A 228,017-nucleotide genomic window follows, 5' to 3' on the forward strand; every position below is an offset into this window, starting at 1 on the left:
GAACTCACGGGGGTAGGGCTTGGGCACAGCGACATCCTTCCAGCCCGCCACCAGGGCAAGCCATCTCAGATGTCACCTACCGGTGCAGCAGACCCCCCCGATCACAAGTGGCAGGGCAAGGAGCCGGAGGGCAAGTACGGCGAGGTGCCACAGATCGACCAGGGGTCGCTCAATGTGAACACCACCGCGGTGATGCTCTCCATCGGCGGCAACGACGCCCGTTTCACCAAGGTCGGTATGTCCTGTGCGGCCGGTATCGATTGCAGCGCGACGGGCTACACGATGGAGGGTGACGACAAGCCGCTGCGCGACAAGCAGAATGAACTCATCGACGGCGTGGTGAAGGATTCTGTCCGGGAGGTGGTGCGGCACATCCGCGTCCGGGCCCCCAACGCCAGGATCTTCGTCATGGGCTACCCACACCTCTTCGAGCCCGGTTGCCAGTACGCCATCACGCTGCCGCCAGGCTTTCCTGTCGGCTTCTCTACGGGCGAGACCGCGTTCCTCAACAGCCTTGCCGACCGGATGACCACGGTGCTGCCGTCCGACGCCGCCAACAAGGTTCACGGGATGGACGCCCGCAGCGAGTTCGGCGGGCACGGCATCTGCTCCAACGCTGAGTACCTGCACGGCTTTGTGGTGCCGGATCTGCAGGAGGACGAGGATGGCGATCCGGTGCAGCAGGCGAGCATGGAGACAATGCACCCCAACCAGGAGGGCAACCTTGCCTACGCCCGTATCCTGAACGGGTACATGGATCTGTACGGCTACGACTGGTGACATCACGTGGGGGCCCGGCTGTCATTCAGCCGGGCCCCCACGACTCGAAGGGCAGAGATGCGATTGATCGGGGCGGCCTCTCTTGCCGGGGCACTGGGCGCGCTCGGCGCGGCGGTGTTGGCGTCCCTGTGGCGTACCGAGGCTCTGCTCTTCGCGAGTTGCGAGCCAGAGACCATCGGCGACTGCCTGACCTGGCGACTGCCCATGCTCCTCGTCGGGCCGCTGGTCGTGACCGCCCTGGTCTGGCTCGCGCTGTGGGTGTTCGGTGCCGACCGGGCGGTGCCGTCGGCCCTCCTCGGGGCCATCGTCACAGCCGACGCCCTCCTGCTCTACGAGGCGTTCCAGCCGCGCTGGACGCCGCCGTCCGTCTGGCCGGCCGCGGCCCTCGGAGCGGTCGGTTTCGGTGCGGGCGTCCTGCTGGGGACCGTCCGGCTGCCGTTGGCCGCCCAGGTCGGCGTGGCGGCGGTACTGCTGCTGGCGCCGTACGGGTTCTTTCCCGTCCTGCACCAGACGACGCGGCGGGCCGACCGGGAGGAGGCGTTCTCCCAGCTCGGGCTACCTCTGTTGGTGCCGCAGGTGGACGGCTATCGGGTCGTCACCGCTCATGTCGACCGTGGCGACCGTAAGCTCTCCGTGTCGATGTCCGGGGGCGAGTTCTGGTTCACGATCATCGTGGTACCCGTCCCGGAGGGCTTCGCGCCACCTACGCACTGTGGCCCCACTACCGACGATCTCGACCGCGACCAGCCTGCCGACCCGGCGACCACGCTGCCGTGCCGGCCGGTGGGTCCGGATCACTGGGTACGAGTGGAGCGGGATGACCAGGTCCATCTGATTCGCAGGAATGACGCACTGGTGTACGTCGACCCCGGCGTCGACGTGCCCGCCGCCGACCTCGGCGCGGCAGCGGCGAACCTGGCCGAGGTGACCCCGCAGCGGCTGGCGGAGTTGGCCGTCCGCTGAGCCGCGTGGGCCGGCGGCCCCACCCTGCCCGCGCCTGACCGGTGCGATTCGCGGCGTCGTGCTCTGCGCCGAGCGCGGGATGTCTTCGCCTGCTTCCGAGGAAGCATCGTCGGTGATCGCTGGGAGCCGCACGGTTGCCCCCATCGCCCAGTCATTGCCTTCCCGCGGCTCGGCCATGAGCCGGAGATGATTGAGCAATGGTCTTTCGATGACTCGGCTTCCTAGCGTCTGACCCGGTTGAGTCATGCCGGTGCCGGTGCCGGTGCCGGTGCCGGTGCCGGTGCTGGTGCCGGCGACAAAGATTGGGAAGGTGTGGGAATCGGTGCGTAATCAACGTATGGCCACCGCATTCGCCGCGGTCGGGGCCCTTGTGGGCCTCATGGCAGTCGTGCTGCCCGCGAGCCCGGCCTCGGCGTCCTGCAGCACGGTGCAGTACGCCCACTACGAGGACTCGGGGGCGAAGGGCTGGAAGCTGATCGGTGACGGCAGTTGCAGCGAGCGGTGGGGGCAGGTGGTGGTCGACAGCACCTACCCGACGGCGCCGGGTTACTCGGTCAAGATCGAGCGTCAGATCAAGTCGCCATACGGTTACGCCACGGAGGCGACGTACACGGCGACCCTGCCCGGCAGCGCCACCGGCTCCAGGAGCACCACCCACACCACGAACAGCTCGGGTGACCTGGACCGTCACCGTCTCTGCTGGGACTACGCGTCCTACAACGGCTCCGCCTGGGTGCCGGACGGCAGCTGGACGTGCTCGGGTTGGTACTACTGAGGAGGTAGGAGGTGAGGCGGCCGACGGAGTCCGATCCGTCGGCCGCTTCACGTCGTGTCTGGGCCGGGTTGTCGAGCTCGCTCGGTAAATGCGGCAGAATCGGAGCTATGGAGATCGACTGGGAGCGGCTGCGCGCCGCCGCCACCGAGGTGATGCGACACGCGTACGTGCCGTACTCGAAGTTCCCGGTCGGGGCCGCCGCCCTGGTCGACGACGGCCGGATCGTGGTCGGCTGCAACGTGGAGAACGCCGCGTACGGCGTGGTGCTCTGCGCCGAGTGCGGGGTGGTCTCCTCGCTGCACGCCACCGGCGGGGGCCGGATCGTCGCGCTCTCCTGCGTGGATGCCACCGGCGAGCCGCTGATGCCGTGCGGCCGGTGCCGGCAGCTGCTCTGGGAGCAGGGCGGCCCGCAGTGCCTGGTCGAGGCCAAGGACGGCCCGCTGACCATGGCCGAGCTGCTGCCGCACGCCTTCGACGTGGCCGACATCGAGGCGGTGACCGGCGAGCGGCCGGTGCCGGTGGTGCCGGACCGGCTGGCCGCCTGGCGGGGGCGGGGCACCGTCTTCGTGCACCCGGACCTGTCCGCCGGACAGCAGGTGTGGACGGCGTACTGGGAGCGGTCGGCCGGGGACACCGAGGGCGCCGAGACCGGCGTGCTGGAGGAGGGCCCGAGCTGGGGCGACCCGGCCGAGGCGATCGCCTGGGGGCATGCCCGCACCCCGCGCGTGGTGGTCGTCGACGCGACCGGCACCATCTTCTGGGCCGGCGAGGGCGAGCCGCCGACGGAGGTGCCGGTCCGCTGGGCGGGCTGAGCCGGGTGGCGGCGGGCCGCGGGTCGGAAGCTGCGAGGACGAGAAGAGGAACTCAACGGTGAGTGCTTTCACGGCGGTCGACGTCATCCGGGCCAAGCGGGACGGCGGCGTGCTGAGCGACGCCCAGATCGACTGGGTGGTCGACGCGTACACGACGGGTCTGGTGGCCGACGAGCAGATGTCGGCGCTGGCCATGGCGATCCTGCTGCGCGGGATGAGCGCGTCGGAGATCGCCCGGTGGACCGCCGCGATGATCGCCAGCGGGCAGCGGCTGGACCTGTCCGCCGTCGACCGGCCGACCGTCGACAAGCACTCCACCGGCGGCGTCGGTGACAAGATCACCCTCCCGCTCACCCCACTGGTCGCGGCGTGCGGCGGCGCGGTGCCGCAGCTCTCCGGGCGGGGCCTGGGCCACACCGGCGGCACCCTGGACAAGCTGGAGTCGATTCCCGGCTGGCGGGCCGCGCTGACCAACGACGAGTTCCTCCGGCAGCTCCGCGAGGTGGGCGCGGTGATCTGCGCGGCCGGCGACGGCCTGGCCCCGGCCGACCGCAAGCTGTACGCGCTGCGCGACGTCACCGGCACCGTGGAGGCGATCCCGCTGATCGCCAGCTCGATCATGAGCAAGAAGATCGCCGAGGGGACCGGCGCGCTGGTGCTGGACGTGAAGGTCGGCTCCGGGGCGTTCATGAAGTCCGTCGACGACGCCCGCGAGCTGGCCCGCACCATGGTCGAGCTGGGCGGCGCGCACGGGGTGCGGACCGTCGCCCTGCTCACCGACATGTCCACCCCGCTCGGGCTGACCGTCGGCAACGCGGTCGAGGTGACCGAGTCGGTCGAGGTACTGGCCGGCGGCGGCCCCGCCGACGTGGTGGAGCTGACCCTGGCCCTGGCCCGGGAGATGCTCGACGCGGCCGGGCTGCCCGACGCCGACCCGGCGGCGGCGCTGCGCGACGGCCGGGCGATGGACTCCTGGCGGTCGATGATCCGCGCCCAGGGTGGCGACCCGGACGCGCCCATGCCCACGGCGAACGAGGTCGAGGTGGTCACCGCCGACGCGGACGGCTTCGTCTCCTCGGTCGACGCGTACGCGATCGGGGTGGCGGCCTGGCGGCTCGGCGCGGGCCGGGCCCGCAAGGAGGACCCGATCAGCGTGCCGTCCGGGGTGGTGCTGCACAAGCGGCCCGGCGACCCGGTGCGGGCCGGCGAGCCGCTGTACGAGCTGCGCGCCGAGCACGCCGCCCGGATCCCGGCGGCGCTGGCCGAGGCGGCCCGCGCGGTACGGATCTCGGCCACCGCCCCGGCCGTGAAGCCGCTGGTCATCGAGCGGATCGGCTGAGCCGGCCGAGCGACAGGGTGCCCGTGGTGCCGCCCACCGGAACCGGCTACTCTCCCAGGCCAGGGGGGACGACCAGCGCTGAGCCGATGCGACTGACAGGGATCTGAGCCGTGCGCATACCCGCCCCCGACCCGCGAGAGGTCCGAGAGGCCAGCCTGGACGAGCTGTCCCGGTTGGGACTGCCCCTGCCCCCGAGCCAGTTCCCCCTGGTGTGGGAGCCGGGCGACGAGATCGAGCTGCGGCCGACCGTGGAGATCGAGGCCAGGATCGCGGTGCTGCACCTGATCCTGGCCCGGTGCTTCGGCATGCCGCCGCAGGCCGCGATGAGCTGGCTGCTCGCCTCGCACCTGGTCGACATGGTCACCCCGCCGGAGGGGCAGTTCGTGATGGGCGGCCGGGGCGACCACCGGTCGTTCGTGCTGCACCACGACGCGCTCTTCTCCCTGGCCTGGGTGCTCGGCCTGACCAAGCAGCTCGACCCGACCATGCCGGTGGACGACCGGCTGGTGGAGCGGCTGCCGCAGATCGCCGCGGGGGAGACGTTCACCGAGTGGCGCTCCCGCATCCTCGCCGCGCCCCAGCACCCCGCCGACGCGGCGGCCCTGCTCGACCTGCACTACTGCCTCGACTGGGCGTACCTGGAGGTGGAGCGGTCCGGCCGGTCGCTGCCGGGCCTGGTCGACGCGAACGCCATCGGGCAGCGCCGGTGGGCGCTGGAGTGGGCCGTGATCCTGCGGGGGCAGTACCACGACGAGCCGCCGGGCTGGGAAGAGGTCGACCTGTCGACCTGAGCCCCGCCGGGGTCGGCGTGCGCCCGCTCAGCTCGGCGTGCGTGTCCGGTTCGGCTCGGCGTACGCCCGCTCAGCGGGGGCGGTGCACGGTCAGCCGTACCGCGAGGGTGACCGCGACCGGCTCGGGCAGCGCGGCGATCCGCGCGGCGCGCACGGCCGGGTCCGTGTGCCAGGCGCTGGGGCCCATGCCGACCAGCGTGGCCACCTCGGGGCGGGTCAGCTCCAGCCGGGCCCGCAGCACGGTCTCGCCGACCTGCTCGAAGTGGGCGGCCAGGCTCCCGGCGACCCGGTCGGCCTTGGCCGGGTCGACCCGCAGCAGGTCGAGTGCGTCGACCAGCTCGGTGAGATGCGCCCCAGTGGGGGTGACCACCAGCAGGGCGCCGGCCGGGTGCAGCACCCGGCGGAACTCCGCGCCGTTGCGCGGCGCGAAGACGTTGAGCAGCACGGCCGTCGAGGCGTCGGCCAGCGGGAGCCGCTGCCAGGTGTCGACCAGCGCCGCCGCCGCCCGGGGGTGGGCCTTCGCCGCGCGGCGAAGCGCCGGCTTGGAGACGTCCAGGGCCAGGCCCACGGCGTCCGGCAGCGCCGCCAGCACCGCGTCGAGGTGCCGCCCGGTCCCGGCCCCGGCATCCACCACCAGCGGGTACGCCCCGAACGGCGCCCCGGCGGCCCGCGCCGGCTCCGCCGGGTCGGCTGCGTCGGCCGGGTCGGGCGGGTCGGCTGTGTCGCTCGGGTCCGGGGCGTCCGCCCCCCGTATCGCGGCGCGGGCGGCGGCGGCGAGCGCGGCGGAGACGGGGTCGTAGTGGCCGGCGGCCAGGAAGTCGACTCGGGCGGCCACCATCTCGGCGGTGTCCCCGACGTGCGGGGCGCGCCCGGTGAGCAGGTTGACGTACCCCTGGCGGGCCACGTCGAAGCTGTGCCGGCGCGGGCAGCGCAGCGCGCGGGCGGTCCCGGCGGCGACCTCGGCGAGCGGCTCCGCGCAGACCGGGCAGCGCAGCCGGCTCACCACCCGCCGGCGTGTCGCTTCCCTGAGCAGCTCGGACGAGTGCGGCACGGTCACCCGGCCAGCCTAGGCGGCGGGCCTTGAGCCGCAGGTCGGGTGGGTCTGGCCGAGCGCGGTCGGCTTCGCGGAGCGTCGGGTCGCAGATCCGACAGAGCTTCGAGCTCGACCAAAGGCGAACATTTGACCTGGGTGTCGCCCGCCGGCAGGGCTAAACTCGCCGCGATCCATCGTGGAGGGTGCTGGGGAGGTTCGATGCGAGAGCTCGTGCAGGTCGAGTTGCCCGATGGCCAGATCGCCTGGGCGTTGATCGAGAACGAGGGGGTGCGAGACGTTGCGTTCGGGGCCAGCCTCCTCTCGCTCACCGGGCTGTCGGAGACCCTGACGGCGGTGGCCACGAACGTGCGGCGAGGGGTCGCCGCAGCCCAGCCGGACGAGGTGGCGGTGGAATTCGGTCTCGACCTGGAGTTCGGGGGCAAGGGGCTGGTGGCGGCGCTTGCCGGCTCGTCGGCCAAGGCGGCCCTCAAGGTCACCCTGACCTGGAAGCCGTCCGGTCGCAGGCCGGAGGCGACACCTCCCGAGGGCGCCCGACCGGGTGAATGAGGCGGTGGACTGGGCGGAGCACCTTCGCGGCTGTCTGGTCAAGGTCGTCGCCGCAGCGGCGGGCCAACCCGGCAGCGGCTTCTTCGTGGCTCCGGGCACGGTGCTGACCTCCGCCCACGTCGTCGGCGCGACGGGGGTGGCGGTCACCGTGTGGTGGCGGGGGGCGGCGTACCCCGGCGTGGTCAGCGCGGCCTCCGCGCGGAGCGGGGACGGCGGTCGGATCTGGCCGTATCCGGACCTGGCGGTCATCGAGGTGAGCGGGATCGCGGCCCATCCGTGCGCCTGGCTCTCCACGCGGCCGTCCGCCCTCGGGAAGCGCTGCGTCGTCGCCGGGTACTCGGCCAAGCTCGGGCCCGTGCTGGAGCCGGCGGTCCGACTGCTGGAGTCCACCGGCTCGAACGACTACCTCTCCCGTCGCCTGGTCACCCTGGGCAAGGAGGAGATCGCGCCCGGCATGTCCGGCGGTCCGGTCCTCGACCCCGTCACCGGTGGCGTCTGGGGCGTGGTCAAGGCGACGCGGGGGCAGGGCGGCGGGTTCGTCGTCCCGATCGGCGGCCTGCGCGAACTGGACAGCGCGGTGCACGTCCGGCTGTGGCGGGCCCACGACACCCATCACCGTCCGGACGGGCCGTCGCGCTGGCCGGCGGTCCCCGGCTGCTATCCGTCGTCGTACCTGACGTTGGAGGAGGAGCGGGAGCTGAGGGGCATCATGGCCGAGTTGCCCGTGGGTCGCCCCGCCGACCACACGGCCGACTATCGCCGGATGGCCGACTCGCTGCTGCGGGAGTCGGGCCCGCACCACGACTACGGCGACGTGATCTCCGACCTCATCGACCTGGTGCCGGTGCCGGGGGAGTTGCCACCGCTGCTCGTCTACGTGGCGGACCTGGCGCGGCGGCATCCCACTCACACCCGGCTGCGGGACTGGCTGCTCTACCGGGCCGGGCGACTGAACCTGTCCGACCGGATCGCCCAGCGGCTGGCAGCCGAGCCGAGCAGCAGCGCGGCCGTCTCGGTGATGGTGCGCCTCCGGCCGGCGTACCAGGACCACCGGCGCTATCACGTGACGATGTGGCGCTACGTGGACGCTGAGCACGTGGTGCCCGTGCTGGACGAGTTGAAGGCCGTCCCGTGGGAGACCGCGAAGCAGCGGGTGCAGAGCCTGCTCGTGGAACAGATCGCGCTGCTGACCGCGCACGAGCGGGACATCATGATCGAATTCATTCTTCCGCAGGAACTGCTCAGCGAGCCGATCCACGGCTGGACGCTGTGGCCCCGACGCCCGTGGGAGACCCTGGGCGGCAAGTACGCCGTCGTGGTCCGCGACCTGGAGCGCCTGGAGGACGCGGAGTGCATGGCCTTCCTGCGGACGCGGTATCGGGCGGCGGGTGACCGGGCCGTCGTGTCCGGGCTGCTTGCGGTGGGCTGCGACGACAAGCGGGACCACCAGGCGATGTGGGGCCTGCTGAGCTGTGAGGAATACCTCTCCATGGTCGCCTTGCCGGGGCCTCCCGACCGCCCGCCCGCCCAGGTCGCGCTCGACGTGGCGCTCTCGACCGGCGTGCCCGCCCTGGCCTGGTGCGTGCCCGGCTGCGCGGGCTGCCCCGGCACCGACTGCGTGGGCAGCAGCTCCCAGCAGGGCCTGGTGGAGTGCCTGGCGGACGCCCGCGTGACCGATCTACCCCGGACGATCCTCCGGTTGCGGCGCGCCGCCGCCAAGTTCAACCGCGCAGACCACTGGGGCCTGAACGTGGTGCTGCTCTGGGACGACCCGGTGCGGCAGCCGCCGCGCCAACGGATGCTGCCGCCGGGAGAGGTGGAACTCGCGTGAGTCAGTGGTGGATCTTCAAGGGGAGCGGGGTGCCGCACGACGGCATCGAGCGCCTGCCCGCCCCGCCGCCCTGGCGGACCTTCGACGGCGGCACGGGTGACCGGAGCCAACGGTCGGGGCAGGCCCAGACCTACCAGGCCGACCGGGAGACCCTGGAACTGGTCAACACGGCGATCCTGCTGCGGCGTCCGCTCCTGGTGACCGGGCAGCCCGGCGTGGGCAAGTCGACCCTGGCCTACGCGGTCGCCCACGAGCTGGGGCTCGGTACGGTCCTGCGCTGGCCCATCACCAGCCGGACCACCGTGCGCGACGGCCTGTACCAGTACGACGCCATCGCCCGGATCGAGGAGCACAGCCTGCGGGCGACCGGCCGACCGGGCCCGAGCTTGGAGGCCGAGCCGCCGGATGTGGGCCGGTTCCTGCGACTCGGTCCGCTCGGTACGGCACTGGCGCAGAGCGAGCGCAAGCGGGTCCTGCTGGTCGACGAGATCGACAAGAGCGACATCGACCTCCCCAACGACCTGCTGGACGTCTTCGAGGAAGGCGAGTACGAGATACCGGAGCTCTCCCGGATCGCCGACTCCGTGCCGGAGGTGGCCATCGGCACCGCCGACGGCCGGCGGACCACCGTGCACCAGGGCCGCGTACGGTGCGGGGAGTTTCCCATCGTCGTCCTGACCAGCAACGGGGAGCGGGACTTCCCCCCGGCCTTCCTGCGCCGCTGCGTTCGGCTGGAGCTGCGTCCACCGGACCGGGACCGGCTGGCCGACATCGTCCGGGCCCACCTCGGCCCCGACGGCGACGGCCGGGCCGGGCAGCTGATCCAGTCCTTCCTGGCCCGCCGGGAACATGGCGAACTGGCGACGGACCAGCTGCTCAACGCGGTCTATCTCACCCGGCACGTGCCGGGTGAGCAGCTCGATCCGGACCGGCTGGCGGACCTCGTGTTGCAGTACCTCACCGAGTTGGGGTGAGCGTGTCCGCCGGCAAGGTGCGGTCCGTCTTCGCGGCGGCCGGAGTCGAGCTCGACGCCCGGCAGCTCGCCGAGGCGTTGTGGCTGGCCCAGCACCTCTCCGCCGGCGGCGCGCCCGCCTCGCCCCCGACGCCCGGTCCCGTACCCGCCGACCCTGCCGCCGTCGAGGTCGATCCCGCGCCGCGCCCGGCGGTGCGGGTCGAGGGGCCGGCCGGGCCGCCTCCGGCCGAAGTCGGCGAGCCGGCAGCCAACGCGGCGCAGCGACCGCCACCCGCGGCGGTGGTGCCCGCCCCCGCCGAGGCCAAGGTGCCGGTCCACCTGCGTCCGTCGTCGCCCTCGGCCCGGCCGATCCGGGCCACGCCACTGCTGGTCCACGCCGCCCCGGTGCTGCCCGACACGTTGCGGCTGGCGCGCGCGTTACGCCCGCTGAAGCGGCGGGCGAGCTCCCGGCACCGAGAGGTCGTCGACGAGGAAGCGACGGTACGCCGGATCGCGGAGCGGCGGATCTGGTTGCCGGTGCTCCGCCCGGCGCGAGAGCCCTGGCTCGACCTGGTCCTGGTCGCGGACCTCGGCGCGGGCGGGCAACTCTGGGGCCGCCTGGCGGTCGAACTGACCGCGCTCTTCCGTCGGCTCGGCGCCTTCCGGGACATCCGGCTGCGGCACCTGCACACCGACCCGGCGGGCGTTCCCTGGGTCACGACCCACCGTCAGGCCGGGCACGGCATGCTCCGCAGCCCCGCCGAGCTGGTGGATCCCACCGGTCGTCGGCTCATTCTCCTGCTCAGCGACGGGGTGGGCGAGTCGTGGCAGAACGGCCGGCTGCCGGCGGTGCTGCGGCGTTGGGCGCGGTCCGGGCCGGTCGCGGTGCTGCAACCACTCCCCGCGCACCTGTGGGAACGCACCGCGCTCCGGCCGATTCCCGGGCGACTACGGGCCCCGCTGCCCGGCGTGACCAACGACCGCCTCTCGTTTATCAGCTACCGGCGTCGGGGACGCGCCGGGTCGGCGGAGCATGTCCCCGTGCCGGTGCTGCAGGCCGATCCCGAGTGGCTGGGGCCGTGGGCCCAACTCCTGAGCGGCAGCGCACACGGTGGCATCGACACCTCCGTCCTGCTCGCCGGGCCCGCTCCGTCGATCGTCCCGCCGACGCGCCGCGCGCCGCGCGATCCGGTCGACCGGGTCCGGGCCTTCCGCGCCGAGGCGACACCGGAGGCGTACGAACTCGTCACCTACCTCTCCGCAGCACCGCTCAGCCTGCCGTTGATGCGTACCGTGCAGGCGGCGATGATGCCGGGTTCGTCGCCCGCGCATCTCGCCGAGATCCTGTTCAGCGGCCTGATGCGCATGGTGGCCGAGGACCCGGCGGCCGACGGCGATCGGTTCGAGTTCGTCGACGGGGTGCGCGACGTCCTGCTCGGCACGCTGCACCGGCACGAGGTGGAGCGGGTCGACCGGGAGGTCTCGGCCGGCATCGAGCGGCGGCTGAAGCTGCCCGGGGCGGGGCTGGCGGCGGCCGTCCCCGCCGAGTCCGGTGAGGTGACGCTGACGGCCGACAGTCAGCCCTTCGCGCACCTGCGGGCCCGGATCCTCGCCCGGATGGCGGGGCTCTCCCTGGTCGAGGCCGGCCGCGAGACGCCCGACGCGGGCGGGGAGGGCGACGACCCGCCGGGCGGGCCACTGCGGCTGGTAGACGCCGCTTCCGGAACCGCCGAGGAGAAGCGCCGGCTCTGGGCTACCTCTGCGGACCTGGGTTGGCGGGCCGCCGCGCGGGTCAGCAGGCCAACGGTCGGGCCGCTGACCGCCGCCGGGTTGCCCAGCCGGGATCCCGCCGCGAACCTGGTGCCGGGTTCCCCGGCCGACGGCGGGCCGCCACCCGTCCGGCGCGACCCGGCGCGGCTGGCCGAGGCCCTGACCAACTACTTCCGCGGTTGGCGCCGGGGCCGCGAGTCCCTCGGGTCCGCCGTCGGGGACCATCCCGGCGAGGAGCCCGCCGAGCAGCCGGGACAGGCCGTGGAGCCGGCGGCCCTCGGCGTTGCCCTGCACCTCGCGCCGGCGCTCGCCGAGGTCCTCCGCAACACGGGCGGTCAGCCGGTCGGCACGGCGTTCCTCGTGGGCAACCGCTACGTGGTGACCTGTGCCCACGTCGTCAACCAGGCGCTCGAAGTGCCGGAGAAGACCGGCACGTGGCCCGACGGTCTGGTTCGGCTGCGGTTCCACGGTGGGGCGGGCTCCTTGCCGGTGGATGCCACCGCCAGGGTGGCGGCCTGGCCGCCGCACGAGCGCACCTTCGACGACCTCGACGTGGCCGTCCTGCGGCTGGAGGGCGGGCCGCCGGTAGTGGCCCCGGCGCCGGTCGAGTTCGACACGGCAGCTGGTGGCGAGGCCCTCTCCCTGTCGGTCACCGGAGCCACCGTGCTCGGCGGGCTCGCCGGGGAGAACCGCCTGGCGGTTCCGTTCGGCTCGTGGCTCAGGGGTCGGCACGACATCAGCGGCGCCCCGGTCTGGCGTCCCGCCAGCGGACAGGTCGTCGGCATGGTCAACGGTCGCCTCGGGCCGCAGTCATCGACCAGCCCTGGAACGACACAACTGACCCTCGTGCCGGCCAAGGTGATCGACCGGACGATCGTCGACTATCTCATCGTGCCGCGACGGCGCTTCCCCCGCAGCCGCCTGCGGCGTGGCTACAGCCCCGGCCAGGTCGACGCGTTCGCCGAACGGATCGAGCAGACCCTGCGGGAGTACGCCTCCGGAGCGGTGCCCCGGTCGCCCGTCACCGCGGCCGGCATCCGCAGCGCGGAGTTCGCCTTGCGGTTCAACGGGTACGACGAAGAGCCGGTCGATGTCTGGTTCGACGAGATGGAGCGTCGGATCGCGGACTTCGAGGACGAATGATCGCCCGGAGCCGGCCCGAGCGCCGATCGACGACGGGCCATGGTGCCGCCGACGTTCACGCGGGTCGTGTGCCGGGTCATCGGATGGCTGGCTAGGGTCTGGGCATGGTCGCAATCTCATACGAGGACATCGTCAAGGTCCCGAAGGCGCTGCTGCACGATCACCTCGACGGCGGCCTGCGGCCGGCGACGATCGTCGATCTGGCTGCCGAGGTGGGTCACGAGCTGCCCACCACCGACCCCGATTCGCTGGGCCGGTGGTTCGTCGAGGCGGCCGACTCCGGTTCCCTGGAGCGCTACCTGGAGACGTTCGCGCACACCGTCGCCGTCATGCAGACGCCGTCGTCGCTGCGGCGGGTGGCCAGGGAATGCGCCCAGGACCTGGCCGCCGACGGGGTGGTCTACGCCGAGGTGCGGTTCGCCCCCGAGCAGCACCTGGAGCGGGACCTGACCCTGGACGAGGTGGTGGAGGCTGTCGTCGCCGGGTTCACCGAGGGCGCGGCGCTGGCCGCGGCGGCCGGCACCCCGATCCGGGTCGGCACTCTGCTCACCGCGATGCGGCACGCCGCCCGGTCGCAGGAGATCGCCGAGCTGGCCGTGCGGCACCGGGACGCCGGGGTGGTCGGCTTCGACATCGCCGGCGCGGAGGCGGGCTTCCCGCCCACCCGGCACCTGGACGCCTTCGAGTACCTCCAGCGGGAGAACTTCCACTTCACCATCCACGCCGGCGAGGCCTTCGGGCTGCCGTCGATCTGGCAGGCCATCCAGTGGTGCGGCGCGGACCGGCTCGGGCACGGGGTGCGCATCGTCGACGACATCACCCCCGGCGAGTCGCCGACGCTCGGCCGGCTGGCCGCGTACGTGCGGGACAAGCGGATCCCGCTGGAACTGTGCCCGTCGTCGAACGTGCAGACCGGGGCGGCGGCGTCCATCGCCGAGCACCCGATCGGGCTCCTGCGCGACCTGCGCTTCAGGGCGACGGTGAACACCGACAACCGGCTGATGAGCGGCACCTCGATGTCCCGGGAGATGGCGCTGCTGGTGGACGCCTTCGGCTACGGCTGGAAGGAACTCCAGTGGTTCACCATCAACGCGATGAAGAGCGCCTTCATCCCGTTCGACGAGCGGCTGGCGATCATCGACGAGGTGATCAAGCCCGCGTACGCGAAGCTGCTGGGCTGATTAGTGGTGGTGCGGGTGGCCGGCGAGGAGGTCGGCCACCCGGCGCAGCACCTCGCGGGCCGGGGCCGGGTGTGCGCCGAGCCCCGCCTGCCGGCGCAGCACCGCAGGCTCGGCGCGCAGCAGGGCCAGCCCTCGGCGCAGCAGCACGCCGGGGGCCTTGCGCTGTTCGGCGAGGTCACGGGTCAACCGACGGAGGAAGGTGGTCCCCCGCGGGCGGCGCAGCGCGTACGCCCCGGCGAGCAGCCCTCGGCGTCGACATTCCTCGACGATCTCGGCGGCGAAGATTCCTTCGGCGACGAAGAATGGCGATCCGGCGACCTCGAATGGCCGGGTGGCCACCCGGCGGTCCGCGCCGATCGCATAAACCGGCACTTCGGCCTTTCCGTGCCGGGACAGTCGGGCAATCGTCTCCACGGCCGCCTCGGCGTCCCACGACCGCGGTGAGTCCCAGTCCACGAGGTTGTTCTGACGCGGCAACGTAGGGTCATCGCCGTCCTTGTAGAAGTCGTCGAGGCATAGAACCGGAAGCCCGGTTCGTTGCGCGATGTACGACTTTCCGGAGCCGGATGGGCCGGCGAGCAGGACGACGCGGTGCGGATGATCCATTACTTTGTGTGACTCCGGCCAGACGGATTGCGAGCAAATTGCATCAACATCTCATCACACCCCCGGCAACCGCCAACCTGGGCTTTCTCTTTGGAACACGGCGTGATGGAATCTCGGAGGTCCGACCCACCGGGTCGGTCGCTGGGCGTTGCCCGGGGCAACGCGCGGACGCTGTGATCGCGAGGGCGGTGACGTGAGCAAACGGCCGAAGACGGCGGGCTCCTTCCTGTCGCGACTGCGTCGGCCGGCCGGCCGGCTCCGCGACATGCCGATCTGGTCCAAGCTCGGTCTCATCATGATCGTGCCGACCATCGCGACGGTGGTCGTCGGTACCAGCGGCCTCGTCGACAACCTGGACACGCTCAACAACGCCAACCGTTCCGGCGACCTGGCCAACCTTGTCGGCTACTCGGGCGAGCTGGTCAACAGCCTCCAGGACGAGCGCACCTCGGCGGTGCTGCTGCTCGGGGCCGACGGCGAGCAGTCCAGGGCCCGCTACCAGGAGTCGTACAACCGGGTCAACGGCGGGGTGGACCAGAACACGCGACCCTACCTGCAACAGCGGAACAAGATCGAGGACCTGCCGGGCAGTCTGGACAGCCTCCTCGACGGGATCGACCAGAACCTGAAGGACCTGCCCGGCACCCGCAGCCAGGTGTTCAATGGCAAGCTGAAGATCATCGACGCGATGCAGGCGTACGAGGGTCTGATCAACGACCTGCTCGCCGTCCGCGACTCCGCCACCCAGCTCGCCGGCGACAACGACCTGAGCGACCGGATGCGGGCCTCGGCCGCCGTCGCCCGCGAGAAGGAATACCTCTCGGTCCGCCGGGTCGTGGTGCACCGCGCGCTGATTCAGCGCGAGCTGACCCCGGTGCTGCGCACCGACTACATCGCCAGCGGCACCGGTCAGCAGCAGGCGCTGCAGAGCTTCAAGGCGGTCGCCAACTCCGCCGAGGCGGACCTGCACGACCAGACCGTTTCCGGCGGTGACCGGCGTGAGGCGCAGAACTACACCGGCTGGATCGACGGCAACATCAACGGCAGCATGACCGAGGCGCCGTTCGCGGCGGACCAGTGGGACGCGGCCATGGTGGCCAACGCCAAGCTGATCCGCACCGTCGAGCGCAAGCTGGACGGCGACGTGATCCGGAAGGCCGACGGGTTGCGCTCGAACGTGCAGCGCACGGTGTTCCTCCAGACCGGCCTGCTGCTCAGCATGCTGCTGCTGGCCATCCTCTTCGCATACCTCGTCGCCCGGTCGATGGCCCGCTCACTGCGCGACCTGCGGGAGGGCGCACACAAGATCGCCCGGCACGGGCTGCCGCAGGCGGTCGCCCGCCTGCGCGACCCGCAGCTCTCCAGCCAGCTTTCCCCGGTCCAGTTGGCCAACCAGATCGCCGAGCCGCTGCCGGTCCGCAGCAAGGACGAGTTCGGTCAGGTGACCGAGGCGTTCAACGCGGTCCACCTGGAAGCCGTCCGGACCGCGGCCGAGCAGGCCGCGCTGCGCGCGTCCGTCGCCACCATGTTCGTCAACCTGGCCCGCCGCTCGCAGATCCTGGTCGACCGGCTGATCGGCCACCTCGACCGGCTGGAGCGCGGCGAGGAGGACCCGGACCGGCTGGCCGAGCTGTTCCAGCTCGACCACCTGGCCACCCGGATGCGCCGCAACGACGAGAACCTGCTGGTGCTCGCCGGTGCCGACTCCACCCGCGTGCAGCGCGAGCCTGCGGCGCTGATCGACGTGCTCCGGGCCGCCCAGTCCGAGGTCGAGCACTACACCCGGATCGAGTTCGGGGTGATCGACCGGGACATCGAGGTCGCCGCGCACGCCGTCAACGACCTGGTCCACCTGGTCGCCGAGCTGTTCGACAATGCGACCGCCTTCTCCCCGCCGGACTCGCAGGTGATGGTGGAGGCCCGCCGCGTCGGCGACCGCGCCTCCCTCTACGTCGAGGACCGGGGCATCGGCATCAGCGGCGACCAGCTCAGCGAGCTGAACGAGCGGCTGGCCACGCCGCCGCAGGTGGACGTGGCCGTCTCCCGGATGATGGGTCTGGTCGTGGTCGCCCGACTGGCGTCCCGGCACCAGGTCAGGGTCGAGCTGCGGCCCGGAGCCGATCGGGGCACCGTCGCCGACGTCACCCTGCCCACCTCGGTCCTGGTGCCCCGCGCGCTCTCCGGCCGGGTCCAGCAGCCGTCCGCGCTGCCCCCCGGCCCGCAGCCGGCCGGCCCACAGCCCTCCGGCCCGCAGCCGGCCGGGGCGCCCCCGGCCCTGGGTGCCTTCGCCGCCTTCGGCGGCGGCCCGTCGGCTCCCGTGCCGACGCAGCGCCCGGGGCACTCCGGCAACCAGGTCACCCTGGGCGGCCGGACGTACGACCCGGCCTCCCGCAACGGCACGCCCGCCCCGGCCGGCGGTTCCGCCCGGTCGATGCCGGCCTGGTCCGACCTGACGGGGGCCAGCGGGGTCAGCGGCGGCGACACCCGGGGCCCGCGCACCTCCAACGGGCAGCCGATCGACCCGCTGCCGCAACGGCGTGCCCCCGGCGACGCCGACCCGGACAGCACGGTTCAGCAGCCGGTGATACCTCGGCAACTGCCGAGCAGCCCGGAGGCCCGGGGCTGGACCCCGCCGGTCTCCGCCCCGCCGGTCTCCGCCCCTCCGGTCTCGGGTGCGCCGGTCTCCGGCCAGCCGGTCTCGGCCGCCCCGTTCCCAGGCCAGCCGGTTTCCGGCCAGCCGTACCCCGCAGCGCCCGTCTCCGGCCAGCCGTTCTCCGGGCCGCCGCTGCCGAGTCGGCCGATGCCGTCGGCCCCGGGGCCGGCCGCTCCGCCGGCCTGGCCGCCGGTGGCCCCGCCGGCGCGGGAGCCGGCCACCCCGCCGGTGCCCGAGCGCCTCGCCGCCGCCCTGGACATGACCACGGAGCTGCCGCGGGTGCCGCGCACCGACGTGCCGCCGGGGCCGTACGCCCCGGTCGCCCAGCCGGCTCCGGGCCGGCCGGGGCCCCCGCAGGCCCAGAACCAGCAGCGGTACGCCGACGAGACGATGGAGCTGCCGATCTTCCGGGAGCTCGAGTCGGCGTGGTTCCGCACCCGCCGGGCGGGCTCCGAGGAGGGCGCCGCCCAGTCGGCGCCGGCCAACGGAGCCACGGACCGGGCCAACAGCGCCGTGACCCAGCAGTTCTCCGCGGTCGACGTCGCCGACCGGGCCGTTCAGACACCAGGACCCCGGACGACAGGTAACGCACCGATGGCAGACATCCCGATGGCCGCAGGAGCGCCCCGCGACAACGGGCTGACGACCAGCGGGGGCACCCAACGCGGTCCCGCCGCCGACCCGACGGGTCGCCGGCCGGGCAGCGCCTGGCAGACCTCGGCCGACGACGGCTGGCGGGCCGCCTCGGCGGCCACCGAGGTTCCGGTCGCGGAGACCACCCGCCAGGGCCTGCCCAAGCGGGTGCCGATGGCCCAGTTGGTGCCGGGCGCGGTGGAGAAGCCAGCCGCCTCCGCCCAGCGCCGTACGCCGGAGGGGGTCCGCGGCCTGCTATCCGCCTACCATCGAGGCGTGCAGCGCGGGCGTACCCAGCCCGACGGTAACCCGACCAGCCCGGACGTGACTCCGGGAGGGCAGCAATCCTCGCAGTCTGGCTCAGGCCCGGTGGCCAGGAGCGGGCAGAAGGAGCAACAACGATGACAACTACGCAGGATCTCGGTTGGCTGCTGGCCAACTTCGCCGACCGGGTGCCCGGTGTCGCGCATGCGGTCGCCGTCTCCGCGGACGGCCTGCTCCTCGCGTCGTCACGAGACCTTCCGCGTGACCGTGCCGACCAGTTGGCCGCGATCGCGTCCGGTCTGGTCAGCCTGACCCAGGGAGCGGCCCGCTGCTTCGAGGGCGGCGCGGTGTTGCAGACAGTGGTCGAGATGGACAACGGCTTCCTGTTCCTGATGTCCATCTCGGACGGTTCGTCCTTCGCGGTGCTCGCAGCTCGCAGCTGCGACGTCGGGCAGGTCGGCTATGAGATGGCCCTCCTGGTCGACCGGGTGGGCGACGCGTTGACCCCGCAGCCGCGTGCGGCTGTGGGGATGATGGGCTGACCTACGCGCTGGCCGGTGGGTCAGGCGGGGCGGCAAGGACAACGACGAGGGGTTCCGTTCCAGGGACCAGCCGGTGTCAGGGACGAAGGGAGGTGAGCGGCGAGATGGTCGATCGTGACGAGCCGACCGGTGCGTTGGTCCGTCCGTACGCCGTGACCCGCGGTCGTACCCGCCCCCGGCTGGACATCGCCCTGGAAGCGCTCGTCGAGACGACGGTGCGCGGCCGTACCGCTGCCAGCAGCAATGGCAGCCAGGGCCGTGAACACCAGTACATCGCCGCGCTGTGTGACGGACGTGTACAGTCGCTCGCCGAGATCGCGGCGCGGCTGCAGCTTCCGCTCGGCGTGGCTAGGGTGCTCATCGCCGACATGGCGACGGACGGCCTGGTCGCGGTCCACGAGCCGACCATTTTGGACGACTCCGACGACTCGGTGGGCACTGAACTGCTGGAGAGGGTGCTGAGTGGACTTCGCAGGCTCTGACATGTCGCACCGCCCGCCCGCGCCGAGCGGCCGGGTGACGTCGGCGAAGATCGTTATCGCCGGTGGGTTCGGCGTCGGCAAGACGACGCTGGTCGGCTCGGTCTCGGAGATCACTCCGCTGACCACCGAGGCCATCATGACCTCGGCCGGCGTGGGCGTCGACGACACCCGGCAGGTGCCGGGCAAGACGACGACCACGGTGGCGATGGACTTCGGTCGTATCTCGATCGACCGAGATCTGATCCTGTACCTGTTCGGCACACCTGGCCAGACCCGGTTCTGGTTCATGTGGGACGAACTGGTCCGGGGCGCCATCGGCGCGGTGGTGCTGGTCGACACCCGACGACTGGCCGACTGCTTCGCGGCCATCGACTTCTTCGAGCACCGGCGGCTGCCGTACCTGGTGGCCATCAACTGCTTCGACGGGATGCAGTACCACGACCCGCAGGACGTCCGGGACGCGCTGGCGATCTCTCGGGACGTACCGGTGGTGGCCTGCGACGCCCGGAACCGGGAGTCGACGAAGCACGTGCTGATCTCGCTGGTCGAGTACGTGCTGACGATGCGCCGCTCGCGCGCCGTCACGCCGGCCTGAGATTCGCCCGGGCAACGCCCGGTGAACCGGCACACCGCCGGGTCACCGGGCGCGGCCTGCTGTCCGGGACCGCCCGCCCGGAGCCTGCCCCGCGGGCTGTCCGGGACCGCACGCCCGCTCGCCGTCGACCCGCCCCGCCTCTCGGGCGGGCCGACGGGGTGGCGCCGGCCGCTCGGGCGACTCGCGGATCGGGTCAGGACACCCGGACCCAGCCGCCGTGGTCGACCCGGTAGATGCCGAGGGAGTTGCGGTCCATGCCGCCGTGCCGGATCGGCGCGAACGCGTACGCCCCGGCGATGCCCTCGGTGACCTGGTTCTGCAGGTACGCCCGCAGCCGACCCCGGTCCACGCTGGCCGCCGACCGGGCCGCGTTGGCGATCAGTTGCAGCGCGTCCGAGGCGTACGGGGCGAAACCGCTGAAACCGCCGTGTCGCTGGATGTAGCGGTACACGAAATCCCGCCGGGCCATCGCCGCCGTGGTGGTGTTGGTGAGGGTGGACCCCCCGAGGCAGATCGGGTGGACCGCGTACGCGCCCTCAAGGGCGGCCGAGTTGCCGTCGGCCAGGGTGTCCTCGGCGACGCCGCCCGGGTCCAGGTAGAGCGGCCCACGGTGGCCGGCCTGGCGCAGCGCCAGCACCGCCCCACCGGTGTCGGGGGCGGTGCCCCAGACCACCACGGCGTCCGGCTCCGCCGCCGCCACCCGTCGCGCGGCCCGCAGGAAGCTCTCGCCGGCCCGGGGCAGCCGGACGACCTCGACGGGCCGCAACTCGACGGCCCGCAGGGCCGCTGACATCGCCCGTACGCCCGAGTTGCCGTGCAGCCCGTCCGCAGACAGCACCGCGACCCGTTTCCGCCCCTGCGAGGCGATGAGGCGGGCCAGCCGGCGGGCAACGTCGGAGGCGTCCGGGGTCAGCTTGTAGACGTACGTCCGCTGGGCCAGCGGCAGCACGATCCCGTCCCCGTACGCCAGCGAGACGTACGGGGTCCGGAGTCGCTGGGCGACGCCGACGATGGCGGCGGAGGTCTCGGTGACGGTCCCGCCGAGCAGGGCGTGCGCCCCGTCCCGCTGGATCAGCTCGGTGGCGTGCCGGGCGGCCAGATCCGGGTCGCCGGTGTTGTCGCGTACTTCCAGCCGGACAGTCCGGCGCAGGTTGCCGACGGGCACACCGTCGGCGTTGAGCGACTCCAGACTGATCCGTAGGGCCCGCTCCTGAAGCACCCCGAGCGCCGCGCCGGCACCGGTCAGCTCCAGGCTGACGCCGAGCACGAGTTCCCGGCCGCCGGTCCGGTCGGCGCCACTGGTGGGACCGTCCTGCGCCCCGGTCCGCCCGCAGGCGGTCAGCAACAGGACGCCCGCCGCAGTCGCGAGCACCCCCCGCCGGTTGGGTGTGGCCGGGTCGATCGCCGGTGTCGCCATGTCCAAGTCGCCTTCCCCACCCGGCGATACCTGCCGCCGGCCGTTACCGTCCGGTATGTTCCCGGCCGCCGCGACCCGGCGTCAACTTCTCCGGGTGTGGGCCTGAACACGCAGGTGGGGAGCGGTTTTCGGGGGGCCGATGGCGGCGGCGGGGTCCTTCCCGGGCCGTTACCGTCCGGCGTGCCGACTGACCCGCCACGGGGCGTGGCGGGTCAGGGGGCCGGCGTCGCGCGCCCGGATCGGGCGTGCGGGTCTCAGGACCGGTATCCGGCGGACCGGTACTCGTACTCCCGGTCGTCGTCGCGGTCCCCGGTGTCCCGGGTGAAGTCCCAGCCGCCGGCCGCTTCCCGTCCCGGACGCCCGCCGACCGCGAAGCCGCCGATCTCCTGCCCGCGACGCCAGCCCCGGAAGTAGCCGGTGGTGTTCTCGGCCAGGCTGGCCGCGTCGCGGACGATCCGCAGCGGACGCTCCTCGCGTAGCGGTGAGCCCGGGACCAGGTTGGCCTGCGGCACCCGCTTCGGCAGCCCGGCCTTCGTCTCGGCGCCCACGGCCGGGCGGGCGGCCTGCTCGGCGGCCTGCCAACCGGTGTCCGCAGTGCTCGACCAGTCGACCTCGGCCTCGTCGTCCTGACCCACGAACCAGGCCGACTTGGCGGCGGCGAAGATCAGCAGGTCGCCGTCGCCCTCGTCGGAGATCGGCGGAGTCCGCCGCTCCATCGGGGCGGCACGCGGCGGCTGGACCGGGGCGGGCCGGTGCTCCATGGCCGGCCGGTCGAGGCGGCGCTCCAACGCGGGCCGCTCGGGGCGGTGCTCCATGGCCGGTCGGTCGAGGCGGCGCTCCAACGCGGGCCGCTCGGGATGGTGCTCCATGGCCGGTCGGTCAGGGCGATGTTCCATCGCGGGGCGCTCGGGGCGGTGCTCCATGGCCGGTCGGTCGGGACGGTGTTCCAACGCGGGCCGGTCCGGGTGGGGCTGCGGTGCGGGCCGGTCGGCGCGGATGGACTCCCCGCGGTCGACCAGGCGCAGCGGCGGTGTCTCCAACTGTGGGTCGCCGGACTGGGCCGGCCCCTCGCGCAGCGCCCGGTCCGCCAGCGGCGGCGGCTCGACCAGCCGCAGCATCGGCGGTTCCTGAGGCAGGTCGTCGGCGAGCCAGGGCGGGGTGACCCGACCGTCGGTCGGCACCAGCTCCGTCGGCCCGTCGATCTGTCGCGGCCCCCGGTCCTCGAAGGACCGGACGACCGGGTTGTCTGCGGCGCTGTCGGACGGGTCCTCGGGGTTGTTGACCAGCGGCCAGTTCGCCCGCGAGCCCGGGGGAGCGGCCTCCTGGCCGGGCCGCGGGGTCGGGACCGGCACGCTCAGGTCGGTGGCGCTGAACCCACCGGCGGGTCGGGCGCCCTCGCCGGTGGTCTTCGGCCGGGGCGGGATGACGGTCCGTTGCCGCTCCGCCCGGGCGTGCTGGATCGCGGCGGTGGTCAGCGTGGGCCGGAACGGCTCGCCGGCCTCGGCCGGCGGCACCGAGCCGCGATCGCGCTGGGCCGGCGCGAACGGGGTCATCCCCGGCGGCGGTGGCGGCGGCGCGGACACCGGCCGGTTGGTCGGGCCGTCCACCACCCGGCGCGGCTCGCCGGCCGACGGCGGTGCGGAGACGGGCGGGGTGGCGGTGGCGGCCGGAGCCATCGGGCGCGGGGCGATCGGCGGCGGGGCGATCGGCTCCGGTGCGATCGGCGGCGGGCCGAGGGGCCGGGGCGAGGGCGGCATTCCGCTGCCGGGGATCGGCTCGGGGCGGCCGCGGCGGCCGACGGGCTCGGGTTCGGTGGGCCGCAGCGCGCGCAGCCCGGTGCCGGTGCCGCCGAGGCCGGTCAGTTCGGCGACCGGCTCGCCCCGGCGGGCGGCGGCCCGCCGGCCGGGCGCCTGGGCCGGGTTGGTGACCCGGGCACCGAGCGCGCTGACCAGCGCCTCACAGCCCGCGTCGCAGGCCCGCACCGAGGCGACCGCCTGGCGGACCGTCTCCGCCACGGCCGAGGTGAGCGCCCGGCTGACCGCCGTGCGGCGCGGGGTCTCGGAGATGGCGACCTGCAGGGCGGTCACCGCGTCGTTGATCTCGTCGGCGTCGGCCACCCCGTCGGCCGCGAGATGGGCGGCGATGGCGTCCGCGGCCACCGACACCTCCCGGCCCCGGGCGATCGTGCCGCCCAGCATGCCGGGCTCGGGCAGGGCGTCGAGCACGGCCAGCGCGACCGGCTCGGCCGGGTCCGGGTACGCCCGCAGCGCGGCCGGGTAGAGCTCCCGCAGCACCTCACGCAGCGCCACGGCTGCGGAGTGCCGGCCGCTGGCGAGCGCGGCGTGGGCAGCGAGGACCTGCTTGTAGCCGGTGAGATCCCGGGGTGCCGGCAGGGTGACCGCGGAGAGCGCCCCGGCCTGGAGGGCCCGGGCCAGCCCGACGGCCTGCCGCTCGGCCGGCGGGGACTGCATCTCCTCCAGCGAGTCGTCGTCGGCGAACCGTTCGGCGAAGTCGTCCACCGAGTCGTCGTCGGCGATGGCCAACGGCCGCCCGGCGGCGCTGAGCAGCGCGGTGACCGTGTGGTCGTCGCTGTCGGCCGCGATCGCGGCGCCGCTCGGCCCGCCCGACCGCTCCACGAGCAGGGCGACCAGCTGGGCGTATCCGGCCGGGTCGTCGCCGATCTCGCAGACATGGAGCAGCCGGCCTGCGTCGTCGACGACAGCGGACGTCAGCGTCGAACCGGCCGAAGCCGGTCGGTCGGCTGGATCCGCTGAGGCCAGACCGCAGTACACGCGCACGAGCGCCACGGCGTCGTCCTCCTCCCGGGACTGAGGTCTTTCTCTGCCAAAGACTGATGCTCCCTGGAACGCGTCAGTCGCGCCAGTCCACGACCGCAGAGATCTTGCCGACAATGGTGCGCCAACCGAGACTTGCCGTCTGCGCCCCGATCTTCTTCAGCCGCCGCCGGCCGAGGAAGCCGCCGATCCCGCCGTTGACCGTGGACCGCAGCGCCTCGTCCAGATTGTCCAGGCTGGAGCCGGCGGAGAGCATGTCCAGCACAGCGGGCAGACGCAGGGCGTACGCGACGTCCCGGGCCGCCTCGCCGGCCTCGATGAGCAGGGGAGCGTCCCAGGTGTCGTGTCCGCCGCGCAGGTTCTCCACGACCAGGTCGAGCTCGTAGGTGTCCTCGTCGAGGGGCGCGATGTCGGCCGGGCTCAGCCGATCGGCCAGTTCGCTCCAGCTGTCCAGCTGGGACATGTCGGTGGGTGCGCCGGACCGGACGAAGCTGACCAGCGACTCCGGCGTCTTGAACAGCAGCAGCTTGCCCCGGTGGCTGAGGAAGACCGGAACCTCCTCGTCGCCTTCCTCGTCGCCCTCGTCCTCGTCCTCGGCGTCCTCGTCGGTCTCGGCGTCCTCGTCCCCGTCGGCCTTGGTCGAGGAGTCGTCGGCGCCCCGGCGTCGGGACTTCCCGCCGTTCTCCTCCTCCTCGGCCTCGGCGAACTCGGCGGCCACCTCCTCGTCGAGGATCACGACCTCGTCGTCGTCCTCGTCGACCTCGATCGCCTGACGGCGGGCCAGGAACGGGTCGTCGGCGTCGCGGTCGACGACGTCGGTGGGGGTCAGCTCCCGCGCCGGCCGGTACGCCCGCAGCGTGTAGCCGGTGCCGGAGGGCAGGGCGATCTCCACCGGGTCGATGCGCACCTCGTCCCAGAGCGAGCGGTCGACATCCCGCGCCGACGGGCGCTCGACCTCCTCCTCCTCGACCTCTTCGACGGTGCCGTCGGTCTCGTCGAGCTCGGGCTCGTCGGCGTCGGGCCGTTGGGGCGACTGGCGGGCCACGCTGACCTCCGTGTGCTTCGGGTTGCCCACCCGGCGGCGTCTCCGGCCGTCGAGTGACTCTGGGCACATACCCTAGTGGGCGGCTCACGGGGACCGGTGCCCGCACCCCGGTGGCGATCGGTCGGGCAGACAAGTAGCGTTGCTACCTATGAAGGCCCAGGCGCTGCACGGACACCTCGACGCGCTGCTGCTCGCGGTGCTGGAACGGGGCGCGCTGCACGGCTACGCGATCATCGAGGCACTCCGGGCGCGCAGCGACGGCAGCCTCGACCTGCCGACCGGCACGATCTATCCCGCGCTGCGCCGGTTGGAGCGGGCCGGGCACGTGGCCAGCACCTGGAGCACCGTCAACGGCCGGGAGCGCCGCACCTACGAGCTCACCGACTCCGGCCGCCGGGCGCTCGAAGGCGAGCGGGCCGGCTGGCGGGAGTTCAGCGTCACCGTCGGCCGGTTCCTCGACGACACCCCCGCCGCCCCGGCCTGACCGCCGCGCGACCGCGACGGCGGTCGCCCCGCTCGCCCCGCTCGGCCTGCCGGCCGTCCGACAGCGCCCCCGGGTGACCGTTCGCCGTGCCCCTCGTCAGCGGACCGCGAGCAGCCAGGACCGGGCCGCCCGGCCGATCCAGAGGAAGCCGGCACCGGCCACCAACCCGCCCACGATCATCGGGGGCCAGGTGAGAGCCGCCTCCCACAGCCCGATCGACCAGCCGTATATCGCCCCGCCGCTCAGCACGCCGAAGGCGAGCGCGGTGGTGAGCCCGAAGCCGGTCAGCCGGGCGAGCCGGGGCAGGGCCGGGTGGGCCGACCGGGCCGAGGCGGCCACCAGCAGCAGCCCGGCTACCGCCAGCAGCGCGGTGACGATCCACAGGCCGTTCAGCGAGGCGGACAGGAGGCGGTAGCCGGCCGGCGGGACGGACCCGCCACTCCAGCTCGACCCCTTCCAGGTCAGGTCGCCCGCCACGACCAGAACCCCGGCCACCGCGAGCACCCGCAGGGCCAGGCCGCGCAGCGAGCCGGCCGCCAGCTCCGCCTGGTACGCCGGGGCGAGCCGGGAGGCGTCGCCGAACTCGGCCACCGCCCGCCGCTCGGCCTCCGCCGCCGGCAGCCCCCCGTCCTGGTACGCCTCGACTGCGTCCTGCAACGCGTGCCGCGCCTCGGTCAGCAGGTCGGCCTTGAGTCGTGGCGGACCGTGCAGCCGGTCGTCCAACTCGCGCAGCCGGTCCTCCACGCGTACGACGTCGCACCGGGCCATGGGTCCGAGCCTGCCACGGCGGTGCCCCCGTCCGCGTCGGGGAGATTCCCGGAGCCGGCGCTCAGGGCCGCCGGGTCAGGGCCAGGTAGCCGCGTTCCGCCGCCTCCTGGAGCAGCCACTGGTCCCGGTACCAGCCCGGCGTGGCGACCAGTTCGGCGTGCCGGCCGCGCTGCACCACCCGGCCGGCGTCGAGCACCACGATCTCGTCGAGGCCGGCGAGTCCGCTGAGCCGGTGGCTGATCAGCAGCACCGAGTGCCCCGCCGGGGTGGCGGCCAACGCCGAGGCGAGCACCGCGTCGGCCGCGGCCGGGTCGAGGCCCTCGGTCGGCTCGTCGAGCACCAGCACCCCGGGCGCGGCGAGCAGTGCCCGGGCCAGCGCGAGGCGTTGCCGCTGGCCGCCGGAGAGCTGCCCGCCCTCCTCGCCGACCACGGTGTCCCAGCCGGCGGGCTGGGCGTGCACCCAGTCGAGCAGGCCGGCGGCCCGGGCCGCGGCGGTCAGTGCGTCGGTGTCGGCGGCGGGCCGGCCGAGCAGCAGGTTCTCCCGGACCGTGGTGTGGAAGACGTACGCCTCGGCGAGCAGCCCGCCGACCGCCCGTGGCAGGTCCTGCGCCGGGTACGCCGACAGGTCCACCCCGTCCAGGGTGGCCCGGCCGCCCTCGGGGCGCACCGTGCCGGTGAGGACGGCCGCGAGCGTGCTCTTGCCGGCGCCGCTCGGGCCGACCACGGCGACCCGGCGGCCGGCCGGCAGGTCCAGGGTGACCCGGTCCAGCGCCGGTGCCGCGCCCGCCCGGTACCGCACGGTCACCTCGTCCAGGCACACGTCGTGCGGGGCGGCGGCGGTCACCGCGGCGGGGGCTTCGTCGGTGCGGGCCTCGGCGGCTGGGGCCGGGGTGGGACCGGCCTGCGGGGCGGCCGGGGTGGGACCGGCCTCGGGGGTGGTCAGCAGGGCGGCGACCCGGACCAGGCCGGCCCGGAGTTGGGTGCGCTGCCGAGCGGCACCGACCAGGGCGAGCGCCACCTCGACGGCGGCCAGGGAGCCGACCGCCAGCACCCCGACCAGCACCCCGTCGACCCCGGCGCGCAGCGCGGCGACCACCACCCCGGCGGCGGTCGCCCCGGCGACCAGCACCCCGGCCGCGTCCACGGCGAAGCCGGTCGCGGCGAGCCGCCGTTCCAACCGGGCCAGCCGCCGGGCCCGCCCCCCGGCGGCGGCCAGCGCCTGCCGGGTGGCGCCGAACGCGGCCAGGTCGGCCGCGCCGTGGGTCAGGTCGACCGCGTCCGTGGCGAGCGCGCCGCGCAGCGGGGCGACCTCGTCGGCGGCCCGGCGGGTCAGCGCCGTGGCTGCCAGCGGCAGCGCGATCCCGGCGACGAGCAGGCCCAGCGCCAGCACCCCGGCCGCCGGCAGCGAGACGAGACCGGCCCCGGCCACGGCCACGACGCTGACTGCGGCGGCGGCCGATCCGGGCACGAGTACCCGCAGCAGCAGGTCCTGCACGGCCTCCACGTCGGAGACCAGCCGGCTCAGCGCGTCCCCGGTGCGCCCTCGGGCGGCGTCGCCCCGGGCCGCCAGCGCGGCGAACACCCGGGCCCGCACGTCGGTGATCATGCGTAGTACGGCGTCGTGGCCGGCCAGCCGCTCGGTGTAGCGGAACACGCCCCGACTGATCGCCAGTGCCCGGACCGCGACGATCGCCACGGTGAGCCGGTCCAGCGGCGGCTGGCCGGCGGCGCTCATCAGCAACCAGGTGGCGGTGGCCATCAGGGCCAGCCCGGCGAACTCGGTGGCGGCCGCGAGCAGCCCCGCCCCGACCAGCCGCCCCAGGTACGGCCGCGCCAGCCGGAGCACGGTCCGCTCGGCGGCCCGGACGCTCCGGCCGTCGGGCGGCGGGGCCGCGGCGGCGTCCGCGTCCGGGTTCGGCGGTGCGCCGGGCGGCGGGGTCGTGGAGGTCTCCGCGTCCGGGTTCGGCGGCGTGGTGGACGGGCCGTCGGCGGGACCGGTGCTCATCGGGCCACCTCCGCGACCGTCGCGCGGGTCAGCTCGGTGACCCGGCCGTCCTCGACCCGCAGGATCCGGTCGGCGTCCTCGAGCAGCGCCGGCCGGTGGGCCACCAGCAGGGCGGTCCGCCCGGCGACGAGCCGACGGGTGGCGGCCAGCACCACGGCCTCGCTGGCGGTGTCGAGCCGCGCGGTGGGCTCGTCGAGGAGCACCACCGGGGCGTGCCGGAGGAACGCCCGGGCCAGCGCCACCCGCTGCCGCTGGCCGCTGGACAGGCCGTGGCCGCGCTCGCCGAGCATCGTGTCGAGCCCGTCGGGCAGGGCGGCGACCACCTCGTCCAGCGCGGCGGCGGTGACCGCCGCGGCGAGCGCGTCGTCGTCGGTGTCGGGCGCGCCGAGCCGGATGTTGTCGGCCAGCGTCGCGGCGAACAGGTGGGCGCGCTGCGGCACCCAGGCGAGCCGGCTGCGCCAGCCGTCCGGGTCGACGCCGGCCAGGTCGACCCCGCCCACCGTGATCCGGCCCCGGGTCGGGGCGACGAAGCCGAGCAGCAGGTTGAGCAGGGTGCTCTTGCCCGCGCCGCTGGGCCCGACGACGGCGATCCGCTCGCCCGGCCGGATGGTCAGCGTGACGTCCCGCAGCGCGACCGTCCGCTCGTACTCGACGGTGACGCCCTCGAACCGGATCTCGCCCCGCCCGTCGGGGGCCGGCGACGGCTCCGCCCGGTCGGCGGCCGGCTCGACCGCGGAGAGGGTGAGCGCCTCGTCCAGCGCGGTCAGCCCCTCCATGCTGGCGTGGAACCGGCTGCCCGCCGCCCGCAGCGGCAGGTACGCCTCCGGGGTGAGCAGCAGCACCAGCAGCGCGGTGGAGAGGGTCAGCCCGCCACCGAGCAGCCGGATGCCCACCGGCACCGCGACCAGCGCCACCGACAGCGTGGCGACCAGCTCCAGCACCAGCGCGGACAGGAACGCGATCCGCAGCGTCTTCATGGTGGCCGCGCGGTGTCCGTCGGCGATTTGGCGTACCACCTCGACCTGCCCCCGTACCCGGCCGAACGCGCGCAGGGTGGGCAGCCCGGCGACCATGTCGAGGAAGTGCCCGCCGAGCAGCGACAGCCGCCGCCACTGGCGGTCCGTGGCGGCCTGTGCCTGCCAGCCGAGCAGCGCGCCGAAGATCGGGATCAGCGGCAACGTCAACGCGATGATCACCGCCGAGCCCCAGTCGGCGAAGACGATCCGGGCCAGCACGGCCACCGGCACGGTGACGCTGAGCACGAGCTGCGGAAGGTACCCGGTGAAGTACGCGTCCAGCGCGTCGAGCCCGCGCCCGGCCAGGGTGGCGAGCTGGCCGGCCCGCTGGCCGGCGACCCAGCCGGGGCCGTGCCGGCCGACGGCCGCGAGCAGGTCCTCCCGGAGCGTGGCCTTGACCGTCGCGGCGGCCCGCGCCGCCACCGTGCCCTGCGCCCAGGTGACCAGCGCCCGCCCGGCCACCGCGGCGAGGAGACCGGCCAGCGCCGGCCGGTCCAGCCGTCCGTCGATCGCGGTGGCCAGCAGCATGGCCAGCGCGGTCGCCTGCCCCACGACCAGCAGCGCCGTCACCCCGCCGAGCAGCGCGAGCACGGCGAGGTCGCGCCGGGCCGCGGGGACCCGGCGCAGCAGACGCGGGTCGAAGGGACGGCGGTTCACCAGTACACCGGTGCCCTGCCGTCGGTCCGTCCCCGGAACACCCACCAGCACATTGCCTGAAAGCCTAGTAGGGCCGGCAGGAGCGGCACCGTCAGCCAGCCCAGCAGCGCCAGGGTCGGCCCACTGGCCGCCCCGTCGGTCACCGTCAGTGATGCCGCCGGATCGGTGGTGGAAACCAGCGCGTAGGGCCAGAGCGCCGCCCCGACCAGCGCCACCGGCAGAGCCAGCGCCGCCGAGGTGGCGGCGAAGGCCACCCCGGGTCGCCGCCGCGCGAGCGCCGCCCGCGCCACCAGCAGCGCCGTGACCAGTACGAACGGCAACAGTACGGCGAACACCGGGCGCTGCGTCGCGGCGCGTACCCGATCGGAGAGGCCGCCCGCGACGGTGGCCAGCGTGACCGCGGCGAGCGCCACCGCGACCAGCCTGCGGGCGGTACGCGTCAGCGGCGCGGCGTCGGCGGCCGGGAGCCGGAGGGTGAGGAAGGTCGCACCGTGCACGGCCACCAGGGCCACCATCGCGACCCCGGCGGCGGCCACGAACGGGGTGGCCACGTGCCCGAGCCCCGCCACGTGCCCGGCGGCGGTCAGCGGCACGCCCTGGAGCAGCCCGGCGAGCAGCCCGCCCCAGCCGAGCGCGGCGAGCAGGCTGCCGGCGACCACCACCCGGTCCCAGGCGGCCCGGGCGCGGCCGTCGGTCGGGCGGCTGCGCAACTGCACACCGACGGTCACCGCGACCACCCCGGCCAGCGCGGCGGCGACGACCGGGTAGAACCCGGAGAGCAGTTCCCCCTCCAGGGTGGGGAACGCGCCGAACAGGATGCCGACCGTGGCCACCAGCCACACCTCGTTGCCGAGGAAGAACGGGCCGACGGCGGTGAGCGCCGCCCGGCGGCGGTCCGGGCCGTCGCCCCGGGCGAGCAGCAGCCCGACGCCGTAGTCGTAGCCGCCGAGCACCAGGTAGGCGGCGAAGAAGAGGCCGAGCAGGGCGTACCAGGCGAGTTCCACGGCGGCTCCCTCAGGCGAGGACGGACACGGGGCGGACCGGCTCGGGGGCCGGGGCGGGTGGGCGGCCGAGCGGCGGGTCGGCGGCGCCCCGGGCGGCGTGCCGGGCGAACAGCATCCCGTTGGCGACGGCGAGCGCGCCGAGCAGCAGGGTGAAGCCGATCAGCGAGGCGAGCATCACGCCCGGCCCGACGGGGGAGACCGCCTGCTCGGTGGGCAGCAGCCCGTACGCGACCCAGGGCTGGCGGCCCACCTCGCGGGCGATCCAGCCGAGCAGCATTGCCGCGAAGGGCAACGGCAGCGCCACCAGGGTGATCCAGAGCGGGACGCGAAGCCGGATGATCCAGTCCCGCCAGAGCAGCGGGAGCAGCAGCCAGACGCAGCCGAGCAGCATGCCGATCATGATCATGAAGCCGAGCCCGACGTCGGCCAGCACGGGCGGGGCGTAGTCGCCGGGCCCGAACCGGGCCGTCCACTCGGCGACCAGGGTGTCCCGGCCCGCGCCGCCGCCGAACTTGGTCGGCTGCGTCTGCCCGACCGGCCCGAACTGGGCGAAGCCGAACCCCTGCACCAGGCTGACCGCGAGCGCCGCGGTGACCAGCCCGATCCGCAGCGAGGTGCGGAACAGCGCGAAGTCGGGGGTACGCCGGAGCAGGTGCCAGGCGCTCACCGCGGCCATCAGCATCCCGCCGGTCAGCAGGGCGGCGGCGACCACGTGACCGAAGGCCATCCCGAGGGTGGGGTTGGTGAGCAGGGCGCCGAAGTCGGTCAGGTGGGCCACCCCGTCGCGCAGCTCGTAACCGACGGGGTGCTGGAGCCAGGAGTTCGCCACCATGACCCAGAACGCCGAGGCGTACGCGGTCAGCGCCACGCCCCACAGCAGCGCGAGGTGGACGCCCCGGCGCAGCCGGTGCCATCCGAAGATCCACATGCCGAGGAACGTGGACTCCAGGAAGAACGCCACCAGGGTCTCGATCGCCAGCGGCGCACCGAACACGTTGCCGACGTAGCGCGACAGGCCGCTCCAGTTCAGCCCGAACTGGAACTCCATCACGATCCCGGTGGCGATGCCGAGCACATAGTTGATCACGTAGAGCTGGCCCCAGAACCGGGTCAGCCGTTCGTACGCCGGGTTGCCGGTGAGCACCCAGGCGGTCTGGAGCCCGACGAGCAGGGTGACCAGCCCCAGCGTGACGGCGACGAAGAGGAAGTGCAGCGAGGTGGTCGTGGCGAACTGCAGACGGGCGAGGAGCAGGGAGTCCATGGCCGCTCTCCGGGGGTAGGCTCGCTTTTCGTAGGGAGCCTACACGTAGTCCGCCTACCTATCGAAGGGGCGTGCGGCGGCGATCGGATCGACGGGCGTCCGGTTCGGTGGGCCGTCAGCTCAGGAAGAGGGAGATCGGCAGCGCGACGAGGGTGGCCGCCACCGCCAGCGCGGTGGCCCCGATCAGCCGGGGCGGCCGGCCGGCGATCAGCAACCGCTGGACCCGGACGTCCAGGTCCCCCTCGCCCATGCCGAGCGCGCCGGCCGGGGTGACCCGGTGGCCGGCCGCGGCGAACCGCCGCAGCGCGCCCGCGAGGGGCGCCTCGGCGTGCAGCTCCCGGGCCTTGTCGTCGGCGCGCATCTCGACCAGCAGCGCGACCCGCTCGTGAGCGTCGCGCACCCAGCGGAACCAGGGCAGCGCCCGGCACAGCGCCGTGAACGGCAGCAACACGAGATCGTGTCGCTCCTGCGCGTGCGCCCGCTCGTGGGTGAGCACCGCCTCCAGCTCGGCCCGGTCGAGCATGCTGAGCGTTCCGACGCTGACCACCACCCGGGGCCGCACCCCCGGCAGGCAGTACGCCGCCGCGCCCGGATGGTCCAGCACCAGCGCCCCCGGCACCTCGGGGTCCCGGCGGGCGACCAGGGTCAACAGGTCCCGGTGCCGGCGCTGGGCCCGGACGGCCGCGTGCAGGCTGCGTACCGTCGTGCCGAGCAGCACCGCCCCGATGCCGAAGCCGACGCCGACCAGCCCGAGGTGGATCGCGCCCATCCCGGCGGGGAGGGTGCCGTGGGTCAGGTCGGAGCCGAGGGCGAGCAGCGCGCCGCCCGTCGGCCGGTCGTACGCGGTCAGCCCGAGCGCCATGGGCAGGCCCATCGCGGAGAGGCCGAGTGCGAGCCCGACCGCCTGCCAGCAGACGATCGCCACCCGAGGGCTGCGCCACGTCCAGGTGGAGGACGCGAGGACCTGGGCGGTCAGGTAACAGGCCAGGACCGTCGCGGCGAAGTGCGCGGCGTACGCCATGAGGCGCCCTACCGGTCCGTCGCCTCGTCGGCCAGGGCGGGCTGCCCGGCCCGGTCCGCACGCGGATCCTCGACCCGGTCGGTCAGCGACCCGGCCGCCTCGGAACTCAGGGCGGCCCGCAGCACGTCGGCCTCGGTCCCGGTGACCGAGCGGGCGAAGCGCACCAGCGCGGCGTCCCGGCTGCCACCGATGTCCAGCGCGTCGAGCATGAGTTGGGCGATGTACGCCTCGCGGCTGGCCGCGGGCCGATACCGCCAGGCCCGCCCCTCCCGCTGACGCCGCACCATGCCCTTGCCCGCGAGCCGGTCCAGCACGGTCATCACCGTCGTGTACGCCAACTCGCGCCCGTCGAGCGCGTCGGCGACCTCGCGCACGGTCACCCCGTCCGACGTGCCCGGGACGGTGTCCCACAGCACGTCCATCACCGCACGTTCAAGATCACCAAGCCGCGTCACCCATCAATCCTACCCCCCGTAGTAGATCCCCATCGCCCCCCACCGGCCGGCACCCTCAACGGGCCGGCCAGCGGTGGGGTGGGTGGGATCAGGCGCCCTTGGGGTGCCAGACCGTCTTCGTCTCCAGCAGAGCGGTCATCCGGGTGATGCCGGGGTCGGCGGACCAGTCGTGGCCGGCCGGGGCCGGCCGGAGCACCCGCTTCAGGTTCTCCGCCGCCTTCACCTCCAGCTCGGTGGCGAGCGAGGGGTCAGCCACCCCGGTCAGGTCGATCGCGTTGACGTCCATGTGGCCGGCGAGCGCCGGCGCGGTCTCAGTGATCTTCCCGGTGAGGATGTTGACCACCCCGCCGGGCAGGTCGGAGGTGGCCAGCACCTCGGCCAGGGTCACCGCCGCCAGCGGCTGCGCCGGGGAGGCGGCCACCACCACCGTGTTGCCGGTGACGATCGCCGGGGCGATCACGCTGACCAGGCCGAGCAGCGCCGGCTGCTCGGGGGCCACCACCGCCACCACGCCGGTGGGCTCGGGCGCCGACAGGTTGAAGTACGGCCCGGCGACGGGGTTCGCGCCGCCGTACACCTGGGGGAGCTTGTCGGACCAGCCGGCGTACCAGACCCAGCGGTCGATCGCCGCGTCGACCTCGTCGGCCGGCACACCGAGCCCGACGAACTGCTCGCGGCGGCCCTCCAGCATCTCGGCGACCCGGTAGAGGATCTGGCCCCGGTTGTACGCGGTCGCCCCGGCCCAGCCCTTCACGGCCGCGCGGGCGGCCACGACGGCGTCCCGGGCGTCCTTCCGGGAGGCAAGCGACACGTTCGCGGATTGCACGAGATACGACCGTCCCGACTCGCTGCGCGGGAACTTCCCGCCGATGAAGAGCTTGTACGTCTTGCGTACCGCGACCCGCTCAGACATTGAGGTAGCCCTCCAGCCCGTGCCGGCCGCCCTCGCGACCGTAGCCCGACTCCTTGTACCCGCCGAACGGCGAGGTGGGGTCGAACTTGTTGAACGTGTTGGCCCAGACCACCCCGGCGCGCAGCCGGTCGGCCATCCCCAGGATCCGGGAGCCCTTGTCGGTCCAGATCCCCGCCGACAGCCCGTACGGCGTGTTGTTGGCCTTCTCGACGGCCTCGGCCGGGGTGCGGAAGGTCAGCACGGACAGCACCGGGCCGAAGATCTCCTCCCGGGCGATCCGGTGTGCCTGGGTGACCCCGGTGAAGATCGTCGGCGCGAACCAGAAGCCGCGCTCGGGCAGCTCGCACGGCGGCGACCAGCGCTCGGCCCCCTCGGCGGAGCCGGCGTCGGACAGCTCGCGGATGCGGGCGAGCTGGTCGGCCGAGTTGATCGCCCCGATGTCGGTGTTCTTGTCCAGCGGGTCGCCGACCCGCAGCCGGGCCATCCGCCGCTTCAGCGACTCCAGCACCTGCTCGGCCACGGACTCCTGGACCAGCAGCCGGGAGCCGGCGCAGCAGACGTGCCCCTGGTTGAAGAAGATGCCGTTGACGATCCCCTCGACCGCCTGGTCGATCGGGGCGTCGTCGAAGACGATGTTCGCGGCCTTGCCGCCCAGCTCCAGGGTGAGCTTCTTGCGGGTGCCGGCGACCGACCGGGCGATGGCCCGGCCGACGTCGGTGGAGCCGGTGAAGGCGACCTTGTCCACGCCCGGGTGCTCGACCAGGGCCCGGCCGGTGTCGCCCGCCCCGGTGACGATGTTGACCACGCCGGCCGGCAGGTCGGCCTGCTGGCAGATCTCGGCGAACAGCAGCGCGGTCAGCGGGGTGGTCTCGGCGGGCTTGAGCACCACCGTGTTGCCGGCCGCCAGCGCCGGGGCGATCTTCCACGCCAGCATGAGCAGCGGGAAGTTCCACGGGATGACCTGGGCGGCCACGCCGAGCGGCTGCGGGTCCGCGCCGAAGCCGGCGTGCGGCAGCTTGTCGGCCCAGCCGGCGTAGTAGAAGAAGTGCGCGGCGACCAGCGGCAGGTCGACGTCCCGGGACTCCTTGATCGGCTTGCCGTTGTCCAGCGACTCCAGCACGGCCAGCTCGCGGGAGCGTTCCTGGAGGATCCGGGCGATCCGGAACAGGTACTTGGCCCGGTCCCGGCCCGGCATCGGGCCCCACACCTTCTCGTACGCCTTGCGGGCGGCGCGGACCGCGCGGTCCACGTCCTCGCTGCCGGCCCAGGTGACCTCGGCGAGCACCTCCTCGGTGGCCGGGTTGACCGACTTGTTGAGATGCTCGCCGTCGACGAACTCGCCGTCGATGAACAGACCGTAGGAAGACCTGATGTCGACGATCGCGCGCGACTCGGGCGCAGGGGCGTATTCGAACATCACTCTCAGTCCAGGGTGAAGTAGTCGGGACCGGAGTAGACGCCGGTCGTCAGCTTGGTGCGCTGCATGAGCAGGTCGTTGAGCAGGCTGGACGCGCCGAACCGGAACCAGTCCGGGTCGAGCCAGTCCGCGCCGACGGTCTCGTTGACCATGACCAGGTACTTGATCGCGTCCTTGGTGGTCTTGATCCCGCCGGCCGGCTTCACGCCGACCTGCCGCCCGGTGGCGTCGCGGAAGTCGCGGACCGCCTCCAGCATCACCAGGGTCACCGGCAGGGTGGCGGCGACCGGGACCTTGCCGGTGGAGGTCTTGATGAAGTCGCCGCCGGCCAGCATGGCCAGCCAGGAGGCCCGCCGCACGTTGTCGTACGTGGCCAGCTCGCCGGTCTCCAGGATCACCTTGAGGTGGGCGTCCCCGCAGGCCTCCTTGGTGGCCACGATCTCGTCGTAGACCTCCTTGAAGCGCCCGGACAGGAAGGCGCCCCGGTTGATCACCATGTCGATCTCGTCGGCGCCGGCCGCCACGGCGGCCCGGGTGTCGGCGAGCTTGACCTCCAGCGGCGCCTGCCCGGACGGGAACGCGGTCGCCACGCTGGCCAGGTGCACGCCGCTGCCGGCCAGCACCTCGGCCACGTGCGGGACCATCGCCGGGTAGACGCAGACCGCGCCGACGTGCGGGCAGGACGGGTCGGCCGGGTCGGGGCGCAGCGCCTTGGCCGCGAGCGCCCGTACCTTGCCGGGGGTGTCCGCCCCCTCCAGGGTGGTCAGGTCGACCATCCGGATGGCCAGGTCGATCGCCTGCGCCTTGGCCGTGGTCTTGATGGAGCGGGTGCCGAGCTGTGCCGCCCGCTGCTCCGCGCCCACCTGGTCCACGCCGGGCAGGCCGTGCAGGAAGGTCCGCAGAGCGGTCTCGGATCGTCCCAGCCCGGAGAGATCCGACCGGGCCGACGTCGCTGTCGCCGTCATGCCGGCGAGTCTACGCATCCACGGGTGTTGTGAAACCGGTCACGGTGCGGCCGCCGCAGGCGTCGCCACGCCACCGCAGCGTCGTCGGGGTGCCATCGAGGCGTCGCCGGGGTGAGCCGGGTCGCTGCCGCGCCCGCTCCCGCACTACGGGATCCGACCGTTCGGTAGGTTGAGCGATCGTGGACGTACACGTCATTGACCACCCGCTCGCCCAGTCGCGGCTGACCGCCATGCGGGACGCCCGCACCGACTCCTCTTCGTTCCGGGCCGCGCTGCACGAGCTCACCACCATGCTCGTGTACGAGGCCGCACGCTCCTTCCCTGTCGAGAAGTACCCGGTGCAGACCCCGGTGACCGGCGCCGAGGGCACCCGGCTGGCCAACCCGCCGCTGCTGGTGCCGGTGCTGCGGGCCGGCCTCGGCATGGCCGACGCGGCGCTCGGCCTGCTGCCCGAGTCGTCGATGGGCTTCGTCGGCCTGGCCCGGGACGAGGAGACGTACGAGCCGCGGGCGTACATGGAGTCGCTGCCCCGCGACCTGGCCGGCCTGCCGGTGCTGGTCCTGGACCCGATGGTGGCCACCGGCGGCTCCCTGGAGCACTGCTGCCGGCTGCTGGCCGACCGGGGCTGCACCGACATCACCGTGCTCTGCGTGCTGGCCGCGCCCGTCGGCATCGAGCGGCTGGAGCAGTCCGGCCTGCCGCTGCGACTGGTCACCGCCTCGATCGACGAGGGCCTCAACGACAAGATGTTCATCGTTCCGGGCCTCGGCGACGCCGGCGACCGCCAGTTCGGGGGCATGCCCCGCTTCTGAGGCCCGCTCGCACCATTCCGCCCGCCCCGGCACCGCCGGAGCGGGCGGTCTTTTCCTGCCGCCCGCTCGTGATTCCTCGTTCTCCCCTCGCGGCCCCCGGTAACGATCCGCCCGGTCCGGGACACATACCTGGTGTCCCTGTCAGGAACTCCGGTCGGGAGATCGATCAGATGAAACCCGCAAGTGAGCGGGACGAGGGCTGGTTCACCACCCTCTACGCCACGCACTATCCGGACATCGTCCGGTACGGCCTGCGTCGCCTGCCAGGCGGCGACGCGGCCGTCGAACTCGCCCAGGACGTGTTCGTCGTGGTCTGGCGGCGGCGGAGCGAGGTGCCCGAACGCGCCCTTCCGTGGCTCTACGGCGTCGCGCGTCACGTCGTCGCGAACCGGTGGCGGACCCAGCGCGGCAGCCCGAATCTGCTCCCGCTCGCCGAGGCCGACCAGGTGCCGGCGCGACTCGCCGAGCCCGAGGCCATGACGCCGGTGCTCGACCTGCATCGGGCGCTGCGCGCTCTGCCCGAAGCCGACCAGGAGATCCTCCGGCTGGTCGGCTGGGAGGACCTGAGCGTCGCCGACGCCGCAGTCGTCCTGAGCTGCACCCGGTCCGCCGCCGCGGTGCGGCTCTACCGGGCGCGAATTCGCCTGCGGTCCGCCCTGGCCGTCCCCACCCCGGCCCGCGCCGCGCGGCCGGCATCCGCCAAAGCCTGAGAGGAGCATCATGCACACGCAGCAGCAGATCCGAGATCTCCTGGGACCGGCCGACCCGGCGCGGGACGCCGTCGTGGCACCGCCACCGCTCTCCGCGCACGACGTGATCCTCCGGGCGGAGGGGGTGGCCCCGCCGGTGCCGGCGCGGAAGTCCGCGAGCCGGCGCACCGTCCTGTTCGGCGCGGCCGCCGCGGTGACCGCGCTCGGGTCCGCCGGGTTGGTGCGGGCGCTGCGGGCCGGGCCGCCGCCCGCCCTGCCGACGTCGCCGCAGCCACCAGTCGACGGGGTCGTGCTCCAACCGGTGTCCTACGAGACCACCGCCGCCGAACCGGCCGGGCCGCACCTGCGGGCACTCGCCGCGCGCCTCGCGGACGCACCGTACGACAGGGCGGGTGGCCGCTACACCTACCACCACACCAAGTCCTGGGGCGCCATGGGCACGGGTGGGCCCGAGGGCCACATGATGAGCTACGTGCACGAACGTCGCGACTGGGCGGCGCGCGACGGCCGCCGGTGGGGGGAAACGGACACCCTGGGCGTCGAGTTCCCCGACGAGGCGTCCCGGGAGTACTTCTCCAGGCTGCGGAAGTCGAGGCCCACGCCGACGCCCAGCCCCAGTCGGTCGTCGGCGCCCAGCGGGGAGCTCCGCGAGTACCCACCCCGAAAGCTCGGAAAGTTGCCCGCCGATCGGGCGGCGCTCGCGCGCATGCTCCGGACCGAACAGTCGGCGGGTCTCGTGGCCATGGCGGCCTACGAAATGTTCGTCACGCACGTGGTGCCCCGGCGGACCCGGGCCGACATCCTCACCATCCTGGCGGACAAGCCCGGCTTCGTGTGGCGCGGGCGGGTCGTCGACCGGGCCGGCCGCCCGGGCCTGGCGGTCACCGCCGACCTCATCCCACCGGCGGGCGAGTACCCGCAGCGGGCGCAGATGTTGCTGGTCTTCGACCCGCCGACCGGTGAACTGCTCGCCTACGAGTACCTGGAGCTGGCCCCCCGACACCGCGTCCTGCACTACCTGTTGCTGCTCCGGACCGGTCGTACCGACACGCTCGGCTGATCAGCACGACCGCCGGGGCGGGTGGAGCACGTACTCCACCCGCCCCGGCGAGGGCGGGGGCGAGTAGGCGTACGGGGCGCGGCGGCACGCCATCGCCGTCGAGTTGGTGCGCGGTGGTGCCCGCACCCGCTAGCGTGTCCGGCCATGACTGGTGTTGCTCTCGCCGAAGAGTTGCTTCTCCTCGCGTACGACGACGAATCCGGCAAGGCGACCATGCCGCGGATCAGCCTCGACCTCGGGATGGCCGCCGCGGTGCTGATCGAGCTGGCCCTGGCCGGCCGGATCGCGTACGCCGACGGGAACCTGGTGGTCGCCGACCCGACCGGAACGGGCGAGCCGACGCTCGACGAGGTGCTGGCCCGGATGGCCGCCGACACCCCGCACACCCCCTCCTCCTGGGTGCAGCGGCTGCGCCACGGCCTGCGCGACCGGATCCTCGGTGAACTGGTCGCCCGGGGCGCGGTTCGCGACGTCGAGGAGACCGAGCTGGGCTTCATCCACGTGCACCGCTACCCGACGGCGGACGCCTCCGTGGAGGAGGACACCCGCCGCCGGCTCGCCGAGGCGCTGGCCGACGGGCAGCTCCCCGACGAGCGGACCGCCGCGCTGGCCACCCTGGTCGCGGTGCTCCGGATGGAGCCGGCGCTCGGCCTGACCGGCGACGCAGCCCGGGACGCCCGGGTGCGGCTGGAGGAGATCGCCGGTGGTGCGGGCTTCTCCGGCACCGTCGGCCTGGACGACTCGGTGGTCCGCCCCTCGGTGGCGCTGGTCGTCACCGCCCTGGGCGCCGCCGTCGACGCCGCCCTCGGCAAGCGCCCCTGACCCTCCGGCCGCGACGGACGACACGCCCGGACTGTCCCGCCCCGGCCGTTCCCCTCACCCCCCGCCCTCGCCGCGCATGATCGCGCTCAAACATGGAAAAGTGTGGCCTCGAATCGGTGCGAGGCCACACTTTCCATGTTCGAGCAACAGGCGCGGGTGGGGGTGGGGTGGGGGTTAGAGGTTCAGGGTGGTGGCGATCTCGGTGCGGAGGGCAGCGATCGCGTCCGTCGCGCGGGTGCGGGCCGCCGGCACGTCGCCGTCCGCGACCGGCTCCACGACCTCCAGGTACGCCTTGAGCTTCGGCTCGGTGCCCGACGGGCGGATCACCACCCGGGCCGTGTCGGTGCGCAGGATCACCACGTCCGCCTCGGGGAGCAGGTCTCGCGCCTCGGTGACCGGGTGCCCGAGCAGCGTGGTCGGGGTGGCCGCCCGGACCCGGGCCATCGCGTCGGCGATCACCCGCAGGTCGTCCACCCGGACGGAGAGCTGGTCGGTGTGGTGCACGCCGAACTCGGCGGCCAACTCGTCCAGCCGGTCGGTCAGCGTGCGCCCCTCCGCCTTGAGGCCGGCGGCCAACTCGGCGACGGTCAGCGCGGCGGTGATGCCGTCCTTGTCGCGTACGTGTTCCGGGGCGACGCAGTAACCCAGCGCTTCCTCGTAGCCGAACACCAGCGGCGCGGATCCACCGCCGGCCCGGACGATCCACTTGAACCCGGTCAGCGTCTCGTCGTACGGCAGGCCCCGGGCGGTGCACATGGCCCGCAGCAGGGACGACGACACGATCGTGGTGGCGTACAGACCCCGCACGCCCCGGCGCATCAGATGGTCGGCGAGCAGGACACCGACCTCGTCGCCGCGCAGCATCCGCCAGCCGCCGCGCTGCTCCTCGCCCGTGACCGGAGGGCTCGCCGGCTCACTCCTCGCGCTCGCCGGCCCGCCGTCACGGACGGCCACCGCGCAGCGGTCCGCGTCCGGGTCGTTGGCGATCGCCAGGTCCGCGCCGGTCCGCTCGGCGAGCGCGACGAGGCGGTCCACCGCCCCCGGCTCCTCCGGGTTGGGGAAGCTCACGGTCGGGAAGTCCGGGTCGGGCTCCGCCTGCTCGGGCACCACGCCGGGGACGCCGAACCCGGCGTGGGCGAAGGCGGCGGTCAGCACCGCCGCGCCCACCCCGTGCAGCGGGGTGTAGGCCACCTTCAAATCCCGAGGGCCGGCCGGGTCGATGACGGCGGCGGCCCGGTCCACGTACGACGCGACCAGGTCGTCGCCGAGCACCTGGCCGGCCGGGCCGAGCGGCACCTGGGCGAGCGGGCCGACCGCCCGGATGGCCGCCTCGATCCCGGCGTCGGCGGGCGGCACGATCTGCGCCCCCGCGCCCAGTTCGCCGCCGAGCCGGGCACCCAGGTACACCTTGTAGCCGTTGTCCTGCGGGGGGTTGTGGCTGGCGGTGACCATCACGCCGGCCGCCCCGTCGAGGTGCCGCACCGCGTACGCCAGCACGGGGGTGGGCAGCGGGCGGGGGAGCAGCAGGGCCGGGCGGCCCGCGCCGGTGGCGACCTGGGCGGTGCGCTCGGCGAACTCCCGGGAGCCGTGCCGGGCGTCGTACCCGATCACCAGCGGGCCGGTCGCGCCCTGGGCGGCGAGCCAGCCGACCAGCCCGGCGGCGGCCTGACTGACCACGGCGAGGTTCATCCCGTTCGGGCCGGCCCGCAGCGGGCCGCGCAGCCCGGCGGTGCCGAAGGTCAGCGGCCCGGCGAACCGGTCGGCCAGCTCGGGCGCGCTCGCCGGCAGCCGGTCGAGCACGGCTCGCAGCTCGTCGCGGGTGGCCGGGTCTGGGTCGTCGTCGAGCCACCGCCGGGCCCGGTCGCGAATGTCGTCAAGGTCAATGGGTTCCGCCGCCATGCCTCTTGATAGCAGGCGGCGGATCACCGCGTCCCCTCGGCCTCGCTCCGGTCGGCCCGGCGGGGCTCAGTTCGCCCCGCCGAGCTTGAACGACTCCACCATCCGGTCGAAGATCGGCTTGCTCTCCGCGAACCGGGCGTCGGTGGAGGAGAGGTAGAACGAGTAGACCTTCCCCTCGTGCACCACCCCGCGCCACACGCCGTGCCGCATGCCGTCGCCCTCGCCGCAGGTGTACTCGAACTCGGCCGCGGCCTGGCCGTCCAGCTTCTGCTCGGTCATCGACACCTGGTTGTACGGCTTCGGGCAGGAGGTCGACTTGGTCCGGAGGCCCTTCTCGGCGACCTCGGCCCAGCGCATCGACGACGTGCCGCCCCACTCCTCGGAGAGGACGCGCACCTTGCGACCGCTGTCCTCCGGGTCGACGAAGTCGACCCACACGCCGGCGCTGTTGCGCTGCCAGCCCTTGGGCACCTGCACCGTGACGCCCCGGGCCGACTGCTCCTGCATCTCCCCCGGCGCCGCGGCGCCGGTGGTGGGCTGCGCCGCGGGTGTGGTCGGCCGGTCGGGGTCGCCGCCGCCGAACAGGACGACCGCGCCGACCAGCAGCAGCACGACGAGGCCGCCGGCCGCCGCGAGCTGGACCTTGCGCGGCCAGCCCTTGACGGTGGCGACGAGGCCGCCGACCCCGCCGGGGGCACCGCTGCTGCCGGCCGGGGCGGGCGCGGCGGCCGGGGCGGCCCACGGCTGGCCGGTACCGGGCACCGACCACTGGCCGCCGCCGTACGTCCCGCCCATCCGCTGGGTCGCCTCGGGCGGGCCGCCGAAGCCGGGCACCGCCTGGGTGGCGTCGGGCTGGCCGACCCGCTGGGTGGCGTTCGCCCCGACGCCGAACGGGACCTGCTGGGTGGCGTCCGGGCGGGGCCCGAACGGGACCTGCTGCGTGGCGTCGGGCGATGTGCCGTACGTCACCCGCTGGGTGGCCTCCGGCGCCCCGCCCGCGTCGACCCGCTGGGTGGCCTCCGAAGGCCCGCCGTAGGTCCGACCTGCCGGCGACGTCGGCGCCTGCGTGGGCATCGCTCCGGTGGGGGTGTGCAGCGGGCCGGCGAGGGCGTCGGCGTTGGTGTCGTCCAGCGCGGCGGCGCTCGCGGCGGCGGCGGTCTTCTTCTTCGCCTTCTCGCCCCGGCGCAGCGCGGCCAGCCGGTCGGTCAGCGACTCCTCGGGGGAGAGCATCGCCCGGCCGCCGATCTGCCCGCTCGGCTTCGGCTCCGGGGCGGGCTGCGGTGGCGGAGCAACCACCGGCCGCTGCACGGGCACCACCGCGTACGGGTCGGTGACCGAGTTGACGGCGGTCGCGGTGCTGGTCAGCGGGCCGGCCAGCAGCTCGCGGAGCATCGCCCGGGAGGTGTGTACGTCGAGCCGGCGGGCCGGGTCCTTCTCCAACAGGCCCATCAGCACCCGGGTCAGCGGGCCGCTGCGCTGCGGGGTGGCGGGCGGGTCCTCGACCACGGCGTGCATGGTCTCGATCGGGTCGCCCTTGTCGAACGGGGGCCGGCCCTCGACCGCCGTGTACAGCGTCACGCCGAGGGAGAAGAGGTCGCTGGGCGGGCCGAACTCCTGGCCCATGGCCCGCTCGGGGGAGATGAAGTGCGGCGAGCCGAGCACCATCCCGGGGGTGGTGAGCTGCACGTCGGTGGGGAGCTTGGCCACCCCGAAGTCGGTCAGCACGCACCGGCCGTCGGTGCAGATCAGCACGTTGGCCGGCTTCACGTCGCGGTGCAGCACGCCGATCGCGTGCGCCACCTCCAGCGCGCCGAGCAGGGCGATACCGATCTTGGCGACCGCGCGGGGCGCGACCGGCCCGTCCTCGATCACCATGTCGGCCAGGCTGCGGGCGTCCAGCAGTTCCATCACGATCCAGGGGCGGCCACCCTCGGTGACCACGTCGTACACCTGGACCACGGCGGGGTGCTGGATGGCCGCGGCGGCGCGGGCCTCGCGCAGCGTCCGCTCGTACATCGAGTCGCGGTCGCTGGGGGCGAGGCCCGGCGGAAGGATTACCTCCTTCACCGCCACGTCGCGCCGCAACAGGGTGTCTGTGGCACGCCAGACCGTGCCCATGCCGCCGTTGCCCACTGCGGACCGGAGCGAGTAGCGACCACCGATGGTGGTGCCGGGCGCCGCGCGTCCGTGGGGTGGACTGACCGGTCCGCCGCTCCACGTCGGGATCTGAGTCACAGAAAAGCCACCGGGGGAAATCGAGGGGGCTGGGACACAACTCCCCTATCTTGCTGGTTCCGACGCCCGATGCGAAACCCGACGCGACGGACGTTTACCGAACTCCACGGTACGTGTCCGGTCGTTCACCCTGCGGTCGCCGAAAGTCGGGGGCCCCTGTGCGGAATCCCTCACCCGTCGATGCGTCGGCGCGTCCTACCATCCGGGGATGAGCGAACGGCGGTCAAGCGAGTCCGGCTTCCCCATCAAGGGCCTCTACACGGCGGATGACCTGCCCGAGGGTCTGGACTCCCGGCTGGGCGCCCCCGGCGAGTTCCCGTACGCCCGCGGGGTGTACCCCACCATGTACACGTCGCGCCCGTGGACCATGCGCCAGTACGCCGGCTTCGGCACCGCCACGGAGTCCAACGCGCGCTACCACCAGCTCCTGCGGGCCGGCACGATGGGTCTCTCCGTCGCCTTCGACCTGCCCACCCAGATGGGGTACGACTCCGACGACCCGATCGCGCACGGCGAGGTGGGCAAGGTCGGGGTGGCCATCGACTCGGTCGAGGACATGCGGCTGCTCTTCGCCGGCATCCCGCTGGACAAGGTCTCCACCTCGATGACGATCAACGCGCCGGGCTCGGTGCTGCTGCTGCTCTACCAGCTCGTGGCCGAGGAGTCCGGGGTCGAGGGTTCGGCGCTCAACGGCACCATCCAGAACGACATCCTCAAGGAGTACATCGCCCGGGGGACGTACATCTTCCCGCCGAAGCCCTCGCTGCGGTTGGTGGCCGACACGTTCGGCTACTGCCGCAAGGAGGTGCCGAGGTGGAACACCATCTCCATCTCCGGCTACCACATGGCCGAGGCCGGCGCGACGCCCGCGCAGGAGATCGCGTTCACCCTGGCCAACGGCGTCGAGTACGTCCGGGCCGCGCTGGCCGCCGGGCTGGCCGTGGACGACTTCGCGCCCCGGCTGTCGTTCTTCTTCGTGGCCCGGACGACCCTGCTGGAGGAGGTCGCGAAGTTCCGTGCCGCCCGGCGGATCTGGGCCCGGCTGATGCGCGACGACTTCGGGGCGAAGAACCCGAAGTCGATGATGCTGCGCTTCCACACCCAGACGGCGGGCGTGCAGCTCACCGCCCAGCAGCCCGAGGTCAACCTGGTCCGGGTGGCGGTGCAGGGGCTCGCCGCCGTGCTGGGCGGCACCCAGTCGCTGCACACCAACAGCTTCGACGAGGCCATCGCGCTGCCCACCGAGAAGGCTGCCCGGCTGGCCCTGCGCACCCAGCAGGTGCTGGCGTACGAGACGGACCTGACCGCCACCGTCGACCCGTTCGCCGGCTCGTACGTGGTGGAGGCGATGACCGCCGAGATCGAGGCGGCGGTGATCGAGCTGATGGACCGGGTGGCCGATCACGGCTCGGTTGTCGACGCCATCGAGGCGGGCTTCCAGAAGCGGGAGATCGAGCAGTCCGCGTACCGGTTCGCGCAGGAGATCGACTCGGGTGAGCGGGTGGTGGTCGGGCTCAACCGGTTCACCATCGACACCGACGAGCCGTACGAGCCGCTGCGGGTCGACCCGGAGATCGAGGCGGCCCAGGCCGAGCGGCTGGCCACGCTCCGCGCGGAGCGCGACGGGGGCGCGGTCGAGCGTGCCCTCGCCGAGCTGCGCGCCGCCGCCGAGGGCACGGAGAACGTGCTCTTCCCGATGAAGGAGGCGCTGCGGGCCCGGGCCACGGTGGGCGAGGTCTGCGGCACGCTGCGCCAGGTCTGGGGGACGTACCGCCCGAGCGACCGGTTCTGAGCGCCCCCGCCGGCCGCCCCGCGACCCCGCGTGTGCGGCCCGGGGGCGTTGGGTAACCCGTCCGGGTGAACGGGACGGACAGTGTGTGCGCGAGCGTCGCGTCCCGTCGTGTCACCGTCGGGAGTCGTCCCGCCGCGCCGTGTGCGGTCGGCTAATTGTCCGAGTGGCGGGTAACCGAAGCGACTAATGCGACAATTCGGGAAACGGCTGCCCCGGATCGACGGTGATTTCGGAACGCCGACTCGGTTACCGGTTGTAGGAGGTGTGGGGCAGATGACGACGTTCGACCGCGATCTACCTGCTGTCCCGCAGATTGTCGAGCCTTTCCACCAGGGCTTTCGTGACGCTGCGCCATCCGATCGCTACGGGAATGAAGTTGCACAGCGTCACCGTCGGAGGTCTAGGCTGTCTGCTGTCATCCCCGATGATCCATCCATTTCTAGTGATCGAGATATCGACGTGACGAGTGCGTTGACGCTGCCGAACGGCAGCAAACTGGCGTCGTCGGACTCGGCGGAGGCGCCGTCCGGGTCCCAGCCACTGCCCTTCGAACTGGACCACCTGCTTGCCCTGAGGGTGCCCGGGCTCATCGCCACCCGCCGGCACATCCACTCCCATCCGGAGCTCTCCGGCGAGGAGTTCGAGACCGCCGCCCTGATCGCCCGCGAGTTGTCCCTCGCCGGGCTGAACCCGCGCATGCTGCCGAAGGGCAACGGCGTGATCTGCGACATCGACGGCCGCCCCGACGGCCCCGTCGTCGCGCTCCGCGCCGACATCGACGCGCTGCCGCTCAACGATGTCAAGGACGTGCCGTACCGGTCCACGAAGGACGGCGTGTGCCACGCCTGCGGGCACGACGTGCACACCACCGTGATGCTCGGCGTCGGCATGCTGCTCGCCCAACTCGCCGACCTGGGAGAGCTGGACGGCCGGGTCCGGCTGATCTTCCAACCGGCCGAGGAGATCCTGCCCTGCGGCTCGCTGGAGGTCATCGAGGCCGGCGGGTTGGACGACGTGGTGCAGATCTTCGCACTGCACTGCGACCCCAACCAGCCGGCCGGCAAGATCGGCCTGCGGGTCGGCCCGATCACCGCCGCCGCCGACAACGTCACCATCAAGCTCACCGGGCCGGGCGGGCACACCGCCCGCCCGCACCTGACCGTCGACCTGGTCGACGCGCTCGGCCGGCTGGTCACCGAGGTGCCCGCCCTGGTCGCCCGCCGGGTGCCGGCCAACAGCGGGCTGCTGCTGGTGTTCGGCCAGGCCTTGGCCGGCACCCGGAACAACGTCATCCCGTCCGAGGCGAGCGCCTCCGGCACCCTGCGGGTGATGGACCGCGACACCTGGGCGCAGGCCCCCAAGATCGTCGCTCAGGTGGTCCGGGACGTCATCGCCCCGACCGGTGCCACGGTCGACCTGGAGTACCTGCGCGGCCGCCCGCCGGTCTGCAACGACGCCGGGGCGATCCAGGTGCTCACCGCCGCCACCGTGGCCGCGCTCGGCCCGGACGGCGTGGCGGAGACCCCGCAGAGCATGGGCGGCGAGGACTTCTCCTGGTACCTGGAGCAGGTCCCCGGCGCGCTGGCCCGCCTCGGCGTCGGCCGGTCCGGCCCGAACGTCGACCTGCACCGGGCCACGTTCGACGTCGACGAGCGGGCCATCCCGTACGGCGTCCGGCTCATGGTGCAGACCGCGCTGCGGGCACTGGCGGCGACTCGCTGAGCGCCGGCGCCGGCCTGCGCCGGCGCCGGCGCAGCACCGCCACCAGCAGCGCCACGGGCACGCCCAGCGCCACCGCGAAGGGCAGCAGCGCGCCCAGCACGGTGAGCAGCACGCCCAGCGAGACGACGAACGCGTCCCAGCCGCCGCGCAGCCCCACCAGGAAGCCGGTCCCGTCCTTCTCCTCGTCGGAGGAGGTGTCGGCGTCCGACCCGACCAGGGTGAGGGTGATGGTGGAGAGCGCGGTCAGGTCGGCCAGCCGGCGCTTCTTCGCCTCCAGCGAGGCGAGGTCGGCCTCCCGCCGGGCCACCTCGCCCTCCAGCCTCACCAGGTCGTCGATCGAGCTGGCCCGGGCCAGCAGCTTGCGGCCGCTCTCCACCCGGGCCCGCTGCGTGATGATCCGGGCGTCCAGGTCGACGGTCTCCTCGGTGACGTCCTCCGTACGGATCGAGCGGCGCTCCTGCCGGCCCAGCTTGGCCAGGTCCTCCACCACGGTGGTGAACCGCGCCGCCGGCACCCGCAGCTCCAGTTCGGCGCGGGCGTTGTCGCCAGTGCTGCTGCGTTCGTCGCCGCCGACGAAACCGCCGACCGCGGTGGCCGCCGTGACGGCGGACCGGGCGGCGGCGTCCACATCGTCCACCCGTACCCGGATGTTTCCCGTGTAGATGATCGACCGCTGGTCGACCCGTAGGTCCGGCGCACCGGCACCGGCACCGGCCTTCGCCCCTCCCGCCTCGGCCGGTTCCGCGCCGGCCGGCGCCGCCTTCTCCGGCGCCGATGCGGCCGAGTCCTCCGATGAGTGCCCACCGCTGAGACCACCGCACCCACCCACCGCCAGCAGGGCTGCCAGCCCCACCGCGGTCAGCAGTGCACCTCGTGCGCGTCCGTCCATTCCCGCTCCCCCTGTTCCTGGCCCGTCGGGCGATACGTCAGACGTGACGCGGAGACCCGCGGGTTCCGGCAGACTGCGCTGAGGGACGTCACGATTTGGTAATCAGGGGGTCATGATGCAACTCACCAAGTACGCCCACTCCTGCCTCCGCGTCGAGCACGACGGCGGGGTGCTGGTCGTCGACCCGGGCGGGTTCAGCGACCCGGCGGCGCTGGACGGGGCGGACGCGGTGCTGATCACCCACGAGCACCCCGACCATCTCGACGTCGCGGCGGTCACCCGGCAGCTCGACCGCCGGCCGTTCCGCGTCCACGGCCCGGCCTCGCTGGCCGGCGTCCTCGGTGACGCGGCCGAGGCGCTGGACCCGGTCGCCCCCGGGCAGTCGTTCACCGCGGCCGGCGTGCCGGTCCGGGCGTACGGCGGACGGCACGCCGTCATCCACCCGGACATCCCGGTGGTGGACAACCTCGGGTATCTGCTCAACGACGTGGTCTACCACCCCGGCGACTCCCTCGTGGTGCCCGAGGACGTCCAGGTGGACACCCTCTTCGCGCCGATCCACGCCCCCTGGTCGAAGTTCTCCGAGGTGGTCGACTTCATCCGCGCGGTCGCCCCGCGCCGCGCCTTCGCCGCGCACGACGGGCTGCTCAACGACAACGGCCTCGCGGTGCTCAACCGGCAGTACACGGCGCTGTCCAAGACCGACTACCAGCGCCTCGAACCGGGCAGCCGGCTCGACGCCTGACCCGGTGCCGCCCCCTCGGGACCTGGTCCGACGGCTCTACGAGGAGCCGCCGGACCGGTTCGTCGCCACCCGGGACGCGGCCGTCGCCGAGGCCCGGCGGGCCGGTGACCCGGCCACGGCCCGGGAGATCGCCCGGCTGCGCCGCCCGACCGTGGCCGCCTGGCTGGTCAACCTGCTCGCCATCCGGTGCCCCGAACTCGTCGCCGACCTGGGCCGGCTCGCCGAGGCGCTGCGCGCTGCGCAGCGCGACCTGCGCGGCCCCCGGCTACGGGAACTCTCCGCCCAGCGGCGGGCGGTGGTCGCCGCGCTGGTGGCCGAGGTGCGCCGGCTGGCGGCCGACGCCGAGGGCGGCCCGCCGGGCGGGAAGCTGCCCCTGGCCGAGGTGGAGGCGACACTCAACGCCGCCCTGTCCGACACCACGGTCGCCGAGCAGGTGCGTACCGGCCGGCTGCTGCGGGCCGCCAGCTACGCCGGCTTCGGCGAGGTGCCCCGCCCCCAGCTGCGGCTGGTCACCGACGACGCGGAGCCCGCACCGCCCGCCGTCGACCGGGCCACCGACCGGGACCGGGACCGGGTCGCCGACCGGGACCGGAACCGGCGGGAACGCGACGAGCGGGCAGCGGAACGCGCCGTCCGGGCCGAGCGGGTCCGGCAGCGTCGGGCGCTGGAACGGGAACTGACGAAGGCGCGTACCGACCAGGGCCGGGCCGAGGCGGAGCTGGCCGGCGCGGCGGACGCCGAGCACGACGGCACCGAGGAGTTGGCCGACATCGAGCGCTCGCTGGCCGAGCTGGAACGGCGACGCGCCGAGGCCGAGCAGGAGCTGAGCCGGCGGAAACTGGCCCGGCGGGCGGCGGAACGGGCCGTCACCGCCGCCCGCCGGCGCACCGGCGAGGTCGAGGGGGCGATCGAGGCGATCGACGCCGAAGAGGGGACTGACGCCGGAGGCGGCGGCGGGGCAGACTGATTGGGATGACGCCGGAGCAGGTCGCCGCCGCGAGCAAGCCGTTCGTGCTGGAGCTCGGGGAAACGTTCACCCGCTGCCCCGGCACGCTGCGCCGGGCCCGTCTGCTGGGCATCTCCGGCTGGGCCTTCTACGTCACCGGCCGGGCCGGGGCGCTGGGCGACGTCCGGGCCCCGACGGTGGCCGCCGCCCTCGGCTTCATCGCTCCGGACGCCGTCGCCGACGGCTGGGACGCCGCCGCCCGGGTGATCCGCCCGCTGGAGGTGGCCGCCGCGAGCCTCGCCGAGTGCTGCCGCTGGGGCGACGAGCATCTCGCCGCCCTGCCCGGGGTGCGCCGGCTGGGCACGCTGCTGCGCCGGGTGGTCGGCGCGGCGGACGCCAGCGGCATGCCGCTGTTTGCCGCCTGGCGGGCCATGCCGACGCCGGGGGACTCCCCGGGGGCCCGGGTCGCCGTCGGGCTGTTGCTGCTGCGCGAGCACTTCGCCGGGGCGTACCTGATGGCGGTGCGGGCCGGCGGGATGACCCCGCTGGAGGCGGTGCTGGCCGGGCCGGAGGGGGAGGCCGGCGCGCTGGCCTGCGGCTGGCCGCCGCCGTACCCCCGGGTCGGGCCCCTGGTGCGGCGGCGGTTGTGGGCGGAGGCGGTGACCGACCGGCTGGCCTCGGCGGGCTTCCGCGCCCTCGCCCCCGGCGAGGGCGCCGAGCTGCTGGACCTGCTGGCCACCACCCGCGCGCAGGTGCGGGGGCGGCCCACCCGGTGAACCCAGACCGGCCGGGGCGGAGATAGCCGGGCGGCGGCGGGCGGTGGGCGGCTCTACCGCTCGGTGGGGCTGGGCGAGGTGCGGTGGACCGACATGTACGAGCGGGTGGTTCCGGCAGCCGGTGTGTGACCGGAGCCGCCCGACGGGGGGCGGCTCCGCGCGCCGCCACCCACCCGGAGCAGACTGGGGGCGTGGTAGACGCGCTACGCCGACGCGGTGCCGGTGGGGCGGGCCCGCAGCTCGCTGACGTAGTCGTCGGGCGCGCCCGCCTTCTCGGCGGCATTGGCGATCTCCGAGAGGTACCACGCCGTCGGCAGGCCGCCCTCGTACCCGTCGAAGACGTAGACCCAGGCGGTCACGTCCCCGTCGAGGGTGGAGACCCGGACGTGCAGCTTGCGGTACGTCCCGGAGGTCACCCCCTCGATGTCGTCGAGCTGGCCGGCGTCGTACGGGTTGATGTCGTAGAGCGCCACGAACACCCGCTCGCCGGGGGACTCGACGATGGTGCTGACCGCGCCCTCCCAGCCGATGACGCCCTCGCCCGCGAATGTGAGCCGCCAGCCTTCCAGCCAGCCGATGCCAACCATCGGCGAATGCGGACAGTAGGCACGCATCCGGGCGGGGTCCAGGTTTGAGCCGTAGGCGGCGTAGTGACGCACGGCGATGACGATAGCCCCACGGACGGGTGGGGGAGAATACGACGGTGCGTGTCGGACGCGTCGAGGAGAAGAAAGTCACCATGAGCATGGACGAGGGGCGATAGCTGTGAGCCAGATCGTGATCATCGGCGGGGGCCCGGCCGGGTACGAGGCGGCCCTGGTCGCCGCCCAGTTGGACGCTGAGGTCACCGTGGTGGAGGCCGACGGGGCCGGCGGTGCCTGTGTGCTGTCCGACTGCGTCCCGTCCAAGACCTTCATCGCCAGCTCCTCCGTGGTCACCGGGTACCGGGACACCGAGGAGTTCGGGGTGCACTCCGACGGGCTGGAGGCGGTCACCGTCGACGCCCGGACGGTGCACGAGCGGGTCAAGCGGCTCGCTCTTCACCAGTCGGCCGACATCCAGGCCAAGCTGCTGAAGGCGGGCGTCACCTTCGTGGCCGGTACCGCCCGGCTCGGCGAGGACACGCTCGGTCACACCCACCGGGTCGTCGTCACCCCCGCCGACGGGGCCGAGGAGTACTCGATCGCCGCGTCGACCGTGCTGGTCGCCACCGGGGCCACCCCGCGTCAGCTCCCCACCGCCGTGCCCGACGGCGAGCGCATCCTGACCTGGCGGCAGGTCTACGACCTGTCCGAGCTGCCCGAGCACCTGATCGTGGTCGGCTCGGGCGTCACCGGGGCCGAGTTCGCCAGCGCGTACCTGGCCATGGGGGTCGAGGTCACCCTCGTCTCCAGCCGGGACCGGGTGATGCCGCACGAGGACGCCGACGCCGCGATGGCCATCGAGCGGGTCTTCCGCTCCCGGGGGATGACCATCCTCAACAACTCCCGTGCCGAGGGCGTCCGCCGCACCGCCGACGGGGTGGAGGTGGAGCTGGCCGACGGCCGGCTGGTGCAGGGCTCACACGCGCTGATCGCCGTCGGGTCGATCCCCAACACGGCCGGCCTCGGCCTCGACGAGTACGGCGTCGAGCTGGCCCGGGGCGGCTACGTCACCGTCGACCGGGTGTCCCGGACCAACGTCCCCGGCATCTACGCCGCCGGCGACTGCACCGGGGTGCTGCCGCTGGCCAGCGTCGCCGCGATGCAGGGCCGGATCGCGATGTGGCACACGCTCGGCGAGGCGGTCCGGCCGCTGCGGCTGCGTACGGTCGCGGCGAACGTCTTCACCGACCCGGAGCTGGCCACCGTCGGCGTCTCCCAGGACGAGGTGGACGCCGGCAAGACGCCCGCCCGCGAGGTGATGCTCCCGCTGGGGGGCAACGCCCGGGCGAAGATGGACGACCTGGCCGACGGCTTCGTCAAGCTGTTCTGCCGCCCGGCCAGCGGCCAGGTGATCGGCGGCGTCGTGGTGGCCCCGAAGGCGAGCGAGCTGATCCTGCCGATCACCCTGGCGGTGGAGAACAACCTCACGGTCAACGAGCTGGCCCAGACGATCACCATCTACCCGAGCCTGTCGGGCTCCATCACGGAGGCCGCCCGTCAGCTCATGCTGCACGAGCTGGAGTAGCCGCCCCGGTCGGCTCGTCGGTCAGTCCGCCGGGGCATCGGGGCTGGCGCGGCGGGCGCCGAGGGCCGACATCGCCCAACCGGCGGCGGCGAAACCGGCCGCCGCCGCGGCGGCGATCACCAGCAGTTGCCACGCCGACTCGGTCAGCGCCGTCCCGCCCAGGTGCCCGACCAGCGCCCCGTACGTGGCCCAGCCGGCCGCCGCCATCGCCTCGTACGTCAGGAACAGCCGGTACGGGTACCGGCTGCGGCCGGCGGCGAAGCAGGCGGCCATCCGGCCGCCCGGCACGAACCGGCAGAGCAGGATCACCTGCGGACCGGGTCGGCGCAGTCCCTGGGTCATCCGTCCGGCCATCCGGCGGACCCGGCTCGGCTCGGCCTGTCGGCCCTGCCGGCGGTCCGGTGCGCCCCGGCCGATCAGGTAGCAGGCCAGGTCGCCGACGAAGACGCCGAGCGCGCCGACCCCGATGGTCAGCGGGAGGCTCAGCCCGCCGTACACGGTGAGCGCCCCACCGGTGATCATGATCGCCTGGGTGGGGATGACCGGCACGAACGCGTCGACCGCCAGCAGCCCGAGCAGCGCCAGGTACGCCCACAGCGGCGACGCCATGTGGGTGAGTAGCTCAAGCACGACTGACACCTCGCCGGGGCCGGCAGATCGGGTGCCCCGAGCCTGGCCTCGTGGCGGGGGTCACCGGAGCCCACCCCGGCCGTTGGTGACCACCGACACGATGGGCCCGCCGGCCCGCCGCGACGGGCCGCAGCGGTGGCGTGGCCCGTCTCCGACGCGCCAGGACGCGGCGGCCCGGCCGCCCTTGGCGACCTCGGCGTACGGGCCGAGCCGGGCGGCGGATCGGCTACGGGCGGCGTACCGTTGTCGGCGCGCGGCCTCGGGCGCGTCGGGCCCCCCGTTTCCGACCACCGGGCCGCCGCGGGCCGCCGGCAGGTCCCGTGCCGGCGGCCCGCTCCTGCGCCGAAGGCCCCCCGCACGCCCGCCCGGGCGCGGTGCGCGCAGCCGGCGGGGCCCGAAATCGGATGCGTGCCGGCCCGCCGCCGGTCTACCGTCTACCCATGCGCAGCGCGGTATGGACCACGACGCCGGGAAACCCCGGCGCGCCGCACTGACGTCACCGTCATCGAGGCCCCGGGGCGAACCGCCCCGGGGCCTCGCGGCGTTCCGGGCCAGGTCGCCTCCGGGTCGTACCCGAGGGAGAGCGACATGACCGACCACCGCAGGCTCGGCCGGGAGCTGGAGCTGTTCGTCTCCGACCCGCTGGCCGGCGCCGGCCTGCCCATCTGGCTGCCGGCGGGCGCCGCCGCCCGGCACGCCGTCGAGGCGTACGTCCACGAGCTGGAGCGGCGGGCCGGCTACCAGCACGTCTACTCGCCGCCACTGGGCAAGCGGGAGCTTTTCGAGCTCTCCGGCCACCTCGGCTACTTCGCCGATGACATGTTCCCGCCGATGCGGCTGAGCCCGGACGACGAGTTCGTGCTCCGCCCGGCGCTCTGCCCGCACCACGCCTTGGTCTTCCGGGCCCGGGGCCGGTCCTACCGGGAGCTGCCGCTGCGGGTCGGCGAGCTCGGCGGGATGTACCGGGCGGAGCGCTCGGGGGTGCTGGGCGGGTTGTCCCGGGTGCGCGCCATCTCGCTCAACGACGCGCACAACTTCTGCGCCCTGGACCAGGTGGGTGAGGAGGTCGCGGCGATCCTGGCGCTGATCCGCGAGGCGCACGCCGCGCTCGGCGTCCGCCCGGCGGGGTTCCGGCTGTCCCTGCGCGGTCCGGGCCGGCGGTACGTCGGCACCGACGAGCAGTGGCGCCGGGCCGAGGACCTGCTCCGGGAGGCGCTGAACGGGGTGGACGTCGTCGAGGCCCCCGGCGACGCCGCGTTCTACGGGCCGAAGATCGACATCCAGGTCGCCGATCCGGCCGGCCGGGAGTCCACCCTCGCCACCGTCCAGCTCGACTTCGACAAGCCCGAGAAGTTCGACCTGTCGTACACCGACTCCGACGGCGGCCGACGGCGGCCGGTGATGGTGCACCGCAGCCTGGTCGGCAGCATGGAGCGGCTGTTCGCCCACCTGATCGAGGCGCACGACGGCGCCTTCCCGCCCTGGTACGCCCCCGTGCAGGTGGCCGTGCTCCCGGTCGACCCCGACGATCCGGGCCAGGCCGCGGCGGCCGACCGGCTCGCCCGGGACGCCGTCGCGCTCGGCCTGCGGGCCGAGGTCGACGGGGGCGGGTCGCTGGGCTCCCGGGTCCGCGACACCGCCCGCCGCCGGGTGCCGTACGTCGCGGTGCTCGGTGCCCGGGAGGCGGCCGACGGCGCGGTCGCCCTGCGCCTGCGCGACGGCCGCCGCCTGGACCCGCGCCCCGCCGCCGACGCCCTGGCCCTGGTCGCGTCGGTGGTCGCCACCCGGTCGGCGGCGCTGCTGCCCTGACCCCGGCCCGTCACCCGGCCCGGGGTCGATCGCTGTCGCTGGATCTCCGGCCACGACGATCAGCCCTGGACCGAGGCGGCGGGCAGCGACACGGGGTCGGGGGGGAGGACCGGATCGGGCTGGCTGAACTGGGACTGGTGGAGCCGGTGGTACGCGCCCCCGGCGGCCAGCAGTCGATCGTGGGTGCCCTGCTCGACGATGCTGCCGTTCTCCATCATCAGGATCAGGTCCGCGTCCCGGATGGTGGAGAGACGGTGGGCGATGACGAAGCTGGTCCGGTCCGAGCGCAGCGCCGCCATGGCCCGCTGGAGCAGCACCTCGGTCCGGGTGTCCACCGAGCTGGTCGCCTCGTCGAGGATCAGCAGCGACGGCTCGGCCAGGAACGCCCGGGCGATGGTGATGAGCTGCTTCTCGCCGGCGCTGACGTTGCTGCCCTCCTCGTCGATGACGGTGTCGTAGCCGTCGGGGAGGCTGCGGACGAACCGGTCCACGAAGGTGGCCCGAGCGGCGGCGACGATCTCCTCCTCGCTCGCGCTCGGCCGGCCGTAGGCGATGTTGTCCCGGATGGTGCCGCCGAACAGCCAGGTGTCCTGGAGCACCATGCCGATCCGGCCGCGCAGGTCGTTCCGGCTCAGGGTGGTGACGTCCACCCCGTCCAGGGTGATCCGGCCGGCGTCCAGCTCGTAGAAGCGCATGATCAGGTTGACCAGGGTGGTCTTGCCCGCCCCGGTCGGCCCGACGATCGCCACCGTGTGCCCCGGCTCGGCGACCAGCGACAGGTCCTCGATCAACGGCTTGTCCGGCTCGTACCGGAAGGAGACGCGCTCGAACTCGACCCGGCCGTGCGGGTCGGTCACCCGGGCCGGCGCGGCCGGGTCGGGGCTCTGCTCGTCGGCGTCGAGGACGGCGAACACCCGCTCGGCGGACGCCACCCCGGACTGGAGCAGGTTCGCCATCGCGGCGACCTGGGTGAGCGGCTGGGTGAACATCCGGGAGTACTGGATGAACGCCTGCACGTCGCCGAGGCTCATCGACCCCGACGCCACCCGCAGGCCGCCGACCACGGCGATCGCCACGTAGCTGAGGTTCCCGACGAACATCATCGCCGGCATGATGATCCCGGAGATGAACTGGGCGCCGAAGCTGGCCTGGAACAGCTCCTCGTTCTTGGCGGTGAAGGCCGCCTCCACCTCGCGCTGCCGGCCGAAGACCTTGACCAGCTCGTGGCCGGTGAACGCCTCCTCGATCTGGCCGTTCAGCTCGCCGGTGTGCTTCCACTGGGCGATGAACTTCGGCTGCGACCGCTTGGCGATCTGGCCGGTCACCACCACCGACAGCGGCACCGATACCAGGGCGACCAGCGCGAGCAGCGGCGAGATCCAGAACATCATGGCCAGCACGCCGACCAGGGTGAGCAGCGCGGTGAGCAGCTGACTCAGGGTCTGCTGGAGGGTCTGCGAGATGTTGTCGATGTCGTTGGTGACCCGGCTGAGCAGCTCGCCGCGCGGCTGCTTGTCGAAGTAGGGCAGCGGCAGCCGGTTCAGCTTCTCCTCCACCTCGTCGCGCAGCCGCAGCACGGTGCGCTGCACCACGCCGTTGAGCAGCCAGCCCTGCCACCACATCAGCAGGCTGGCAGCCAGGTAGAGGCCGAGCGCCAGCAGCAGCACCCGACCCAGCGCGGTGAAGTCGATGCCCACCCCGGGCACCAGGTCCATCCGGGCGAGCATGTCGGCGAAGTTGTCGTTGCCGGACGCCCGGGCCGCCGCCACGGCCTGCTCGGCGGTGGTCCCGGCCGGGAGCTGCCGGCCGATCACCCCGCTGAAGATCAGGTCCGTGGCGTGGCCGAGGATCTTCGGCCCGTACACGCTGAACCCGACGCTGATCAGGGCGAGCCCGACGATGACGACGAGCGGGAGCCGGTGTGGCCGCAGCCGCCCCAGCAGCCGGCGGGCCGACGGCCCGAAGTTCATCGACTTCTCGGCCGGCATGCCGGCGCCCGGCATCGGGCCGCCGCGGTGGCCGCCCGGGGGCAGCCGCGGCGGCGTCCGCGCCTCGGTGCCGGCCGCGGGCCGTCCCTGCGGCGCGGGCTTCTGACCCGGTACGGCGGTCATGCCGGCACCCCCGCGCTCTGCTGGGAGGCGACGATCTCCGCGTACGTCGGGCAGTTCTCAAGTAGCTCGGCGTGTCGGCCCATCCCGACGATGCCCCCGTTCTCGAGCACGATGATCTGGTCGGCGTCGACGATCGTGGAGACCCGCTGGGCCACGATCACCATCGCCGCGTCCGCGGTGACCGGCCGCAGCGCCGCCCGGAGCCGGGCGTCGGTGCCGAGGTCGAGCGCCGAGAACGAGTCGTCGAACAGGTAGATCTCCGGCCGGCGGACCAGGGCCCGGGCGATGGCCAGGCGCTGCCGCTGCCCGCCGGAGACGTTGGTGCCGCCCTGCGCGATCGGGGCGTCCAACCCCTCGGACAGCTCGGCGACGAAGTCGCGCGCCTGGGCGATCTCCAGGGCCGTCCACAGCTCCGCGTCGGTGGCGTCCGGGTTGCCGTACCGCAGGTTGCTGGCGATCGTCCCGCTGAACAGGTACGGCCGCTGCGGGACCAGCCCGATCCGCCGCCACAGCTCGTCGGGCGCCAGCTCGCGGACGTCCACGCCGTCGACCAGCACCGCGCCCGCCGTGGTGTCGACCAGCCGGGGGATCAGCGAGAGCAGGGTGCTCTTGCCGGCTCCGGTGCTGCCGATGATCGCCGTCGTGCGCCCGGCCGTGACCCGGAAGGAGATGCCGTGCAACACGGGCTCGCTCGCCCCCGGGTACTCGAACCGCACGTCGCGCAGCTCCAGCTCGCCCCGGCCGGTCACCTCGGTGACCGGCGCGGCCGGCGGGACCACCGAGGAGTCGGTGTCCAGCACCTCGACGATCCGCTCGGCGCAGACCGCGGCGCGCGGCACCATCATCAGCATGAAGGTGGCCATCATGACGGCCATCAGGATCTGCATCAGGTACGCGAGGAAGGCGGTGAGCGCGCCGATCTGGATCTGGCCGGCGTCCACCCGTTGCGCGCCGAACCACAGCACGGCGACGCTGGAGACGTTGAGCACCAGCATGACCACCGGGAAGATGAGGGCCATCAGCCGGCCGGTGCGCAGGGCGGTCACGGTCAGGTCGGCGTTCGCGCGGCCGAAACGTTCCGTCTCGTACGGCTCGCGGACGAACGCCCGGACCACCCGGATGCCGGTGATCTGCTCGCGCAGTACCCGGTTGACCGTGTCGATCCGGGTCTGCATGAGCCGGAACCCGGGCACCATCCGCCGGATGATCAGCCCGAGCCCGATCGCCAGCACCGGCACGCAGACCAGCATCAGCCAGGACAGCCCGAGGTCCTCGCGCAGCGCCATCACCACCCCGCCGACGCTCATGATCGGCGCGGCGACGAGCATCGTGCAGCTCATCAGCACGAGCATCTGCACCTGTTGCACGTCGTTGGTGTTGCGGGTGATCAGCGAGGGCGCGCCGAACCGGGCCACCTCGCGGGCGGAGAAGCGGTTGACGTGGCCGAAGATCTCCGCGCGGACGTCCCGGCCGAAGCCCATCGCCGTGCGGGCGCCGAGGTAGACCGCGGCGATCGAGCAGGCGATCTGCACCAGGCTGACCAGCAGCATCCAGCCGCCGGTGCGCATGATGTAGTCGGTGTCGCCCCGGGCCACGCCCTGGTCGATGATGTCGGCGTTGAGGCTCGGCAGGTAGAGCGAGGCCATCGTGCCGACGAACTGGAAGGCCACCACCGCCGCCAGCGGGCGGAGGTAGGGCCGCAGGTGGGTGCGGAGAAGCCGGATCAGCACGCCGGCTCCTGCGGTCTCGTCTCGGGACTCGTCATCTGTGGCTCCTCTCCGCTGCCGATGACCTCGATCAGGAACTCCCGGATCACGGCTGCCTTCGCCGGATCGGCGTCGACGGAGGTCAGCGGTCCCCTGGTCTGCATGAGGGTGGTGAGCTTGGCGACCCGCTCCCGGCCGGCGGGGGTGAGGGTCAGCCGTACGCTGCGCCGGTCGGCGTCGTCGCGGTGCCGCTCCACCAGGCCGTCGCGTTCCAGCGTGTCGACGATGCCGGTGAGGGTGGCGGGCCGGACGAAGCAGCGCTCGGCGACCACCCGGTGCGGCAGTTCGCCGTACCGGGCGAGGGTGATCAGGGTGCCCATGCCGGCCTGGGTGAGGCCGTGCTCCTCTGCCAGGTAGCGGTTCCACTGCTGGCCGACGATGTGGCCGGCGGTGACCAACAGACGGCCCAGCGGCACGTCCCCCAGCCCGATCACGTCCATGGCCCTCAGATTAGCTCCCTGATGGTCAGGCCCCAAACGGTATAAGGACGGCGGCGGCGGTGAGGAACACCGCTTGTAGCAACGTGCGTGGGGCGAGCGGGGTTACCGGCCGTCCGGCCAGTGTCAGGCCGCGGCGGGCGGCCGAGACGTTGGCCGGGAACATGGCGATCAGCAGGAGCCCCAGCCCGGCTGCCGCCCATCGGGCCGTGGCGGGGACGAGCAGCCCGGCCGCGCCGGCCAGCTCCAGCACCCCGGTGGCGGTGACCAGCAGCTCGGGGCGGGGCAGCCGGGGCGGCACCATGGCCACCAGGCCGGCCCGGCGGGGGTTGGTGAAGTGGGCCAGGCCGGTGAGCACGAACATGACGGCCAGCCCGACGCGCAGCGCGGGGTGCCAGCCGTCGAGGGCGTCGACGCCGGCCAAGCCGGCCAGCCGGGCGAGTGCGGTGCCGGCCACGAGGGCGATCAGCGGAACCATCAGGGAGTCTCCTCAGGGTGAATCTTGTCGCTGGCAAGTTTTCCCTCCCGGCGGCCATCTTGTCAACGGCAAGATAAGCTGGCGCCATGACTGGAACGCGCGGCTACCACCACGGCGACCTGCGCCGCACCCTGCTCACCACAGCGGTACAGGTGATCGAGGAGTCTGGGCCGGCTGCACTGAGCCTGCGTGACCTGGCCCGCCGGGCCGGCGTCTCGCACGCCGCCCCGGCCCACCACTTCGGCGACAAGGCCGGGCTGCTCACCGCCCTCGCCGCCGACGGGTTCGACCTGCTCGCCAAGGCGCTGTACGGCGCGGGCGACGCCCTGCTGGACAGGGGGGTCGCGTATGTCGACTTCGCGGTCCGGCACCGCGCGCACTTCGAGGTGATGTTCCGTGCGGACCTCTACCGGCCCGACGCGGAGGAGCTGGTGGCGGCCCGCCAGCGCGCCGGCGCCGCGTTGAACTCGGGCGTCGCCGCGCTGCCCGAGGACCGCCCGACGGCGGAGGATCCACAGGGCGACGCGCTCGCGGCCTGGTCGATCGTGCACGGCTTCGCCACGCTCTGGCTCTCGGGCGCGCTGCCGGCCCGGGTCGGCGACGACCCCCGCGCCGCGGTCCGGGCGCTCGCCGGCCGCCTCTTCCCGAAGGAGTGACGGCGTCGGCCGCCGGACCGGCGGCTCACCAGCTCGTGGGCAGTGGCATCCCCTCGGTGTAGCCGGCCGTGCTCTGGACTCCGACCAGTGCGCGTTCGTGGAACTCGGCCAGGTTCCGCGCGCCCGCGTACGTGAACGCGCTGCGCACCCCGGCGATGATCTCGTCGATCAGGTCCTCGACGCCCGGCCGGGTCGGGTCCAGGTACATCCGGGCCGAGGAGATGCCCTCCTCGAAGGCTGCCTTGCGGGCCCGGTCGAACGGGCTGTCGTCGGCGGTCCGGGCGCTGACCGCCCGGGACGAGGCCATCCCGAAGCTCTCCTTGTACCGCCGGCCGTCCGCGTCGGTGTACAGGTCGCCCGGTGACTCGTACGTGCCGGCGAACCAGGACCCGATCATCACGTTCGACGCGCCGGCCGCCAGCGCGAGCGCCACGTCCCGGGGGTGCCGCACCCCGCCGTCGGCCCAGACGTGCCGGCCCAGGTCCCGGGCCGCCGCCGCGCAGTCGAGCACGGCGGAGAACTGCGGCCGGCCGACCCCGGTCATCATCCGGGTGGTGCACATCGCACCCGGTCCGACGCCCACCTTCACGATGTCCGCGCCGGCCTCGACCAGGTCGCGTACCCCGTCGGCGGTGACCACGTTGCCGGCCGCGACCGGGACGCCCGGGTCGAGCTTGCGCACCGCCCGCAGCGCGGAGAGCATCCGTTCCTGGTGGCCGTGCGCGGTGTCCACCACCAGCGTGTCCACCCCCGCCTCCAGCAACGCGGCGGCCTTGCCGGTGACGTCGCCGTTGATCCCGACCGCCGCCGCGACCCGCAGCCGACCCCGGTCGTCCGTCGCCGGCCGGTAGAGGGTGGCGCGCAGCGCGCCCTTGCGGGTCAGCACCCCGACCAGCCGTCCCTCGCCGTCCACCACCGGCGCGAGCCGCCGCCGGCCCGCCGAGAGCCGGTCGAATCCGGTACGTGGGTCCGCGTCGGCCGGCACCGTGTGCAGCTCGGTCGACATCACGTGCCGGAGCTGGGCGAACCGGTCCACCCCGACGGTGTCCGCCTCGGTCACCACGCCCAGCGGGCGCCCGGCCTCGTCGATCACGACCACCGCGCCGTGTGAGCGTTTCGGCAGCAGGTGGATGGCGTCGCCGACGGTGTCCGTCGGGCCGAGCGTGATCGCGGTGTCGTGCACCAGGTGCCGCTGCTTGACCCAGGCGACGACGGTGGCCACCACCTCGATGGGAATGTCCTGCGGGATCACCGCGACGGCGCCACGTCGGGCGACCGCCTCGGCCATCCGCCGGCCGGACACGGCCGTCATGTTGGCCACCACCAGGGGGATCGTCGTGCCCGTGCCGTCCCCGGTGGCCAGGTCGACATCCAACCGGGAACCGACCTCGGAGCGGGCGGGCGCCATGAAGACGTCGTTGTAGGTCAGGTCGTGCGCGGGAACCGCGCCTTGAAGGAAACGCACGTTCGCCATCATTCCCGTCCGCCGGCGTCCGCGCCCCCGGTGGTATCCGAAAACACTCCTACCCCGCCCTGCTCACAGTCAGCCGAGCAGCAGGGTCACCGCGACCGCGACCATCACGAGGGCGACCGCGCCGTCGACGAGCCGCCAGGCCGCCGGGCGGGCCAGCACGGGCGCGAGCCGGTGGGCGGCGGCTCCGATGACCGTGAACCAGACCACGCTGGCCAGCGCGGCGCCCGCACCGAAGACCCAGTGGTGCGCATGCTGGCGGGCCACCCCACCGAGCAGGAGGACGGTGTCGAGGTACACGTGCGGGTTGAGGTAGGTGAACGCGAGGCAGGCCAGCAGCGTCGCCCCGAGGGGCGCCGGAGGCCGGTCGGCGGGGGAGAGCGCGGCGGGCCGCAGCGCGCGGCGGGCGGCCAGCACGGCGTACCCGAGCAGGAACGCGGCGCCGAGCCAACGGACGGCGGTGACGGCGGCGGGGTGTTCCGCCGTGGCGGTGCCCATCCCGGCGATGCCGAGCGAGATGAGCAGGGCGTCGGACGCGGCGCAGACGGCCACCACCGGCACGACGTGCTCCCGGCGCAGGCCCTGCCGCAGGACGAAGGCGTTCTGCGCGCCGATGGCGGCGATCAACGCGATGGAGAGGGTGAAACCGGCGGCGGCGGAGCCGGCCACGGAGCTGCTGAGGATTTCGGGCACGGGCTGACGCTACGAGCCGCACGCGATGCAGCCCAGCTGAAGATTTTCATGGTGGATAAGCTCAGCTTCATCATGCTGGACTCCATGCAGCTCCGGACGTTCGTCGCGGTGGTCCGCGAGGGCAGCTTCGAGGCGGCGGCGCGGTCCCTGCACGTCACCCCCTCGGCCGTCAGCCAGCGGATCAAGGCGCTGGAACAGGCCGTCGGGCAGGTGCTCATCCGCCGGTCGAAGCCGTGCCGGGCCACCGACGCGGGCCGTCCGCTGCTGCGGCTGGCCGGGCAGGTGGCCCTGCTGGAGCGCGAGGCGCTGCACGCCGCCCGGCCGCCGACGGTGGGCGGACCCGCCCTCACCCGGGTGACGATCGTCGCGAACGAGGACTCGCTCGGCACCTGGTTCGTCGGCGCTATGGCGCTGCTGCCCACCGAACTGGCGCTGCTGTTCGACGTCCGCCGGGACGACGAGGACCACACGGCGGAGCTGATTCGCGACGGTACGGCGATGGCGGCGGTGACCGCGCAGCGGGAGGCCGTCCAGGGTTGCCGGGTGGAGCGGCTGGGCGCGATGCGGTACGTCGCGCTGGCCCGGGTCGGGTTCGCCGCCCGCCACTTCCCCGACGGGCTCACCGAGGCGGCCCTCGCGTCGGCGCCGATGATGGCGTTCGACCGCAAGGACCAGCTTCAGCACAGGTTCGCCCGTACCGTGACCCGCCGTCGGATCGACCCGCCGATCCACTACGTCCCGTCCTTCGACGGCTTCAACGAGGCGGTGCGGCTCGGGCTGGGCTGGGGCATGGTCCCGGAGCGGTTCGCCCGCGCCGACATCGCCGCCGGGCACTGCGTCGACCTCGGCGCGGGGCGTCACCTGGACCGCCCGTTGTACTGGCAGCACTGGCGGGTGGCCTCCGCCACCCTGGACGCGCTGACCGCCGCCGTCCGGGCGGTGGCGGGCGCCGAGCTGCGCTGACGTCGTCGCGCCCGCGCCCCGCTGGGGTGGGCTCGGCCTGTGCCGCGCCGGGGCCGCCCCCGCCCGGGGCGTGGGTCAGGCGATGGTGCAGATTGCCGCGCCGGCGGTGATGACGGCGCCGACCTCGGCCGCGAGGCCACCGACCGTCCCCGCCTTGTGGGCGTGCAGCGGCTGCTCCATCTTCATCGCCTCCAGCACCACGACCAGGTCACCCTCGGCGACGGTGTCACCGTCGGCGACCGCGATCTTGACGATGGTGCCCTGCATCGGGGAGGTGAGCGCGTCCCCGCTGACCGCCGCGCCGGCCTTGGCCCCGCCGCCCCGGCGGGCCGGCTTGCGCGCCGCGGGCGCGGCTGCGGTCGTACCCGCGCCGAGGCCGGCGGGGAGGCTCACCTCAAGCCGCTTGCCGCCGACCTCGACCACGACGGTCTCGCGCCCGGCCGGCGCCTCGGCGGGGCCGGCGGTGGCGGTGAACGGCGGGACGGTGTTGTCGAACTCGGTCTCGATCCACCGGGTGTGCACGCTGAACGGTTCGGCGGTGAACGCCTCGTCGCGCACCACGAGCCGGTGGAACGGCAGGGCGGTGGCCATCCCCTCGACGACCATCTCGTCCAGCACCCGCCGGGCCCGCTCCAGGGCCTCGGTGCGGGTCTCTCCGGTGACGATCACCTTGGCCAGCAGCGAGTCGAAGTTGCCGCCGATCACGTCGCCGGCCGAGATGCCGGTGTCCACCCGGACGCCCGGGCCGGTGGGCAGCCGCAGGGCGGTGACCGTGCCGGGGGCGGGCAGGAAGCTGCGGCCCGGGTCCTCGCCGTTGATCCGGAACTCGATGGAGTGCCCGCGCGGGGTCGGGTCCCCGGCCAACCGCAGCTTCTCGCCGTCGGCGATCCGGAACTGCTCGCGGACCAGGTCGATGCCGGCGGTCTCCTCCGTGACCGGATGCTCGACCTGGAGCCGGGTGTTGACCTCCAGGAACGAGATGGTGCCGTCCGCGCCGACCAGGTACTCCACGGTGCCGGCGCCCTGGTACCCGGCCTCCCGGCAGATCGCCTTGGCGCTCTCGTGGATCTGGGCGCGCTGGGCGTCGGTGAGGAACGGCGCGGGGGCCTCCTCGACCAGCTTCTGGTGCCGGCGCTGGAGCGAGCAGTCCCGGGTGCCCACGACGACCACGTTGCCGTGCTGGTCGGCGAGGACCTGCGCCTCGACGTGCCGGGGCTTGTCCAGGTACCGCTCGACGAAGCACTCACCCCGCCCGAATGCGGCGACCGCCTCCCGGGTGGCCGACTCGAAGAGCTGTGGGATCTCCTCCATCGTGCGGGCCACCTTGAGGCCGCGCCCGCCGCCGCCGAAGGCGGCCTTGATGGCGACCGGCAGGCCGTAATCGACGGCGAAGGCGATCACCTCGTCCGGTCCGCCGACCGGGTCGGGGGTGCCGGGGACCAGGGGAGCGCCGGCCCGCTGGGCGATGTGCCGGGCGGTGACCTTGTCGCCGAGGTCGCGGATCGCCTGCGGGGCCGGGCCGATCCAGGTCAGGCCCGCGTCGATGACGGCATGGGCGAAGTCGGCGTTCTCGGAGAGGAACCCGTACCCGGGGTGCACCGCGTCCGCGTCGGCCCGCGCGGCGATCTCGATCAACTTGTCGATCCGCAGGTACGTCTCGGCGGCGGTGTCGCCGCCGAGGGCGTACGCCTCGTCGGCCAGGGTGGCGTGCAGTGCGTCCCGGTCGGAGTCCGCGTAGACGGCGACGCTGCCCAGGCCGGCGTCGCGGCAGGCACGGATGACGCGGACGGCGATCTCGCCGCGGTTGGCGATGAGTACCTTGCGCACCTTGGTGGCTCCTCCCCGGAGGTTACTGACCGGGAGTTTATCGGCCGCCGTCGTCACCCTAACGATCGCTCAGTGTGGCATGCGGCACTGCCCGAACGTCGATAGTCAAACCTGTCCAATACGCTGCGCAAGCCGGCGCAGGATGGGCCGCTCCGCGAGGTGGCGACCGAACAGGTCGGTCGGGGCACCGGTCCGACGCGCGTAGCGTAAGGGCCGTGCCCCACCTCACCCATGACCGAACCACCTGGCTGGCCTACGCCCAACTGGCGTTGTGGGGCTTCTTCCTCTACGGCTTCGGCCCCGTCGTCCCGCTGCTGCGCGACGAGCAGGGCACCAGCGCCGCCGTCGCCGGCCTGCACAGCACCGCCATCGCCGTCGGCGCGCTCCTCGGCGGGGCGCTGTTCGCACCGGTCGCCCGCCGGATCGGCCGGGGCCGGGCGGCCTGGGTCGGCCTCGCCGGGGTGGCCGTCGGCGTCGCCGGGTTCGGCACCCTCCGGCCCCTGCCCGCGACCCTCGCCGCCGTCGTGGTGATCGCCACCTTCGGCATGATGGCGATCAGCGGGGTCAACGTCGTGCTCACCGCCCACCACGGCCCCACCGCGCCGGCCGCCCTCACCGAGGCCAACGCCGCCTGCGCCGGCATGGGCATCCTGGCGCCGCTGCTCATCGGGGCGACCGTCGACGCGGGGCTCGGCTGGCGGCCGGTGATGGCCGTCGAGGTCGGCCTGATCGCGTTGCTCGCCCTCGCCGCCCTGACCTTCCGGGTACGCCCACCCGCGGCACCGCAGGCCCTGTCGGTCGCCGCTGTATCGCCGGCCTCCGTCGCGTCTCCGGCCCCGCCGGTTCCCGCCGCGTCGCCGGAGCACGCGGTCCCCGCCGTCGCGTCCCGCGTCGGCGAACCGGCGGTCGCGCCGACCGGGGCGCCCGCCGGTGCGGAACGCGCGGGAGGCGGAGGGCTGCCCCGGCCGTACTGGATCGCCTGGGTCCTGATGGCGGTGACCGGCTCGATCGAGGTCTGCCTGTCGCTCTGGACTGCCGACGTGCTCCGCTCGCATGCGGGGTTGGGCGCCGGGGCGGCCTCGGCGGCGGTCGCCGCGATCGTCGGCGGGATGTTCCTCGGCCGGCTGGCCGGCGGCCGGGCCGCGCTGCGCTACCGGCCCGTGCCGCTGCTGCTGGTCGCGCTGGCCGTCTCGCTGACCGGGTTCGCCGTCTTCTGGGTCGCTTCGGTCGGCTGGCTGGCGGTGACCGGGCTCGTCGTGCTCGGCCTCGGCAACGCGCTGCACTACCCGCTGGCCATCTCGATCGCCCTGGCCGTCGCCGGGCCGGCCGCCGACAAGGCGGCCGGCTGGTCGTCGTACTCGATGGGGGTGGGCTTCGGGATCGCGCCGGTGGCGCTCGGGTGGGTGGCCGACGGCGTCGGCCCGCACCTGGCCTTCCTGCTGCTACCCGGGTTCATCGCGACGGCCGCGCTGCTCACCCTGCGGCTGGGCCGCGCGCTGCACCCGCACGACCATGATCGACATGACGATCGGCAGAACGGTGTCTCCCGCCGGGCACAGCCCGCGACATCCCGGACCTCGGTTTGATCAAGGACGGCCCGGAGGCGGTCAGTGCACCCGGGCGAGCGTCAGCCCGTCGGCGATCGGCAGCAGCACCGTCTCCACCCGGACATCGGCCATGATCTCGTCATTGAACGCGGCGATCGCCCGGTCATCGGCGTTCTGCGGGGCGAGCACCCGACCCCCGCGCAGCGTGTTGTCGACCGCGACGACGCCACCCGGACGCATCCGCGGCACCAGCTCCGCCCAGTAGACCGGGTACCCGGTCTTGTCCGCGTCGATGAACGCGAAGTCCAGGTGCCGGTCGTTCGGCAACTCGCGCAGCGTCTCCCCGGCCGGCCCGATGCGCAGCTCGATCCGGTCGGCCACGCCGGCGCGCGCCCAGTACCGCCGGGCGATGCCCGTGTACTCCTCGGAGATGTCGAAGCAGGTCAGCTGCCCGTCCTCGGGCAGCCCGCGGGCGATCGCCAGGGACGACAGTCCGGTGAAGGTGCCCACCTCCACCGCCCGCCGCGCCCCGAGCAGCCGGGTGAGGAAGGTCAGGAACGCCGCCTGCTCCGGCGCCACCCGCATTCCGGCCTGGGCCGGCAGCGCGGCGAGGGTCTCCTCGACCAGATCGCCCATCACCTCGTCCGGGGCCGAGCCGTGGGCCACGACGTACGCGTGCAGTTCCGGGGTCAGCGGTAGCGATTTGCTCATGGCTGGAAGCTAGCCGAGCGGCTCGACCGACTGGCCGCCGGGCGCGATCTTCGTCCACAGGTCGGTGATCTGCAGGTCCAGTTCGGCGAGGAGCCTGCGCAGCAGCGGCAGGGAGAGCCCGACCACCGTCCCCGGATCGCCGTCGATCCCGTCGAGGAAGGCCCCGCCCAGGCCGTCGATGGTGAACGCCCCGGCCACGGCGAGCGGCTCGCCCGTAGCGACGTAAGCGGCGATCTCGTCGTCGCTGACCTCGGCGAACCGGACGGTCGTCGAGGCGACCGCCTCTGCGCGCGTCTCGTGGACCACGTCGATCAGGCAGTGCCCGGTGTGCAGCACCCCGCTGCGCCCCCGCATCCGCTCCCAGCGCCCGACGGCGTCCGCCGCGTCGGCCGGCTTCCCGAGGATCTCGCCGTCGAAGGCGAGCAACGAGTCGCAGCCCAGGACCAGAGTCCGCTCGTCCGGGGACGGCCGCATCCGGCCGACGACCGCCTGCGCCTTGAGTCGGGCCAGCTCCAGGCACAGTTCCTCGGCGCTCTCGCTGACCACCTGGGACTCGTCGACCCCGCTCACCAGCACGTCGGGTTCGATCCCGGCGGCGTGGAGCAGCTTGCGGCGGGCGGGGCTCGCCGAGGCGAGCACGAGACGGAGCGACATCGAGTTCGGCACGAAGCCGACGCTACCGGCTACCCCCGCCCCGACACGTCGCGGCACCTGACCATTGGTTCTTTCGCCCCCGGGCCCGCCTCTGATCGACTCCGTCCAGTGACACCGGGTGTCCCAGTGCCCCGAATGCCGCCACTTCACGACGTGGAGTTGGCCAGAAGCGCCGGCCGGTCGGTCCGATGTCGGCCGCTCACCGGCTGATTCTTGGCGGCGGGTCCTCGCCACGGCGCCGCCGTCGGGCGACCAGCGCCCAGGCACCCCCGGCGGCCACGATCACGCCCAACGTGGCCAGTCCTCGGGCGGTCGCCCCGCCGTCGCCCCCGTCGTTGCCAGCCGGCTCCGCGACCGCCGTCGTGACCGGCCAGGACCCGGCCGGGGCATCCGCCGTCGCCGACCCGAAACCCACCGGGGGTACGTCTGCCGTCAGCGCCGCGACCAGGTCGATGACGCCGTAGCCGTACTCGTCGTCCCGGCCCGGCGGACCCTTGTCGACGGCGGTGGCGGTGAGCCGGTGGACGACTTCCGCAGCGGGGAGGTCGGGGTGCTTGGACCGAACCAACGCGGCGGCTCCTGCCACAATCGCAGTGGCGTCCGAAGTGCCAGTGCCCTTGCGGTACTTACCGTTGATACTGGTGCTGTAGATGTCAACAGCTGGTGCGACTAGGTCTACTTCAGGGCCGCTGACGGAGACATCGGCGTGGCGTCCACTGCGATCTATGCCACCGACTGCCAGTACGGCAGGTTCTCGAGCGGGGTAGCCCACGGACTGCTCTAAAGGTTCGTTTCCTGCGCCAGCTACCACCACAATGTCCGACGCTAGTGCTGTCCCGACTGCTTGATTGAGGCGAGGGCTTGTAGCGCCGCTGCTGGAAATGCTGATTATGTCGACATCTTGGGAGATTGCAAATTCAATCCCTTGGGCTAATTTGTCGGGATCTTCATCGCCTTTGGGGGTCGAAGTGAGGATTGGCAAGATCTTCGCGTGAGGGGAGACTCCGAGAGCGCCCGTTCGGTGTGGTTGACCATGGGCGGCAATGAGTCCTGCCATCCCCGTGCCATGGCTATTCCGGTCCTGCTGGCCCTTGCCGTTGCCTCCGGGAATGATGTCGGCCCCCGGGCGCAGATTCCTTCGGAGGTCGGGATGCGGATCCACCCCGGTGTCGGGTACAGCCACGACCACTCCGTCGCCCTGGCTGATCCGATGGGCCTCGATAGCTTTGAGAAAGCGGAGGTGCCATTGTTCGGCGCGTATCGATTTAGGGGCGTTGGAACTGGCTTCGCTTGGCGTTTCATCGACCACCATTAAAGCGGTAGCCGGTAGAAATAGCACTGCGATGGCTGGCCAGATGATTAGTCTTCTCACCGGCCAAATCCGATGGCCGGCCCTGGATCTATTGGCCCATCTTTGTCTGGTGGGCGAACGATTGGAGCCACTCCTTTTTTGGTTTCCCATGGATGACTTGGATCCCAGCGGTGACCTTCGGTTTCGACCTCTTCGGGATGTGAAGGTCGTCCTGCTCTTCCGCCGATACTCGAATTCGGATCGAGTGGTGATACCCCGTGAAGGCTGCCAAATTGGCCTGCCCGGCCCTGTCTGGGGCGAGAGCCGGCGGCGCCGCCAGGCGCTGTCCCGGCGCCGCCACCGCCTATGACGCCACCTATCGGGTTGACTCGACGAGATGGCGTGGTGCCGCCAGGTTGACCGAGCCCCGAAGATGGAATTCCGCCTATTAGTCCCGATGGTTGCGTAGGGCGAGCCGGAGTTGTGTGTGGAGTGCCGTCGCCGCCGGCAGTGGGCCGGGTGGTGGGCCCAAATGGACTGCGGGACAGCGGCGTGCTGGGGCGTTCCGTCTTGACATTAGCAGGAAGAATCGGGGGCAAGGCAGCGCCCAAGGCGCTCGCCGAAGGGGCTGTGATAGTCCCTGAGATGCTTGGCTTGGCTGAAGGTGGTGATCGGTCGGCTCCGGTTCCGCCGAGGACGGGTCCTGTGCTCGGTGCTGTTGGCGCGGATGCAGGGGGCGTTGAAACAGTAGAACGTTTCACCAAAGAGCCGCTGTTGGATGCCGATATGGGTACTGGCACAATTGGCGGAATGACGGGAGCTGAAGGCGTGCTCGTACTTAAGACCGAAGAATCTCCATCGTCGATTCGAGGTCGGATCACCGGTGGTCTTTGGAGCATTACCTGGGCCTGTTGGAGTTCGCCGCTGAGGCCGTACATCAGGGTCCGAGCCTGGGCGTTGAGTCGTTCCAGGTCGACGTCGGTCACCGGCTTGTCCGGCACCCGGCTGCCCATCGCCGCCTTCGGGTCCGCCAATGTCGCCTCGTACGTCCGCTTCTGCTGGAGCTTGGTCACGTACTCGTCGTGGAGGGGCTTCAGTTCGACGCGGGCGCTGCTGATCGCGCGGGTGGCCGCGGCGAGGGCGTCGTAGTTCGCGGCGGCCGTGTCGTGGGTGCGCCGCACCTTGTCGATGAGGCCGTCGAGTTCACCCAGGTAGGCCCGGGCGGCGGCGTTGGTCGCCGGTGGCCACGCCTCGGCCAGGCCGCGCCGGTACTCCTTCAGTCGGCCCAGGTGGGCCTGCGCGAGGTCGCAGACCTTACGCCAGCCGGCGACCTGCTTCCAGTGCCCGGCGGTGTCATGGTCCTGGATGCAGGCCCACATGCTGAGCAGGTCCATCAGCAGCCACTGGGTGAGGCCGGACGTCCGGCCGCTGCCTCGCTCGATCACGGCAGCATCACGCGCCCCGACCCGCTGTCGGGGCCTGTCGGGTCGGGCAGGGTCGGTGTGGAGCGGGTCGGGACGCTGACGCCGGGGTCGGCCAGGGCGCGCTCGACGTCGGAGACGCGGGCGGCGGAGAAGGCATCGGCGTCGGCGTACTTCATGGCGATCCTGCCGGCTGCGGTGGCCAGGCGGCCGGTGGCGCCGCCGACGGACCAGATCATTGTGGCCGTGGCCTGCTGGGTCTCGTTGTGGGCCTGGAGGAACTGCACCAGTTCCACGAAGGCGTCGGCGGGGTTGGGGATCTTCGCCTTCATGTCGTCCGCGATGTACGACAGGTGGGGCGTGTAGTTCCGCTCCACCTCGGCCTGGAGCCTGTCGGCGAAGTCGCGTAGCTGGCGGATGTCGGCCTCAATGCCCCCGTAGTCGCTCATCCAGGGCGCGGGGCGGTCCTCCTCGGGGATCATCGGCCCTCCCTAACCTGTCACGGCACCGTGTCCCTGAGTGAGGTTAACGGGTGTCAGTGACGTCCGGCAGTCCCGTACGCGCCTCGCGTCAGTGGGGCAGGCCGGAGGCGCGCCACGCGCCGGGGCCGGCGGCGGGCGTCGCTGCGGCCGGTCGGCTGCTGCGGGTCCAGACCGAGGCGGCGGCCGGTCCGGCTGCGGCGACGGGGCGGGTCCGGGAGACAACCGCGCCGACCAGGGCGGCCAGTTCCTCGGCCGTCGGCACGCCCCGGGTGACCCGCAACAGCGGCTCTTCGGCAGACATGGGCTCAGCGTACGCGTCGCGAACTTGACCTTCGCCGCACTGTGGCGTGCCGGCGGTGTAAGGCGAGCCGCCGCCGGGTACCGTCTCCTGCGATGTCGAACCCGCTTCCCCAACTCGTCGCCGACCGGTACCGGCTCATCTCGCCGCTCGGCCAGGGTGGCATGGGTCGGGTGTGGAAGGCGCGCGACGAGGTGCTGCACCGGGACGTGGCGATCAAGGAATTGGTCCCGCCGCCCAGCCTCACCGCCGACGAGCGCCGCGAGATGCGCGAACGCTCGCTGCGGGAGGCCCGCGCGATCGCGCGGCTCAACCACGTCAACGTGGTCCGCATCTTCGACGTGCTGCGTACCGACGGCGATCCGTGGATCGTCATGGAGTACGTCCCGTCGAAGTCCCTTCAGGACATTCTCGCCGAGGACGGGCCGGTGCCGCTGGCCAAGGCGATCGATGTCGGCCTCGGTGTGCTCGGCGCGCTGAACGCGGCGCACAAGGCCGGCGTCATGCACCGCGACGTCAAGCCCGGCAACGTGCTGATCGGCGACGACGGCCGGGTGGTGCTGACCGATTTCGGGCTGGCCACCATCCCCGGCGACCCGAACGTGACGCGGACCGGCATGGTGCTCGGCTCCCCGGCGTACATCGCCCCGGAGCGGGCGAGGGACGGCACCGCCGGGCCGGAGGCCGACCTGTGGTCGCTGGGCGCGACGCTCTACGCGGCGGTCGAGGGCAAGTCGCCGTACGCCCGGCCGTCGGCGATCGGGACCCTGGCCGCGCTCGCCACGGAGCCGATGCCGCCGCCGAAGAACGCCGGCCCGCTCAAGGCGGTGCTGACCGGCCTGCTGCGTAAGGACCCGGCCGAGCGGATGGACGCGGTGGCTGCGGAGCGGCTGCTGCGTCGGGCCGCCGGCCGCCGGGCGAAGGGCATCTCGCTGCTCGACGGCGTACGCCGCCCGGGGCCGAACGGCCCGCGCGAGCCGCGCCGGACCGTGGTGCCGGCCCCGCGCCCGGCCGAGCAGGACACGGAGCGGACGGTCACCCCGCCCACGCCGCGTACCCCGGGGTTCGCCGCTGCCGCGGCGGCCGGTGCGGGGGCGGCCGGCGCGAGCGGCGGCGACCCGACCGCGAAGGTCCCCGCCGGCGCGGACGCCGATCCGACCGCGAAGGTCGACCGGACGACGCAGCCCACCGACGCGGATCCGACCGCGAAGGTCACCGAACCGGGTCCGGTCTTCGACCAGCCGGCGACGGCTGCCGGCGCGGGAGGGGCGACCGCTGACCCGACGGCCAAGCTGTCCGAGCCGACCGCGAAGCTGTCCGAGCCGGAGACCGCGCGGAGCGGTGCCGTCGATGACACGCGCGTCGAGCCGGCCGCCGACGCGCCGGTCTCGCTGCCCGTCCCGCCCCGTGAGCGGGCCACGTCCGTGCTGTCGGCCCCGGTGAGCCCTCCGCCGGTCTCGTCGGGCCGGGCCGCCGTCGTCGCGGGCGTCAAGCCCGATCACCGACGGCGCAACCTGCTGATCGGCGCGTTGGTCGCGGTGCTGCTGATCGGGCTGCTGGTGGTGGTGGTGGTCCCGCTGCTCGGCAACGACGACGACCCGGAGAAGGGCGGCGGCCCGCAGGCCGGTGCCACGAGCGCCGCCTCCGTCGCCCCGTCGGCGCCGGTGACCTCGGCGCCCGCGCCGTCGCCGACGAGCGCCGCCCCGCCGACGCCGAGCCCGACCGGGCTGGTGCTGCCCGACGGGTGGACCCTGCACAAGGATCCGACCGGCTTCAGCATGCCGCTGCCGAAGGGCTGGCGGCGCAGCTCGGGCAGCACGTGGGTGCAGTTCCGGGAGCCGAACGGGGTCCGTGAGGTGACCATCGACCGGACCGACAGGCCCCAGAGCGACGCCGCCGCGGCGTGGCGGGCCATCGAGGGCGGCCGGAGGACGAGAGTCAACAACTACCAGAACCTCGGCATCCGCACCGTCCCGGGCTTCTGGAAGACCTGCGCGGACTGGGAGTGGCTGGAGACCCGGGACAACACCCGCATCCACGTCCGCAACCGCGGCTTCGTGACGGCCAAGAACCGCGGGTACGCCATCCGCTGGGAGGTCGCCGCCTCCGAGTGGGCGGCCAACCTCGACGAGTTCGATCTGATCGCGAAGAACTTCGAGCCCGATCGTAAGGACTGACCGGCGGTTGTGGGCGGCGGAACACCGCCGCGTCGCGGCGGGATTCCCGTCCGCGCGAGATTGACTTGCATGACCTTCCGTCGCACGGGGTACATGACCTCCACGACGGAAGGAGGTACGACATGGGACACCGAATCAGGGACACTCGGCCCCGGCTGGCACTGTGGATGCTCGTCGCCCTCGGCGACGTGGTGCTGCTGCTGGTGAGCGCAGGTCTTCCGGTGCTGTTCGCGCTGCTCAGCGTCGTGACCGTAACCGTCGCCGGGGTGGCCGCCTGGCGAATGACCCGGCGGGGTGCGCCGGCCCGGCAGGACGGGATTCACGCCCCGGTCGCGGCACCGGTCGGGTCGCGGCGGAGGGCGTGACGCCGGTCGCCCGGGCGACGAAGCGGCGGTAGGCCGGTCCGACTGCCGGTGCACTGGGTTTCACCAGCCACGGCTGAGAAGCCGGCGCGGCGTGGCCGGGTCGGGTCGGGGCCGGTAGGCTCGCGCCCCATGGTGTCGATCGACGGGCTGGGCACGCTCTGGGACCGGCTGTTCACCGCGCAGCCCGACCCGCCGCCGCTGCTCGTCCTCGTCACCGCCGCGGTGGCGCTGACGGTGGTGTCCACCCGGCTGCCCTGGCGGATCGCCCGCAACGCCGTCACCATCGCCCACGAGGGCGGGCACGCCCTTGCGGCCCTGCTCACCGGCCGCCGGCTGCACGGCGTCCGGCTGCACTCGGACACCTCCGGCCTGACCCTCTCGGCGGGCCGGCCGACCGGGCCCGGCATGATCCTCACCCTGCTCGCCGGGTACGTCGCCCCGTCGCTGATCGGCCTCGCCGGCGCCTGGCTGCTGGGCGGCAACCGGATCACCCTGCTGCTCTGGGTGGCCGTGGCGCTGCTGCTGGCCATGCTGGTCATGGTCCGCAACGTCTTCGGGGCGCTGTCGCTGCTGGTCACCGGCGGGGTGGTGCTCGCCGTGTCCTGGTACGCCTCCCCGCAGGTCCAGGCCGCCTTTGCCTGGACCTGCGTCTGGTTCCTGCTCCTCGGCGGCGTACGGCCGGTGGTCGAACTCCAGCGGCTGCGCTCCCGGGGCCGGATGCCGGAGTCCGACGCCGACCAGCTCGCCCGGCTCACCCCGTTCCCGCCGCTGTTCTGGGTGGCGGTGTTCGCGCTGGTCAACCTGCTGGCCCTGGTCGTCGGCGCGGCGCTGCTGGCCGGCCCGATCCTCACCGACGCCGGCCTGACCGTCTGACCCGCTGACCGGCCGACCGCCCAACCGCCCGCCCACCGAAAGGCCCGGCCGGCGGGACGGCCGGCAAACCCGGTCGGCTGATCCGGCAACCGCGCCACCCGGCCCGTGCGTGTCCACTGCGACCGACACGGGGGAGGTGGCAGGTGCCGGACGTCGACGGGTTCGACGAGTTCTACCGGGGTAGCCGGCAGCGGCTGCTCGGCTTCGTCTTCGCGCTCACGGGCAATCTCGCCGAGGCGCAGGACGCGGTGCAGGAGGCGTACATCCGGGCATGGCAGCGCTGGTCCACGGTGCGCGGCTACGACGACCCGGAGGCGTGGGTCCGGGTCGTCGCCTCCCGGATCGCGGTCAGCCGCTGGCGGAGCCTGCGCAGCCGGGCCCGGGCGTACCTGCGGCACGGTGCCGACGACGCCACGCCCGCGCCGAGCACCGACACCGTCGCGGTGGTGGCCGCGCTGCGCCGGCTCCCCGAGGAGCAGCGCACCGCCCTCGCCCTGTACTACCTGCTCGGCATGCCGGTCGCCGAGGTGGCGCGGGAGACCGCGGCCCCGGTCGGCACGGTGAAGGCCCGACTCTCCCGGGGGCGGGCCGCGCTCGCCGGGCTGCTCGCCGTCTCTGACCTGGAGGAGGCCACCGATGCGTGACGACCTGACGTTCGCCGAACGGGTACACCGGGAACTGCGGGAAGTCCGCTGGCCCGAGCCGGCGGAGATCCGGGCCCGGGCCCGCCGCCGCAGCCGGCGTACGGCGGTGGCGGCGGCGATCGCCGTGCTGGCCGTCGTCTCGGGCTCCGCCGTGGCGGTCGGCGACCGGGACGGCGCGGTCGTGCCGTTGGCGTCCTGGGCCGAGCGGCGGCTGTCCCAGCCGGAGCCGGAGCCGTCCGGGCAGGCCGAGATCCCGCAGGAGGCGCTGTTGGAGCCGGCCGACGTCGGCGTGCGGAGCAACGTGCGCCTGGGGGACACGGGGCTGGGGGAACAGGTCCAGGTGGACCCGCTGCTGGAGATCTGCGCCGACGGCAGGGGACTGTCGGGGCAGCGGACCGTGTCCCGCTACTCCCGCTCGCAGAGCCTGCTGCAGAAGGACACGCACGGTCAGACCTGGTCGTCGGGTGGCCTCGTGCTCACCCAGGACGTCTACCGACTCGCCCCCGGGGCGTCCGCCCGGTTCTTCACCGGGCTGGACCGCATCGTGACCGCCTGCGCCGGCTGGACCGAGGTGGGACCCAGGCCGTGGGGCCGGGGCATCGTCACGGCCTCCGTGGCGCACACCTGGCGGGCGGTCGAGCGCGACTTCGCCGGCGACGAGGCGGTCCTGCTGCGGCACGCCCTGTCGCAGCCCGTGGACGTGGCGACGGGAAAGCCCCTGGACGTGCGGTTCCCCTCGGAGAGCCGGATGGTCGTCCGGGTCGGGGACCTGGTCACCGTCATCGTGCCGGCGTCCGAGCTGGGCGTCGACGGGCCGAACATCGTCGGCTCCACGAGCGACGCGAAGCTGCTCGAACTGGGTCGTAGCGCCGCCCGGCGGCTGTGCGTCGCCGCCAACCCGTCCTGCTGAGGCCGGCGTCGGCCGGGGCTCCTGCCGGGGGTACGCCCGGCAGGAGCCCCGTCACCCGGCTACAGCGGGATGTTGCCGTGCTTCTTCGGCGGGAGCGTCTCGCGCTTGGTGCGCAGCACTCGAAGCGCGCGGACGATCTGGGTGCGCGTCTCGTGCGGCGAGATCACCGAGTCGATGTACCCACGCTCGGCGGCGATGTACGGGTTGGCCAGCGTGTCCTCGTAGTCGGCGATCTTCTCGGCCCGCACGGCGGCGGGGTCGTCGGCCTTCGCCAGCTCCGAGCGGTACAGGATGTTCACCGCGCCCTGCGCGCCCATCACCGCGATCTGCGCGGTCGGCCAGGCGAAGTTCAGGTCCGCGCCGAGGTGCTTGGAGCCCATCACGTCGTACGCCCCGCCGTACGCCTTGCGGGTGATCACGGTGACCTTCGGGACGGTGGCCTCGGCGTACGCGTAGATCAGCTTGGCGCCCCGGCGGATGATGCCGTCCCACTCCTGACCGGTGCCGGGCAGGAACCCGGGGACGTCCACGAAGGTCAGCACCGGGACGTTGAACGCGTCGCAGGTGCGCACGAACCGGGCGGCCTTCTCCGACGCGGCGATGTCGAGGGTGCCGGCGAAGTGCATCGGCTGGTTGGCCACCACGCCGACCGGGCGGCCCTCGACCCGGCCGAAGCCGACGACGAGGTTCTGCGCGTAGAGCGGCTGGACCTCCAGGAACTCGCCGTCGTCGAGGACGTGCTCGATAACCCGGTGCATGTCGTACGGCTGGTTGGCCGAGTCGGGGATCAGGGTGTCCAGCTCACGGTCGGAGTCCGTGACCGTCAGGTCGGCCGGGGCCTCGAACACCGGCGGCTCGTCCAGGTTGTTCGACGGCAGGTACGACAGCAGCGCCTTGACGTACTCGACCGCGTCCTCCTCGTCCGCGCCGAGGTAGTGCGCGTTGCCGCTGCGCGAGTTGTGCGTCCGCGCGCCGCCCAGCTCCTCCATCGCCACGTCCTCGCCGGTGACCGTCTTGATCACGTCCGGGCCGGTGATGAACATGTGCGAGGTCTGGTCGACCATCACGGTGAAGTCGGTGACCGCCGGGGAGTACACCGCGCCGCCCGCGCACGGCCCCATGATCAGGGAGACCTGCGGGATGACGCCGCTGGCCCGCACGTTGCGGAAGAAGATCTCGCCGTAGAGGCCGAGCGAGGCGACACCCTCCTGGATCCGGGCCCCGCCGGAGTCGTTGATACCGACCACCGGGCAGCCGATCTTCATGGCCAGGTCCATCACCTTGACGATCTTTTCGCCGAAGACCTCGCCGAGGGAACCGCCGAAGACCGTGAAGTCCTGGGAGAAGACGCAGACCTGCCGGCCGTCGACCGTGCCGTATCCGGTGATCACCCCGTCGCCGTACGGGCGGGTCCGCTCCAGGCCGAAGTTGGTGGACCGGTGCCGGGCGAACTCGTCCAGCTCGACGAAGGAGCCCTCGTCGAGCAGCAGCTCAATCCGTTCCCGGGCGGTCTTCTTGCCCCGCGCGTGCTGCTTCTCGACCGCCCGCGCCGACCCGGCGTGCACCGCCTCGTCGACCCGTCGCTCCAGGTCCGCCAGCTTGCCGGCGGTGCTGTGGATGTTGATCCCGGTCTCGGTAGTCACCCAGGGAATATAACGATGGTTCAGGTCGGCGCGGTGTGCAGTGCGCCTCAGCACGGGCTCCGCCGACGGGCCCCGGCCGGCCGCCGGGGCGGGCCGTAGGCTGGCGGGATGTCCGGCTCCCCGTACACCGACCTGGACCGCCCGCCGCTGTCGGCGGCCCGGCTGCGCCGCGCGTTGGTCGCCCCGCACGGGCCCTGGCGGCACCTCGACCTGCGCGACGAGACCGGCTCCACCAACGCCGACGTCGCCGAGGCGGCCCAGGCGGGGGAGCCGGAGGGGCTGGTCGTGGTCGCCGAGCGGCAGACCGCCGGGCGGGGTCGGCGCGGCCGGTCCTGGCAGTCGCCGCCCCGTGCGGGCATCGCGACCAGCGTCCTGCTGCGGCCCGGCGAGGCCGTCGCGGAGCGCGGCTGGCCGCCGGCCCCCGCCTCGGGGTACGGCTGGCTGCCGCTGCTCGCCGGCGTCGCGCTGGTCGAGACGGTGGCCCGGCTGGCCGAGCTGGACGCCGCCCTGAAATGGCCGAACGACCTGCTCGTCGGCGACGCGAAATGCGCCGGCATCCTGGCCGAGGCGGTGCCCGGCCCGGCCCCGGAGCGGCCGACGGCGGTCGTGCTCGGCATCGGCCTCAACGTCACCCTGGGGGCCGGCGAGCTGCCGGAGAACCCGACCGGCCTGCCCGCCACCTCGCTGCGACTGGCCGGGGCCGTCGCCACCGACCGGGACCCGCTGCTGCGCGCCCTGCTGCGTTCCCTCGCCGACTGGTACGACCGGTGGCGCTCCGCCGGCGGGGACGCGCTGGCCAGCGGCCTGCGCGACGCCTACCTGGCTGCCTGCGGCACCGTCGGTCGACCGGTGCGGGTGCTGCTGCCCGGCGGCGACGAGGTCACCGGCACCGCCACCGGCGTCGACCCCGACGGCCGGCTCGTCGTCGACACCCCCGCCGGCCCGCGCGCCCTCGCGGCCGGCGATGTCCTGCACCTGCGTTAGCCGCCACGGTGGGAACCACCGCACCGGCTGATCCAACTGCGGCCGTCGACCGGTTACGGTCAGCGCGTCCGTTCTGCGAGGAGGTTCCCGTGGCGTTCCCCGAAGACGTGCTCACCGAGGACGAGCACGTCGTGCTGCACCTGCATCCGCACTGGAAGGCGGTGGTGCGGCCGGCGCTGGTGCTGGTGCTCGCCGTCGCCGCAGTGGTGGCGGCCTGGATCCTGCTCCCGGACGGCGAGGCCTCGACCATCGCCCTGTACGTGGTCGCGGGGCTCGCCCTGCTGCTCGTGCTCTGGTTCGGGCTCTGGCCGTTCCTGGTCTGGCGCAGCACGCACTACCTGTTCACCGACGAGCGGGTGCTGCTCCAGCAGGGGGTGCTCTCCCGGGACCGGCGGGACATCCCGCTCACCCGGATCAACGACCACGCGATGAGCCAGCGCTTCGTCGAGCGGCTGCTCGGCTGCGGCACGCTCACCATCGAGTCGGCCGGCGAACGGGGCCAGGCGATGCTGACCGACGTCCCAGGGGTGGACCGGGTGCAGACCAAGCTGTACGAGCTGGTCGAGGCGCACCACGACCGGCACTCCCTCGGCGACGGCGAGATGCGCGAGATCCTCGCCGACATGCGCGAGGGCAAACCCCTTCGAGACCCCACCGCCTGAGCCCCGCGCCGAGGCGTGGGGTGGGGTTAGGCGGGGCGGAGGGTGAACCAGCCGCGGAAGCGGGTGCGGAGCACCTCGCGGTCCGGCTGGTCGTCCGGCCCGAGGCGGAACATCGTGCCGGTGAGGCTGACCGTGCCGAGCCCCGGCCGGGCGGCGGACGGGCGACTGCCCACCACGTCCAGGCGCACCGTCAGGCGGTCGCCGGCCCGTACCGGGGCCAGCCAGCGCAGTTCCTCCAGGCCGGGGGAGGCGTCGGCCGCGGCCCGGGCCAGCACGTGGTCGACGTACGCCCGCATGAAGAGGCTGACCGTGTAGAAGCCGCTGGCGATCAGCCCGCCGTGGTGGCTCGCGGCGGCCTGCTCGGGATCGACGTGGTACCACTGCGGGTCGAACCGGCGGGCGAAGGCGACCATCTCGTCGCCGTCCACCAACACCACGCCCAGATCGAAGGTACGCCCGGGAGTCAGGTCCTCGAAGAACAGTTCGGCCGGTGTGCCCGTGCCCGAGCGCACCGGAAGACCCGCCGGGGACGGCGCGACGGGGCTGCCGCCCGGCGTGGCGGCCGAGCTCTCGTGGTGCGTCGGCGGCACACCGGGAGGGGCGGCCTGCTCCGGGACGGCCGGTCGGGCCTGCTCCGGGACGGCCGGTTCGGTGCCGGCGGTGCCGGTCTGCTGCGGGACGGCCGGTCCGGCGTCGCCGGCCTGCCCCGGGGAGGCTGGCCCGGCCTGATCCCGGGTGGTTGGCCCGGTGCCGGCAGGGCTCGTCCCCGGCCCGACGAAGCCGGGACGATCGGGGCCGGGCTGCGGCGATGCGGGGTTGGGGCGGTCCGGGTCGGTCCCCGGTACGGCGATGTCGGTCATGTCGCGGCTCACCTCCGGCGCCGGCGGGTGCCGGCGTGCAACTCGTTGGCGAGTTCCGCCCCCAGCTCACCGTCGAGCGTGGCCCCGAGCGCGGCGTCGGCCGGCGCGGGGCGCCCCTGCGTCGGGGCGGCGCCGTCGCGGCGGCCCGCCGGCCGGCGGGTGCCGGGCCGGGGCTCGGCCTCCTCCAGCTCGCTGACCGACTCGGCCAGCTCGGCGACCGGGTCCATCTCGGCCATCGTGTCCCACTCGTCCCGGGGAATGGTGTGCCAGGTGTCCGCCTGTGGCTCGACCGGCGCGGGCTGGAACACGAACGTCCGGTACGACCAGAAGCGGAAGAGGGTGGCCAGCAGCACGCCGCCGGTCTTCGCCACGTTCAGGGCGAGCAGGCTGGTCATGCCGAGGCCGTACTTGGCCGCCGCCAGGACGCCGAGCTCGATGAGTAGTCCGGTCGCGTTGAACAGGAAGAAAAGGGCGTATTCTCGACGTAGTGCCGCTTTTGGGCGATCCCGGTACGTCCAGTGCCGATTCATCAGATATGACGTGATCGTCGCCACCACGGTGGCGATGACAGTCGCCTTGAGCTGACCGTCCCGGAAAACGGTTAGTGCCAGCGCGTTGAACACCGCGTAATTGATGACGGTGTTGATGCCGCCGACAATGCCGAATTTGAGCGCCTCTTGGATGAACTTCTGCCAGCGCTCAGGCAGCAGACGGACAAGACGCATGGGCAACACCTTAGGCGAGAGGCGGGGCCGGCTCGGCCCGGCCGGACGAGAGGGGCGGCAGGTCACGCCCGGGGTTCCCGGTCGAGGGCCGCTCCCGTGACGGTCTGGGTTCCCGCTTCGACGGTCTGGGTTCCCGCTTCCACAAAGACGAACCTTCGGTACGACCAGAACCGGAACAGGGTGCCGAGCCCGGTGCCGACGACGAAGCTGGCGAGGTTGTCGGCGAGGGCGGTCTGGAACACGCCGGGCCAGAGGGCGCCGAGGCCGTACCGGCTGATCGCCAGGCAGGCCACCGCGATGCCCAGGCCGACCGCGTTGAAGAAGAAGAACAGCGCGTACTCGCGGGCCGGGTTGGAGCGCTGGCGGTGCCGCCACGTCCAGAACCGGTTGCCGACGAAGGCGACGGTCGCGGCGATCACGGTGGAGATCGTCTTCGCGGTCACCTGCTCCACGCCCCGGGCGTTGATCAGATAGTTGAAGAGGGCGAAGTCGACGAGGAAGGCCACGCTGCCCACGGTCGCGAACTTGCTGAGCTCGCGGACCAGGTGACCGAAGCGGTCGATCAGGGCGCGTACCGGACCCGGGCGGGTCGGCGGGGGGCCCGACTGGTCCCCGGTCATCGTCGCGGCCACCCGCCGAGCGTACCGGTTCCATCCGCCGGAGGCGGGCACCAACGGGCGACCGGCCGCCGGGCGCGCTGCGGGAACGCGGGGCGAGCCGGCGCCGCCGGGAGGTGGACGCGCGTCGGTGAGCACACCGTAACCCGCGGTGCGCCAATTGTGGATGGGGTTGCCGAATGGATGCGGTACGCCCGTCGCGCGGTTCCGGCGTCGGTCCACCCACGTCACCGCGCAGTCCCACCCGCACCACCCCGGCGCGGTCGCCCCGAAGTCGTCCGGGCGGCGGTGACCTCGGCCGAGGTTCACCAAAGGATTTGCGTGAAACTGCGCGCGAAAGTGGGTATTAGATCGCGATGCCGCAGCGTGGCCGTACCTTGTGCAGTTCTTCACAACCAGTCCCACTGACTCGCGACGTCGCCCGGTTTACGCTGAGGCCAATCCCAGGTTTCCACGAAGGCGACGCCTCGCGCCGTCCCAACTCGTGCATCCCATAGATCGGTCAGCGTCGACCACAAGGAGATGTGTCATGGTTGCTCCGGCTACCGTTCGGGGTATCGATCAGGCCCCGACGTCCCACCCCGAACTGCTCACCTGGGTCCGAGAAGTAGCGGAACTGACCACCCCGGACCGGGTCGTGTGGGTGGACGGGTCCGACGAGGAGTGGCGCCGCCTCACCGACGAGCTCGTCGACAACGGCACCCTGATCCGGCTCAACCCGGAGAAGAAGCCCAACTCGTTCTACGCCCGCACCGACCCGTCGGACGTCGCCCGGGTCGAGGAGCGCACCTTCATCTGCTCCGTGGACGAGGCGGACGCCGGCCCCACCAACAACTGGATGGCGCCGGCCGAGATGAAGCGGACGATGACGGAGCTGTACCGCGGCTGCATGCGCGGACGCACCATGTACGTCATCCCGTTCTGCATGGGCCCGGTCGAGGCCGAGAGCCCCATGTTCGGTGTCGAGATCACCGACAGCCCGTACGTGGTGGCCTCGATGCGCATCATGACCCGGATGGGCGCGAAGGTCCTGGAGGCGATGGGCGACGACGCGGACTTCGTCCACGCGCTGCACTCCATCGGCGCCCCGCTCGCCCCCGGTCAGCAGGACGTCACCTGGCCGTGCAACGAGACGAAGTACATCTCCCACTTCCCGGAGACCCGGGAGATCTGGTCCTTCGGCTCCGGCTACGGCGGCAACTCGCTGCTCGGCAAGAAGTGCTACTCGCTGCGGATCGCCAGCGTCATGGGGCGCGACGAGGGCTGGCTCGCCGAGCACATGCTGATCCTGAAGATCACCTCACCGGAGGGACGGGTCTACCACGTCGCCGGGGCGTTCCCGTCCGCGTGTGGCAAGACCAACCTGGCCATGCTGGAGCCGACCATCCCGGGCTGGAAGGTCGAGACCATCGGCGACGACATCGCCTGGATGCGCTTCGGCCAGGACGGCCGGCTCTACGCGGTCAACCCCGAGTACGGCCTCTTCGGCGTCGCCCCTGGCACCGACTGGAAGACCAACGCCAACGCGATGCGGACGCTGGACCGCGGCAACTCCGTCTTCACGAACGTCGCCCTCACCGACGACGGTGACATCTGGTGGGAGGGGATGGGCGAGCCGCCGGCGCACCTGGTCGACTGGAAGGGCAACGACTGGACGCCGCAGAGCGACAGCCTCTCCTCGCACGCGAACAGCCGGTTCTGCACCCCGATCACCCAGTGCCCGATCCTGTCCGACGACTACTACGACCCGAACGGCGTGCCGATCGACGCGATCCTGTTCGGCGGTCGCCGCCGGGACACCATCCCGCTGATCACCGAGGCCCGGGACTGGGTGCACGGCGTCTACCTGGGCGCGACGCTGTCCTCGGAGACCACCGCCGCCGCGTCCGGCGCGGTGGGCGTGGTACGCCGCGACCCGATGGCCATGCTGCCGTTCATCGGCTACAACGCCGGCGACTACTTCCGGCACTGGATCGAGATGGGCAAGGGCACCGACGGCGACGAGTCCAAGCTGCCGAAGATCTACTACGTCAACTGGTTCCGCAAGGACGCCGAGGGCAGCTTCCTCTGGCCGGGCTTCGGTGAGAACTCGCGGGTGCTCAAGTGGGTCGTCGAGCGGCTGGAGGGCCGGGCCGACGCGGTGGAGACCCCGATCGGCATGGTTCCGGCGCAGGACGCGCTGGACATCGAGGGCCTCGACATGACCCCGGAGGACGTCCGGATCGCGCTGAAGGTCGACCCGGCGGAGTGGCGCGAGGAGCTGCCGCTGATCACCGAGTGGTTCGAGAAGTTCGGGGACAAGCTCCCCGGCGTGCTCTGGGCCGAGCTGGACGCGCTGCGCGCCCGGCTCGACGCGGAGCAGCCGACGCGGTAGGTGTGATCCGCCCCCGTACAGGGCATCATCTGATCCCATGAGGACGGCCGTCGAGACCCAGGTCCGGCGGCCGTCCGCCGTCCGGGCGCTGACCATCCTGCTCGCCGTGACGGCGGCGGCCACCGTCGTGGTCGAGCTGCTCAACTGGTGGTACGCGCCGGAGCAGGAGTTCGGGCTCGCGGTACGCACCGGCTGGGCGATGCTCCGCTCGCTCGGCTTCCTGGTGCTGATCGGGCACGTCCGCCGGGGCCGTACCGTCGCCAGGCCGTTCGGGCTGATCCTCGCCGTCACCACGGTCTTCGCGGTGGGCCGGCTGGTGGTGCCCCGGCAGGGCGTGCCGCCACTGCCCGGGCTGCTCGGCTTCGCCCTGCTGGCCGCGCTCTGCGTGGCCGTGGTCTGGCTGCTGTACCGCTCGGCCGCGGTCGCGGGCCACCTGGTCCGGCACCGCAAGGGCCTGGTCGTCTCCGGCGGGACGATCTCCTGGCAGGAGGTCGCCCCGAAGCGTCCGCCGGTCACCGGCTGGCTGCTCACCAGCCGGGTCGCCGCGTTCACGTACAGCCCGTTGATGTTGGTCCCGGCCCTGGTCGCCACCGGCGCGATCCTGGACGGCCGGTTGGCCGCCGCGCCCGCCGTGCTGTTCTGGTTCGCCGCCGGCATCGGGGTCAGCTATCTCGTGCTGCTCTGCACCGCCTTCCTCATGCGCGGCAAGCGTTGGGCCAGGTCGCTGCTGGTGGCGATCACCCTCGGCGTGCTCGCCGTCGACCTGCCGCTGTGCTGGTGGCTGCTCGGCGTCGACGGCCTGATTCGTGACGGCGGGCCGTTGCTCGCCGCCGCCGCCCTGGCGTTGTACGGGTTGTGGCGCGCCGGCCGGGTCGAGCAACCGGCCGTGCCGGGCTGAGCGCACGGAGCAGGGGAGGTGGCATGACCGACGAGTACGACGTGGCGGTGGTCGGGGCGGGCCCGGCCGGGACGGCCGCCGCGCTGGCGGCCCGCCGGCTCGGGGCCCGGGTGCTGCTGCTGGACCGGGCCGACTTCCCCCGGGACAAGGCGTGCGGGGACGGCATCGCCGCGCACGCGCTGGACGTCCTCGCCGGGCTGGGCGTCACCGACGCCGTCGACGGGTACGCCCCGCTGCCCCGGCTGCGGCTGGTCGGGCCCAACGGCGGCGCGGTGGCCCGGCCGCTGCCCCGGCCCGCGTACACGGTGCCCCGGAAGGTTTTCGACGCCCGGCTGGTGGCGGCGGCGGTGGCGGCCGGCGCGGAGCTGCGCCGGCACGCCGTGCGCCGGGTCGAGGCGCGCGACGGGTGGGTGGTGCTCGACGGCGGCATCGCCGCGCGGGCGGTGGTCGGCGCGGACGGCGCCGGGTCGGTGGTCCGCCGGGCACTCGGCCACCCGCCGAACCCGGACCGCCACCTGGCGCTGGCCATCCGGGGGTACGCCCCGACCCGGCCGGGCCCGCCCGAGCAGCTCATCGTCACCTCGGCACCGCGCTGGCCGGCGTACGCGTGGTCGTTCCCGATCGGCGACGGGCGGGCGAACGTCGGGTACGGGGAGGTGCTGCGGGGCGAGCCGCTGACCCGCGCCCACCTGCTGGACCGGCTGGCCGCGCTGCTGCCCGGCACCGACCCGGCCGCGGTGACCGCCCTGCGCGCCCACCACCTGCCGCTGTCCACCTATCGCCCGCCCCCGGGCCGGGGTCGGCTGGTGCTCGCCGGGGACGCGCTGTCGCTGATCAACCCGTTCACCGGGGAGGGGATCTTCTACGCGCTGCTCTCCGGCGCCCTGGCCGGCGCGGCGGCGGCCGGTGACCCGGGCGGGGCCGCCCGGCGGTACGCCGACGCCCTACGCCGCCGGCTCGGCACCCACCTGCGGCACAGCTCGACGGCGGCCCGGCTCGCCCGGCGGCGGTGGGTGGTCGACGGGGCGGTGCGCGCCGCCCGCCGCGACGAACGGGTCTTCGGCACCGTCGTCGAGCTGGGCCTCGGCGACGGCCGGCTGGACGCACGCACCCTCGCGATGATCGGCATCGGCCTCTCGGCCCGGGATGGGCCACCGCGGGACTGAACCGGGTGGCGGGTCGCTACTCTGCAAGGTGATGACTCTACGGAACCTCCTCTACTCCGTGTACGAGCGGCGGCTGACGGCCAAGCTCGCGGGCAAGCCGGTGCCCCGGCACGTGGGCGTGATGTGCGACGGCAACCGCCGTTGGGCGCGGGACATGGGATTCGTCGACCCCAACGACGGGCACCGGATGGGCGCGGAGCGGATCAAGGAGCTGCTGCGCTGGTGTGACGCCGCCGGGGTGGGGCACGTGACGCTCTGGTTGCTCTCCACCGAGAACTTCTCCCGACCGGCGGAGGAGCTGGATCCGCTGCTCCAGATCATCGAGGACCTGAGCACCGAGCTGGCCGAGGCGGGCAACCCCTGGCGGCTGCGGATGGTCGGGGCGCTCGACGTCCTGCCGACGCAGCACGCGGCGGCGCTCAAGGCGGCCGAGGAACGGACCCGGGAGCGCACCGGCGGCGCCCAGGTCAACATCGCCGTCGGGTACGGCGGCCGGCGCGAGATCGCTGACGCGGTCCGCTCGCTGCTGCTGGAGCACGCCGCGGCCGGCGGCACCATCGAGGAGCTGGCCGAGGCGTTGGACGTCGACCACATCTCCGAGCATCTCTACACCCGGGGTCTGCCGGACCCGGACCTGATCATCCGGACCAGCGGCGAGCAGCGGCTGTCGGGCTTCATGCTGTGGCAGTCGGCCCACTCGGAGTACTACTTCTGCGAGCTGAACTGGCCCGACTTCCGCCGGGTCGACTTCCTCCGCGCGCTGCGCTCGTACGCCACCCGCCAGCGCCGTTTCGGCACCTGACCCGCCCCGCCCTCGTTCCCCGCGATCTTGCGCTCGGGGCCCTCGTTCCGTCCCCTTTGTCGGCTCCGCCCGGGCCGAAAGTGCAAGATCGGCGGAGGCGGGCGGGAGGTCAGCGTAGGTGGGGCAGGGCCTCGGTGAGGAAGTCGCCGAGGGCGGCGGGAGAGTCGATCGTCAGGTCGGCGGCCTCGGCGACCTCGTGGCCGGTCTCCGGGTTCGCCACCGCCACGCAGACCCCGAGGAACTCCGGGTCCGCCGCCGCGCGGGCGCGCAGCGCCGCGAACGCCTTGATGTCGGAGACGTCGTCGCCGAAGTACCAGGCGCCGCCGGCGTCCCGCACCACCTCGCCGATGACCAGGCCCTTGTCCCGGTCGACCGGCGGCTTGATCTCCAGCACCATCCGGCCCGCCTGCACGCGCAGACCGAGCCGGTCGGCCTGGGCCCGGCCCCAGTCCTGTACCTGGGCGCCGAGCTGCGGGGCGGTGCGCCAGTGCAGCGCGACGGAGAGCCGCTTGAACTCGACCAGCGCCCCGGCCGGCAGCTCGGCGCGGGCGAGGTCGGCCAGCTCCCGCATGGTCGGCACCCAGGGCAGCGCCGCAGGCTCGGTGACCGTCTCGCCGCCGGAGTGGCTGTGCTCCAGCCCGTAGAGGCCGTAGAGGTCGACGCCGTCCAGCCCGCCGAGCTGGTCGCGGAGGAACTCCACCGGCCGGGCGGAGACGATCGCGATCCGGCGGACCAGCGGCGCCAGGGCCTCGATCGCGGCCAGCACCTTCGGGGCCGGCCGCACCGCCGTCGGGTCGTCGTCGACGGCCGCGAGTGTGCCGTCGAAGTCGAAGAAGAGGACGGTGTCGCCCAGCCGGCCGGCGGTCGCCCGCCAGGCCCGGTCGGCGTCCAGCGGGGTCTTCGGCTGTTGGTTGCCCAGATTCAACGGCGGCACGGGCGAAAGCGTACCCCGGGGCGGGCGGCCTATTCGTGGTCGAGACGAGTCTCCCGGCCGGGCCCGGGTCAGCGTTCGGAGGCTCCCCGACCCCGGCGTCCGAACGGCACCACCTCGGCGTCCTGGCCGTGGCTGAGCAGGTAGCCCTCCACGAAACCGGTGTTCCGGTCGCCGGTACGCGCCTCGATCTCGTTGAGCCGGGCCACCAGGAACTCGGTGAGCGCGCTGATCCGGTCGTTGAGCCGGTCGTGCAGCTCGGCGACGACGGCCAGGACGACCGCCGTGCCGGCGGTGGTGAGCGCGAGGACGTTGGCGACCACGGGAAGCTGCCCGCCACCGACCGCGCCGAGCACCAGGTTGCCGGTCACGGCCGATGTCAGGGACACCACCGCGACCACGACTGCAAACCACTTCAGGGTCATGGACAGACCCCTCCTTCTGTCCCGCAGGGCTGAGTTCGGCCTTGTCCCGTCCCCCCGCCGATGACGAGCCCAAGCAGTACGAATAGGGACGCTAGCGCTCCCGTTCCTCCCCCGAAGGCAAACGATTGGGTTCGACCTGCCGTTCTTTCGCCATCTGAGGAACTACCCCGCCCGATTACCTGTTTTTCGGACATCGATGGGAAGAGTTGGGCGATATGCGAGGTAACGAATGGTTTCCCGGATGTGGAACTTCTCCGCGTCCGACACGTTCGGGTCGATCAGCCGCCGCAGCAGCGCCTCCACGTCCGGGTCCATCGGAGGCGGGCCGGGCGCGGGGCGCGGGCTGGCCGCCCGGTCCCAGCCGAGCGCCGCGAAGGCGGCCGTCGGGTTGAGGCCGAGACCCTCGCAGAAGGCGACCACCCGCTCGGCCTCCGGGTCGCTGACCCAGTCACCCCGGACCCAGCGGTTGATGGTCTGGCGGGAGACGCCGGTACGCCGGGAGGCCTCGGTGCCGCTCCAGGCGCGCATGGCCCGGGCGTCGTCGAGGGCCCGGCGGACGAAGGCGGCGAAGGCGATCTTCCGGGCGTGAGCGCTCTCGGTCACTCCGTGACGGTACGACCACTCACGTCTGGTCCGGTCGCCGGGCGCGCCTGTTGTCACGTGAGTGAGACACGCGTACGGCATGCAAGATGGCCGTTCCGCACCGGTTGCGCGGCCCCTCACCTGGGCAGAATAGGTGCCGGTCAGTGCCGGTGTGATCGGACGAAAAGCTGATACTGTCACGTTCATGGGACAATCTACCGTGTGTCACGTGCCTGAGACGACTGGTGCTCGCATGCGTCCCTCACCCGGTACGAGGGAGGTGTGGTGACCGAACTCGCCACCCGCGCCCAGGCCTTCGGTCTGATCGCGGAGGGGGTGGCCGCCGGGCTGAGCGCGCCGTGGCGCCTCTACCTCGCCAGGGGGTGCCGTTTCCTCTCGCTCAACGTGGGGGACCGGGTGGAGTGGAACGCCTGGCGGACCCACCTGGGCTGCCCGGAGCTCAGCGTCCGGGTCTACGACGCCGGCGGCGAGATCCGCCGCTCCTCGGTTGCCGAGGTGGTCTTGGACGGCTGCCGGATCAGCGTCGAACTGACCGAGGAGGTCAGCACCGACGACCTGGACCGGCTGCTGGCCACCGACCCCACCTCCGTCGAGCCGGAGGAACGGTGAGCGCCCCGCCGCCCCGCCGCGCAGCCGCCGGGCCCCCGCCCCGCCCCGCCGCCGCCCCGCCGCCCCGCCGGGGAGCCGCCGGATGAGTCCCTTCCTCGCGGTCTTCCTCGTCCTCGTGCTCGGCTCGACCAGTTACGCGGCGGGCCGGCTGCACGGTCAGCTCAGCTACCGGATCGGCTACCGCTTCGGATACCGGCAGGGGTACTTCGACGGCGACCGGGGCGCCTGGAACCGGCGCCGCCGGGAGGCGCAGGCGGCCATCGCCTCCGCCCTGGCCGGCCCGCCGCCGGCCCGCGACCGGAGCGGCCAGGCCGCCCGGCAGGGCACCACCTACACCGGCTCGTCCTTCGCCGCCCCGTCCCGCGGGGGTGCCGTGGCGGTCGCCGCGCCGGCCAACGCGAGCGGACGGCACCCCACCGGCGCCCTGGTCCGGTGGCGGGGCTGATCAGACCCGGCCGGCCGCCGGCTCGCGGCGGCAGGTCCGGCCCGCCGCCGACCTCCGGCGGTGGCCACGCCCCCGCCCGCCGGCCGGGGAGAGGGGCGGACCGCCGGCTCCCGCCGGAGCGGCACGAGCACGGTGCGTCGTCCGCGGCGGACGCGCACCGTCGGGACCACGTCAGACCGGTGACCGTGGTCCCACCGGCCGGGATGCGCGCAGGGGGCATGCATCCCGGCCGGTCCGCCGCGCCGGTCCGCCGGCCCGTCGCCGGAGATCCAGTCGACAACCTCTAGCCGGGACGTCCCGGCGGGGCTAGCGTCTAGTCATGGCACGGGGCTCCCCCGAGCCAGCCGGCCAGCCCGGAACTGCGACCTCGCGCACGGGGCCCGCATCCGACCCCGTGTCCCCGGGCACCGGACGAGGCGGAACGCGGGTGGCCGGGTGCCCATCCGTCGGAGCAGGCCTGTGACGACTCGCCGTACCCCCGCCGGTGCCGACCAGACCCCGGCCGCGACTGCCACGACCCGCCGCGCCACCCGGAGCCGCCGCGTGGCTGCCCCGGTCGAGCCCGAGGAGCCCCGACCAGCCGGCCAGGCGTTCGTCCTGGACACCTCGGTCCTGCTCTCGGACCCGGCGGCGTTCCACCGGTTCGCCGAGCACGAGGTGGTGCTGCCCCTCGTGGTCATCTCCGAACTGGAGGGCAAGCGGCACCATCCGGAGCTGGGCTGGTTCGCCCGGCAGTCGCTGCGCATGCTGGACGAGCTGCGCGTGCGCCATGGCCGGCTGGACCGGCCGGTGCCCGCCAACGACGACGGCGGCACCCTGCGGGTGGAGCTGAACCACACCGACGACGGCGTGCTGCCACCCGGCTTCCGCAACGAGTCCAACGACGCCCGGATCCTCTCGGTCGCGCTCAACCTCGCAGCCGAGGGGCGGGAGGTGACCCTGGTCAGCAAGGACATGCCGCTGCGGGTGAAGGCGGCCTCGGTCGGGCTGCACGCCGACGAGTACCGGCACGGCCAGGCCAGTGACCCGACCTGGACGGGGATGGCCGAGCTGGAGTTGGGCGAGGACGAGATCGGTCGGCTCTACGCGGGCGAGACCCTGGACGTGGACGCCGCGGCCGGGCTGTCCTGCCACACCGGGCTGGTGCTGCAGTCAGCGCGCGGCTCCGCGCTGGGCCGGGTGCTGCCCGACAAGACGGTCCGGCTGGTCCGGGGCGACCGGGAGGCGTTCGGCGTGCACGGCCGCTCGGCCGAGCAACGGATCGCCCTCGAACTGCTGCTGGACGAGTCGATCGGGATCGTCTCGCTGGGCGGCCGGGCCGGTACCGGCAAGTCGGCGCTGGCGCTGTGCGCCGGCCTGGAGGCGGTGATGGAGCGGCGCCGGCACAAGAAGGTGGTCGTCTTCCGCCCGCTCTACGCCGTCGGTGGCCAGGAGCTGGGCTACCTGCCCGGCTCCGAGACCGAGAAGATGTCGCCCTGGGCGCAGGCGGTCTTCGACACCCTCGGCGCGGTGGTGCACGAGAACGTGCTGGAGGAGGTCATGGCCCGGGGGATCCTGGAGGTCCTGCCGCTCACCCACATCCGGGGCCGCAGCCTGCACGACGCCTTCGTCATCGTGGACGAGGCCCAGTCGCTGGAGCGGGGCGTCCTGCTCACCGTGCTGTCCCGGATCGGCCAGGGCTCGCGGGTGGTCCTCACCCACGACGTCGCCCAGCGGGACAACCTGCGGGTGGGGCGGCACGACGGGGTGACCGCCGTGATCGAGGCGCTCAGGGGCCACCCCCTGTTCGCACACGTCACGCTGACCCGGTCCGAGCGGTCGCCCATCGCCGCGATGGTGACCGACCTGTTGGAGGGCATTCCACTCTGATCGCGATTTTATGACCGTTAAGTGGTGAATCGCCCCGATTCTGCCTGTGGCCCAAGTCACAAATGTGGCTGATGGTTTCCCATCGGTCCCACTGTGCGCAATGGTGTCCAACGAGCGCCCGCGTCCCGGAAAGATCGTCCGCCGTCGTCCGACGGCGGGGCGGAAGGAACCCGGGTGCGCCGGCTGCGACCGGCAGGGTCGGGGCGCTCACGACGCGGGTCGACCCCTCGGCGGGTCGGGGCCACGTCGTGTCCTTGCTCCCGACGAAGGGACCACTTCGTGAGTCGGCTGTGGAGCCGGTTCGGCGCCCGTACCGCCGCCGTCGCACTGCTCTCCGTGGGCGTTGCCGGCGGCTTCTATCTGGGCGAAGACCGGGAAACTCAGCAACAGGGCCTCACCGCGCAGGTCGGCCTCCAGGTCGACCAGGCCGAGTACGACTACCAGCGCGACCGGCAGGCCGCGCACCGGGTCAGCTCCGCCAAGCAGCGGGCCGCCGAGTACCAGGCCAAGCTGCGCGCCGCCGCGGCGGCGAAGGAGGCCGCCGAGCGGGCCCGCGAGGCCGAGGCCGCGGCGGCGTCCCGCAAGAAGGAGCGCGAGGCGGCGGCGAAGAAGGAGGCCGCCGAGAAGGCGGCGGCGGCGACCAAGACGAGCAAGCCGTACGACGGCCCGATCCCGGCCTCGTGCAGCGAGTACGGCGGCAACCGGAAGGTCGGCTGCGCGCTGATGCTCGACGCCGGCTTCGGCATCGACCAGTTCCCGTGCCTGGACAAGCTCTGGACCAAGGAGAGCGGCTGGAACCACAAGGCCCGCAACCCTTCCTCCGGCGCGTACGGCATCCCCCAGTCGCTGCCGGGCAGCAAGATGGGCTCGGTGGCCGGTGACTGGGAGACCAACCCGGCCACCCAGATCAAGTGGGGCCTCGGCTACATCAAGGGCCGGTACAACAGTCCCTGTGGCGCGTGGAGCCACTCGCAGAGCAGCGGCTGGTACTGACCGGAGAAGCATCGAGGCGGCGGGGGGCGCGGAATTCGCACCCCCCGCCGCTGTCATGTCGGGACCGGTTTCACCCACGGGTGGCGGTCGGCGGGGTTTGCTGATAGCTCTTGGGGGGTGACCCTGCACGGCGAACCCCCGGGTGGCGACCCGCGACGCTTCGGCACCGAGGCCTTCTACGCCTCGATCGGCCGGGCCTTCGTCGCCATGTGCGCCGTCGTGCCGGTCCTCTTCCTGGTCGAGGGCCTCGACGCCGGCCTCGGCATCGACCTCGACCTGGCCGGCGGCATCATCCCGCGCCGCATCGACGGGCTGGACGGGGTGCTCTTCTCGCCGTTCCTGCACGCCGACTTCAACCACCTCTACAGCAACAGCGTGCCGCTGATCCTGCTCGGCACGTTCGTGCTCGCCGCCGGCTTCCGGCGCTTCCTCTGGTCCACCCTGGTCGTCGTGCTGGTCAGCGGGCTGGGCGTGTGGTTCACCGGCTCGCCGAACTCGGTCGTGGTCGGGGCCAGCGGGGTCATCTTCGGCTACCTGGGCATCCTGCTCACCCGAGGCGTGGTCGAGCGGAGCTGGTGGAACTTCGGCGTGGTGCTGCTGGTCGGTCTGCTCTACGGCTGGCAACTGCTGGGCATCCTCCCCACCGACGGGCGGATCTCCTGGCAGGGCCACCTCTTCGGGCTGGTCGGTGGCGTGGTCGCCGCGATCCTGTTCCGACGCCGCCGGGCCGAGTCCGATCCGTACGACCTGGACTCCCCGCTCACGCTGCCCTGACACGGCCCCTTCCCCTGCCGCCCGGGCGCGGCACGCGGGTGATGGGACGTGCTTGCCCCGGTCCCGCGCCGGGCCTACGGTCGGCACCAGCACGCGTTTATCCATGAGCGGAAAGTGACGGTACGTCATGACCGAGGTGGACGTCGCAGTGATCGGTGCCGGTCCGACGGGGCTCTTCGCCGCGTACTACGCCGGGTTCCGGGGGCTCTCCGTGGCGGTGGTCGACGCGCTGCCCGAGGCGGGTGGTCAGATCACCGCGATGTACCCGGAGAAGCTGATCCTCGATGTGGCCGGCTTCCCGGCGGTCAAGGGCCGGGACCTGGTGGCCAACCTGGTCGCCCAGGCCGCACCTTTCCATCCCCGGTACCTGCTCGGCACCCGGGCCGAGAAGCTGTCCCTTGCCGAGGGACGGCCGGTGCTCGGCCTCGCCGGCGGCCAGCAGCTCTCCTGCGGTGCGGTGGTCGTCACCGGCGGTCTGGGTAGCTTCAGCCCGCGTCCGCTGCCGGTGGCCGACAGCTTCACCGGCGCCGGGATCGTCTACTTCGTGCCGGAGCCCACCGCGCTGGCCGGCCGGGACGTGCTGATCGTCGGCGGTGGCGACTCGGCGTTCGACTGGGCGCTGGCGTTGCAGCCGCTGGCCCGCTCGGTGACGCTGGTGCACCGGCGGGAGAGGTTCCGGGCCCACGCCGGCACCGTCGCACGGGTCCAGGAGCTGCCCGTCCGGGTCATCGTCAACGCCGAGGTCACCCGGCTGCACGGGGACAGCGCGGTGACCGGTGCCGAGATCACCGTGCGGGGCGGTGAGCCCGAGACGCTGCCGGTCGACACGGTGGTGGCCGCGCTCGGCTTCACGGCCGGCCTGGGCCCGATCGCCGAGTGGGGGCTGCGACTGGACCGCCGGCACATCGTGGTGGACAGCGCGATGGCCACCAACCTGCCCCGGGTGTTCGCGGCCGGAGACATCACCGAGTACCCGGGCAAGGTCCGGCTGATCGCCACGGGCTTCGGCGAGGCGGCCACCGCGGTCAACAACGCCGCCGTGGCGATCGACCCGTCGGCCCACCTCTTCCCCGGCCACTCCTCCGACGCCTGACCCCCACCCCCGCGCATCGCGGCGTGGGGTGGGTCAGTGGGGGAGGCCGATGAGGTCGGCCATCAGGGCGGTCTGGTGGTCGAAGTACGCGTCGCGGTGCGGGAGCGCGCGGTTGATCCGGCCGAACAGTTCGAAGCTGATCAGTCCGAAGAGCTGGGTCCAGCCGGCCATCCCCCGGGCGAGCAGCGCCGCAGGCAGGCCGGGGGCGAGGCCGTCGGCGACCTCTGCGAGGTCCGTCCGGAGCGGTTCGGGCAGCTCTCCCGGGTCGGGGGCGGTGAGCCGCCCGGCGGCCATGCCGTCGTGCAGGATGCCGATCAGGGTGGCCGGTGGGCGCTGGGCCGGCCCCACCGTGTCGTCCGGGGCGGCGTACCCGGGGACCGGGCTGCCGTAGAGCAGCGCGTACTCGGCGGGGTGGGCCAGGGCCCAGTCACGGGCCGCCCGGCACGCCGCGTGCCAGCGCCCCCGCAGGTCGAGCCGGTCCGCGCCCGCGTCGGCCGCCTCCACCACTGCGCCCAGCGCGTCGTACGCATCGATGATCAGTGCGGTGAGCAGGTCGTCCCGGCTCGGGAAGTAGCGGTAGATCGCCGAGGACACCATCCCCATGTCCCGGGCCACCGCGCGCAGGCTGAGGTTCGCCCCGTCGTCGGCGAGGTGCCGGCGGGCGACGGCCTTGATCTCGTCGAGCATCTCGGCACGGACCCGGGCGCGGATCGAGGAGGCGGCCATGGTCCTCACTCTGCCACAGCCGAGAGCGGCCATCAAAACAGAGAGCACTGCTCTTGACGGGCGGCTGGGCGGGGCCGCATGCTGGGTGGGCCACGTCGAGAGCAGTGCTCTCTAGTCGTACTCATGCTTCGAAAGGTGATCTGTGATGTCGCTGCATGTGATCGTCGGCGCCGGGCCCGTCGGCACCGCCACCGCCCGCCTCCTCACGGCCGCCGGCGAGCGGGTCCGGGTGGTCACCCGGCGCGGGACCGGCCCGGACCACCCGACCGTCGAGCGGGTCGCCGCCGACGCCGCCGACCCGGACCGGCTCGCCGCCCTCACCGAGGGCGCGGTCGCCCTCTACAACTGCGCCAACCCGGCGTACCACCGCTGGCCGATCGACTGGCCGCCGCTGGCCGCCGCGCTGCTCACGGCAGCCGAGCGCGCCGGCGCCGTGCTCGCCACGGTCGGCAACCTCTACGGGTACGGGCCGGTCGACGGCCCGATGACCGAGGCGACCCCGCCGGCGGCCCCCGGCACTAAGGGGCGGGTCCGCAACCGGATGTGGGCCGAGGCGCTGGCCGCCCACCGCGCGGGCCGGGTCCGGGCGACCGAGGTGCGCGGCTCCGACTACCTGGGCGCCGGCGCCACCTCGCTGCCGATGATGCTGCTGCCCGGGGTGCTCGCCGGCCGCCGGGTGATGCTGCCCGTCGACTTCGACGCCCCGCACACCTGGACGTACGTCGACGACGTCGCCCGTACCCTGGTGGCGGTCGCCGCCGCCGAGCGCGCCTGGGGCCGGGCCTGGCACGTGCCCAGCCCGCCCGCGGTCTCCGCCCGCGAGTTGGCCACCCGGGCCGCAGCCCTGGCCGGCGCCCCCGCCCCGAGACTCACCCGGCTGCCGTACCCGGCGCTCTGGCTGGGCGGGCTGGTCAACCCGTTCGCCCGGGAGCTGCGGGAGACCGCCTACCAGTTCGACCGGCCGTACCTGCTCGACTCGACGGCGGCCACCGCCACGTTCGGCCTCGCGCCGACCCCGCTGGATCGCGCGCTCGCCGAGACCGTCGGGGCCCTGCGCGGCGTCACCCCGCCCGTCGAGCGGATGCCGGTCGGTGACCGTCGGCGCTGAGCCGGAGCCCTCCCTACCGGTAACGGGCCGGGGTGCGGGCGGCGATCACCACCGCGACCAGGGTGAGCGCCGCACCCAGCAGCGTGGCCACGCCGGGGTGTGAGGCCGCGGTCGGCAGCACCAGGTCGAGCAGGACGGCGCCGACGACCTGGCCGGCGATGGTGGCCAGGCCGAGCAGCAGCACCCCGGTGAACCGCACGATGGCCGCCGCGATCGCGATGAAGACGATGCCGATCGGCCCGCCGAGGTAGAGCCACGGTTCGGTCGGCAGGCTTCCGGCGGGGCCGCCCCGGACGGCCACCCCGACCGCGAACGTGACGAGCAACGCGACGGTGCCGACGGTGAAGTTGACCAGCGTGGCGGCCAGCGCGCTGCCGGAGGCCGCCCTGACCCGCCCGTTCACCGCCTGCTGCCAGGCGAGGCCGATCCCGGCCAGCAGCGGCAGCACGGCCAGGCCCAGCGTGCCCGGGTCGCCCAGCCGGTCGCCGACCGCCAGCAGCACGGCCAGCACGGTCAGCGCCGCGCCGACCAGGCGGTTCGGGGTGACCGCCTGGCGGCCGGTCGGTCCGATCCCGGCCCGGTCGACCAGCAGGCTGCTTCCGGACTGTCCCGCGACCACCGCCACGGTGAACACGGCCACGCCGAGCGTGCCGATGGTCAGCCCCTGGCTGGCCACCAGGAACGCACCGAAGACGCCGCCGAGACACTGCCACGGCCGCAGCGACCCGTCGGCCAGCGCAGCCCGCAGCGCGGACAGGCCCCGCCGCCCCGCCGGGGTGGCGGGCACCAGCACCAGCAGCACCAGCAGGCCGAGGCCGAACGACACCACCGCGGCGGCGATCCCGTCGGCCAGGCGTACGCCCAGCTCGCCGTTGATCCGGGACTGCACGGCGACGGCGAGCCCGGAGGCGACGGCCAGCCCGACGCCGGTGATCCGGCGGCCGGCCGTCAGGGTCGGCGGCGCGGTCGTGGTGGTGGCCGTCACTCCTGCTCGGCCAGCGGACGACCGTCGAAGTCGATCGTCGAGTACAGGGCCAGCTTCTCCAGCCGGTGGTACGAGTCGATCACCCGGATGGTGCCGCTCTTGGAACGCATCACGATCGACTGCGTGTACGCCCCGCCGGCCCGGTAACGCACACCCTGCAGCAGATCGCCGGAGGTGACCCCGGTGGCCACGAAGAAGCAGTTGTCGCCGGTGACCAGTTCGTCGGTGGTGAGCACCCGGTCCAGGTCGTGCCCGGCGGCGAGCGCCTTCTCCCGCTCCGCGGAGTCGGTCGGCCAGAGCTTGGTTTGCATCATCCCGCCCATGCACTTGAGGGCGCAGGCGGCGATGATCCCCTCGGGGGTGCCGCCGATGCCCATCAGCACGTCGACGCCCGACTCGCCACGGGCGGCGGCGATGGCGCCGGCGATGTCGCCGTCGGAGATGAACCGGATGCCGGCCCCGGCGCGGCGGATCTGGGTGACCAGGTCGTCGTGGCGCGGGCGGTCCAGCACGCAGACGGTGACCTCGGAGATGTCGGTGCCCTTGACCTTGGCGATCCGGCGCAGGTTGTCGGCCACCCCGGCGTTGATGTCGACCACGTCGGCGTAGGCCGGGCCGACGGCCAGCTTCTCCATGTAGAAGACGGCGCTCGGGTCGAACATCGCCCCGCGCTCGGCCACCGCGAGCACGGCGAGGGCGTTCGGCATGCCCTTGCTCATCAGCGTGGTCCCGTCGACCGGGTCTACCGCGACGTCCACCTCGGGGCCGGTGCCGTCGCCGACCTCCTCGCCGTTGAAGAGCATCGGGGCGTTGTCCTTCTCGCCCTCGCCGATCACCACGACGCCCCGCATCGGGATCGAGTTGATCAGCTTGCGCATGGCGTCGACGGCAGCCCCGTCGCCACCCTCCTTGTCGCCCCGGCCCACCCACCGGCCGGCGGCCATCGCCGCCGCCTCGGTGACCCGGACCAGGTCGAGGGCGAGATTGCGGTCCAGATCCTGGGGGGTACGCGTCCTGGTGCTCGTCATGACGGCTTCCTCCTCGCGACGTTGCGGGGTGGACCGGCGGCATGCGGTCCGCGCCGCCAGTTTTGTCGCTGATCCTCACACGATCGTCAACCTATCGCCGGGTCGGGGCGCTGGTGGCCACCTTCCCGCCAACCGGTCGGTGGGACGGATCACCCCGTTCCTCCCGCTCGCCCCCGGCCGGCCGGGAGACGCGCCGGCTGCCGGCGGTGGTGGTGGGCCGCTTCTCGCCCGCCGGGGCCTGGAAGAATGGGGAGGTGGATCCCGCACAGCCCGCCGAGCGCACCCCCACCGAGCCGACCCCTGCGACGCCCGCTCCGTCGGAGCCGACCCCGCCGGCCGTGGCCGGGGAACCGGCCCTGGTCGAGTCGGCGTCCACCCGCCCGGCCGGGCCGGGCGAGCGCCCCGCGCCGTCCTCGACCGGGCCGGACGAGCGCCCCGGGCCGCCCTCCGGCGGGCCGGCGGTGTCGCCGGGCCGGCCCGGGGTTCTGCCGGTGGCCGGCAAGGAGAAGAGCAGGTCCGAGCGGTCGCCGAAGGACATGGCGATCTCGCTGTTGGTGCTGCTGGTCCCCATCGTCCTGCTGCTCGCCTTCTACCGGGGTTTCCTCGGCGGCGACCAGCCGAGCACCGTCGACCCCGCCCCGGCGCTGGAGCAGGCCCGCGCGGCCAACGCGTTCCCGGTGAGCCGGCCCACCGGGCTCGGCGACGACTGGAAGACGGTCAGCGCCAGCTACCGCAGCGTGGAGGGCGGCTCCAGCCTGCGGATCGGCTACCTGACCCCGGAGGGGCGGGGTGCCCAGCTCGTGCAGAGCAACGTGCCGCCCGAGCAGCTGCTGCCCGCCGAGCTGACCGCCGAGGGGCAGCCCCAGGGCCCCACCGAGCTGGGCGGGCGCAGTTGGCAGCGGTACACCGCCCGGGGCAACGAGCAGGCCCTCGTGCTGCTCGAACCGGACCGCACGGTGATCGTGGTCGGCGACGCCCGGGAGAACGAGTTGCGCCTGCTCGCCGACGCCGTCCGTTAGGGCGGGCCGCCCCGCCACCGGGTGGGGCGGCGGGGTGGGTGGACCGGACAGGGATTGCCGAAGGCGACGACAGGGAACAGAAGGTGTGCGACCTCGTCGGCGCAGCCAGCCGGACGGGACTCGTGCGTCGGAGCCAGCGCTCGGGCTACGGCGCGACGCCTCCGGTGCCCTGCGCGGGCCGGACGACTCACTTGGAGAGGTTCACGTGACCATTCGTCGCTTCAGCGCGGCGGTTTTCGCCGCGACGCTGCTCACTCCTGGTCTGGCAGCCTGCAACAGCACCGGAACCGGCGAGGCGGGGGCCTCCGCGTCCCCGACGGTTTCCGGCAGCGCGGCCTCCGGCAGCGCCACCCCGGGCAGCGCCTCGCCCGGTACGGGCGACGCCAAGCAGGCCCTGTTGAACTCGACCAACGAGATCCGCAACGGAAACTTCCGGTTCACCATGGCCGGCGTCGGCACCACCGCCGAGGGGCGGGTGCACGAGCCGAGCCAGAGCGCCGAGATGAAGCTGACCATCGGCGACGCCTCCTCGGACGTGTCGATGAAGCTGGACCTGGTGCATCTCAAGCCGGACAGCTGGGTCAAGCTCGACCTCGGTGGCCAGGCGGCCAAGCTGCCCGGCGTGCAGAACCTCAACCTCGGCAAGTACCAGCACCTCGACCAGACCCGGATCAAGGGCAACCGCAACCTGGCCTTCGACTTCGACAAGGTCGACCCGGCCGGCAGCGAGGTGCTCACCCAGGGGGTCACCGAGGTCCGGCAGACCGGCGAGGGCGCGTACGCGGGCACGATCGACGTGACGAAGGCCGCCGAGGCCGGCTCGCTGAACGCCGAGCTGATCAAGACGCTCGGCCAGCAGGCCCGTTCGCTGCCGTTCACGGCGAAGCTGGACCCGCAGGGCCGGCTCAGCGAGCTGGTCATCCAGATCCCGGCGTCCGGCCAGAACAAGGCGCAGGACATCAAGATCACGTACGCCGACTACGGTGCGGCGAGCGCCGCCCAGCGCCCGCCGGCGGCCCAGGTCGTCGAGGCTCCCAACGAGCTGTACAACCTGTTCAGCTGAGGCTCGGGCGGGTGTGGGGCCGGCCGTTGCCGCCCCGCACCCGCCGTCAGGCGTCCGGCCCCTGCTGACGGGCCGCGTCGATGCGGGCCCGCGCGCCGTCGAGCCAGCGCTGGCAGATCTCGGCCAGCTTCTCGCCGCGTTCCCAGAGCGCCAGCGACTCCTCCAGCGAGGTGCCGCCCGTCTCCAGCCGTTCCACCACCGAGGCCAACTCGGCACGGGCCTGCTCGTAGCTGAGTCGCTCGTCCGGCCCGGCGTTCTTCTCGTCAGTCATCGGTCCCATCCCAGCACATCCCCGTCCGTCCGCCACGCCGGGCGCTCCGCCGGCTCACCCCGCACGCTCAACCGTCGACCGTCGCGGCCAGCTCGCCCTCGGCGAGGCGCACCCGCAGCGGGTCTCCCCCGCCCACCTCACCGGCCGATCGGACCACGTGGCCGTCGGCCCGCTGGACGATCGCGTAGCCCCGGTCGAGGGTGGCGGCGGGGGAGAGGGCGCGCAGCCGGGCCAGGGTGTGCCGCAGCTCCTCCCCGGCCGCGCCGAGGCGGTGGTCCAGGCACCGCTCGGCCCGCCGGCGCAGCGCGGCGACGTCGGTAACCCGCTGCTCCACCATCACCTGCGGCCGGGCCAGCACCGGCCGGGACCGCAGCCCGTCCAGGCGGTGCGCCTCCCGGTCGACGAGGTTGCGCACGGCCCGTTCCAGCCGGTGCCGGGCCTGCCCGATCAGGCGCAGCTCCTCGGCCAGGTCCGGCACCACCCGCTTGGCCGCGTCGGTCGGCGTCGAGGCCCGCACGTCGGCGACGTAGTCGACCAGCGGCGCGTCCGCCTCGTGGCCGATCGCGCTGACCACCGGCGTACGGCAGGCGAACACCGCCCGGCACAGCGCCTCGTCGGAGAAGGGGAGCAGGTCCTCGATGCCGCCGCCACCCCGGGCGATGACGATCACGTCGACGGTCGGGTCCGCGTCGAGCACCCGCAGCGCGTCGACGATCTGGGTGACGGCGCCCGCGCCCTGCACCGCCACGTTGACCGTGCGGAACTCCACGGCCGGCCAGCGCCGACGGGCGTTGGTCAGCACGTCCCGCTCGGCGGCGGAGGCGCGGCCGGTGATCAACCCGACCCGGCCGGGCAGGAACGGCAGCCGCCGCTTGCGGGCCCGGTCGAAGAGCCCCTCGGCGGCCAGCAGCTTCTTCAGCTTCTCCAGCCGGGCCAGCAGCTCGCCGAGCCCCACCTGGCGGATCTCGTCGGCGCGCAGGCTCAGGGTGCCCCGGGCCGCGTAGAACTCGGGCTTGGCGTGCAGCACCACCCGGGCGCCCTCGCGCAGCTCGGGGGCGCCCGCGTCGAGCACGTCCCGGTTGGTGGTCACGGTCAGGCTCAGGTCGGCCGACGGGTCCCGCAGGGTGAGGAAGACGGTGCTGGCCCCGGGCCGCCGGCTGATCTGCGCCACCTGCCCGTCGACCCACACCCAGCCGAGCCGGGCGATCCACGCCCCCACCTTCTGGCTGACCACCCGCACCGGCCACGGCTCCTCGGAGCTGCTCCGCCCGCTCTCACCCGTACTCACCCCCTCACCCTACGGACGCCCCTGACGATCACAGGTTCCGCGTCGCCGGCCGGGCGTCTCGCGGCCTCCGAAGGCGACGGGTACGGGACCAGCCCGGAGGTCGGCGAGGGCTGTGGCGGGGGTCGCAGCGGCCGGCGGGCTCGGGGCCGGCACGTAGGATGGGCGGGTGACCGAGGCTCAGGCGACCCCCCAGACCGGCAAGCGCGTGCTCCTGGCCAAGCCCCGCGGCTACTGCGCGGGCGTCGACCGGGCGGTGCAGACCGTCGAGGAGGCGCTGAAGCTCTACGGCGCCCCGATCTACGTCCGTAAGCAGATCGTGCACAACAAGCACGTGGTGCGCACGCTGGAGGACCAGGGCGCGATCTTCGTGGAGGAGAATGAGGAGGTGCCCGAGGGCGCCACTGTGATCTTCTCCGCGCACGGCGTCGCCCCCGAGGTCTACGAGCAGGCGAAAGTCCGCTCGCTCAAGGCGATCGACGCGACCTGCCCCCTGGTGACCAAGGTCCACCAGGAGGCGAAGCGGTTCGCGGCCGAGGACTACGACATCCTGCTGATCGGCCACGAGGGGCACGAGGAGGTCGTCGGCACCGCCGGCGAGGCCCCCGCGCACATCCAGCTCGTCGACGGCCCGGGCGACGCCGACAAGGTCACCGTCCGCGACCCGAGCAAGGTGGTCTGGCTCTCCCAGACCACGCTGTCGGTCGACGAGACCCTGGAGACCGTGGCCCGGCTCAAGTCCCGGCTGCCGCTGCTCCAGTCGCCGCCCAGCGACGACATCTGCTACGCCACCTCCAACCGGCAGCACGTGGTCAAGGAGATCGCCCCCGAGTGCGACGTGGTGCTGGTCGTCGGTTCGCGCAACTCGTCGAACTCGGTCCGGCTGGTCGAGGTCGCCCTGGACGCCGGCGCCCGTGCCGGCCACCTGGTCGACTTCGCGCACGAGATCGACGACGCCTGGCTGACCGGGGCCCGCACCGTGGGGCTGACCTCGGGCGCGAGCGTCCCCGACGAGTTGGTCCAGGAGGTGCTGGCGCACCTCGCCGAGCGGGGCTTCACCGACGTGGACGAGGTGGTGACCGCCAACGAGCGGCTGATCTTCTCCCTGCCCCAGGAGCTCAAGCGGGACATGAAGGCCGCCGCGGCGGCCCCCCGGGCCTGACGGGACGGGATCGCGCCCGACGGCCCAACCGTGGCCGTCGCGCCTGAGGGTCGGGCCTGCCCGGCGGTTCACCCGTCCGGTCCGGTGCTGGTTCGTCGCCCTCTGCGGCGAACCGTGGCCCCGGCGTCGGAACGGATCGTCGTCCGGGCGCGTCCGAACAGGTATGAAGACTCCTCGGATGGCCCTCGCCGCCCTGGTCGTCTGCGCCGCGCTGAGCGCCTGCGGGGGCCAGGGTGCCGGTGACGGCGGGCCCGCCCCCAGCCCCTCGGGAGGATCGCCGGTGACCGACGCGACCAGTACCGGCCCGGCGGACCCGACCGCCGCCGTGCCGCCCCCGTCGGCGCCCACCAAGACCCCGCCCGGGCCGAGCCTCCCGCCGGGCCCCGGCGCGACCACGCTGACGGGCACCGTCGAGGCCGGGGTGGAGCCCGGCTGCCGGCTGCTGGACGGCCACCAGCTCGTCGGGGGCCCCGCCGACGTGCTCGCGCCCGGCACGAAGGTCACGGTCACCGGCCAGGCCAAACCCGACATGATGACCACCTGCCAGCAGGGCATTCCGTTCGTCGTCGAGTCCGCCCGCCGCGGCTGACCCGTCCCGACCGGACGGGACGACCCGGCAGCCCGTCCCCGCCCGACGCGGACGGGCTGCCGGTGACGCTGAAGGTCAACGCGGACCAGGACGATTCGCCCCGATGGTCAGTTGGTCGTGGCCGATCCCGCGTCGAGGGACGCCGGATCCACATCGGGGACGGCGAACCTGGGGTTCGACCCCGCTGCCACGACACGCATGACGAAGCCCGCGGCCTCCTCCAGCTGGCGCGCACTGGTCAACCCACCGATCACCGCAGTCCGTCCGCCAAGGTCAGCGGTCAGCGCTGCGGCGCGTTCCAGCGCGTCGGGCTGGTCGCCGCAGATCGCCACGACCGGTGCCGAGTCCTGCGGTCCCGTGTAGGGCCAGGACGCTCCGGCGAACAGGTGGAGTGCCTTCACCACGTGCGCGCCCCGCGCAACGCGAGCGACGAGTTCCGCGGCCGAACCCGACGTCGGCTTCAGCTGCCCGGTGGCGTAGTCGACGGCGTTGGTGCAGTCGATCACCGTCATGCCGCTCAGGGAGCCGTCGGCCCCGCCGACGAGGGAGATCGCCTCCTCCAGGCCCTCCCATGCGACCGCGACAACGACCGCGTCGACCCGTGCCGCGAGGTCGGCGGGCCCGACAGCCTCGGCCGCGCCGCCGATCTGGCCGGCGGCCCGGCCGGCGTTCTCCGAACTGCGCCCCGTCACCACGACCGTGTGGCCAGCCGCCGCCCACGCTCGGCCGAGCGTCGTGGCCAGGTTGCCGGTTCCCAGGATTCCTACGTTCACGGTGATCTCCTTGATCTGTGGGATGACCTGGAGAACGCTAGGACGGCGGCTCCTACCAACCGGTAGGAGAACGCTGCGACACTGGGAGGATGATCGACGGGACCTGCCAGACATTCGTGTCGGACTGTCACGTCCGCACGGCAGTCGAACTGATCAACCACGCGTGGGATCCCGTCGTCCTGTCGGCGCTGCGCGCCGGCCCCACGAGGCGCAACGACCTGTTGGAACGCATCGCGGGCATCAGCGACAAGGTCCTGACCCAGGCGCTGCAACGGCTGCGAGCGCGGGGGCTGATCACCCGGCGGGGCAACGCCGAACGGGCGCCGGGGCGTCGCGGCGTCGTCTATCAGCTGTCGCCTCTGGGCGAGTCGTTCGCCAACGGCCCGCTCGCGCAACTGGCCCAGTGGGCCGCGGCGCACCAGGCGGAGCTCCTCGAGCCGCCAACAACGTGACGATCAACGACAGCTAGCGCTCCGCCACCCGGGGCCGGTCGGTCACTGCCGGGGTCGGCTCCGCCAGCTCCGGCGCCTGCGGCTGGCGGGGGGCCACCTCGACCTGCGCGGGGACGGCCAGCTCCTGGTCGGACACGCCCAGCTCGGCGAGCTTGCGGGCGCTGACCAGCACCCGCGCCTCCAGCGAGCCGACCGCCCGGTTGTACGCCGTCACCGCCCCGCCGAGCGACGCGCCGAGCTTGCCGACGTGGTCGCCGAGGGTGGACAGCCGGCCGTACAGCTCGCGGGCCAGCGAGTGCACCGCGACCGCGTTGCGGGCCAGCGACTCCTGCCGCCACGAGTACGCCACCGTACGCAGCAGCGCCACCAGGGTGGCCGGCGTCGCCAGCACCACGTCGCGGGCGAACGCGTGCTCCAGCAGCGTCGGGTCGCGCTGCAAGGCCACGTCCAGGAACGGGTCGGCCGGCACGAACAGCACCACGAACTCGGGGGTCGAGTCGAACGCCGCCCAGTAGGACTTCGCGGCCAACGCGTCGACGTGTGCCCGCAGGTGCTTCGCGTGCGCGTCGAGCTGGGTGTCCCGGCCGCGTTCGTCGCGCGCCTCCATCGCGGTCAGGTACGCGTCGAAGGGCGCCTTCGCGTCCACCACCACGGTGCGCCCGCCGTGCAGCCGGACCACCAGGTCGGGGCGCACCCCCTGGTGGTCGGTGGCGGCGGTGACCTGCTCGTTGAAGTCGCAGTGCTCCAGCATCCCGGCGGCCTCGACGATCCGGCGGAGCTGGTGCTCGCCCCAGCGGCCCCGCACCTGGGGCGCGCGCAACGCCGCCACGAGCTGCTTGGTCTCGGTGCGCAGCTCGCCGGAGACGGTGTTCATCGCGCGGACCTGCTCGCGCAGTTCGGCGTACGCGTCGACCCGGACGTGCTCCAGGTCGGCGACCCGGGACTCGTAGCGCCGGAGGGTGTCGTGCAGCGGCGCGACCGCCCGGGCCACCGCCTCCTGGGACTGGGCGGTCGCCTCGTAGCTGAGCGCCCGCATCGACTGCTCCAGCCGCCCCTCGCCCTCCCGGGTCGCGGCGAGGGTGGCCTCCAGCCGGGCGATGTCGGCCGCCGCCCGGGAGCGGGCGGCGAACCAGCCCAGCGCACAGCCGGCGGCGAGGCAGAGCACCACCACGGCCAGCGTCGAGAAGCTCATCACCAGAGCTTGCCAAACGCGTACGACGTGACGACGCCGGGTACGTTCGACGACATGGAACTTGTGCTCGTGGTCATCCTCGCGGCGCTGCTGGTCGGCGGTCTCCTCTGGTGGCGCCGGGAGAGCGCGGCCCGGGCGGCCCGCAGCCTGGCCGACGCGCGCGCCGACGCCCAGCGCTGGTACGAACGCCTCGGTGGCCAGGTGATGAACCTGCACGGCGACGACCCGGCGGTGCGGCAGGCCCTGGTCGACGCCGGCGAGCGGTACAACGCGGCGGGCGGCCAGCTCGAGCAGGCCCGCACGGTCCACCAGTTCCAGCTGGCCCGGGAGACCGCCCTGGAGGGGCTGGCGTACGCCCGGGCGGCCCGGGTCGCGCTGGGCATCGACCCCGGCCCCGAGCTGCCGCCGCTGGCCTCCGCGCAGGGCGCCGGCCAGCTCACCCGGGAGCGCGAGGTCAACGTTCAGGGGCAGACCTTCCGGGCCGGCCCGCAGCCCGGCCAGGCCACGCCCTACTACTACCCGGGCGGCCGCATGCAGGGGCGGCCGGTGCCGGCCGGCTGGTACTCGACGCCGTGGTGGAAGACCGCGCTCGGCGCGGGCGCCGGAGTGCTCGGCGGCATGCTGATCGCCGACGCGCTCTTCTCCCCGGCGTTCGCCGACCCGGGGTACGGCGCCGAGGCGGGCGGCCAGGAGGGCTTCGACGGCGGCGGTGACCAGGGCGGCGATTTCGGCGGCGGTGACCAGGGCGGCGACTTCGGCGGCGGCGATTTCGGCGGGGACTTCGGTGGGGACTTCGGCGGCGGCGATTTCGGGGGCGGCGATTTCGGGGGCGGAGACTTCTGACGTCGGGCGTGCCTGCCTGACGTCCCTCCCCGGCGGGCCCGTGCCCGCGCCGTGACTGCTGACACCGACACCGACCGTGCGTGAGGAGGCCCCCCGCCGGGCGAGATACGCCGACGGGGGACCTTCCTCACGTCTCAGCCGGTGTTGCGCATGCCGGCGGCGATGCCGTTGACCGTGGTCAGCAGGGCCCGCTCCAGGGCCGTCCCGTCGTTGGGGGCGCGCCGGCCGCCCGGGGCGGTGGCCACGGCCCGGCCGGCCGCGCCCGAGTCCCGGTACTGCCGCAGCAGCGCCACCTGGAGGTGGTGCAGCGGCTCCAGGTAGGTGTCCCGCACCGCGAGGGTGCGCTGGAGCACCGGCGAGTTCTCCAGCAGGGCCGGCGAGGAGGTGACCGCCAGCACCTCCTGCTTGGTCAGCTCGTACTCCTGCTCGATCTTGTTGAAGATCGGGTGCAGCTTCTTGGGCACCAGGGTCTCGACGTACCGGCGGGCGATGCTCAGGTCGGTCTTGGTCAGCATCATCTCGACGTTCGACAGGAACGTGCGGAAGAAGTGCCAGTTGCGGTGCATCTCGGCGAGCACGTCCCCCAGGCCGGCCTCGCGTGCCGCCGCCAGCCCGGAACCCACCCCGAACCAGCCTGGCACGATCTGCCGGGTCTGGGTCCAGCCGAACACCCACGGGATGGCCCGCAGCCCGGCCAGGCCGGCCCCGGTGTTGGGCCGCTTCGCCGGGCGGGAGCCGATGTTCAGCGCGCCCAGCAGCTCGGTCGGGGTGGACGCCCAGAAGTACTCCGGCAGGTCCGGGTCCTCCACCAGCGACCGGTACGACCGGAACGCCGCGTGGGAGACCACGTCCATCGACGCGTCCCAGCGTTCCAGCATCTCGGCGGGCTGCCGGGGCGCGGTGTGCAGCAGGGTCGCCTGGAGCACCGCGGCTACGGTCAGCTCCAGGTTCTCCCGGGCCAGCGCCGGCAGGGTGTACTTGTCGGAGATGACCTCGCCCTGCTCGGTGACCTTGATCGCGCCGTCCAGGGTGCCGTACGGCTGGGCCAGGATCGCCTCGTGGGTGGGGCCGCCGCCGCGCCCGACGGTGCCGCCCCGGCCGTGGAACAGCCGCAGGTGCACCCCGTGCTGGGCGGCCACGTCGCGCAGCGCCCGCTGGGCCCGGTGGATCGACCACTGGCTGGTGGTGATGCCGGCCTCCTTGTTCGAGTCGGAGTAGCCCAGCATCACCTCCTGCACGTCGCCCCGGGCCGCCACCAGGGCCCGGTACGCGGGCAGCGACAGCAGCTCGTCCAGCAGTTCGCCGCCGGAGTCCAGCTCGGCCGGGGTCTCCAGCAGCGGCACGAAACCGATCCGGGCCCGGCCGCTGTGCACGTCGACCAGCCCGGCCTCGCGGGCCAGCACCACCGCCGCGAGGACGTCGTCCACGCCGAGGGTCATCGAGATGATGTACGACTCGATGACCTCGGAGCCGAACCGGTCCTGCGCCTCGCGGATCGTGCCGAACACGTCGAACGTCTTGCGGGCGCTCTCGGTCAGCGGGGTGTCGAGCGTCGACAGCGGCCGGCGGCCGGTCAGCTCGTCGGCGAGGAGCTTGGTCCGCTCCAGGCGGCTCAGCGACGGATAGTCGGACACCTCGCCGACGGCCGCGTAGAGCTGGGTGAGCACCTCGTGGTGCTTCTCGGCGTGCTCCCGCACGTCCATGGTCGCCAGGTGCATCCCGAACGCGGACACCGTGCGGATCGTGGAGGCGAGGTGGCCGATGGCGGTGAGCTGGCCGGAGTTGCGGGCCAGCGAGGCGCGCAGCAACTCCAGGTCGGCGATCAGCCCGGCCGAGCCCCGGTAGTCCCGGCCCGGCATGTGCGGGGTGCCCCGGCGCAGCCGCTCCCGGGTGTTGGCCAGCTTCGCCTTCACACACCGGGCCTTCAGCCGGTACGGCTCCTCGGCGTTGACCCGGCGGAACCGGGGCGCCACTTCGGGCAGCGCGTCCAGGTCGGCGGCGAGGCTGGCGGAGAGGTCCAGCGACACCCCGCGCAGCCGGCGGGAGACGGACACCTCTTTGATCAGGTGCTCCATCGCCGCCTCGGTGGCCGCGATGCCGTGCTCGTGCTGGATCTGCAGGACCTCCCGGGTGACCGCCGGGGTGACGAACGGGTTGCCGTCCCGGTCGCCGCCGATCCAGGTGCCGAAGGTCAGCGGCCGGGACGTCGGCGCGGTCTCCACCCCGAGGGTGCGCAGCGTGTCGGCGAGGTCGTCGAGCACCTGCGGGGCGGCCTCGGCGTACAGGTCGCGCAGGTAGTAGATGGCGTTGCGGGCCTCGTCGGTCGGGTCCGGCCGGTCCAGCCGCAGCTCGTCGGTCTGCCACATCAGGTCCAGCAGCTCGGCGAGGCGCCGGTTCGCCGGCCCCTCGTCGCTGGCCCCGTAGAGGATCGCGTTGGCCGTCTCGGCGTCCAGCTCGTCGGCGATCGCCCGAAGCTTCGACAGGATCGACCGGCGGGCCGCCTCGGTCGGGTGGGCGGTGAACACCGGCCGGACCGCGAGCCGGCGGGCCGCCGCCGCGATCTCCTCGGCCGGCACCCCGCGCTCGGCGATCATCTTGGCCGCCTGGTCGAGCCAGCCGCCCTGTACCGCCCGGCGGCGGCGCAGGTCCCGGGCCCGGTGCACCTGCTCGGTGATGTTGGCCAGGTGGAAGTAGGTGGAGAAGGCTCGGGCCAGCTTGGTGCCGGTGGTCACGTCCAGCCCGCCGAGGCGCTGCGCGGCGGTGGGGACGTCGGAGCGCACCAGGGCGCGGATCTCCTCGACCAGGTCGAGCAGCGGGCGGCCCTCCTGCCGGGCGAGGGTCTGCCCGAGCAGCGTGCCGAGGCGGCGGATGTCGGCCCGCAGTGCGGCGTCGGGGCCGTCGTGGTCGTACTGGTCGGTCACGATGCGCTCCTTACGTGAGAACGAAGGACAGCGCTGTCCGACTTACTGGATCGTATCCGCGCCGACCCCTCGGGAAGGAAGGGGTCCTGCTCGTCCCTTTCCCTGGAATACCCGGCTGCCGCCGCCGCCTTCACTCCACGGTTCGGGTATCCGTGCTGGCTGGGGCGTTGGTGGTCGGCCGTCGGGCGGTGCCGCGCCGGCCGCGTACCAGCGTGGCCGTGAGCAATCCCACGACGCCGAGCGCCGCCCAGAGCACCAGCCCGCCCACCGGCCATGTCATCGAACGGCGGTCGAAGTAGACCGCCGACTTGATCAGGTCGGTGGTCAGCCCGGGCACGTTCCAGAGGTGCATCCCGCGCAGCCAGGTGGGCAGGAACTCCGGTGCGTAGACGCCGCCGGAGCCCGGGTTGCCGAGCACCACCAACAGCAGGATGACGAGCCCGGTGCCGAGCAGCCCGAGCCAGCCCTGCACCGCGGCGGCGACCATCGCGGCGGCGAAGACGGCCAACGCCCCGACCGCGGCGACCGCCGGCACGTCGTGGTCCCAGACGTCCAGCCCCGGCCCGACGATCAGCGCGCCCACCACGCCGAGCACCACCGCGTACGCGGCGAGGGCGGCGACTCGCAGCCCGGCGCGGGCGAGGCTCCGGGGCGCGGTGCCGGTCTTCAGGCCCAGGGCGGTGGAGGCGAGGTAGCCGCCCAGCACGTAGCCGACCGCGAGGTAGAACGGGACGAGGCCGCGCGGGTCGTTCGGAGTGACCGGCACCTCGTCGGTGACCTGGAGCGGCAGGTTCGCCTGCCGGGCGGTCTGGCCGAGCACCTGCACGACCACCTCGGCGGCGGCCGGCGCGGAGGCGCTGGCGGTGGCCAGGCGCAGCCCGCCCTCGGGCGTGGAGGTGAGTACCCCGTACACCTCGCGGGCGGTCAGCCCGTCGTCGGCGGCCTCGGCGTCGCCGTACTCGACGGGCTCGATCGTGTCGGTCCGGCCGCGCACGGCGGCCATGACGGCCTCGGCGTGCTGGTCGCCGACGACCACCCCGACCGGCAGGTCGCGGGGCGTGGGCTGGTGCAGCGCGCCCACGTACGCGGCGATGAACGCGGCGGCCAGCGCCAGCGTGCCGACCAGCAGGGCGGCGGCGCGGGGCAGCCAGTCGCGCACCGGGATGTCCGGCTCCTCGTCCACGTGGCCAGCCTAGGGGGCGATATTCCCGGCTTGGGGCGTTTCGCCGGTCCGCTGGCGGGGCCGAAAAGCGGTTGGGGTCGCCGGTAGCGTCTGATCATGGAGTCGCTGAGCTATCCGCCGAAGCCCCGACCCGGAGACCGGGTCGCGGTCGTGTCGCCCTCCGCCGGGCTGCCGGCGATCTTCCCCCACGTGTACGAGCTGGGCCTGCGCCGGCTGCGCGAGGAGTTCGGCCTCGAACCCGTCGAGTTCCCGACCACCCGGGTCATGGGCACGGACCCGCGCGACCGGGCCCGGGACGTCACCGCCGCCTTCGCCGACCCGACGATCACCGCCGTGCTCGCCACGGTGGGCGGGGACGACCTGATCACGGTCACCCCGCACCTGGACGACGCCGTGCTGCGGGCCAACCCGAAGCCGTACTTCGGCTACTCCGACAACACCAACATCCTCAACCACCTGCACCGGTTGGGGATCGTGGCGTACCACGGCGGGTCCGTGCTGGTGCACCTCGGCCGCCCCGGCGTGCCGCACCCGCTGACCTTCGACTCGCTGCGGGCCGCCCTGTTCACCCCCGGCTGGTACGACCTCGCCCCCGCCCCCGAGTGGGGCGACCAGCCCAACGACTGGCGCGACCCGGCCACGCTCGCCCACGAGCCGTCGATGTTCCCCGGGGCCGGCTGGCGCTGGCAGGGGCCGGCGCGGGTGGTGCGGGGGCGCACCTGGGGCGGCAACCTGGAGATCCTGCACTGGCTGCTGGCTGCCGACCGGGTCGGCGCGGTCGCCGACCACGCGGGCGAGGTGCTGCTGATCGAGACCTCGGAGGAGCTGCCGTCGGCCACCGAGGTTTACCGGATCCTGCGCAACCTGGGGGAGCGGGGACTGCTCGGCGGCTTCCCGGCGGTGCTCGTCGGCCGGGCCAAGGCGTGGGACTTCGAGCGCCCGCACACCGTGGAGCAGCGTCGCGCCTACGCCGACGAGCAGCGGTCTGCGGTGATCCGGGCGCTGAACGAGTACCGCCCGGACGCGGTGACGGTCTTCGATGTCGATTTCGGTCACACCGACCCACAGCTGATCATCCCGTACGGGGGAGAGATCGTCGTCGACGCGGCGCAGCACCGGATCAGCGTGCGCTACTGACCGTCCCGTTCCCGCACGAAGACCCCCTCACCCTGCCGGCCTTCGATGAGTCCTTCGGCCTTGAGGATGAGTAGGGCCGTCCGGACTGATCCGTAAGAGACCGAGTACTGCTCGATCAGGCCCTGGGTGGTCGGAATCTGGTCACCCGGCTTGAGGAGGCCGGTCCGGATCTGCTCGCGGATCGCCGAGGCGACCTGCTCGTATTTCGGTGTGTTCATGATGTCTCCCTGGCTCGCAGGTCCAAGTAGATCACCAGAAGTCGACAGCGTCTATAACGGCGACAGTGTCGACAATGTCGACACCTGACGCTAGGCTGCTGTTGCTCGCCCTGGCTCGCAACCGGGTGGGCATCCTCAACAAGGGCGGCCCGGGGTGGAGGTGACACTCCGCTCCCCGGGCCTTGACCGGGAAGGAGCCCGGCCCATGAGCAACCTACCGAACCATCTCCACCCGTCCTGGTGTCTTCGCGGCGCCGATTGCGCCGTGTCGGGCGGGCTGCACCTGTCCCACCTGATCGACGCGGCGGTCCGCGGCGACGAGGTGTTCCAGGTGCGACTCGGCCTGTGGCGGATGGACGTCGGCCCCACCCCGCCGTCCGGTCTGTTGATCGAACTCTCCGCCGGCGAGCACGTCGAGCGCTGGCCGATCGACCGGGCGCAGTCGCGTGCACTCGCCCGCATCTCCCGGCGGTTGCTGGCGGGTCTCGGTTCCGACGCGATGGCTGCCTGACGGCCGGCTCGACAGCGGCAAGGCAACTCAGGAGGTGGCTGCGCGGCGGGAGGCCTCGATGTGCGGGATCTGTCGTTGATTTCGAAAGCGGGTGGCGGTCAGGCGCCGAGGACGGCGAACGCGCGCACCGGGAAGGTGCCCATCCCGGCCACCCTCGGCGGCGCGGCGGTGAACCGGAAGCCGGTCGGGGGCAGCGCGTCCAGACCGGTCAGGTGCTCCACGATCGGGATTCCGGCCGCCAGCAGGCCGCTGTGCGCCGGGCGCTCACCCCGAGCTGCCGGGCTCATGTCGTCGATGTTGATCGAGTCGATGCCGACGAGGGCCGCCCCCGCCTCGACCAGCCACGCCGCGCCGTCCCCGGTCAGGTACGGCGCGTCCGGGGACGCGTACCGGTCGGTGCCGAAGTGCGCGGACCAGCCGGTGTCCAGCAGCACCGCCCGCCCCGCCACCTCGTACGGGGCGAGCAGCAGGCGGTCCACCGCGCGGGTGCCGGCGGGCACCCGGACCACGATCCCCGGCAGGTCGACGAGGCGGTCCAGCGGGACGCCGGTGAGGTCGGGCCCGTCGGCCCACCGGTGCGCGGGCGTGTCCAGGTACGTGCCGGTGTTGGCGATCATGTCGATCCGACCGACCTGGAACTCCGTGCCCTGGGCGTAGTTCGCCCGGGACGCCTCCCGGGTCAGCCACTCGGTGATCCGGGGCGTCGGCCAGCCGGGCAACGTGGTCATGCCGTCGCTGATCACGTGGCTCAGCTCGACCAGCCGCCGTTCCGCCGGGGCCGGAGGAGCGGTCCCCCGACCGCCCCGGTGTGGCTCCTCGACGACCTGCTTCTCTCGGATCCGCACCTTGGCCACCATGAGCAGCCCGAGGTGCCGGACGAACAGCGCGGCCAGCTCATCGTCGTCGATATCCCGCCCCGGGATGTCGAGCCGGAACCCCTCCGTCCGCAGGCTCCCGCCGTTGGCGAAGGTCACCTCTGCGTCGAACCGCGCCCGCCACTGTCCCGTCATGCCTCGGACTCGACCACGCCCCGGGGCCGCCGGTCAAGATTGGTCCGGAAGGGGCCAAGATCGCGCTTGATCACGGAAATAGTGGCCTCACCTGCGGCCGGACCCCACTATTTCCCGGATCGAGCACGATCTTCCCCCCGGCCCGCCCCGCGCCCACGGGGGCTCGAGGTGGGGGCGGGAGAGGAATGGGGGCGTGGGGACGGGGATAGGGTGGGGTGTTGTCAACCCCCCGTCCGGGCCGGGCGTGGGGGAACTGTCGTGTGCCACGACCGCGTCGCTGGGAAGTGATCAGATTGCTCACCGGACTCTTCGCCGCCGCCCTGGCCGATCCCGGGCTGGCCCGGGCGCGTGACCTGGCGCGCTCCGGTGCCGCGCAGGTCGACGGGCTGGACCTGACCGCGCCGGCGGCACTGCGCCCGTTCGCCGTCGCCGCCGTCGCCGCCGACCCGGCCGGACCCGTCGACCCGGCCCGAGCCGCCGATCCGGCCCGAGCCGCCGGAGTCGCCGGACCCGACGGGAGGCCGACGCCGGGTGCGGCGCCCGAGGGAGGGCTCGCCGGGGGCGCGGGGCGGCCCGTGCTGGCCGTCACCGCCACGAGCCGGGAGGCCGACGACCTGGCCTCGGCGCTGGGCAGCCTCCTGCCGGCCGAGCAGGTCGCCGTCTTCCCGTCCTGGGAGACGCTGCCGCACGAGCGGCTCTCACCCCGCTCCGACACCGTCGGCCGGCGGCTGGCGGTGCTGCGTCGGCTCGCCCACCCCGACGCCGCCGACGCGCATGGGCGCACCGGCCCGCTGCGGGTGGTCGTCGCGCCGGTCCGCTCGCTGCTCCAGCCGCAGCTCAAGGGCCTCGGCGACCTGGAGCCCGTACAGCTCGCTGTCGGCGAAGAGGCGGATCTGGAGGACGTCGCCCGCCGGCTCACCGACATGGCGTACGCCCGGGTGGACCTGGTCACCAAGCGTGGCGAGTTCGCGGTGCGCGGCGGCATCCTCGACGTCTTCCCGCCCACCGACGAGCATCCGTCCCGGGTCGAGTTCTGGGGCGACGAGGTGGAGGAGATCCGCACCTTCGCCGTCGCCGACCAGCGGACCATCGAGGCCGTACCGCTGCTCTGGGCGCCGCCGTGCCGGGAGTTGCTGCTCACCCCGGCCGTGCGGAAGCGGGCCGCCGCGCTCGCCGCCGAGCACCCGGAGTTGGCCGAGATCCTGGACAAGCTCGCCGAGGGCATCCCGGTCGAGGGGATGGAGTCGCTGGCCCCCGCGCTGGTCGGCGCGGACTCCCTGGAGCTGCTGCTGGACTGCATGCCGGCCGGCACCCACGTGCTGCTCTGCGACCCCGAGCGCATCCGCACCCGCGCGCACGACCTGGTCCGCACCTCCGACGAGTTCCTTCAAGCGAGCTGGGCCGCCGCCGCCGTGGGGGGCCAGGCCCCGGTGGACCTCGGGGCCGCCGCCTTCAAGACCCTGGCCGACGTACGGGCGCACGCCCGCGCCCTGCGCCGGCCCTGGTGGACCCTCGCCCCGTTCGGCCTGGTGGCGGCGGACGCCACCGCCCCGGCCCCGCAGCCCTGGGAGGACGGGCCGACCGAGGTCGACGTCACGCCCGACGACGCGATCGCGGTGACCCTGGCCGCGCAGCCGGCCCCGCTGTACCACGGCGAGACCCCCCGTCTCGTCGACGACCTCAAGCGCTGGGCCGGCGAGGGCTGGTCGGTCGCGCTGGTCTTCGAGGGCCACGGCCCCGCCCAGCGGGCCGTCGAGGTGCTGGGCGACGCCGGCCTCGGCGCGCGGTTCGCCGAGGAGGTCCCGCACGCGCCCGAGCCCGGCGGCGTGCTGGTCACCTGTGGCGGCCTGACCAGCGGGTTCGTCGACGAGGCGTCCCGGTTCGTGCTGCTCACCGGCAACGACGTCACCGGCGGCCGGGGCACCTCGACCCGGGACATGCGCAAGATGCCGAGCCGGCGGCGCAACACCATCGACCCGCTGGAGCTGAAGGCCGGCGACCACGTGGTGCACGAGCAGCACGGCATCGGCCGGTACGTCGAGCTGGTGCAGCGCACCGTCAACGGCGCGTCCCGGGAGTACCTGGTCATCGAGTACGCCGCGAGCAAGCGCGGCCAGCCCGGCGACCGGCTGTTCGTCCCCACCGACCAGCTCGACCAGCTCTCCCGGTACGTCGGCGGCGAGCAGCCCACCCTGCACAAGATGGGCGGCTCGGACTGGCAGAAGTCCAAGGCCCGGGCCCGCAAGGCGGTCAAGGAGATCGCCGCCCAGCTCATCCAGCTCTACGCCGCGCGGAAGGCGTCCAAGGGACACGCGTTCGGGCCCGACACGCCGTGGCAGCGGGAGCTGGAGGACGCCTTCCCCTGGCAGGAGACGCCCGACCAGTTGGCCGCCATCGAGGAGGTCAAGCGGGACATGGAACAGACCGTTCCGATGGACCGGCTGATCTGCGGCGACGTCGGGTACGGCAAGACCGAGATCGCGGTCCGGGCGGCGTTCAAGGCGGTGCAGGACGGCAAGCAGGTGGCGGTGCTCGTGCCGACCACCCTGCTGGTGCAGCAGCACTACAACACGTTCGCCGAGCGGATGGGTCAGTTCCCGATCCAGATCCGGCAGCTGTCGCGCTTCCAGACGCCGAAGGAGTCCGAGCGGACCCTGGAGATGGTCGCCGACGGCACCGTCGACATCGTGATCGGCACCCACCGGCTGCTCCAGACCGCCACCCGGTTCAAGTCCCTCGGCATGGTGGTCGTCGACGAGGAGCAGCGTTTCGGCGTCGAGCACAAGGAGCACCTGAAGACGCTGCGCGCGTCGGTCGACGTGCTGAGCATGTCGGCCACCCCGATCCCGCGGACGTTGGAGATGGCGATCACCGGCATCCGGGAGATGTCGACCATCGCCACCCCGCCGGAGGAGCGGCATCCGGTGCTGACCTTCGTCGGGGCGTACGACGAGCGGCAGGTGGCCGCGTCCATCCACCGCGAGTTGCTCCGCGACGGCCAGGTGTTCTACCTGCACAACCGGGTCGAGTCGATCGACAGGGCGGCGCGGAGGCTCCGCGAGTTGGTGCCCGAGGCCCGGGTCGCGGTGGCACACGGCCAGATGGGCGAGGAGGCCCTGGAGAAGGTCATGGTCGGCTTCTGGGAGAAGGAGTTCGACGTCCTGGTCTGCACCACGATCGTGGAGTCGGGCATCGACATCCCGAACGCCAACACCCTGATCGTGGAGCGGGCCGACCTGCTCGGCCTGTCCCAGCTGCACCAGATCCGGGGCCGGGTCGGCCGGGGCCGGGAGCGGGCGTACGCGTACTTCCTCTACCCGCCGGAGAAGCCGCTCACCGAGCACGCCCACGAGCGGCTGGCCACCATCGCCCAGCACACCGAGCTGGGCGCCGGCATGTACGTGGCGATGAAGGATCTGGAGATCCGGGGGGCGGGCAACCTGCTCGGCGGCGAACAGTCCGGCCACATCGAGGGCGTCGGCTTCGACCTGTACGTCCGGATGGTCGGCGAGGCGGTGCAGACGTTCAAGGGCGAGCGCCCCGAGGAGGAGGCCGACGTCAAGATCGATCTCCCGGTCGACGCGCACCTGCCGCACGACTACGTCTCGGTGGAGCGGCTGCGCCTGGAGATGTACCGCAAGCTGGCCGAGGCCCGCGACGACGAGCGGCTGCGCGAGGTGGTCGCCGAGATGACCGACCGGTACGGCGAGCCGCCCGCCCCGGTGCAGAACCTGGTCGCGGTGGCCCGGTTCCGGCTGCTGGCCCGCCGGTACGGCCTCACCGACGTCTCGATGCAGGGCAAGCACCTTCGGTTCGGCCCGCTGCCGCTGCCCGACTCGAAGCAGCTCCGGCTCAAGCGGTACCACCCCGACTCGGTCTACAAGTCCGCGAACGACCAGGTCAGCGTGCCCCGGCCGAGCACCCGCCGGATGGGCGGCGAGCCGCTGCGCGACCAGGTGCTGCTGGAGTGGTGCGCGCAGCTCCTCTCCGACGTGCTCGGCGATCCGGCCCCCGCGGCCCGGCCGGCCGGGACCGGCGCCCGGTGAGCCGGCTCGCGGGCCGGCCCGCGCCGGGCCAGGGCAGGCCGGGCCGGGGGCGCGGTGCGGCGGCGCGGGGCGTGTGCTGACCGGCGCCGGGCGGTGGGCGGCGTCATGGCCGGTGGGCACGCATGAGAGAGTGACGGACATGCGTGCTCGCCGTCTCATCGCCGCCGCCAGCGTCGCGGCCCTCGGTGCCCTCTCCCTCGGTGCGTGCGGGAAGTCCGCGCCGGACGTCGCCGCGTACGTCGGCGACACGAGGTACTCCGTCGACCGGGTGGACGAGATCTACGACAACGCCCAGACGTTGTACGCCGCCGCCGTGAGCGCCGAGGCCGGGCCGGCCGGGGCCACCCCGTCGCCGGAGCAGCTCCGCAGCTCGGTGACCCGGCAGGACGTGCTGAACCTGCTGGTCAGCATCGATCTGGGCAAGCGGGTGGTGGCCACGCAGGGCCTCCAGGTGCCCGACGAGGTCAAGCCGGAGCAGCTGGAGCAGCAGCTCCGGATCCCGGCCGCCGCCGAGTACGCGAAGCTGTGGGGCGAGTGGGTGGACATCTCCGCCGTGCTGGGCGCGAAGCTGCCCCCGGTCGAGGTGAGCGACAAGTCGATCATGGCTGTCTACCACGCCATCGAGAAGACCGGGGCGATCCGGTCCGGGCTCAGCGTCGCCGAGGTCCGGCAGGCGTTCGGCGAGACCGGCGAGGGCGGCGGGGGCGGCTTCGTGCGCGGCGCCACCGCGCTCAGCTCGGCCCTCCAGGAGGAGGCGGAGAAGGCCGGCGCCTCCATCAACCCCCGGTACCGGCCGATCGGCGTGCCGTCGGTGGTCAGCACCGGTCAGTCGCTGGTCTTCTACTCGCTGCCGTACATCGACCAGGACGGCCCGGTCACCGACATCTCCACCCCCGAGGCCCCGGCCACGGAGTCGGCTGCCCCGGCGACCCCAGGGGTATGACGGCCCGGATCGTCCTGCTGGTCACCTCGCCCCGGCTCCCGGTCGGGCTGCTGACCGCCGCCGCCTGGGACGTCGTACGCGGCAACCCGGTGCTGGCCGGGGCGGAGAGCGAGCTGACCGCCGCGGTGCGGGCGGCGGGCGGCGCGGTGACCGTGCCGGACGGCCCGGCGACGCAGGCGCTGCTGGACGCGGCGGCGGCGCACGGCGCGGTGGTCTGGCTGGCCGGCCCGGTGGGCGACGAGACGCTGGCCCGGGAACTCGGGCTGCGGCTGGCCCGGGAGCCGGGCCTGGCCGAGCTGGAGCTGATGTACGGCTCGTGGGACCCGCCAGGGGCCCGGCTGCTCGACGCCGTCGAGGTGATGGACCGGCTGGCCTCGCCCGGCGGTGACCCGTGGAAGCGGGCGCAGACCCACCGCAGCCTCGCCGGCTTCCTGATCGAGGAGTGCTACGAGGCGTACGACGCGATCGGCGACGACGACACCGACGCGCTCCGCGAGGAGCTGGGCGACGTGCTGCTCCAGGTGCTGCTGCACGCCCGGCTGGCCGAGGAACTGCCCGAGGGCGAGCGGTGGAACGTCGACGACGTGGCCGGCGGCCTGGTGGACAAGATGGTCCGGCGCAACCCGCACGTCTTCGCAGGGGACCGGGCCGTCACCCTGGACGAGATCACCGCCAACTGGGAGCGGATCAAGCGGGAGGAGAAGGCCCGGGACTCGGTGCTGGACGGCATCGCGCCGAGCCTGCCCGCGCTCGCCCTGGCCGGCAAGATCCTTGAGCGAGCCGCCCGCGCCGGCCTGACCGTCCCCCCGCCCCCGGCCGACTCGCAGGTCGACCCGGAGGCGCAACTCGGCGCGAGCCTGCTGGCCACGGCCGCGGCCGCCCGCGAGGCGGGCCTGGACTCGGAGGCGGCCCTGCGCCGCGCCGCCCTGGCGTACGCGGACGCGGTCCGCGCCGCCGAACGGGCCGCCGGCACCGCCTGACCGCCGGCACCGCCTGACCGCCGGCACCGCCTGACCACCGGAGCGGGACCGGACGCGGCAGGCCCCGCCGGGCTGGATGGCGGCGTGCGGCCGGGCCGGTCCGGTCCCGGAAGGCTGCCTGGCAGGGTTCTGCGCCGCCGGAGACCCCGATCCGCCGTTCTCTCGTGCCGGCCCGGCGGGAACCCGGGCGGGCGAGCGGACAGAAAAGGGTGTGGACAGTTCATATCGCGCCCGGCTCCGCGCCGGCGACGCAGCAGCGTTCGGGCAGCTGTTCGAGGAACATGCCCGCGTCGTGCACCGGCACGCGTTCCGGTCGACGGGCTGCTCCAGCACCGCTGAGGACGTGGTCTCACTGACGTTCCTGGAGGCCTGGCGACTGCGCGGCAAGCTGCGGCCAGACGGCGGCAGCGTGCTCCCGTGGCTGCTGGGCATCGCCACGAACGTGCTCCGCAACACGAGCCGGGCGGCCCGCCGGCACCGGGCCGCGCTGGCCCGGATCCCGCGCGCCGACACCGTCCCGGACTTCGCCGAAGCGGTCACCGACCGGATGGACGACGTCGACCGGGTGGTGGCGGTCACGGCGGCGCTGCGCGCCCTGCGGCCGGCCGAACGGGAGGTCTTCACGCTCTGCGTCTGGTCGGGGCTGGACTACGCCGCCGCCGCCGAGGCGCTCGGGGTGCCCGTCGGCACGGTCCGGTCCCGGCTGTCCCGGGCCCGGACGAAACTGCGCACCCTGGCCGAGCGGGCGCTCGCCCCGGCCCCGGCGCCTTCCCCGCCAACGGCCCGGGAACCCGCGCCGGTTCGCGGACAGGTACAGGGTGGCCGCGTATCCGCGGCCCGGTCGATCCAGGAGATGAACCGATGAACCCACGGCTTGATCCTGCGGAGCGCAGCGCCCTAGCCCGGTTGGTGCCACCACCGTCGGAGCGGGAGCTGTCCGCCGACCGCCATCGCGTCCTGAAGGAAGCCTTCATGCACGAGATCACCCAGTCTCCGGCGGCATCCCCGGCCCGGCCGTCGCCCCGGCCCCGACGTTTGCTGGCGTGGCTCGCCCCACCGGTGGCAGCAACGGCCGTGGCCGCCGTGCTGGTCGCCACTGTGGCGTTGCCCTGGGGGGACTCCGAGCGGGGCAGCCCGGCGAACCAGCCCGGCGAGGCCGCCCAGGTGGCGCTGCTGATGGAACAGGTCGCCGCGGTGGCCGCCGCAAAGCCTGCGGTGCCGGTGGCCGCCGGCCAGTTCGTCTACACCCGCAGCAAGGTCGCCTGGATGGGCATCCGGCTCTCCCGCGGCGGCCGCCCGACGGCCAGCAGGCTCGACGAGGTGCACGACCGCGAGGCGTGGCGACCCCAGACCGGCAGCGACATGCTCGTCCGCGAGCGGGGCGAGATGCAGCGGTGGAAGAACTCCACCCCGAACAGCAGGTACGCCGACCTCCCGACCGACCCGGGAGCGCTGCTCCGGCACATCTACGCCGAGGTCGAGCCGGAGGGCCCGCCCAGCGATGTCAGCGCCTTCGAGTACATCGGCCGGGCGTTGCAGGAGACCCTGCTGCCGCCCCAGGTGACCGCCGCCCTCTTCCGCGCGGCGGCCCGGATCCCGGGGGTGGTCCTGGTGCCGGAGTCCGTCGACGCCGCCGGGCGGACCGGGGTGGCCGTGGGCCGAGTCGACGACAAGTTCGGCAAGCGCACCGAGTGGATTTTCGACCGGACCAGCTTCGAGTACCTCGGTGAGCGGTCCTACCTCGTCCGCGACACCGAGATCGGCAAGGCCGGGACGCTCACCGGCACCACCGCCGTGCTGGCCCGAGCCGTCGTGGACAGGGCGGGCAGCCGACCCAACTGACACCGAACGCCGGTGCCGGCTCCCCGTTAGGGTCGTCGCATGTCATCCTTCGCACCCCGTGCCGAACGGATCGTCGACGCCCTGCTGGAGAGCCGGCCCGGTCTCGCCATGTCCGCCGGCGACCACCGGTGCGACGACCGGCTGCCGGACCTGTCCGCCGCTGCCGTCGCCGCCGACCGGGAGATGCTCCGGGACGCCGCCGACGCGCTCGCCGAGCTGGATCCGGACGCACTCGACGTCGACGAGCGGGTCGACCACGCCCTGCTCACCGCCCTGGTCGACCGGGAGCTGTTCGAGGCCGACGAGATCCGGGCGCACGAGTGGGACCCGCTGCGGCACAACCCGGGGCCGCTGCTGCACGCCCTGGTGGCCCGCCCGTTCGCCCCGGTCGAGGTGCGGTTGACCAGCCTCGCCGGCCGGCTCGCCGCCGTACCGGACGCGTTGGCGACCGCGCGCGCGACGCTGCGGGACATGCCCCGGATCCATGCCGAGACGGCGGTCGGGCAGTTCACCGGCGCGGCGGCGCTGGTCCGCGACGAGGTGCCCCGGCTGCTGGCCGAGGCGCCCGCGCTGCACGACCGGGTGGAGCCGGCGGCGACCGCGGCGATCGCGGCGCTGGAGGAGTTCGTGGCCTGGCTGCGCACCGGCCTGGCGGCCGACGCCGGCCCCGGTCGCGACCCCCGGCTCGGCCGGCGGCGCTGGGAGGCCCGGCTCTGGCACACCCTCGACACCGAGCTGGGCGCCGCCGAGGTGCAGCGCCGCGCCTGGGCCAACCTGGACCGGGTCACCGCCGAGATCCGCGAGGCGGCCGTCGAGCTGGTCGGCGGCGCGGGCGACGACGAGACGGTACGACGGGCGCTGGACCTGCTGGCCGCCGAGCACCCCGACGACCACACCGTCGTCGACCTGGCCTCGGTCACCCTCGACGAGGCGACCGACTTCGTCCGCGCCCGCGACCTGGTCACCCTGGTCGACGACCCGTGCGTGATCCAGGAGATGCCCCAGTTCGCCCGGGGCGTGGCGGTGGCGTACTGCGACTCGCCCGGCCCGCTGGAGACGGCGGCCGTGCCGACGTTCTACTGCATCGCCCCCACCCCGGCGGACTGGCCGGCGGCCCGGGTCGAGTCGTTCTACCGCGAGTACAACGACCACATGATCCGCAACCTGACCGTGCACGAGGCGATGCCGGGGCACTTCCTCCAGCTCGCCCACGCCCGCCGGTACGTCGGCCCGACCCGGGTCCGGGCGCTCGCCGAGTCCGGGCCGTTCATCGAGGGCTGGGCGGTGTACGCCGAGGAGCTGATGGCCGGCCTCGGCTTCGGTGGCCTGCCGGTGCGGTTGCAGCAGCTCAAGATGCAGCTCCGGATGACGATCAACGCGCTGCTCGACCAGCTGGTGCACTGCGACGACCTGCCGGAGTCCGAGGCGATGGCGCTGCTGACGGGCCGGGGTTTCCAGGAGGAGGGCGAGGCGGCCGGCAAGTGGCGGCGGGCTCTGCTCACCTCCACCCAGCTCTCCACCTACTTCGTCGGATACAGCGAGATCGCCGAGATCGCCGCGCTGCGACCCGACGGGGTGTCGGTGCGGGAGTGGCACGACGCGATGCTCGCCCACGACTGCCCGCCCCCGCGCCACCTGCGCACCCTGCTCGGCGTGTGAGCGAGGGTTCCCCTGTCGGCGACCGACGTCGACAGGGGAACCTTCGCCGGCCGGGTCAGACGATTTTGAGCTGGGCCATCATCCCCATCGCGCTGTGGTCGACCATGTGGCAGTGGTACGGGTAGACGCCGCGCCAGGTGTCGAACGTGGCCTGGAGCCGTACGCTCTGACCGGGCCAGATGAGCACGGTGTCCTTCAGGCCGGCCTCGGTGGGATCGGCCGGGGCGTTGCCCCGGTCGAGCACCCGGAACTGCACCAGGTGCATGTGGAAGTTGTGCGGCATGAGGGCGTTGGCATTCGTCACCGTCCACTCCTCGGTGCTGCCCCAGGCGATGGTGGTGTCGATCCGGGCCGGGTCGAAGACCTTCCCGTCGATGTACGCCTGGTGCCCGGTGCCGGGCTCGTCCATCCGCAGCTCGATGTTGCGCCGCACGGTCGGCGTGGGCAGTGGCGGCAGGGTGCGCAGCCGCTGCGGCACCGAGCTGCGGTCCGGCGCGGTGGCGGGTACGACGTCGAAGCGCATCACCTGGCCTACCTGCTCGGCCGGGCCCGGCCCCATCAGGTTCTGCAACACCACCGACGTGCCCGGCTGGTAGCGCGCGAAGTCGACCACCACTTCCAGCCGTTCGCCCGGCGACAGCAGCAGGTACGGCGTGGTGACCGGCGCCTCCAGCAGGCCACCGTCGGAGCCGATGACGGTGATCTCCCCGCCGTCCGCGAGCCGCAGCAGGAAGAACCGCAGGTTGCTGGAGTTGACCAGGCGGAAGCGGTAGCGGCGGGCCTGCACCTGGAAGCGCGGCCAGGGCCGACCGTTGACCAGGAGGGTGGTCCGGTTGTCGGCGTCGTCCATCGTCCAGACGAGCTGGGCGTCGGCGTCCAGGTGCGCGTCACGCAGCACCAGCGGGACGTCGAACGCGCCGCGGGGCAGCGGAAGCGCCGCCTCGGTGCGGTCGCTGAGCAGGTAGAGGCTGGACAGGCCGCGGTAGAGGTGCTCGGCCTCCATGTGGTGGGTGTGGTCGTGCATCCACAACGTGGCGTGCGGCTGCCGGTTGGGGTAGGTGTAGGTCCGCTCCCCGCCGGGCGGGATCGTGGCGTCACCCGAGCCGTCGTCACCGGGCGCGGTGGCGCCGCCGTGCAGGTGCACCGCGGTCGGCATGTTCAGCCGGTTGCGCTGCCGCACCACCACCCGCCGGCCCGACGTGGCACGGATCGTCGGGCCGGGCAGGTCGCCGTTGTACGTGTACACCTCCGTGCGGAAGCCCGGCAGGATCTCCAACCGCCGGCGGTGCATGGTGACCGAGTAGTAGTCGGTGGTGGCGGTCCGCAGCACCGGCCGCAGCGTTTGCGGCACGGTCAGCGGAACGGTGAACGGGGTCACGGCCGGGGCCGCCGACGTGGCGGGGGCCGCCGTGGCGGGAGCCGCGCCGACACGTCCGGCGAGGCTCACCAGGCCACCGGTTGCGCCGACGATGCCCGATGCCGCACCGAGGCGCAGCAGTTGACGACGAGTGGACACGATGGTCCTTTCGTGGGAGAGGTGCGCGTCGTGGGAGAGGTCCGGGGAGGTTCCGGCCGACGCCGCCGCCGAGGGCCCGTTGGCCGGGCTGTCGCCCCCGGGGCACCGATGATGCCGGGAACACCGCCGTGAGGTGACCCCTATCATTCGGGCACCCCGATGCCCGCCGGGAGTCACCACCGGTCCCGGCCGGTCAGGGCCGGAGAACCCCTCCGCCGCGGTCGGTCAGCCCGCCGGGCGGGCGGCGACGTGGTCGACCAGCCACCGGGAGATCGAGTACGCCGAGGGCAGCTCGGCCGGCAGCGCGTCGAGCGGGAACCAGCGGGCCTGCGTCAGCTCCCTGCCGTCGACGACCGGCTCGGCGGCCGGGTCGGCGGCGGTGGCGGTGAAGCCGGCCAGCAGCACCCCCGGCCCGGAGACCGCCCAGGGCTGGCTGCCGAAGTAGGAGATCGCGTCGAGGGCCAGCCCGACCTCCTCGCCGACCTCCCGGCGGGCCGCCGCCTCCAGCGACTCGCCGGCCTCCACGTACCCGGCGACCAGCGCCCACATCTTCAGCGGCCCGTCCGCGTGCCGCACCAGCAGCAGCTCGTCGGGGCCGCCGGCCGACCCGGGCCGGGTGATGGCCACCAGCACGGCGGCGGAGAGCTGCATCGGCACGTACAGGTCGCAGTCGGGGCACCGCCGGGACTGCTCGCCCGGCACGTCGGCCAGTTCGGCCCGGCACGCCCCGCACCACCGGTGGGTGCGCCGCCAGGTGAGCACGGCCAGCGCCCGGCCGGCCAGATCGGCCAGGGGTGCGGGCAGCTCGGCGGCCAGCGTCCGCCAGCTCTGCCAGCGGCCCGGGAGGGCCTGCTCGTCGGCCAGTTCGACGCCCCAGACGGGCACCTCGTCGAGGGTGCCCAGCGGCACCCAGGCGCTGTCGGCGGGCAGCTCGGCCACCCGGGGGAACCGGCCGCCGGGTCCGGTCAGCAGCCTCCGTCCGGCGACCGCCAGGGCGAGGTCCCCGGGCTGCGGCGTCCCGGCCCGGTCGGCTCCCGGCACGAACCCGCCCCGCAGGGGCGTCGGCGGGGTGGTCACGAGCCGGCGGAGCGGCGGTCGACGACGGCGGCCCCGGCCGGCAGCTCGAAGCTCGCCCCGTCGACCGTGTCGCTGTAGCGGGTCAGGGCCAGCTCCGTCGGCCGGCCGTCGAGCTCGCCGGTGAAGCTGCCGAGCACGCCCTCCGTGGTCACGCAGGCGGTGAAGTCGCCGGCCGACCGTTGCACGTCCACGCAGGTGGCGTGGTGCCCTGCGAGGGTGGTGCCGCTCTGGGCGACGACCGCCTCCGGGTCGAGCGCGGCCTCGGCGAGCAGCCCCACCACCGCCGGCGGGGTGACCAGGCCACGCTGCTCGGCCTCGGTGAACAGGGCCACCGAGGGCTTCGCGGTGGTCACGGGCGGGGCGAGCAGGGTGCACACGGTCCGGTCCGGACCGGTCTCGCACCGGGTGGTGGCCTCGGCGGTGACGGTCAGCCTCCCGCCCTGCCAGGCGTACACCGAGCGGGCCGGGTCCTGGGTCTGCGCGATGGAGGCGGCCTGGCCGCCGGAGATCTGGTAGTCGGCCGAGTAGGTCAGCTCCAGTGCCCGGTCCAGCCGGGCGGCGATGTCGTTGACAAGGTCCGATCGCCCGAACGCCCGGCCGGCGTCGTCCAGGGCCTGACAGCCGGTCACGGAGAGTGATGCGATGGCCGACAGGGCGAGCGCGCGGAGCGTGGTCGAGACGGCGGGCATGGCGACCAGCCTTGTCGACCGGTCCACGTCACGCAAACCGGTTGCCGGGTTGAGGGCCGAGAATCCGGGAATGTCCGACGTCCGCCCCCGGGGCCGGTACGCCGGGCGACGCGGTGCGTCGAGCCGCCGCCCGATACGCTGCGTTCAACACCTGCCCCAGCCGCACCGTCGCGGCCCATACCGGACCGGAACCACACATACGAGGAGCGACTCAGTGGCAACCATCGAGGGAATCGTCGCCCGGGAGATTCTCGACTCGCGGGGCAACCCGACGGTCGAGGTCGAGGTCGGGCTCGACGACGGCACGATCGCCCGCGCCGCGGTGCCGTCCGGCGCCTCCACCGGCGCCTTCGAGGCGATCGAGCTGCGCGACGGTGACGCCGGCCGCTACCAGGGCAAGGGCGTCGAGAAGGCGGTCTCGAACATCGAGGACAAGATCGTCGATCAGCTCATCGGGTACGAGGCCAGCGAGCAGCGGCTGATCGACCAGAAGATGCTGGACATCGACGGCACCGAGAACAAGGGCGAGCTGGGCGCCAACGCCATCCTGGGCGTCTCCCTGGCCGTGGCCAAGGCAGCGGCCGGCAGCGCCGAGCTGAGCCTCTTCCGCTACCTGGGCGGCCCGAACGCGCACCTGCTCCCGGTGCCGATGATGAACATCCTCAACGGTGGGGCGCACGCCGACTCCAACGTCGACATCCAGGAGTTCATGATCGCGCCGATCGGCGCGCCCACCTTCCGCGAGGCGGTGCGCTCCGGCGCGGAGGTCTACCACGCGCTGAAGTCCGTGCTGAAGAAGAAGGGTCTCTCCACCGGGCTCGGCGACGAGGGCGGCTTCGCCCCGAACCTGCCCACCAACGCCGCCGCGCTGGACCTGATCGCCGAGGCGGTCGAGAAGGCCGGGTACCGGCTCGGCACCGACATCGTCTTCGCCCTCGACGTGGCCGCCACCGAGTTCTTCGACAACGGCACGTACACCTTCGAGGGCGCGGCCAAGTCCGCCGAGGAGATGAGCAACTACTACACCAAGCTCGTCGGCGACTACCCGATCGTCTCCATCGAGGACCCGCTGTCCGAGGACGACTGGAGCGGCTGGGCCACCCTGACCGCCGCCGTCGGCGACCGGATCCAGATCGTCGGCGACGACCTGTTCGTCACCAACCCGCAGCGCATCGCCCGGGGCATCGCCGAGAAGTCCGCCAACGCCGTGCTGGTGAAGGTGAACCAGATCGGCTCGCTCACCGAGACCCTCGACGCGGTCGAGCTGGCCCACCGGGCCGGTTTCAGGTGCATGATGAGCCACCGTTCCGGCGAGACCGAGGACACCACCATCGCCGACCTGGCGGTGGCCACCGGCTGCGGCCAGATCAAGACCGGCGCCCCGGCCCGCTCCGACCGGGTGGCCAAGTACAACCAGCTCCTGCGGATCGAGGAGGAGCTGTCCGACGCGGCGCGGTACGCCGGGGCGGGCGCGTTCCCGCGTTACCGTTCCGCCTGAGAACGCCCAGCTAACCTCGGGGGAGGGGTGTGACGATGCAGCAGCGCCGCACACCGGGTGGTCAGCGTCCCGCCCGCCGGCCGGGTAACACCGGCCGGCCGGGCGGGGCCCGCGCCCGGGCGTCGGTCCGCGACGGCGTCCGCGCGGAGGCGCGCACCGCCGGCCGGTCGCCCGGCTCGGCCCGCGCCGCCGACCAGGTTCGCTCCACGAATCGTCCCGCCGCAGCCCGGCGCACGGCGGCCGGCGGCAGCGTGAAGCGGCTCTCCGCGCCCCACCCCCGGCGCTTCACCGGACGGGCCACCGTGCTCTTCGCGGTGCTGATCGCGCTCGCCCTCGCCTACACCTACCCGGTCCGGGTCTACCTGGACCAGCAGGCGGACATCGAGCGGATGGAGGCGGCCCAGTCCGCCCAGCGGCAGCTCATCGCCGACCTGTCCGCCGAGGCGGGCAAGTGGCAGGACGACGAGTACATCCGCATCCAGGCCCGGGAACGGTTCTACATGGTCTACCCCGGCGAGGTCCCGGTCATCGTCCTCAACGACCCCGCCGGCGCGGCCCGGGACGCGAGCGGCGGAAAGGCCCCCGCCCGGCCGCAGACCCCCGACCCCTGGTACGACACCCTGTGGTCGAGCGTGCGGGCCGCGAACGCCGACCGCCCCGGCCAGTGAGCGCAGCACCAACAGAGCACCGACGAAAGATGGGCACCGTGACTGTCGTACCCCCGCAGCACCCGGCGGCGGACTCCGTACCCCCGCCGGAGCGGGAACCGGCCACCGAGCGCGACCTGGCCGCGGTGGCCGCCCAGCTCGGACGCACCCCGCGCGGCACCCGGGCGGTGGCCCACCGCTGCCCCTGCGGCCTGCCCGACGTGGTGGAGACGACCCCGCGCCTGACGGACGGGACGCCCTTCCCGACGCTGTTCTACCTGACCTGCCCCCGGGCGACCTCCGCGTGCAGCCGGCTGGAGTCGGCCGGGCTGATGAAGGAGATGGCCGAGCGGCTCGCCACCGACCCGGAGCTGGCCGCCCGGTACCGGGCGGCGCACGAGGACTACCTGGCCCGCCGGGCCGCGATCGGCGAGGTGCCGGAGATCGCCGGCATCTCGGCCGGCGGCATGCCCGGCCGGGTGAAGTGCCTGCACGTGCACCTCGGCCACGCCCTCGGCGCGGGCCCGGGGGTCAACCCGTTCGGCGACGAGACGCTGGCGCTGGTGGAGGAGTGGTGGGCCGCCGGCCCCTGCGTGGACGTGCCGGCGGACGAGTGACCGTGCCGGCGTCCGACGAACTCGTGGTGCGCCGCGCCCGCACCTCCGACGTGCGGGGCATCCGGCGGCTGGTGGACACCTACACCGACGGCCGGCGGCTGCTCAGCAAGGCCACCGTCACCCTGTACGAGGACGTGCAGGAGTTCCGGGTGGTGGCCGACGGCGACGGCGCGGTGGTCGGCTGCGGTGCGCTGCACGTGATGTGGGAGGACCTGGCCGAGATCCGCACGGTCGCCGTGGACCCGGCGTACCGGGGCCGGCGGCTCGGCCACCGGATCGTCGGCGAGCTGATCGACGCGGCCCGGGAGATCGGGGTGGCCCGGATCTTCGTGCTCACCTTCGAGACCCGGTTCTTCGCTTCGTTCGGCTTCGCCGAGATCGACGGCGCGCCGGTGCCGCAGCCGGTCTACGAGCAGCTTCTGCGCTCGTACGACGAGGGCGTCGCGGAGTTCCTGGACCTGGAGCGGGTCAAGCCGAACACCCTCGGCAACACCCGGATGCTGCTGCGCCTCTAGGCCCTTGATCATCCCGGTCATGCTGTCCGGGTGAGGACTTTTCGTCGGGTCTGCGCGGTGCTGCTGAGCGCCGCCGCCCTGCTCGGGGTGGTACGCCTCGTCGCGCCGGCCACCGCCGGCCCGGACGACGAGCCGCCGGGGGTGGCCCGGCAGCTCGCCTTCCTGCGCGCCGCGCTCGACGACGGCGCGGGCTCCGACGCCCAGGCGCTCTTTCCCGAGGGGTGGTTCTTCGCCCACGCCCTGTACGGGCTGGCCCGGGTCGAGCTGGGCCTGCGCGAGCCGGCAGGGCGGCGGGAGCCGGCCCTGCGGGAGGCCCGGTGGGCCCTGGCCCGACTGGAGTCGCCGGACGGCACCGCACCGTTCGACCCCGGCCTGACCCCCGCGTACGGGATCTTCTGGCAGGGCTGGACGAACTGGCTGCGCGGCGGCGTGCTCGCCCTGCAACCGGCGGACCGGCGCGACCCGGCCGAGGCGGCCCGGTTCGCCGAGGCGTCGGCGGCCGTCGGGGCGGCGTTCGACGGCTCCGCCTCGCCGTACCTGGCCGCGTACCCGGGGCAGGCGTGGCCGGTGGACTCGACGGTGGCGATCGCCTCGCTGCGGCTGCACGACGCGCTGCTCCCGCCCCGCTTCACCGGCACCGTGACGCGCTGGCTGGACGGCGTGCGACAGCGCCTCGACCCGGACACCGGGCTGCTGCCGCACCGGGTGGACCTGGCCACCGGGGCCCCGGCCGAGGTGGCCCGGGCCACCTCGCAGAGCGTCGTCCAGCGCTTCCTGGTCGACGTCGACCCGGCGTTCGCCCGGGAGCAGTACCTGCGCTTCCGGGACCGGTTCGTGGCCACGCCGCTCGGGCTCGGCCCGGCCGTGCGCGAGTACCCGCACGGCATGGACGGGCCGGGCGACGTGGACTCCGGGCCGCTGCTGCTCGGGGTGAGCCTGTCGGCCACCGTGGTCACCCTCGGCGCGGCCCAGTCCCAGGGCGACGCCGCGCTCGCCGGGGCGCTGGCCAACTACGGCGACCTGGTGGGCGTGCCCGTCGACACGCCGTGGACCCGCCGGTACGCCCTCGGCGTCCTCCCGGTCGGCGACGCGTTCCTGGCCTGGGCGAAGACCGCCCGCCCGTGGGTGGCCGACCCGCCGGACCCGCCCCCGGCCACCGTGCGCTGGTGGTGGCGGCTGCCGCTGCTGTCGGCGCTGCTGCTCGCCGGCGCGGCCCTGTGGCTGCCGGACCTGTCGCGCCGCCGCCGGGGGCGCGGCGGAACGCGTGACGTGGCGGGCGGGGCGACTGCCGTAGGGTTGCTGCCGTGACGACGCGCGTGGCCTCCATCGACTGCGGGACCAACTCGATCCGACTGCTGGTCGCCGACCTGCCCGACCCCTCCGCCGGGCCGGAGGCGCCGCTGGTCGACCTGAGCCGCCGGATGGAGATCGTCCGGCTGGGCCAGGGCGTCGACAGGACCGGCCGGCTCGCGCCGGAGGCGATCGAGCGGACCCGGGTGGCCCTGGCCTCGTACGCCGCCGAGATCGAGAAGCTGGGCGCGGAGCGGGTGCGGATGTGCGCCACCTCGGCGTCCCGGGACGCCTCCAACGCCGGGGACTTCCGGGCCATGGTCGAGCAGACCCTCGGCGTGGCCCCCGAGGTGGTCACCGGCGACGAGGAGGCGCGGCTCTCGTTCACCGGCGCGGTGCGCGGCCTGCCCGCCGACGCGAAGGCGCCGTACCTGGTCGTCGACATCGGCGGCGGCTCCACCGAGTTCGTGGTCGGTACCCGCTCCGGCGGCGTCGAGGCGGCGATCTCGGTGGACATCGGCTGCGTCCGGATGACCGAGCGGCACCTGCACGGCGACCCGCCCGGCGCGGACGAGGTCGCCGCCGCGCAGGCCGACATCACGGCCGCGGTGGATCGCGCGCTGGAGGCGGTACCGGGGCGGCAGGCCGCCACCCTGGTCGGGCTCGCCGGCTCGGTCACCACCGTCGTGGCCCTCGCCGAGGGCCTGACCGAGTACGACCCGGAGCGCATCCACCACGCCCGGGTCTCGTACGACGCCGTGGCGCGGGTGACCGCCGACCTGCTCGGCAAGACCCGCGAGCAGCGGCTCGCCACCCCGGTCATGCACCCGGGGCGGGCCGACGTGATCGGCGCGGGCGCCCTGGTTCTCCAGGTGATCATGGAGCGCGCCGGGATGTCCTCGGTGGTCGCCTCCGAGCACGACATCCTCGACGGCATCGCCTGGAGCCTGCTGCCCACCGCCGGCTAGCCGCCACCCCCGGGCATCCGCCGCTTCCCTGGCTGCTGTCGCCGGCCCGGCGTCCGGCTGCTGTCGCCGGCGCTCGTCATGATCGCGCTCGATCCGGGAAACAGGGGCCTTCCGCAGCTTCGGACACCACTATTTCCTGGATCGAGCGCGATCATGACGCGGTCGGGGCCTCCGTCGGTCCCGCCGTGGGCGGGGTCGGCGGGGTTGGGGGCGGTGATTAGGGGTCAGCGGCTCAGTCGCCGGTAGCGGCGCACCGCCAGCGGAGCGAACGTCGCGATCAGGAGCACCGGCCACGCCACCGCCAACACCATCGCGTGCTCTGCCGGCCACGAGTCGCCGCCCAGGCCCGGATTGCCGAACAGTTGGCGGATCGCGGCGACGGTAGCGGACAGCGGGTTCCACTCCGAGACCGCACCGATCCACCGTGGCATCAGCTCGGGCGACACGAAGATGTTGGAGATCGCGGTGAGCGGAAAAGCCGCCGGGAAGACGATCACCCCGACCGTGTCCGGGTTGCGGACCAGCAGCGCCAGGTAGATCCCTACCCAGGTGATCGCGACTCGCAGCAACAGGAGGAGCCCGACGGCGAGCAACGCTCTGCCCACGCCGTCCCGCCACTGCCAGCCGACGAGCAGGCCACAGACCAGCAGGGCGGACATCTCCAGCAGGGCGCGCAGCAGATCCGCGGCACTGCGGCCGGTCATCAGGGCGGAACGCGCCATCGGCATCGACCTGAACCGGTCGACGACACCCCGGCTGAGGTCGAACGCCACGCCGGTCGCGGTGGCGCCAAGGCCGTACAGCATCGTCATCACGAAGACCCCGGGCAACAGGAACTCGCGGTAGTTGCCGCCGCCCGGCACCTGCATGCCGCTGCCGAACACGTACCCGAAGACCAGCACGAACATGATCGGCAGCGAGAAGTAGAGGACCAGCTCCTCCGGCTGGCGGATCACGTGGGTCATGTTCCGCCTGGTCATCGTCCAGCCGTCGGCGATTGTGGAGCGCAACCGCGCCAGTGGCGTCCGCGCGGACAGCGGCGGGGGCGGGGGCGGGGCGGTCGTCGTCCCGGGCGATCGGGTTGCGGTCGTCATGCCGCGTCCGCCTTTCGTCCGGCGCCGACGGGCTCGCCGGCTTCGTCGGGGCGGCGTCCGGTCAGGTGCAGGAACGCCTCGTCCAGCGTCGCGCGGCGCAGGCCGATGTCCTCGACCGCGATCCCCGCGTCGTCCAGCGCCCGCACCACGTCGACCAACCCGGTGACCCGGTCGGTCAGGGGCGCGCTGAGTCGCCGGATCTCCGGATCGTGCTCGGGCTCCGCGGCACAGATCCGCGCGACGATCCCGCAGGCCCGGGACAGGTCGGCCGCGTCGCGCACGACCACCTCGATCCGGTCACCGCCGGTCATCGACTTCAGCTCGTCCGGCGTGCCCTCGGCCGCCACCCGACCGGCGTCGATCACCGAGATCCGGTTGGCGAGCTGATCGGCCTCCTCCAGGTACTGCGTGGTGAGCAGCACCGTGGCCCCGTCCGCCACCAGGGTGCGGACGATGTCCCACACCTGGTTGCGGCTGCGCGGGTCCAGGCCGGTGGTCGGCTCGTCGAGGAAGAGCACGCGCGGCGGGCGGATCAGGCTGGCGGCGAGGTCCAGCCGGCGGCGCATCCCACCCGAATACTCACCCGCGGACCGGCTCGCCGCCTCATCGAGCCCGAACCGTTCGAGCAGTTCGTCGGCGCGCTGGCGGGCCGCCCGGCGGCCGAGTTTGAACAGCCGGCCGAACAGCTCCAGGTTCTGCCGGCCGCTGAGGGTCTCGTCGACTGCGGCGTACTGCCCGGTCAGCCCGATCCGGGCACGCACCTCGTCCGGCTGACGCGTCACGTCGAATCCGGCCACGGTGGCCCGGCCGGCGTCGAAGCGCAGCAGCGTGGCGAGGATCCGCACGGCCGTGGTCTTCCCTGCGCCGTTCGGTCCCAGCAGCCCGTACACCGTGCCGGTCGGCACGGCCAGGTGGATATCGTCGAGCGCGCGGGCCGGGCCGTACCGCTTGCCCAGTCCCTCCGCGATCACCTCGAATGTCGTCATGCCCCCACGGTGCGCGCGGGCGCTGACGGGTCACGCACCGTCGGCTGACGGCGGCGCACCGCCCGGTGCGGCCCGGGCCGCGGCCCTCTCCGCGTCGGTGATCTGTTCGAGGGCGGAGATGATCTCAGAACGTGTGGCCTCGCCGATGTACCAGCCGGTGAGCCCGCCCGCCAACGCCGCCTCGCACAACCGCCTGGCCTGTGCGAACTCTCCGCGCAGCCGCGCCACCTGGGCGAGGCCGAGGCGGGCGCCGGATACGAACTCCGGCGCGCCGCCGCGCTGCGCGAGGAGCAATGCACGGGCGAAGTCGTCCTGCGCCGCGGCGAGGTCGCCGGCGCGCAGCCTTATCTCGCCCCGGGTACGCCGCATGTCGGCCTCGTCGACGGTCGATCCGAGTTCATCGGCCAACTTCATGGCCTGGTCCAGGAACGCGCTCGCCGCTCCCGGATCACCCTGATGGGCGGCGAGTTCGCCGATCGCGCCGAGCGTGATCATCGACCCCCATCGGTCGCCGATGCTCTGGAATCCGTTGAGCGCGGTGACCAGCGCGGTCCTCGCCCGGTCCCACTCACCGCTCCACATCCGCGCCGAGCCGATTCCCATCGCGCTGAGCGCATCGATCCACGGCTCCGAGCCGACCAGCAGCTGCAGCTCCCGCGTCAGTTCGTCGATGTCCTCCGCGACCCCGGTCGGCGGTCCGATCGAGATCCCCGCCAGATAGAGCAGGAAGGGCTGTCGAGGTGGCCGGTCGAGGCTGTGGATCAGGGTGCGCTGCGATCCGAGGGGCGGCAGTCGGCCGGAACCGCCGAGCGAGGCGTTGTAGACGCACAGAGCGAACTCCTCGTGCAGACCGGGTGGCGCCTCGGCACCGAGCACGTCGAGGACATCGCCGGCCATTCTGGCCCCTTCGCCGCGCATGCCGCGCAGCCACCAGTAGAACGACAGGGCCGCGACCAACCCGGCCGCCTCAGGCGCGGTACCGGACCCGGTGGCGCGGCGCAGCGCCGCATGCAGGTTGTCCCGCTCGCCGTCGAGCCGTCGTAGCCACTCCAACTGCTCCGCTCGGCGAAGGTGACCATCGGCGGTCCAGGCGAATTCCAGGAAGTACGCGGCGTGCGCGCGGTGCAGCTGGTCGGCCTCGCCGGCCTCGGTGAGCCGTTCGGCGCAGAACGCGCGCACCGTTTCGAGCATCCGGTACCGGCCGGCACTCAACTCCACGAAGGACTTGTCGGCCAGGCCGGTCAGCGCATCGACGAACTCGACCGTAGGCAGGCCGCAGACCCGCTCGGCCGCCTTCACGGTGGTACCACCGGCGAACACAGTCAGTCGTCGGGCCAGCTTCCGTTCGGCATCATCGAGCAGGTCCCAGCTCCACTCGACCACCGCGCGGAGCGTCCGGTGCCGCGGCGTCGCCGCCCGGCTGCCCATCGACAGCAGCCGGACCCGATCGTCGAGCCGGGCGGCCACCTCGGCGACCGGCAGCGCCCGCAGCCGCGCGGCGGCCAGTTCGAGCGCCAGCGGCAGGCCGTCGAGGGTACGGCAGATTCGCAGCACCATCTCGACGTTGGCCGACGTGACCGTGAAGTCGGGCGCGACGTCAGCGGCCCGCTGGGTGAACAGCCTGACCGCGGCGTAATCGCGGGCCTCCAGCACCGACGAGTCGGGCGGCGGCAGGGTGAGCCCGGACACCGGGCACAACGCCTCGCCGGCCAGTCCGAGCGGCTCGCGACTCGTGGTGAGGACGCTTAGCGCCGGACACGCGCTCAGCAACCGGGCGACCAGCCGGGCCGCGTCGGCGATGACGTGCTCACAGTTGTCGAGCACGAGCAGCAGCCGCCGCTCGGCGAGTGCCGCGACCAGCCGGTCGGTGGCGTCCCGGTTCGGCTCGGCCGGGGCGCGCAGACCCGCATCGCGCAGGCCGAGTGCGCTCAGCACCGCCTGCGGTACGTCCGCACCGTGGGCCAGCCCGGCCAGCTCGACGAGACGGACGCGGGTGTCGAGGCGGCTCGCGGCCTCGATCGACAACCGCGTCTTGCCCGCTCCACCGGGGCCGATGAGAGTGATCAGCCTTCGCTCGCCGAGCAACTCGCCAACGCGCTTGAGCTCCTCCTCCCGCCCGACGAACGTGGTGAGCTGGCCTGGTAGTCCGTGCTCGGGTTCCTCGTGCGCGGCTGGGCGTTCCTCGCCGCGCAGCACGGCCAGGTGGACAGCGGCCAGCGCGGCCGACGGGTCGGTGCCGAGCTCCTCGGCCAGCGTGCGCCGGGCGTTCTCGAACTCGGCGAGCGCCTCGGTCGGCCGGCCGGACGCGGACAGGGCGCGCATGAGCTGGCCCCGTGGCCGCTCCCGCAACGGGTGTTCGGCGACCAGTTGCCGCAGCTCCGCGACCAGGGCGGCCTGCCCGCCCAGCGCCAGCTCCGCCTCGATGCGATCCTCGATGGCGGCCAGCCGTACCTCGTCCAGCCGGGCCACCTGCGCGGGTGCACCGGCCACGTCGATGACGTCGGCCAGGGCCGGACCGCGCCACAGGTCCAGTGCCTCGCGCAACACGACCGTGGCGCGCCGCCAGTCGCCGCCGGCGAGCGCGCGGCGCCCCGCCTCGGCGAGCCGCTCGAACCGGTACGCGTCGATGTCAGCGGGATCCACGGCGAGGCGATAGCCGGCGGGGTGGAACTCGACCGTGTGCTCCGCGGGCAGGGCCTGACGCAGCCGGGACACCTGGGACTGGAGCGCGTTCGACGCGCCGCGCGGCGGATGCTCGCCGTACAGGCCATCGATCAGGCGATCCGCGGACACCACCCGGCCCGCGTCGAGCAGGAGCAGCGCCAGCAGAGCGCGAAGCCGCGGACCGCCCACGGGGATCTCGCGCCCGTCGGCCAGCAGCACCTGAGTCGGACCCAGGACGCAGAAACGCATGGCGCCGATTGTCGCTTACGGCCAGCCAGCCCCAGGGGGTCGCGTCGGCCGGCGCGATTCTTTGACAGTACTGCGCAATGCGCAGTACTGTGCGATGCGTGGACACCACACAGCTGTTGAAGGGCGTGCTGGATCTCGCGGTCCTGGCCGTGCTCCGGGAGGAGGACGGCTACGGCTACGACATCCTGCGCCGCCTGCGGGTGGCCGGCCTGGACGAGGTCGGCGACGCGTCGGTCTACGGCACGCTGCGGCGGCTCTTCGCCGCCGGCCTGTTGACCACCTACGTCGTGCCGAGCGAGTCCGGCCCGCACCGCAAGTACTACTCGCTGAACGCGGCCGGCCGGGACCAGTTGGCCCGCTCCGGCAAACTCTGGCGCTCGTTCGCCACCACCATGGACACGCTGCTCGACGATCGGGGGGTGACGGCATGACCGTCATGGAGCAGGAGATCGCGGACTACGTGACGCGGGTCCGGGCGGCGCTGACCGACCTGCCGCCGACGGTCCGGGACGAGTTGACCGAGGACCTGGCCGAGCACCTGGCCGAGGTGGCCGCCGAGGGCGACGGGCCGCTGGCCGGCCGGCTGGGCACGCCCGAGGCGTACGCGGCTGAGCTGCGGGCGGCGGCCGGCGCGGGGGGTCCGGCCGCCGCCCGCAACCTGGACCAGCGGGCCGCCGCCGTCGCTTCCTGGCTCCGCGCCCGGCTGCGCGCGACCGACCTGCGGCTCGGCCCGATCCTCGGGTACGCCGCGGCGAGCGACTACCTGCGGCTGCTCCGCCCCGCCTGGTGGGTCCTGCGCGGATACCTCGCGGCGATGCTGATCACCGTCATCACCACGGGTGCGCCGTTCGGGCTGCTGCCGAGGCTGGGCGGCAGCACGCTCGCCGCGCTGCTGCTGCTCGCCGTCTGCGTGGTGGCCTCGGTGTGGCTCGGCAGGCGCACCCCCACGCTGGGCCGCTGGCCCCGGATCGCGCTCCGCGCGGGCACGGCGATCCTCGCCGTCTTCGCGTTCGCCGGGTTCGTGGACGCGGACGACCGGCTCGGCTGGAACGAGTCCGGCTACCAGCCCGCCTCGGAACAGGTGCCGTTCGTTCGCGACATCTTCGTCTACGACAGCGAGGGGCGGCTGGTGGAGAACGCCCGCCTGTTCGACCAGGACGGCAACCCGATCCGCCTCGGGTACCGGGAGTGCGTGCGCGAAGGGCTGCCCGAGTCGAATCAGGGAGCGCCCGCGTACCCGTACTGCCCGGAGCACGCGCCGTTCCGGGCCGGGCCGGTCGGGCCGCGCCCTTCGCCCGTTCCCCCGATCGGGGGAACGGTCCCGTCCGCCGTGCCGACCGAGGGCCCGACGCCGCCCGGCGCGCCGACGGCCGGGCCGGCGGTGGGGCCGACTCCGTCGCCGGCGGCGACCATCGGCCCGCTGCCGAGCACCGGCGGGCCGGTTCCGACCGCGTCGCCCACGCCCACCTCCTGATTCACACCCACCCGCCGCGCGTCGGGGTGTCCGGGCCACCGGACGCCCCGACGCGTTCGTCCGTGCCGAGGTGAACCGGAGCTGGAAATTGGCTGAACGGACGAGCCGGACGGGACAGCGCCCCTCGATGTTGATCGCTACGGTGTCGTCTGCTCATCCACCCCTCGGAAGGAACCTCAGTGCCAGAGCAGGTCGCACCGCCCCCCAACCCGCCGTCCGAGGACGCGCCGCGACCCGCCGACCCGCCGGCCGCCGCCAAGGCGGACCCGCCGGCCGCCGCCGAGTCCGCCGCCCCCGGGCAGCCCTCTGCCGCCGAGTCCTCCGCCGGGCAGCCCTCCGCCGGGCAGCCCTCCGCCGGGCAGCCCTCCGCCGGGCAGCCCTCCGCCGGGCAGCCGGCCGCTGGGCAGCCGGGAGACTCCGCGTCGGCCCCGGCCGGGCTGCCGGGCGACGCCGCTCCGGCCGCCGAACTGCCGAAGCAGCCGGAGGGGGAGCCGGAGAAGAAGCGGTCCGTCGGCCGCAAGGTGCTCGGCGTGGTCGGCGTGCTGCTCGCCGTCGGCGTGGTGGCGGCGCTCAAGTTCGGCATCGGGTCCGCCGTGGCCACCGCGTTCGACAAGGACGCCACCGCCGACGCGAAGGCGGGCGACTGCCTCGCGGAGCTGCCGGACGTGGCCGAGGGCGAGCGCAAGGACGCCAGTGGCGCCGAAATGGTCGCCTGCACGTCCAGCCAGGCGGTGTACACGGTGGTGGGTCGGGTGGACGGCCAGACCGAGACCCAGGCGCGGACGGGGAAGGCCTGCGAGCCGTTCCTCCAGCCGGGCCAGGAGGGCTACTTCTTCTACAACATCAAGCCGGGCAGCACCGGCTACCTCCTCTGCCTGACGAGGAAGGCGGCCTGACCGGGCCGGAAACGACGCGCCGGGGCCGGACCCGAAACGGCCCCGGCCCCGGCGGCTGACGGCGGCGTGGGGGACCGCGCCGCCGTCCGTGTACCGGAAGACAACGAGCGGGCGAGAGCCGTCGGAACTCCAGGTGTCGTGGGCGGGGGAACAGGAGGTGAATGCCACTGTTCCGGCGTCTTCCCGACGACGGTCGCGGCGTGGCAGGCTACCGGCACGTAGGAAACACCCTGCGACCAGCCAGCGTTGACTGACCGCTTGGAGGAGCCGATGGGCGAGATGGTGAGCTACGCCAGCAAGGGGGGGACGCGCGAGGGGTATCTCGCGGTACCCTCCGCCGGTGCGGCCGGCCCGGCGGTCATCGTCATCCAGGACTGGTGGGGCCTCGTGCCCCACATCCGGTCGGTCGTGGACCGGTTCGCGGAGGCCGGCTTCGTCGCCCTCGCCCCGGACTTCCGGCACGGCCAGCCGGCCAGTCGGCCCAGTGAGCCCCGGCACATGCTGAACAGCGCGCAGATGGACGAGGCGGCGGCGGACATCGCCGTCGCGGCGGAGTACCTGGCCGACCGGCCCGAGGTCGCCGGCAAGGCCGGTTGCGTCGGGTTCTGCGCCGGCGCCAGCCTGGCACTCTGGGCGGCCACCCGGTCCGAGCGGATCGTGGCCACCGCCGCCTTCTACCCGCGACTGCCCTGGGACGGGATGAGCCCACAGTGGAGCGGGTACGCGGGCAAGGACGCCGTCATCCACTGCTCGGAGGCGGACGGCACCTCCACCGCCGACGGCGTGCAGACCGCCCGCCGGGCCGTTGAGACCGCCGGTGGCACCTGCCAGACGTACGACTACCCGGGCACCGCGCACGCCTTCTTCAACGAGGACCGGCCGGAGAGCTTCGACCAGCGGGCCGCCGCCACCGCCTGGGCCCGCACCCTCGAACAGTTCCGGGCGAAGCTTGGCTGAGCCACGTACCCCGGTTGAGGTGGTCGCGCGCGCCGCGCGGGCGGCCGACCTCGCCGACCTCGACGGCGCGGTCAGCGACTGTTTCGCCTGCCCGCGCCTGGTCGACTGGCGGGAGGAGGTCGCCCGGACGAGGCGGGCGGCGTTCCGCGACCAGCGGTACTGGGGGCGGCCCGTGCCCGGCTTCGGCGCGGCCGACGCCCGGCTCGCGATCCTCGGCCTGGCCCCCGCGGCGCACGGCGGCAACCGCACCGGGCGGATCTTCACCGGGGACCGCTCCGGCGACGTGCTCTTCGCCGCGCTGCACCGCGCGGGCCTGGCCAACCAGCCGACCAGCGTCGCCGCCGACGACGGCCTGGCCCTGCGCGACACCCGGATCTTCGCCGCCGTGCGCTGCGCGCCGCCGGACAACAAGCCCACCCCGGCGGAGCGGGACACCTGCGCGCCGTGGCTGCACCGCGAGGTCGCGCTGATCAGGCCCACCCTGCGCGTCGTGGTCGCGCTCGGCGCGTTCGCCTGGACCGCGTGGTGGCCGGTGCTGCGCGAGGTGTACGGCGTCCGCCCGCCCAGCCCTCGACCGGCTTTCGGCCATGGGGCACACTGGTCCGGCACGACCGCACCGGCGCTGCTCGGTTGTTACCACGTCAGCCAGCAGAACACCTTCACCGGGCGGTTGACCCCGGGGATGCTGGACGACGTGTTCGCCCGGGCGAAGCAGTTGGCCGGGGTGGACTGACGGCGTGGGGCGGTGGCGATGGACCTCAGCGTGCTGCGCAGGTGGTGGCCGGTCGGCGCGGTGACCGGCCTGCTCGCCGTCGCCGCGCTGGCCGCCGGTCACTCGTCGCTCGGCGCCAGCCGCATCCCGCCCGCCGCCGACAACATCCCGTACGTGCCGGACTACCCGTCGGTGCAGCCGCCGTCCTCGATCCCGGCCGAACCGCGCGACGCCGGGGAGGCCACCCGCGCGCACATCCCCGAGTGGCTCGGCACCGTCGCGGTGGCGCTGCTCGGCCTGGCGATCGCCGTCGCCCTCGGCTACCTGACCTGGACCCTGATCCGGGGGATGGCCCGCCGCACCACCCGGGCGCTGCCGTCGCACCGGGCCCGGCGCACCGCCGAGGGAACCGCCCGCGAGGTGGTCGCCGCGCTCGACGCCGGCCTGGTCGAGCTGGACGACGCCGACATCGACCCGCGCACCGCCGTGATCGCCTGCTGGGTGCGCCTGGAGGAGGCCGCCGACGCGGCCGGGGTGGTCCGGCGGACCGGGGACACATCCACCGACCTGGTGACCCGGCTGCTGCGCGGCGACCCCGAGGCCGGGATCCCGGCGATCGTCAGCGCCGACGTGCTGGCCGAGTTCGCCCACGTCTACCGCGAGGCCCGGTACGCCACCCGCCCCGTCGACGAGCGCACCCGCGACCAGGCCCGGGCCGCGCTGCGCCGGTTGCGCGGCGAGCTGACCGCCGTGGCCGCCGGCGAACCGGTCGCCGCCACCGGTCGGGTGGGGCCGTGAGCGCCAGCATCGACGACCTGCTCACCTTCGAGGAGGAGCCGCCGCCGCAGGCCCGGGCCACCCGGGGTGGCCGGGTCAGGGGCGTGCTGCGGACCCTCGCGGTCGCCGGGGCGCTCACCGCGGTCGTGGTCGCCGGGCTGCGCACGGTCGGCCTCCAGGTTTCGCTGGCGGTCGTCGTCGCCGGGGTGGTCGCGCTGCTCGCCGTCCGCCGGGTCACCGCCGCGCTCGCCCCGCCGCCCCCGCCCCGGGTCGGGGCCCGCGCGCCCGCCGGTGAGGAGGACGGCCACTACCACTGGGCCGCCCGGGACGCGCTGCGCGCCGCGATCAACGGTTGGGAACGGCCGCTGGACTGGTCGTCGGACCGGCCGGAGCGGTTCGCCGAGCGGGTTCTGCCCCGCCTCGGCGAGCTGGCCGACGAGCGGCTGCGCCAGCGGCACGGCGTCACCCGCGAGTCCGACCCGGCCGGCGCCCGCGCCCTGCTCGGGGACCGGCTCTCGATGTTCCTCGACACCCCACCCCGCCGCACCCCGTCGCCGCGCGACCTCGCGGCGATCGTCGCCGAACTGGAGAAGATCTGATGAACGACGTGGACCGCACCCTGCCCACCGCCGAGGTCGGTCGCCTGGCCCGGGCGGTGCTGGACGCGGTCGGCTCGGTCGTGGTCGGCAAGCGGGAAACCCTGGAGCTGGTCCTCGCCGGCATCCTGGCCGGCGGCCACGTGCTGCTGGAGGACCTGCCCGGGCTGGGCAAGACGCTGACCGCCCGCTGCTTCGCCCAGGCCCTCGGGCTGGACTTCCGCCGTCTCCAGTTCACCCCCGACCTGCTGCCGGCCGACGTCACCGGCTCGTTCCTGTACGACCAGCGCAGCGGCGACTTCTCCTTCCGGGCCGGCCCGGTCTTCACCAACCTGCTGCTCGCCGACGAGATCAACCGGACGCCGCCGAAGACCCAGTCGGCGCTGCTGGAGGCCATGCAGGAGAAGCAGGTCTCCGTGGAGGGCGTCACCTACCGGCTGGACGAGCCGTTCCACGTCCTGGCCACCGCCAACCCGATCGAGTACGAGGGGACGTACCCGCTGCCGGAGGCGCAGCTCGACCGGTTCCTGCTGCGGGTGTCGTTCGGCTACCCGGACCGGGAGGAGGAGTGGGACGTGCTGCGCCGGCGGATCGCCCGCCGCCGCGAGGAGGCCGTGATCGAGCCGGTCGTCGACGCCGCCACCCTGCGGGCCATGCAGGCCGCCCTGGAGGACGTGGTGGTGGAGGACTCCATCGGCCGGTACGTCGTGCAGTTGACCGCGGCCACCCGGGAGCACCCGTCGGTGCTGGTCGGGGCCTCTCCGCGTGGCTCGCTGGCGCTGCTGCTGCTGGCCCGGGCCAGGGCGGTCTTCGCCGGCCGGGACTACGTGGTGCCGGAGGACGTCAAGGAGGTGGCCGCGCCTGCCCTGGCGCACCGGATCACGCTGCGCCCGGAGATGTGGCTGCGCCGGGTCGACCCGTCCTTCGTGGTCGGTGAGGTGCTCGACCAGACCCCGGCCCCGGCCAGCGGCGCGCTTCCGAGCTACGCCGCCGGCCGGCCGGGGCGCTGACGGCCGTGCCCACCGACGAGGGGCAGCAGCCGGCGGCGGGCTGGGCGCCGACCCGGGCGCTCGGCCGGGCGGTGCTGCTCACCGGCGTGCTGCTGATCGCCGGGGTGCTGCTCGGCCGGGTCGACCTGGTCGTGCTGGCCGCGCCGTTCGCGCTCGGCACCGCGTACGCGCTGCGCCGCCGGCCGAGCGCCGGGCCGCAGGTGTGGGTCGCCGCCGACGAGGGGCACCTGGTCGAGGGCGGCGAGTTCACCGGCACGGTCACCGTCGGCAACCCGGACACCGTGGGGTACGACGTCGCCGTGGTCCGCACCCGCGTCTCGCCCTGGCTGCTGGTCGAGCGCGCGCAGGTCGGCGGGGCCCGGGTCGACCTGTCCCGCGGCGGGGTGGACCGGCCCTTCGTCACCGTCGTGGACACCGGCACCGCCGTCGACCTGGAGCTGACCGGGAGGGCCCGGCGCTGGGGCCGGCACCCCGTCGGCCCGGCCGGCGCCCGGGTCGCCGCCGCGGGCGGGCTGCTGGTCTCCCGGGCGGCGGTCACCGAGCCGGTCCGGGTGCGGGTGTACCCGAGGACGGAGCCCTTCGAGGCGGTGGAGGCGATGCCCCGGGCCGCGGGCCTGGTCGGCGCGCACCACTCCCGCCGTCCGGGCGAGGGCGGTGAGCTGGCCGGCGTGCGGGTCTTCGGCCCCGGCGACCGGCTGCGCCGCATCGACTGGCGGGTCTCGCTGCGGGCCCGGCAGCTGCACGTGGCGGCCACCCTGTCGGACCGCGACGCCGAGGTGGTGGTCCTGTTGGACGTGCTCGCCGAGGCGGGCCGATCGGGTGGCGTCGGCGGGGCCGCGTCGGTGCTGGACACCACGGTCCGGGCCGCCGCCGCGATCGGCGAGCACTATCTGCACCGCGGCGACCGGGTGGCGATGCTGGAGTACGGGCCGGCGGCCCGCCGGCTGCGCCCCGCGTCCGGCCGGCGGCAGTACCTGACGCTGCTGGAGTGGCTGCTCGACGTGCGCGCCGAGGCGGCCCCGCACGAGCCGTACGACCAGATCTTCGGGCCGCACCTGCTCTCCTCGGACGCGCTGGTGGTGGTGCTCACCCCGCTGCTGGACGAGCGGTCCGCCCAGATGTTGGCCCGGCTGGCCCGGTCCGGGCGGTTCGTGGTGGCCGTGGACACGCTCCCGGCCGACCTTGCTCCGCCGGGTCGGCAGGGCTGGGCCGAGGTGGCCTTCCGGCTGTGGCGGCTGGACCGGGACACCATGATCGGCCAGCTCCGCGAGCACGGCGTGCCGGTGGTCCGCTGGGCCGGCGCGGGCAGCCTGGACCAGGTGCTGCGGGACGTGGCCCGGCTCGCCACCGCCCCCCGGGTGGGCGCCCGGTGACGGCCGCGCGGACGAGGGGGCGGAGCCGGTGAACCCGGTCGAGGTGGTGACGGAACGGGCCAGGGCGGCGCGCTCGGCGGTGATCCGGGTGAGCCTGGCGCCGCTGCTGGTCCGCGCCGGAATCTTCGGCACGGTGCTGGCCGGCCTGCTGCTGGCGTACCCGGTGCAGGTCCTCACCGGGCGGCCGCTGGCCGCCCTCGCGGTGGTGGCGCTGCTGCCGGCGGTCGGGCCGCGCCGCGTCTGGCCGACCTTCGCCGCCCTGGTCACGGTGGGCGGGTGGCTGCTGTCCACCGAGGGGTACGGCCGGCCGGTCGCGTTGTGGCGGCTGCTCGCCGTGGCGGTGGCGCTCTACCTGGCCCACTCGCTGTGCGCGCTGGCCGCCCTGCTGCCGTACGACGCGGTGGTGGACCCGGAGCTGGTCGTGCGCTGGCTCACCCGGGCCGGCGGGGTGCTGCTCGCCTCGGCGGTGCTCGGGGTGCTCCTGGTCGAGGTATCGGGTGTCGGCGGGGACCGCGCCTTCCTCGCCGCGACCGTGGTGGGACTGCTGGTCGCGGTGGCGCTCAGCGTGCTGCTGGGGTGGCTGTTGCGTCGCAGATAGCAAGACGGCGGGAGTACGTCGCGCAGTTCACAGGTGTTGTGCTCCGTCACAGAAGGGGGTCTCGGACGGGATTACCCGAGTCGCCCGGGGAAAGATGGATGACGTGAACCCGAAGCGGATCCTTGTCGTCGGTGCCGGGCACGTCGGTCTCTACGCCGCCCTGCGTCTGTCGAAGAAGCTCTCCTCAAGTGAGGCGGAGGTCGTCGTCGTCGACCCGCAGCCCCACATGACGTACCAGCCGTTCCTCCCGGAGGCGGCGGCGGGCAACATCTCCCCCCGGCACTCCGTGGTGCCGCTGCGGCGGGAGTTGCGCCGGTGCAAGGTGGTGGCGGGTACGGTCACGCGGATCGAGCACGACCGCAAGGTGGCCACGGTGCAGCCGATCAGCGGTCCGACCACGGAGATCGCCTACGACCACGTGATCGTGGCCCCCGGCGCGGTCTCCCGGACGCTGCCGATTCCCGGCCTGCACGAGCACGGCATCGGTTTCAAGACCATCGGCGAGGCCATCTACCTGCGCAACCACGTGCTGGACCGGCTCGACGTGGCTGCCGCCACGCCGGATCCGGACGTCCGGCGCAGCGCGCTGACGTTCACCTTCGTCGGCGGCGGGTACGCGGGCATCGAGGCGCTGGCCGAGATGGAGGACATGGCCCGGGACGCCCTGCGTTACTACCCGGAGCTGAAGCCGGAGGACATGCGCTGGGTGCTGGTCGAGGCGACCCAGCGGGTGCTGCCCGAGGTCGACCGGGACATGGGCGCCTACACGGTGCAGCAGTTGCTGAAACGGAACATGGACATCCGGCTGGACACCCGCCTGGAGTCCTGCGTCGACGGGCTGGTGAAGCTCTCCGACGGTGACAGCTTCCGCTCCGACACGATCGTCTGGACGGCCGGCGTCAAGCCGTCGCCGATGCTCGACGCGACCGACTTCCCGCGCGACGAGCGCCGCCGGGTCACCTGCCTGCCGACCCTCCAGGTCGTCGACGGCGACCGGGTGGTCGAGGGCGCGTGGAGCGCCGGCGACTGCGCGGCGGTGCCGGACCTGACCAAGGAGCCGGGCAACTTCTGCTCGCCGAGCGCCCAGCACGCGGTGCGTCAGGCCGCCCGGATGGCCGACAACATCGCGAACGTGGTCCGCGGGCGCGAGCCGGTGGAATACAAGCACAAGCACGCGGGCAGCGTGGCGAGCCTCGGCCTGTACAAGGGCGTGGCCCAGGTGTACGGCATCAAGATGACCGGCCTGCCGGCGTGGTTCATGCACCGGACGTACCACATGAGCCGGATCCCGTCGTTCAACCGCAAGGTCCGGGTCGTGGTCGACTGGTCGCTGGCGTTCTTCCTCAAGCGCGAGGTGGTCGCCCTGGGCCAGTTGCACGACCCGCGCGAGGAGTTCGTCGAGGCGTCCCAGCCGGTCACCCCCCGCGTCTGAGTCGCACGAAGAAAGGGCCCCCTCGCCGACGAGGGGGCCCTTTCTTCGTCGGGGCCTCAGACCCGCCAGATCCAGGCGTCGGCGATCCGGGTGGACGGGCCGTAGAGCTGGTCCAGGACGGCCCGCAGGTCGTCGGCGCGCGGCGTGCCCTCGGCCAGCGCGAAGCAGGACGCGCCCCAGCGGTCGGCGTCCCGGGCGGCCTGCTGGCGCTCCGCGTCGCCGATCGCGGGCCGGCCACCCTGCGCCACGTCCGTGATCAGGGCCGACGTGGGTCGCTTCCAGGTGCCCATGGCGGCCGTGTCGCCGCGGCCGTACGGGCCGATGAAGAAGCCCTCCGGCATGCCGAAGGCCGCGTCCGCCGCGGTCGCCCAGCGCATCGGCCACGGCTCCTTCGGGGTGGGCAGCGGCACCGGCACCAGCACCCCGCCGGGCCGGACGCACTCCCGCCAGTGGCCGCCGGTGACGAATTCGGGCAGCGCCGGCCGCTCGGCGGTGGGCAGCGGCGCCGGCAGGACCGGCAGCAGCGCGATCCCGATCGCCGCGGGGATCAGCCGGCGGGTCGTCCCGGCGTCGCGCAGCGCCCGGTCCACGGCCAGCACCAGCAGTGTCGCGATCACCGGCAGCACCCCCAGGGCGAACCGCATCGGCAGCGCCCCGTCGACCACCGGCAGGCCGCCGAGCAGGGCGTACGGGCCGGGGACGGTGGTCCGGTCGCCGCCGAGGACCACGTCCGGGCCGAGCGAGAGCAGGCCCATCGCCAGCGCCCCCGCCGCGCAGGCGATCACCAGCGGGCGGCGGCCCAGCCAGACTGCGCAGCCGACGGTGACCACCAGCAGCGGCCAGCCGAGGAAGGTGTTGTACTCCGCCGGCCCGGTGGTGAGCCGGGCCGCCTCGTCGCTGCCCATGACCGACAGCGGGGAGACGGTCCACCAGCTGCTCAGGTCGGCCGAGAAGTAGTGCGGGCTGAACATCCCGTCGGCGACGCCCAGCGGGCCGGCGAACTGGAACCACAGCGGGTACCCCAGCACGAGCAGGGCCAGTCCGGCGGCGAGCAGCATCCCGCCGGCGAAGCCGGGCAGCGCCCGGCGCAGCAGCGCCCGGTCGGCCAGGGCGTACGCGACGGCCATCACCAGCAGCGTCACCGCGCAGAGGAAGAGCACCTCCTCGCCGACGAAGACCTGGACGCTGACCGCGGCGGCCAGGCCGGCGGCGGAGGTGAGCATCCGGCGGCGGTCCGGGCCGGCCTGGGCCGGTCCCGTCCCGCCCGCGTCGCGCACGTCGCCCGCCCGGCCCCGGGGGCGGCCCGCCCGGCCCAGCGGGTCGGCGGCGCGCAGCAGCCGGACCACCAGCCAGACGATCACCGGGACCAGCCACTGCGCGGTCATGTGGAGGTGGCTGTTGGTCTGCGAGATCATCCCCGGGCCGAAGCCGCACAGCCCGGCGCCGAGCGCGGCGGCCAACCGGCGGGCCCCCAGGACCCGGGTGAAGAGCAGGTGCCAGGCGAACGCGGTGCCGGCCAGGTTGAGCGCCGCGAGCAGGGCGAAGGTGACCGGCGCGCCGAACAACAGGGTCACCGGGGCGAAGAGCACGCCGAGCGCGATCACCGTGGTGTTGGCCATCAGGTTCACCCCGTCCGGGGCGTTGAGCCGGTCGGTGAGCAGACCGAAGTCGCCGAGCAGGGCGCGCGAGTCGACGGCCAGGAACCATTCGTAGAGGGCCTGGTCCTCCGGGTTGAGCGCCAGCACCCGGCCGGCGGGGTCCGGCCACAGGCCGTGGGTGAGCCAGACCGCGAGGGCCGCGAAGAGCAGCCCGACGAGCAGATCGGCCCGGTTCCGGGCGGCGGCGGCCCGGAACCGGGCCCACCGGGGACCGGCCGGAGCAGGGGCATCGGAACGGAGTGCTGGTGCGGGGGCGGCGTCGGGGGCCGTGGGGGCTGCGCTGCTCACGCCTCGACCCTAGTGCGGCGGCGGTGACGGGGTACGCCGGGTCGTCGCGGACCCGCTACGGTGACACTGCACCGATGCGTCGGCGCGTCGGCGTGGCCCCGCCCGGGTGGTGGAAAGGCAGACACGGCCGCCTTAAAAGCGGCTGCCGCAAGGCGTGCGGGTTCGACCCCCGCCCCGGGCACCTCGCCTCTCAGCTTCTTCACAGCTCCTGCCTCGCTCGGTGATCTCCACGGCGTCGATCGCGGCGTTTACCCTTGAAGGGCACGTTCACGTGCGACGACCCCCTGAGGGAGGCCAGACAGTGAAGACTTCGAACCCGGTGCTCGCCCGACTCGGCCAAGCGGCCGAGCGGGAGCGCGCCACCGGGTACGCCCCGACCGGGCCCTACGGGCAGCCCGGATACCCCCCACAGCAGTACCCTGGCGCGGCCGGCTACCCGGCCGCGCCGCCCACCGTGACGCCGATGTCCATCGACGACGTGGTGGTCAAGACCGTCACGCTCCTCGGCATCCTCGGCGTGTCCGCCGCGGCGGCCTGGGTGCTCGTGCCGGACTCGCTGCTCGGCGTCGCCTGGATCGGCGCCGCGGTGGTCGGCCTGGTGCTCGGCCTGATCATCTCGTTCTCCCGGATGGCGAACCCGGCGCTGGTCGTCGCGTACTCCGTCGTCGAGGGCGTCTTCGTCGGCATGGTGAGCAAGGCCTTCAACTCGCTCTACGACGGCATCGTGCTCCAGGCCGTGGTGGCCAGCTTCGGCGTGTTCTTCCTGATGGCCATGCTGTACAAGGCACGGGTCATCCGGGCGACGCCCAAGTTCGTCCGCGGCATGGTCGCGGCGATGGTCGGCCTCTTCGCGGTGATGATGATCAACCTGGTGCTGTCGCTGTTCGGCGTCAACACGGGCCTGCGCGACGGCAGCCCGCTGGCGATCGGCTTCAGCCTGGTCTGCATCGTGGTCGCGTCGCTGAGCTTCGTGCTCAGCTTCGCGGAGGTGGAGGAGGGCGTCCGGATGGGGCTGCCCCAGCGCTACTCCTGGACGGCCGCGTTCGGCATCCTGGTCAGCCTGGTCTGGCTCTACATCGAGATCCTGCGCCTGCTGAGCTTCTTCCAGGGCGACGACTGACCCGCGCTGCCGACGGCGCCCGCCCCCGCGATCCGCGGCGGCGGGCGCCGTCGTCTGCGGGCCGGCCGCCGCCCGCCGGGAGCGGCCCCGGCGCCACCGACCCCGCCGGGAGCGGGCCCCGGCGTTTGCCCGCCGCCGCCGACGCCGCCGGGGCAGAGTGACTGCGAGGGGTACGTCGGTCAGGAGGTGACGGTGCGCAGTTCCAACCCGGTGTTGGACCGGCTGGACGACACCCGCCGGCGGGAACGCGAGGTGCTCGGGCTCGGCGACGCCGAGACGATGACCGTCGACGACGTGGTGGTGCGCACCGTCGGGCTGCTGCTGCTCACCGTCGCCACGGCGGCGGTGGCCTGGTTCGTCGTCCCGCAGGCGGTGTGGATCTCCGCCGCGCTGGCCGGCTCCGCGCTGGCGGCGATCGCGCTGGCGCTGGTCATCTCGCTGCGCGGCAGCACCAACCCGGCGCTGATCGCCGGGTACGCGGTGCTCCAGGGGCTGCTGCTCGGGGTGGCCAGCCGGGCGTTCGAGCTGGTCTACCCGGGGATCGCGGTGCAGGCCGTGGTGGGCACGGCCGGCGTCTTCCTCGGCATGGCGCTGCTTTACCGGGCCCGGGTGGTCCGGGCCACCCCGCGGCTGGCCCGGCTGGTGGCCGGCACCCTGCTCGGGATCGTCGCGATCGGCGTGGTCAACCTGGTCGCGTACCTGCTGACCGGCCGGCAGGGGGTGGAGGTGTACAGCCTGACCGCCGGCGTCGGCTGGCTGTCGTACCTGTTCTCGGTGGTGGCGATCATCGCCGGCGCGTTCAGCTTCATCCTCGACTTCGACCTGGTCGAACGCTCGGTCCGCGCGGGCCTGCCCCGCCGGTACGCGTGGTACTGCGCGTTCGGGCTGCTCGCCGGCCTGGTCTTTCTCTACTGGCAGCTGCTGCGACTGCTCAGCTACCTGCGCCGCTGACCGGACGACCGGCGGCCTTTCGTAGACTCGGTGCGGTGAGCGCAGCGGAACTGGACCGGGCGGTGGGACTGCTGGTCCGTCAGGTCGGGCACTGGCAGCAACCGCGCTGGGCGGCGGTCGCCGGGGGCGGCGATGTGTCCCGGGCCGACCTGGTGCACCGGCTGGTGCAGGAGCTCGCGAACCTCGCCGCCGACGCCGAGGGGCAGCCCCGCCGGGCGGTGCCCCGGCTCGGCAACGACCTCGCCCTGCCCGACCAGCTCCGGGTGGTCACCGCCGACCTGCTGGCCGCCGGACCGGCCACCGACCTGCTGGCCCGGGCCGCCGCCGAGGTGGCGGCGACCCGTACCGCGCTCTGACCGCTGCCGTGCCGGGTCCGGTACCCGCCCGGCCCGCCGGTGTCAGCCGAGGCGCTCGAGGACCATGGCCATGCCCTGGCCGCCGCCCACGCACATGGTCTCCAGGCCGACCGACCCGTCGTGCCACTCCAGGGCGTTGAGCAGGGTGCCGGTGATCCGGGCGCCGGTCATGCCGAACGGGTGGCCGACGGCGATCGCCCCGCCCATCACGTTCAGCTTCTCCTCGGGGATGCCGAGCTGTCGGTAGGAGGGGATCACCTGAGCGGCGAACGCCTCGTTGATCTCGACCAGGTCGACGTCGTCGATGGTCATGCCGGCCCGCGCGAGCGCCTGCCGCGACGCCTCGACCGGACCGAGGCCCATGATCTCGGGGGACAGCGCGGTCACTCCGGTGGAGACGATCCGGGCCAGCGGGGTGATGCCCAGGTCCCGGGCCCGCTGGGCGCTCATGATCACCACGGCGGCCGCGCCGTCGTTGAGCGGGCAGCAGTTGCCGGCGGTGATCCGGCCGTCGGGGCGGAACACCGGCTTCAGCCCGGCGACCCCCTCCAGGGTGACCCCGGCCCGGGGCCCGTCGTCGCCGTCGACCACGGTGCCGTCGGCGGTGGTGACGGGGGTGATCTCACGGGCCCAGAAGCCGTCGGCGATCGCCTTCTCGGCCAGGTTCTGGCTGCGCACGCCGAAGGCGTCCATGTCGGCGCGGGTCACGTCGTGCACCTGGGCCAGGTTCTCGGCGGTCTGTCCCATGGTCAGGTAGATGTCGGGCAGTTCGCCGGACTCTCGCGGGTCCGTCCAGACCGCCGCGCCACCCTGGGCGCGCTGCGCCGACCGCTCCCGCGCCGCCGCGAAGCGGGGGTTCTCCCAGCCGCCACCCACCAGCGCCTGCGCCTCGGGCGGCAGCCCGTCGGAGTTGCCCCGGGCGTACCGGGAGACCATCTCGACCCCGGCGGAGACGAACACGTCGCCCTCGCCGGCCCGGATCGCGTGCATCGCCATCCGGGTGGTCTGCAGCGAGGAGGCGCAATATCGGGTCAGGGTGGCACCCGGCAGGCCGTCCAGGCCCATCAGGGTGGCGACCACCCGGGCCATGTTGAAGCCCTGCTCGCCACCGGGCAGGCCGCAGCCCAGGTAGAGGTCGTCGATCTCGGCGGGGTCGAGCTGGGGGACCTTGTCCAGGGCGGCCCGGACGATGGTGGCGGCGAGGTCATCGGGGCGGACGTCGCGCAGGGAACCCTTGTGCGCCCGGCCGATGGGGGAGCGGGCGGTGGCAACGATGACGGCGTCGCGGGACGACTCGGTCGGCATGAACCAACGTTAACTCGCCGGTAACATGCCGGGGAAGCGTCCCACCCGGCGGGAAATGTCACCCCCGCACGCCGGGGCCCGGCGGCGACGGTCAGTGGCGGGAGGCGACGTTCGCCGCGGCGGCGACCGCCGGGATCAGCGCGTGCGCCCAGATCCGGTACCCGTCGGCGGAGGGGTGGAACCCGTCGTGGCAGAAGGTGCCGGCGTCGGCCCGGAACACCGGACCGGTCTCGGTGCCCAGGTCGACCACGGTGCCCCCGGCGTCGAGCACGGCGACGGTCTGTGCCCGGGCCACCCGCCGGCCGGCCCAGCCGACCACCTGCCGCAGCGGTGGGGCGATCGCGTGGACCGCCCCCAGGTCGGGGCAGGTGCCGACGACGACCTCGACGTGCGCCTCGCGCAGTCGCCGCACGGCCGCCCCCAGGTACGCCCCGGCCTCCACCGGCCGGCGCAGCGCGGTGGCGTCGTTGGCGCCGATCAGGATCACCGCCACGTCGGGGCGCGGGCCGAGCAGCGCCCGAGCCACCTGGGTGGCCAGGTCGGTGGAGCGGGAGCCGGACACCCCGACGCTGGACAGGTGCACCTGGCGGCCCGCCGGCCCCTCGGCGAGCAGATGGGCGAGCTGCCCGCCGACGGTGTCGCCCAGCCGGCCCACGCCGACTCCGAGGGCGGACGAGTCGCCGAGCAGGACCAGCCGCAGCGGCGGCGCGCCCGGCCGCCCCACCGTGGCACGCAGGGCCAGCCCGAGCTCCGGCTGGGCATACCGGCGGTTGCGGGCGACGAACGCCTCGCCGGCGAGGACGGCCGCGCCGCCGATCGTCCCGGCGATCAGGGACAGGGCCGCAGCCCGGCCCACCCGGAGGGCGAGTTCCGCGCCCAGACCCCGGTCCCCCGCGCCGTGGCTACCGCTGTGCTCGGTCATGGCCGTCCCTCCAGTGTGGGTGAGTCGGCGGCCGGGCCGGGTTGCGGCACCGCGCCGACGCCGAAGAAGGCCCGCCGACGCAGCTGCGCCCATCGCCCGCCCGGCCCCCGGTCGCGCCCGTGGACCTGGGTGGCGCTGACCTCCGTGCCCGCGTGCCGGGCCGCCTCCTGGGCGGCCTCAGGCAGCGACCGTACGCCTTCCCCGCGCGCGAGGCCAGGGCGGCGCTCCTGCCCGGCGCCGAGCGCCGAGAGCACGGTCGGCAGCAGCGCGGCGGCGGCCATCGCGTACCCCTCGGCGGAGGGATGGAACCGGTCCCAGGCGAACATCCGGGTCGGCTCGGCGACGAACCGGGGACCGAGCAGGTCGGCGAGGGAGACCGTCCAGCCGCCCGCCTCCACCACCGCCACCGTCTGGGCGGCGGCGAGCTGCCGGCTCCACCGCCGGGCCAGCCAGCGCAGCGGCGGCTGGATCGGCCGGATCGCCCCGAGGTCGGGGCAGGTGCCGACCACCACCTCGCACCCGCCCTCGCGCAGCGCGTGGACCGCGTCGAACAGGTAGCGCACGGCCAGGCTCGCCGGGGCACGGTTGGTGACGTCGTTGCCGCCGATCAGGATCACCGCGACGTCCGGCTGGTGCTCCAGCGCGGACTCCACCTGCGGCTTGAGCCCCGACGAGATGGCGCCCACCACGGCGAACCGGTGCAGCCGCACCGGGCGGTGCAGGCGGCGGGACAGCCCGGTGGCCAGCAGCGACCCGGGGGTCTCCCGGCGGCGGTGCACCCCGTACCCGGCGGCGGTGGAGTCGCCGAGGATCACCACGGTCAGCGGCGGGCCGGGGAGCTTCGCGCCGTAGACGCCGTCGCAGCGGGGCGGGGGCGCCTCGGCCATCGGTATGGTGCGCCGGGCCTGCCGGGCCTGGCCGATCAGCACCCCGCCCGTGGCGACGGCGGCAGCGGCGGTGGCGCCCGTGCCGAGCGCCGCCAGGCGGGCGACCCGCCGGGCGCGGCGCCAGCGCGGACCAACCGGTACGGCGGAACCAGCGACCCCCATACAGCGACATTATCGCGCCGGCACGACATGCCGCTGTCGTCGTGCTGCCCTCTGCGATGCCTGGGATCCGACGGTTGCGGGTATTCCTTGCACCGACACCGCACGATGTCGGGCGGAGAGGGGTGTGGAGATGGGAAAGACACTGAAACGTGGCGCGGCGTTCACGGCGTTGGCCAGGGCGCTGTCCTCCGGGGCGAGGGGCGGCCCGTCGCTGGGCGCCCGGCTGGGGGCGCTGCCCCGGATGATCCGGGCCACCACCCGGGGCGAGTACGACGGCGGCCTCCGGCTGGCCCTGATGACCGCGGCGACGGCGTACATCGTCTCGCCGATCGACCTGCTCCCGGAGATCCCGCTGGCGATCTTCGGGCTGGCCGACGACGCGGTCATGGTCACCTGGCTGGCCGGCGCCGTGCTGGCGGAGACAGAGCGGTTCCTGGAGTGGGAGACCCGCCGCAGCTCGGTCATCCCGGGGCATGTGACGCCCTGACGGCACGTACCCTGGGCGTCGAATCAACGTCTGCCCGGCCGCCGTCGCCGGCGCCGTAACGGAGGGCACAACGAGGTGCAGTACTACGACAACGTCGTCGAGCTGATCGGCAACACCCCACTGGTACGGCTGCGCAACGTCACCGAGGGCATCCGGGCGACCGTGCTCGCGAAGGTGGAGTACCTCAACCCGGGCGGTTCGGTGAAGGACCGGATCGCGCTGCGGATGGTCGAGGACGCCGAGGCCGCCGGGATCCTGGGGCCGGGCGGCACCATCGTCGAGCCGACCAGCGGCAACACCGGCGTCGGGCTGGCCCTGGTGGCCCAGCTCAAGGGCTACCGGTGCGTGTTCGTCTGCCCGGACAAGGTCAGCCAGGACAAGCAGGACGTGCTGCGGGCGTACGGCGCGGAGGTGGTGGTCTGCCCGACCGCCGTCGCGCCGGAGGACCCGCGCTCCTACTACAACGTCTCCGACCGGCTGGCCCGGGAGATCCCCGGCGCGTGGAAGCCCGACCAGTACAGCAACCCGGCCAACCCGCGCTCGCACTACGAGACCACCGGGCCGGAGCTGTGGAAGCAGACCGGCGGCGGACTGACCCACTTCGTGGCCGGGGTGGGCACCGGCGGCACCATCTCCGGCATCGGCCGGTACCTGAAGGAGGCCTCCGACGGGCGGGTGCGGATCGTCGGCGCGGACCCGGAGGGCTCGGTCTACTCCGGCGGCACCGGCCGGCCGTACCTGGTCGAGGGGGTCGGCGAGGACTTCTGGCCCGAGACGTACGACCGGAGCATCACCGACGAGATCGTGGAGGTCTCCGACAAGGCGTCCTTCGAGATGACCCGGCGGCTGGCCCGCGAGGAGGGGCTGCTGGTCGGCGGCTCCTGCGGGATGGCCGTGGTCGCCGCCCTGGAGGTGGCCCGCGCCGCCGGCCCGGACGACGTGGTCGTGGTGCTGCTGCCGGACAGCGGCAAGGGATACCTGTCGAAGATCTTCAACGACACCTGGATGGCCCGGTACGGCTTCCTGGACAACTCCGGCAGCGAGCCGACCGTCGCCGACGCCCTCGCCGGCAAGCCGGGCGGGCTGCCCGAGTTGGTGCACGTGCACCCGACCGAGACGGTCCGTGACGCCATCGACTACATGCGCGAGTACGGCGTCTCCCAGCTCCCGGTGCTCAAGGCCGAGCCGCCCGTGGTGACCGGCGAGGTGGCCGGCTCGATCGCGGAGCGGGACCTGCTCGACGCCCTGTTCACCGGCCAGGCGCACCTGCACGACACGATCGAGCGGCACATGACCGACCCGCTGCCGATGATCGGCGGCGGCCAGCCGGTGAGCGAGGCGGTCGCGCTGCTGGAGAAGTCCGACGCGGCGCTGGTGCTGGTGGACGGCAAGCCCAAGGGCGTGCTGACCCGGCAGGACCTGCTTGCCCACCTCGGCGCACACTGACCCGACCGCGTCTCGGCACCTCCTGATGCGGTGGCGTGCCGCAGGGCCCCTTCCCCGACCGGGAAGGGGCCCTGACCCGTTACACAGCAGGCGCACAAGTTCGGCACAGGAGCCGCCCAACCCCCCGGCCTAGCGTCGGTGCCGGATCGGTTGATCCGTCATCGAGCCACCCGGGGAGGACCCATGCGCCACGACCTCGACCACCACGAAGGGCAGCGGGTCAGCCGTCGCAGGCTGATCGCCGGCGTCGGATCGATCGGGCTGGCCGGCCTGCTGGCCGCCTGCGGACGGGACGACGGCACCGTCACCACGTCGACCGGTGAGACCGTGACGCCACAGGCCACCGCAGGCACGTCGGGTGACCTCGCCGCGCTCTTCACCGACGCGAACACCTGCACGCTGACCGCGAGCACCACCCAGGGCCCGTACTACTTCGACGCCGACAAGATCCGTCGCGACATCCGGGAGGACCGGCCGGGCACCCGGCTGCGGGTGGCCATCCGGGTGCAGGACAGCGAGAAGTGCGCTCCGCTGCCGAACGCCGTCGTGGAGATCTGGCACTGCGACGCGGCGGGGCTGTACTCGGGCGCGGAGGGCCAGTCGACCGGCGGCGGTGCCCCCGGCGGTGCTCCGCCCAGCGGTGCCCCCGGCGGTGGACCGGGCGGTACTCCGCCGAGCGGCGCTCTCGGCGGTGGGCCCGGTGGGACTCCGCCCAGCGGTGCCCCCGGCGGCGGGGCCCCGGGTGGCGGCTCCGAGGGGGAGGCGGCCGACCTCACCCCGACCGACGACAAGCGTTACCTGCGCGGTGCCCAGGTCACCAACGCCGACGGGATCGTCGAGTTCGTCACCGTCTGGCCGGGCTGGTACCGGGGCCGCACCGTGCACATCCACGCCATGGTGCACGTGAACAACAATCGCGTGCTCACCACCCAGGTGATGTTCGACGAGGCGCTCAACACGAAGGTCTTCGCCGCGGCGCCGTACGCCACGCACACCGGGCGGGACACCTTCAACGACAAGGACAACATCTACGCCGACAGCATGCTGATGAAGATCGTCGAGGACGGCGACGGCTACCTCGGCGTGATCAACTTCTCGGCGGACTCGGACCGCGACGGCGCCTGACGCCCCGCCGGGGGTGCCCCTACGCGGGCCACCAAGTGGCGACCGGTGTGGCACCCCCGATCGCCGCTGCTCCTCCACCGTCGGCGTCACCGCGCCTGGACCTTGGACCGTTCTCGTTGAAGGTGAACAAGAACTGTCCAAGTTTCGCGATTCAGGGGCGCGTCGACGGGTTGCGGGGGCTTCGGAGGTGGTTGCAGGCCGGCGGGGCGCCGCCGGTGTCCGCGATGGCGTGGCCGGCGTTCTCGGGGTGGGGTTCAGCACCGTAGCCCCGCCGGTTGGACGTGGTTCGCGCGGCGGGTCACGGCGTCGCCCCTGGCATCGGCCTCGTAGCCGTCGAGCCACAGCCATCCGTGGTAGGTGTGCCAGTCGTCGTGGACGCGGATCACGCGGAAGACGATGGGCCGGACGGAGGTGCCGCAGCTCCATGTCCGGATCGAGCGGCAGGCGGAACCCAATTGAGAGATCTTTCTCGTCAAGGCCCGCTCATCGACCTTGGGTGCCCCTCCCTACAACTCGCGGGCGTAGCGGAGCTGGGGGGTACGGACGGTGCCGATCTGCTCCTCGCGGCGCTCACCGGTGGGCCGCCAGCCGCCGCGTTCGTAGAACCGGCGGGCGTGGGCGTTGGGCTCCAGCACCCACAGCACCGCCCGACGCCGGCCCCGGCCGCGCATGGTGGCCAGCGCGTCCGCCATCAACGCCCGGCCGGTGCCCCGACCCTGCTCGGCGGGGTCGAGGTGGATGGCGTTGAGCAGGCCGGTCGCCGGATCGTCCTGGTCGTCCGGGCCGAGGTAGCTGAACCCGACCAGCCGGCCGTCCCGCTCGACGACGGTCATCAGGTGCTCGTCCCGCTCCCACGTCCACCGCTCGGCCCAGTACTCGCCCATCGCCTCAGGGGTCGGGTCCGCGAGGGCCTCCGCCGGCAGGAACGACGAGTACGCCGCCACCCGGGACCGCTGGTGCAGCGCCCCCACCGGGCGCAGGTCGTCGAGGGTCGCGTGGCGCAGGGTGATCGTCACCCGCCCGAGGCTACCCGCCGGGGCGGGACCGGCACGGTGGTCAGGTCCTCGGCGATTACCAGGTCACCGGCGAAGTGCTGCCGGGCCTCGTCGGCGAAGCGCCGGGTGTCGGCGTACCGCTGGGAGAAGTGGGTCAGCACCAGCGTGCGTACCCCCGACTCGGCCGCGACCCGGGCGGCCTGGCCCGCCGTGAGGTGCCCGACCTCGGCGGCGAGCGCGGCCTCGGAGGCCAGGAACGTCGACTCGATGACCAGCAGGTCGGCGTGCTCGGCGAGGGCGTACACCCCGTCGCAGAGGCCGGTGTCCATCACGAAGGCGAACCGCTGCCCCGGCCGGGTCACGCTCACCTCGTCCCGGGTCACGCGGCGACCGCCGACGTCGAGGTGGCCGACGCGGAGCAGCTCCCCGACGGCCGGCCCGGCGATGCCGTACGCGGCCAGCCGCTCCGGCAGCATCCGGCAGCCGTCCGGCTCGACGAGCCGGTAGCCGTACGTCTCGATCGGGTGCCGCAGCCGGCGGGCCTCCAGCGTGCCGGCGCGCAGGGCGAACCGCTGCCCGTCGGCGGTGATCGGCTCGACGGCCAGCTCGGCGGTCTCGTGGAAGCTCGACGCGTGCCGCAGCCGGTCGAAGTACTCGGCGCCGCCGGCCGGGAAGTGCACGGCCACCGGGCGGGGCACCCGGTCCAGGGAGAGCCGCTGGATGGTGCCGGGCAGGCCGAGGCAGTGGTCGCCGTGGAAGTGGGTGACGCAGATCCGGGTCAGGTCGGTGGCGGTGACGCCGGTGTGCAGGAGTTGCCGCTGGCTGCCCTCGCCCGGGTCGAAGAGGATCACCTCGTCGTCCCAGCGCAGCACGTACCCGTTGTGGTTGCGCGCCCGGGTCGGCGCCTGACTGGCCGTCCCGAGCACCACCAGCTCACGCATGGACAAGGATGCCTCCCCGGCTGGGCTGCCCGGTCCGGCTCGGCCGGACATGGAGCGACCCCCGGGGTTTCCGTGCTCGCGCACGGGCCGGCTGGACTGGGCCGGCACCCCGGGGGTCGGGTGGCTGTCGTGGTTTCGCCGCACCGCTGCCACACGGTCCCGACGATGGTGCATGCCCGCCTCGCGGCGGACGGGGTTGTCACTGTCGAGGACAGCGGCTAGCGGACAGCCACCTCACGAGTCCGATTGCTGTACAACTCTGGACCACCTCCTTTCACGTGTACGACCACGCTATCCACTACCCCAGGCGTCGGCAACGGAATTTCGTTCACAGGGCCGGCGGGAACAAACGCGGGCCGGGCCGTGGCGGCCCGGCCCGGCTCAGTCGGCGATGCCGATCGGGCCCTCGCGGGGGCCCTCCTCGCTGGCCGGCTGCACCGCCAGCGACGGGAAGTCGGCCAGGTCGCCCTCCGGCTCGGCGTCCCACTCGGGGAAGACCAGGTCGCTCTGGAGGTAGAGGCAGAGCAGCTGGGCCAGGTGGCTCAGCCCGTCGAGGTGGGTGCGCTCGTGGCCGTGGGTGGCGTCCACCCCGAAGCCGAGCAGCGCCACCCGGGCGTGCGCGCCCGCCTCGACCGCCGCCGCCACGTCCGAGCGGTAGTACTCGAAGACGTCCCGGACCAGGTCCACCCCGTGCTCGCGGGCGATCGCAGCCAGGTTGCGGGTGAGGTGGTAGTCGAACGGGCCGACGCCGTCGCCCATCGCCAGGGTGGCCGCATGCTCCCGGGACTGCTGCCCGGGGGCGACCACCGCGGCGTCCACGGAGACGATCTCGGCGACGTCCGGGTCCAGGCCGTGGCTCGCCCCGTGCCCGATCTCCTCGGTGACCGTGACCAGCAGGTGCGCGGTCACCGCCGGGGTCACACCCGCGTCGACCATCGCCTTGAACGCGGTCAGCACCGCCGCCACCCCGGCCTTGTCGTCCAGGTGCCGGGACTTGACGTACCCGCTGGGGGTGACCGTCGGGTTGGGCAGGAACGCCACGAAGTCCCCGGCGTCGATGCCGAGGGCGCGCAGCCCGGCCTCGTCGTCCACCGGCTCGTCGACCCGGACCTCGACCTGCTCCCAGCCGACCCCCTGAAGGTCGACGGCCTCGTTGTAGCGGTGCCCGCTGGCCTTGAGCGGCAGCACCTGGCCGGTGACCACCCGGTCCAGGTCGTCGGTGAAGATCCGCACGTGCGCGCCCTCGGCGAACCGGGCGCTGTGCGTGCCGATCTGCATCAGCTCCAGCCGGCCGTTCTCCTTGAGCCGCTTCACCATGCCGCCGATGGTGTCGGTGTGCACCACGATCGCCCGGTCCGCACCTGTCTGCCGGGGCCCCGGCAGGCAGGCGCTCAGCGCGCCGCGCCGGGTCAGGGTGGAGGAGATCCCGAACGCGGAGAGGCGCTCGCCGACGTACTGCTGCACGTGGTCGGTGCGCCCGGACGGGCTCGGGATCTCCAGCAGCTCCAGCAGCACCTGGCGGAGGTAGTCCAGGTCGATCTTCAGTGGGACGGGCTTGCGTGCGGTCATGCCTGAGAGCTTGCCGCACCCGCCGGTGACCAGAGGCGTTGCGGTGCCCGCGTGCCGGGGAAGAGCAGGTCGACGAAGCGCTCGGCGGTCGGTTGCGGCTCGTGGTTGGCCAGGCCGGGCCGCTCGTTCGCCTCGATGAACACGTGCTCCGGCCGGTCGGGGGCGGGAACCAGCAGGTCAACCCCCGTGACCGGGATGTCCAGCGCCCGGCTGGCCGCCACGCACGCCTCGGCGATCTCCGGGTGCAGCTCGCCGGTGACGTCGTGGATCGTGCCACCGGTGTGCAGGTTCGCGGTCCGGCGGACGGCCAGCACCGTGCCCTCGGGCAGCACGTCGCGCAGCTCGTACCCGGCCTCGGCGACCACGTCCCGGGTCATGTCGTCCACCGGGATGCGGGACTCACCCCCGGTGGCGGCGGCCCGGCGGCGGCTCTGCCGCTCGATCAGCTCGGCGATGTCGTGCACCCCGTCGCCGGTCACCTGCGCGGGCCGGCGGACGGCTGCGGCGACCACCTCGTGGTCGATGACGATCACCCGCAGGTCCTCGCCGTCGCGCATCTCCTCGACGAGCACGTCCGGGCAGAAGCCCCGGGCCAGCGCGACGGCGGTGGCCAGCGCCTCCGGGGTGCGTACCCCGACGGTGATGCCGTTGCCCTGCTCGCCGCGCGCCGGCTTCACCACCACCCGGCCCACCTCGGCCAGGAACGCGGCGTCGGCGTCGTCCCCGGTCGCGGTCCGGCCGCGCGGCACCGACAGGCCCGCCTCGGTGAGGATCCGCCGGGTGACCCGCTTGTCGTCGCACCGGCTCATCGCCACCGCCGAGGTCAGCTCCGACAGCGACTCGCGGGTGACGATCGTCCGGCCACCGTTGCTCAGCCGCAGCTCGCCCCACTCCGGGTCGGTGATCTCCACCCGGATGCCCCGGCGCATCGCCTCGTCCGCGACGATCCTCGCGTACGGGTTGAGCAGGTCGTACCCCTGCGGGGTGGCGGGCAGGAAGAGCCGCTCGTTGATCGGGTTCTTCCGCTTCACGCAGAGCGTGGCGGTGCGGTAGAAGCCGAGCCGCTCGTACAGCCGGATCGCCCCGGTGTTCTCGGCCAGCACCGACAGGTCGACGAACGCCCGGCCGCGCTCGGTGAGCCGGGCGGTCAGCTCGGTGAGCAGGGCCTGGCCGGTGCCGGGCGGCGCGGTGTTGAAGTCCACGGTGAGGCACCACAGGCTGGCGCCGTTGTCCGGGTCGGCGAAGACAGCGACGTGGTCCACGCCGGTGATCGTGCCGACCAGGTCCCCGGTGGCGTCCTCGGCCACCAGGTGCAGGAACCGGTCGGTGCGGGCGTTGTCGACCAGCACGTCGACCGGGGCGGTGACCATGCCGTTACGGGCGTAGATCCGGTTCACCGCGTCGGCGTCGTCGGCGTCGCGCAGCGTCCGGATCCGCAGCCCGGGCAGGGCGTCGGCCTCGCCGTCGGCCGGGGGGCCGGCCGGGCCGGCGGGCAGCCGCAGCCGGTACGTCAGGGACGGGTCGATGAACAGCTCGTCGGGCAGCCGGGACACCAGCACGTGCGGGTCGCGCAGGTAGATGCAGATGTCCCGGGCGCCGGCGGCCTCCGAGCGCAGCACCGCGGCCACGGCGGACTGGTCGGCGAAGGTCTGGCCGAAGACCAGCCGGCCCCAGCCGCAGTCGAGCACCACGCCGTCGCCCCCGGTGGGCCGTTCCGCCTCGACCGGGGCGGGAGCCACAGGGTCCCCGCCCGGCCCGACCCGTTCGCGTCGCCGGCCGAGCACCCGTTCCGGGTCGGTGGATGCGGTCCCGGTCGCCGGTGTGTCGCTCACCTTCAGTCGATTCCGTGGCTCTGGAGCCACATTTCCAGGAGTCCCAGCTGCCACAGCTTGTTTCCGTTCAACGGGGTGAGTTCGGCGTTCGGGTCGGACAACAGCGCGTCGACGTACTCGGTGCGGAACAGGCCGCGCTGGCGGGCCTGCGGCGCGTGCAGCGCGTCGCGTACCCGGTCGAGGAGCTTGCCCTCCAGGTGGGTGAGGCCCGGCACGGGGAAGTAGCCCTTCGGCCGGTCGATGACCTCGTACGGCAGGACCCGGCGGCCGATCTCCTTCAGCACGCCCTTGCCGCCCTGGGCCAGCTTCAGCTCCGGCGGGCAGGTCGCGGCCAGCTCCACGAACTCGTGGTCGAGGAACGGCACCCGGGCCTCCAGCCCGTGCGCCATGGTCATGTTGTCGACCCGCTTCACCGGGTCGTCGGTCAGCATGATCTGGGTGTCGATCCGCAAACCGGCGTCGACCGCCGTCTGCGCGCCCGCCCGGGCCAGGTGGGCGGCCACGAACTCCCGCGCCGGGTCGCCGTCGGCCAGCCAGGCCGGATCGAGGACCCGGGCCAGCCCGGCCGCGTCCCGGTCGAAGAACGCCTTCGCGTACGTCTCGACGGCCCGCTCCCGGTCGACCCCGGCCAGCGGCGGGTACCAGTGGTAGCCGCCGAGGATCTCGTCCGCGCCCTGGCCGGACTGGACCACCTTGACGTGCTTCGACACCTCCTGGCTGAGCAGGTAGAAGGCCACGCAGTCGTGGCTGACCATCGGCTCGCTCATGGCCGCCACGGCCGCCTCCAGGGGCGGCAGCAGGTCGCGGGCGGCCACCCGGATCTGGTGGTGGTCGGTGCCGAACTTCTTCGCCACCAGGTCGGAGAAGACGAACTCGTCGCCCTCCCGCCCGCCGACGGCGTCGAAGCCGATGGAGAACGTGGACAGGCCGCGCTGGCCCTCCCCGGCCAGCAGGGCCACCACCAGACTGGAGTCCAGCCCGCCGGAGAGCAGCACGCCGACCGGGACGTCGGCGACCATCCGGCGGCGCACCGCCGTGGTCAGCGACTCCAGCAGAGCGTCCTCCCAGTCGCGGGCGGACCACCCGGCCCGCTCCTCGTGCCGGGTGAAGGACGGGTCCCAGTAGACCCGCTCGCGGCTGGTGCCGTCCGCCTCGTACACCCGGACGGTGGCCGGGGGCAGCTTGGCCACCCCGCGCAGGATGGTGCGCGGCGGCGGCACGATGCTGTGGAAGCTCAGGTAGTGGGCGAGCGCCACCGGGTCGATCGTGGTGTCCACGCCGCCGCCGGCCAGCAGGGCCGGCAGGGTGCTGGCGAAGCGCACCACGCCCGGGGTCTCGGCCACGTAGAGCGGCTTGATGCCGAGCCGGTCCCGGGCCAGCACCAGCCGACCGCTGTCCCGTTCGCTGATCGCCACGGCGAACATGCCGACCAGGTGGTCGACGAAGTCCAGCCCCCACTCGGCGTACGCCTTGACGACCACCTCGCTGTCGCCGGAGGAGAAGAACCGGTGGCCCTTGGCCTGGAGCTCCTCGCGCAGCTCTCGGTAGTTGTAGATGCAGCCGTTGAAGACCCCGGTCAGCCCGGACGCCGGGTCGACCAGCGGCTGCCCGCTGGCGGCCGACAGGTCGATGATCTTCAGGCGGCGGTGGCCGAGGGCGGTCGGCCCCTGGGACCACACCCCGCTGTCGTCGGGGCCCCGATCGCTCATCGTGGCCGCCATGCGCTCCACCGCCGCGACATCGGCCCGCGAGCCGTCACGCCGAAATTCCCCAGCCAGTCCGCACATGGCAGACAATGCTGCCAGAGATGAGCACGGTTCGCCTGTTGAGACGATGTCGTCGTCGCTACATACTTGCTAAAATGCGCGCCCCCGTACTCGGGGTTGACTCCCGTGCGGGCATTCGCGACCGGCCCGGCCGCCTGCCCGGTTCGCCCGGCCGACCGGGTGTGACAAACGCCGCACCGGTGGAACGCCACCCCCGCCGATCGGTCCCGCCCCACCGGCACCGGGTGCCGGGTTTCCACCCTGACGGGGCATGGAGTCGAGTTCGTTCCCGTGCCACGCTCGCCGGTGAGCCACGAGGAGGCGATGCTGATGCGCGCGACGACGCGACGACGGGTTGTCCGGACGGTCGGCCGGCTCGCCGTGGCCACCACGCTGGCCGCCGCCGGGGTGCTGGTCGGGGCCGCCCCGGCGCAGGCGGTCGCCACCCGGACGGTGGCCTTCTGGAGCATGGACGAGCCGGCGGGCGCCACGGTCCTCGCCGACAGCAGCGGCAACGGCCGGCACGGGACGGTCGGCGCCGAGGTGGCCGCCGGGGTGCGCTACGCGGGCGCGACCGCCCACCGGTTCGCGTACCACAACCCCGCCGACCACGAGTACGTGCCGGGACACGTCGACCTGGTGCCGGCGAGCAACGAGTTCAACCCCGAGGCCGGGGACTTCTCGTTCACCATCCGGTACCGCACCACGCGCTCCTTCGGCAACATCCTGCAGAAGGGGCAGGGCAACACGGCCGGCGGCTACTGGAAGTTCGAGGCGCCCGCCGGCAAGCCCCGGTGCATGTTCCGCGGCGGCGACGGCGCGACGCGCACCGGCTACACGGGCACGTCGATCGCCGACGGGCAGTGGCACACGGTGACCTGCAACCGCACCTCGACGTACGTCGAGATGTACGTCGACGGCGTGCGCACCAGCCGGCTCACCGGCCCCACCGGGACGATCGCCAACAACTGGCAGCTCTCCGTCGGTGGCAAGAGCGCCTGCGACGGGGTGGACGTCACCTGCGACTACTTCGCCGGCGACATCGACTGGATCAGGTTGCTCAAGGGCCCCGGCGGGGCGGCCAACACCCCGCCCGTGGCCCGCCTCGCGCCGTCCTGCGCCGGGCTGGTGTGCACGTTCTCGGGCGCCGGCTCCACCGACGCCGACGGGGCTGTCCAGGATCACGCCTGGGCCTTCGGCGACGGGTCGACCGCCGACACGGACAGCGTCCCGAGCACCACCCACGCGTACGCCGAGGCGGGCACCTACCCGGTCACGCTCACCGTCACCGACGACCGGGGCGCCACCGGCACCGCCACGCTGGACGTCACGGTCGCGCCGCTGCCGGAGCTGATCTCGTACGTCGGGCAGGCCACCGCCAACGCGAACGTCACGACCCACTCCGTCGCGGTGCCCTCGGGTGTCCGGGCGGGCGACGCCCTGCTGCTGTTCCTGAGCCAGAACACCCACGCCACCACCGGCGAGCCGACCGGGGTCACCGGCTGGACCCGGTTGGACCGCCTCGACGGCGGCTACGCCACCACCACGGCCTGGTGGAAGGTCGCCGGCGCCGGTGACGCGGGGTCGACCGTACGGGTCACCCTCGGCTCGCAGTCGAAGGGCAACCTGGTGCTCGCCGCGTACCGGGGAACCGATCCGGCCGGACCAATCGCCGGGCACTCCCGGGCCACCGACCCGGCCAGCTCCGCCGTCCGGGTCACCCCGACCGCCCCGGTGACCGCCGCGCGGGGGTGGGCCGTGTCGTACTGGCTGCACGGCGACTCCACGTCCACCGCGCTGACCGCGCCGCCCGGCGTCCAGACGCGCGGCAACAGCTCGCAGACCGGCGGCGGCCGGGTCACCGGGCTGCTCGCCGACTCCGGGAGGTCGGTCCCGACCGGCGCGTACGGCGGCCTGAGCGCGACGGGCGCGGCGGCCAGCACCACGACGACCACCTGGACCGTCGTCCTGCGGGCGGGCTGACGCCGGCCGGAACCGCCGGCCGGCGTCAGCCGCCGGTCAGGCGGTGCGGGCCACGCCGACCGGGCAGCTCAGCCCGTTCGGCCCGTGGTTGCAGTAGCCGTTCGGGTTCTTGGTCGGCGCCAAATACTGCTGATGGTGGTCCTCGGCGAAGTAGTAGTCGCCGAGCCGGTCGATCTCCGTGGTGATCTCGCCCTTGCCGGCCCGCGCCACGATCGGCGCGAACGCGTCCCGGGACGCCTGGGCGGTGGCGAGCTGGTCGTCGCCGGTGACGTAGATCGCCGACCGGTACTGGGTGCCCACGTCGTTGCCCTGGCGCATGCCCTGGGTCGGGTCGTGGTTCTCCCAGAAGACCTTGAGCAGGTCCTCGTAGCTGATCCTCGCGGGGTCGTAGACCACCTGGACCACCTCGGCGTGCCCGGTGCGGCCCGAGCACACCTCCTCGTACGTCGGGTTCTGCGTGATGCCGCCCGCGTAGCCGACGGAGGTTGTGAGCACGCCCGGCAGGACCCAGAACAGGCGCTCGGCGCCCCAGAAACAGCCCATGCCGAAGACGGCGACCCGTGCGCCCTCCGGGAACGGCCCCTTCAGCGACGACCCGAGGACCTCGTGCCGGTCGCCGATCGGCATCGCGATCGGGCGGCCGGGCAGGGCCTGGTCGGGGGTGGGCAGTTCGGCCTTCATGCGGCGAAGGAACACGATGGAACTCCTCTCGTACCTCTCCCCGCGTGCAACACCGCCGGGGCCGCCTTCCTTACCCACTTCACCCGCACCCAGTCGATCCCGCGTCGCAGCGGAGGCGAGGCGTGCAACACCGCCGGGGCCGCCACCGGCGTCAGGGCGGGCTTCGGGCCTGGGGGCGGGTACCGGGCGTCGAGGGCTGGGAGGGTTTCGTAGGGCGGCCGAGGGATCGAGTCAGAGGGCTGCCGTGATGCGGGCGGCGTAGGACTCGGCTTCGGCGTCATCGGCGTAACGCGTGCGGGGCCAGAAGAAGCCGCGCAGGCCGTCGCCCTTCGTCCTCGGCACGACGTGGGTGTGCAGGTGCGGCACGGACTGGGACACCCGGTTGTTCAACGCCACGAACGTGCCGCCGGCCCCCAGACCGGACTCCACCGCCACGGCGAGCCGCTGAACCAGCCCGAAGTAGCCGGCCAGCGCGTCCGCCGGCAGGTCGGCCAGGGTGACCAGGTGGGTGCGCGGCACCACCAGCAGGTGCCCCGGGAACACCGGCCGGGTGTCGAGGAAGGCGACCCCGTCCGGGGCGTCGACCACCCGGAACGCCGGCACGTCGCCCGCCACGATCCCGCAGAACACGCACCCGCCCATCCGGCCAGGCTAACCCCACTGGCAAAGGCCGACGTCGCGCCGGTCGTGCGGAGGTCTCTCTCTGCTGGAGGCGTTGACCGGGGTCCCCGCCGCCCCACCGACTAACGTCTCGGGCATGAGTCACGGCTTCGACACGCTCGCCATCCACGCCGGACAGGACCCCGAGGCCCGCACCGGCGCGGTGATCCCACCGATCTATCAGACCAGCACCTACGCCCAGGACGCCGTCGGCGCGCCCCGGCAGGGCTACGAGTACAGCCGCTCCGGCAACCCCACCCGGGACGCGCTCCAGGAGTGCCTCGCCGCGCTGGAGGGCGGCCCCGTCGGGCTCGCCTTCGCCAGCGGCCTGGCCGCCGAGGACACCCTGCTGCGCGCCGCCTGCAAGCCGGGCGACCACGTGGTGATCCCGGACGACGCGTACGGCGGCACGTACCGGCTGTTCGCGAAGGTGGCCGAGCGGTGGGGGCTGGCGTACACCCCGGCGAAGGTCTCCGACGTCGACGCCGTGCGGGCCGCGATCCGGCCCGGCGTGACGCGGATCGTCTGGGTGGAGACGCCGACCAACCCGCTGCTCGGCATCGCCGACATCGCCGCGCTGGCCGCCGTCGCCCACGACGCCGGGGCGCTGCTGGTGGTGGACAACACCTTCGCGTCGCCGTACCTGCAGCAGCCGATCGCGCTCGGCGCGGACGTGGTGGTGCACTCCACCACCAAGTACGTGGGCGGGCACTCGGACGTCGTCGGCGGCGCGCTGGTGGCGGCCGATCGCGGCCTGGGCGAGGAACTGCGTTTCCACCAGAACGCGATGGGCGCGGTCAACGGCCCGTTCGACGCCTGGCTGACCCTGCGCGGCATCAAGACCCTGGGCGTCCGGATGGACCGGCACTGCGACAACGCCGAGCGGATCGCCGCGTACCTGGACGGGCACGCCAAGGTCGGTCAGGTCATCTACCCGGGCCTGCCGTCGCATCCCGGGCACGAGGTGGCCGCCAAGCAGATGCGCCGGTTCGGCGGCATGATCTCCTTCCGGGCCGCCGGCGGTGAGGAGCACGCCGTGGAGATCTGCAACCAGGCAAAGTTGTTCGTGCTCGCCGAGTCTCTCGGCGGGGTGGAATCCCTGATCGAGCACCCGGGCCGGATGACACACGCAAGTGCTGCCGGCTCGCCGCTTGAAGTTCCTGGCGATCTCGTGCGACTGTCTGTCGGCATCGAGACGGTCGACGACCTGCTCGCCGACTTGGAGCAGGCGCTGGGCTGACCGCTGGCTGGGGAGGGTGGCCGTGCAGGACATCATGCCGACCTGGGTGGGTGCGACCGCGAAGCAGATCGCCCGCGGCGTACGGCGGGGTGACGTCTCCGCCACCCAGGTCGTGGCCGACCACCTCGACCACATCGCCCGGGTCGACGCCGACCTCGCCGCGTTCCGCACGGTACGCGGCGGGGAGGCGATCACCGAGGCGGAGAAGGTCGACGAGCAGGAGGAACTGGCGAACCTGCCGCTGGCCGGGGTGCCGGTCGCGGTCAAGGAGAACACCCCGGTCGCGGGCCTGCCCACCTGGAACGGCTCGGCCGCCGTGCGCAGCGCGGTGGCGGAGGCCGACCACGAGGTGGTCCGGCGGCTGCGCGGCGCGGGCGCGGTGATCCTCGGGGTGACCCGGATGCCGGAGCTCGGCCTCTGGGCGCTCACCGACGACGGCAGCGCGGTCACCCGCAACCCGTGGGACTCCGGGCGCACCCCGGGTGGCTCCTCCGGCGGGGCCGCCGCCGCGGTCGCCGCCGGGCTGGTGCCCATGGCGCACGGCAACGACGGCCTCGGCTCGATCCGCATCCCGGCGGCCTGCTGCGGCCTGGTCGGGCTGAAGCCCGGCCGGGGCGTGGTGCCCTGCCAGCTCGGCGCGGACGACTGGTTCGGCCTGACCGAGCACGGCATGCTGACCTCCACGGTCGCCGACGCGGCCGTCGGCTTCCAGGTGCTCGCCGGCCGGCCGCAGGAGAAGCTGGTCCCGCCGCATCGGCTGCGGGTCGGCGTCTCGCTGCGCTCCCCGGTGCGCGGCATCTCGCCGGACGCGCCCAACCGGGACGCGGTCACCGCCGCCGGCCGGCTGCTCGCCGCCGCCGGCCACGACACCGTCCCCGCCGACCCGGTCTACCCGACCCGGCTCGGTCTCCAGGGCATCGCCACCTGGTTCGCGGCGGCAGCCGCCGACGTGCGGGCCGCCGGCCTCGACCGGCGCGACCTCCAGCGGCGCAGCCGCCGGCACGTCGCGCTGGGGGAGTGGGCGCACCGCCGGGGGTACGTCCGGGAGGCCGACCGGACCGCCTGGCGCGAGCGCTCGATCGGCTTCTTCGCCGACCACTCGGTCGACCTGCTGCTCACCCCGGCGCTGGCCGGCCCGCCGCCGCAGGCCACCGGCTGGTCCGGCCGGTCCTGGAGCGCGAACATGAAGGCCAGCATCCGGTACGCCCCGTACGCCGCCCCGTGGAACATCGCCGGGTTACCCGCGATCGTGGTGCCGGTGGGCCGCCGCCCCGACGGGCTGCCGGTGGCGGTGCAGCTCGTCGGCCCGCCCGGCTCGGAGCTGCTGCTGCTCGGCGTCGCCGGCCAGTTCGAGCTCCAGGCGCCCTGGACCCGGCACGCCCCCGGCTACCCCCGGGTCGGGACGGGGTCACCGGCCACCGCTTGATCGTCTAGCGTGTGCGCTCCCTGACCGACGCACACACCCGGACGGACCATATGCGGTGCCAGACCTGCGGGGACGGGACATCCCCGGCCCTCAACGAATGCTCCACCTGCCGTACCCCGCTCGGGCAGCCGCCCGTGGCGCCCGGGGTGCCGACGTACCCGGTGGGCGGGCTCGGGCGGGCGGTGGTGGCCGCCGTCGCCGCCACGGCGGTTCTCTACACCCTGGTGGCGTTCTACCCGGCGGTCGGCGCGGTGCTGGCCCGCCGCGCCGCCGAGGCGCAGGACACCGACGTGCTGCTCGGCGCCGTGCTCCTCGAGGTGCTGTTCATCCTGCCGTTCGGTGCGGCCTACCTGACCGCCGCCGTGCTGATGATCATCTGGACCTGGCGGTCCCGAAAGAACCTGGACGCGTTCCCCGGCGCGCTGCCGCAGCTCGGCCCGGGCTGGGCTATCGCCGGGTGGCTGGTGCCGCTGGCGAACTTCGTGGTGCCGGTGCGGGTGGTGGCGGGCATCGCCCGGGACAGCCTGTGGCGGGCCCGCACCCCGGTCCTGGTGGGCGTGTGGTGGGCCGCCTGGCTGGTGTTCAGCCTCGGCGAGCGGATTGCCAGCTGGAACGACAGCCGGGAGTACGAGCGGCTGCCCGAGCACCCGTTCAACGACATCGGCTACCAGGCTTATGTCGGCTTCTACCAGGACGCACTGGTCCGCAACCTGGTCCCGCTGGCCGCCTGCCTGACCACCGCGGCGTCGCTGATCGTGCTGGTCCGCCGGATCACCGCCGCCCAGCAGGCCCGGATCGCGCTCGCCGTCCCCGCCTGGCCGGCCCCGCCCGGCTGGCCGGGCGCCCCCGTCCCGTACGGCTGGCCGGGAGCTCCTGCCCCGCAGCCCGCCGCCTCGCCGGCCGCCGAGACCCCGCCAGCCGCCGCAGCCCCGCCTGCCGGGGTGTCGCCGTCGGTGGCGCCCGCCGTTGCGCCGGTTGCCGGGGCGGTGCCGTCGGTGTCCGCAGCCTCCCCGGTCGCGGTGTCCCCGGAGCCGCCCGTCACGGGCCCGTCGCCGCAGGTAGCGGGCGCGTTGAGCGCGGTGTCGCCGCCGGCCGCCGGGGCGGCGGGTGGCACGATCGGGGCATGACGGAACTGGTCGGTCTCGCCGACGTGCGTGCCGCGCGGGAACTGCTCGCGGGCATCACCCGCACCACCCCGCTGGAGCCCTCCCGCCCGCTGAGCGTGGCGCTCGGCGGGCCGGTGTGGCTCAAGTGTGAGAACGTGCAGCGCGCCGGGTCGTACAAGGTGCGCGGGGCGTACGTGCGGATCTCCCGGCTGTCCGCGGCGGAGCGCGACCGGGGCGTGGTGGCCGCCAGCGCCGGCAACCACGCGCAGGGGGTGGCCCTGGCCGCCGGGCTGGTCGGCACGCACGCCACCGTCTTCATGCCGGTGAACGCGCCGCTGCCGAAGGTCGCCGCCACCAAGGGGTACGGCGCCCAGATCGAGTTGGTCGGGCACACGGTCGACGAGTCGCTGGTCGCGGCGCAGGCCTTCGCCGAGCGGACCGGGGCGGTCCTCATCCACCCGTTCGACCACCGGGACGTGATCGCCGGGCAGGGCACCGTGGCGCTGGAGATCCTCGAACAGTGCCCGGACGTGAGGACGATCATCACCGGGGTCGGCGGGGGCGGCCTGATCTCCGGGATGGCGGTCGCGGCCAAGGCGCTGCGGCCGGACGTGCGGCTGATCGGCGTGCAGGCGGCCGGGGCGGCGGCGTACCCGCCCTCGCTGGTTGCCGGCGAGCCGGTACGCCTGCCCGCGTTCAGCACGATCGCCGACGGCATCGCGGTGGGCCGCCCGGGGGAGATCACCTTCAGCCACGTCCGTGAGCTCGTCGACGAGATCGTCACCGTCTCCGAGGAGGACATCTCCCGGGCGTTGCTGATGCTGCTGGAGCGGGGCAAGCAGGTGGTGGAGCCGGCCGGCGCGGTGGGCGTGGCGGCCCTGCTGGCCGGCGTGGTGCAGGTCGAGACGCCGGTGGTGGCGGTGCTCTCCGGCGGCAACATCGACCCGCTGCTGCTGCTGCGGGTGATCGAGCACGGACTGGCGGCGGCCGGCCGGTACCTGCGCGTCACCGTCCGCTGCTCGGACCGGCCGGGGCAGCTCGCCTCGCTGCTCAGCGAGATCGCCGAGCACCGGGCGAACGTCGTCGACGTGGAGCACCAGCGGGCCAACCCGCACCTGGGACTCGGCGAGGTGGAGGTGGCGCTGTCGGTGGAGACCCGGGGCGTCGAGCACTCCGACACGCTGATCAGCGCCCTGCGGGCCAGCGGCTACCAGGTGGTCTTCGCCGCCGAGTCCTGACCCGTGGCCCCCGGGGCCGGCGCGCCGGCCCCGGGGATCACCGTCGGGGGTAACTCAGCCCGAGAACGGCTCGAACTTGACGACGGTCACCTTGATGTCCGCGCCGCTGGGGGCGGTGTAGGTGACGGTCTGCCCGGGTCGCGTGCCGAGGATCGACTTGCCCAGCGCCGACTCCGGGCTGTAGACGGTCAGCTCGGTCGTCGCCGAGATCTCCCGCGACCCGAGCAGGAAAGTCTCGGTGTCGGCGGTGTCGTCGTCGAAGTAGATCGTGACGACCATGCCGGGGGCCACCGAGTCGGCGGTCGGCGCCTCGCCCACCTTGGCGGTGCGCAGCAGCTCCTTCAGGTAGAGGATCCGTCCCTCCGCCTTGCCCTGCTCCTCGCGGGCGGCGTGGTAGCCGCCGTTCTCCCGCAGGTCGCCCTCCTCGCGCCGGGCGTTGATCTCGGCGGCGATGACCGTCCGGTTGGCGATCAGCTCGTCGAGCTCGCCCTGGAGGCGGTCGTGCGCGTCCTGGGACAGCCAGGTGGCGGGCGCCTCGTTGTCAGTGTTGGACACAGGCGGTCTCCTCGGTTGTGCGGACTGGCTGACAGGTGAGCTACCAAGTTACCAGTGCGCCGCCCGTCGGGGTGCCGACGATCACCGCGGGTGCCGACGACGGGACCCGCAGTATGCGTGGCGCGAGGTGTCCCGGCAGTTCAGCCGGCCGGTCGGCAGCGCACCACCTCGCCGATGAAGGGCCGGGCGCTGGTGGTCAGCCGGTGCCGGGCGGTCACCAGCGACGCGCCGGCGGGGGCGGTCACGGTCACCTCCTCGCGGGCCACCTCGGCGCCGTCGTGCGAGCGGGCCCGCAGCGCGCAGGTCGCCGAGCCGCCCGCCGGAACGGTCACCCGGAAGTCGACCACCACCTGGGAGTCGGTGATGTCGGTGTAGGTGATCACCTGGGCGTCGTAGTCGGGGTCGCCGTACTTGCCGTACTCGCTGAACGCGGCCACGCCGAGCGCCGCCGCCAGGGCGACGACGAGCAGGGCGACCAGCGCCGGGCGGTGGCGCGCGGGCTGGCGGCGGCGGCCGTAGCGGCCCGGTGGGAACACCGGCGCGCCGGAGGTGATTGTGGCGTGCGTCTCGGTCACCGGCGGGTATCTCCTGGCGTTGTTGTCGGCGGCATCGGCAAGAATGGCAGAGTCCATCTTCCCAGCCCGGCGCTGACTCACCGGACGAGTGCTGAGTCACCGATGATGAGTCGAGCGATGACGAGTCAAGGATGACAGGTCGGCCCGTGCCGTCGACAGGTCAGCGCCGGTGGGCACGAACGAGGAGCGCCGCAAGTGGCAGAGCAGCTGCGTCTCATGGCCGTCCATGCGCACCCCGACGACGAGTCGAGCAAGGGTGCCGCGACCATGGCGAAGTACGTGGCCGAGGGGGTGGACGTCCTGGTCGTGACGTGCACCGGCGGCGAGCGCGGCAGCGTGCTCAACCCGAAAATGGACCGGCCGGACGTCTGGGCCAACATCGGCGAGATTCGCCGCGCCGAGATGGACGCGGCCCGCGCGGTCCTCGGCGTCGATCAGGCGTGGCTCGGCTTCGTCGACTCGGGGCTGCCCGAGGGCGACCCGCTGCCGCCGCTGCCCGAGGGGTGTTTCGCCCTCCAGGACGTCGAGGTCGCCGCCGGCCCGCTGGTGCGGCTGATGCGCCAGTTCCGCCCGCACGTGGTCACCACGTACGACGAGGAGGGTGGCTACCCGCACCCCGACCACGTCATGACCCACAAGGTGACCGTCGCCGCCTTCGAGGCCGCCGGCGACCCGGCGCGCCACCCGGAGCTCGGTGAGCCCTGGCAGCCGCTCAAGCTCTACTACGACGTGGGGTTCTCCAAGGGCAAGATCCTGGCGCTGCACGAGGGCATCCTCGCCGCGGGCATCCCCTCGCCGTACGAGGAGTGGCTCAAGCGGTGGGATGACCGCCCCGACAAGGGCCCCCGGATCACCACCCGGGTCGAGTGTGCGGAGTACTTCCCGGTCCGCGACGACGCGCTGCGGGCCCACGCCACCCAGATCGACCCGGACGGCTTCTGGTTCCAGGTGCCGATGGAGCTCCAGCAGCGCGCCTGGCCGACGGAGGACTTCCAGCTCGCCCGCTCGGTGGTCGACAGCCCGCTGCCCGAGTCGGACCTCTTCGCCGGGGTGCGCGAGACGGCTCATGCCCGCTGATCCGGCGGCGGGTTACCCTGGTCACCAGCCGCACAACGGAGGAACGTCATGCTGACCGCTGCTCAGGTGCTCGCGGAGAACAACTTCGGTGACACCCGCACGGGTGGCCTCGCCGGTCCGATGGGCCTCTTCCTCATCCTGGTGCTGGCCGCCGCCACCGTGCTGCTGATCCGCAACATGAACGCCCGGCTGCGCCGGCTGCCCGACCGGTTCCCGGGGCCGGACGGCGTCGAAGCGGGCCGGGTCGAAGCGGGAGTCGTCGATCCGACAGACGGGACTGTGGGGCAGGAGTCACGCCCGAACGCTCCCAAGCGGCCCCAGCAGGGCTGAAACGTGTGATCCGCGCGTGATTCACGCCGAACCCGGCTGTCGCCCCCTGTTGCGGCCACCGGCTTTGGCTTAGCCTTCCGCCGGGGGACCAAAAGTCCCCGAGCGCGCGCGGGAGGGGGCACCGATGACCGGGTCAGCGACGGCTGCCCGCCGTGCCGTGCGACGACCTGCGGACGGGAGAGGTCGGTGACCTCCGGCAGGGCCGGCGGTCGGCTCGACCGGCTCGGCCTGCGCGGCACCCCGGGCCGGGTCCTGCTGCTGACGGCCGCCGTTGCCCTGACCGCCCTGGCGGCAGCGGTGGTCGGCCTCACCCTTCCGACGGGCCTGCCGGCCGACGACCCGCTCCCGGGGCCCGCCCGGTTCGGCATCGGCGTCGCGGCGTTCGCCGTGGCCCAGCTCGCCCGGCTGCGGTTCCGTGCCGGCTCCGGGATGGTCAGCATCACCTGGGGTGAGGCCGCGCTCATCGTCTGCCTCTACCTCGTGCCCGCCGGCTGGCTCCCGGCCGCCACGCTGCTCGGCGCGGGGGCGGCCTGGACGGGGCTGTCCCTGGCCGCCGACCGCCGGCCGCCGCTGGAGACCGTCCGTATCGCGACCTCGCTGACCGCCGCGACCGCCCTCGCCGTCACCGTCGCCACCGCCATCGGCACGCCCCTGCTGGCGGCCCCCACGCCGGAGCTGGCGCCGGCCCTGGTGGCCGGCTCGATGACGTACCTGCTCGTCAGCGCCTGGCTGGGCGGGGTCACCGTGGCGCTGCGGCACGGCGTGCCGCTGGGCCCGCCGTTGCTCGCCGCGCTGCGCGGCAAGCTGCTGATGTTCGTCGGGAACGTGGCCGTCGGCCTGGGCGTGGTGGCGCTGCTGGAGATCGACGCCCGCTGGCTGCTGCTGCTCCCGCCCGTACTCTGGCTGCTCCAGCAGACCTACCGGCACCGGCTCGGCGCCGACCAGGAGCGGCGCAGCTGGCGGGCCTTCGCCGAGGCCACCGCCGCGCTCAACCAGCTCGACGAGCGGGGCGTCGCCACCGCCGCGGTGACCGGCGCGCTGACCCTCTTCGGTGCCGAGCTGGTCGACGTGGACGTGGCCCGTGGCGACGGCCGGTGGCGGCGCTACCGGGGCGAAACCGGCGGCCAGGTGGTCGACCGGGAGATCGGCCCGCCCGCCCGATCCGGCCCCGACGCGCATGAGCTGGTCCGGTCGCTGACCGTCGGTGCCACCCGGGTCGGCGAGCTGCGGGTCCGCTTCCCCCGTACCGCGCCGCCCAGCGCCCGCGAGCAGGACGCCGTCGCCGCATTCTCCGACGCCCTCGCCGCCGCCCTGCACGACGCCGCCACCCACCGGGAGCTGCGGCTGGTCACCGCCCGATCGTCGTACGAGGCGGTGCACGACCCGCTCACCGGGCTGCTCAACCGGGCCGCCATGCTCGGCAAGGGCGACCAGGCGCTGCGGCAGCGCGCCCACGACCACCCGGTGGCGTTGCTGCTGCTCGACATCGACCAGTTCAAAGAGGTCAACGACACCCTCGGGCACGCCGCCGGCGACCAGCTGCTGCGGCTGAGCGCCAACCGGCTCGGCGCGCTGACCCGCTCGGGCGACCTGCTGGGCCGGCTCGGCGGCGACGAGTTCGCCATGCTGCTGACCAACGTCCCGGTGCTCGGCGGCCGGACCGCCCCGATGGCGTACGCGCTGCGCCAGGCCAGGGAGATCGCCGAGCGGTTGGCCGCCCCCACCGAGGTGGCCGGGGTGCGGATGTCCGTCGAGGTCTCCGTCGGGGTGGTGGTCGCCGACGCGGGCACCGCCGACATGACCGAGCTGCTGCGCCGGGCCGACATCGCGATGTACCAGGCCAAGGAGGGCGGCGGCAGCGTCGCCGCGTACGACAGCTCCCGGGACGCCGCGAGCACCGACCAGCTCGCGCTGCTCGCGGAGCTGCGGGAGGCGCTGGCCACCGACGACCAGCTCGTGCTGGCCCTCCAGCCGGCGGTGGACCTGGCCACCGGCGCGCCGACCGGGGTGGAGGCGCTGATCCGCTGGCGGCACCCCCGCCGTGGGTGGCTCGGCCCGACCGACTTCATCCGCCCGGTGGAGAACAGCGAGCAGCTCGGCACGTTCACCCGGTACGTGCTGGACAAGGCGCTCGGGGTGGCCGCCGACTGGGCCCGCGCGGGTCTGGACGTGCCGATCTCGGTCAACCTGTCGGCCCGCAGCCTGCTCGACCCCCGGCTGCCGGCGGAGATCGGCGAGGCGCTGCGCCGACACCAGGTCCCGCCGCGCCGGCTGGTGCTGGAGATCACCGAGACCGTGGTGATGAGCGAGCTGGAGATCATCGACGAGGTGCTCGCCACGCTCCGGTCGATGGGCGTGCAGCTCGCGGTGGACGACTTCGGCACCGGGTTCTCGTCGCTGGCGTTCGTGACCCGGATCGCCGTGGACGAGCTGAAGGTCGACCGGTCTTTCGTGATCCGGATGGCTGACTCGCCGGAGGCGGCGGCGATCGTCCGGGCGACCGTCGGGCTCGCCCACGAGCTCGGCCTGCGGGTGGTCGCCGAGGGCGTGGAGACCGCCGAGCAGCGGCTGGCGCTGGCCGAGCTGGGCTGCACGGCGGCCCAGGGGTACCACTTCTTCAAGCCGATGCCGGCCGACAAGATCGGCGCGGTGCTCGGGTCACTGCTGAACACCGCCCGGCCGAAGGTTCTCCCGCTGCGCGCCGACGGCGCCTCCTGAGGGGTTACCCAACCAACGTTCAAAGGCGAGCACTAGTCATCCAACGGCGGAATTGAGCCCTCAAGGGCGAAGATGACCTTGGTCTTCTGCTCACCATCCTCCAGCGTCTCGATGCGGGTGCCGACGTACTGGAAGTGACACTTCTCCGCCACCCTGATCGATGCGCTGTTTTCGTCGTCCGCCTCAAGGCCCAGCCGCTTGACCCGAAGGTCGGACAACGCCCAGCGCGCCAGCAGCCGTACGGCCCTTGGGGCGACACCCTGTCCACGGTTCTCAGGGAACACGCTGTACGCGACCGTGGCGACGTCATCGCTTTGGAACTGAAGGTTGATGATCCCAACGGGCTCGTCGGTCACAGCGTCCACGATCACCAACGGGGCACCCCTGCCGCTTCGCCATGCCTCATCGGTTCGGGCCAAGCTCGTGCGTCGCGCCTCCCCGCTCATCGGCTCGTCGTCCAGCCACCGACGGGTTTCGGAGTCGTGGCTTGCTGCGGCGATCGCGTCAAGGTCGGAAGTCTGCCGAAGCCGCAAGGCGACAGTGCCGTCTGTGAGCCGGCGAGCCGGAGGTTCTGTCGGTGCGGAACGGACCATGAAGGTTCATGTTACGGCGAGCCGCCGAGCTGAGCCAGCCGCGGCGAGGCCGTGGTGGGGATGCGGGGGTCTACTGTCGACCGGTGCCGGGGCGCAGCATCGCCGGGTGGAGCATGGTCGCGTCGCCGCGCCGGTACAGCGCCGCCGGCCGGCCGGTGGGCGGGTTGCGCCGCTCCCCGGTGGGCACCACGAACCCGCTCACCCCGGTGACCTTGCGGTGGAAGTTGCGCGGGTCGAGGTCCACCTGCCAGACGGCCTCGTAGACCGCGCGCAACTCGCCGATGGTGAACGTCTCGCCGCAGAACGCCGTGGCCAGGGGCGAGTACTCCAGCTTGGCCCGGGCCCGTTCGAGCGCGTCGGCCAGGATGGTGTCGTGGTCGAAGGCGAGCCAGCCGTCGCCCAGCCGCTCGTGGTCGATCGGCTCCCACCGGGCCCGGGCCGCGTCGGTGCCGGCCACCGGCACCGGCAGATCCGGGGCGATGGCCAGGTACGCGACCGAGGCGACCGCGCCGCGCGGATCCCGCCCCGGCATGGCGTACGTGCGGACCTGCTCCAGGTGCAGCGCCCGGCCGTCGAGCCCGGTCTCCTCGGAGAGTTCCCGTACCGCCGTGCCGTCCAGGTCCTCGCCGTCCCGGACGAAGCCGCCGGGCAGCGCGGCCCGACCCTCGAACGGTGACTTGCCGCGTTCGATGAGCAGGACCGCCAGCTGACCGTCACGGATCGTGAGGATCGCCAGGTCGATGGCGATGTGGAAGTCGGTCGGCCGGTCGGACACACCGGAAGGGTATCGGCCCTGCCTACGGGCGCCGGATGGGCGTCGACCAGGTGAGGAGCGGGTCATTCCCGGGCCTGGCCGCTGGCCCAGATCCGGTCGAACTCCCGGGCGAAGTGCCGATACCACACCGGGTCGCGGTCGGGGCGGAGCGTGACCGTCGCCTCGCGCCCGTCCGGTCGGTGCGAGTAGATGTCGACCGAGATCCGCCCGGTCGGCTGCTCGGGGTCGACCAGCATCATGCCGAAGGCGGGGACGAAGCGCAGCAGCCGGACCTCCAGTCGCCCGGCGCCGGCCGTCTGCGCCGCCAGGTAGTCCAACAGGTCGATGGTGGGCTGGATGCGGTGCTCGAAGACCTCGCGACCGCCCTCGACGTCCAGACCGTTGCGGCGGGCCGCCTCGTCGGGCGCCGGGCCGGCCGGATCGATGAGCGCGATCCGCACCGTTCCGCCGGCGGCCAACTGCTGCCGGAGCTCGTCCAGGTGACTGCGGACCGTCCGGTTCAGGGTCACCCCGACCAGCCGGATGTCCCGCGCGCCGGCCAGCCCGGCCGCCGCGCCCGGCACGGCGGTGCTGATCAGCCGGTCCATCGACTCGACCCCGTCCGCGCGGAGGTTGCCGGCCAGCGTGCGCAGGGCGGACTCGACACGCCGCAGCCGCCGACGTCCGGTCAGCAGGTCGAAGGTGATCACGCCGAGAACGGCCAGGGTGGTGGCGGCGACCACCTCCGGGCTGGTCACATCGAGCAGGCTGAGCGCGCCGACGACCAGCGCCGCACCGGAGACGAGGTATGCCTCCAGATCCCGGCCGGTCAGCCTGCCCCGCAGGGCCGCCCTCCTGGGGGCGTCCGGGGCCGCTCCGGTCCGCCGCGGGGCGTCGACGCCGGTCACCGCTCGTCCTCGACCAGGCGCAGGTACGGCAGGAGCCGTGCCGTGACCAGTGCGGCGTGCCGGGCCGCCAGCGCGTGGTCGGTGTGCCCCTTGTGCCGGTCGGCGCGGTCCGAGATGCCCCGGACGGTCATCCAGCCGCGCAGCGCCCGGTCGTCGGCGATCTCCTCGTAGCACGCCTGGGCCACCCCGCCCGCCTCGGTCTCCACGGCCAGGGTCTTCTCGTGCACCTCGGCCAGCCAGGCCCGGACGTTCGATCCGGCGTCGGTCACCACCGCGTTGCCCGAGCCGACCGGTCCCCGGTGGATGCGGAACTCCCCGCCCGACTCGGGACGGACGACCTTGCCGTGCCGGACCAGGAAGTCGCTCACCCGGTGCCGCAGCACCGGCGCGGTCGCCTGGATCCGCCCCCGGCGGCGGGGGCCGTCCCCGGTCTCCCGACGGCTGTCGTACCAGATCACCTCGTCGGCGAGGACCACGTCGCCGACCGCCACGTCCGCGTGGACCCCACCGGCGATGCCGACCAGCAGGACGAGCGGCGGCGCGAAGCGTCGGCGGAGCTGCTGGTAGGCGAGCGCGGCGGAGTGCGTGCCGGGTTCGAGGGCCTGGGCGGCGACCACCCGGACCGGGCCGCCCTCGGCGGCGAAGGTGGCCCGGTGCACCGTGGCGCCCCCGTACACCTGCTCGACCCGGTGGTCGTGCGCCCGGCTCAGCACGTCGACCACCGCCGCCATCTCCTCCCGCAGCACGGTGAGGATCCCGACGTCGGTGGGCCGGTCAGCCCGACCACCGCCGGCCCCGAGGGTCGCCCGTGCGGCGGCCGGGTGGTTGTGCTGTGCGGCGTGGATGTCACCACCGACCGAGATGGTGCCGCCAGTGACCTGTAGACCGATGTTGTGGGCCTGGTACGTGTTCATCGTTCCGTTCCCCTCCGCGGGCGGGCGGTGTTCGTCTGGGTGCTCTTCAGATCGCCGTGCACGGTGAGGCTCCCGCCGGAGACGACCGTGCCTGCGTTGAGCAGCGTCGTGGCCCGCTGGCGGTACTCGCTGGTGTCCACCCCGCGGCTTTCCAAGAAGTCGAGCGTGGCGGCGAGCACCCGGCGCTCGATGATCCGCTGGTGCTTGTCGATCTCCTGGGTCTGGAGGTGGTGGCGGGTGTCACCGGCCATCCCGAGTTCCCGGACGCTCACCCGCGCCCCGCGGTCGTACCCGGGTCGGGGTGGCCCGCCGGCCAGGAACCAGGATGAGTTCACCAGGGCGTCCAGCCCGGCCCGGAGGAGGTTGAGCGGGGCACGACCGATGATGACGGGCGCATCGAGCAGCCCTCGGGCCCCGGCCCGCAGGAAGGCCGCCGGGCCGGTCCCGCCGACCTGGTCGACCACCCGGTACCGCTCGTCGCAGGGCGGCAGCGCGGTCGAGGTGAGCTCCATGTAGAGCGACCTGCCCTGGACCGCCACGTGCACGTAGACCGTGGCGACCAGCTCACCGCGCCAGGAGACCACCTGGCAGACCAGGAAGTGCCGGGCCGGCGCGGTGGGGTTGCGGATGACCGTCGGGAAGTGGGCGGGATCGGTGTACGGGACGAGGTGCGCGACCTCGGTGCCGGCGAGCAGGATCCGGTCGGCGACGGTCAGCCCGGGGAGCTGCTCCTCGGGTTCCCGCCCGTAGGCCAGCGCGTTGAGTTCGTCCCGCAGGTGGGCGACCAGCTCGACGGCGCTGAAGGGTGCGGTGGAGAACTCCCGTTCCGACTCGGCGGCCACGCCGGTCAGGGGGTCGCCGGCGCGGACCAGTCGCTCGGCGAAACCCCAGTTCTTCAGCACGATGCCGGAGCCGACGAACGGGTGGTATCCGGAGAAGACGATGGTGTTGCCGCTCTCCTGCCGCCGGATCTCGTCGAACCGGCGGGAGCGGGCCGGCACGGGCGGCGTCCGGCCGGGGGCGAACTGTTCGAGCTGGTGCTGGTGTATGAGGTTCGCCACGAACGGCGGCGCGAACGTGAGCGCCAGCAGCGTCATGAGGATCTCCAGGGGGAGGTCCACGTAGTAGATCCCTGTCATGTCCAGTGCGGTGAGCAGGGCTATCGGCATGCTGAGCAGGCTGAACGCGACCATGGCCCCGAGGACGCGGAACAGGAAGGCCATCGAACGGCCGATGATGATGCCGACGTTGGCGGAGCCGCCCCGGCGCAACTCCCGCGCGATCTCCCGGATCCCCCGCTGAGTGGAGGTGAGCAGATACAGCGAGATCAGCAGCCCGATGGTGAAGATCATCGCCGTCACGGACACGCAGGTCGCGAACAGCAGCATCCCGATGATCGCCATGTCCCGCAGGACGGCGATCCGGCGGGCCTGTAGGCACTGCCCGAGCACGGCGACCAGGTCGAAGCCGTACGACGGGGCGACCAGGCGCGCCCGCTGGTGGTAGACCTCGGCAAGGCTGGCGCGCTGGAAGTCCTCGTCCAGGTACGCCCCGGCGCAGAGGTGCCGGGTGGCGTTGGAGGCGACCGGCGGTGGGAAGTGGGGCGGGGCCGGCGGGGCCGCTGTCGGGCCGGTCGGCGCGTGATTGGTCATGGTGCTCCGTCCGTGGACAGTCGTGGCCCGGGGGAGGGGCCGGGGTGGTGTACGGGGAAGGCGGCCGGTCGCGGCCTTCGGCTCCCGCGGACCCGACGCCCGCAGCGGCCGAACCTGTTTACGTTAGTTTGACGATAAGTCGACGGTAGGCGTGAAGCCGGTTCATGTCAATATGACGATTAGTCGCATCGGCCGTCCTCGGAGGACCGGGGTGCCGCCGCACCGCGGGCTGGATATGGTCGTCCGGTGAACCGACTCGCCAGCGCCACCAGCCCGTACCTCCTCCAGCACGCCGACAACCCGGTGGACTGGTGGCCGTGGTGCGACGAGGCGTTCGCCGAGGCGAAGCGGCGCGACGTGCCGGTGCTGATCTCGGTCGGCTACGCGGCCTGCCACTGGTGCCACGTGATGGCCCACGAGTCGTTCGAGGACGCCGGCGTCGGGAAGCTGCTCAACGACGGCTTCGTGGCGATCAAGGTGGACCGCGAGGAGCGGCCGGACGTGGACGCCGTCTACATGACCGCGACCCAGGCGATGACCGGGCAGGGCGGCTGGCCGATGACGGTCTTCGCCACCCCGGACGGCACCCCGTTCTTCTGCGGCACGTACTTCCCCAAGGCGAACTTCGTCCGGCTGCTGGAGTCGGTCGGCACCGCCTGGCGGGAGCAGCGCGAGGCCGTGCTCCGGCAGGGCTCAGCCGTGGTCGAGGCGATCGGCGGGGCGCAGGCCGTCGGCGGGCCGACCGCCCCGCTCACCGCCGAACTGCTCGACGACGCCGCCGCCCAGCTCACGAGGGAGTACGACCGGAGCAACGGTGGCTTCGGCGGCGCACCGAAGTTCCCGCCGCACATGAACCTGCTCTTCCTGCTGCGTCACCACCAGCGCACCGGCTCCGCCGAGAGCCTGGAGATCGCCCGGCACACCGCCGAGGCGATGGCCCGGGGCGGCATCAACGACCAGCTCGCCGGCGGCTTCGCCCGGTACTCGGTCGACGGGCACTGGACCGTGCCGCACTTCGAGAAGATGCTCTACGACAACGCCCTGCTGCTGCGGGTCTACACCCAGCTCTGGCGGCTCACCGGCGACCCGCTGGCCGCCCGGGTGGCCCGGGACGTCGCCCGGTTCCTCGCCGACGAGCTGCACCGCCCCGGCGAGGGCTTCGCCTCCGCGCTCGACGCCGACACCGAGGGCGTCGAGGGGCTCACCTACGCCTGGACCCCGGCCCAGCTCGTCGAGGTGCTGGGTGAGGAGGACGGCCGCTGGGCCGCCGACCTCTTCGCGGTCACCGAGTCCGGCACCTTCGAACACGGGATGAGCGTGCTGCGGCTGGCCCGGGACGTCGACGACGCCGATCCGGCGGTGCGCGGCCGGTGGCAGGACGTCGTCCGGCGGCTGCTGGCCGCCCGGGACAACCGCCCCCAGCCCGCCCGCGACGACAAGGTGGTGGCCGCCTGGAACGGCCTGGCGATCACCGCGATCGCCGAGTTCGTCCGCCTCGTCGAGGCGCAGGGGGCGGCCGGCGGGGACGAGGCCGCCGCCAACCTGCTGGAGGGCGTCACCATCGTCGCCGACGGCGCGATGCGGGACGCCGCCGAGCACCTGGCCACCGTGCACCTGGTCGACGGCCGGCTGCGCCGGGTCTCCCGGGACGGGGTGGTCGGCGCGCCGGCCGGGGTGCTGGAGGACTACGGCTGCGTGGCCGAGGCGTTCTGCGCGATGCACCAGGTCACCGGCGAGGGGCGTTGGCTGGAGCTGGCCGGCGGGCTCCTGGACACCGCGCTGGCCCGGTTCGTCGCCCCGGGCGGCGGGTTCTACGACACCGCCGACGACGCCGAGCAGCTCGTCACCCGGCCGGCCGATCCGACCGACAACGCCACCCCGTCCGGCCGGTCGGCGATCGTCGCCGCCCTGGTCGCGTACGCGGCCCTGACCGGGGAGAACCGGTACCGGGAGGCCGCCGAGGCCGCCCTCGCCACGGTCGCCCCGATCGTCGCCCGGCACGCCCGGTTCACCGGGTACGCGGCCACCGTCGGGGAGGCGCTGCTCTCCGGCCCGTACGAGATCGCCGTGGTGACCGACGACCCGGCCGGCGACCCGCTCGTCGCCGCCGCGTACCGGCACGCCCCGCCCGGCGCGGTGGTCGTCGCGGGCCGCCCGGACCAGCCCGGGGTGCCGCTGCTGGCCGACCGGCCGCTGGTCGACGGCCGACCCACCGCGTACGTCTGTCGGGGTTTTGTCTGCCAGCGCCCGGTCACCACGGTCGAGGACCTCCGCGCCCAGTTGTGAGGGCCGCCCCGACCGCCCCGGACCTCGGCCCGGGGCGGTCGGGACGCCGCCGCTAGGCTGGCGGGCGAGATGGATACCCGAACCGGTCTGCCTGTTGTCGGCATGGTGGGGGGCGGCCAGCTGGCCCGGATGACCCACCAGGCCTCGATCGCCCTCGGTCAGTCGCTGCGCGTGCTCGCGCAGGCCCCGGACGACGGCGCGGCCCTGGTCGCCGCCGACGTCCGGTACGGCGACCACACCGACCTCGCCGCCCTGCGCGCCTTCGCCGAGGGCTGCGACGTGGTCACCTTCGACCACGAGCACGTGCCGACGGAGCACATCCGCGCCCTCGCGGCCGAGGGGGTGAAGCTCTTCCCGCCGGCCGATGCGCTGCTGCACGCGCAGGACAAGCGGATCATGCGGGAGCGCCTCGCCGACCTGGGCGCACCGAACCCGGTGTGGTGCCCGGTGGCCGAGCCCGCCGACCTGGTTGCCTTCGGCGAGGCCCAGGGCTGGCCGGTGGTGCTGAAGGCGGCCCGGGGCGGGTACGACGGCCGGGGCGTCTGGCTGGTCGACGACGCCGCGCAGGCCGCCGAGCTGGCCGCCACCCTGCTCGCCGGGGGGACCAGCCTGATCGTCGAGGAGCGGGTGGCGCTGCGCCGGGAACTGGCCGTGCAGGTGGCCCGTTCGCCGTTCGGGCAGGTCGCCGCGTACCCGGTGGTGGAGACGGTGCAGGTCGACGGGATCTGCGTCGAGGTGCTCGCCCCCGCGCCGGGCCTGGACGAGGAGCAGGCCGTCGCCGCCCAGCAGCTCGCCATCGACCTGGCCACCGCGCTCGGCGTGGTCGGCCTGCTCGCGGTGGAGCTGTTCGAGACGCCGGCCGGGCTGGTGGTCAACGAGCTGGCCATGCGCCCGCACAACTCGGGTCACTGGACGATCGAGGGGGCCCGGACCTCGCAGTTCGAGCAGCACCTGCGGGCCGTGCTGGACTACCCGATGGGGGACACCGCGCTGACCGCCCCGGTGGTGGTGATGGCGAACGTGCTCGGCGGCGAGCCGGGCGGGATGTCGATCGACGAGCGGCTGCACCACCTCTTCGCCGCCGAGCCGGGCGCGAAGGTCCACCTGTACGGCAAGCAGGTGCGCCCCGGCCGCAAGATCGGCCACGTCACGGTGCTCGGCGCCGACCTGGACGACGTACGGGCGCGGGCCGTCCGGGCCGCCCGCTGGCTCCGCGAGGGCCACCAGTGAGCCTGCGACCCCCGCAGTCGTCGACGAGAGGCGGACCAGCATGAGCACCGTCGGGTTGATCATGGGCAGCGACTCGGACTGGCCGACCATGAAGGCCGCCGCCGAGACCCTGGCCGAGTTCGGGGTCGGCTACGAGGTCGGCGTGGTCTCCGCCCACCGCACCCCCGGCAAGATGATCGAGTACGGCCGCACCGCCGCCGACCGGGGGCTCAAGGTGATCATCGCGGGGGCCGGTGGGGCCGCCCACCTGCCCGGCATGGTCGCGTCCGTCACCCCGCTGCCGGTGATCGGCGTGCCGGTGCCGCTGAAGTACCTCGACGGGATGGACTCGTTGCTGTCCATCGTCCAGATGCCGGCCGGCGTGCCGGTGGCCGCCGTGTCGATCGGCAACGCCCGCAACGCCGGGCTGCTCGCCGTCCGCATCCTGGCCGCCGCCGACGATGAGCTGCGGGCGCGCATGGTCGCCTACCAGGAGAGCCTGGAGGAGTTGGTCGCCGAGAAGGAGGCCGCCCTGCACGCCTCGCTGGGCTGACCGTTAACGGCCCGCGACACTCAGCCCGGCGCGTGGTCGCGGCCGGGCTGGGTGCGCGTTTCGCTAGATGCTGGCGTTCCAGGTGGTGAAGACCAGCTGACTGCCGCCACCGCAGACCGCCTGGTAGACCTTCTCCTTGTACACCAGGCTGTACACGCCCGCGCACATCCCGCTGTGCAGGGCCATCAGGTACCCGGTGCCCGACGAGTAGGACCACTGCTGGTTCGGCACGTCCATGCAGATGTACTGCTGGACGACCGCACCGAGCGAGGTGCTGGTGCCGCGGACGTCGAGGCATTTCTGGCTGGCCACGTTACGCAGTTGGCCGAAACCGGCGTACGCGCCGGGTAGGTACTCCCACTGCTGGTTGACGCCACCGTTGCAGTTGTACTGCTGGACCTGCAGCTTGTTCTCGGTGGAACCGCCGGGCACGTCCAGGCACATTCCGCTCGCTCGGTTGACGATGCTCACGCCGGCCAGCGAGGCGGACTCCTTCGCGGACGCCGGCGCCGAGCCACCAATTGCGCCCAGGGCTGTGGTGAGGATGGCGACGACGGCGACGGTCAGGCTACGTCTGAAATTGGACATGGCGCTCCTCTGCGGGCTGTTCGGGGTTTTCGCTGGAGCCATTCCTGGATGAGGGCGTCTGAATTCCGGGATGGTCGTCGGTGCGCCCTGTTCTCGGGTGTGAAGAATGGTGGGGCGGTGCATCTGCCTGGGTCAGAGGTATGCGTCCCAGAACACGTACCCCCAGGTGCAGACGCCCTGTTCGATCCCCGTCTTGTACGCCAGGCTCACCGCGCGGGCGCAGCCGCCGCTGTGCAGTACCTGCAGGTTTCCGGTGCTGGTGAAGGTCCACTGCTGATTGGTTCCGCTGATGCAGGTGTACTGCTGGATCACGGCACCGGGGGAGGGGGACTCATCGCGGACGTCGAGGCATTTCTGGCTGGCGATGTTGCGTAGCTGGCCGTAGCCGGCGTACGGGCCCGGGATGTACTCCCACTGCTGGTTGGCGCCGCCGTTGCAGTGATACTGCTGGACAGCCTTCTTGTTTTCGGTGGTCCCGCCCGGAACGTCCAGGCACATTCCGCTGACCCGGTTGACGATGGCGGTGTAGACCGGCGCGGCGGAAGCGGGAGAGGTGTTGACGAGGATGCCGGCCGTGGCGGTGGCGAGAGCAAGGCTGGCCGCCAGGAAAGTCCGTTTGATTCGGCTCATGGGGCTCCTTTCGCAGGCGCGTCTGCAAGGTGGCCTGCATATTGACGTTCGCCAAACTCTTGGCGGATAGGAAATTAGCATGGCCGCAACACTCACCGCAAGTAGTCGCAATATTTACCGCGTGTCAGGTTGACTGTTTGTGGGGGGTCTGTCGGTGAACTCCCCGATGCGGTGTCATCCCGGCCGAATTCTCGCCTGCCGGGCATTGCGTCGATTCCTGTCAAGAATTGCACTCGTCCTGGTCCGCAGCTTTTCTGATGAAGGGCGGTGCTCTGTGGCCGTTTCGGGCCAGTTGTTCCAGCACCGACGGGGCCGGCAGCGGGCGGGCGTCGGATCGGTGGCCTCTTATGCGCCTCAGCGCATGCCGCGCAGCGCCGTCTGAAGGCGCTCCTGGGCGCGGCGTCGGCGCTCGTTGCTCGCACCGAGGACCAGCAGGACCAGCCCGGCCGGGATCAGCACCAGCCACGGGCCGAGGCTGAACAGCGCGTGTATCGCCGCGATGGCGGTGACGGCCGCCCCGACGATCACCGGGGCCTGCTGCTGGCTGGTGGTGCCGAAGATCAACACCGCCACCGCGCCGAGCAGCAGCAGCACCTGGCGCAGCATGTTGGAGTCGGTTGCCAGCACGATCGCCAGGGTCGGCACGAACGCGGCGACCAGCGCCGGCCCGTACGCCACCCAGCTCGACAGGTCAGGCCGGTGCCGCAGCTCCAGCACCCCCACCAGCAGGGCCAGCGCCGCGAACGGCAGCGTGTACGCCTCCGGCAGCGCCACGTCGGCGACCCGCATCAGGATCCACCAGGCGACGATCTCGCAGAACACCACCGCCCAGAACAGGATCTGCCGCTCCACCGGCCGACGGCCCGGCCGGGCGGCGGCCACCCCGAGCACGGCGCCCCAGGCGGCCAGCAGCGCGGCGATGTGCCGGGGCGAGTCGAAGGCCAGCGCCAGGGCGATCAGCGCGGCGGCGTACCCGCTCCACTCCACCGTGGCCGCCTCGCGCTGCGCCTCGGGGCGGCGCAGCCGGGGCAGGGTCGCGGCGAACACCTGTAGGGCCGCCCCGACCGCCAGCACCCCGAACGCGGACCAGACCGCGGCCAGCCCGGCCACCAGGCCGGCGACGAGGACGAACAACTGCGCCATCAGCGAGGCGAACAACCAGCCCAGGATGCGGGCCCGCTGGGTGGTGCCGTACAGGGCGGCGACGATGCCGACGCCCATCGCCCCGCCCAGGGTGAACAGGGTCAGCTCCCGGGTGGCCAGGCTGCCGAGCAGCCCCGCCCCGCCGCCGGCCAGCCCGATGACGAAGACCAGCACCCGGGCGGTGCGCAGCGACCGGGCCCGCTCCGCCAGGGGCGGAGGCGGGGTGAGCGCCAGCCCCAGCATCGAGATGGTGAACACCGACAGCGCCGCAAGCGTGCTCACCGGCCAGCCGTGCCCCAGGGCGATCGGGGTGATCAGCAGGGTCATCGCCGCGCCGGGCAGCACCACCGGCACGGCCCGGGACCGTTGCCCGCCGCTGAACCCGACGGCGGCCAGCGCCGCGGTCGCGGTGAGCAGCAGCGCGGTCAGCACGTGCGCCGGGTCGACCGCGCCGGCGGGCGGGACGATCAGCTCCGGCGGCGGCCCCTGCCACACCCGGCCCAGCGACCGGTACGGCTCGACCAGCGCCACCACCAGCGTGGGGGCGAGCGAGGCCACGGCCAGCGCGGTCGGCAGCGCTGCGGCGGCCAGCGCCCCGGCAGCCGGGCTGACCCGCCAGCGCGCCACCGCCGGATCGTCGTCGGGCGCCCGGCGCAGGGCGCCGTCGAGCAGCACCGACCAGCGCCGGACCGGCTGGGCCGAGCCGGCCGGCGGGACGGTGGCGGCGCGGACCAGCTCGGCGAGCACCCCGAGCAGCGCGCCCGCCGCCGCGTACACGCCGGCGGGCAGGCCGGTCACGATCGCGGCGACCGCGCTGACCGTCGCGCCGCCCACCACGGCCGCACTGGCGTACGGGAGGTACTGCGGCACCTGCCGGCGGACCGCGGCGATCGCGGCCAGGCCCAGGCTGGACGCGGCCAGCGCGGCGGTCAGCACCACCTCGGGCGACCGGCCGAACTCGACGGCCAGGGCGGCCACCGCGCCGGGCAACGCGAGCAGCGCGGCCCCGGCGGCGGCCCCACCGACCTGCACCAGGTGCGGCGGCATCCCCTCGGTGTCGACGTCCTCGACCAGCGGGGCGGCGAACACCCGAGCAAGGGTGGCCACGACGACGCCGAGCAGCGCGATGCCGCCCAGCGCCAGCGCGGTCGTCCACGGCCGGACCAGACCGGCGCCGGCCGCGTGCAGGGCGACGGCCCCGGCCACGGTGGCCCGGGACAGCCCGGCGCGCGGGTCGATCGAGGCCGCCGCGGCCGTGCCGAAGGCCGTGGCGACGGCCAGGCCGACCAGCACCGGCGACCACCAGGGCAGGTCGAAGGCGGCCGGCGTCCCGATGGTGGCCAGGACGGCGGCGACGCCGGAGACGTCGTACTTCCAGGGGGCCGGCAGCAGCACCCCGGCCGCGACGCCGAGCAGCGCCAACGCGACGGGCGCCTGCCAGGTGGACCCGCCGACCGGCGCGGCCGGCCACCCGGACAGGTCGCCGGCCCAGATCGGGCCCGGGGTGGCCAGCACGCCCCACCCGCCACGCAGCGCGCTCCAGCCGGCGAGCAGCCCGATCAGGGTGCCGCCGACGGCGAGCCCGAGGATCGGCCCGCGCCGCCACTGTTCGGGCATCGCCCGGGCCGCGACGGCGACCACCGCCACCAGCGCGGCGGCGACCACGAGCTGCCCGTCGGGGGTGAGCACCGCCCCGATCCGTACCAGGGTGGCGATCAGCGCCGCGGTGACGGCGGCGGCGGCCAGGTCGGAGCCGTCCATGGCCAGGTCGGAGCGGCGGCCCGCGTCGATCGACGGGGCCAGGAAGACCAGCACCCCGGCCACGAACAGCAGCCCGCCCACCCAGGCGTCCGCGACGGTGGCCCCGGGCGCTCCGAACGCGGCGGCGGTCACCGCCAGCGCCCCGAGGCCGGTGCCCATGGCCAGCGGCGCCGGGATGTGCCGCTCGGACACCTGCACCATGGCGGCGTACCCGAGGGTGACGCAGACCGCCAGGAAGCTCGCCGCCAGCACCGGAACGGTGGCCTCGCGCAGGCTCGCCGGGGTCGGCGTCGGGTCGGTCGGCATGGTCGCGGCGACGAACGCGGCGACCGCCCCGGGTAGGGCGAACGCCGCGCCGCCGGCGGCCCAGGCGGAGACGACGCCTGCCGTGGCGGGGGTGATCCGAATCCGGGGCGCCACCGCGACCAGCGCGCCGGCCAGGAAGAGGGCGAGCAGCACGGCGGCGGTCAGCGCCGGCCGGGCCAGCCCGGCGCCCGCACCGAGCAGGCCCACCACGGCCGCGGCGACCGCGTGCACCGTGGCGGCCCGCGTCGTGCCGGCGGTGAGCCCGGCCGCGCCGATGCCGATCGCGACCAGCACCATCGGCCACGGCGCAGCCATCCAGCCCAGGCCGAACGACGCCGGCACGGCGAGCGCCGTCAGCGCCGCCCCGACCACCGCGAACTCGCGGCGGATCTCCGGTGGCAGGGCCAGCACCGCGGCGACGGTGAGCAGGAAGGCGCTGGCGGCGAGCTGCCAGGCCGCCGGCCCGACCGAGGCGGCCAGCTCGGCCGGGTAGCGGGCGAGGTCCGCCGCCCAGGCCGGGAGGGCGGCCCGCGCCGGGGCCAGTCCGGCGCGCAGCGCGCCGCCGGCCACCACCAGTCCGCTGACCGTGAGCGCCGCGGCCGAGGCGAGCTGCGGCCCACGCCGGGCGGCTTCGGGTACGGCCCGCACGGCCAGCCCGGTGAGGGTGATGACGGCGGCGATCAGCAGCAGGGCCCGGCCGGGGAAGGCCACCGAGGCGACCCGGCCCAGCGCGCCGATCACCGCGAGGGTGAGGATGCCGGCGGCCACGTCGGGCAGCGGCGGGCGGCGCAGCACCAGCGCCCCGCCCAGCCCCACCAGCGCGGCCAGCAGCAGCACCGCCCCCGCCCCGGCCGCCGCCGGCACCGTGCCGGCGCGCAGCAGCGCGGTCACCGCGTACGCGAGGGCCAGCGCCACCGCCACGGCGTGCAGCAGCCAGGTCAGCGCGCCCAGCGCCGGGACCGGGCGGGCCGGCGCGGCGGCGAACGGCGTGCCTGCGGTGCCGTCGAGCACCTCGCCGAACTCCTCCGGGGCGCCCTCCGGCCGGCCGTCCTCGGTGGGGCGGCGGGGCGGCGGGGCGGCCGACGCGGCCGGGGGCGTCGGCAGGTCCTCGCGCACCGGTCGCTCGACGGTGACCGGGGAGCGGGCCAGCACCAGGTCCACGACGGCGACCACGGTCAGCACCAGCGCCCAGCCGGCCGGCCCGGTGACCCACTCGTGGGCCAGCAGCGGCAGCACCGGCTGCGCGGCCAGCACGGCGGCGAAGCGGGGGGCGCGCAGCCCCGTCCAGAGCGCGTAGCCGAACCCGGCGGCGGCGGTGACGGCGAAGATCACCCCGGCGAAGACTGCCCCGGACACGCCCCCGCCGCCGATCCGGTCCACCGCCCACAGCGCGTACCCGGCCAGCGGCACCAGCAGCAGGCCGACGGCGGCGATCGTCTCGGCGGTCGAGGTGAGCCCGCGCCGGGCCAGCACCGGCGGGGCGAGCAGCAGCAGCACCGTCGCGACGAGCAGGATGCCCAGCCGGGACAGGGCGCTTATCGAGCTGGTGGCCAGCGCGGCGAAGACCACTGCGGCCACGGCGAGCAGCAGCGCGCCCAGGCCGAGGGGGATGTTCTGCACCTCCCGCGAGGACGCCTCCGGCGGGTGCTCGGGGTTGTCGGCGTCCAGCCAGCGGGCCGCCGATGGCGGCGAGTCCTCCGACCCGGGCGGCGCGGCGCCCTGCCGTGGCACCCGGGGTGGCGCGCCGGCGGCGGTGGGTGGGCGGCGACCGGGCCGGCGGCGCAGCACCCGCCGGGGGCGGGCGGCCTGCTTGGTCCGCTCCTCACCGGCGTGCGTGAGGATGTCCCGCTGGAAGAGCGCGGCCTGCATCTTCGCGGCGATCTGCCGCTGCTCGGCGGCGATGGCGGCCTCGCGGGCCTTCATCTCCGCGATCGAGCGCTCGACGTCCGCCAGGTGCCCGGCCCACTGGGGCTGGTGCGCGCCGCAGTGCGGGCACTTGGCGGCCGGCTTGATCTCCCGGCCGCACGAGGAGCACTGAAAGGTCTGCACGACACCCCTCCACCCGCCGGCCCGCACTGTGGACTCCCACTGTCGCAGCATGCCCTGAGCCGGCGCGGATTTCGACACCTGTCGGCGGGTCGACGGTGACGAACAGCGGACGGCCGGCCGCGGCGGGGCGCCGTGGCCGGCCGTCGCCGGTGTCGAGGTGGATCAGGGGCGGCCCATGCCCCGGTACTCCCAGCCGGCCTGCGTCCACAGTGTCGAGTCGAGGCAGTTGCGGCCGTCGACCACCCGACGGCCGGCGACCAGCTCGCCGAGGGCCACCGGGTCGGCGTTGCGGAAGTCGGCCCACTCGGTGAGCACGCAGACCAGGTCCGCCCCGGTCACCGCGTCGGACATGCTGGACTCGTACGTCAGCTCGGGGGCCACCCGGCGGGCGTTCTCGGTGCCCTGCGGGTCGTACACGTGCACGTCCGCCCCGGCCTTGCCGAGCAGCCCGGCGACGGCGAGCGCCGGGGCGTCGCGTACGTCGTCGGTGTTGGGCTTGAAGGTCGCGCCGAGCACGGCGACCCGGGTGCCGGACAGGTCCGGGCCGGCCGGCCCGGAGCGGCGGCCGAGCAGCTCGGCGGCGAGCCCGACGACCCGGGTACGGCGACGCAGGTTGATCAGGTCGACCTCGTGCAGGAAGCGCAGTGCCTCGCCGGCGCCCAGCTCCTGGGCGCGGGCCTGGAAGGCGCGGATGTCCTTGGGCAGGCAGGCCCCGCCGAAGCCGAGGCCGGCCTGGAGGAACCGGTTGCCGATCCGGGGGTCGTACCCGATGGCGCGGGCGAGCTGGGTGACGTCGCCGCCGGAGGCCTCGCAGACCTCGGCCATCGCGTTGATGAACGAGATCTTGGTGGCCAGGAAGGCGTTCGCGGCGACCTTGACCAGCTCGGCGGTGGCGAAGTCGGTGGCCACCAGCGGGACCTCCCGGTCCTCCGTGGCGGCCAGGTCGAAGACGCCCTTGTGGGCGGCGTAGAGCATGCCGTTGGCCCACTCGCTCTTGACGCCCACCACGATCCGGTTGGGACGTAGCACGTCGTCGACGGCGAAGCCCTCCTGGAGGAACTCCGGGCTCCACGCCACCTCGACCCCGAGGTCGGCCGGGGTGTGCTTGCCGACGAGCTGCTCCACCCACTCGGCGGTGCCCACCGGGACGGTGGACTTGCCGACGATCAGTGCCTTGCGGGTGAGGTGCTGGGCCAGGCTGGTCACCGACGCCTCGACGTACGACAGGTCCGCGCCCATCCCGTCGGCCCGCTGCGGGGTCCCGACGCAGATGAAGTGCACGTCGCCGAAATCGGCGGTCTCGGCGATGTCGGTGCTGAACCGCAGCCGGCCGGCGGCCAGGTTGCGCCGCAGCAGTTCGTCGAGGCCGGGTTCGTGGATAGGCACCTCGCCGGCGTTCAGCTTGGCGATCTTCTCCGCGTCGACGTCGAAGCCGAGCACCTCGTAGCCGAGTTCGGCGTAGCAGATGGCGTACGTCGCACCGAGGTACCCGGTGCCGAGGAAGGTGACCCGGGGGCGGGCCGAGCCCGACGGCGGTGTCACCGCGGCGATGGCCGGCATCGGTTGGTTCGGGTACGGGATCGTCACGCCTGTCTTCTCCGCTCGCGCTGGCGGCGCTTCCTCGCGTCGCATTCGGCTGCGGCGCCGGGCCGGGCACCGAAGGGAATTGTGTCGTTTTGTGCGCGCCGTGCCGCATCGACGTTTCCGTCAGGCCCGAGCCTACGCGGCGGTAAGGATCACCCGAGCGCTGGTCGCTATCCTTCAGTCTGCGCGGTCGGCGGTTCCGAGACGCTACAGACTGCGCATGATAGCGGTGAAGGGGAGGGGCCGACATGGCCGCAGAGCAGTCGTTTGACGTCTACCGGTTGCCCGAGGAACACGGGGCGATCCGCGAGGCGGTGCGCGAGGTCTGTGCCGCGAAGGTGGCGCCGCACGCCGCCGAGGCGGACGAGACGGGCGAGTTCCCGAAGGCGTCCTACGACGCGCTCCGCTCGGCCGACTTCCACGCGCCGCACATCCCCGTCGAGTACGGCGGGGCCGGCGCGGATGCCCTGGCCACGGCCGTCGTGATCGAGGAGGTGGCCCGGGCCTGTGCCTCGTCCTCGCTGATCCCGGCGGTGAACAAGCTGGGCACCCTGCCGCTGATCCTGGCCGGCTCCGAGGAGCTCAAGCGCAGGTACCTCACCCCGGTCGCCGCCGGGGACGCGATGTTCTCGTACTGCCTCTCCGAGCCGGAGGCCGGCAGCGACGCGGCCTCGATGACCACCAGGGCGGTCCGCGACGGCGACCACTGGGTGCTCAACGGGGTGAAGCGGTGGATCACCAACGCGGGCGTCTCGGAGTACTACACGGTGTTCGCCGTGACGGACCCCACAGCGCGGTCGAGGGGCATCTCGGCGTTCGTCGTCGAGAAGTCCGACCCGGGGGTCAGCTTCGGCGCCCCGGAGAAGAAGCTCGGCATCAAGGGCTCGCCGACCCGCGAGGTCTACTTCGACAACGTCCGCATCCCGGCCGACCGGATGATCGGCGCCGAGGGCACCGGCTTCGGCACCGCGATGAGGACCCTGGACCACACCAGGGTCACCATCGCCGCGCAGGCCGTCGGCATCGCCCAGGGCGCGCTCGACTACGCCAAGGGGTACGTGCGCGAGCGCAAGCAGTTCGGCAAGCCGGTCGCCGAGTTCCAGGGCATCCAGTTCATGCTCGCCGACATGGGCATGAAGCTGGAGGCGGCCCGGCAGCTCACGTACACGGCCGCGGGCAAGTCCGAGCGGGGCGACGCCGACCTGACCTATTTCGGCGCGGCGGCCAAGTGTTTCGCCTCGGACGCCGCCATGGAGATCACCACCGACGCGGTGCAGCTCCTCGGCGGCTACGGCTACACCCGCGACTACCCGGTCGAGCGGATGATGCGGGATGCCAAGATCACCCAGATCTACGAGGGCACCAACCAGGTGCAGCGCATCGTGATGGCCCGCCAGCTCCTCCGCGACTGACCACCACGGCCCCCGAGCCCGGCCCGCCTAGCGGAGTTCCGTGGTGGTGTCCTCCGAGCGGTTCGTCGAGCGCGGTGGCGCCGACCACGGCGACTCCCCGCCGGTGCGGCGGGGCAGCGGCTCGGGCGGGGCCGGGTCCGGGTAGCCGAGGCTGGGCGCGACGGTGTCCCGATCCGGGCCGCTGCCGGTCGACGGCGGCCAGTCGGTGAGCGTGAAGCTGTTCTCGTCCGGCCGCTCCGCCGGGGCGGGCGCGGGCTCGGTCGCCGGGCGGGGCCAGCGCCGCCAGCGCTGCCCGCTGAACGTCGCCATCAGCAGCAGCGCGCCGATCAGGAAGAGGGTGCCGTTCTGCACCGGCAGGTGCAGCGGCAGCGGGTCGCCGAGGACCTTCCAATCCTCCGGGAGCCGGTCGCGCACCTTGAACGGCACGGCGAACAGCCCGACGTACGGGGCGACCAGCAGCAGCCCGGCGACCAGCGGGCCGAGCGGCGAGAAGCGCAGGGTGCCGAGCAGGCCGAGCAGGATCCCGGCGACGGCCAGGTAGACGGCCGGCTCGATCAGATTGGCCGTGTTGAACGTGCCGATCTCCACCCACCGGGTGATCGTGCGGGCCGACCCGTCCTGCCCGAGGGTGACCAGCACCCAGGTGACGGGCGCCACCACCAGACCGGCGAGGAAGCTCCAGAGATGTCGCATTGGCGCACCGTACCGTCTCCGGCATGACAGATCATCCCTCCGCCCCGCCGCAGGGCAAGCCCACCTCGTACTCCCGGGTCACGCTCAGTCGGATCATGACCGCCGTCGATGTCAATCTGTACGGGACCGTGCACGGAGGGGTGTTGATGAAGTTCGTCGACGACGTGGCGGGCGCGGCGGCGGCCCGGCACAGCGGCGGCACGGCGGTGACCGCCGCGATCGACGAGATCATCTTCTCCGAGGCGGTCCGGGTGGGTGACCTGGTGCACGCGCACGCCCAGGTCAACTGGACCGGGCAGACGTCGATGGAGGTGGGCGTCCGGGTGGTCGCCGAGCGCTGGGACTCGGCCGAGGATGAACCGGTCCGGGTCGCCACCGCGTACCTGGTCTTCGTGGGGGTGGACGTGGGCGGCATGCCCCGCCCGGTCCGCCCGGTGCTGCCGGAGACCCCGGAGGACGGGCGCCGCTACCGGGAGGCGGAGATCCGCCGCGCCCACCGGCTCGCGAAGCGCCGCGCCATCCAGGCGCACCGGGAGAGCTGACCGCGCTCCGTTGGGGCGTGGGCCACACCGGGCTGGGCAGCGGGGTGTGGGCCGGGCGCCCCGGCGCCGGGACCGGACCCGGTGCGGGCAGCGACGCCGCGAGGTAGGGCAAGATGGCGCCAGGGCCCATGTCACAAGGTGGTGCGGGGCCCGGAGGAGGGTGGAGCAGTGGGTGACGTGCTGTGGACGCCGCCGGCGGACGTGCGCGAGCGGTCCCGGATCGGCGACTACCTGCGCTGGCTGGCCGAGCACCGCGGGCTGGAGTTCGCCGACTACGACGCGCTGTGGCAGTGGTCGGTCACCGACCTCGACGCGTTCTGGCGCTCCGTCTGGGACCACTTCGGCGTCGTCGCGCACACCGAGCCGACGGCCACGCTGACCGACCCGGCGATGCCGGGCACCCGCTGGTTCCCCGGGGCCACCCTCAACTACGCCGAGAACGTGCTGCGGATGCCGGGGCTGGGCGACGACGACCCGGTGGTGATCGCGTACGGCCAGACCCGCGCGCCGGAGACCCTGACCGCCGCCGAGCTGCGCGAGCGGGTCCGCCGGGTGGCGGCCGGGCTGCGCCGGCTCGGCGTCGGCCCGGGCGACCGGGTGGCCGCGTACGCGCCCAACATCCCCGAGACGTACGTGCTGCTGCTGGCCACCGCCGGCCTCGGCGCGGTCTTCTCGTCCTGCGCCCCCGAGTTCGGCACCCGCAGCGTCACCGACCGGTGGCGGCAGATCGAGCCGAAGGTCCTCGTCGCCGTCGACGGCTACCGCTACGGCGACAAGCCGGTCGACCGGCGTGCCGAGGTGGCCGCGATCCGGGCCGCCCTGCCGTCGCTGGAGCACACCGTCGCGATCGCGTACCTCGACCCGGCCGGCGACCCGCCGCAGGGGGCGATCCCGTGGGCCGAGCTGGCCGCGCCGACCGACGAGCCGCTGGCCTTCGTCCCGGTGCCGTTCGACCACCCCCTGTACGTGCTCTACTCCTCCGGCACCACCGGGCTGCCCAAGCCGATCGTGCACGGCCACGGCGGCATCCTGCTGGAACACCTGAAGATGCTCGCCCTGCACCACGACCTGGGCCCGGGCGACCGGTTCCTGTGGTTCACCACCACCGGCTGGATGATGTGGAACTTCCTGGTCTCCGGGCCGGCGGTGGGCGCGGCGATCGTGCTGTTCGACGGCAACCCCGGCCACCCCGACCTGGGCGGGCTGTGGCGGCTGGCCGAGGTGACCGGCACCACGTACTTCGGCACCTCCGCGCCGTTCCTGCTGGCCTGCCGGAAGGCCGGACTGGTGCCGAGGGAGATCGCCGACCTGTCCGCGCTGCGCGGGGTCGGCTCGACCGGCGCGCCGCTGCCCGCCGAGGGCTTCACCTGGGTGTACGAGACAGTCGGTGACGCCCTCCAGCTCCAGTCCCTCTCCGGCGGCACGGACGTCTGCACCGGCTTCGTCGGCGGGGTGCCGCTGCTGCCGGTGCACGCCGGGGAGATCACCTGCCGGGCCCTCGGGGCGAAGGTGGAGGCCCGCTCCGCCGACGGCACCCCGGTCGTCGGCGAGCTGGGCGAGCTGGTCATCACCGCGCCGATGCCGAGCATGCCGGTCGGGTTCTGGAACGACCCGGACGGCGCCCGCTACCGGGAGGCGTACTTCGACGTCTACCCGGGGGTGTGGCGGCACGGCGACTGGATCACCATCAACGACCGGGGCGGCTGCGTGATCACCGGCCGCTCCGACGCCACCCTCAACCGGGGTGGCGTCCGGCTCGGCACCGCCGAGTTCTACTCCGTCGTCGAGGGCCTGGACGAGGTCGTCGACTCGGTGGTGGTGCACCTGGAGGACGACGAGGGCGGCGCGGGGGAGCTGCTGCTGTTCGTGGTGCTCGCCGGGGGCCTGGAGCTGGACGACGACCTGCGCAGGAAGATCTGCCGCGAGCTGCGCACCGCGCTCTCGCCCCGGCACGTCCCCGACGAGATCCACCAGGTGCGGGCCGTCCCGCGCACCCTGTCGGCGAAGAAGCTGGAGGTCCCGGTGAAGAAGATCCTCACCGGCACCCCGGTCGACAACGCGGCGGCCAGGGGCGCCCTGGCCAACCCGGAGTCCCTGACGGCCTTCGCCGCCTTCGCCCAGCGTCGCTCGGAGTCGGGCTCCCCGACCCCCGCCTGACCCCGTCGATCATTCAGGGCCCCGCGAAACCGGCGTATGCCGAGGACCGGCTCAGGTCAGGGTCAGGGTGACCTTTTCCGCGTCCGTGCGGGAGGGGACGCGCGTCGGGTCGAGGTTGGCGCAGAGCACGACGGTGGCGCCGGCCATCAGCGGGGCCAGCAGCCAGTCGACCGGGTCGGGGTGGGCGGCGGCGTCCAGCAGGACCCGGTCGCCCCGGGCGATGCCCAGCTCCGTCGCGCGGGTGGCCGCGCGGGCCAGCAGCTCCGCGTCCTGCGGCCCGCCCTTCGGGTACGGGGTGAAGTGGTCGCCGTGCGCCCGGACGGCGAGCACGTAGTCGGTGAAGCCGGCGGGCACCTCGCGCAGCGGCCGGGCGAACGGGGCGAGCGCGAGCACGTACCGCTCGCCGGCCGGCCAGGCATCCGCCTCGGCGACCCGGTCGACGGCGGCGAAGAGCACCTCGGCCGGGCCCGGGCCGCCGGCCACGGTCAGCCCCACCGTCCAGCAGCCGAGCAGCACGGCGGCGGTCTGCCAGTGCGGAGGCAGCAGCACCGCGGCGGACTCGCCCGGCCCGGTGCCGATCTCGTCGACGAGCAGGTTGGCCGTCTTGGCCACCCAGTTGGCCAGCGTCGCGCCGGACAGTTCGGCGCGCTCGCCGGTGGCGTCGTCGTACCAGGTCAGCAGGGGGCGGGTGGGGTCGGGCGCGATCGCGTCGGTGAACACCAGTGCAATGTTGTCGGCCATCGGCGCGAACGATACGCCCCCCGCGCCCGTGCTCGTTGACATGGACAAGTCGGCGTACGGTCGGGTCGCAGTCAGCGCCCGGGCCTGGCTCCGGCGTAGGCTTGCCCGGAGTGTTGTTCCCCACAGATTCGCCACTTCAAGGAGTTGCCTCGTGACCGCCGGTCGCCCGCCCCGCGTACTCATCGACGCCACGAGTGTCCCCGTCGACCGTGGTGGCGTCGGTCGATACGTCGACGGCCTGCTCGGCGCCCTCGGCAAGGTCTGCGGCCAGGGGGTCGACCTGGCCGTGGTCAGCCTCCGCACCGACCTGGAGCGGTACAGCCGGATGCTGCCCGGCGCGGAGATCGTCGCCGCCCCGGCCGCGGTGGCGCACCGGCCGGCCCGGCTTGCCTGGGAGCAGACCGGCCTGCCCCTGCTGGCCCAGCAGGTCGGCGCGCAGGTGCTGCACTCGCCGTTCTACACGTGCCCGCTGCGGGCGGGTTGTCCGGTGACGGTGACCGTGCACGACGCGACGTTCTTCACCGAGCCGGAGCACTACGACAAGTCCCGCCGGACGTTCTTCCGCAGCGCGATCAAGACCTCGCTGCGCCGGGCCAGCCGGGTGATCGTGCCGAGCAAGGCCACCCGGGACGAGCTGATCCGCCTGCTCGACGCCGACCCGACCCGGATCGACGTCGCCTACCACGGGGTCGACCACGCCGCCTTCCACGCCCCGGGCGAGGAGGAGAAGGCCCGGGTCCGGGCCCGGCTGGGGCTCGGCGACAGCAGCTACATCGCCTTCCTCGGGGCGAAGGAGCCACGCAAGAACGTTCCCAACCTGATCCGCGGCTGGGTCCGGGCGGTGGCCGACCGGGCCGACCCGCCGGCGCTGGTGATCGCGGGCGGCCAGGGGCACGACGACGACATCGACCGGGCGGTCGCCGAGGTGCCGTCGCACCTGCGGCTGCTCCGCCCGGGTTACCTGCGCTACGGAGACCTGCCGGGCTTCCTCGGCGGGGCGCTGGTCGCCGCCTACCCGTCGTACGGTGAGGGCTTCGGCCTGCCGATCCTGGAGGCGATGGCCTGCGCCGCCCCGGTGCTGACCACCCCGCGGCTGTCGCTGCCGGAGGTCGGCGGCGACGCCGTCGCCTACACCAGCGAGGACCCGGCCCAGATCGCCACCGACCTGGTCGCCCTGCTGGACGACGAGCAACGCCGATTGTCGCTGGCCAAGGCCGGTTTCGACCGGGCCAAGGAATTCACCTGGGAGTCCAGCGCCGAGGTGCACATCGCGGCCTGGAGCCGGGCCCGCGCCTGATGCTTCAACCGACGATGCGTCCGTAGCGTGGCGGTTCGGGCATGATGTGCTGATGCTCTACGCCGTCATCCCGGCGGGCGGCAGCGGCACGAGGTTGTGGCCGTTGTCCCGTGCGGGCCATCCCAAGTTCCTCCACCCGCTCACCGGCACCCCCGCCTCCCTGCTCCAGGCGACCGTGGACCGGTTGGCCCCGCTGACCCCCCCGGAACGCACCCTGGTGGTCACCGGAGCCGCACACGTGGCGGCGGTGGCGCGGCAGCTTGCCGGTGTGCCCGAGGAGAACATCCTCGTCGAGCCCTCACCCCGGGACTCCTGTGCGGCGATCGCCCTCGCCGCAGCGGTGATCGCGCTGCGCGAGCCGGACGCGGTGATGGGCTCCTTCGCCGCCGACCACCTGATCCGGGACGCCGACGCGTGGGTGGCCACGGTCCGCGAGGCGGTACGTGGTGCCGAGCAGGGCCTGCTGATGACGGTGGGGATCACCCCCACCCGGGCCGAGACCGGGTACGGCTACCTGCACACCGGCGACCCGGTCGGGGACGGGCCGCTGCGGCCGGTGCGGGAGTTCAAGGAGAAGCCGGCCGCCGAGGTGGCGGAGGCGTACCTTCGCTCGGGGCACCACCTGTGGAACGCCAGCATGTTCGTCTGGCGGGTCGACGTGTTCCTGGCCGAGCTGGCCCGGCAGCAGCCGGCGCTGCACGCCGGGATCACCGCGATCGCCACCGCCTGGGGCACCCCGGAGCAGGACGACATCCTCGGCACGGTCTGGCCGACCCTGCCGAAGATCTCCGTCGACTACGCGGTGATGGAGGGCGCGGCGACCGCCGGCCGGGTGGCGACGGTCCCCGGCGACTTCGGCTGGAACGACGTCGGCGACTTCCACACCCTCGGCGACGTGCTCCCGGCCGACCCGGCCGGCAACGTGGTGCTCGGCGCGGACGCCGAGCCGGGCGTGCTGCTGCGCGACAGCACCGGCCTGGTCGTGGTCCCGCAGTCCGGCCGGCTGGTGGCCGTGCTCGGCGTGCACGACCTGATCGTGGTCGACACCCCGGACGCGGTGCTGGTCTGCCCCCGCGACCGCGCCCAGGACGTGAAGGCTCTCGTCGACGAGCTGAAGGACCGGGGCGAGGAGAGCTACATCTGACCTTTCCGACCCGGGCGGCGGCCGGCCCGCCGCCCGGCCCCCGGGGCCAGCCCCGGGTCAGTCGGTTCGGCGGCGCAGTGCTGCCAGGGCGGGGGCGACGAGCTTGGCGGTGCCGCCGGCCAGCGGCTCGGGCAGCCGGTCCGGGGGGAACCAGCCGAGCGCCTCGGACTCGTCGCTGACCCGTTCCGTCACGCCCGGCGGGGCGAAGACCGCGAACCGCACGTCGTGGTGGAACGAAGCGCCCTGGCAGGCCACGGGGTGGATGTCCACGTCGATCGGGACCGGGTCGACGACCAGGCCGGGAATGCCGGACTCCTCGCCCGCCTCGCGCAGCGCGGCCCCGGCCAGCGTCCGGTCGCCGGGTTCGCAGTGCCCGCCGAGCTGCACCCACCGGTGGAACTTGCCGTGCAGGCAGAGCAGGATCCGCTCGCCGAGGGCGTCGAGGACCAGCGCGCTCGCGGTGACGTGACCGGCCCGGTGCTCCCGGCCCAGCGCCGCCGGCCCGCCGGTCAGCAGGTCGAGGGTGCGGTCCCGGGCCCGCCCGGCCGCCGCGCCGGTCGGCGTCCACCCGGCGAGCAGGGCCGTCGCGTCGGCGTGCAGGGCCGCGTACGCCCCGGCGGCCGGGGCGCTGTCACGAGGCGTCACCGGTGGACCTTTCCTCGACGTCTGACACGGTCACACTCTAGGCGCGTGCGTCCGCTGCCTACCCTTGCCCCGTGACCCTGCGACTCGTCGAGTTCGTCGTCGCCGGCAACGAGGCCAGCGACCTGCTGCCGGTGCGTTCCCCGGCCCTGCTCGCCGCCCACCGCGCCCGGCGCGGCTTCTGGACCGTCCTCGACGAGGGGCCGGTCGAGCGCTGCCTGGCCCTGCTGCTCGAACACGAGGACGGCGGGTGGTCCGCCCAGCACGTGGACGCCGACGCCGGCCCGGAGAACGGCCGCACCGAGGACGGCGAGGCGCTGGCCCACCACGACGGCTGGGTGTACGTCTTCGGCTCCCACTTCGGGTCGAAGGGCGGCCCGCTGCGCCCGCGCCGGGCGTTCGTGGCCCGGTTCCGCGAGGACGACGCCGCCGGCGGCCGGCTGCCGGTCCGGGTGGTGCGCAACCGGTTCCGGCTGCACCGGGCGGTCAACGACGCGCTGGCCGGGGCCGAGTTGGCCATTCTGCGGCCGGGGGACCGGGTGCGGGACAGGTTCATCGTCGAGACCGTTGCCCGGGGCACCGCCCGGGCCAAGGGCTGGGTGACCCGGCTCGCCGAGGGGGACCTGCCGCTCAACGTGGAGGCCGCCGCGTTCACCCCGGACGGCATCGCGCTGCTCGGGCTGCGCTTCCCGGTCACCGTCGACGGGGACCCGATCCTGGTCGAGGTGGCGGGGGTGCCCGAGATGTTCGAGGCGGGCGCCTGGCCGCGCGCCCTCGGGGCGTACGCGCTGACCGGGGTGACCCCGCCGGGGGCGTTGACCGGCTTCCGGGCGGTGACCCCGCTGTCCGACGGCGGCTACGCCGCGATCATCGGCTCGATCGATGCGCTCGGCAAGGGCTCGGTGCTGCTGGACGACCACCCGCAGGGCGGGCACGTCACCTCGCGGCACGTCCGGTTCCGCCTGGAGAAGGCCGCGGGGCATCTGCTCCCGGCCGAACTGGTGGCCGACCTGGCCCCGTTCCACCACGTGGAGGGGCTGGCCGAGGAGAACGGCCACTGCTGGTACGTCACGGACGAGACCCACCGGATCGCGCTCCGGATCGGCTGACCGCCCTCGCCCGGATGAGCGGCCGGGTGGCACCCCCTGCGGAACAAGGGCCGCAGACCCTCGTGGTGCCGCCCGGCCGCCGGATCCTCCCCGGCCCCGGTGTGCCCCGGGCCGACGTCGAACGACGGACCGGCCCGTTGCGGGGCAAACAGAGCATGCCGAAGTCGGGCCCGGGCCGTCGAGGTTTTTCAGTCCACGCTTAAAAATGGAGATAAGTGCCGTCCGGGTACAGTGCGAACGGTCAGCGGGCCCGCCCGCTGTCCACAGGCACGGGGAGCGCTCCAATGCTGAAGATCCACTTTTCCGCCGAGGACATCCTCCGTACCCGGGTCGCCCCGGGCGCAGACCCGCTCTGGGAACTGATCCTCAGCATGCACGTGCTTCAGGTGGGCCGCCAGGACCCGCTGACCTCAGGCTGGCGTCGCGGCGTCTCCCGGGAGCTGCGCCGGCACGCCGGCAAGGAGCACCTCCGGCTGCTGTTCGCGCTGAACCCGGGCTGGGGCTACTTCCCCGACTTCCTCACCCCGCACGACAGCGTGCAGGGCCTGGAGGCGGGGCTGGACGCGGTGCGGAGCACGCCCGCCCCACAGTTGCACCGGGACCTCACCCGGGTGGTCGCGGAGAATCCCCTGCCCCCCTCGGCGGCGGCGCTGGCCCGGGGCGAGCCCGAGATGCTGCGCCACCTCACCGAGTCGATGGAGCAGTACCGGGCGCTGGCGCTCAGCCCGTACTGGTCGCGCATCCAGGCCGCGGTGGAGGCGGACCGGACGCGGCGGGCCCGGTCCCTGCTGGACCGGGGCGTCGAGGGGCTGCTGGCCAGCCTCCGCCCGATGGCCCGGTGGGAGTCGGGGGTGCTGGAGATCCACGGCTACCCGAACAGCCGGGAGCTGCACCTGGACGGCCGGGGCCTGCTGCTGGTGCCGTCGTTCTTCTGCGCCGGTGTTCCGGTGGCGCTGCTCGACCCGGCGCTGCCGCCGGTGCTGGTCTACCCGGTGGACCGGCTGGGCGGGCTGGCCCCCGCCCCCGGCGAGGGCGGCGCGACCGGCAGCGGCCGGGAGGCGCTGGCCGCCCTGCTCGGCCGGACCCGGGCGGCGGTGCTGGAGGCCACCGGCGAGGGGCGCACCACCGGCGAGGTGGCCCGCCGCCTGCGCATCTCCCCGGCCGCGGCGAGTCAGCACGCCACCGTGCTGCGCAACGCCGGCCTGCTGGTCAGCCACCGGGACCGCAACACGGTGCTGCACACCCTCACCCCGCTGGGCCGCGCCATCCTCGACGCCTGAGCGGAACCGTCCCCGCCGGCGGTCAGGGACCACACGTCAGCGGGCGCGGTCCGTGCGTCAGAGGGCGAGCGCGGCGCTGGCCGTGCTGCCGGTCGGCGGCGGCAGCAGCGCCGACGGGACCCCCTCGGCGGCCAGCGCGGTGCGCAGGCGTTGCAGGTCCGCGCCGAAGCGCACCAGGTCTGCGGGGTCGACCGGGGCCGGCAGCTCGCCGAGCACCAGGTCGGTGGCCCGCTCCGGCCAGCCGGGCACGGCGGCGACCAGCGTGGCGCGTACCTCGTCGTCGGTGAGGTGGGTGAACACCGTGCCGGGGGCGACCACGCCGGCCACCGCGTCGATCGCCCGCCGCACGGCGGCCGGGTCGGCCGCAGCCTCGCCCGGGCCGTCCGGCAGCACCGCGGCGGCGGCCAGCCCGGCCGCCCACGCCTCGGCGGTGCCGAGCGAGAAGAGGTCCAGCTCGGCGTCGCGGACCAGCTCCCGGGCGCCGACGCCGTCGTCCCGAATGGCCGTGAGGTATCCGCGGACCACCGCGACCGGCACCTGGTCGCACTTGCCCTTGATCAGCTCCCCGGCGCCGGCCAGCTCGTCCACCACGGCCATCTGGGTGAGCTGGAGCTCGTTGCCGTACGGGTCGACCTCGCCCCGGTGGTCGCGGATCGCCGCCATCCCGGCCACCCCGAGCGCCACGTCGGTGAGCCCGTTGCGCCAGGGCCGGCCCATGGTGTCGCTGACGATCACCGCGACGTCCAGGTCGTAGCGCTCGCGCAGGGCCGCCCGCAGGGCCCGCGCCGAGGCGTCCGGGTCCTCCGGAAGCAGCACCAGCCGGGTCTTGTCGACGTTCGAGGCGTCGATCCCGGCGGAGGCCATCACGAAGCCGTGGTGGGTCTGCACGATCCGGGTCGCCCCCCGGGCGGCCACCACCCGGGCGGTCTCCGCCGCCAGCACCTCGTCCCGGGCGGCCAGCCGCTCCGGCCCGTCGGCCGGCACGTCCACCAGCCTTCCCTCGGCCTTGGAGACGATCTTGCTGGTGACCACCAGCACGTCACCGTCGTGCAGCCAGGGCGCGGCGGTCGCGATCAGCGCCGCGAGGTCGTCGCCCTCGGTCACGTCGCCGATGCCCAGCACCGGCAGAATCTCCAGCCTCACACCAGCTCCAATGCGGCCCGGACCATCGCCGCCGTCGCCGCCTCGTCCGTCATGAGCAGCGGCACCGCCCGGACCGTCACGCCCGGCACCACGGCGTCGGCGTCCTCGGGCGCCACGAGCCAGCCGTCCAGCAGGCCACCGGAGGACCGGCTCCCGTACAGCCCGCCCACCCCGGCGGCGCTGCACTCGACGCCGACCACGGCCAGGCAGCGGTCGGCCATCCCGCGCACCGCCGCGCCGCCGATGATCGGGGAGACGCCGACCACCGGGGCCGGCCCGTCCGTGACCGCCTCCCGCAGCCCCGGCACGGCCAGCACCGGGGCGACGCTCACCACCGGGTTGCTCGGCGCGACCAGCACCACGTCGGCCGAGGCGATCGCGTCCAGCACGCCGGGCGCGGGCTTCGCGGTCTCCGCACCGACGAAGACGAACCGGTGGGTCGAGATGTCCGCCCGGTGCCGCACCCACCACTCCTGGAAGTGGATCGCCCGCTGACCGCCGGCGGGATCGTCCACCACGACGTGCGTCTCCAGCCGGTCGTCGGTCGCCGGCAGCAGGCGTACGCCGGGCTGCCAGCGGGTGGCCAGCGCCTCGGTGACCGCCGACAGCGGATACCCGCCGGTCAGCATGGTGGTGCGGACGAGGTGGGTGGCGATGTCCTTGTCGCCGAGCCCGAACCAGGTCGGCTCGGCCCCGTACGCGGCCAGCTCCGACTTCACCGTCCAGGTCTCGCCGACCCGCCCCCAGCCCCGCTCGGGATCGGCGCCGCCGCCGAGCGTGTACATCACGCTGTCCAGGTCGGGGCAGACCTTCAGCCCGTGCAGGTAGAGGTCGTCGCCGACGTTGACCACGGCGGTCACCTCGGCTCCCACCTCACGGGCGTAGGCACGGGCGCCGAGCAGGAACCGGGCGCCCCCGATGCCGCCGGCCAGAACGACGATGCGCATGGCGTCCATCCTTCCGCACGCCCCGCCCCGAGGGTGTTGGTGCCCGGGGAGACTAGGCTCACGTCGGCAACTGTCCGTTACCGCCTCCTAGGGGGAGTTCGTGACCAGCCCCGCCGAGCCCGCGTCCGGTGACGCGGCGCCCGCGTCCCACCCCGCCACCCCGGCTCGCCAACTCACCGATCCGCTACGCGAGCTGATCGCGTTCGTCCTGCTCGGCGCGAACGCCGTGCTGCTCTTCGTCGGCCTCATCCGGTTGCTCGCCCCGACCGACTACAGCACCTTCTACGGCCGGGCGGGCAGCAGCTTCTTCTCGTTCGCCGGGCTGGAGGCGACCGTGCTGCCGGTGCTGGCCGTGCTGCTCGCCACGCACGTCGCCCCGGTGGCGCCCCGAGCCAAGCTCATCACCCAGGTGGCGCTGGGCCAGTACGCCTTCGGCGCCCTGCTCGGCGTGCTCACCCTGCTGATCTGGACGGTGGACCGGCTGGCCAAGGCGGAGGTGCTCGACGCGTTCCTCGGCCTGCTCACCCGGGTCGCCTGGCTGGCGATCTTCGCGACCGCCGCGTTCGTCGTGGTCCGGGTCTGGCGCGCCCTCTACTTCACCCCGAAGCCCAAGCCGGCCCCGGGCGTGTACGGGCAGCCGCAGCCCGGCTGGCCGCAGCAGCCGGGCCAGCCCGGCCCGCAGGGCGGCTGGGCCCCCCAGGGGCAGCAGGGCGGTTGGCCGGACGCCGGCCACCAGGGCGGCTACCCGGCCCCCACCCAGCCCAACCAGCCCGGCGGACAGTTCGGCCAGTACGGTCAGCCGGGCCAGCCCGGTCCGGCCGCCGGCCAGTACGGCCAGCAGACCCCGCCGTTCGCCCCGGCCCCGCAGTCGGCGCCGCCGTTCACCCCGCCGTACTCGGCGCCGCCGCAGTCGGCACCGCCGTACTCGGCGCCGCCGTTCACCCCGCCGCAGTCGGCGCCGCCGTTCCCCGCGCCGCCGTTCGGCCAGCCGCCGTCGGCCGATCCGACCCAGGCCATCCCGCGTCAGCCCACCGAGCCAGGCACGCCCGACGGGCAGCAGAACTCCGACAGCGACCGCACCCAGCGCTTCCACCGCGAGGACTGAACCGCCGCCGCCCTTCGGGTGCGTCTGTTGTGCTGGAGTGACAACAGGTGCACCCGAAGGCCCGGGTGACCCCGCCCCAGGGACCCCGGCTGCGAGGACTCCGTGCCGCCTGGCCCGGTTTCTCCGCCGCGAAGGGTGGGCACGGGCGCGGTAACGGCGTGTGCGAACCAGCGCATAGGCTGGACGGATGGTTGATCGCACGGAGTCGGGGCCCACTGCGGCGAGCATCGAACGCGCGCTGCGCCGGGCCGAGTCCGGGCGGGCGCTGGACGTCGACGAGGCCACCGCCCTGCTCGCCGCCCGGGGCCCGGCCCTGGACGAACTGCTCCGCGTCGCCGGTGACATCCGCGACGCCGGCCTGCGTGAGGCCGGCCGCCCCGGCGTGGTCACCTTCTCCAAGAAGGTCTTCATCCCGTTGACCCGGCTGTGTCGGGACCGCTGCCACTACTGCACCTTCGCCACCGTCCCGCACCGGCTGCCGGCCGCGTTCCTCGACCGGAACGAGGTGCTGGCCATCGCCCGCGAGGGCGCCGCCCAGGGCTGCAAGGAAGCGCTGTTCACCCTCGGCGACCGGCCCGAGGAGCGCTGGCCGGCGGCCCGGGAGTGGCTGGACGAGCGGGGCTACGACTCCACCCTCGACTACCTGCGCGCCTGCGCGGTGGCGGTGCTGGAGGAGACGGGGCTGCTGCCGCACCTCAACCCGGGCGTGCTCTCCTGGTCGGAGTTGCAGCGACTCAAGCCGGTCGCGCCGAGCATGGGGATGATGCTGGAGACCACGGCCACCCGGCTCTGGTCGGAGCCGGGCGGTCCGCACTACGGCTCACCCGACAAGGAGCCGGCGGTCCGGCTGCGGGTGCTCGACGACGCCGGCCGGGTCGGCGTGCCGTTCACCACCGGCATCCTGATCGGCATCGGCGAGACCCCGGCGGAGCGGGTGGACGCGATCTTCGCGATCCGCCGCGCGCAGCGCGGGTACGGCCACCTCCAGGAGGTGATCGTGCAGAACTTCCGGGCCAAGCCGGACACGGCGATGCGCGGCATGCCCGACGCCGAGCTGCACGACCTGGCCGCCACGGTCGCGGTGGCCCGGGTGCTGCTCGGGCCGAAGGCCCGCATCCAGGCCCCGCCGAATCTCATCGCGGGGGAGTACGACCTGCTGCTGCGCGCCGGCATCGACGACTGGGGCGGGGTCTCGCCGGTCACCCCGGACCACGTCAACCCGGAGCGCCCCTGGCCGCAGCTCGACGAGCTGGCCCGGCGCACCGCGCAGGCCGGCTTCACGCTGCGCGAGCGGCTGACGATCTACCCCGAGTACGTCCGGGCCGGCGACCCGTGGCTGGACCCGCGCCTGCTGCCGCACGTGTCGGCGCTGGCTGATCCGGCCACCGGGCTCGCGGTCGAGGAGGCCCGCCCGGTGGGTCGTCCCTGGCAGGAGCCGGAGGAGGTCTTCGGCGGCGGCCGGACCGACCTGCACGCCACCATCGACACCACCGGCCGCGCCGACGACCGGCGCGGCGACTTCGACAGCGTCTACGGCGACTGGTCGGAGGTGGCCCTCCAGGCCGACGCCAGCCTCGCGGGGGCGCCCCGGCCCCGGCCCGCCCCCGCCGGGGCGGCCCAGGCCGACGCGGGCCCCGGTGCACCGGGCCCGGCCGGGGGCGGCGCTGCCCTGGGGGCGACCGCCGGCTCGGGCGACGCCGACCTGCGTGCCGGGCTGCGGCTGGCCGCCGACGACCCGGCGGCGCTGCTCGACCCCCGGCACACCGACGCGGCCCTGGCGCTGTTCGCCGCAGACGGCCCGGCGCTGGACCGGCTCTGCCGGCTCGCCGACGACGTGCGCCGGGACACCGTCGGCGACGACGTCACCTACGTCGTGAACCGCAACATCAACTTCAGCAACGTCTGCTACGTGGGCTGCCGGTTCTGCGCCTTCGCCCAGCGCGAACGCGACGCCGACGCGTACCGGCTCTCCGTCGACCAGGTCGCCGACCGGGCCGAGGAGGCGTGGGCCGTCGGGGCCACCGAGGTCTGCCTCCAGGGCGGCATCGACCCGAAGCTGCCGGTCACCGGGTACGCGGACCTGATCCGGGCGATCAAGGCCCGGGTGCCGGGGATGCACGTGCACGCCTTCTCCCCGATGGAGATCGTCACGGCGGCGGCGAAGGCCGGCGTGCCGGTACGGGAGTGGCTCACCGGGCTGCGCGAGGCCGGCCTGGACACCATCCCGGGCACCGCTGCCGAGATCCTCGACGACGAGGTGCGCTGGGTGCTCACCAAGGGCAAGTTGCCGGCCGCCGCCTGGGTCGACGTGGTCAGCACGGCCCACGAGCTGGGCATTCGGTCCAGTTCCACGATGATGTACGGCCACGTCGACCACCCCGGGCAGTGGCTGGCCCACTTCCGGGTGTTGGCCGGGGTTCAGGACCGCACCGGCGGTTTCACCGAGTTCGTCGCGCTGCCGTTCATCCACACCAACGCCCCGATCTACCTTGCCGGGATCGCCCGTCCCGGCCCGACCTGGCGGGAGAACCGGGTGGTGCACGCGATGTCCCGGCTGCTGCTGCACGGCCGGATCGCCAACATCCAGTGCTCCTGGGTGAAGCTCGGCGACGAGGGCACGGTGGCGATGCTCAACGGGGGCTGCAACGACCTGGGCGGCACCCTGATGGAGGAGACGATCTCCCGGATGGCCGGCTCGGGCAACGGCTCCGCGCGTAGCGAGGAGCAGTTGCGGGGCATTGCCGCGGCGGCCGGGCGGCCGGCCCGCAAGCGGACGACCGCGTACGGCCAGGTGCGGCCGTAGCGTCGCGGGACGACGCCCTCCACAGTGCTGATCACCACGTCCTGCCAGTGGGCGTCTATACCGTCTGGTGGGACATGAGCACACCCGTCGGCACGATGGCCTTCGTCCGTGGCTCGGTGGCTGATTTGCCCGAACGAGCAGGGAATCAGGGGCCCTGCACTGATCCTCCGATCAGGGTCGACCGCCGCGCTCCGTCCACGATGTGGACGGGGTGTGGTCGGGGGTCCCGGCTCGACGGGCGATCGCGGCCGAGGCGCGTTAACCTGTCCCCCACCAAGATCAGCATCGCGGTGGGGCACCCCGTCAGGGCCGCCGCCGGCGCGTCCGGTGGCGTCGGTCGGTGGACCGCCACGGCAGAAAATTCGGGCAACTCGCCGAGGAGGGCGTTACTCGTCCGGGGTCTGAATCGATAGGGCAGGTTGCGAGGCTGGGGCGGCCGGAGTGGTCGCCCGTGGCGTGTCGGGAGGACGACTCCATTATCAAGTCCGGCTTGACGGCGCACGTATTACACACGTGTAATTTGAATGGGGTTGTTCGCGCGGAACGTAACAAATCGGAACCGTACGGACAAGCACGCCTTTGCGTGGGGGGTTGCAGCGGCGACGACGCCGGTGCGCGACAAGGAGGCATCTTAGATGGACGGCCAGCTCGAGGTGGCCGACCTGCTCGGGAACGCGCCGGAGTGGCAGGAGCAGGCACTCTGCTCCCAGACCGATCCGGAGGCGTTCTTCCCCGAGAAGGGCGGCTCGACCCGCGAGGCGAAGCGGATCTGCTCGCGGTGCGAGGTCAAGACCGAATGCCTGGAATACGCTCTTGGCCACGACGAGAGGTTCGGAATCTGGGGTGGGCTCTCGGAACGAGAGCGGCGCAAGCTCAAGCGGCGGGCCGCCTGAGCGTTGCCGGGCCGGGGCGGTGGGGGCCGCCCGGCTCAGGCAGTCGGCCCGGGATGGTGGGGGTCACCCCGCGAGGCCCGTGGCCCGGTGACGGGTGGGCTCAGGACAGCTCGTCCGGGTCGACCCCGAGCAGGTTCGCCACCTGCTCGATGATCACGTCGTGCACCAGGTCGGCCAGGTCCTCCCGGTCCATGGCCCGGAACTCCAGCGGACGGCGGTAGAGCACGATCCGCGGCGGCACCTCCTGCTGGCCGGGGCGGCCGGGCAGCAGCCGGGCGAGCGGCACCTCGCCGTCCTCCAGCACGTCGGAGTCGTACACGTTGAGGTCCGGCGGCACGTCCTCCACCGCGAACTCGACGCCGGCCAGTTCCTTCGCGAACCGTCGTTCCAGGGTCTCCACGGTGTCCAGCACGAGATCATCGAAGACCTCGGCCTTGGTCCGGGCCAGCGGCACCGTCGCCGGCACCAGCCGCCCACGCAGGCCCCGCCCGTGCCGGTCACGGTGGGCGCGCCGGCCGGGGCCGGGGCGGCGGTGTTCCGGACTGGTCATGCGCTACAGGGTAGCCCGGCGCGCGGCCCGGCCCCCGGCTGTGCCGCTCCTGCGGCGCGCCGTCCCCGCCCGGTCGCTGTCCTGCTCGTCGGATGTTGCGAATTGTGATCTCGATGACGGGCGTGTCGCAACGCGAACCAGTGCGTCGGACCCGGTAATGGAGATACCCTCCCGCCGTGAGGTCACCAAGGCGCTGCTCCCGAAACGGCTGCCCCCGGCAAGCGGTCGCCACATTGACCTATGTCTACAACGAGTCGACGGCCGTGGTCGGGCCCCTCGCGGCCTTCGCCGAACCGCACACGTACGACCTCTGTGAGCAGCACGCCCGCAGTCTGACCGCCCCCCGGGGCTGGAACGTGGTCCGCCACGAGGGCGAGTTCGAGCCTCCGCCGCCCAGCGCCGACGACCTGGTCGCCCTCGCCGAGGCGGTCCGCGAGGCGGCCAGGCCCGCGCCGCCCCGCCCTCCGGACGAGCAGCACCAGCAGCAGCACCACCAGCAGCACTCGCAGACCGGCCGTCGTGGCCACCTCCGGGTGATCCCGCCCAACCACTGATCCGCGCCCGGGTCAGTGGCCCAGGAAGCGGTTGAACAGGGCCGCCCGGCGGGACGGCCGGCCCGTCCGCAGCTCCGCCCGGTCGGCGGAGAACATCACCTTCAGGCCCGCGTTGACGGCCAGCCAGCGCACCGGCTCCGGCTCCCAGCGCGGCGAGCGGTGCCCCACCCACGGCAGGTCGGTCAGGTCGCTCTCCGCGCCCCGGATCAGGTCGGCGAGGGTACGCCCGGCGAGGTTCGTGGTGCCGACCCCGTCGCCGACGTACCCGCCCGCCCAGGCCAGCCCCGTCGAGGCGGCCAACCCGACGGAGGCCGACCAGTCCCGGGCGACCCCGAGCGGCCCGCCCCAGGCGTGACTGACCGGCACCTCCGGCCCGAGCACCGGGAACAGTTCGCCCAGCACCCGACGCAGCGCGGCGAACACTTTGGGCTCCCGGTCGTAGCCGGGGGAGACCCGGGACCCGAAGTGGTACGGGGCGCCCCGCCCGCCGAACGCCAGCCGTCCGTCGGCGGTGCGCTGGCCGTAGATGACGACGTGCCGGTGGTCGGAGAACGTCTCCCGCTGCGCCAGCCCGATCCGCGCCCAGGTCTGCTCGGGCAGCGGCTCGGTGGCCACCATCAGCGAGTAGACCGGCGCCAACACCCGCCGCTGCCCGGGCAGCCCCGGCGTGTACCCCTCCGTCGCCCGAACCACCACCGGCGCCCGGACCGTCCCGGCCGGGGTCACCGCCGCCCCGGCCCGGATCGCGGTCACCGGCGTCCGCTCGTGGATCCTCACCCCGCGCCGTTCGACCGCCCGGGCCAGCCCGCGGACCAGCCGGGCCGGGTGCACCACCGCGCAGTGCGGGGTGTACGTCCCGCCGCGTACCCCCTCGGCGGCGCATCTGGCGGCGGCCTCGGCGGCGTCGAGCAGCACCAGGTCTTCGGGGTCGAGGCCGTGCGCGCGGGCCTCGGCCACCTCGGCCCGGGCCCGGCCGAGCTGGGCCTTGCTGCGGGCCAGCAGCACCGTCCCGCCGAGCTGCCAGTCGCAGTCGATCCCCTCGGCGGCGACCACCCGGCCCACCTCGCGGACGGTCTCCTGCATGGCCCGTTGCATCCGCAGCGCCGCGTCCCGGCCGTGGCGGCGGGCCAACGCCGGCAGCGAGGTGGGGAACAGCGCCGAGCACCACCCGCCGTTGCGCCCGGACGCGCCGAACCCGGCGATCTCCCGTTCCAGCACCGTGATCCGCAGCGCCGGGTCGGCGACCGCGAGGTAGTACGCCGTCCACAGCCCGGTGTACCCGGCCCCGACGATCACCACGTCCGCGTCGGCGTCCCCGCCCAGCGGCGGGCGGGGCGTCAGCGGCTCGTCCACCGTGGACAGCCAGTACGACAGCTCCTGATAGTGCATCCGTCGGCCGACCGCTACAGCCGTGTCCACGCCTCGGTGAGCACCGCGCGCAGGATCTGCTCCATCTCGTCGAACTGCTGCTGCTCGGCGATCAGCGGCGGGGCGAGCTGCACCACGGGGTCGCCCCGGTCGTCGGCCCGGCAGTACAGCCCGGCCTGGAACAGCGCGGTGGACAGGAAGCCACGCAGCAGCCGCTCCGACTCGGCCTCGTCGAACGTCTCCCGGGTCGACTTGTCCTTGACCAGCTCGATGCCGTAGAAGTACCCGTCCCCCCGCACGTCGCCGACGATCGGCAGGTCGTGCAGCTTCTCCAGGGTGGCCCGGAAGGCGTCCTCGTTGGCCCGGACGTGCCCGAGCAGGTCCTCCCGGGCGAACACCTCCAGGTTGGCCAGGGCCACCGCGCAGGAGACCGGGTGTCCGCCGAAGGTCACCCCGTGGGCGAACATGCCGGTCTCGGTGAGGAACGGCTCCATCAGCCGGTCGCTGGCGATCATCGCGCCGAGCGGGGCGTACCCGGAGGTGATGCCCTTGGCGGTGGTGATGATGTCCGGCTGGAAGCTGTAGCGGACGGCGCCGAAGTACTCGCCGAGCCGGCCCCACGAGCAGATCACCTCGTCGGAGACGAGCAACACGTCGTACTCGTCGCAGATCTGACGGACCCGCTCGAAGTACCCGGGCGGTGGCGGGAAGCAGCCGCCGGAGTTCTGCACCGGCTCCAGGAAGACCGCCGCGACCGTGTCCGGCCCCTCCCGCTCGATCGCCCGCCGGATCTCCTCGGCGGCCCAGCGGCCGAACGCCTCCGGCGAGTCGCCGTGCTCCGGCGCCCGGTAGAAGTTCGTGTTCGGCACCTTGATCCCGCCGGGCACCAGCGGCTCGAAGTCGCTCTTGATGCCGGGTAGACCGGTGATCGACAGCGCACCCATCGACGTGCCGTGGTACGCCAGGTGCCGGCTGACCACCTTGTGCTTGTTCGGCTTGCCGGTGCGCTTGAAGAACGACCGGGCCAGCTTCCACGCCGTCTCGACGGCCTCGGAGCCGCCGGTGGTGAAGAAGACCCGGTTCAGGTCGCCGGGGGTCAGCGAGGCGATCTTCTCGGCCAGCTCGACGGCCTTCGGGTGGGCGTACGACCAGAGCGGGAAGTAGGCCAGCTCGCCGGCCTGCTTGGCGGCGGCCTCGGCCAGCTCGGTGCGGCCGTGCCCGGCCTGGACGACGAAGAGCCCGGCGAGCCCGTCGAGGTAGCGGCGGCCCTGGGAGTCCCACACGTACGCGCCCTCGCCGCGCACGATCGTCGGCACCTCGCCGGCGGAGTAGCCGGCCATCCGGGTGAAGTGCATCCAGAGGTGGTCGGTCGCGTTGGCCATGTCAGCCCCATCGGGTCTCGGGGCCGGTCAGGGGGGTGACGCCGGCCGCTCTGCCCACGGTTATCCCACAGCCCTGACCGGTAAAGCAAGTGGGATCGGTGGCTCTACACGCCTACGGCAACGGAATCAGCGAATGGTTGCGCCATGTGCAACGGAATCCGCATCATGCGCTAGCGCTCTGATTCCGCCCCGCCCTCGCCCCGTCCTCGCCCTGTCCTGTCACCCGCCGCCCCAGCTCTCGGGCGCCTGCGCTCCCAGCGCCGGCTCCACCGGTTCCGTCCGTTCCACCGGTTCCGTCGGGGCTGACGGGGGGTCCCGCGGCCCTTCGGGAGCTGAGCCTTCCGCGACGCCACGCTGGGGCCTGCCTCGAATGGCTGGGTCCCTTGCGGGCGCGGGGGCGGGCGCGGTCGATGGGGCCCTGCGGAGCTGCCTCGTCGGCGCTGCTGTTTCTGGTTGGCGCTATCGCCTCTGGTCGACACTCCGGCGGGCGGGTCCTTGGTGCGCGCGAGGTCGTCGGTGCCTCCTACGGAGCTGCCCCGTTGGCGCTACCGCTGCTGCGGTGTTGCCACGGCGGGCAGGGTGCGTCGGTGGCCCTGTGGAGCTGCCCCGTTGGCGCTACCGGCCTCTGCGCAATGGCATCCTGCCCGGTGCCCGGTGCCCGGTGCCCGGTGCCCGGTGCCCGGTGCCCGGTGCCCGGTGCAAGCGTGGCTGGCTAGAGCGGGCCGCCGGGGCCGACGAGGTCGATGCGGGATCAGGGCGGAGGGATTTCCGCGCCGCACCGCCGGTAGCGCAGACGGGGCAGCTCCAAAGGGGCCCGTCGGGGACTCCCGATGCTCGCCAAACGGGCCTTCGTCAACCCGCCGCCGTCGCTGTTGGACGCCGGGCGGGTGGAACGTGGGAGGGCTGGGCCGAAGGGCTCAGCTGGACTGGCTGGCTTGGCTCAGCTGGCCTGGCTGGCTAGCTGAGTTGGGCCGGGCTGGTGTGCTGGGCTGGCTGGGCTGAGTTGGGCTGGGGTGGACATTGTCAGGGCCTTTGGCGGACGGCTGGTGGGCATGTCAGATGCGCGAAATAGGTCCCGCCGCCACCAGCCGTTTCGGGGCCGACGTGGACACGGGGCGTCGCTAGGGTGCCCACCATGCGTAATCGGCGGTGGGAGGTCTGATGGGCAACGAGGTGCTGCGGGTGGCGATGGCCGCCGTGGGGGAGACGGCCGAGTCGTTGGCGGAGAAGGTCCGTGTCGACCCGAAGACGGCCGCCCGGTGGCTGGCGGACGGGCGAATTCCCCACCCCCGGACCCGGTTCGCGGTCGCCGGCCTGCTCGGGAAGGAGGTCGCCGAGCTGTGGCCGGAGCCGTTCCGCCGCCGGGACCTGCCGTGGTTCCGTAAGTGGGCCGAGCTGGAGCAGGACGCCACCTCGCTCCGGTCGTACCAGCCGCTGCTGGTGCCGGGGCTGCTCCAGACCGAGGGGTACGCCCGGGCCGTGCTGAGCACCGGCGGGCTGCTGCCGCCGGCCGAGGTGGAGCGGATCGTGGCCGGCCGGCTCGACCGGCAGGTGATCCTGTCCGCCGAGGCCCCGCCGCAGCTCGTCGCGGTGATCGACGAGGTGGTGCTGCGCCGGATGGTCGGCGATCGGGCGGTGATGGCCGGCCAGCTCGCCCACCTCGCGGCGATGGCCGGGCGGGAGCACGTGCAGGTCCGGGTGATCCCCGCCGAGAACCCGTGGCACACCGGGCTGGCCGGTCCGTTCGTTCTCGCCCGTTTGCCCGACGGGACGGAATTGGCGTATATCGACAACCAGCTTCGCGGTCAGGTCGTGAGCGATCCGGTCGACGTTGCTAGCCTGGGGCGCAGGTGGGAGAGCGTCACCGGCGAGGCGCTGCCGTGCCGCCGGTCGATCGAGCTGATCAGGGAGGTGGCGACGACATGGAGCTGACCGACGCGCCGACGGTTACCCGTTGGCGCACCGCGACCCGCAGCAGCAACAACGGCGGGGACTGTGTCGAGGTGGCCGACAACCTGCCCGGGCGGGTGCTGGTGCGCGACAGCAAGGACCGCGACGGCGGCACCCTCAGCTTCGCCCCGGCCACCTGGCGGGCCTTTGTGGACCTCGCCCGCCGCCCGCCGACCGCCTGACCAACAGCCACCGCCCGCCTGACCGGCGCAGCCACCATCTGACCAGCCGCCGACTGCCTGACCGGGCGGCCGGGCCGGGTGGCTCAGGCCGTACCCCAGCTGTAGGTCTGCTTGCGGAGCTTGAGGTAGACGAAGGCCTCGGTGGCGAGCACGCCCTCGACGGCGCGCAGCCGTTGCAGGATCTCCAGCAGGTGGGCGTCGTTGCGGCAGACCACCTCGGCGAGCAGGTCGAACGACCCGGCGGTGATCACCACGTAGTCGACCTCCTCGAACTCGGCGAGCCGGTCGGCCACCGTCTCCAGGTCGCCGTCGGTGCGCAGGCCGATCATGGCCTGGCGGGGGAAGCCGAGCTGGAGCGGGTCGGTGACCGCGACGATCTGCATCACCCCGGCGTCGAGCAGTCGCTGCACCCGCTGGCGCACCGCCGCCTCGGACAGGCCGACCGCCTTGCCGATCGTCGCGTACGGCCGGCGGCCGTCCTCCTGGAGCTGCTCGATGATCTGCTTGGCGACGTCGTCCAACAGAGCGTGACTGGCACCCCCGCGGACGGCGACGCGTCGCCCGCCGTTGCCGCTCTCCTGCTGCCGGATGGTCATCGTCCGCTCCCCATGTCCGCTTCTCCCACGGAATCGTAGTGCCCCGGGCGCAGTCTGGCGTAATTCGTGGTGCATCGCTATCACGGCAACGGAATCCCTTGTGAGGCAGGTCAGCTCATGTCAGGATCAGTCGTCCATCGCCTGAAGACCCTCCCGCCGTCGGGCCATCCCCCGTCCCGCCCGCCGGCGATGACCCCCTAGGAGTCGTCACATGCGAACTCCCCTCCGGCCCCTCACCCGGCGTGGTCTGCTCACCGGCACCCTCGGATCCGCCGCGATGCTCGCCACGGCGGGCGCGCTCGCCGGCTGCGGCACCAAGGGCGCCCAGCAGACCGAGGCCGGCTGCGTCAGTGAAGACCTCTCCGGCACGGAGAAGAAGCTGGCGTTCTCGAACTGGCCGCAGTACATGGACGTCGACGACAAGAACGAGTCGAAGCGGCCCAGCCTGGACGCGTTCGTCGCCTCCAGCGGCGTCCAGGTGACCTACACCGAGGACATCAACGACAACAACGAGTTCTTCGGCAAGGTGCAGAACCAGCTCGCCGCCTGTCAGGGCACCGGGCGGGACATCATCGTGCTGACCGACTGGATGGCCGCCCGGATGATCCGGCTCGGCTGGATCCAGAAGCTCGACCCGGCCAGGATTCCCAACGTGACGGCCAACCTGCTGCCGTCGCTGCTCAACCGCTCCTTCGACCCGGAGAACCGGATCTCCATCCCGTGGCAGTCCGGCCTCGCCGGCCTCGCCTACAACGGCGGCGTCACCAAGGAGATCCGCACGGTCGACGAGCTGCTGACCCGGCCCGACCTCAAGGGGAAGGTCACCGCGCTGTCCGAGATGCGCGACACGATGGGCCTGCTGCTCCAGTCGAACGGCCACGACTCGGCGAACTTCACCGCCGCCCAGTTCGACGACGCGCTGAACAAGCTCAAGAAGGCCGTCGACTCCGGGCAGATCCGTAAGTTCACCGGCAACGACTACGCCCCCGACCTGGCCAAGGGCGACATCGCCGCGTGCGTCGGCTGGTCCGGCGACATCATCCAGCTCTCCGGCGAGAACGAGAAGATCAAGTTCGTGGCGCCGGACTCCGGCGTGATGCTGTTCAGCGACAACATGATGGTGCCGAACAAGGCCACCCACAGGGCGAACGCCGAAGAGCTGATCAACTACTACTACCAGCCGGCGGTCGCCGCGAAGCTGGCCGCGTACGTCAACTACATCTGCCCGGTCAAGGGCGCGCAGGCCGAGATGGAGAAGATCGACCCGGAGTTGGCCGCCAACCCGCTGGTCTTCCCCGACGACGCCCTGCTGTCCAGGTCCAAGGTGTTCATGGCGCTGGACGAGAAGCAGGAGAGGGAGTACGAGGGCAAGTTCCAGCAGGTCATCGGCGCGTGACGGGGATGAGCGCGAAGACGACGCGACGCGACGAGCCGGCCGGCGACCTGCGGCTGGTCAACCTGACCAAGAGGTTCGGCATCTTCACCGCGGTCGACGACCTCGGCCTCACCGTCCCGCAGGGCTCGTTCTTCGCCCTGCTCGGGGCGTCCGGCTGCGGCAAGACCACCACCCTGCGCATGATCGCCGGCCTGGAGCAGCCGACGAGCGGTCAGGTGCTGCTCGGTGACCGGGACGTCGCGCGGCTGCGCCCGCACAAGCGGCCGGTCAACACCGTGTTCCAGAGCTACGCGCTCTTCCCGCACCTCAACATCTTCGAGAACGTGGCGTTCGGGCTGCGGCGGCGCGGCATCCGCTCCGTCGACGACGAGGTCATGCGGATGCTCGCGCTGGTACAGCTCGACGGCTTCGGCCACCGCCGCCCGGCCCAGCTCTCCGGCGGGCAGCAGCAGCGGGTCGCGCTCGCCCGCGCGCTGATCAACCGGCCCCAGGTACTGCTGCTCGACGAGCCGCTCGGCGCGCTCGACCTGAAGCTGCGCCGGCAGATGCAGATCGAGCTGAAGCGCATCCAGACCGAGGTCGGGATCACCTTCGTGCACGTCACCCACGACCAGGAGGAGGCCATGACCATGGCCGACACCGTCGCGGTGATGAATGCGGGGCGGATCGAGCAGCTCGGCGCCCCGGCCGACATCTACGAGTACCCGGCCACCGCGTTCGTGGCGAACTTCCTCGGCCAGTCCAATTTGCTCGCCGCCGAGGCCGCCGGGCCCGCCGGGTCCGAGGTGCCGGTCACCGCCCACGGGGCCGGCTTCTCCGTGCCCGCCGACCGCGCCCGAGCCGACCGGGGCGCCGTCTACCTGGGGGTACGCCCCGAGAAGCTGCACCTGGCCGACTCCGCCGACCAGGTTCCCGCCGGCCACCAGCACGTCACTGGCGTCGTCACCGACGCCTCGTACGTCGGGGTCAGCACCCAGTACCTGGTGCGCACCGGCTGGGGCGGCGAGCTGTCCGCGTTCGCGGCGAACAGCGGGCTCGGCGGTCGGCTTCCGGTCGGCGCGTCCGTGGTGGCGCACTGGGACCCCCGGCACGCGTTCCTGCTGCCCCGGGAGCCGGGTCAGGACGACCGCACCGCCGGCCTGCTCGACGAGCCGGTGGGTGCGTCCTCGTGACGGCGCTGGCCCACGTACCCACGTCGACGGGGCGGCCGGCGGGGCCCCCGCCGCCGGCCCGTCGCGGGCGGCACCGGCTGCTGCCGTACCTGCTGCTCCTGCCCGGCGCGGCCTGGCTGCTGCTGTTCTTCGCCGTGCCGCTGTTCCAGCTCGCCGCCGCGAGCCTGTACGACCCCAGCGGCTCGCTCTCCACCGGGTACGCGCTGACCTGGGCGTTCGGCAACTACCCGGACGTGTTGCAGGCGTACTGGCCGCAGTTCGCCCGCTCCTTCGGGTACGCCGGGATCGCCCTGGTGCTGGCCCTGCTGATGGGCTACCCGCTGGCGTACGCGATCGCGCAGAAGGCCGGCCGGTGGAAGAACCTGCTGCTGGTCTGCGTGGTCGCCCCGATGTTCACCAGCTTCCTGGTGCGCACCCTGGCCTGGAAGACGATCCTGTCCGACAACGGCGCCCTGGTCGGGCTGCTGCGCGACGTGCACCTGCTCGGCCCCGACGGCCGGCTGCTGGCCACCCCGATCGCGGTGATCCTCGGGCTGACGTACAACTTCCTGCCCTTCCTGGTGCTGCCGTTGTACGCGAGCCTGGAGCGGCTCGACCACCGGCTGCTGGAGGCGGCCGGTGACCTGTACGCGAGCCCGGTGCAGACGTTCCGCCGGGTCACCCTGCCGCTGTCGATGCCCGGCCTGATCGCCGGCACGCTGCTGTTCTTCATCCCGGCCACCGGCGACTACATCAACGCGGAGCTGCTCGGCACCCCCAACGAGTACATGATCGGCAACGTCATCGACTCGGCGTTCCTGGTCCGGCTGGACTACCCGCAGGGCGCGGCGCTGTCGTTCCTGCTGATGGCGGCGATCCTCGCGGTGGTCCTCGGCTACCTGCGCCGGTCCGGCACGGAGGAGGTCCTCTGATGCACCAGTTCTTCCGTTGGCTGGCCGACCGCTGGGTGATGGGCGTGGCCCTGCTGGTGCTCGGCTACCTGTCCCTGCCGATCGCCGTGGTCGCCGCCCTGTCGTTCAACCGCCCGTCCAGCCGCCTGTCGTACGACTTCAACGAGTTCACGCTCGACAACTGGCGGCAGCCCTGCGCCACCTCCGACATGTGCGACGCCGTGCTGCGCAGCGTGCAGATCGGCTTCATCTCCACCGTCGTCGCCACCGTGCTCGGCACGCTGATGGCGTTCGCGCTGGTGCGGCACCGGTTCACCGGCCGGTCCGGGATCAACCTGCTGATCTTCCTGCCGATGGCCACCCCCGAGCTGGTGATGGGCACCTCGCTGCTGGCCCTGTTCGTCTCCGCCGGCGTGCCGCAGGGCTTCTGGACCGTCGTCATCGCACACGTCATGTTCTGCGTGTCGTTCGTGGTGGTGACGGTCAAGGCGCGGCTCGCCGGGACGGACCGGCGGCTGGAGGAGGCCGCGGCGGACCTGTACGCCGGCCCGTGGCAGACGTTCCGCCTGGTCACCCTGCCGCTGGTGCTCCCCGGAATCGTGGCCGCCGCGCTGCTGGCGTTCTCGCTCAGCTTCGACGACTTCATCATCACGAACTTCAACGCGGGCACCACCGTCACGTTCCCGATGTACGTCTGGGGCGCCGCCCAGCGGGGCATCCCGCCGCAGGTCAACGTCATCGGCACGGCGATGTTCGTGATCGCGCTGCTGCTCGTCGGGCTCACCTCGCTGCGCGGGCGGCGGGCCCGCCGCGCCGCCCTCCCGGTCGCCCCGGCGGCCGACCGCCGGGCGAAGAGCCCGTCATGATCCTCCCGCATACCGGCCGGGCGCTCGCCGACGCGGCGCCCGTGCCGTACTGGCTCGACCGGCCGGAACGTCCCGACCCGCTGCCGCCGCTGACCGGCGCGCACGCCGCCGACCTGCTGGTGATCGGCGGCGGGTACAGCGGGCTGTGGGCGGCCCTGCTGGCCAAGCAGGCCGACCCCGAACGGGACGTGCTGCTCGTCGAGGCCGGCACCTGCGGCTGGGCGGCTTCCGGGCGCAACGGCGGGTTCTGCGCCGCCTCGCTCACCCACGGGCTGGCCAACGGGGCGGGCCGTTTCCCCGGCGAGATCGCCGAGCTGGAACGCCTCGGCCGGGAGAACCTGGCCGACATCGCCGCCACCGTCGACGCGTACGGCATCGACTGCGACTTCGAGCGCACCGGCGAACTGGCGGTGGCCGTCGAGCCGTACCAGCTCGCCGGGCTCGCCGAGGACGTGGAACTGGCCCGCCGGTACGGCCACGACTCGCGGCTGCTCGACCGCGACGAGGTGCGCGCCGAGGTCGACTCGCCGACGTACCTCGGCGGGCTGTGGGACCGCGACCGGGTGGCGATGCTCGACCCGGCGAAGCTGGCGTGGGGGCTGCGCCGCGCCTGCCTCGACCTCGGCGTGCGCGTCCACGAGCACACCCGGGTCACCGGCCTGCGCGGCGACGGCCCGGCTCTGCGCGCCGCCACCCTCGGCGGGGCCGGGCGGGCCCCCGGCGTCGTCCGCGCCCGGCGGGTCGTCCTCGCCACCAACTCGTTCCCGCCGCTGCTGCGCCGGCTGCGCGCCTGGGTCGTCCCCGTCTACGACTACGCCCTGATGACCGAGCCGCTGACCCCGGCCCAGCGGGACGCGATCGGCTGGCGCAACCGGCAGGGGCTCGCCGACACCGGCAACCAGTTCCACTACTACCGGATCACCGGCGACGGTCGGATCCTGTTCGGCGGCTACGACGCGGTCTACCACCACGGCAACCGGGTCGCCCCCGAGCTGGAGCAGCGGCCGGCCACCTTCACCGCCCTCGCCGAGCACTTCTTCACCACGTTCCCGCAGCTCGCCGACGTGCGCTTCAGTCACCGCTGGGGCGGCGTCATCGACACCTGCACCCGGTTCTGCCCGTTCTTCGGCACCGCGTACGAGGGGCGGCTGGCGTACGCGGCCGGCTACACCGGCCTCGGCGTCGGGGCCACCCGGTTCGGCGCGCGGGTGACGCTCGACCTGCTGGCCGGCGGGGACACCCCGCTGACCCGGCTCGACATGGTCCGGGGCAAGCCGCTGCCGTTCCCGCCGGAGCCCGTCCGGGCCGCCGGCATCCACCTCACCCGCTGGTCGCTGGCCCGCGCCGACGCGCGCGACGGCCGGCGCAACCTCTGGCTCCGTACGCTCGATCGTCTTGGTTTGGGGTTCGATACCTGATGCGCATCCTGCTTGTCGGCGCCGGCGGTGTCGGCTCCGCCGCCGTCGCCATCGCCGCCCGCCGAACATTCTTCGACACCATGGTCGTCGCCGACGCCGACCCCGCCCGCGCCGCCCGCGCGGTCGACGGCCAGGGGGACCGCTTCGTCGCCGCGACCGTCGACGCCTCCCGCGCCGACGCGGTCGCCGCGCTGTGCCGCGAGCACCGGATCACCCACGTGCTCAACGCCGTCGACCCGCGCTTCGTCATGCCGATCTTCGACGGCGCGTACGCGGCCGGCGCGGACTACCTCGACATGGCGATGTCCCTGTCCCACCCGCACCCGAAGCGCCCGCACGCCGAGACCGGCGTGAAGCTCGGCGACGACCAGTTCGCCGCCGCCGACCGCTGGGCCGGGGCGGGTCGGCTCGCGCTGTGCGGCATCGGCGTCGAGCCGGGCCTGTCCGACATCTTCGCCCGGTACGCCGCCGACGAGCTGTTCGGCGAGATCGACGAGATCGGGGTACGCGACGGCGCGAACCTGACCGTGGAGGGCCACGCCTTCGCCCCGTCCTTCTCCATCTGGACGACGATCGAGGAGTGCCTGAACCCGCCGGTGATCTGGGAAAGGGATCGGGGCTGGTACACCACCGAGCCGTTCAGCGAGCCCGAGGTGTTCCACTTCCCCGAGGGGAT

At 73.6% G+C, this 228,017-nt stretch carries 202 protein-coding genes, 1 tRNA gene and 2 pseudogenes (1 of these 205 running past the window's edge); 116 read left to right on the plus strand and 89 right to left on the minus strand.

Annotated features, from left to right (window positions below; genetic code table 11):
• The 6 genes from ABT023_RS01835 to ABT023_RS01860 form a co-directional block, all read left to right on the plus strand.
• Window positions 1-780 (plus strand): SGNH/GDSL hydrolase family protein (locus ABT023_RS01835; protein WP_350880638.1); only part of this gene is annotated, 780 nt, incomplete at its 5' end.
• 57 nt (window positions 781-837) lie between these two features.
• Window positions 838-1,743 carry a hypothetical protein gene (locus ABT023_RS01840; RefSeq protein ID WP_350880640.1) on the plus strand — a complete coding sequence of 302 codons (906 nt, stop codon included), beginning with the start codon at window positions 838-840 and terminating at the stop codon, window positions 1,741-1,743.
• Between the two features lie 322 nt (window positions 1,744-2,065).
• Entirely contained in the window at window positions 2,066-2,518 is a 453-nt protein-coding gene (locus ABT023_RS01845) for a hypothetical protein (RefSeq protein WP_350880642.1), read from the plus strand.
• A 107-nt stretch (window positions 2,519-2,625) separates the two neighbouring features.
• Window positions 2,626-3,330, plus strand: coding sequence for a cytidine deaminase (locus ABT023_RS01850; RefSeq protein WP_350880644.1), 705 nt, complete (start codon window positions 2,626-2,628; stop codon window positions 3,328-3,330).
• A gap of 58 nt (window positions 3,331-3,388) precedes the next feature.
• On the plus strand, window positions 3,389-4,669 hold the full coding sequence (locus ABT023_RS01855) for a thymidine phosphorylase (RefSeq protein WP_350880646.1): 1,281 nt from the start codon (window positions 3,389-3,391) through the stop codon (window positions 4,667-4,669).
• Window positions 4,670-4,779: 110 nt separating this feature from the next.
• On the plus strand, window positions 4,780-5,460 hold the full coding sequence (locus ABT023_RS01860) for a DUF4272 domain-containing protein (RefSeq protein ID WP_350880648.1): 681 nt from the start codon (window positions 4,780-4,782) through the stop codon (window positions 5,458-5,460).
• 70 nt (window positions 5,461-5,530) lie between these two features.
• Here the strand turns inward: ABT023_RS01860 and ABT023_RS01865 are convergent, their stop codons facing one another.
• Window positions 5,531-6,511, minus strand: a complete 981-nt coding sequence (locus ABT023_RS01865) for a putative RNA methyltransferase (protein ID WP_350881116.1) — start codon at window positions 6,509-6,511, stop codon at window positions 5,531-5,533.
• A gap of 201 nt (window positions 6,512-6,712) precedes the next feature.
• On the opposite strand from ABT023_RS01865, the gene ABT023_RS01870 reads away from it, so the two are divergent.
• The 5 genes from ABT023_RS01870 to ABT023_RS01890 all read left to right on the plus strand — a co-directional run bounded on the left by ABT023_RS01870 (window position 6,713) and on the right by ABT023_RS01890 (window position 13,937).
• Window positions 6,713-7,060, plus strand: coding sequence for a CU044_2847 family protein (locus ABT023_RS01870; RefSeq protein ID WP_350880650.1), 348 nt, complete (start codon window positions 6,713-6,715; stop codon window positions 7,058-7,060).
• A complete protein-coding gene (locus ABT023_RS01875; RefSeq protein WP_350880652.1) occupies window positions 7,053-8,891 on the plus strand; it encodes a VMAP-C domain-containing protein in 1,839 nt (612 codons plus the stop codon). The genes ABT023_RS01870 and ABT023_RS01875 overlap by 8 nt, the downstream gene beginning before the upstream one ends.
• Entirely contained in the window at window positions 8,888-9,865 is a 978-nt protein-coding gene (locus ABT023_RS01880) for an AAA family ATPase (protein WP_350880654.1), read from the plus strand. The genes ABT023_RS01875 and ABT023_RS01880 overlap by 4 nt, the downstream gene beginning before the upstream one ends.
• On the plus strand, window positions 9,862-12,756 hold the full coding sequence (locus tag ABT023_RS01885; RefSeq protein ID WP_350880656.1) for an SAV_2336 N-terminal domain-related protein: 2,895 nt from the start codon (window positions 9,862-9,864) through the stop codon (window positions 12,754-12,756). The genes ABT023_RS01880 and ABT023_RS01885 overlap by 4 nt, the downstream gene beginning before the upstream one ends.
• 104 nt (window positions 12,757-12,860) lie before the next feature.
• Entirely contained in the window at window positions 12,861-13,937 is a 1,077-nt protein-coding gene (locus ABT023_RS01890; RefSeq protein WP_350880658.1) for an adenosine deaminase, read from the plus strand.
• Here ABT023_RS01890 and ABT023_RS01895 read toward each other — a convergent pair whose 3' ends face one another.
• Complete coding sequence (locus tag ABT023_RS01895) at window positions 13,938-14,543, minus strand: uridine kinase family protein (RefSeq protein WP_350880660.1); 606 nt, start codon at window positions 14,541-14,543, stop codon at window positions 13,938-13,940.
• Between the two features lie 193 nt (window positions 14,544-14,736).
• On the opposite strand from ABT023_RS01895, the gene ABT023_RS01900 reads away from it, so the two are divergent.
• The 4 genes from ABT023_RS01900 (at window position 14,737) to ABT023_RS01915 (ending at window position 19,712) form a co-directional block, all read left to right on the plus strand.
• Complete coding sequence (locus ABT023_RS01900; RefSeq protein ID WP_350880662.1) at window positions 14,737-18,234, plus strand: sensor histidine kinase; 3,498 nt, start codon at window positions 14,737-14,739, stop codon at window positions 18,232-18,234.
• Window positions 18,231-18,635, plus strand: a complete 405-nt coding sequence (locus tag ABT023_RS01905; protein ID WP_117671056.1) for a roadblock/LC7 domain-containing protein — start codon at window positions 18,231-18,233, stop codon at window positions 18,633-18,635. The genes ABT023_RS01900 and ABT023_RS01905 overlap by 4 nt, the downstream gene beginning before the upstream one ends.
• Before the next feature lie 104 nt (window positions 18,636-18,739).
• Window positions 18,740-19,117 carry a DUF742 domain-containing protein gene (locus ABT023_RS01910; protein WP_350881118.1) on the plus strand — a complete coding sequence of 126 codons (378 nt, stop codon included), beginning with the start codon at window positions 18,740-18,742 and terminating at the stop codon, window positions 19,115-19,117.
• Between the two features lies 1 nt (window position 19,118).
• Window positions 19,119-19,712, plus strand: a complete 594-nt coding sequence (locus tag ABT023_RS01915) for a GTP-binding protein (protein ID WP_117671057.1) — start codon at window positions 19,119-19,121, stop codon at window positions 19,710-19,712.
• A 193-nt stretch (window positions 19,713-19,905) separates the two neighbouring features.
• Here ABT023_RS01915 and ABT023_RS01920 read toward each other — a convergent pair whose 3' ends face one another.
• From ABT023_RS01920 to ABT023_RS01930, 3 genes are all read right to left on the minus strand, one after another.
• Complete coding sequence (locus ABT023_RS01920; protein WP_350880664.1) at window positions 19,906-21,129, minus strand: ABC transporter substrate-binding protein; 1,224 nt, start codon at window positions 21,127-21,129, stop codon at window positions 19,906-19,908.
• A gap of 254 nt (window positions 21,130-21,383) precedes the next feature.
• Window positions 21,384-23,936, minus strand: a complete 2,553-nt coding sequence (locus ABT023_RS01925) for a transposase (protein WP_350880666.1) — start codon at window positions 23,934-23,936, stop codon at window positions 21,384-21,386.
• Window positions 23,937-24,000: 64 nt separating this feature from the next.
• Window positions 24,001-24,999: a SatS C-terminal domain-containing protein gene (locus ABT023_RS01930; protein WP_350880668.1), complete on the minus strand. Its 999-nt coding sequence runs from the start codon at window positions 24,997-24,999 to the stop codon at window positions 24,001-24,003.
• A gap of 118 nt (window positions 25,000-25,117) precedes the next feature.
• On the opposite strand from ABT023_RS01930, the gene ABT023_RS01935 reads away from it, so the two are divergent.
• Window positions 25,118-25,453 carry a PadR family transcriptional regulator gene (locus tag ABT023_RS01935; protein WP_350880670.1) on the plus strand — a complete coding sequence of 112 codons (336 nt, stop codon included), beginning with the start codon at window positions 25,118-25,120 and terminating at the stop codon, window positions 25,451-25,453.
• A 96-nt stretch (window positions 25,454-25,549) separates the two neighbouring features.
• Here the strand turns inward: ABT023_RS01935 and ABT023_RS01940 are convergent, their stop codons facing one another.
• The 11 genes and pseudogenes from ABT023_RS01940 to deoC all read right to left on the minus strand — a co-directional run bounded on the left by ABT023_RS01940 (window position 25,550) and on the right by deoC (window position 36,935).
• Window positions 25,550-26,221 carry a permease prefix domain 1-containing protein gene (locus ABT023_RS01940; RefSeq protein WP_350880672.1) on the minus strand — a complete coding sequence of 224 codons (672 nt, stop codon included), beginning with the start codon at window positions 26,219-26,221 and terminating at the stop codon, window positions 25,550-25,552.
• 61 nt (window positions 26,222-26,282) lie between these two features.
• Entirely contained in the window at window positions 26,283-28,226 is a 1,944-nt protein-coding gene (cydC, locus tag ABT023_RS01945; RefSeq protein WP_350880674.1) for a thiol reductant ABC exporter subunit CydC, read from the minus strand.
• A complete protein-coding gene (gene cydD / locus ABT023_RS01950; RefSeq protein WP_350880676.1) occupies window positions 28,223-29,899 on the minus strand; it encodes a thiol reductant ABC exporter subunit CydD in 1,677 nt (558 codons plus the stop codon). Before cydD ends, cydC begins: the two co-directional genes overlap by 4 nt.
• Window positions 29,896-30,903 (minus strand): cytochrome d ubiquinol oxidase subunit II, encoded by a 1,008-nt coding sequence (locus tag ABT023_RS01955; RefSeq protein ID WP_350880678.1) that lies wholly within the window; start codon window positions 30,901-30,903, stop codon window positions 29,896-29,898. The genes cydD and ABT023_RS01955 overlap by 4 nt, the downstream gene beginning before the upstream one ends.
• Before the next feature lie 10 nt (window positions 30,904-30,913).
• Complete coding sequence (locus ABT023_RS01960) at window positions 30,914-32,164, minus strand: cytochrome ubiquinol oxidase subunit I (protein ID WP_350880680.1); 1,251 nt, start codon at window positions 32,162-32,164, stop codon at window positions 30,914-30,916.
• 142 nt (window positions 32,165-32,306) lie between these two features.
• A pseudogene (locus ABT023_RS29040) lies at window positions 32,307-32,420 on the minus strand (M56 family metallopeptidase); the annotation flags it as partial.
• A 192-nt stretch (window positions 32,421-32,612) separates the two neighbouring features.
• A pseudogene (locus tag ABT023_RS29045) lies at window positions 32,613-33,185 on the minus strand (M48 family metalloprotease); the annotation flags it as partial.
• A gap of 8 nt (window positions 33,186-33,193) precedes the next feature.
• A complete protein-coding gene (locus ABT023_RS01970) occupies window positions 33,194-33,640 on the minus strand; it encodes a BlaI/MecI/CopY family transcriptional regulator (RefSeq protein WP_350880684.1) in 447 nt (148 codons plus the stop codon).
• A gap of 88 nt (window positions 33,641-33,728) precedes the next feature.
• Window positions 33,729-34,553: an aldehyde dehydrogenase family protein gene (locus tag ABT023_RS01975; RefSeq protein WP_350880686.1), complete on the minus strand. Its 825-nt coding sequence runs from the start codon at window positions 34,551-34,553 to the stop codon at window positions 33,729-33,731.
• The gene (locus ABT023_RS01980; protein WP_350880688.1) at window positions 34,546-35,970 is read right to left on the minus strand and encodes an aldehyde dehydrogenase family protein; all 1,425 of its coding nucleotides are present in this window, start codon (window positions 35,968-35,970) and stop codon (window positions 34,546-34,548) included. Before ABT023_RS01980 ends, ABT023_RS01975 begins: the two co-directional genes overlap by 8 nt.
• Before the next feature lie 5 nt (window positions 35,971-35,975).
• On the minus strand, window positions 35,976-36,935 hold the full coding sequence (deoC, locus tag ABT023_RS01985) for a deoxyribose-phosphate aldolase (protein ID WP_161686958.1): 960 nt from the start codon (window positions 36,933-36,935) through the stop codon (window positions 35,976-35,978).
• A 179-nt stretch (window positions 36,936-37,114) separates the two neighbouring features.
• On the opposite strand from deoC, the gene upp reads away from it, so the two are divergent.
• From upp to ABT023_RS02005, 4 genes are all read left to right on the plus strand, one after another.
• Complete coding sequence (gene upp / locus ABT023_RS01990) at window positions 37,115-37,747, plus strand: uracil phosphoribosyltransferase (protein ID WP_350880690.1); 633 nt, start codon at window positions 37,115-37,117, stop codon at window positions 37,745-37,747.
• Between the two features lie 170 nt (window positions 37,748-37,917).
• Window positions 37,918-38,457: an RNA polymerase sigma factor gene (locus ABT023_RS01995; protein WP_350880692.1), complete on the plus strand. Its 540-nt coding sequence runs from the start codon at window positions 37,918-37,920 to the stop codon at window positions 38,455-38,457.
• 10 nt (window positions 38,458-38,467) lie between these two features.
• Complete coding sequence (locus ABT023_RS02000) at window positions 38,468-39,517, plus strand: CU044_5270 family protein (RefSeq protein ID WP_350880694.1); 1,050 nt, start codon at window positions 38,468-38,470, stop codon at window positions 39,515-39,517.
• A 144-nt stretch (window positions 39,518-39,661) separates the two neighbouring features.
• On the plus strand, window positions 39,662-40,339 hold the full coding sequence (locus ABT023_RS02005; protein WP_350880696.1) for a GOLPH3/VPS74 family protein: 678 nt from the start codon (window positions 39,662-39,664) through the stop codon (window positions 40,337-40,339).
• A gap of 174 nt (window positions 40,340-40,513) precedes the next feature.
• Here ABT023_RS02005 and ABT023_RS02010 read toward each other — a convergent pair whose 3' ends face one another.
• Window positions 40,514-42,238 carry a phospho-sugar mutase gene (locus ABT023_RS02010; RefSeq protein WP_350880698.1) on the minus strand — a complete coding sequence of 575 codons (1,725 nt, stop codon included), beginning with the start codon at window positions 42,236-42,238 and terminating at the stop codon, window positions 40,514-40,516.
• Window positions 42,239-42,304: 66 nt separating this feature from the next.
• Window positions 42,305-44,473: a serine/threonine-protein kinase gene (locus ABT023_RS02015; RefSeq protein ID WP_350880700.1), complete on the minus strand. Its 2,169-nt coding sequence runs from the start codon at window positions 44,471-44,473 to the stop codon at window positions 42,305-42,307.
• Between the two features lie 208 nt (window positions 44,474-44,681).
• Here ABT023_RS02015 and ABT023_RS02020 point away from each other — a divergent pair, with 208 nt between their 5' ends.
• Complete coding sequence (locus tag ABT023_RS02020; protein WP_350880702.1) at window positions 44,682-46,265, plus strand: acyl-CoA mutase large subunit family protein; 1,584 nt, start codon at window positions 44,682-44,684, stop codon at window positions 46,263-46,265.
• 459 nt (window positions 46,266-46,724) lie between these two features.
• Window positions 46,725-47,987, plus strand: coding sequence for an amidohydrolase (locus tag ABT023_RS02025; RefSeq protein ID WP_350880704.1), 1,263 nt, complete (start codon window positions 46,725-46,727; stop codon window positions 47,985-47,987).
• On the opposite strand, the gene ABT023_RS02030 is transcribed toward ABT023_RS02025, so the two are convergent.
• Window positions 47,944-48,876, minus strand: a complete 933-nt coding sequence (locus ABT023_RS02030; protein ID WP_350880706.1) for a DUF4349 domain-containing protein — start codon at window positions 48,874-48,876, stop codon at window positions 47,944-47,946. The genes ABT023_RS02025 and ABT023_RS02030 overlap by 44 nt on opposite strands.
• Window positions 48,877-48,991: 115 nt before the next feature.
• Here ABT023_RS02030 and ABT023_RS02035 point away from each other — a divergent pair, with 115 nt between their 5' ends.
• From ABT023_RS02035 to ABT023_RS02045, 3 genes are read left to right on the plus strand one after another with little or no spacing between them, the layout of a single operon-like run.
• The gene (locus ABT023_RS02035) at window positions 48,992-49,621 is read left to right on the plus strand and encodes an MBL fold metallo-hydrolase (protein WP_350880708.1); all 630 of its coding nucleotides are present in this window, start codon (window positions 48,992-48,994) and stop codon (window positions 49,619-49,621) included.
• A gap of 4 nt (window positions 49,622-49,625) precedes the next feature.
• On the plus strand, window positions 49,626-50,588 hold the full coding sequence (locus ABT023_RS02040; protein WP_350880710.1) for a hypothetical protein: 963 nt from the start codon (window positions 49,626-49,628) through the stop codon (window positions 50,586-50,588).
• Window positions 50,589-50,593: 5 nt separating this feature from the next.
• Complete coding sequence (locus ABT023_RS02045) at window positions 50,594-51,343, plus strand: SCO6745 family protein (RefSeq protein WP_350880712.1); 750 nt, start codon at window positions 50,594-50,596, stop codon at window positions 51,341-51,343.
• Between the two features lie 203 nt (window positions 51,344-51,546).
• Here ABT023_RS02045 and ABT023_RS02050 read toward each other — a convergent pair whose 3' ends face one another.
• Window positions 51,547-52,002 carry a gamma-glutamylcyclotransferase gene (locus ABT023_RS02050; protein WP_350880714.1) on the minus strand — a complete coding sequence of 152 codons (456 nt, stop codon included), beginning with the start codon at window positions 52,000-52,002 and terminating at the stop codon, window positions 51,547-51,549.
• A 106-nt stretch (window positions 52,003-52,108) separates the two neighbouring features.
• Here ABT023_RS02050 and ABT023_RS02055 point away from each other — a divergent pair, with 106 nt between their 5' ends.
• Window positions 52,109-53,512: an NAD(P)H-quinone dehydrogenase gene (locus tag ABT023_RS02055; RefSeq protein WP_350880716.1), complete on the plus strand. Its 1,404-nt coding sequence runs from the start codon at window positions 52,109-52,111 to the stop codon at window positions 53,510-53,512.
• A gap of 21 nt (window positions 53,513-53,533) precedes the next feature.
• Here ABT023_RS02055 and ABT023_RS02060 read toward each other — a convergent pair whose 3' ends face one another.
• The gene (locus ABT023_RS02060; protein WP_350880718.1) at window positions 53,534-54,142 is read right to left on the minus strand and encodes a DedA family protein; all 609 of its coding nucleotides are present in this window, start codon (window positions 54,140-54,142) and stop codon (window positions 53,534-53,536) included.
• A gap of 588 nt (window positions 54,143-54,730) precedes the next feature.
• Here ABT023_RS02060 and thrS point away from each other — a divergent pair.
• Window positions 54,731-55,951, plus strand: coding sequence for a threonine--tRNA ligase (gene thrS / locus ABT023_RS02065; RefSeq protein WP_350880720.1), 1,221 nt, complete (start codon window positions 54,731-54,733; stop codon window positions 55,949-55,951).
• Between the two features lie 59 nt (window positions 55,952-56,010).
• On the opposite strand, the gene ABT023_RS02070 is transcribed toward thrS, so the two are convergent.
• Genes ABT023_RS02070 through ABT023_RS02085 form a run of 4 tightly spaced genes read right to left on the minus strand, consistent with a single transcriptional unit; the run spans window position 56,011 to window position 60,743 of the window.
• Window positions 56,011-58,062 (minus strand): ABC transporter ATP-binding protein, encoded by a 2,052-nt coding sequence (locus tag ABT023_RS02070; RefSeq protein WP_350880722.1) that lies wholly within the window; start codon window positions 58,060-58,062, stop codon window positions 56,011-56,013.
• Complete coding sequence (locus ABT023_RS02075; RefSeq protein WP_350880723.1) at window positions 58,059-59,792, minus strand: ABC transporter ATP-binding protein; 1,734 nt, start codon at window positions 59,790-59,792, stop codon at window positions 58,059-58,061. The genes ABT023_RS02070 and ABT023_RS02075 overlap by 4 nt, the downstream gene beginning before the upstream one ends.
• Entirely contained in the window at window positions 59,786-60,268 is a 483-nt protein-coding gene (locus tag ABT023_RS02080) for a MarR family winged helix-turn-helix transcriptional regulator (RefSeq protein WP_350880724.1), read from the minus strand. The genes ABT023_RS02075 and ABT023_RS02080 overlap by 7 nt, the downstream gene beginning before the upstream one ends.
• 25 nt (window positions 60,269-60,293) lie before the next feature.
• Window positions 60,294-60,743, minus strand: a complete 450-nt coding sequence (locus ABT023_RS02085) for a DoxX family protein (protein WP_350880726.1) — start codon at window positions 60,741-60,743, stop codon at window positions 60,294-60,296.
• Window positions 60,744-60,829: 86 nt separating this feature from the next.
• On the opposite strand from ABT023_RS02085, the gene ABT023_RS02090 reads away from it, so the two are divergent.
• The gene (locus ABT023_RS02090) at window positions 60,830-61,399 is read left to right on the plus strand and encodes a TetR/AcrR family transcriptional regulator (RefSeq protein ID WP_350880728.1); all 570 of its coding nucleotides are present in this window, start codon (window positions 60,830-60,832) and stop codon (window positions 61,397-61,399) included.
• Window positions 61,400-61,424: 25 nt separating this feature from the next.
• On the opposite strand, the gene ABT023_RS02095 is transcribed toward ABT023_RS02090, so the two are convergent.
• Together ABT023_RS02095 and ABT023_RS02100 are read right to left on the minus strand one after the other, a co-directional pair.
• A complete protein-coding gene (locus tag ABT023_RS02095; RefSeq protein WP_350880730.1) occupies window positions 61,425-62,864 on the minus strand; it encodes a GuaB1 family IMP dehydrogenase-related protein in 1,440 nt (479 codons plus the stop codon).
• 78 nt (window positions 62,865-62,942) lie between these two features.
• On the minus strand, window positions 62,943-63,539 hold the full coding sequence (locus ABT023_RS02100; RefSeq protein ID WP_350881120.1) for a LysE/ArgO family amino acid transporter: 597 nt from the start codon (window positions 63,537-63,539) through the stop codon (window positions 62,943-62,945).
• A gap of 96 nt (window positions 63,540-63,635) precedes the next feature.
• Here ABT023_RS02100 and ABT023_RS02105 point away from each other — a divergent pair, with 96 nt between their 5' ends.
• Complete coding sequence (locus ABT023_RS02105) at window positions 63,636-64,526, plus strand: LysR family transcriptional regulator ArgP (protein ID WP_350881122.1); 891 nt, start codon at window positions 63,636-63,638, stop codon at window positions 64,524-64,526.
• Window positions 64,527-64,601: 75 nt separating this feature from the next.
• Here ABT023_RS02105 and ABT023_RS02110 read toward each other — a convergent pair whose 3' ends face one another.
• Window positions 64,602-66,353: an acetyl/propionyl/methylcrotonyl-CoA carboxylase subunit alpha gene (locus ABT023_RS02110; protein ID WP_350880732.1), complete on the minus strand. Its 1,752-nt coding sequence runs from the start codon at window positions 66,351-66,353 to the stop codon at window positions 64,602-64,604.
• A 215-nt stretch (window positions 66,354-66,568) separates the two neighbouring features.
• Between ABT023_RS02110 and ABT023_RS02115 the strand changes: the two genes are divergently transcribed.
• Window positions 66,569-67,939, plus strand: a complete 1,371-nt coding sequence (locus tag ABT023_RS02115) for an MFS transporter (RefSeq protein ID WP_350880734.1) — start codon at window positions 66,569-66,571, stop codon at window positions 67,937-67,939.
• A gap of 21 nt (window positions 67,940-67,960) precedes the next feature.
• Here ABT023_RS02115 and ABT023_RS02120 read toward each other — a convergent pair whose 3' ends face one another.
• The 5 genes from ABT023_RS02120 to ABT023_RS02140 all read right to left on the minus strand — a co-directional run bounded on the left by ABT023_RS02120 (window position 67,961) and on the right by ABT023_RS02140 (window position 72,760).
• Window positions 67,961-68,611 (minus strand): O-methyltransferase, encoded by a 651-nt coding sequence (locus tag ABT023_RS02120; RefSeq protein ID WP_350880736.1) that lies wholly within the window; start codon window positions 68,609-68,611, stop codon window positions 67,961-67,963.
• A 9-nt stretch (window positions 68,612-68,620) separates the two neighbouring features.
• Window positions 68,621-69,265: a Maf family protein gene (locus ABT023_RS02125; RefSeq protein ID WP_502890573.1), complete on the minus strand. Its 645-nt coding sequence runs from the start codon at window positions 69,263-69,265 to the stop codon at window positions 68,621-68,623.
• A gap of 199 nt (window positions 69,266-69,464) precedes the next feature.
• The gene (mycP, locus tag ABT023_RS02130) at window positions 69,465-70,577 is read right to left on the minus strand and encodes a type VII secretion-associated serine protease mycosin (protein ID WP_350881123.1); all 1,113 of its coding nucleotides are present in this window, start codon (window positions 70,575-70,577) and stop codon (window positions 69,465-69,467) included.
• Window positions 70,578-71,997: 1,420 nt separating this feature from the next.
• A complete protein-coding gene (locus ABT023_RS02135) occupies window positions 71,998-72,459 on the minus strand; it encodes a hypothetical protein (protein ID WP_350880740.1) in 462 nt (153 codons plus the stop codon).
• 88 nt (window positions 72,460-72,547) lie between these two features.
• Entirely contained in the window at window positions 72,548-72,760 is a 213-nt protein-coding gene (locus ABT023_RS02140) for an acyl-CoA carboxylase subunit epsilon (RefSeq protein ID WP_350880742.1), read from the minus strand.
• Window positions 72,761-72,852: 92 nt separating this feature from the next.
• On the opposite strand from ABT023_RS02140, the gene ABT023_RS02145 reads away from it, so the two are divergent.
• From ABT023_RS02145 to ABT023_RS02165, 5 genes are all read left to right on the plus strand, one after another.
• Window positions 72,853-74,934: a serine/threonine-protein kinase gene (locus ABT023_RS02145; RefSeq protein WP_350880744.1), complete on the plus strand. Its 2,082-nt coding sequence runs from the start codon at window positions 72,853-72,855 to the stop codon at window positions 74,932-74,934.
• Window positions 74,935-75,056: 122 nt separating this feature from the next.
• A complete protein-coding gene (locus tag ABT023_RS02150; protein WP_350880746.1) occupies window positions 75,057-75,299 on the plus strand; it encodes a hypothetical protein in 243 nt (80 codons plus the stop codon).
• Window positions 75,300-75,428: 129 nt separating this feature from the next.
• Window positions 75,429-76,172 carry a M50 family metallopeptidase gene (locus tag ABT023_RS02155; RefSeq protein WP_350880748.1) on the plus strand — a complete coding sequence of 248 codons (744 nt, stop codon included), beginning with the start codon at window positions 75,429-75,431 and terminating at the stop codon, window positions 76,170-76,172.
• 143 nt (window positions 76,173-76,315) lie between these two features.
• A complete protein-coding gene (locus ABT023_RS02160; protein ID WP_350880750.1) occupies window positions 76,316-76,816 on the plus strand; it encodes a SigE family RNA polymerase sigma factor in 501 nt (166 codons plus the stop codon).
• On the plus strand, window positions 76,809-77,726 hold the full coding sequence (locus tag ABT023_RS02165; protein WP_350880751.1) for a hypothetical protein: 918 nt from the start codon (window positions 76,809-76,811) through the stop codon (window positions 77,724-77,726). Before ABT023_RS02160 ends, ABT023_RS02165 begins: the two co-directional genes overlap by 8 nt.
• 59 nt (window positions 77,727-77,785) lie before the next feature.
• On the opposite strand, the gene ABT023_RS02170 is transcribed toward ABT023_RS02165, so the two are convergent.
• Window positions 77,786-79,369, minus strand: coding sequence for an acyl-CoA carboxylase subunit beta (locus ABT023_RS02170; RefSeq protein WP_350880753.1), 1,584 nt, complete (start codon window positions 79,367-79,369; stop codon window positions 77,786-77,788).
• Between the two features lie 108 nt (window positions 79,370-79,477).
• On the opposite strand from ABT023_RS02170, the gene ABT023_RS02175 reads away from it, so the two are divergent.
• Together ABT023_RS02175 and ABT023_RS02180 are read left to right on the plus strand one after the other, a co-directional pair.
• A complete protein-coding gene (locus tag ABT023_RS02175) occupies window positions 79,478-80,353 on the plus strand; it encodes a biotin--[acetyl-CoA-carboxylase] ligase (RefSeq protein ID WP_350880755.1) in 876 nt (291 codons plus the stop codon).
• An 89-nt stretch (window positions 80,354-80,442) separates the two neighbouring features.
• A complete protein-coding gene (locus ABT023_RS02180; RefSeq protein ID WP_350880757.1) occupies window positions 80,443-81,015 on the plus strand; it encodes a PH domain-containing protein in 573 nt (190 codons plus the stop codon).
• Window positions 81,016-81,041: 26 nt separating this feature from the next.
• Here ABT023_RS02180 and ABT023_RS02185 read toward each other — a convergent pair whose 3' ends face one another.
• From ABT023_RS02185 to ABT023_RS02195, 3 genes are all read right to left on the minus strand, one after another.
• Window positions 81,042-81,875 carry a MaoC/PaaZ C-terminal domain-containing protein gene (locus tag ABT023_RS02185; RefSeq protein ID WP_350880759.1) on the minus strand — a complete coding sequence of 278 codons (834 nt, stop codon included), beginning with the start codon at window positions 81,873-81,875 and terminating at the stop codon, window positions 81,042-81,044.
• Between the two features lie 8 nt (window positions 81,876-81,883).
• Window positions 81,884-82,600 carry a GtrA family protein gene (locus ABT023_RS02190; protein WP_350880761.1) on the minus strand — a complete coding sequence of 239 codons (717 nt, stop codon included), beginning with the start codon at window positions 82,598-82,600 and terminating at the stop codon, window positions 81,884-81,886.
• A gap of 62 nt (window positions 82,601-82,662) precedes the next feature.
• Window positions 82,663-83,220: a GtrA family protein gene (locus ABT023_RS02195; protein WP_350881125.1), complete on the minus strand. Its 558-nt coding sequence runs from the start codon at window positions 83,218-83,220 to the stop codon at window positions 82,663-82,665.
• A gap of 526 nt (window positions 83,221-83,746) precedes the next feature.
• On the opposite strand from ABT023_RS02195, the gene ABT023_RS02205 reads away from it, so the two are divergent.
• The 4 genes from ABT023_RS02205 to ABT023_RS02220 are packed head-to-tail and all read left to right on the plus strand — an operon-like array spanning window position 83,747 to window position 88,457.
• On the plus strand, window positions 83,747-85,591 hold the full coding sequence (locus ABT023_RS02205) for a phosphoenolpyruvate carboxykinase (GTP) (RefSeq protein WP_350880763.1): 1,845 nt from the start codon (window positions 83,747-83,749) through the stop codon (window positions 85,589-85,591).
• Window positions 85,592-85,628: 37 nt separating this feature from the next.
• Window positions 85,629-86,489 (plus strand): hypothetical protein, encoded by an 861-nt coding sequence (locus ABT023_RS02210; RefSeq protein WP_350880765.1) that lies wholly within the window; start codon window positions 85,629-85,631, stop codon window positions 86,487-86,489.
• 23 nt (window positions 86,490-86,512) lie between these two features.
• Window positions 86,513-87,655 (plus strand): geranylgeranyl reductase family protein, encoded by a 1,143-nt coding sequence (locus tag ABT023_RS02215; protein ID WP_350880767.1) that lies wholly within the window; start codon window positions 86,513-86,515, stop codon window positions 87,653-87,655.
• A gap of 31 nt (window positions 87,656-87,686) precedes the next feature.
• Window positions 87,687-88,457 (plus strand): isoprenyl transferase, encoded by a 771-nt coding sequence (locus ABT023_RS02220; protein WP_350880769.1) that lies wholly within the window; start codon window positions 87,687-87,689, stop codon window positions 88,455-88,457.
• A 109-nt stretch (window positions 88,458-88,566) separates the two neighbouring features.
• Here the strand turns inward: ABT023_RS02220 and otsB are convergent, their stop codons facing one another.
• The 3 genes from otsB to ABT023_RS02235 form a co-directional block, all read right to left on the minus strand.
• Entirely contained in the window at window positions 88,567-89,391 is an 825-nt protein-coding gene (otsB, locus tag ABT023_RS02225) for a trehalose-phosphatase (protein ID WP_350880771.1), read from the minus strand.
• A 68-nt stretch (window positions 89,392-89,459) separates the two neighbouring features.
• On the minus strand, window positions 89,460-89,813 hold the full coding sequence (locus tag ABT023_RS02230) for a hypothetical protein (RefSeq protein ID WP_350880773.1): 354 nt from the start codon (window positions 89,811-89,813) through the stop codon (window positions 89,460-89,462).
• A gap of 162 nt (window positions 89,814-89,975) precedes the next feature.
• Window positions 89,976-90,416: a helix-turn-helix domain-containing protein gene (locus ABT023_RS02235; RefSeq protein ID WP_350880775.1), complete on the minus strand. Its 441-nt coding sequence runs from the start codon at window positions 90,414-90,416 to the stop codon at window positions 89,976-89,978.
• A 264-nt stretch (window positions 90,417-90,680) separates the two neighbouring features.
• On the opposite strand from ABT023_RS02235, the gene ABT023_RS02240 reads away from it, so the two are divergent.
• The 6 genes from ABT023_RS02240 (at window position 90,681) to ABT023_RS02265 (ending at window position 96,199) form a co-directional block, all read left to right on the plus strand.
• Window positions 90,681-91,025 (plus strand): hypothetical protein, encoded by a 345-nt coding sequence (locus tag ABT023_RS02240; RefSeq protein ID WP_350880777.1) that lies wholly within the window; start codon window positions 90,681-90,683, stop codon window positions 91,023-91,025.
• 82 nt (window positions 91,026-91,107) lie between these two features.
• Complete coding sequence (locus ABT023_RS02245) at window positions 91,108-91,470, plus strand: hypothetical protein (RefSeq protein WP_350880779.1); 363 nt, start codon at window positions 91,108-91,110, stop codon at window positions 91,468-91,470.
• A gap of 459 nt (window positions 91,471-91,929) precedes the next feature.
• Window positions 91,930-93,339, plus strand: a complete 1,410-nt coding sequence (gene phoH2, locus ABT023_RS02250) for an RNA 5'-3' helicase PhoH2 (RefSeq protein ID WP_350880781.1) — start codon at window positions 91,930-91,932, stop codon at window positions 93,337-93,339.
• A gap of 279 nt (window positions 93,340-93,618) precedes the next feature.
• Window positions 93,619-94,332 carry an aggregation-promoting factor C-terminal-like domain-containing protein gene (locus tag ABT023_RS02255; protein ID WP_350880783.1) on the plus strand — a complete coding sequence of 238 codons (714 nt, stop codon included), beginning with the start codon at window positions 93,619-93,621 and terminating at the stop codon, window positions 94,330-94,332.
• 117 nt (window positions 94,333-94,449) lie between these two features.
• Window positions 94,450-95,106 (plus strand): rhomboid family intramembrane serine protease, encoded by a 657-nt coding sequence (locus ABT023_RS02260; protein ID WP_350880785.1) that lies wholly within the window; start codon window positions 94,450-94,452, stop codon window positions 95,104-95,106.
• 127 nt (window positions 95,107-95,233) lie between these two features.
• Entirely contained in the window at window positions 95,234-96,199 is a 966-nt protein-coding gene (locus tag ABT023_RS02265; protein ID WP_350880787.1) for an NAD(P)/FAD-dependent oxidoreductase, read from the plus strand.
• Window positions 96,200-96,232: 33 nt separating this feature from the next.
• On the opposite strand, the gene ABT023_RS02270 is transcribed toward ABT023_RS02265, so the two are convergent.
• The gene (locus tag ABT023_RS02270; RefSeq protein WP_350880789.1) at window positions 96,233-96,925 is read right to left on the minus strand and encodes a TetR/AcrR family transcriptional regulator; all 693 of its coding nucleotides are present in this window, start codon (window positions 96,923-96,925) and stop codon (window positions 96,233-96,235) included.
• 145 nt (window positions 96,926-97,070) lie between these two features.
• On the opposite strand from ABT023_RS02270, the gene ABT023_RS02275 reads away from it, so the two are divergent.
• Complete coding sequence (locus tag ABT023_RS02275; RefSeq protein WP_350880791.1) at window positions 97,071-98,033, plus strand: NAD-dependent epimerase/dehydratase family protein; 963 nt, start codon at window positions 97,071-97,073, stop codon at window positions 98,031-98,033.
• Window positions 98,034-98,046: 13 nt separating this feature from the next.
• On the opposite strand, the gene ABT023_RS02280 is transcribed toward ABT023_RS02275, so the two are convergent.
• Together ABT023_RS02280 and glpX are read right to left on the minus strand one after the other, a co-directional pair.
• Window positions 98,047-98,985 (minus strand): DMT family transporter, encoded by a 939-nt coding sequence (locus ABT023_RS02280; RefSeq protein WP_502890574.1) that lies wholly within the window; start codon window positions 98,983-98,985, stop codon window positions 98,047-98,049.
• 29 nt (window positions 98,986-99,014) lie between these two features.
• Window positions 99,015-100,046, minus strand: a complete 1,032-nt coding sequence (gene glpX, locus ABT023_RS02285; protein WP_350880795.1) for a class II fructose-bisphosphatase — start codon at window positions 100,044-100,046, stop codon at window positions 99,015-99,017.
• 254 nt (window positions 100,047-100,300) lie between these two features.
• On the opposite strand from glpX, the gene ABT023_RS02290 reads away from it, so the two are divergent.
• Both ABT023_RS02290 and ABT023_RS02295 read left to right on the plus strand, forming a co-directional pair.
• Window positions 100,301-101,065 carry a DUF4245 domain-containing protein gene (locus tag ABT023_RS02290; protein WP_350880797.1) on the plus strand — a complete coding sequence of 255 codons (765 nt, stop codon included), beginning with the start codon at window positions 100,301-100,303 and terminating at the stop codon, window positions 101,063-101,065.
• Window positions 101,066-101,270: 205 nt separating this feature from the next.
• Complete coding sequence (locus tag ABT023_RS02295; protein WP_350880799.1) at window positions 101,271-102,128, plus strand: hypothetical protein; 858 nt, start codon at window positions 101,271-101,273, stop codon at window positions 102,126-102,128.
• Window positions 102,129-102,174: 46 nt separating this feature from the next.
• On the opposite strand, the gene ABT023_RS02300 is transcribed toward ABT023_RS02295, so the two are convergent.
• Both ABT023_RS02300 and xseA read right to left on the minus strand, forming a co-directional pair.
• A complete protein-coding gene (locus ABT023_RS02300; RefSeq protein WP_350880801.1) occupies window positions 102,175-102,399 on the minus strand; it encodes an exodeoxyribonuclease VII small subunit in 225 nt (74 codons plus the stop codon).
• Between the two features lie 67 nt (window positions 102,400-102,466).
• Window positions 102,467-103,687 carry an exodeoxyribonuclease VII large subunit gene (xseA, locus tag ABT023_RS02305; protein WP_350880802.1) on the minus strand — a complete coding sequence of 407 codons (1,221 nt, stop codon included), beginning with the start codon at window positions 103,685-103,687 and terminating at the stop codon, window positions 102,467-102,469.
• Between the two features lie 166 nt (window positions 103,688-103,853).
• Between xseA and ABT023_RS02310 the strand changes: the two genes are divergently transcribed.
• Both ABT023_RS02310 and ABT023_RS02315 read left to right on the plus strand, forming a co-directional pair.
• Window positions 103,854-104,846 (plus strand): 4-hydroxy-3-methylbut-2-enyl diphosphate reductase, encoded by a 993-nt coding sequence (locus ABT023_RS02310; protein WP_350880804.1) that lies wholly within the window; start codon window positions 103,854-103,856, stop codon window positions 104,844-104,846.
• A gap of 163 nt (window positions 104,847-105,009) precedes the next feature.
• Window positions 105,010-105,435, plus strand: a complete 426-nt coding sequence (locus ABT023_RS02315; protein WP_350880806.1) for a hypothetical protein — start codon at window positions 105,010-105,012, stop codon at window positions 105,433-105,435.
• 107 nt (window positions 105,436-105,542) lie between these two features.
• Here ABT023_RS02315 and ABT023_RS02320 read toward each other — a convergent pair whose 3' ends face one another.
• Entirely contained in the window at window positions 105,543-106,208 is a 666-nt protein-coding gene (locus ABT023_RS02320; protein ID WP_502890568.1) for an NADPH-dependent F420 reductase, read from the minus strand.
• 89 nt (window positions 106,209-106,297) lie between these two features.
• On the opposite strand from ABT023_RS02320, the gene ABT023_RS02325 reads away from it, so the two are divergent.
• On the plus strand, window positions 106,298-106,660 hold the full coding sequence (locus ABT023_RS02325) for a winged helix-turn-helix transcriptional regulator (RefSeq protein ID WP_350880809.1): 363 nt from the start codon (window positions 106,298-106,300) through the stop codon (window positions 106,658-106,660).
• Between the two features lie 13 nt (window positions 106,661-106,673).
• Here ABT023_RS02325 and ABT023_RS02330 read toward each other — a convergent pair whose 3' ends face one another.
• Window positions 106,674-107,852 (minus strand): DNA recombination protein RmuC, encoded by a 1,179-nt coding sequence (locus ABT023_RS02330; RefSeq protein WP_350880811.1) that lies wholly within the window; start codon window positions 107,850-107,852, stop codon window positions 106,674-106,676.
• A gap of 54 nt (window positions 107,853-107,906) precedes the next feature.
• On the opposite strand from ABT023_RS02330, the gene ABT023_RS02335 reads away from it, so the two are divergent.
• Window positions 107,907-108,695: a hypothetical protein gene (locus ABT023_RS02335; RefSeq protein ID WP_350880813.1), complete on the plus strand. Its 789-nt coding sequence runs from the start codon at window positions 107,907-107,909 to the stop codon at window positions 108,693-108,695.
• Window positions 108,696-108,829: 134 nt separating this feature from the next.
• On the opposite strand, the gene ppc is transcribed toward ABT023_RS02335, so the two are convergent.
• Window positions 108,830-111,616, minus strand: coding sequence for a phosphoenolpyruvate carboxylase (gene ppc, locus ABT023_RS02340; RefSeq protein ID WP_350880815.1), 2,787 nt, complete (start codon window positions 111,614-111,616; stop codon window positions 108,830-108,832).
• 130 nt (window positions 111,617-111,746) lie between these two features.
• Complete coding sequence (locus ABT023_RS02345; protein ID WP_350880817.1) at window positions 111,747-112,799, minus strand: hypothetical protein; 1,053 nt, start codon at window positions 112,797-112,799, stop codon at window positions 111,747-111,749.
• 96 nt (window positions 112,800-112,895) lie between these two features.
• On the opposite strand from ABT023_RS02345, the gene ABT023_RS02350 reads away from it, so the two are divergent.
• A complete protein-coding gene (locus tag ABT023_RS02350) occupies window positions 112,896-113,936 on the plus strand; it encodes a S66 family peptidase (protein ID WP_350880819.1) in 1,041 nt (346 codons plus the stop codon).
• Here ABT023_RS02350 and ABT023_RS02355 read toward each other — a convergent pair.
• Complete coding sequence (locus ABT023_RS02355; RefSeq protein WP_350880821.1) at window positions 113,930-114,154, minus strand: GntR family transcriptional regulator; 225 nt, start codon at window positions 114,152-114,154, stop codon at window positions 113,930-113,932. The two genes, ABT023_RS02350 and ABT023_RS02355, sit on opposite strands and share 7 nt — an antisense overlap.
• A gap of 205 nt (window positions 114,155-114,359) precedes the next feature.
• On the opposite strand from ABT023_RS02355, the gene ABT023_RS02360 reads away from it, so the two are divergent.
• Window positions 114,360-114,665: a hypothetical protein gene (locus ABT023_RS02360; RefSeq protein WP_350880823.1), complete on the plus strand. Its 306-nt coding sequence runs from the start codon at window positions 114,360-114,362 to the stop codon at window positions 114,663-114,665.
• Window positions 114,666-114,763: 98 nt separating this feature from the next.
• Here ABT023_RS02360 and ABT023_RS02365 read toward each other — a convergent pair whose 3' ends face one another.
• Window positions 114,764-115,675 carry a cyclase family protein gene (locus ABT023_RS02365; RefSeq protein ID WP_350880825.1) on the minus strand — a complete coding sequence of 304 codons (912 nt, stop codon included), beginning with the start codon at window positions 115,673-115,675 and terminating at the stop codon, window positions 114,764-114,766.
• 293 nt (window positions 115,676-115,968) lie between these two features.
• On the opposite strand from ABT023_RS02365, the gene mfd reads away from it, so the two are divergent.
• The 6 genes from mfd to ABT023_RS02395 all read left to right on the plus strand — a co-directional run bounded on the left by mfd (window position 115,969) and on the right by ABT023_RS02395 (window position 125,145).
• Complete coding sequence (gene mfd, locus ABT023_RS02370) at window positions 115,969-119,721, plus strand: transcription-repair coupling factor (RefSeq protein ID WP_350880827.1); 3,753 nt, start codon at window positions 115,969-115,971, stop codon at window positions 119,719-119,721.
• Window positions 119,722-119,860: 139 nt separating this feature from the next.
• Window positions 119,861-120,664, plus strand: a complete 804-nt coding sequence (locus tag ABT023_RS02375) for a hypothetical protein (protein WP_350880829.1) — start codon at window positions 119,861-119,863, stop codon at window positions 120,662-120,664.
• Window positions 120,661-121,644 carry a nucleoside triphosphate pyrophosphohydrolase gene (locus ABT023_RS02380; RefSeq protein ID WP_350880831.1) on the plus strand — a complete coding sequence of 328 codons (984 nt, stop codon included), beginning with the start codon at window positions 120,661-120,663 and terminating at the stop codon, window positions 121,642-121,644. The genes ABT023_RS02375 and ABT023_RS02380 overlap by 4 nt, the downstream gene beginning before the upstream one ends.
• 211 nt (window positions 121,645-121,855) lie before the next feature.
• A complete protein-coding gene (locus ABT023_RS02385) occupies window positions 121,856-122,509 on the plus strand; it encodes an RNA polymerase sigma factor (RefSeq protein ID WP_350880833.1) in 654 nt (217 codons plus the stop codon).
• Complete coding sequence (locus ABT023_RS02390; protein ID WP_350880836.1) at window positions 122,506-123,486, plus strand: CU044_5270 family protein; 981 nt, start codon at window positions 122,506-122,508, stop codon at window positions 123,484-123,486. Before ABT023_RS02385 ends, ABT023_RS02390 begins: the two co-directional genes overlap by 4 nt.
• Window positions 123,487-123,525: 39 nt before the next feature.
• Entirely contained in the window at window positions 123,526-125,145 is a 1,620-nt protein-coding gene (locus ABT023_RS02395) for a DUF885 domain-containing protein (protein WP_350880838.1), read from the plus strand.
• Between the two features lie 55 nt (window positions 125,146-125,200).
• Here the strand turns inward: ABT023_RS02395 and ABT023_RS02400 are convergent, their stop codons facing one another.
• From ABT023_RS02400 to ABT023_RS02410, 3 genes are all read right to left on the minus strand, one after another.
• Window positions 125,201-126,661 (minus strand): multicopper oxidase family protein, encoded by a 1,461-nt coding sequence (locus ABT023_RS02400; RefSeq protein WP_350880840.1) that lies wholly within the window; start codon window positions 126,659-126,661, stop codon window positions 125,201-125,203.
• A 225-nt stretch (window positions 126,662-126,886) separates the two neighbouring features.
• Window positions 126,887-127,738, minus strand: coding sequence for an NAD(+) diphosphatase (locus ABT023_RS02405; RefSeq protein WP_350880842.1), 852 nt, complete (start codon window positions 127,736-127,738; stop codon window positions 126,887-126,889).
• The gene (locus tag ABT023_RS02410; protein ID WP_350880844.1) at window positions 127,735-128,427 is read right to left on the minus strand and encodes a hypothetical protein; all 693 of its coding nucleotides are present in this window, start codon (window positions 128,425-128,427) and stop codon (window positions 127,735-127,737) included. The genes ABT023_RS02405 and ABT023_RS02410 overlap by 4 nt, the downstream gene beginning before the upstream one ends.
• 214 nt (window positions 128,428-128,641) lie before the next feature.
• On the opposite strand from ABT023_RS02410, the gene eno reads away from it, so the two are divergent.
• Genes eno through ABT023_RS02440 form a run of 6 tightly spaced genes read left to right on the plus strand, consistent with a single transcriptional unit; the run spans window position 128,642 to window position 133,962 of the window.
• Window positions 128,642-129,925 carry a phosphopyruvate hydratase gene (eno, locus tag ABT023_RS02415; protein WP_350880846.1) on the plus strand — a complete coding sequence of 428 codons (1,284 nt, stop codon included), beginning with the start codon at window positions 128,642-128,644 and terminating at the stop codon, window positions 129,923-129,925.
• Window positions 129,926-129,960: 35 nt separating this feature from the next.
• Window positions 129,961-130,593 (plus strand): FtsB family cell division protein, encoded by a 633-nt coding sequence (locus ABT023_RS02420; RefSeq protein WP_350880848.1) that lies wholly within the window; start codon window positions 129,961-129,963, stop codon window positions 130,591-130,593.
• 38 nt (window positions 130,594-130,631) lie between these two features.
• The gene (locus tag ABT023_RS02425; protein WP_350880850.1) at window positions 130,632-131,189 is read left to right on the plus strand and encodes a DUF501 domain-containing protein; all 558 of its coding nucleotides are present in this window, start codon (window positions 130,632-130,634) and stop codon (window positions 131,187-131,189) included.
• A 2-nt stretch (window positions 131,190-131,191) separates the two neighbouring features.
• Window positions 131,192-131,704 (plus strand): amino-acid N-acetyltransferase, encoded by a 513-nt coding sequence (locus ABT023_RS02430; RefSeq protein ID WP_350880852.1) that lies wholly within the window; start codon window positions 131,192-131,194, stop codon window positions 131,702-131,704.
• A 30-nt stretch (window positions 131,705-131,734) separates the two neighbouring features.
• On the plus strand, window positions 131,735-133,012 hold the full coding sequence (locus ABT023_RS02435; RefSeq protein ID WP_350880854.1) for a hypothetical protein: 1,278 nt from the start codon (window positions 131,735-131,737) through the stop codon (window positions 133,010-133,012).
• An 8-nt stretch (window positions 133,013-133,020) separates the two neighbouring features.
• Entirely contained in the window at window positions 133,021-133,962 is a 942-nt protein-coding gene (locus ABT023_RS02440; RefSeq protein WP_350881127.1) for a Ppx/GppA phosphatase family protein, read from the plus strand.
• Window positions 133,963-134,186: 224 nt separating this feature from the next.
• Here the strand turns inward: ABT023_RS02440 and ABT023_RS02445 are convergent, their stop codons facing one another.
• From ABT023_RS02445 to ABT023_RS02455, 3 genes are all read right to left on the minus strand, one after another.
• On the minus strand, window positions 134,187-134,942 hold the full coding sequence (locus ABT023_RS02445; protein WP_350881129.1) for an ABC transporter permease: 756 nt from the start codon (window positions 134,940-134,942) through the stop codon (window positions 134,187-134,189).
• Window positions 134,943-135,052: 110 nt separating this feature from the next.
• Window positions 135,053-136,042 (minus strand): ATP-binding cassette domain-containing protein, encoded by a 990-nt coding sequence (locus ABT023_RS02450; protein WP_350880856.1) that lies wholly within the window; start codon window positions 136,040-136,042, stop codon window positions 135,053-135,055.
• Window positions 136,043-136,072: 30 nt separating this feature from the next.
• Window positions 136,073-138,955, minus strand: a complete 2,883-nt coding sequence (locus tag ABT023_RS02455) for an AfsR/SARP family transcriptional regulator (protein WP_350880858.1) — start codon at window positions 138,953-138,955, stop codon at window positions 136,073-136,075.
• 98 nt (window positions 138,956-139,053) lie between these two features.
• Between ABT023_RS02455 and ABT023_RS02460 the strand changes: the two genes are divergently transcribed.
• The 11 genes from ABT023_RS02460 (at window position 139,054) to ABT023_RS02510 (ending at window position 148,780) form a co-directional block, all read left to right on the plus strand.
• Window positions 139,054-139,386: a PadR family transcriptional regulator gene (locus tag ABT023_RS02460; RefSeq protein WP_350880860.1), complete on the plus strand. Its 333-nt coding sequence runs from the start codon at window positions 139,054-139,056 to the stop codon at window positions 139,384-139,386.
• The gene (locus ABT023_RS02465; RefSeq protein WP_350880862.1) at window positions 139,383-140,429 is read left to right on the plus strand and encodes an HAAS signaling domain-containing protein; all 1,047 of its coding nucleotides are present in this window, start codon (window positions 139,383-139,385) and stop codon (window positions 140,427-140,429) included. The genes ABT023_RS02460 and ABT023_RS02465 overlap by 4 nt, the downstream gene beginning before the upstream one ends.
• A gap of 179 nt (window positions 140,430-140,608) precedes the next feature.
• Entirely contained in the window at window positions 140,609-141,325 is a 717-nt protein-coding gene (locus ABT023_RS02470) for an LppU/SCO3897 family protein (protein ID WP_350880864.1), read from the plus strand.
• A 270-nt stretch (window positions 141,326-141,595) separates the two neighbouring features.
• Window positions 141,596-142,282 carry a dienelactone hydrolase family protein gene (locus tag ABT023_RS02475; protein WP_350880866.1) on the plus strand — a complete coding sequence of 229 codons (687 nt, stop codon included), beginning with the start codon at window positions 141,596-141,598 and terminating at the stop codon, window positions 142,280-142,282.
• A gap of 19 nt (window positions 142,283-142,301) precedes the next feature.
• On the plus strand, window positions 142,302-143,015 hold the full coding sequence (locus tag ABT023_RS02480) for a uracil-DNA glycosylase (RefSeq protein WP_350880868.1): 714 nt from the start codon (window positions 142,302-142,304) through the stop codon (window positions 143,013-143,015).
• Between the two features lie 18 nt (window positions 143,016-143,033).
• Window positions 143,034-143,792, plus strand: a complete 759-nt coding sequence (locus ABT023_RS02485) for a DUF4129 domain-containing protein (RefSeq protein WP_350881131.1) — start codon at window positions 143,034-143,036, stop codon at window positions 143,790-143,792.
• Entirely contained in the window at window positions 143,789-144,370 is a 582-nt protein-coding gene (locus ABT023_RS02490; protein WP_350880870.1) for a hypothetical protein, read from the plus strand. The genes ABT023_RS02485 and ABT023_RS02490 overlap by 4 nt, the downstream gene beginning before the upstream one ends.
• Window positions 144,370-145,377 (plus strand): AAA family ATPase, encoded by a 1,008-nt coding sequence (locus tag ABT023_RS02495; protein ID WP_350880872.1) that lies wholly within the window; start codon window positions 144,370-144,372, stop codon window positions 145,375-145,377. Before ABT023_RS02490 ends, ABT023_RS02495 begins: the two co-directional genes overlap by 1 nt.
• On the plus strand, window positions 145,374-146,750 hold the full coding sequence (locus ABT023_RS02500; RefSeq protein ID WP_350881133.1) for a DUF58 domain-containing protein: 1,377 nt from the start codon (window positions 145,374-145,376) through the stop codon (window positions 146,748-146,750). Before ABT023_RS02495 ends, ABT023_RS02500 begins: the two co-directional genes overlap by 4 nt.
• 28 nt (window positions 146,751-146,778) lie before the next feature.
• The gene (locus tag ABT023_RS02505) at window positions 146,779-147,348 is read left to right on the plus strand and encodes a hypothetical protein (RefSeq protein WP_350880875.1); all 570 of its coding nucleotides are present in this window, start codon (window positions 146,779-146,781) and stop codon (window positions 147,346-147,348) included.
• Window positions 147,349-147,451: 103 nt separating this feature from the next.
• Window positions 147,452-148,780, plus strand: a complete 1,329-nt coding sequence (locus ABT023_RS02510; protein WP_350880877.1) for an NAD(P)/FAD-dependent oxidoreductase — start codon at window positions 147,452-147,454, stop codon at window positions 148,778-148,780.
• Between the two features lie 56 nt (window positions 148,781-148,836).
• Here the strand turns inward: ABT023_RS02510 and ABT023_RS02515 are convergent, their stop codons facing one another.
• Entirely contained in the window at window positions 148,837-150,726 is a 1,890-nt protein-coding gene (locus tag ABT023_RS02515) for a hypothetical protein (protein ID WP_350880879.1), read from the minus strand.
• 100 nt (window positions 150,727-150,826) lie between these two features.
• On the opposite strand from ABT023_RS02515, the gene ABT023_RS02520 reads away from it, so the two are divergent.
• The 4 genes from ABT023_RS02520 (at window position 150,827) to ABT023_RS02535 (ending at window position 153,153) form a co-directional block, all read left to right on the plus strand.
• Window positions 150,827-150,907: transfer RNA gene (locus ABT023_RS02520), tRNA-Leu, on the plus strand.
• 120 nt (window positions 150,908-151,027) lie between these two features.
• Entirely contained in the window at window positions 151,028-151,846 is an 819-nt protein-coding gene (locus ABT023_RS02525) for a Bax inhibitor-1/YccA family protein (protein WP_350880881.1), read from the plus strand.
• Between the two features lie 192 nt (window positions 151,847-152,038).
• Complete coding sequence (locus ABT023_RS02530; protein WP_350880883.1) at window positions 152,039-152,797, plus strand: Bax inhibitor-1/YccA family protein; 759 nt, start codon at window positions 152,039-152,041, stop codon at window positions 152,795-152,797.
• 35 nt (window positions 152,798-152,832) lie between these two features.
• The gene (locus tag ABT023_RS02535; RefSeq protein ID WP_350880885.1) at window positions 152,833-153,153 is read left to right on the plus strand and encodes a hypothetical protein; all 321 of its coding nucleotides are present in this window, start codon (window positions 152,833-152,835) and stop codon (window positions 153,151-153,153) included.
• A gap of 42 nt (window positions 153,154-153,195) precedes the next feature.
• On the opposite strand, the gene ABT023_RS02540 is transcribed toward ABT023_RS02535, so the two are convergent.
• From ABT023_RS02540 to ABT023_RS02550, 3 genes are all read right to left on the minus strand, one after another.
• On the minus strand, window positions 153,196-154,458 hold the full coding sequence (locus tag ABT023_RS02540; protein ID WP_350880887.1) for an acetyl-CoA C-acetyltransferase: 1,263 nt from the start codon (window positions 154,456-154,458) through the stop codon (window positions 153,196-153,198).
• A 91-nt stretch (window positions 154,459-154,549) separates the two neighbouring features.
• Entirely contained in the window at window positions 154,550-155,380 is an 831-nt protein-coding gene (locus ABT023_RS02545) for an SGNH/GDSL hydrolase family protein (RefSeq protein WP_350880889.1), read from the minus strand.
• Window positions 155,377-156,429, minus strand: a complete 1,053-nt coding sequence (locus ABT023_RS02550) for an SGNH/GDSL hydrolase family protein (protein WP_350880891.1) — start codon at window positions 156,427-156,429, stop codon at window positions 155,377-155,379. Before ABT023_RS02550 ends, ABT023_RS02545 begins: the two co-directional genes overlap by 4 nt.
• 130 nt (window positions 156,430-156,559) lie before the next feature.
• Between ABT023_RS02550 and ABT023_RS02555 the strand changes: the two genes are divergently transcribed.
• The 3 genes from ABT023_RS02555 (at window position 156,560) to ABT023_RS02565 (ending at window position 159,487) form a co-directional block, all read left to right on the plus strand.
• Window positions 156,560-156,916, plus strand: a complete 357-nt coding sequence (locus tag ABT023_RS02555; protein ID WP_161687133.1) for a YkvA family protein — start codon at window positions 156,560-156,562, stop codon at window positions 156,914-156,916.
• A gap of 75 nt (window positions 156,917-156,991) precedes the next feature.
• Entirely contained in the window at window positions 156,992-158,362 is a 1,371-nt protein-coding gene (locus ABT023_RS02560) for a cystathionine beta-synthase (RefSeq protein WP_350880893.1), read from the plus strand.
• 183 nt (window positions 158,363-158,545) lie between these two features.
• Window positions 158,546-159,487: a dioxygenase family protein gene (locus ABT023_RS02565; protein WP_350880895.1), complete on the plus strand. Its 942-nt coding sequence runs from the start codon at window positions 158,546-158,548 to the stop codon at window positions 159,485-159,487.
• Between the two features lie 254 nt (window positions 159,488-159,741).
• Here the strand turns inward: ABT023_RS02565 and ABT023_RS02570 are convergent, their stop codons facing one another.
• The 6 genes from ABT023_RS02570 to ABT023_RS02595 form a co-directional block, all read right to left on the minus strand.
• On the minus strand, window positions 159,742-159,951 hold the full coding sequence (locus ABT023_RS02570) for a hypothetical protein (protein ID WP_502890575.1): 210 nt from the start codon (window positions 159,949-159,951) through the stop codon (window positions 159,742-159,744).
• A 42-nt stretch (window positions 159,952-159,993) separates the two neighbouring features.
• Window positions 159,994-160,503, minus strand: a complete 510-nt coding sequence (locus ABT023_RS02575; RefSeq protein WP_350880899.1) for a GNAT family N-acetyltransferase — start codon at window positions 160,501-160,503, stop codon at window positions 159,994-159,996.
• The gene (locus ABT023_RS02580; RefSeq protein WP_350880902.1) at window positions 160,500-161,429 is read right to left on the minus strand and encodes a ribonuclease Z; all 930 of its coding nucleotides are present in this window, start codon (window positions 161,427-161,429) and stop codon (window positions 160,500-160,502) included. Before ABT023_RS02580 ends, ABT023_RS02575 begins: the two co-directional genes overlap by 4 nt.
• A 375-nt stretch (window positions 161,430-161,804) precedes the next feature.
• Window positions 161,805-162,992, minus strand: a complete 1,188-nt coding sequence (locus ABT023_RS02585) for an osmoprotectant NAGGN system M42 family peptidase (RefSeq protein WP_350880905.1) — start codon at window positions 162,990-162,992, stop codon at window positions 161,805-161,807.
• Window positions 162,989-164,824 (minus strand): N-acetylglutaminylglutamine synthetase, encoded by a 1,836-nt coding sequence (gene ngg / locus ABT023_RS02590; protein WP_350880907.1) that lies wholly within the window; start codon window positions 164,822-164,824, stop codon window positions 162,989-162,991. Before ngg ends, ABT023_RS02585 begins: the two co-directional genes overlap by 4 nt.
• A 2-nt stretch (window positions 164,825-164,826) precedes the next feature.
• Window positions 164,827-166,611 carry an N-acetylglutaminylglutamine amidotransferase gene (locus ABT023_RS02595; protein WP_350880909.1) on the minus strand — a complete coding sequence of 595 codons (1,785 nt, stop codon included), beginning with the start codon at window positions 166,609-166,611 and terminating at the stop codon, window positions 164,827-164,829.
• Between the two features lie 285 nt (window positions 166,612-166,896).
• Between ABT023_RS02595 and ABT023_RS02600 the strand changes: the two genes are divergently transcribed.
• The gene (locus ABT023_RS02600) at window positions 166,897-168,573 is read left to right on the plus strand and encodes a PKD domain-containing protein (RefSeq protein ID WP_350880911.1); all 1,677 of its coding nucleotides are present in this window, start codon (window positions 166,897-166,899) and stop codon (window positions 168,571-168,573) included.
• Window positions 168,574-168,609: 36 nt separating this feature from the next.
• Here the strand turns inward: ABT023_RS02600 and msrA are convergent, their stop codons facing one another.
• Window positions 168,610-169,269 (minus strand): peptide-methionine (S)-S-oxide reductase MsrA, encoded by a 660-nt coding sequence (gene msrA / locus ABT023_RS02605; protein WP_350880913.1) that lies wholly within the window; start codon window positions 169,267-169,269, stop codon window positions 168,610-168,612.
• A gap of 216 nt (window positions 169,270-169,485) precedes the next feature.
• Window positions 169,486-169,896: an HIT family protein gene (locus ABT023_RS02610; RefSeq protein ID WP_350880915.1), complete on the minus strand. Its 411-nt coding sequence runs from the start codon at window positions 169,894-169,896 to the stop codon at window positions 169,486-169,488.
• Between the two features lie 115 nt (window positions 169,897-170,011).
• On the opposite strand from ABT023_RS02610, the gene ABT023_RS02615 reads away from it, so the two are divergent.
• From ABT023_RS02615 to ilvA, 4 genes are all read left to right on the plus strand, one after another.
• Window positions 170,012-171,154 (plus strand): cystathionine gamma-synthase, encoded by a 1,143-nt coding sequence (locus ABT023_RS02615; RefSeq protein WP_350880916.1) that lies wholly within the window; start codon window positions 170,012-170,014, stop codon window positions 171,152-171,154.
• 16 nt (window positions 171,155-171,170) lie between these two features.
• Window positions 171,171-172,580 (plus strand): amidase, encoded by a 1,410-nt coding sequence (locus ABT023_RS02620; RefSeq protein WP_350880918.1) that lies wholly within the window; start codon window positions 171,171-171,173, stop codon window positions 172,578-172,580.
• A 134-nt stretch (window positions 172,581-172,714) separates the two neighbouring features.
• A complete protein-coding gene (locus ABT023_RS02625) occupies window positions 172,715-173,707 on the plus strand; it encodes a DUF4328 domain-containing protein (RefSeq protein WP_350880920.1) in 993 nt (330 codons plus the stop codon).
• The gene (gene ilvA, locus ABT023_RS02630) at window positions 173,704-174,924 is read left to right on the plus strand and encodes a threonine ammonia-lyase (RefSeq protein ID WP_350880922.1); all 1,221 of its coding nucleotides are present in this window, start codon (window positions 173,704-173,706) and stop codon (window positions 174,922-174,924) included. Before ABT023_RS02625 ends, ilvA begins: the two co-directional genes overlap by 4 nt.
• A gap of 54 nt (window positions 174,925-174,978) precedes the next feature.
• Here the strand turns inward: ilvA and greA are convergent, their stop codons facing one another.
• Both greA and ABT023_RS02640 read right to left on the minus strand, forming a co-directional pair.
• A complete protein-coding gene (gene greA / locus ABT023_RS02635; RefSeq protein WP_350880924.1) occupies window positions 174,979-175,479 on the minus strand; it encodes a transcription elongation factor GreA in 501 nt (166 codons plus the stop codon).
• Window positions 175,480-175,619: 140 nt separating this feature from the next.
• Entirely contained in the window at window positions 175,620-176,054 is a 435-nt protein-coding gene (locus ABT023_RS02640; RefSeq protein ID WP_350881135.1) for a DUF4307 domain-containing protein, read from the minus strand.
• A 195-nt stretch (window positions 176,055-176,249) separates the two neighbouring features.
• Here ABT023_RS02640 and mca point away from each other — a divergent pair, with 195 nt between their 5' ends.
• From mca to ABT023_RS02655, 3 genes are all read left to right on the plus strand, one after another.
• Entirely contained in the window at window positions 176,250-177,131 is an 882-nt protein-coding gene (gene mca, locus ABT023_RS02645; RefSeq protein WP_350880926.1) for a mycothiol conjugate amidase Mca, read from the plus strand.
• A gap of 48 nt (window positions 177,132-177,179) precedes the next feature.
• Window positions 177,180-177,461 (plus strand): hypothetical protein, encoded by a 282-nt coding sequence (locus tag ABT023_RS02650; protein ID WP_350880928.1) that lies wholly within the window; start codon window positions 177,180-177,182, stop codon window positions 177,459-177,461.
• A gap of 228 nt (window positions 177,462-177,689) precedes the next feature.
• Entirely contained in the window at window positions 177,690-180,179 is a 2,490-nt protein-coding gene (locus tag ABT023_RS02655; RefSeq protein ID WP_350881137.1) for a putative bifunctional diguanylate cyclase/phosphodiesterase, read from the plus strand.
• 32 nt (window positions 180,180-180,211) lie between these two features.
• On the opposite strand, the gene ABT023_RS02660 is transcribed toward ABT023_RS02655, so the two are convergent.
• The 5 genes from ABT023_RS02660 to ABT023_RS02680 form a co-directional block, all read right to left on the minus strand.
• Window positions 180,212-180,772, minus strand: a complete 561-nt coding sequence (locus tag ABT023_RS02660) for a GNAT family N-acetyltransferase (protein ID WP_350880930.1) — start codon at window positions 180,770-180,772, stop codon at window positions 180,212-180,214.
• Window positions 180,773-180,842: 70 nt separating this feature from the next.
• Window positions 180,843-181,547 (minus strand): NUDIX domain-containing protein, encoded by a 705-nt coding sequence (locus ABT023_RS02665; protein WP_350880932.1) that lies wholly within the window; start codon window positions 181,545-181,547, stop codon window positions 180,843-180,845.
• A gap of 62 nt (window positions 181,548-181,609) precedes the next feature.
• Window positions 181,610-182,434 (minus strand): DUF5919 domain-containing protein, encoded by an 825-nt coding sequence (locus tag ABT023_RS02670; protein ID WP_350880934.1) that lies wholly within the window; start codon window positions 182,432-182,434, stop codon window positions 181,610-181,612.
• Window positions 182,431-183,348: a 5'-methylthioadenosine/S-adenosylhomocysteine nucleosidase family protein gene (locus ABT023_RS02675; RefSeq protein ID WP_350880936.1), complete on the minus strand. Its 918-nt coding sequence runs from the start codon at window positions 183,346-183,348 to the stop codon at window positions 182,431-182,433. The genes ABT023_RS02670 and ABT023_RS02675 overlap by 4 nt, the downstream gene beginning before the upstream one ends.
• Window positions 183,345-185,000 carry an AbeC-like domain-containing protein gene (locus ABT023_RS02680; protein ID WP_350880938.1) on the minus strand — a complete coding sequence of 552 codons (1,656 nt, stop codon included), beginning with the start codon at window positions 184,998-185,000 and terminating at the stop codon, window positions 183,345-183,347. Before ABT023_RS02680 ends, ABT023_RS02675 begins: the two co-directional genes overlap by 4 nt.
• Window positions 185,001-185,246: 246 nt before the next feature.
• Between ABT023_RS02680 and ABT023_RS02685 the strand changes: the two genes are divergently transcribed.
• From ABT023_RS02685 to purE, 3 genes are all read left to right on the plus strand, one after another.
• A complete protein-coding gene (locus ABT023_RS02685) occupies window positions 185,247-187,286 on the plus strand; it encodes a thioredoxin domain-containing protein (RefSeq protein WP_350880940.1) in 2,040 nt (679 codons plus the stop codon).
• Window positions 187,287-187,355: 69 nt separating this feature from the next.
• Window positions 187,356-188,516 (plus strand): 5-(carboxyamino)imidazole ribonucleotide synthase, encoded by a 1,161-nt coding sequence (locus ABT023_RS02690; protein ID WP_350880941.1) that lies wholly within the window; start codon window positions 187,356-187,358, stop codon window positions 188,514-188,516.
• Between the two features lie 40 nt (window positions 188,517-188,556).
• The gene (purE, locus tag ABT023_RS02695) at window positions 188,557-189,048 is read left to right on the plus strand and encodes a 5-(carboxyamino)imidazole ribonucleotide mutase (RefSeq protein ID WP_350880943.1); all 492 of its coding nucleotides are present in this window, start codon (window positions 188,557-188,559) and stop codon (window positions 189,046-189,048) included.
• A 63-nt stretch (window positions 189,049-189,111) separates the two neighbouring features.
• Here purE and ABT023_RS02700 read toward each other — a convergent pair whose 3' ends face one another.
• The 4 genes from ABT023_RS02700 to ABT023_RS02715 all read right to left on the minus strand — a co-directional run bounded on the left by ABT023_RS02700 (window position 189,112) and on the right by ABT023_RS02715 (window position 197,112).
• Window positions 189,112-189,636 (minus strand): RICIN domain-containing protein, encoded by a 525-nt coding sequence (locus ABT023_RS02700; RefSeq protein ID WP_350880945.1) that lies wholly within the window; start codon window positions 189,634-189,636, stop codon window positions 189,112-189,114.
• Between the two features lie 132 nt (window positions 189,637-189,768).
• The gene (locus ABT023_RS02705; RefSeq protein ID WP_350880947.1) at window positions 189,769-190,266 is read right to left on the minus strand and encodes an RICIN domain-containing protein; all 498 of its coding nucleotides are present in this window, start codon (window positions 190,264-190,266) and stop codon (window positions 189,769-189,771) included.
• A gap of 354 nt (window positions 190,267-190,620) precedes the next feature.
• Window positions 190,621-195,525: an SCO7613 C-terminal domain-containing membrane protein gene (locus tag ABT023_RS02710; RefSeq protein WP_350880949.1), complete on the minus strand. Its 4,905-nt coding sequence runs from the start codon at window positions 195,523-195,525 to the stop codon at window positions 190,621-190,623.
• A 162-nt stretch (window positions 195,526-195,687) separates the two neighbouring features.
• Entirely contained in the window at window positions 195,688-197,112 is a 1,425-nt protein-coding gene (locus ABT023_RS02715) for a UDP-glucose dehydrogenase family protein (protein ID WP_350880951.1), read from the minus strand.
• Between the two features lie 245 nt (window positions 197,113-197,357).
• On the opposite strand from ABT023_RS02715, the gene ABT023_RS02720 reads away from it, so the two are divergent.
• Entirely contained in the window at window positions 197,358-198,521 is a 1,164-nt protein-coding gene (locus ABT023_RS02720; RefSeq protein ID WP_350880953.1) for an acyl-CoA dehydrogenase family protein, read from the plus strand.
• A 27-nt stretch (window positions 198,522-198,548) separates the two neighbouring features.
• Here the strand turns inward: ABT023_RS02720 and ABT023_RS02725 are convergent, their stop codons facing one another.
• Entirely contained in the window at window positions 198,549-199,214 is a 666-nt protein-coding gene (locus ABT023_RS02725; protein ID WP_350880955.1) for a hypothetical protein, read from the minus strand.
• Window positions 199,215-199,237: 23 nt separating this feature from the next.
• Between ABT023_RS02725 and ABT023_RS02730 the strand changes: the two genes are divergently transcribed.
• Together ABT023_RS02730 and ABT023_RS02735 are read left to right on the plus strand one after the other, a co-directional pair.
• A complete protein-coding gene (locus ABT023_RS02730; RefSeq protein WP_350880957.1) occupies window positions 199,238-199,756 on the plus strand; it encodes an acyl-CoA thioesterase in 519 nt (172 codons plus the stop codon).
• 168 nt (window positions 199,757-199,924) lie between these two features.
• Window positions 199,925-201,913, plus strand: coding sequence for an acetoacetate--CoA ligase (locus ABT023_RS02735; protein WP_350880959.1), 1,989 nt, complete (start codon window positions 199,925-199,927; stop codon window positions 201,911-201,913).
• 51 nt (window positions 201,914-201,964) lie between these two features.
• Here the strand turns inward: ABT023_RS02735 and ABT023_RS02740 are convergent, their stop codons facing one another.
• Window positions 201,965-202,654, minus strand: a complete 690-nt coding sequence (locus tag ABT023_RS02740; RefSeq protein WP_350880961.1) for a TIGR03089 family protein — start codon at window positions 202,652-202,654, stop codon at window positions 201,965-201,967.
• 151 nt (window positions 202,655-202,805) lie between these two features.
• On the opposite strand from ABT023_RS02740, the gene ABT023_RS02745 reads away from it, so the two are divergent.
• Together ABT023_RS02745 and ABT023_RS02750 are read left to right on the plus strand one after the other, a co-directional pair.
• The gene (locus tag ABT023_RS02745; protein WP_350880963.1) at window positions 202,806-203,951 is read left to right on the plus strand and encodes a glycosyltransferase family 4 protein; all 1,146 of its coding nucleotides are present in this window, start codon (window positions 202,806-202,808) and stop codon (window positions 203,949-203,951) included.
• A 52-nt stretch (window positions 203,952-204,003) separates the two neighbouring features.
• A complete protein-coding gene (locus tag ABT023_RS02750; RefSeq protein WP_350880965.1) occupies window positions 204,004-205,095 on the plus strand; it encodes a mannose-1-phosphate guanylyltransferase in 1,092 nt (363 codons plus the stop codon).
• Between the two features lie 57 nt (window positions 205,096-205,152).
• Here ABT023_RS02750 and ABT023_RS02755 read toward each other — a convergent pair whose 3' ends face one another.
• Window positions 205,153-205,740, minus strand: coding sequence for an NUDIX hydrolase (locus ABT023_RS02755; RefSeq protein WP_350880967.1), 588 nt, complete (start codon window positions 205,738-205,740; stop codon window positions 205,153-205,155).
• Window positions 205,741-205,811: 71 nt separating this feature from the next.
• Between ABT023_RS02755 and ABT023_RS02760 the strand changes: the two genes are divergently transcribed.
• Complete coding sequence (locus tag ABT023_RS02760) at window positions 205,812-206,846, plus strand: hypothetical protein (RefSeq protein WP_350880969.1); 1,035 nt, start codon at window positions 205,812-205,814, stop codon at window positions 206,844-206,846.
• Window positions 206,847-207,130: 284 nt separating this feature from the next.
• Window positions 207,131-208,126: an ArsR/SmtB family transcription factor gene (locus ABT023_RS02765; RefSeq protein WP_350880971.1), complete on the plus strand. Its 996-nt coding sequence runs from the start codon at window positions 207,131-207,133 to the stop codon at window positions 208,124-208,126.
• A gap of 57 nt (window positions 208,127-208,183) precedes the next feature.
• Here ABT023_RS02765 and ABT023_RS02770 read toward each other — a convergent pair whose 3' ends face one another.
• Together ABT023_RS02770 and cofD are read right to left on the minus strand one after the other, a co-directional pair.
• Window positions 208,184-209,269 carry a coenzyme F420-0:L-glutamate ligase gene (locus tag ABT023_RS02770; RefSeq protein WP_350880973.1) on the minus strand — a complete coding sequence of 362 codons (1,086 nt, stop codon included), beginning with the start codon at window positions 209,267-209,269 and terminating at the stop codon, window positions 208,184-208,186.
• On the minus strand, window positions 209,266-210,216 hold the full coding sequence (gene cofD, locus ABT023_RS02775) for a 2-phospho-L-lactate transferase (RefSeq protein WP_350880975.1): 951 nt from the start codon (window positions 210,214-210,216) through the stop codon (window positions 209,266-209,268). Before cofD ends, ABT023_RS02770 begins: the two co-directional genes overlap by 4 nt.
• Before the next feature lie 100 nt (window positions 210,217-210,316).
• Here cofD and ABT023_RS02780 point away from each other — a divergent pair, with 100 nt between their 5' ends.
• The 3 genes from ABT023_RS02780 (at window position 210,317) to ABT023_RS02790 (ending at window position 215,017) form a co-directional block, all read left to right on the plus strand.
• Window positions 210,317-211,321 carry a hypothetical protein gene (locus ABT023_RS02780; protein ID WP_350880977.1) on the plus strand — a complete coding sequence of 335 codons (1,005 nt, stop codon included), beginning with the start codon at window positions 210,317-210,319 and terminating at the stop codon, window positions 211,319-211,321.
• Window positions 211,322-211,508: 187 nt separating this feature from the next.
• A complete protein-coding gene (locus ABT023_RS02785) occupies window positions 211,509-214,124 on the plus strand; it encodes a bifunctional FO biosynthesis protein CofGH (RefSeq protein ID WP_350880979.1) in 2,616 nt (871 codons plus the stop codon).
• A gap of 635 nt (window positions 214,125-214,759) precedes the next feature.
• The gene (locus ABT023_RS02790) at window positions 214,760-215,017 is read left to right on the plus strand and encodes a WhiB family transcriptional regulator (RefSeq protein ID WP_007074725.1); all 258 of its coding nucleotides are present in this window, start codon (window positions 214,760-214,762) and stop codon (window positions 215,015-215,017) included.
• Window positions 215,018-215,117: 100 nt separating this feature from the next.
• On the opposite strand, the gene ABT023_RS02795 is transcribed toward ABT023_RS02790, so the two are convergent.
• Window positions 215,118-215,567 carry a metallopeptidase family protein gene (locus tag ABT023_RS02795; protein WP_350880981.1) on the minus strand — a complete coding sequence of 150 codons (450 nt, stop codon included), beginning with the start codon at window positions 215,565-215,567 and terminating at the stop codon, window positions 215,118-215,120.
• 176 nt (window positions 215,568-215,743) lie between these two features.
• Between ABT023_RS02795 and ABT023_RS02800 the strand changes: the two genes are divergently transcribed.
• Window positions 215,744-216,121: a DUF3499 domain-containing protein gene (locus ABT023_RS02800; RefSeq protein WP_350880983.1), complete on the plus strand. Its 378-nt coding sequence runs from the start codon at window positions 215,744-215,746 to the stop codon at window positions 216,119-216,121.
• A gap of 12 nt (window positions 216,122-216,133) precedes the next feature.
• Here ABT023_RS02800 and ABT023_RS02805 read toward each other — a convergent pair whose 3' ends face one another.
• Window positions 216,134-217,510 (minus strand): NAD(P)/FAD-dependent oxidoreductase, encoded by a 1,377-nt coding sequence (locus ABT023_RS02805; RefSeq protein ID WP_350881139.1) that lies wholly within the window; start codon window positions 217,508-217,510, stop codon window positions 216,134-216,136.
• Window positions 217,511-217,524: 14 nt separating this feature from the next.
• Window positions 217,525-218,871, minus strand: coding sequence for an aspartate aminotransferase family protein (locus ABT023_RS02810; protein WP_350880985.1), 1,347 nt, complete (start codon window positions 218,869-218,871; stop codon window positions 217,525-217,527).
• Window positions 218,872-220,032: 1,161 nt separating this feature from the next.
• On the opposite strand from ABT023_RS02810, the gene ABT023_RS02815 reads away from it, so the two are divergent.
• Window positions 220,033-220,803, plus strand: a complete 771-nt coding sequence (locus ABT023_RS02815; RefSeq protein ID WP_350880987.1) for a helix-turn-helix domain-containing protein — start codon at window positions 220,033-220,035, stop codon at window positions 220,801-220,803.
• A complete protein-coding gene (locus tag ABT023_RS02820) occupies window positions 220,794-221,003 on the plus strand; it encodes a DUF397 domain-containing protein (protein ID WP_350880989.1) in 210 nt (69 codons plus the stop codon). Before ABT023_RS02815 ends, ABT023_RS02820 begins: the two co-directional genes overlap by 10 nt.
• A gap of 83 nt (window positions 221,004-221,086) precedes the next feature.
• Here ABT023_RS02820 and ABT023_RS02825 read toward each other — a convergent pair whose 3' ends face one another.
• The gene (locus ABT023_RS02825) at window positions 221,087-221,599 is read right to left on the minus strand and encodes an Lrp/AsnC family transcriptional regulator (RefSeq protein ID WP_350880991.1); all 513 of its coding nucleotides are present in this window, start codon (window positions 221,597-221,599) and stop codon (window positions 221,087-221,089) included.
• Between the two features lie 211 nt (window positions 221,600-221,810).
• Here ABT023_RS02825 and ABT023_RS02830 point away from each other — a divergent pair, with 211 nt between their 5' ends.
• The 6 genes in view from ABT023_RS02830 to ABT023_RS02855 are tightly spaced (at most 5 nt apart) and all read left to right on the plus strand, a layout consistent with a single transcriptional unit that may run on beyond the window.
• A complete protein-coding gene (locus ABT023_RS02830; protein WP_350880993.1) occupies window positions 221,811-222,995 on the plus strand; it encodes a polyamine ABC transporter substrate-binding protein in 1,185 nt (394 codons plus the stop codon).
• 5 nt (window positions 222,996-223,000) lie between these two features.
• A complete protein-coding gene (locus ABT023_RS02835; RefSeq protein ID WP_350880996.1) occupies window positions 223,001-224,167 on the plus strand; it encodes an ABC transporter ATP-binding protein in 1,167 nt (388 codons plus the stop codon).
• The gene (locus ABT023_RS02840; RefSeq protein ID WP_350880998.1) at window positions 224,164-225,078 is read left to right on the plus strand and encodes an ABC transporter permease; all 915 of its coding nucleotides are present in this window, start codon (window positions 224,164-224,166) and stop codon (window positions 225,076-225,078) included. The genes ABT023_RS02835 and ABT023_RS02840 overlap by 4 nt, the downstream gene beginning before the upstream one ends.
• Window positions 225,078-225,923, plus strand: a complete 846-nt coding sequence (locus ABT023_RS02845; RefSeq protein ID WP_350881000.1) for an ABC transporter permease — start codon at window positions 225,078-225,080, stop codon at window positions 225,921-225,923. Before ABT023_RS02840 ends, ABT023_RS02845 begins: the two co-directional genes overlap by 1 nt.
• Window positions 225,920-227,341 (plus strand): NAD(P)/FAD-dependent oxidoreductase, encoded by a 1,422-nt coding sequence (locus ABT023_RS02850; RefSeq protein WP_350881002.1) that lies wholly within the window; start codon window positions 225,920-225,922, stop codon window positions 227,339-227,341. The genes ABT023_RS02845 and ABT023_RS02850 overlap by 4 nt, the downstream gene beginning before the upstream one ends.
• Window positions 227,341-228,017 carry the 5' portion of a saccharopine dehydrogenase family protein gene (locus ABT023_RS02855; RefSeq protein ID WP_350881004.1) on the plus strand. The gene runs 526 nt beyond the window's last position, so only the first 677 of its 1,203 coding nucleotides appear in the window; the start codon lies at window positions 227,341-227,343; its stop codon lies beyond the right edge, outside the window. Before ABT023_RS02850 ends, ABT023_RS02855 begins: the two co-directional genes overlap by 1 nt.

It is taken from the genome of Micromonospora sp. NPDC002296, from assembly GCF_040296145.1.
GTDB lineage: Bacteria > Actinomycetota > Actinomycetes > Mycobacteriales > Micromonosporaceae > Micromonospora.

Excerpts from the sequence above, each read along its gene's own strand:
- ABT023_RS02790 (WP_007074725.1), top strand. The coding sequence starts at position 214,760 with ATGGACGGCCAGCTCGAGGTGGCCGACCTGCTCGGGAACGCGCCGGAG.
- ABT023_RS02395 (WP_350880838.1), top strand. The coding sequence starts at position 123,526 with ATGTCATCCTTCGCACCCCGTGCCGAACGGATCGTCGACGCCCTGCTG.
- ABT023_RS02820 (WP_350880989.1), top strand. The coding sequence starts at position 220,794 with ATGGAGCTGACCGACGCGCCGACGGTTACCCGTTGGCGCACCGCGACC.
- ABT023_RS02020 (WP_350880702.1), top strand. The coding sequence starts at position 44,682 with ATGAGCGAACGGCGGTCAAGCGAGTCCGGCTTCCCCATCAAGGGCCTC.
- ABT023_RS02275 (WP_350880791.1), top strand. The coding sequence starts at position 97,071 with ATGTCGCTGCATGTGATCGTCGGCGCCGGGCCCGTCGGCACCGCCACC.
- ABT023_RS02210 (WP_350880765.1), top strand. The coding sequence starts at position 85,629 with ATGAGGACGGCCGTCGAGACCCAGGTCCGGCGGCCGTCCGCCGTCCGG.
- ABT023_RS02795 (WP_350880981.1), bottom strand. The coding sequence starts at position 215,567 with ATGACCAGTCCGGAACACCGCCGCCCCGGCCCCGGCCGGCGCGCCCAC.
- cofD (WP_350880975.1), bottom strand. The coding sequence starts at position 210,216 with ATGCGCATCGTCGTTCTGGCCGGCGGCATCGGGGGCGCCCGGTTCCTG.
- ABT023_RS01975 (WP_350880686.1), bottom strand. The coding sequence starts at position 34,553 with ATGTCTGAGCGGGTCGCGGTACGCAAGACGTACAAGCTCTTCATCGGC.
- ABT023_RS02150 (WP_350880746.1), top strand. The coding sequence starts at position 75,057 with ATGGGACACCGAATCAGGGACACTCGGCCCCGGCTGGCACTGTGGATG.
- ABT023_RS02650 (WP_350880928.1), top strand. The coding sequence starts at position 177,180 with ATGCTGACCGCTGCTCAGGTGCTCGCGGAGAACAACTTCGGTGACACC.
- thrS (WP_350880720.1), top strand. The coding sequence starts at position 54,731 with ATGACCGACCACCGCAGGCTCGGCCGGGAGCTGGAGCTGTTCGTCTCC.
- ABT023_RS02270 (WP_350880789.1), bottom strand. The coding sequence starts at position 96,925 with ATGGCCGCCTCCTCGATCCGCGCCCGGGTCCGTGCCGAGATGCTCGAC.
- ABT023_RS02610 (WP_350880915.1), bottom strand. The coding sequence starts at position 169,896 with ATGGGCGGGTGCGTGTTCTGCGGGATCGTGGCGGGCGACGTGCCGGCG.
- ABT023_RS02410 (WP_350880844.1), bottom strand. The coding sequence starts at position 128,427 with ATGCCCGCCGTCTCGACCACGCTCCGCGCGCTCGCCCTGTCGGCCATC.
- ABT023_RS01910 (WP_350881118.1), top strand. The coding sequence starts at position 18,740 with ATGGTCGATCGTGACGAGCCGACCGGTGCGTTGGTCCGTCCGTACGCC.
- ABT023_RS02805 (WP_350881139.1), bottom strand. The coding sequence starts at position 217,510 with ATGCACTATCAGGAGCTGTCGTACTGGCTGTCCACGGTGGACGAGCCG.
- ABT023_RS01935 (WP_350880670.1), top strand. The coding sequence starts at position 25,118 with ATGAAGGCCCAGGCGCTGCACGGACACCTCGACGCGCTGCTGCTCGCG.
- ABT023_RS02010 (WP_350880698.1), bottom strand. The coding sequence starts at position 42,238 with ATGGCGGCGGAACCCATTGACCTTGACGACATTCGCGACCGGGCCCGG.
- ABT023_RS02450 (WP_350880856.1), bottom strand. The coding sequence starts at position 136,042 with ATGACGACATTCGAGGTGATCGCGGAGGGACTGGGCAAGCGGTACGGC.
- ABT023_RS02230 (WP_350880773.1), bottom strand. The coding sequence starts at position 89,813 with ATGACCCTGAAGTGGTTTGCAGTCGTGGTCGCGGTGGTGTCCCTGACA.
- cydC (WP_350880674.1), bottom strand. The coding sequence starts at position 28,226 with ATGAGCACCGGTCCCGCCGACGGCCCGTCCACCACGCCGCCGAACCCG.
- ABT023_RS01870 (WP_350880650.1), top strand. The coding sequence starts at position 6,713 with ATGCGAGAGCTCGTGCAGGTCGAGTTGCCCGATGGCCAGATCGCCTGG.
- ABT023_RS02845 (WP_350881000.1), top strand. The coding sequence starts at position 225,078 with ATGCACCAGTTCTTCCGTTGGCTGGCCGACCGCTGGGTGATGGGCGTG.
- ABT023_RS01940 (WP_350880672.1), bottom strand. The coding sequence starts at position 26,221 with ATGGCCCGGTGCGACGTCGTACGCGTGGAGGACCGGCTGCGCGAGTTG.
- ABT023_RS01905 (WP_117671056.1), top strand. The coding sequence starts at position 18,231 with ATGACAACTACGCAGGATCTCGGTTGGCTGCTGGCCAACTTCGCCGAC.
- ABT023_RS02850 (WP_350881002.1), top strand. The coding sequence starts at position 225,920 with ATGATCCTCCCGCATACCGGCCGGGCGCTCGCCGACGCGGCGCCCGTG.
- ABT023_RS02465 (WP_350880862.1), top strand. The coding sequence starts at position 139,383 with ATGACCGTCATGGAGCAGGAGATCGCGGACTACGTGACGCGGGTCCGG.
- mycP (WP_350881123.1), bottom strand. The coding sequence starts at position 70,577 with ATGGTGGTCGATGAAACGCCAAGCGAAGCCAGTTCCAACGCCCCTAAA.
- ABT023_RS02750 (WP_350880965.1), top strand. The coding sequence starts at position 204,004 with ATGCTCTACGCCGTCATCCCGGCGGGCGGCAGCGGCACGAGGTTGTGG.
- ABT023_RS02495 (WP_350880872.1), top strand. The coding sequence starts at position 144,370 with ATGAACGACGTGGACCGCACCCTGCCCACCGCCGAGGTCGGTCGCCTG.
- ABT023_RS02565 (WP_350880895.1), top strand. The coding sequence starts at position 158,546 with ATGCGCCACGACCTCGACCACCACGAAGGGCAGCGGGTCAGCCGTCGC.
- ABT023_RS02205 (WP_350880763.1), top strand. The coding sequence starts at position 83,747 with ATGGTTGCTCCGGCTACCGTTCGGGGTATCGATCAGGCCCCGACGTCC.
- ilvA (WP_350880922.1), top strand. The coding sequence starts at position 173,704 with ATGACGGAACTGGTCGGTCTCGCCGACGTGCGTGCCGCGCGGGAACTG.
- ABT023_RS02545 (WP_350880889.1), bottom strand. The coding sequence starts at position 155,380 with ATGACCGAGCACAGCGGTAGCCACGGCGCGGGGGACCGGGGTCTGGGC.
- ABT023_RS02070 (WP_350880722.1), bottom strand. The coding sequence starts at position 58,062 with ATGACCGCCGTACCGGGTCAGAAGCCCGCGCCGCAGGGACGGCCCGCG.
- ABT023_RS02315 (WP_350880806.1), top strand. The coding sequence starts at position 105,010 with ATGAAGACTCCTCGGATGGCCCTCGCCGCCCTGGTCGTCTGCGCCGCG.
- ABT023_RS02195 (WP_350881125.1), bottom strand. The coding sequence starts at position 83,220 with ATGACCGGGGACCAGTCGGGCCCCCCGCCGACCCGCCCGGGTCCGGTA.
- ABT023_RS02265 (WP_350880787.1), top strand. The coding sequence starts at position 95,234 with ATGACCGAGGTGGACGTCGCAGTGATCGGTGCCGGTCCGACGGGGCTC.
- ABT023_RS01895 (WP_350880660.1), bottom strand. The coding sequence starts at position 14,543 with ATGGATCATCCGCACCGCGTCGTCCTGCTCGCCGGCCCATCCGGCTCC.
- ABT023_RS01920 (WP_350880664.1), bottom strand. The coding sequence starts at position 21,129 with ATGGCGACACCGGCGATCGACCCGGCCACACCCAACCGGCGGGGGGTG.
- ABT023_RS02120 (WP_350880736.1), bottom strand. The coding sequence starts at position 68,611 with ATGAGCAAATCGCTACCGCTGACCCCGGAACTGCACGCGTACGTCGTG.
- ABT023_RS02140 (WP_350880742.1), bottom strand. The coding sequence starts at position 72,760 with ATGTCTGCCGAAGAGCCGCTGTTGCGGGTCACCCGGGGCGTGCCGACG.
- ABT023_RS01890 (WP_350880658.1), top strand. The coding sequence starts at position 12,861 with ATGGTCGCAATCTCATACGAGGACATCGTCAAGGTCCCGAAGGCGCTG.
- ABT023_RS01915 (WP_117671057.1), top strand. The coding sequence starts at position 19,119 with ATGTCGCACCGCCCGCCCGCGCCGAGCGGCCGGGTGACGTCGGCGAAG.
- ABT023_RS02330 (WP_350880811.1), bottom strand. The coding sequence starts at position 107,852 with ATGAGCTTCTCGACGCTGGCCGTGGTGGTGCTCTGCCTCGCCGCCGGC.
- ABT023_RS02000 (WP_350880694.1), top strand. The coding sequence starts at position 38,468 with ATGCACACGCAGCAGCAGATCCGAGATCTCCTGGGACCGGCCGACCCG.
- glpX (WP_350880795.1), bottom strand. The coding sequence starts at position 100,046 with ATGACGAGCACCAGGACGCGTACCCCCCAGGATCTGGACCGCAATCTC.
- ABT023_RS02185 (WP_350880759.1), bottom strand. The coding sequence starts at position 81,875 with ATGACCGACATCGCCGTACCGGGGACCGACCCGGACCGCCCCAACCCC.
- ABT023_RS02680 (WP_350880938.1), bottom strand. The coding sequence starts at position 185,000 with ATGACCAATCACGCGCCGACCGGCCCGACAGCGGCCCCGCCGGCCCCG.
- ABT023_RS01840 (WP_350880640.1), top strand. The coding sequence starts at position 838 with ATGCGATTGATCGGGGCGGCCTCTCTTGCCGGGGCACTGGGCGCGCTC.
- ABT023_RS02155 (WP_350880748.1), top strand. The coding sequence starts at position 75,429 with ATGGTGTCGATCGACGGGCTGGGCACGCTCTGGGACCGGCTGTTCACC.
- ABT023_RS02675 (WP_350880936.1), bottom strand. The coding sequence starts at position 183,348 with ATGAACACGTACCAGGCCCACAACATCGGTCTACAGGTCACTGGCGGC.
- purE (WP_350880943.1), top strand. The coding sequence starts at position 188,557 with ATGAGCACCGTCGGGTTGATCATGGGCAGCGACTCGGACTGGCCGACC.
- ABT023_RS01995 (WP_350880692.1), top strand. The coding sequence starts at position 37,918 with ATGAAACCCGCAAGTGAGCGGGACGAGGGCTGGTTCACCACCCTCTAC.
- ABT023_RS02445 (WP_350881129.1), bottom strand. The coding sequence starts at position 134,942 with ATGACCAGGCGGAACATGACCCACGTGATCCGCCAGCCGGAGGAGCTG.
- ABT023_RS02390 (WP_350880836.1), top strand. The coding sequence starts at position 122,506 with ATGAACCCACGGCTTGATCCTGCGGAGCGCAGCGCCCTAGCCCGGTTG.
- ABT023_RS02455 (WP_350880858.1), bottom strand. The coding sequence starts at position 138,955 with ATGCGTTTCTGCGTCCTGGGTCCGACTCAGGTGCTGCTGGCCGACGGG.
- deoC (WP_161686958.1), bottom strand. The coding sequence starts at position 36,935 with ATGACGGCGACAGCGACGTCGGCCCGGTCGGATCTCTCCGGGCTGGGA.
- ABT023_RS02135 (WP_350880740.1), bottom strand. The coding sequence starts at position 72,459 with ATGATCCCCGAGGAGGACCGCCCCGCGCCCTGGATGAGCGACTACGGG.
- ABT023_RS02740 (WP_350880961.1), bottom strand. The coding sequence starts at position 202,654 with ATGGCCGACAACATTGCACTGGTGTTCACCGACGCGATCGCGCCCGAC.
- ABT023_RS02380 (WP_350880831.1), top strand. The coding sequence starts at position 120,661 with ATGACGGCCCGGATCGTCCTGCTGGTCACCTCGCCCCGGCTCCCGGTC.
- ABT023_RS02325 (WP_350880809.1), top strand. The coding sequence starts at position 106,298 with ATGATCGACGGGACCTGCCAGACATTCGTGTCGGACTGTCACGTCCGC.
- ABT023_RS02105 (WP_350881122.1), top strand. The coding sequence starts at position 63,636 with ATGCTGGACTCCATGCAGCTCCGGACGTTCGTCGCGGTGGTCCGCGAG.
- ABT023_RS01850 (WP_350880644.1), top strand. The coding sequence starts at position 2,626 with ATGGAGATCGACTGGGAGCGGCTGCGCGCCGCCGCCACCGAGGTGATG.
- ABT023_RS02035 (WP_350880708.1), top strand. The coding sequence starts at position 48,992 with ATGCAACTCACCAAGTACGCCCACTCCTGCCTCCGCGTCGAGCACGAC.
- ABT023_RS02350 (WP_350880819.1), top strand. The coding sequence starts at position 112,896 with ATGGAGTCGCTGAGCTATCCGCCGAAGCCCCGACCCGGAGACCGGGTC.
- ABT023_RS02700 (WP_350880945.1), bottom strand. The coding sequence starts at position 189,636 with ATGTCCAATTTCAGACGTAGCCTGACCGTCGCCGTCGTCGCCATCCTC.
- ABT023_RS02705 (WP_350880947.1), bottom strand. The coding sequence starts at position 190,266 with ATGAGCCGAATCAAACGGACTTTCCTGGCGGCCAGCCTTGCTCTCGCC.
- ABT023_RS02165 (WP_350880751.1), top strand. The coding sequence starts at position 76,809 with ATGCGTGACGACCTGACGTTCGCCGAACGGGTACACCGGGAACTGCGG.
- ABT023_RS02815 (WP_350880987.1), top strand. The coding sequence starts at position 220,033 with ATGGGCAACGAGGTGCTGCGGGTGGCGATGGCCGCCGTGGGGGAGACG.
- ABT023_RS02660 (WP_350880930.1), bottom strand. The coding sequence starts at position 180,772 with ATGGTCCGTTCCGCACCGACAGAACCTCCGGCTCGCCGGCTCACAGAC.
- ABT023_RS02190 (WP_350880761.1), bottom strand. The coding sequence starts at position 82,600 with ATGCGTCTTGTCCGTCTGCTGCCTGAGCGCTGGCAGAAGTTCATCCAA.
- ABT023_RS02550 (WP_350880891.1), bottom strand. The coding sequence starts at position 156,429 with ATGGGGGTCGCTGGTTCCGCCGTACCGGTTGGTCCGCGCTGGCGCCGC.
- ABT023_RS02825 (WP_350880991.1), bottom strand. The coding sequence starts at position 221,599 with ATGACCATCCGGCAGCAGGAGAGCGGCAACGGCGGGCGACGCGTCGCC.
- ABT023_RS02175 (WP_350880755.1), top strand. The coding sequence starts at position 79,478 with ATGTCCGGCTCCCCGTACACCGACCTGGACCGCCCGCCGCTGTCGGCG.
- ABT023_RS02085 (WP_350880726.1), bottom strand. The coding sequence starts at position 60,743 with ATGGTTCCGCTGATCGCCCTCGTGGCCGGCACCGCACTCGCCCGGCTG.
- ABT023_RS01980 (WP_350880688.1), bottom strand. The coding sequence starts at position 35,970 with ATGTTCGAATACGCCCCTGCGCCCGAGTCGCGCGCGATCGTCGACATC.
- ABT023_RS02810 (WP_350880985.1), bottom strand. The coding sequence starts at position 218,871 with ATGGCCAACGCGACCGACCACCTCTGGATGCACTTCACCCGGATGGCC.
- ABT023_RS02375 (WP_350880829.1), top strand. The coding sequence starts at position 119,861 with ATGCGTGCTCGCCGTCTCATCGCCGCCGCCAGCGTCGCGGCCCTCGGT.
- ABT023_RS02765 (WP_350880971.1), top strand. The coding sequence starts at position 207,131 with ATGCTGAAGATCCACTTTTCCGCCGAGGACATCCTCCGTACCCGGGTC.
- ABT023_RS02475 (WP_350880866.1), top strand. The coding sequence starts at position 141,596 with ATGGGCGAGATGGTGAGCTACGCCAGCAAGGGGGGGACGCGCGAGGGG.
- ABT023_RS02615 (WP_350880916.1), top strand. The coding sequence starts at position 170,012 with ATGAGTCACGGCTTCGACACGCTCGCCATCCACGCCGGACAGGACCCC.
- ABT023_RS02360 (WP_350880823.1), top strand. The coding sequence starts at position 114,360 with ATGAGCAACCTACCGAACCATCTCCACCCGTCCTGGTGTCTTCGCGGC.
- ABT023_RS02730 (WP_350880957.1), top strand. The coding sequence starts at position 199,238 with ATGACAGATCATCCCTCCGCCCCGCCGCAGGGCAAGCCCACCTCGTAC.
- ABT023_RS02215 (WP_350880767.1), top strand. The coding sequence starts at position 86,513 with ATGACCGACGAGTACGACGTGGCGGTGGTCGGGGCGGGCCCGGCCGGG.
- ABT023_RS02725 (WP_350880955.1), bottom strand. The coding sequence starts at position 199,214 with ATGCGACATCTCTGGAGCTTCCTCGCCGGTCTGGTGGTGGCGCCCGTC.
- ABT023_RS02005 (WP_350880696.1), top strand. The coding sequence starts at position 39,662 with ATGACTGGTGTTGCTCTCGCCGAAGAGTTGCTTCTCCTCGCGTACGAC.
- ABT023_RS02835 (WP_350880996.1), top strand. The coding sequence starts at position 223,001 with ATGAGCGCGAAGACGACGCGACGCGACGAGCCGGCCGGCGACCTGCGG.
- ABT023_RS02030 (WP_350880706.1), bottom strand. The coding sequence starts at position 48,876 with ATGGACGGACGCGCACGAGGTGCACTGCTGACCGCGGTGGGGCTGGCA.
- ABT023_RS02365 (WP_350880825.1), bottom strand. The coding sequence starts at position 115,675 with ATGACGGGACAGTGGCGGGCGCGGTTCGACGCAGAGGTGACCTTCGCC.
- ABT023_RS02355 (WP_350880821.1), bottom strand. The coding sequence starts at position 114,154 with ATGAACACACCGAAATACGAGCAGGTCGCCTCGGCGATCCGCGAGCAG.
- ABT023_RS02125 (WP_502890573.1), bottom strand. The coding sequence starts at position 69,265 with ATGTCGCTCCGTCTCGTGCTCGCCTCGGCGAGCCCCGCCCGCCGCAAG.
- ABT023_RS02595 (WP_350880909.1), bottom strand. The coding sequence starts at position 166,611 with ATGTGCGGACTGGCTGGGGAATTTCGGCGTGACGGCTCGCGGGCCGAT.
- ABT023_RS02335 (WP_350880813.1), top strand. The coding sequence starts at position 107,907 with ATGGAACTTGTGCTCGTGGTCATCCTCGCGGCGCTGCTGGTCGGCGGT.
- ABT023_RS02145 (WP_350880744.1), top strand. The coding sequence starts at position 72,853 with ATGTCGAACCCGCTTCCCCAACTCGTCGCCGACCGGTACCGGCTCATC.
- ABT023_RS02080 (WP_350880724.1), bottom strand. The coding sequence starts at position 60,268 with ATGGACGTGATCGGGCTGGGGGACGTGCCGCTGGGCCGTCTGTTGGTC.
- ABT023_RS02245 (WP_350880779.1), top strand. The coding sequence starts at position 91,108 with ATGAGTCCCTTCCTCGCGGTCTTCCTCGTCCTCGTGCTCGGCTCGACC.
- ABT023_RS02540 (WP_350880887.1), bottom strand. The coding sequence starts at position 154,458 with ATGCCGACCGAGTCGTCCCGCGACGCCGTCATCGTTGCCACCGCCCGC.
- ABT023_RS02690 (WP_350880941.1), top strand. The coding sequence starts at position 187,356 with ATGGATACCCGAACCGGTCTGCCTGTTGTCGGCATGGTGGGGGGCGGC.
- ABT023_RS02720 (WP_350880953.1), top strand. The coding sequence starts at position 197,358 with ATGGCCGCAGAGCAGTCGTTTGACGTCTACCGGTTGCCCGAGGAACAC.
- ABT023_RS01960 (WP_350880680.1), bottom strand. The coding sequence starts at position 32,164 with ATGGACTCCCTGCTCCTCGCCCGTCTGCAGTTCGCCACGACCACCTCG.
- ABT023_RS02785 (WP_350880979.1), top strand. The coding sequence starts at position 211,509 with ATGGTTGATCGCACGGAGTCGGGGCCCACTGCGGCGAGCATCGAACGC.
- ABT023_RS02045 (WP_350880712.1), top strand. The coding sequence starts at position 50,594 with ATGACGCCGGAGCAGGTCGCCGCCGCGAGCAAGCCGTTCGTGCTGGAG.
- ABT023_RS02830 (WP_350880993.1), top strand. The coding sequence starts at position 221,811 with ATGCGAACTCCCCTCCGGCCCCTCACCCGGCGTGGTCTGCTCACCGGC.
- ABT023_RS02300 (WP_350880801.1), bottom strand. The coding sequence starts at position 102,399 with ATGACTGACGAGAAGAACGCCGGGCCGGACGAGCGACTCAGCTACGAG.
- ABT023_RS02220 (WP_350880769.1), top strand. The coding sequence starts at position 87,687 with ATGACTCTACGGAACCTCCTCTACTCCGTGTACGAGCGGCGGCTGACG.
- ABT023_RS02555 (WP_161687133.1), top strand. The coding sequence starts at position 156,560 with ATGGGAAAGACACTGAAACGTGGCGCGGCGTTCACGGCGTTGGCCAGG.
- ABT023_RS02420 (WP_350880848.1), top strand. The coding sequence starts at position 129,961 with ATGCAGCAGCGCCGCACACCGGGTGGTCAGCGTCCCGCCCGCCGGCCG.
- ABT023_RS02585 (WP_350880905.1), bottom strand. The coding sequence starts at position 162,992 with ATGACCGCACGCAAGCCCGTCCCACTGAAGATCGACCTGGACTACCTC.
- ABT023_RS02090 (WP_350880728.1), top strand. The coding sequence starts at position 60,830 with ATGACTGGAACGCGCGGCTACCACCACGGCGACCTGCGCCGCACCCTG.
- ABT023_RS02485 (WP_350881131.1), top strand. The coding sequence starts at position 143,034 with ATGGACCTCAGCGTGCTGCGCAGGTGGTGGCCGGTCGGCGCGGTGACC.